Below are 200,091 nucleotides of genomic sequence, written 5' to 3' on the forward strand. Positions count from 1 at the left end.
CGTCAGCCGCGAGATCGATGCGCTCAAGTCCGCGGTCATTACCGTAGGCTCCATCCAGGCTGGCACCACCTACAACGTCGTGCCCGACAGCGCAACGATCAAGATCGGCGTGCGCACGCTGGACCCGCAGGTGCGTACGCTGGTCGAAGCGCGCATCAGCGAATTTGTCGCCGCACAGGCCCAGAGCTTCCGGCTGCAATCCGAGGTCGTCTACGAACGCAAGTACCCGGTACTGGTCAACCACGACGCGCAGACCGAGCGCGCGCGCCAGGCCGCGATCCGGCTGGTGGGCGCGGACAACGTGGTCGAGCGCCCGCCGGTGATGGGCAGCGAAGACTTCGCCTACATGCTGGAGCACCGGCCCGGTGCCTACATCCGGCTCGGCAACGGCCTGGGCGAGGATGGTGGTTGCATGGTCCACAACCCCCTGTACGACTTCAATGACAAGGCCCTGCCTGTCGGCGCCGCATTCTGGGCGCACCTGACGCAAAGCTATCTGGTTTGAACAACAATTCTTCGGGGACATCCACCATGGCTTCACTGAACCGCCGCCGCTTCCTTCAATATGCCGGTGTTTCCGCCGGCACCTCCGTGCTGGCCAGCCTGCCGGCCTTTGCCGCAGACAACTTCCCCGCCAAGTCGCTGTCCCTGGTGGTCCCCTACCCGGCCGGCGGTGCCAGCGACACTTCGGCGCGCATCTTCGGGGAATCCATCAGCAAGAGCGTCGGGCAGCAGGTGGTCGTCGAGAACTACGGCGGCGGCACCGGGCTGATCGGCGCCAACAAGGTGCTGGGCGCACCGGCCGATGGCTACACCTTCTTCCACGGCTCGATCAACGAGGTCTTCCTGGCTCCCATGCTCAACCCGGCGGCGCGCTACAAGCCGCAGGACTTCCAGCTGGCCGCGCCCATCAGCGACGCCAACATCGTGCTGATGGTCAGGAACGGCATTGCCGTGGATACCCTGGACAATTTCCTGGACTATGCGAAGAAAAGCAAGGGGAAACCGCTGACCTACGCCACGGTCGGCATCGACTCCATCTATCACCTCATGGGCGATGCGCTGGCTGCCCGGCTCGGCGTGCCCTTCCTGCACGTGCCGTACAAGGGCGGCGCTCCAGCGCTGCAAGGCCTTGCCGGCGGGGAGGTCGACTTTGCCATCCTGCCCTACCAATCCAGTTTCGACAGCATGCAGCAACAGGGCCGGCTGAAGGTGCTGAGTAGCTTCGCCAAGGCCCTGCCCCCGGCGCTCAAGCATATTCCGCTGATCTCGCAAAGCCGGCTGGTGCCCGACTTCGAGTACTCGATCGGCGGCGGCTACTTCGTCAGGCAGGGCACGCCCGCCAGCCGGGTGGCAGTGCTGCGCAAGGCGATTGGCGAAGCCCTGGCCAAGCCCGAGATCCGGGCCAAGCTCGAAGCCGAGGGACGTACGGTCGCACAGCCGATCAACAGCCAGGAGCAGGCGAATCAGGTCTTCGACCAGTACCTGGGACGTGTCACGCAACTGATCCGGAACGTGGGCCGCAAGACCAACGCGTCCTGAAGTCATGTCGCAGCGCGCGCCTTAGCTGGCCGGCCAGGCTGCCTTGGGTGACACACCCGGGGCAAGCCGTTCCGCCAGGAAGGCCTGCATTGCCGCCCAGGACCGGCGGTCCGCCGCCGCATCATAGGCAATGCCACGATCCGGAAGATTCGCCCCCTCGAACGTGAATGCATGCAGGGCATGGCCATAGGCATGCAGCTGCCAGTCGGCGCCGGCGCCGGTCAGCTCCCCTGCAATGCCGAGAACATCGTTCGGCGGCGCGACCGGGTCTTCCCAACCATGCAGGAGCAGGATGCTGGAAGTGATGGGTGCTTGCGGGCCGATCCGCGGCGGTTGAAGCACCCCGTGGAAGCTGACGGTAGCCAGCAGGTTCGGCGGGGCCGCGCGCGCCAGGTCCAGGGCGCACAGGCCGCCGAAGCAATACCCAAGCGCAGCCATCCGCTGCGCATCGACCCCGGGAAACCTGGTGGCCGCATCGAACCCGGCCAGCAGGCGCCGGCGCAACAAGCGGCGATCGGCCATCATCGGGCCCATGAGATGCGCGTTGTCTCCCAGCTCGTCACCACGGACGCCCTTGCCGTACACGTCTGCGGCAAAGCAGATGTAGCCCAATGCCGCAAGCCGGTCGGCGCAGCAGCGCATCGCGGCGTTGAGTCCGCTCCATTCGTGGGCCAGCAGCACGCACGGCGTGCGTTGGGCCAGCCCGGCGGGCCGCGCTACATACCCTTCGAAGACAGTCGTGCCATCCGTGTATTCGACCAACGATTGTTCCAGCGGCAGATTCCCAGCGTCCATAGCATTCTCCTTTTGAGCCGCCAGCATGCGGCAGGCGGGGAACGCTGTATTGAACGTTTGGGACGCCAGGTGTTGCGTCGTCAGAGATAGAAGGCCGGGGCATCGTCTGGCAGGCGTCCGAAGTACTCGGCGAGCGGCGATGGCCCGTTGCGCGCATAGTCGCCCGGCGTCTGGGCCAGGCGCCGCCGCCAGCTCCGTATCTGATGTGGCTGATCGCTATAGCCTGACAGCGCGTCGCCCGCGCCGCGCTGCACCGCCTGGATGCTGGACTGCAGTCGCTCCAGGTCCATCAACTGCTTGGGGCCAACGCCAAGGTGCCGCTCGAACCAGCGGTTCAGCTGGCGCCGGTTGACGGCGGTCAGGCTGGCGACTTCCTGCACTTGCCGTCCCTGGCGCAGCAGCGCATGCGCCGCCCTGATCGTCGCCAGTTCCGCAGCCGGCCGGATAGCCGTCATGCGTCGCAGCAACCACGCGTCCAGCTGGCAGGCAACCCTCGCCGGGGTCCAGGCGGCGCTCAGGTCGGCGCTGAGCGCATGGGTCGCGCCATCGCCAAGGTATCCGGCCAGATCCAGCAGCTGATCCTTGCAGTCCGGCCCGATGCCGGGGAACAGCCGCGCCAGGCCCGCGCCACTCAGCATCGCCATGACGAAATAGGTGTCCGGCCACGACCGCCATTGCCGGCTGGTCGACTGGAAGCCCAGCAGCGACACCTGCGGCACGGTCGGGCCGCCCTCCATCGCGTTCGGGCGTCCGAAGTTGATCGAGAGCACCGACCCCGGGTACGGGCAGGTCACGATCCGCCTGCCCGCGTAAACACCCGCCAGGTCCTCGACGAACCAGTAGCCGTTGACGTAGGGCGCCAGGGCGGCGCAAGGAGCAATCACCTGGAACATAGCGGACGTGTCGTGGCATGCGCCGGAAACAGGACAGCCGTACCTTTATCACAAAGCGTCGACTAGCGCCGGTGGTCGAACCGCCGCGCCAGCCGTTCACCGGCAAACTGCACCAGCGTGACCAGCGTCACCAGGATCGCGATCACATGGAACATCACGGCGGTCTCGTAGCGTTCGTAGCCATAGCGGATCGCCAGATCACCCAGCCCGCCGGCGCCGACCGCGCCCGCCATCGCCGACGAACCGATCATGGCGATCACGGTCACGGTGGCGCCGCCGATGATCGCGGGCATCGCCTCCGGCAGCAGCACGTGGCGCACGATATGCCAGCGGCGGCATCCCATGGCTCGGGCCGCCTCGACAAGCCCCGTGTCGATCTCATTGAGTGCAACCTGCGAGATGCGCGCGAAGAACGGTATCAGGTGGGCGCTCAGCGGCACCACCGCCGCCCACGTGCCCATGGTGGTGCCGACGATCATGCGCGTCACCGGAAGCATCGCGACCAGCAGGATGATGAAGGGAATCGAGCGGAACATGTTCACCAGCACCGACAAGCTCCGGTGCAGCCGCGGCCGCGGCGCCAGGCCGCCGGGAGCGGTCATGGTGAGCACGAGGGCCAGCACCATGCCGGCAGCGAACACCACGGCGCACGCGCTGGTGGTCATCAGCAGGGTCTCGCCCAGTGCCTTGAAATACTTGTCAGCCATTGGCAACAGCACGATGTGCAGTCTCCTGTCTGGTTGTGTCCGGCACGGCGGCCATGCGGTGCCGCAATGGCCGCAGCAGCGCGATGGTGGCTTCCGCGTGCGGCTCGGCAAACACCTTCCAGACGGGGCCATGCTCGATGACGTGGCCGTGGTCGAGCACCAGCACGCGGTCGCAGGCTTCACTGATCACCGCCATGTCGTGCGTGATCAGCACCACGGTCAGCCCCAGCCGCTGGTTGATGTCGCGCAGCAGCGCCAGGATCTGTTCAGTGGTCTCCGGGTCCAGCGCGGAAGTGGCCTCATCGCACAGCAGGATCTCGGGCCGGTGCACCAGCGCACGGGCGATGCCCACGCGCTGCTTCTGCCCGCCGGACAGCATCGCGGGATAGGCACGCGCCTTGTCGGTCAGCCCGACCAGGTCCAGCAGCTCCATCACACGGACCGCGATCTCGTGGCGCGGCACACCCGCCACGCGCAGCGGCAGCGCGACGTTGTCGAATACGGTCTTGGCCGACAGCAGGTTGAAGTGCTGGAAGATCATGCCGATCCGGCGCCGCAGCGTCACCAGCCCGTTCTCGTCCAGCAGGCCGATATCGGTGCCGTCGATGCGGACGTGGCCGGTGTCGGGACGCTCCAGCATGTTGATGGTACGCAGCAGCGTCGACTTGCCGGCGCCGCTGCGTCCGATGATGCCGAAGCGCTCGCCGCGGCCAATGGTGAAGGAAATATCGGCCAGCGCGGGGGCGCCTGCCCCCGCGTAGGTCTTGCCGATCCCCGCGAACACGATATGCGGCGCGGATTCGCGCAACGGTAGGACAGCGTGCATGCTGGCTCGTCAGAAGGCAGGGATCACGGAACCCTGGTATTTGGTCTGGATGAACTTGCGCACCTCGTCGGACTGATAGGCCTTGACCAGCCGCGCGACCCACGGCGCGCCCTTGTCCTTCTCGCGCACGGCAATCACGTTCACGTACGGGTTGTGCTCCCTCTTTTCCACCGCGATGCCGTCGCGCGTGGCGATCAGGCCGGCCTGGTACGCAAAGGTATTGACGATGGCGGCCGCATCGACGTCTGGCAGCGCGCGCGGCAGCACCACCGAGGCGCTTTCCACGAACTCCAGCTTCCTCGGGTTGGCCGTGATGTCGGCCAGCGACGCCGTGCCGGTATAGGGATCGAAACCATCCTTGAGCTTGACCAGCCCGTGGTCGCGCAGGATCACCAGCGCGCGCGTCTGGTTGCTCGGGTCGTTCGGGATGCCGATGCGCGCGCCGTTGGGCAGCGCCTCCAGCGACTTGACTTTGCGCGAATAGAACGCGATCGGCGAGATCAGCGTATCGCCGACATTGACGATCTTGTAGCCCCGCTGCCGGACCTGGTCGCGCAGGAACGGGATGTGCTGGAAGGCATTGGCATCGAGGTCGCCATTGTTGAGGGCCTCGTTGGGGCTGGCGGTGCCGGTGATGACGATGGTCTGCACCTTCAGCCCCTGCTTGTCGGCGACGCGCGTCACCACTTCCCAGATCTCTTCGTCGACCCCGCCGCGCACGCCGACCTTGAGTGGCCGGTCGCTGGCTTGCGCGTGGGCGTTGCCGATGGAGAGCGTGGCAAGCGCCGTCAGCGCGGCGAGTGCGAGGGTGGCAAGGAAAGGGCGTCGTGTCATGGCAGGTGGGCAGTGATAAGGAAGGACCAGTCTAAGAAGCGCCCGTTGCCCAGTCCACGAAGGAATACGACGTAGCAAATGCGGACTTCTGCTTACGCCGCAGCCTGCGCCGGTACCCGTCCCGCGGGCCGTTCGCGGCCCAGGTGCGAGCGCAGCGTGGTACCCGCGTACGCAGTGCGGAAAATGCCGCGCCGCTGCAGGATCGGCACCACGCCATCGACGAAGGCCTGCAGCCCGTCGGGCAGCGCATCGGGCATCAGGTTGAAGCCGTCCGCGGCACCATGGCGGAACCAGTGTTCGATATCGTCGGCCACCTGCTCCGGCGTGCCCACGATCACGCGGTGGCCGCCGCCGCCCGCCAGCTCGCGGATCAGCGCCCGCACCGTCAGGTTCTGGCGCTGCGCCACCGCCACGGTGGCGCGGAAGAAGGTGTGGTTGCCGTTGGCCGGCAGCACCAGGTCATCTGGCAGCGGCGCGTCCAGGCTCAGCCGTTCCACCGGGATGCCTAGTGTGCCGGCCAGCCGCACCAGGCTGTAGTCCCACGGAATCAGGTCGACCAGCTCGTCGCGGCGCTGCCGCGCCTGCGCCTCGGTGGCGCCGATGATGGTGGTCAGCCCCGGCAACACCTTGACCGCGTGCGGGCCGCGGCCCAGCGCTTCGGCACGTGCGTTGATCTCGCGCTTGTAGGCCAGCGACTCCTCGAACGACTGCGACGCGGAGAACACCGCCTCGGCATGCCGCGCGGCCAGCTTGCGCCCGTCGCTGGAGCCGCCGGCCTGGAACAGCACCGGATGGCCCTGCGGCGGCCGCGGCAGGTTCAGCGGGCCCTGCACGTCGAAGAAGGTGCCATGGTGCGCCACCGGCTGCAGCCTGGCGGTATCGACAAAGCGCCCGTCGTGCTTGTCGCCGATCAGGGCATCATCTTCCCAGCTGTCCCACAGCGCCTTGACAAGATCCGTGAACTCGTCGGCACGCGCATAGCGCTGTCCGTGGTCCGGCGGCGCGGCGCGGCCGAAGTTGCGTGCCGAGCCGGCATCCGCCGTGGTCACCACGTTCCAGCCCGCGCGGCCGCCACTGACATGGTCCAGCGTGGCAAAGCGCCGCGCGATGTTATAGGGCTCGTTGTAGCTGGTGGAGGCCGTGGCCACCAGTCCGATATGGGTAGTCGCCGCGGCGACGCAGGCCAGCAGCAGGGTCGGCTCCAGCGCCGTGATCGGCCGGAAATGGATCTGGTCGGCGATCGACGCATTGTCGGCCAGGAAGATCGCGTCAAACTTCCCCGCTTCAGCGATGCGTGCCAGGCGGATGTAGTGCTGCACGTCCACGAACGCACGCGGGTCGCTGGCGGGCAGGCGCCACGCCGACGGCACGAAGCCGGAATGGAGCGCGTTGATATTCAGGTGCAGCTGGCGCTGCGGTGAGCTTGTTGTCATCGTTCGCCTCCGGCGGCTCAGAACACCCGGCCTTCGGCCAGGTGCGTGGTGTCGCCGTTCAGGTGGTAGGCGCCGACCACGCGCGCCTTGTGCAGCAGCGGGTTGTGGCTGAAGATCGTGCGCAGGTTGCGCCAGTGCCGGTCGAAGTTGTGCTGCCTGGCGGTGGCCGAGGCGCCGCCGGCCTCGAACATGCGCTCGGCCACGTGCAGCGCCAGCTTGCTGACCACCAGCTGGGTCTGCGCGGTGGCCAGCGCGCCGGCCAGGACCAGCGCTTCGGCGTCTTCGGAGCGTGCCAGCAGCGCATCGGCCGAGCGGTCCAGTGCGCGCGCATTTTCACGCACGAGTGCGTCGATGGCATGGCTGTGCGCGGCCAGGTCGCCGATCACCTGCTGGATGAAATGGTCTTCGCGTGCCGAGGATGCCGGGCTGTGCAGCACCGGACGGCCATGCTCGCGCACATAGCGCAAGGCATCGGCCCAGGCATTGCGCACGATCCCCGCCGCCACCGCCACCAGGTGCAGCTGGCGCAGCGCGCCGCAGTGACGACCGACCAGCGTGCTGTTGGCGCGCCGCGTCACTTCATCGGCGAGCACCTGCACATCGTCCAGCACCAGGCTGCCGCTGGCGGTCATGCGCTGGCCCATGCCGTCCCAGTCGTCAACGACGTTGAAGCCGGGGCGATCGGTCGGGATGATGATCGAGGCATCGGCGCCATCGGCATCCTTTACATTGATGCGGGCGTAGTCGGCAAAGGCTGTGCCGGTGGAGTAATACTTCTTGCCGCTCAGGCGGTAGTGCCCGCCGTCGCGCCGCAGCGCCGTGCTGATTTCACCGGGACGCGACGTGCCGCGTTCGGTGGAGGCACCGCCGAAGATCGCGCCCCCGACAATGCGCTGCACCTGCAGGTCATTGAACGCCGAGCGCGGCGCCAGGCGCAGCGACTCGGTCTGGTCGAAGTGGATGCGCAGCGCGTGCGCGACGTTCGATTCCTCCGCGGCAAGCGCGGCAATGACCTCGAACAGGTCGGCCAGCGAGCCGCCCAGGCCACCCTGCTCCACCGGGAACCGGAGCACGCCAAGCCCGGACTCGCGAAACAGCGCGAAGGCCTCATAGGGCAGCAGCCGCCGTGCCTCGCGGGCGGCCGCGTCGACGCCAATCTTCCGCGCCAGCGCCGGCACGGCGTCCAGCGCGGCGCGCAGCGCGTGCCGCGCATCGAAGTCCAACGGGGCATTCATAAAGGATTCCTTCCTTGCGGATGAGCAGGCTCACAAGATAGGGAACCCTGCATCACACGTGAACGAATGAATGCCTATATCGTTATCTACCCAATGGACTACAGCCGACTCCGGAATAAGTGCCACTAAGTGCACTCAATTGAAATTGTAGAGATCACTACAGAGTTGATCCACACTCTACAAGCACTTAGTATCGGCCCATGGAACCAGCTCCGGAACTGTGGACCCTCCTCGTCATCAGCCTGCCAACCAAGTGCGCCACTGCCCGGATGCGCATCTGGCGGGCCCTCAAGGCACTAGGCTGCGCTGCACTGCGCGACGGCGCCTATCTGTTGCCGACGCCAAGCGCGCAAAGCGCTCAACTACGTGACCTGGCCGATGAAGCCATCCAGGAAGGCGGCCAGGCCTGGCTGCTGAATGTGCGCGCGCATGATCCGGCGGAGGCTCACGCCTACCGGACCCTGTTTGACCGCACGACCGACTACGCCGTCTGGCTGGCCGCCCTCTCCGAAGACCGCAAGAACTTGTCCGGCCAGGACGAAGCCGGGATCGCCCGCCTTCTGCGCCGGCACGGCCGTGCCTTTGATGCCATCGCCGGGACCGATTTCTTCCCCAATGACGCATCGGTCAACGCCTCCTTGCAATGGCGGGACTTCACCAGTGCGATCGAAACCCTGCGTTCGCCAGGCGAGCCCCAGCCTGCAAGCGGCGGCATCCCGCGCCGGGATCCTGCCCAATACCAGGGGCGCGATTGGGCAACGCGGCGCCACCTTTGGGTGGACCGGGTCGCCAGCGCGTGGCTGATCCAGCGTTTTATCGACCCCCATGCGCGCTTCCTGTGGCTGGAGCATCCCGCGGACTGCCCGCATGACGCGCTGGGTTTCGACTTCGACGGCGCCGCCTTCACGCATGTGGGCGACAAGGTTTCATTCGAGGTGCTGCTGGCCAGCTTCGGGCTGGACGCCGACCGCGGGCTGGCCCGCCTGGCCAACATGGTCCACGCCCTGGATATCGGCGGGGCCCAGGCGCCGGAAGCCAGCGGCTTCGAAGCTGTGCTTGCCGGCGCGCGCGAGCGCCTGGCGGATGACGACGCGCTGCTGGCCGAAATCGGCCGTACCCTCGATTCTCTTTATGTGCATTTTTCCGGAAAGCGATAGCACCATGCCCCTGAGGTCCACGACGTGAGCAACGTCTCGCAGGCCCCAACCCCTAAGGCCGCGCTCACGGAACGGCCGCGCTACACCCTCTGGCAGCTGGTCGGCTACATGCTGCGCCTGGGTACGCTCGGCTTCGGCGGTCCGGTGGCGCTGGCTGGCTATATGCATCGCGACCTGGTGGACCGGCGCCAGTGGATCACCGACGCCGACTACAAGGAGGGGCTGGCCCTGGCACAGCTGGCACCCGGCCCGCTGGCCGCGCAGCTGGCCATCTACCTGGGCTATGTCCACTACCGCATCGCGGGCGCGACGCTGGTCGGGATCGCGTTCGTGCTGCCGTCATTCCTGATGGTGCTGGCGCTGGGCTGGGCCTATGTGCGCTTTGGCGGCCTGACGTGGATGCAGTCCGTGTTCTACGGCGTCGGGGCCGCGGTGATCGGCATCATTGCGATCAGTGCGTACAAGCTCACGACCAAGAGCGTGGGCAAAGACCGCCTGTTGTGGGCGATCTACCTGGTGCTTGCCGCGGTCACGGTGGTCACCGAATCCGAAATCGCGTGGATGTTCCTCGCGGCCGGGCTGCTGGTGTGGTTCTGGCGCGCCCCGCCGAAATGGCTGCGCCAGGGCGGCCTGCATGCGGCCGCGGCGACACAGCTGCCCCTGGCCGGGGGCGTGGCTGGCACCATTGACTGGCCCCTGTTGGCACAGATCGCCGTGTTCTTTGCCAAGGCGGGCGCATTCGTGTTCGGCTCGGGGCTGGCCATTGTGCCGTTCCTGTACGGCGGCGTGGTCACCGACTTCCACTGGCTCAATGACAAGCAGTTCGTCGATGCCGTGGCGGTGGCCATGATCACGCCCGGCCCCGTGGTGATCACCGTCGGCTTTATCGGCTACCTGGTGGCCGGCTTGCCCGGCGCGTCGGTTGCGGCGCTGGCCACCTTCCTGCCGTGCTACCTGTTCACCGTCCTGCCGGCCCCCTACTTCAAGAAATACGGCAAGCTGCCCGCCATCCTGGCCTTTGTCGATGGCGTGACCGCCGCCGCGGTGGGGGCCATCACCGGCGCCGTGATCGTGCTGGCCAGGCGTTCGATCGTGGATGTGCCGACGGTACTGCTGGCGCTTTGCACAGTGGCGCTGCTGCTCAGGTTCAGGAAGCTGCCCGAACCCGTGATCGTGGCCGGCGCGGCGCTGATCGGCCTGGTGATCTATCCGCTCATGCATCATTGACGGGAGCGCCGCGCCGGGTCCATGAAATCGCTTTGCGAGCTTGGGCGCACAACCGGCCCACTGCCCTGGTGGCCGAAGCCACTTGCGATGGACGGCTTTGGGGAATCTAATCCGACGGAGAGGCGTCCCGAGGAGGGTCCCATCGCGCAATGCACAAAATGCGGATCTGAGAACCCCGTGGGCGCCGATTCTTGCCAAACGCCATGCCAGCCTCCCGCTCAGGAACCACCGGCTTCCCCACGATCCTGTTTGGCGCTTTCGATCGCCACAACTTCGGCGACTTGCTGCTGCCGCATGTGATGCGAAGCCTGATCGGGCCGGCCAACCCGTTCTACGGGGGCCTGGCCGAGCGCAACCTGAGAATCCATGGCGGCCATCGGGTCCACACCCTGGCGCGGCTGGCAGCCAGCGTGGGCGACAGCGCCGTCGATGTCATCCATGTCGGTGGCGAAACCCTGACCTGCTCGCTCTGGGAGGCGGCCGTGATGCTGCAGCCTCCCGGGCAGGCCCGGGCAGTAGTGGCGATGCTCGATGCCCGGCCGCACGAGCGGACGGCCTGGGCCCAGGCGCAGCTGGGCATACGGGACCTTGTCCCCTACCTGTTGCCGGCCGGCATCTTTGCCAACGTCCGGCGTGTCATTGTCCACGCCGTCGGCGGCATTGAACTTGGATCGGTTGGGCCTGCCATGCGGGCCGAGGTGGTGGCCAAGCTCGGGGCCGCCACCAGCGTCGGGGTACGAGACCATCAGACCCGGGCCATGCTCGCGGAGAACGGCATTGCCTGCCGCCTGGAGCCCGATCCGGCCGTGCTGGTGGCCGAGTTGTTCGGCCCCTGCATCCGCCGGCGCGCCCGCCAGGGCGAGTGCGCCCGCATCGTGTCAGGGTTCTCGGGCGGATACCTGGCCGTGCAGTTCAGCGCGGATTTTGGCGACGACGATACCCTTTCACAGCTGGCGGCCCAGCTCGAACGTATCGCCCGGGCCAGGGCCCTGGGCGTGGTGCTGTTTCGCGCCGGCGCCGCGCCCTGGCACGACGACCTGGCTTGCTACCAGCGCCTGGCGGCACGGCTGCGCGGCACGCCTGTGGTCCTGTTCGAATCGCTCAATCTGTGGGATATCTGTGCGCTGATTGCGCACAGCCAGGGCTTTGTCGGCAGCAGCCTGCACGGCGGCATTGTCGCCGGCGCCTTTTTCCTGCCACGGCTTGGCCTGCTCCGGCCCGCACAACCTCCTGGCACCAGCAAGCAGGTCGCCTTTGCCGCGGCCTGGGGCGCGGCCGGGGCGCCGGCCGCGGTGATCGTTCAGGATCTTGCGGACGGCCTGGACGAAGCGATGGCAACCCGGACCGCGCAGCGCAGGGAACTGGCCTGGGAATGGGCCAAGGCATGCAGGAGCGCATTCCAGCTGGTTCAGGAGAACTAGCGCGATCGAAGTGCCCGCCCGAGACGCAAGTCCCCGGTACGAAAAAGCGGGCTTCCGAAGAAGTCCGCCCGGTTTGCTGCTAGACGCCTGTATATCGGCCGGTCAGGCTGGAACCTGCGTCCCCGCCGCCGCCGTCTCCTTCGAGAAAAGACTCCTGGAAGTCGCTACATGGCTGGCCAGCACCGGCCGCAAGACCATGATCGCCAGGAAGGCCGCGCTCAGGTCCATGGCCGCCACCGTGTAGAGGACCGTCGACCAGGTGCCGCTCGCCTCCATCATCAGGTTGCCGACCGGCACGAACAGTGCGCCGATGCCCTTGGCCGTGTAGAGCACGCCATAGATCTTGCCGATGTGCTTGGTGCCGAAGGCATCGCCGGCCAGTGCCGAGAACAGCGAGTAGACCTCGCCCCAGGCCAGGAACACCACGCCCGACAGGATCAGGAAGGCGTACGGGTTGCTGCCGAAGTAGCCGAGCGCGATGATGCCAAGGCCTTCCAGGGTGAAGGCGATGACCATGGTCTTCTCACGGCCGATGTTGTCCGAGATCCAGCCGAACAACGGACGCGAGATGCCGTTCATGATCCGGTCCAGCATCAGCGCGAGCGGCAGTGCGGCCATCACGAAGAAGTGCAGGTCGACCTTGAACTCCTTCACACCCAGGTCCTTGGCGATGACGCCAAGCTGGGCCACGGCCATCATGCCGCCGGTGACGACCAGGATGAACATCACAAACATCAGCCAGAACAGCTTGGTGGACATCGCTTCCTTGAGCGTGTAGTCGCGCGTGGCCTGGACCAGCTTCTGCGATGCCTTCACCTCGCTACCCTTCGGTGCGCGCAGGAACCACGCCGCGACAAAGGCGAGCCCGCCCTGCAGCAGGCCGAAGAACAGGAAGGTGTGCTGGAAGCCCTGCGACTCGATCATGGCCGCGATGGGCAGGATGGTTGCCGCGGAACCGGCGCCGTAACCGCCCGCGGTCAGGCCCACCGCAAGGCCGCGGCGGTCCGGGAACCACTTGAGCGCGTTGTTGATGCAGGTGGCGTAGATCGAGCCCACGCCAAGGCCGCCAACGGCTGCGCCGACGTAGAAGCCCATCAGGGTGGTGGCCTGGGAGTTGATGCACCACGCCGCGCCGATGAAGACTGCTCCGAAGGCGACCATCATGCGCGGGCCGAACTTGTCGATGAAGTAGCCTTCGATCGGCGCCAGCCAGGTCTGCACAAGGACGAAGACGGTGAAGGCGATCTGGATGCTGGCGCGCGACCAGCCGTAGGTACTCTGGATTTCAGGGACGAAAAGGGTCCAGGCGTATTGAATATTGGCGGTGGCGATCATGCAGATCACACCGACGATCAATTGCAGCCAGCGTGTGCCTTCCGGGACCTGGCGATTAGCGCCCAGCGCTGCGGACGGATTACTCATTTGCGCGCTCCTTGAATCATTTGGCCATTCAGTTGCGGGGGTGCGGGCGGGTATGCGGACGCACTGCGCCTCAGCATAAGGGTGGCTGCTGGCATTTCATGTCTCCTGTGTCATTGGCATTTATTTGCCTCTTATTCCGACGCCGACCTGAGGTCTCCGCCCTCACCTCTCTCAAGTTCGGAGTGGCGATGGGATACACAGTATGTGATATATCAGGTAAGTCAAGGGAAAGGCATGGCAGGGTTTTCACTGAATTTATGATTGCGAAGGATGGGTTCCGGATATTCACGCTGAAAATGCATCATCGCCCCTGGAAGGAGGCCCGGCCGAGCACCGCCGGATAACCATAAAACCCTTTACTGGAGCCACTTCCGGGCGCGTCGCCGCCGATAGATGAGGGTTCGTTTTGAATGGATGAGGAAAACGACTTAAATCCCATCATTACAAATTTGTCATACCCGGAAGCCGTCCGTTCCGGCCAGAACAGCATGATTACGAAAATGTCATGATTACAGAAATGTCATGATTTTGACCGCACCGAATGATGAACGAAATAAATCAGAGCGATTAATACGGCATAAAACCGCACCGGCGCGCCAAAAAAAATGCCCGCAGGCAAGCCTGGCGGGCGTAGGCATGATGCGTGACATCAGCCGCAGCATGTAGATGCAGTTATAGGCGATTATTCGGGCCAGACAAATAAATAAAAACGCTTAGTGCGGGGGTGGCGGTCAGGGATTCTCGAAAACCCTGAGGGATTTACCGAAAAACCCTGAGCGCGATTTGGCGAGATTCAGCAGATGGCAACTTGTCATGATGGATTTCGATTTGCTGGCCAGATGCGCTGCTGCCCGGGTCGGCAGGCAAGCACTGTAGACAAGATCATCCAGGCTGCTCATGAAAGTAGATGAAACGGTAAGTACTGTAGAACTCCTGGAAGCCCGGCGGCCAGGTTGCCCATCCATTGCTATAGATAGAATGGAAAGCAGAAGGCAATAGAAGTAGATCTTTTGGTAAGTTCTGTAGAAACTCTGGTAAGCTCCCGAGCAAACCAGCATCCAGAAATTGCGACCATCTATGTCTCATGCGCCACTTGGCTACGATGCGCTTATCCGCAAGTTCGGGCTGCGCGTGCCGCCGCTGCGCTCGACGTCCGCCCTTGCCGACAAGACCGGGGTCCTCAGCACGCACACCGGACCGGACGGCACCACGCGCACCGTGTACCCAAGGAACCGCTACCGCGGCGGCGATACGACCGTGGACCACCTGACTTTCGCGCTGAAGAAGGAGCAGCTCGACCTGACCGTGCTGGCGGCGCTGTTCGAACATGCGCCAGCGGTGCAGGCCGTACGGGAGTGGCTGGCGGCCACCCCGACCTCGCGCTATGCGAGGCTGAGCGCGTTCTATGCCAAATGGCTTGCCGGAGCGCAATTCGACTACAAGCTGCCGGCCGGGGCGCCCAGGGTACTGGCGCTGGACGAGAGCCGGTACCTGACCGGCCCGGCAACGCCGGACCTGCAGTTCGGCATCCAGAACAACCACCTCGGCCCGGCCGCGTTTTGCCCCCTGGTGCGCCGCACCGAGAAGCTGGCGCAGTACATTGCCGCCGACCTCCCCGGCCGCGTGGCCGCGGCCATCAAGCGGCTCGAGCCAGAGTTGCTGGCGCGCGCGGTGGACTACCTCTACCTCGCGGAGACACGATCGACCTACTCCATCGAGCACGAGATCCCCGATAACCAGCGGGTTGCCAAGTTCAGGCGGCTGCTGGAATATGCCGGCAATCCCGCGCCGTTGACCGAAGCCCAGCTGTGCGAGTGGCAGAACGAAATCATCTCGGGGCTGCGCGCCGAATTCTCCTACCGCGACAAGCAGAACTGGCTGTCCCGCGGCGGGCGCATGCGCAACATCGCTGACTATATTCCCCCGCCGCCCGGGCAGCTTGGCGCGATGATGGACGGGATTGCCGCGGTCGCGGGCCTGGTCGAGGCACAGGCGGCGAACCCCATCGTGGCCGCGGCGTGCGTATCGTTTGGCTTTGTCTTCGCCCACCCGTTCTACGACGGCAACGGCCGGCTCCATCGATTCCTCATCCACCATTTGCTGCGCCAGGCCGGTGTCACGCCAGATGGCGTCGTGCTGCCGGTGTCGGCACGGATGCTCAAGCAGATCGATACCTATGCCGCGCTGCTGAAGTCCTATTCCGCCCCGCGGACGGCCCTGCTCAACTACGCGCTGGATTCGGACAGCGACACGATCCTGATCAAGTCGCCACAGCCCGGCTGGCTTTACGCATCCTTTGATGCAACAGCGCTGTGCGAATTCGTCTTCGAATGCATCGAGCAGTGCGTCGAGCAGGACCTTGCGCAGGAGATCCAGTACCTGCGCGCTTACGATGCCAGCGTCGCACGCCTGGAAAGCTGGCTCGACCTGCGCCAGTCACGCCTGTCGAACCTGATCGACCTGATCGTCCAGAACCACGGCGAGCTGTCCAGGCGCAAGCGCAAGCTGTTCGAAGACATCACGGACGACGAGCTCGCCCGCATTGAAGCCGTCGTGCGCGACGAGTTCACGGAATACCTCGAGCTCAACGGCAGCCGCTGAAGCGGCGGCACAGCATTGGCACTGCCCGGTGCCGCCACCATGGGGCGGCACCGGCGCCACTATGTATCGCTTTGTATCCCGGGCCACGGCAGACATGAAAGCTTGCACGGATGCCGGGAAGCGGAAACAACCCGGATACGTGCGGACGGTGGAATGCGTCTATCGCCAACACCGGGAGTTCTCCGCCATGTCCGTCGTCGCCATCCATCCGCCGCCGCCCTGCCCCTGCTATCGTGCCTGCCACGGCACCGCGCACGCCGACGGAAGCCATCCATGATCGACGCCTTCCTTGCCTTTGCCGCCGGCGTGCTGACTATTGCCTCGCCCTGTGTGCTGCCGGTGCTGCCCATGCTGCTGGCCGGCTCGGTGGGTGAATCCGGCCGGCTGCGCCCGCTGGCGATAGCGCTTGGCTTCGTCAGCGCGTTTTCCGCGCTGGGCATAGTCTTTGGCGCACTGTCCAGCGCCTTCAGCGAAGCCCCAGGCGTGGTGCGCAACGCGGCCATCCTGTTGCTGCTGGGTGCCGGCCTGGCACGGCTCTGGCCGGCGGGCTTCGAGCGCCTGGCGGCCCCGTTAGCCGGCGTGGTCGACCGCCTGGCGGGCGCCGGCGGCCGGACCGGCACCGGCGTGGCCGGCGGCTTTGTGCTGGGCATGACGCTGGGCGCGGTGTGGACCCCGTGCGCCGGGCCGGTGCTGGCGTCGATCCTCGCGCTGGTGGCCAAGGCGCAAGACCTGCATCGCGCCGCCGGCCTGCTGGCGCTGTTCGCGGCTGGCGCGGCCATCCCGATGCTGGGCATTGCCTATGGCGGCCAGTTCGCCACCACTCACGTGCGCCGGCTGGCGCGTCACACGCACCGGCTGCAGCAAGGCTTCGGCGTGCTGGTGGTGGCGACCGCCATCGCCATGTACTTCCAGTACGACACCCTTGCCGTCGCCTGGCTGACCTCCCTTTTCCCTGCCTCCCAACCTGGAGCCTGAACCATGCATCGCTTGCTTCGTACCCTGCTTGCCACTACCGCCATCGTCGCCGCCCAGCATGCCGCCGCCGCCCCTGCCGACTATGGCAAGGCGCCGGAATTCACCGGCATCGACAAGTGGCTCAACTCTGAACCGCTGACCGTTGCCGGGCTGCGCGGCAAGGTCGTGCTGGTCGATTTCTGGACCTATAGCTGCATCAACTGCATCAACACGCTGCCCCATGTGCGTCAGTGGTACGACAAATACCGCGACAAGGGCCTGGTCGTGGTCGGCGTCCACACCCCGGAGTTCCCCTTCGAGAAGTCCACCGCCAACGTGCAGGCAGCGCTCAAGCGCTTCGATATCCGCTACCCGGTAGCGCAGGACAACGCCTATGCCACCTGGAACGCCTGGCGCAACCAGTACTGGCCGGCGCTCTACCTGGTCGACGCCAACGGCACCGTGGTCTACAAGCATTTTGGCGAAGGGAATTACGCCCAGACCGAAGCGGCCATTCAGAAGGCGCTGGGCAAGAACAAGTAAGCCTGCCATATCGCTTACAAGCGACCATTGAGCGCGAATGGCGAACGAGCCTGCCGCGCGCTGGGCCGTGCTCTCCGGCACGGCCCAGGCCTTGGAGCCTGTTCTCGCTTCCAAGACACATCCGAGCCGGTTCCCCGGCACACCTTACGAAAATTCAGATTCCCCAATCTCTAGTTAATAGGAATCATTCTGATTATAATTCGCGGGGTTTTCAAAAGCACATTAAACACATCACTACGTTCGCCTGACCATAACCATGCAAACCGCAACGCGCTCAGTCACCCTGGAGGGGCCGGCCGGCCGCTTCCGGGTCCGTCCGCTCGCCCTTCTCATGGCCGCCATCGGCGCGGGCACTCCGCTGCTGTCAGAAGCACAGGAGGTGGCCGCCGGCGCCGCCGTGGCACAAACCGGGACGTCCGGTGCGGGGGCGAAGCAGGAAGGCCCGACCGCTAAGGCCGACGGCGGCGAGCTGAATGCGGTGGAGGTCAGGGTCGACCGGATCAAGAGCGATCTCGTCAGCCCGACGCGCCAGGTGACGGTGCTGGAGCGCGAGGAAATCGAGGAGCTGAAGGTGGGCTCCACCAATCTCGCGACCATGCTGAGCAAGCTGATCCCGGGCATGGCGGACTCCAGCCGCACGGTCACGGACTTCGGCCAGACGCTGCGCGGGCGCGGCACGCTGATCCTGGTGGATGGCATTCCGCTCAACACCAACCGGGATTCGGCGCGCAACCTCGCCACCATCGATTCCAGCAACATCGAGAAGATCGAAGTCATGCGCGGCAGCAGCGCGATCTATGGCGCCGGCGCCAACGGCGGCATTATCGCGATCACCACGCGGCCCGCGGGCGGCGCGCCCAGCGCGGATACCACGGTGACGCTCGGCACCCCGCTGACGCGGCTGAGCAAGGAAGGGCTCAGCGCCAATGTCCAGCAGCATTTTTCAGGCAGCCAGGGGCCGATCGACTACGCGTTCCACCTCGGCGCGCAGCGTATCGGCGGCTCCTACGACGCGCACGGCCACCGCATCGCGCCGGAGCCCAGCCAGGGCGACCTGTTCGATTCCAACGTCTACAACGTCAGCGGCAAGCTGGGCTGGCGCATCGACAGCCAGCAGCGTATCGAACTGAGCGTGAGCCAGTACCAGGCCAAGCAGAACACCGACTACGCCTCCGATCCGTCGGTGGCCAGGCTGACGCCGGGCACCGCCGCGGCGCGGGCGATCAAGGGGCTGCAGCTGGAAAACCAGAACGAACTGCGCAACACCGTGGTCAACCTGGGCTACCAGAACCTGGACCTGTTCGGCAGCACGGTGTCGACGCAGATCTACTACCGCGACTACTTCACCCGCTTCCCCCCGTTCGATGCGCGCGCGGTGGCCACGCGTGGCGGCAATGTGGACCAGGTCAGCCAGAACAGCGACGTGTTCGGCGGGCGCCTGACCATCAGCACCCCGCTGGGTGCCGACAAGAAGACCAAGCTGCTGTGGGGCGCTGACTACAACCAGGAGCGCAGCGACATGCCGCTCGACGTGTTCGATCCGCGCGCCTACGACCAGAGCGGCGGGCTGGTCTTCAACAAGACCGGTTCGCTGACCTACATGCCGCCGCTGACCACCCGCAGCGGCGGGATCTTCGGGCAGCTTCAGCACAAGTTCAACGAGCAGTGGTCGATGGAAGGCGGCGCGCGCTATGAACGCGCCAGCGCCACGTTCGACGACTTCGTGCCGCTGTCGCAATCGCGGGTCAGCAACCCGGTCGCGGTCCAGGGCGGCACCGTCAACTACGGCGCGTGGCTCTTCAATATCGGCGGTGCGTACGCGCCGGTGAAGAACCAGGAGTTCTATGCCTCGTTCGGCCAGGGCTTCCAGTTGCCCGATATCGGCCTGCAGATCCGCAATGCGCGGCCGGGCTTCAATATCAATTCGTCGAGCCTTGAGCCGGTCAAGACCAACAACTATGAAATCGGCTGGCGCGGCGCATTCGGCAATACGATGGCGAGCCTGGCGCTGTTCTACACCACCTCGCAGCTGGGCGACGTGCAGAGCTTCAACAACGGCCTGATCCTGACCCGGACCAAGGAGCGCATCGCAGGCGTTGAGGCTTCCGCCGACTACCTGAGCGACAGCGAGACCTGGGGCGCCGGCGGCACGTTCACCTGGATCAACGGCCGCGAGCAGCCGCAAGGCAGCAGCAGCTTCCAGAACATGACGGGCTATCGCATCCCGCCGCTGAAGCTGACCGCCTACGTCCAGTACCGGCCGATCAGCACTTGGAGCAACCGCCTGCAGGTGACCTACTACGGCGGCCGCGACTACCGGCTCAACGACCAGAACAGCTTCGGGCGGCGCGAGGTCAGCAGCTACACCACCGTCGACCTGATCAGCCGCTACCAGGTCAGCAAGAAGGACACGATCACGGTGGGGATCGAGAACCTGTTCAACCGCTACTACTACCCGTTGTACAGCCAGCTGATGCGCAACAGCAATAACACCAGCCGCCTGCCGGCTGCGGGCATCACGCTGACCGCGATGTACCAGCACCGCTGGTAAGGCTGCCGCCGGACGGCGCTGGCCTGGTCCCTTGACCGGCCGCGCCGTTTGCGCCGGGTTGGCGCAACGGCCGCGGAAGCGGCACGCCGGCCTCTCCCCCGCTCCTATATCCTCCCGCGCAAGGGAGTTGATACAAATTGTATGCAATTTTTGTATCACGGAGTGCTTATCCCTGCTATTCTTGCTCCCCGGTTGCGGCCTGGAATTGGATCCAGGCCACGCTCGCGGCAGGCGGTCTCCGCCTTGCCCGTCAGCGCGCAATGACAGGGCCGGGGGCAGCCCCTTCCCCGGCGCCAGAAGAACAAGACAGTCCGGAAACCTATCCGGCCAAGACAACAGGAGACATGAATGGCGCCCTTGCTATTCAAGGTGGAAGACCGCCCCCCTCGGCTGACGACGTTTTTGCTTGCGCTCCAGCATCTGCTGGCCGCCCTGGGCGGCATCATTGCGGTGCCGCTGGTCATTGGCGGTGCGCTGAAGCTGCCGCCGGACCAGGTCATTGCCCTGGTGAATGCGGCCCTGCTTGGCTCGGGCATCGTCACCATCATCCAGTGCAAGGGCATTGGCCCGGTGGGCATCCGCATGCCATGCGTGATGGGCACCAGCTTCGCCTTTGTCGGCGCGGCCATCAGCGTGGGCGTCGAACACGGCGTGGCTGGCATCCTGGGCTCGGCGCTGGCGGGTTCGCTGGTGATGATCCTGGGCAGCTTCTTCATGCCGGCGATCCGCAAGCTGTTTCCGCATACCGTCACCAGCGTGGTAGTCACCATGATCGGCCTGTCGCTGATTCCGGTGGCCATCGACTGGGCCGCAGGCGGCCAGGGCAGCAGCCGCTATGGCGCACCCGGCAACCTGGCGATTGCCGTCGCGGTGCTGGCGCTGGTGGTCGCGGTGGTGCAGTGGGGCAAGGGCATGCTGTCGGCCTCGGCCATTGTGGTCGGCATTGCCGGCGGCTACCTGCTCTGCCTGGCGCTGGGCCTGGTCGACTTCACCCAGTTTCACCAGGCGCCGATCATCGCGGTGCCGCAGCCGCTGCACTTCGGGATGTCGTTCCCAATCTCCGGCATCGTCGCCATGTCGATCGCTTTCCTGGTGACCATCGTCGAATCCACGGGCACGTTCATGGCACTGGGCGCGGCCACGCAGCGGCCGATTTCCGGTAAATGCCTGTCGCGCGGCATCCTGTGCGATGGCTTTGGCTCGGCCTTTGCGGCACTGGTGTCGAGCCCGCCGCTGTCCACCTTTGCGCAGAACGTCGGCGTGGTTTCGCTGACCGGCGTGGCCAGCCGCCATGTGGTCGCGCTGACCGGCGTCATGCTGCTGCTGGCGGGGCTGTTCCCGGTGCTGGGCGCGCTGGTGGTGACGATTCCGCAGCCGGTGCTGGGCGGCGCCGGCCTGATGATGTTCGCGATGATCGTGTCGGGCGGGATCCAGATGCTCAGCACCGTCAAGTTCACGCAGCGCAATACCCTGATCGTGGCCGTGTCGATCGGCTGCGGCCTGGCGGTGACGTTCCGCCCGGAACTGCTGTCCAAGCTGCCTGCCTTCGTCCATGAAGTGTTTGGCTCCGGCATCACGGTGGGCTCGCTGTCGGCGGTGATCCTCAACCTGCTGCTGCCCGGCGGCAAGGACGAGCCAGCCGAACAAGCCGGCCACGGCACCGTCGGCGAGGCTGCCTGAGCAGCCTGCCTTGAAGCCCGCGGGCGCGCGCTAGCGTGCGCCGCCTCGCGCGGCCGCCCCGCCCCCTGGCGCGGGCGCCTTCAGCAGCGGGTAGGGATTGATCGCCCCGCCCGCGGTGTAGACGCCATAGTGCAGGTGGGGCGGCGTGCCCCGCGCATTGCCGCTTGTGCCGACATAGCCCAGCACCGTGCCGGGCACAATCACGTCGCCGGCACGCACGCCGGCGTAGTCGTCAAGATGGGCGTAGTAATGCAGCTGGCGCCCGGGCCCCATCACCCACACCACCTTCCCGCCCAGCTTGTTGGTGCCCACGCGCGTGACAATGCCCTCGGTAGCCGACACCACCGGGCGGCCGCGCGGCGCAAAGATATCGATGCCCTCATGCTTGCGTCCGCCGGAGCGCGCGCCGTGCCAGGTATCGCGCAGCGCGCCCGGGACAATGCCCTGGACCGGCACCGGCAATGCCACCGGCGCGGGGCGGACCGAGAGCCGGGCCACGTAGATCGCGCGTTCGAGTGGCGGCCGCAACCAGGGCCAGGCGAGCCAGATCAGGCCGATGCTCACCACCAGCCAGATCAGGCCGGCGAAAGCGCGGGGACGGGAAGACAGACGGGAGGCATGCATATGCCTTCGACGGCAGCCAGCCCCGCAAATTCCCCGTCAGGCGGGCCTGCGCGCCACATCAAACGGCCCCGGCACCACTTTCGAAAGCACTCTCCGGCCGAACCATACGGGCTGGCGCCGGTCATACCCTGACTGTTTTCACTGCAATGAGGAGAAGCAATGGATTGTCCGGTGTGCCCGCAAACGCAACTCGTGATGTCCGAACGCCAGGGCATCGAGATCGATTACTGCCCGAAATGCCGCGGTGTCTGGCTGGACCGGGGCGAACTCGACAAGATCCTTGAGCGCTCCGTGGCAACCGCCCCGGCACAGCAGGCGGCGCCGATGCAGCAAATGCCGCAGCAAACCCCGCCCCCGCGACAGGAATACCAGCGCGGCCATGGCGACCGCGACCGGTACTATGAGCGCGAGCAGAAGCACTATAAGAAGAAGAGCATCTGGCACGAACTGTTCGACTGAAGCCGGATTGCTAGTGCCACTGGTTCCAGCACAACGTTTGTGTGCTCGCTCTCCCGCTTGCGGGAGAGCAACCGTGTCAAGTCGGCATGCTGTCGAGCAATTCGACCTTGTTCTTCCACACGTCGCTGGTGCGCAGCTTGTGCGTCATGTCGATGTCGTGAGACTTAATGCGGGCGTCCAGCCACGCTATATGCTCCTTCAAACTCTTAAGTGCGACTGGCGGGGCAGTGGCAACCCATGCCTTCTCCTGCGCGCGCATCGCCACCAGTTGGCTGCGTCTATCCAGTAGATCGGCAAACTCGCGCTGCGCCTCGTCGGGCAGCGGCCGCGCCGGCGGGCGAATCTGCAGGGCGAAGCGTGCCAGTACCATCGCATCAAGCCGATCAGTCTTGGCCAGGATCCCGCAGGCCTTGGCAAAGTCGCGTACCTGCTTGGGATTGATCACGACAACGGGAAGCCCCGCCGGCGCCGCGAAGCTTCCGCGGCAGCATCGCGCAACTCAGGCGGCAAGGCACGCAATTCCACGGTGAAGAAGGCACGCTCGGCCGGCCGCAGCGCCGGCAACTGGGCGGCCAGCCGCTCCACCGCGGCACACGCTATGGCGGTAGCGCCTTGCTCGTGGGTGAGGTACCAGGCCGATTCGAGCAGCAGGTTGGCCAGCTGCAACGGCCCCAGCCTGACGTGGCCGGCGTCATGGTCTTCCAGCGCGAACGCAGCCACGGCGGACCAGCGCACGAAGCCCTTGGCCGGTGCGAACGGCGCGTGGAACGGCCGCAGTGCGTCGACAGCGTCGGCAACGGACAGCGGGCGCTGGCGGCGGAACGCGGCCATGCTGTCGTTGGCCCTGGCTGGCCGGTCGGACGGCGGGGTATCGGGCCCGCAGCTGCCGCGTGCGATGCGCAACAGGAAGATCGCGTTCCACGCCGTGCCACCGCCCACGCCGAACCGGTCGCAGATCCACTCCGACAAGCCCAGCCAGCGCATCGCCTGCCGCTGCACCGCGCTGGCGGACAAGGTGCGCGCGGCATCGACCAGGCCGTGCTGCCAGAACAGCCACAGGCACAGGCCGATATTGGCCGCGGCATGCTGCACGGCGTCGACGGAATCCGCCTCGTAGGCGGCCTGCAGCGCACCGGCGAAGGTATCCAGCGCCAGCTGCGCGGCCCGCGCCGTGCCGGCATGCCCGGCGCGCATGGCATCGGCCTTGTGCAGCAGCGCTTCGAGGTTCAGCACTTCAAAGCGCACGCGCGGGTTGTAGCGCACCACCAGGCGCAGTTCCGGATCGGACTGCAGCCCTTCCAGGCCGGCACACGCGCCGTCGCTGTCACCGCGGGTATAGCGTTCCCAGGCCCGCACGATATGCGCCATGGCGCAGAACGCGGGCGTCGCTGCGCCGGCCTCAGCCGCCTGCACCAGGCGGTCGACACGCCTGAGTGCCGCCCGGCTCTGATCGAGGCGGCCGCAGCGCCGCCACGCCAGGCTTTCCTTGAGCAATGACAGCGCTTGCTGGAATCCGTCGCCGGCACTGCGGCCTGCCGCGCGGAAGGACTCGGCCACGGCCGAGCCGTGCATGCCCGCGTGGCCGTCCTGCGCGCCGCGCATGGCCTGGGTCAGCTCGCTCCAGAAGGCCATGTCGCGCATCACGTAGCCGACGCCGTCCGGCTGGCCCGCCGGCGCCGCTTGCGGCCCCGTGGGAAAGCCAAGGCGGCGGGCCAGCGCGGCCGGGCCCAGCGTGCGCCCGTCCGCCACAAAGCGCAGGTGGCGCGCGCACGCTGCCGTGATCCAGAACGGCCCGCGGCTGCGCTGCGCCGGATTGGCCGCGGCCGGGTCGCGCTGGCGGTCGCCCCCCCATCCGACCACCACCTGCCAGCGCGCAAAGTCCGCGAACGCGCGCGACACCAGCATGCGCAGGTTGGCCGCCGTCGGGAAGGCGCTGCGCACCACCGCCGCGGTGACACCGCCCTCCCCGGTGCGATGCGCATGCCAGATGCGCGCCAGCAGCCAGACCGACTGGTAGCGCGCGGGTTGGCCGTCGACCCGGTACGGGGCCGACACGTCGATACGGATCGGAGCAGGCGTGGCTGGCATCAGGTAGGCAGGGATCAAGTGAAAACCGCTGGTGGCGCCCGTCATGTTACGCAAGTTACAGCCAACGCGGTTGGCCTTATCCGGACGCTCTCCTATGCTGCGCACCACGGTCCGGGCCCGGATTGCCATCCCCTCAACTCTTCTGCAAAGCCATGAACAAACATCTTGCTCGTCTGCTGACACCGATGGCGATCGGCTTCGGCCTGCTCGCCTCCACCCTGCCCGCCCTGGCGGCACCGAAAGAAGTCCCGCTGGATGCCGCGGCGCTGTTCCGCCAGGCCGATGCCACCGGCACCATGGTGATCTACGACCTGCGGCGCGACCGCATGCTGACCTACAACAAGCCGCGTGCGGCCACGCAGTACTCGCCGGCGTCGACCTTCAAGATCCTGAACTCGATGATCGGCCTGGAGAGCGGTGCCGTGGCCGACGTCGACCATGACAAGCTGCCGTGGGACGGCAAGGTCTGGCTGGTCGGCGGCAAGGCTGTCCTGCCCGACGCCTGCAACGCTGACGTGCCGCTGCGCGTCGCCTTCCCGAATTCCTGCGTGCCGGCCTACCAGGCGCTGGCGCGGCGGGTTGGCAGCGCGGCCTACCAGCGCTACCTGACCGCATCGCACTATGGCAATGCCAACAGCTCCGGCCAGGTCGACCGCTTCTGGCTGAACGGCACGCTGCAGATCTCCGCCTACCAGCAGATCGACTTCCTGAAGGGCGTGGTACAGCGCACGCTGCCGTTCTCCCCGACCACCTTCAAGGCCGTGGACGACATCACTGTGATGGAGCGCACCGCCGGCTACACCCTGCACGCCAAGACCGGGTGGGCCGATTCGGCCAAGCCCGCAGTGGGCTGGCTGGTGGGCTGGGTTGAGCGTGGCGACGACGACTACCTGTTTGCACTCAATCTCGACATGGTGCAGCCCGAACACGCCAAGGCGCGCATGGAGATTGCGCGCGCGGCGCTGCGGCAGGCGGGGGCGTTGCCGGATTGACGCAGCCGAAGGCGCCCGCCGCACGCGCGGCCGCCTGCAGTGACTGCCCTCGGATATTCACACAGGCAATTTCTCCCCCGTATTTCAGATCCGTCTGATTTACCTGCCGACCCCGGATCGATAGCTTTGGCCGGCCGGCATTTCCCACCGCGTCGCCCGACGCAACCATTCCGTAGTGGGATCTGCCCGACGCCCATATGCAACGGGACAGCTAGACCTTTCCCACAATCCGGAGGTGAAATCCAATGAGAAAAATGGCAATGCCGGCAGCCCTGCTGTCGGCCATCGCGCTGCTGGCCGCCTGTGGCGGCGGCGGGGACGACGCAACGACCACACCGGCGGCACAAACGCCACCGTCCGAAAATAATCCGGCACCGGCGCCTGCACCAAAGCCTGAGCCCTCGCCCGAAGCAGCACCGCAACCTGCACCCACTGGCGAGCTGCCGCCGAGCCTGAGCGCACCGCAACCGGGCTCGACGGCAACGGTCGGCAATGGCAGCGAAGGTCTCTGGGTCGGCTTCATGAACGCCACGCTGGTCGACAACAGCGGGAAGTTCGTGCACGCGAGACTGACGGGCGTGCTGGCAGGCGCGTTCCAGTTTTCTCGCTCGGCCTGGACGCTGGGCCCCGGCACGCTGTACGAAACCGGCTTTGCCTACCCGGCCACCGGGGCCGGCACCATTACCCCGGGGCAGCGCTTTGACGGCAATTTCGTCGCCACGCCAAGCAACCCTATCAATTTGCTATCCGGTACCTATGATCCGTCCAACGCGCTAGCCGTGGACCAGGCTGCCATCGCCGGCAACTGGAAGCAAGACGGCTTTGCCATGCAGATCGATGACGCGGGCAACGTCACCGGTACCTATACCAGCGGCACCCGCATTTGCGACCTGCAGGGCACGGCAACGCTTGCCACCCCGGGATCGGCCAAGAACCTGTATGCGGTCAGGATCGTTGCCGAAAACTCCACGCAGCCGGGCAGCACCGGCTGCGCGCTGTCGACCGGCGTGCCGCACAACGGCTTTGCCGCGATCCGCCTGATGCCGGCCGACGGCAGCATCATCGTGAGCAGCAGCACGCGCTATGCACGCACGCTGGTGATGGCCGCCAGCACCGGGACCGGCGGGTACTTCACCATGCAGATGTCCAAACAATAAGCCCGCCCCCCGCAACGCCCCCGGGCGGTCCTCCTGCCGGCGGACCGCCGCTACCTTCTTCCTTCCGAGCCATGGCAGTGGCTTCCCGATCACCTGACACCCAGGCGGCGCATCCGCCCTCCGGGTTTCCCCGCGGTTGAGTTCTGCGCACCCATATCATTTAATTCAACATGAATTAATTAATAGCGGACGGAGACAAGATGACCGCATCCAAAGCGGGCCGTGGCGTGAATTCCGCCAGCCTGCGCCTGTACAACGAACGCGCGCTGCTGCTGGCGCTGCGCCGTGCCGGCGAGGCCTCCAAGGCTGACCTGGCGCGCATGGCGCAGCTGACCAATACGGCGGTGGGGAGCATCGTGCAGACCCTGTCCGAGGAAGGTCTGGTCGAACAGTCCGGGCGCCGCACGGAAGGCCAGCGCGGCCAGCCGGCCAGCCTGATCCGGCTGCAGCCCAAGGGCGCCTTCGGCATTGGCGTACGGCTGGACCGCGGCAGCATCGAGGTGGTGATGGTGGACTTTGCCGGCCATATCCTGGCCAGCCGCGCCCACCAGCTGGTCCTGCCCCACCCTGACCAGGCGCTGGAAATGGTGCGGCACGATATTGCCGAGCTGCGCGCCCTGCTCACCCCCGCCGAACAGAAGCGCCTGCTGGGCATCGGCGTGGCGCAGCCCTATAACCTGGGTGCCTGGCTGCGCGAGCTGGACGTGCAGGGCGAAGCCTTCCAGGCAAGCTTCCGCGCCTGGGACCAGGCTGACTTCCCGGCAATGCTCAACGCCGCCACCGGCTTGCCGGTCTTCGGCGAGAACGACGGCACCGCCGCCGCGGTGGCCGAACTGTTCTACGGGCGCCACCATGCCCGGCATTTCCTCTATGTCTTCCTTGGCCCCGCCATCGGCGGCGGCGTGGTGCTCAATGGCGACTGCGTGCGCGGTGTCTCCGGCAATGCCGGCGATATCGCGATGATGCCGGTGCCGCCCAGCACCCTGCCCTCCGCGCCGGTTGCCACCGGCACCGGCAAGCGGCGCGACATCCTGATCTCGCGCGCGTCGCTCAACGCCCTGACCCGCCACCTGCGCCACCACGGCGTGGTGGTCAACGGCCATGCCGACCTGCAGCGCCAGGTCGAGCTGGGCCACCCCGCGGTCGAGGAATGGATTGCCGACTGCGTCGATGCGCTGGCGCCGGCGCTGCAGTCCGCCCTCGCCGTGCTCGACGTGCCGCTGGTGATCTTCGATGCCGATATCGACGGCGGTCTGGTCGCCACGCTGATTGCGCGCCTGCAGCAGGTGCTGGATGAAAGCGCCCCCGAAGCCCGCGCGCCCGCCACCGTGGTGCGCGGCTGCTTTGGCGCCAACGCCGGCGCGGTGGGTGCCGCGTCGCTGCCGATGTTCATGAACTTCTCGCCGCGCGCCGAACTGCTACGGGGCGCGTCTGCCATCGTTCCGGAGGCCGGCCATGCCATTGTCTGAAGCACCGCGTACCTCGCCCATGGCAGCGCACCTGCATGGCGGCCATGCGGGCCCAGCGCCGCTGCTTGAACTGCGCAATATCTCCAAGACCTTCCCCGGCGTGAAGGCGCTCAGCAACATGGAGCTGACCGTCTACGCCGGCGAAGTCCATGCCCTGATGGGCGAGAATGGCGCCGGCAAATCCACGCTGATGAAGATCCTGTCCGGCGCCTACATCGCCGACCCGGGCGGCGAGTGCCGCATCGCCGGCAAGCCGGTGGCCATCGACGGCCCGGCCACGGCGCGCGCCCACGGCGTGGCCGTGATCTACCAGGAACTGAGCCTGGCGCCCAACCTGAGCGTGGCCGAGAACATCTACCTGGGCCGCCACCTGCACCACCGCGGCATGGTCGACCGCGCCGCCATGGCGCGCGCCTGCGAGGCCACGCTGGCCCGGCTGGGCGCGGACTTCACGCCGCAGACGCCGGTGCATACGCTGTCGATCGCGCAGCGCCAGCTGGTGGAGATCGCGCGCGCGGTGCATTTCGAGACCCGCATCCTGGTGATGGACGAGCCCACCACGCCGCTGTCCACCCGCGAGACCGACCGCCTGTTCGCCCTGATCCGCCAGCTGCGCGCCGAAGGCATGGCCATCATCTATATCAGCCACCGCATGGCGGAAATCGATGAGCTGGCCGACCGCGTCACCGTGCTGCGCGACGGCTGCTTTGTCGGCACGCTCACGCGCGACGTTCTGACGCAGGCGGCGCTGGTCAAGATGATGGTCGGGCGCGACCTGTCCGGCTTCTACACCAAGACCCATGGCGCGACCGCGCCGGGCGAGATCATGCTGTCGGTGCGCAATATGTCCGATGGCCGGCGCGTGCGCGGCTGCAGCTTCGACCTGCGCGCCGGCGAGGTGCTGGGCCTGGCCGGGCTGGTGGGCGCCGGGCGGACCGAGCTGGCGCGGCTAGTCTTCGGCGCCGATGCCCGCACCGATGGCGCCGTGTTCGTGGCCGGCACGCCGCTGGCCGTCACCGGCCCGCGCCAGGCGATCGATGCCGGCATTGCCTACCTGACCGAAGACCGCAAGCTGCAGGGCCTGTTCCTGGACCAGAGCGTGCACGAGAACATCAACCTGATCGTGGCCGCGCGCGATGCGCTGCGCGGCGGGCGCCTGAACCGCGCCAGCGCGCGCCAGCGCACCGCCGCGGCGATCCGCTCGCTCGGCATCCGCGTGGCGCACCCGCAGGTCAACGTGGGATCGCTATCCGGCGGCAACCAGCAGAAGGTGATGCTGTCGCGGCTGCTGGAAACCCGGCCGCGCGTGCTGATCCTGGACGAGCCCACGCGCGGCGTGGATATCGGCGCCAAGGCCGAGATCTACCGGCTCATCAACGAGCTGGCGCGCTCCGGCGTGGCGGTGCTGATGATTTCCAGCGAACTGCCCGAGGTGGTCGGCCTGTGCGACCGCGTGCTGGTGATGCGCGAAGGCGAGCTGGCCGGCGAAGTGCCGGGCTGCGCCGATGCCGCCGCCATGCAGGAACGGATCATTGCGCTGGCGACCGGCGCCGGCGAGCAACCGCCCCCGGTCCTGCACTGAACCGCTGAATTCCCGTACAGGCCGGCAAAGAACGGCCGCACCGGGGCGGCATCCCGCCTCGCAGCATCAGGAGACACATATGCGCAATCCCCTCTCATCCACGGCCCATGGCGTCACCGCCCAGGCTGCCACGCCGGTGGGCCACGCCACCGGCCGCGCCACCACGCAGGAACGCCTGCGCGCGCTCGGCATGCTGCCGGTGCTGGTGCTGCTCTGCTTTGGCTTCACGCTGCTGACCGAGAACTTCGCCAGCCTGCAGAACCTGTCGATCATCGCCCAGCAGGCGTCGATCAACCTGGTACTGGCCGCGGGCATGACATTCGTGATCCTGACCGGGGGCATCGACCTGTCGGTGGGATCGATCCTGTCGGTGTCGGCCGTGGTGGCGATGCTGGTCTCGCTGATGCCGCAACTGGCGGCGCTGAGCGTGCCGGCAGCGCTGCTGTGCGGATTGCTGTTCGGACTGGTCAACGGTGCGCTGATCGCCTTCATGAAGCTGCCGCCGTTCATCGTGACGCTGGGCAGCCTGACCGCGGTGCGCGGGCTGGCGCGGCTGGTCGGCAACGACAGCACGGTCTACAACCCGGATATCCCGTTCGCATTTATCGGCAACGGCGACCTGCTGGGCATCCCCTGGCTGGTGGTGATTGCCGTTGCGGTGGTCGCGGTGTCGTGGCTGGTGCTGCGCCGCACGGTGCTGGGGCTGCAGATCTACGCGGTCGGCGGCAATGCCGAGGCGGCGCGCCTGTCGGGCATCAAGGTGTGGGTGGTGCTTCTGTTCGTCTATGCGGTGTCGGGCCTGCTGTCGGGGCTGGGCGGCGTGATGTCGGCGTCGCGGCTGTATGCGGCCAACGGGCTGCAGCTGGGGCAGTCCTATGAGCTGGATGCGATCGCCGCGGTGATCCTGGGCGGCACCAGCTTTGTCGGCGGGGTCGGATCGATTGCCGGCACGCTGGTGGGTGCGCTGATCATCGCGGTGCTGTCCAACGGGCTGATCCTGCTGGGCGTGTCGGATATCTGGCAATACATCATCAAGGGCCTGGTGATCATCGGCGCGGTCGCGCTCGACCGCTATCGCCAGAAGGGCTCGGCCCGTACCTGAGCTGCGGCCGCACAGGAGACAGACCGTGATCCAACCCATCCTCAAAGCCCTTGCCGCGAGCGCGCTGGCAGCGCTGTGCGCGGCGCCGGCCCTGGCACAAGCGCCCGCGCAGACCGCGCCGGCTTCAGATGTCCAGTCCGTGCAGCGCCCGCTCAAGAAGGTTGGCGTGACCCTGGGTTCGCTGGGCAACCCGTATTTTGTCGCACTGGCCCGCGGTGCCGAGGCCGCGGCCCTGCAGGCCAACCCGAAGGCAAAGGTCACCGTGCTGTCGGCGGACTACGACCTGAACAAGCAGTTCATGCACATCGACAGCTTTATCGTCGCCGGCGTCGACCTGATCCTGATCAACGCCGCCGACGCCCGCGCCATCGAGCCGGCGGTACGCAAGGCGCGCAAGGCCGGCATCGTGGTGGTGGCGGTCGATGTGGCCGCCGCCGGCGCCGATGCCACCGTGCAGACCGACAACACCCAGGCCGGCGAACTCGCCTGCGGCTTTATCGCCGACCGGCTCAAGGGCCGCGGCAACGTCATCATCCAGAACGGCCCGCCCGTATCGGCGGTGCTGGACCGGGTCAAGGGCTGCAAGACCGTGCTGGCGCGCCACCCCGATATCCGCATCCTGTCCGACGACCAGGATGCCAAGGGCTCCCGCGAAGGCGGGCTGAACGTAATGCAGCTGTACCTGACGCGCTTTCCCAAGGTGGATGCGGTCTTCACCATCAACGACCCGCAGGCCGTGGGCGCGGACCTGGCCGCGCGCCAGCTCAACCGCCGCGGCATCGTGATTGCCTCGGTCGACGGCGCGCCTGACATCGAGGCGGCATTGAAGGCCGACACGCTGGTGCAGGCCTCGGCCAGCCAGGACCCGTGGGCCATTGCCCGCACCGCTGTGCAACTGGGCGTGGGCATGATGAATGGCCAGCGCCCGCCCAACCCGACCGTGCTGCTGCCGTCCACGCTGGTGACGCGTGCCAATGTAGGCCAGTACAAGGGCTGGGCCGCGCCGCGGTAAGCGGCACGGCCGGTCCTTCCACCCTCTTTTCTATTTGCTGATTCCATGATGGCTAGCCCCCCTGCCGGCGCTCCGGCACCTGAACCTGCTCCAGAGTTCGATTTCGTACTGTTCGGCGCCACCGGCGACCTGGCGCGGCGCAAGCTGCTGCCGGCACTGTTCGATGCCCACGCCGCCGGTTCGCTGCATCCGCGCGGGCGCATCCTGGCACTGGGCAGCCAGCCGCTGTCGCATGACGCCTACCTGGCGATGCTAAACGACGAAGTGCTGCCAGCGCTGGCCGGCAACGCCGCGGCCGCAGCGTGGCAGGGCTTTCTCGACCGCATCGTGTACCTGCAGGTCGATGCCAACGCCGATGCCGGCTTCGGCGCGCTGGCCGAGCTGGTCAATGCGCGCGCGGCGCCAGTGGTGGTGTTCTACCTGGCCACGGCCCCGCACCTGTTCGTCACCATCTGCGAGCAACTGGCGCGCGTGGGCCTGACCGGCCCGCGCAGCCGCATCGTGCTGGAAAAACCGCTCGGGCACGACCTGGCCTCGTCTGAGGCCATCAACGCGGAAGTGGCGCGGCACTTTGCCGAGGACCAGATCTACCGGATCGACCACTACCTGGGCAAGGAGTCGGTGCAGAACCTGATGGCGGTGCGCTTTGGCAACGTGCTGTTCGAGCCGCTGTGGCGGCGCGAATGGGTGCGCCAGGTGCAGATCACCATCGCCGAAGAGCTGGGCGTGGAGCGCCGCGGCAACTTCTATGACGGCATCGGCGCGCTGCGCGACATGGTGCAGAACCACCTGCTGCAGCTGCTGTGCATGGTGGCGATGGAGCCGCCCACGAGCCTGTCGGAAGACGCCATCCGCGATGAGAAGCTCAAGATCCTGAAGGCGCTGCGGCCGATCCGGCCGGAAGACGTGGCCGAAAAGGTGGTGCGTGGCCAGTACTCCCGTGGCGCCGCGGGCGGCGACCCGGTGCCCGGCTATGCCAGTGAACCCGGCATCGCGCCCGACAGCCGCACCGAGACCTTCGTCGCTATCCGCGCCGAGATCGCCAACTGGCGCTGGGCCGGGGTGCCGTTCTACCTGCGTACCGGCAAGCGCATGCAGTCGCGCGTGGCGGAGATCGTGATCCATTTCCATGACGTGCCCTACCCGCTGTTCCCGCACCCGCTGGGGATCATGTCCGGCAACCGGCTGGTGATCACGCTGCAGCCCGAGGAGAGCATCCGGCTGTATTTCCTGACCAAGCAGCCGGGCGACACGCAGGCGCTGATTCCCGCGTCCCTCGACCTGCAGCTGAACACTGCCGCCCCACGTGTACGGCGCGTGGGCGCGTACGAGCGCCTGCTGCTCGACGTGATCCGCGGCCGGCTGGGCCTGTTCGTGCGGCGCGATGAGCAGGTACAGGCGTGGCGCTGGGTCGCGCCCATCCTGAAGACGTGGGAGAACTCGCCCACGCCGCCCAAGCCTTACACCGCCGGCACCTGGGGCCCGGCAGCCTCCAGTGCCCTGCTGTCGCGAGACGGCATGGCCTGGCATGAAGAGATGTAGCCCACGTATTGCGGAGTATCTGACATGACCACTTCCCTGCCCGCCTGGCAAGCCCTTCGCGCGCACGCCGACACCCTGCGCGGCACCCATATGCGCGACTGGTTCGAAGGCCCGCGCGGCCCGCTGCGCGCCGAGCGCTTCACCGCCGAAGCCTGCGGCCTGACGCTGGACTACGCCAAGAACCGCATCACCGACGAAACGCTGGCGTTGCTGTTCACCCTGGCTGGCCAGGCGCGCGTGGCCGAGCGGCGCGACGCCATGTTCGGCGGCGAACCGGTCAACACCACCGAGCACCGCGCAGCACTGCATATCGCGCTGCGCGCCTATCCGGAGGACGGCTATCGCGCGCTCGGCGTGCCCGTGGGCGCTGACGTAGCCACGGTGCTGGCACAGATCGAGCGCTTTGCCAACGCGGTGCGCAGTGGCGCCTGGACCGGGTTCGATGGCCGCGCGATCACCGACGTCGTCAATATCGGCATCGGCGGGTCGGACCTGGGCCCGCGCATGGTCTGCCGCGCGCTGGGCGATGCACAAACCACCGGCCCGCGCATGCACTTTGTCGCCAATGTCGACGGCAGCGATCTGGCACGCACGCTGTCGGGGCTGGATGCCGCCACCACGCTGGTGATCGTCTGCTCCAAGACCTTCACCACGCTGGAAACCATGGCCAACGCCTGCACCGCGCGCGACTGGTTCCTGCAGCAAGGCGTGACCCGCGCCGGGTTGGCGCGCCATTTCGTGGCGGTGTCGACCAACCGCGATGCGGTGGCCGAGTTCGGCATCGACCCGGCCAATATGTTCCCGTTCTGGGACTGGGTGGGCGGACGCTTCTCGCTGTGGTCCGCAGTGGGACTTTCGATCGCCGTGGCCATCGGCTTCGAGCGCTTCCGGCAATTGCTGGACGGCGCGCGCGCGATGGACCTGCATTTCGCCAGCGCACCGCCCGAGCGCAACCTGCCGCTGATCCTGGGCCTGCTCGACGTCTGGTACCGCAGCTTCCTCGGCGCCGGCAGCCGCTGCGTGGCGCCCTACTGCGAGCCGCTGGAACTGCTGCCGGCCTTCCTGCAGCAACTGGAAATGGAAAGCAACGGCAAGTCCGTGCGGCTTGACGGCGGCGCGCTCGATGCGGGCTCGGCCGCTGTGGTATGGGGCACGACCGGCACCAACGGCCAGCACGCCTACTTCCAGATGATGCACCAGGGCTCGCAGCTGGTTCCGGTAGACTTCATCGCCACGCTGGAACCCGTGAGCGACTTGCCCGGCCACCATACCAAGCTGCTGGCCAACTGCTTTGCACAGGGCGAGGCGCTGCTGCGCGGGCGCACCGCCGACGAAGTGCGCGCCGAGGGCGTGCGCGACGAAGCGCTGGTGCCGCACCTGGTGTTCGAGGGCAACCGGCCCAGCAATACGCTGCTGCTGCAGCGGCTGGACCCGTACCACCTGGGCGCGCTGCTGGCGCTGTCGGAACACCGCACCTTCGTGCAGGGTGCGCTGTGGCAGATCAATTCGTTTGACCAGTGGGGCGTGGAACTCGGCAAGAAACTGGCCGCGCCGATCCAGCGCGAACTGGAAGGCACGGCCGGCGCCGCCGCGCATGATGCGTCGACGGCCGCACTGATCCGCCGCGCCCAGGCAGTGCGGGCAACGGCCGCAGGCTAACCCGCGGCAAACAACACAGGAGACGCCGATGTCCACGCCCCTTCCCCGCTATGTCGTGTTCGGAGAAGCCCTGACCGACATGGTCCGCCAGGCCGACGGCAGCTGGCTGGGCCTGCCCGGCGGCTCATGCTGGAACGTGGCGCGCGTGGGCGCCCGGCTGGGCATTGCCACCGCCTTTGCGGGAGCCGTCAGCCAGGACCTGTTCGGCGATGACCTGGCCCAAGCCAGCGCTGACGCCGGCCTGGACAGCCGCTTCCTGCAGCGGGTGGCGCGCTCGCCGTTGCTGGCCTTTGTCGCGTCACGCCATCCGCCGCAGTACTTCTTTGTCGGCGACGACAGCGCGGACCTGCATTTCGATCCGGCGCGCCTGCCAGAGGGCTGGCGCCAGGCGGCAGAGGTGATCCACTTCGGCTCCATCAGCCTGGTGCGCCAGCCGCTGGCGGCACGGCTGTGTGAAGAAGCCACGCTGGCCGCAACGGCGGGCAAGCGCATTGCCTTCGACCCCAACTTCCGGGACCTGATGCGCGCACCGGGCTACGCCAACGTCCTCGCACACATGCTGCGGCTGGCCAGCTACGTCAAGATCTCCGACGAAGACCTGGCCGGACTCTTTCCCACGCTCGATATCGACGCGGCACTGGCACAGGTACGCGCCATGGCGCCCGATGCAACCGTCATGCTGACGCGCGGCGCGCATGGCATGACGTTGCTCAAGGGCAGTATTGTCGTCGAGCAGCCCGCGCTCGCAGTTGATGTGGCCGACACCGTCGGCTGTGGCGATGCGGCGATGGGCGGCTGGATGGCCGGCGTGCTGTCCGGCGCGGCGGGCGACCTTGCCGCGCAGGCGCGGCTGGCTGCCGCCGCGGCGGCAATTGCTGCGACCCGGGCCGGCGCGTATCCGCCGCGGCGCGAGGAAGTGGAAGAATTGCTGGCTGCCTGAAGGGCCGGCGACAGGAGCCGCAAGCGATCAGCAACGGAAAAGCCGGAGCCAGCAAGGAAAGCCCTTTGGGAAAGCTCTGAATATGCGCCAGATTTCCAGAAAATAACCTCCTCGTTACATTGTCGGTGGCAAAGTGATGTGCTAACCAGACGGGCCTTGGCCACAGACAAACGTTGTTCGGGCGTCCTATGGACGTACGAAACTATGCAAGCGGTCGGGCTCGCTATACTTATCACACTGTGATAGCATACCTATGCGCGACCGTAGCCTCGACACACTATTGGACCTGGATGGGCTCCGCTTCGTCATGGATGACGAAAGCTTGTATTGGGTGAAAATCGTGGTGCGCACCTGCGCTGTCTCGCAGGAACGCCCTCACGGACTGAGGTATTCGCTGACACTGCATGACAGGATTGGCTGCCGTTTGCTTGGCTTTGACAATGCGCACGGCATCAATGAGGGATCCGGGCCAGGAGTGCGGACGCGCATTGAATACGACCACCAGCACATGGCGGCGGGCGTTCGATTCTACGACTACCACGATGCTTCCACGTTGCTGGAAGATTTCTGGACAGAGGTCGACAAGATCCTGCAGCAAAAGGAGTGAATGATGAGCGGCAACCTCAAGATTGGCATCGCCTCACTGGACGACTTCAAGGCCCGCACCATGGCGATCGCCCGCGGCAAACTCAAGCCCGGAAAGGATGAGCCCAAGGTCTGGTTTCAATCGCTGGACGTGCTGGCAAAGGTCCTGTCCCCAGCCAATCGCCAATTGCTTGCGCTGATCGCGGAAACGAATCCTGAATCGCTCGAAGAGCTATCGCAAAAAACCGGACGGGCCGTGTCGAACCTGTCGCGGACACTCCGCACGATGGAGGGCTATGGCTTGATTCACTTTGAACAAGGGCCACGCCGCAGGCTTGCTCCGCGCGTTGACTACAGCGGCGTGGAGCTTGAGCTTGCTTTTCACTAGCGTCCGCTGACATGGTTGGCTGCATGGCCGGCGCGCTTGCCACTACAGCAGGAACGCCGGCCACAGCAGCTGCCCGGGGTTGAGCGCCGCGAAACTGCTGCTCTTGAGCAGGCGGCAATGTCTGGGCGGCAAATACTCTCAACGACGCGATCACCCCGAGCCATGCGCCACGCGCATGCATTCATGCGGAGATATCGCTACCGTCTGCGCCCCGCCTTCTCCTAACATCAGCTGCACCATCTGCCCGGCCGGCCTGAGACGACACCGGCCCGTGCCCCCGGCAGCTGTCACAGAGGAGGAAACACCCATGCAAAACAGCGCTGCGCCAACGAGCGCGCCCTACACACTGGCTGCGCCAGCGGCGCCCGCCATCCAGCCCAGCCAGCGCCGCCGCGCCATCATCGCGACGGTGATCGGCAATGGCCTGGAATGGTTCGATTTCACCGTCTACAGCTTCTTCGCGGTCATCATCGCGAAGCTGTTCTTTCCCACCGGCGACGACCTCAGCTCGCTGCTGCTGGCCGTGGCCACCTTCGGCGTGGGCTTCTTCATGCGCCCGGTGGGCGGCATCGTGCTGGGCATCTACGCCGACCGCGTGGGCCGCAAGGCGGCACTGTCGCTGACCATCCTGCTGATGGCGCTCGGCACCACGCTGATCGGCATTGCGCCCACATACGACCAGATCGGCCTCTTCGCCCCGCTGCTGATCGTGGTGGCGCGCCTGATGCAGGGCTTCTCCGCCGGCGGCGAGATGGGCGGCGCCACCGCCTTCCTGACCGAGTACGCCCCGGCGCGCCAGCGTGCCTACTACTCCAGCTGGATCCAGGCCAGCATCGGCGTGGCCGTGCTGCTGGGCGCGGCGGTGGGCACCTTCGTCACCAGTTCGCTGAGCACCGAGGCACTCAACAGCTGGGGCTGGCGCCTGCCGTTCCTGCTGGGCATCGTGATCGGCCCGGTGGGCTACTACATCCGCCACCACCTCGATGAAACCCCGACCTTCCGCGACAACGCCGAGCGCGCCGATTCACCGCTCAAGGAAATCGTGCAGGCCTACCCGCGCGAGACCCTGGCCAGCTTCTCGATGGTGATCCTGTGGACGGTGTGCACCTATGTGCTGCTGTTCTACATGCCGACCTACGCGGTCAAGGTGCTGAAGGTGCCGCAGGCCGATGGCTTTATCGCCGGCATGGCGGGCGGCAGTGCCATCATGGTGTTCGCGCCGCTGGTGGGCCTGCTGGCCGACCGCATCGGCCGGCGCGTGCTGCTGAGCGGCTCGGCGCTGCTGATCCTGGTGCTGGCGTGGCCGATGTTCGCGTATATCAACCATGCGCCCGGCCTGGCTTCGCTGCTGGTATTCCAGCTGGTGTTCGGCGTGCTGATCGCCACCTATACCGGCCCGATCCTGGCGGCGTTCTCCGAACTGTTCCCGGCGCGCGTGCTGTCGACCGGCCTGTCGGTGGCCTATAACTTCGCGGTGACGATCTTCGGCGGCTTTGCCTCGTTCATCATCACCTGGCTGATCGCCACCACCGGCAGCAGCATGGCCCCGGCCATCTACGTGATGATCGCCGCCGCCATCAGCCTGGTTGGCACCCGCTTCGTGCGCGAACCTTCCTACCTGCAACAACGCTGACATGTCCCAGAGTCCCCAGATCCTTTTCCACGGCGGCGATGTGCTCGAACCCGGCACGGGCGAGCTGCTGCGCGGCCACGATGTCCTGGTTGAAGGCGAGCGCATTGCCGCGGTCGGCCCGGCCATCGATGCCCCCAACGCACAGCGCATCGACGCGCGCGGCAAGACCGTGATGCCCGGCCTGATCGACTGCCACGTGCATGTGCTGGCCTCGCTGGCCAACCTCGGCCTGAACGCGGTGCAGCCCAACGTGCTGGTGGCGATCCGCGCGCTGCCGATCATGCAGCGCATGCTGGAGCGCGGCTTCACCACGGTGCGCGATGCCGGCGGCGCCGACTGGGGCCTGTCGCAGGCGGTTGCCACCGGGCTGGTGCCGGGGCCGCGCATCTTTGCGTCGGGCAAGGCGCTGTCGCAGACCGGCGGCCATGGTGATTTCCGTCCGCGCTCGGATGTGCTGGAGCCCTGTTCGTGTGCCTTCCGCGCCGGTGCCATCGCGCGCGTGGTGGATGGCGTCGATGCCGTGCGCCTGGCCGTGCGCGAAGAAATCCAGAAGGGCGCCAGCCAGATCAAGATCATGGCCTCGGGCGGCGTGGCCTCGCCTACCGACCCGATCGGCAACACCCAGTACAGCGAAGACGAGATCCGCGCGATCGTTGCCGAAGCCGAAGCCGCACAGACCTATGTGATGGCCCACGCCTACACCGGCCGCGCCATCACGCGCGCGGTGCGCTGTGGCGTGCGCACCATCGAGCACGGCAACCTGGTCGACCGCGACAGCGCCGACGAGATGCGCAGGCACGGCGCCTTCGTGGTGCCGACGCTGGTCACCTACGACGCGCTTGCGCGCGACGGCGCCCGCCTGGGCCTCCCGGCCGACTCCGTGGCCAAGATCGAGACCGTGCGCCAGGCCGGGCGCGACTCGCTGCGCATCTATGCCGATGCCGGCGTGCCGATGGGCTATGGCTCGGACCTGCTGGGCGAGATGCACGACCACCAGGCCGAAGAGTTCCGCATCCGCGCCGATCTGCTCGGCAACCTGGAAGCGATCCGCTCGGCAACCTCGATCGCGGCCGCCATCCTGCAGCGCGAAGGCGAGCTTGGCACCGTGCGCGCCGGCGCGCTGGCCGACCTGCTGCTGGTCGACGGCAATCCGCTGGCCGATATCGGCCTGATCGCCGGCCAGGGCGAGCGCCTGAGCGTGGTGATGCAGGCCGGCCGCATCCACCGCCGCGCCGGCTGATCCGGGCGGCGCGCCCCTCCCGCTGGCCTCCATCTGGATGCGCCGGCGGTCTATCATGGCGGCTTCTCTGACCGGAAACCCCATGCGCATTTCCCCGCTCCCGCCCCTGCCCAACCTGGTCGCGTTTGAAGCCGCGATGCGCCACGGCAGCTTCACCCGCGCCGCGGCCGAACTGCACCTGACCCAAAGCGCGATCAGCCGCCAGGTGGCCCAGCTGGAAGACTTTCTCGGGCGCAAGCTCTTTATCCGCGAACCGCGCGCGCTGCGCCTGACCGTCAGCGGCCAGCGCTATGCCGAGGTGGTGCAGCGCCTGCTGGTGGGCTGCGCCGAAGCGACCGAAGACGTGATGAAGGTGCGCAGCCATACCGCCCTGACGGTGGCGTGCTCCAGCGGCGTGGCGGTGCTGTGGCTGACGCCGCGGCTGGCCTCGTTCCGCGAGGCGCACCCCGAGATCCAGCTGCGCCTGACCGTCAACGACAGCCTGGCGTCACTGTCGCCGGCGGAGTTCGATATCGGCATGTACTACCTGCGCGAGGGCCCGCCGCCGGGACTGGCAGCACGACGGCTGTGTGGCGAGGAAGTGTTCCCGGTGTGCGCGCCGGGCTACCTGAACGGCCGCACGCTGGCCCCGGCCGCGCTGGCCAATGAAACGCTGCTGATGCTCGACGACGGCCAGCGCCAGTGGATGTCCTGGCAGACCTGGCTGGCCAACCAGGGCCTGCCCGACGCCACGCTGCGCAACGTGCTCACCTCCAACCAGTACCCGATCCTGCTGCAGCTGGCCATGGAAGGCCATGGCATCGTACTGGGCTGGCGCCATATGATCGACGCCTGCCTGCGCGAAGGCCTGCTGGTGCGCGCCAGCGAGGCCAGCGCCAGCCTGGGCGGCGGCTACTACGCGGTGTGGCCGCGCGACCGGATGGAACCGGCCGCGGCGCGCGCGTTCCGCAGCTGGCTGGTGCGGCAGGCGACGCCTGCACCAGCCTGATCGCTCAGGAACCCGCCTTGTAGTTCGTATCCTTGACGATCTTCGCCCACCTTGCCGCATCCTCGGCAATGGTCGCGGCAAACTGCTCCGGCGTGCCGCCCACCACCTCATAGTCGATCGCTGCCAGGCGCTGCTTGATCTCGGGCTGCGCCAGGATGCGGTTCACCTCCTGGTTCAGCCGCGTGACGATTTCCTTGGGCGTGCCAGCCGGTGCCAGCAGCCCCGCCCAGGAATTGAAGGCCATGCCGTCATAGCCGGCCTCATGCATGGTCGGCACGTCCGGCAGCGCGGGCGAGCGCTTGGACGCGAACACCGCCAGCGGACGCAGCTTGCCGGCCTTGATCATCGCCATGCCGTTGAACGGGTCGATGGTCATGTCGACCTCGCCTGCCACCACTGCCTGCATCTGCGGCCCGGTGCCGCGGTAAGACACGCTGACGACGTCCGGCGTGCCCGCCGCGGACTTGAAGGTGGCGCCGATCAGCTCGATCATGCTGCTGCCGGCCGACAGGCTCAGCGGCTTGGTCTTGGACTTGGCCAGCGCCACGAACTCCTGCACGGTCTTGGCCGGCACCGACGGATGGACCACCATCACGAAGCCGATATTGCTGATTTGCGAGATCGGCGCAAAGCTCTTCAGCGGCTCATAGCCCGCCTTGTACAGCACCGGGCTGAGGGTCTGCGCGCCGGCGCTGTTCAGCAGCAGGGTGTAGCCGTCCGGCGCCGCGCGCGCCACGATGTCCGTGCCGATGATGCCGTTGGCTCCGGGACGGTTTTCCACCACCACCGACTGCTTGAGCGCTTCGCCCAGCTTCTGCGAAATCAGCCGCGCCACCACGTCGGTGGCCCCGCCTGGCGCAAACGGCACCACCATGCGGATCGGCTTGCTGGGATAGGTGTCACTCCAGGCCAACGCGGGCATCGTGCCCAGCATGGCGGCGCACAGCATCAGGCGGCGGCGCAAGTTCGGTTTCATCGGGTTGTCTCCTGGACGGCGGTTGTCGGAAGCCGGCACCGGCATGGCCAGCCATGGCTGCACCTGCATTTATTCATAATTGTGAATTTTATTTTACCCACATAAATTATCCCGTCAACCGAGGGTATGTGCGGACAGGCGGCCGACCGTGACGCTGACGGTACCGACCCCGCCGGAAGTGCAGGCGAAGGACGCGGCCAACACGGTCTGCACCTGAGCCGCTGGGTTCAATCATGCAAAAAGGGACGCCAAGGCGTCCCTTTTTGCTACTGCTTCCGAACCTCCGATTGGGGCGGAAGATGGTCACATACCGGCCCTTGCGAGCAGGGAAATCGGCCGCTATCCGGATGCTCGAAGGCGCGTCACAGCATTGATCGCTACCACGGAATCGGCTGGCGATCGCGGAAGAAGCCGCCGGTGGGACCATCGTCGGGCAGCGTTGCCAGCCAGATCACAGTGTCGATGCACTGCTCCGGCGAGCGCGGCGCATCGGGGCCGCCCAGATCGGTGCGACACCAGCCCGGGCACACGGAGTTGACCTTGGCGCCGTGATCGGCCATCTCGGCGGCCAGGATGCGCGTGACGGCATTCAGCGCCGTTTTCGAGATCCGGTAAGCCGGCACGCCGCGGCCCATCTCCGCCAATTGCCCCATGCCCGAAGCCAGGTTGACCACCCGGGCGGCACGGCTCGCGCGCAGCAGCGGTGCCAGCGCCTGGGTGGTCCGCAGCACGCCGAACAGATTGGTTTCCAGGGTGCGGCGCAGGGTCTCGAGCGGCAGTTCGAGCAGGCTGGTGTGATAGTGGTCGAGCGAAACACCAGCATTGTTGATCAGCACGTCCACGCGTCCGAAGCGTTCGCTCAGCCAGTTGGCCAGTGCGGCCGCCGAGCCTTCTTCCGTGACGTCAAGGCGGTGGCATGCGATCGGATGCCCCGCGAGCCGGAGCTCTGCCTCAAGCCCAGCGAGGTCCGCCGGCGTGCGCGCCGTGGCGACGACCAGATGGCCTTCAACAGTGGCCAGACGGCGCGTGGCTGCGCGGCCCAGGCCGCGGCTCGCGCCGGTGATGACGGTAATGGGTTGGTTGGCCATGCCTGAGGTCCTCCTCGCTGGCGCAGATAACCCATCTATACACCGTCGATTACGACTTTTGTTAGGCGGATATCCGTGCCGGAACAAATCAGGACCGAATTGGTTCTAATTTAAGAAATACTGGTGGCGACGATGCTCAGACTTAGCAAGCTGACTGACTATGGCACGGTGATCATGACGCACCTGGCGCGCAACCCGGGCCGGATCTACAGTGCGGCCGAGGTCGCCGCCGCGATCGGTGTGGCGGTTCCGACGGCAAGCAAGATTCTGAAGATGCTGGCAAGGCACCACTTGCTGGAGTCTCTGCGCGGTGCCAATGGCGGCTACCTGCTGGCGCGACCGCCGGAACAGATTTCGATCGCACAGGTGATTGACGCCATGGAAGGCCCGGCCGGCATGACCGAGTGCAGTGTCGCTGCCGGCCTGTGTGCGCAGGAAGGCCTGTGCGCCATCCGCGCCAACTGGCAATCCATCAATCAAGTCATCTTTAGCGCACTGAATGGCGTGACGCTGGCGGATATGGCGCAACCGGTATTGCACCCGGTGGATATCGGCGCCTTGCGCGCCCGACGCGCAAACGGGCCGCAAGCTGACATTTTGTGATTCAGGTGACAGTGGCAAGCGAAGGCAAACCATGGCAACCCCGGCACGCAAGCTCGATGAACTGATCAGCCACGGCTATAAGCATGGCTTCTACACTGCCGTTGAGACGGACACGGTGCCGTGCGGGCTGGATGAGGACGTGATCCGCATGATCTCGGCCATCAAGGGCGAGCCGGAGTTCATGCTGGAGTGGCGTCTCAAGGCCTTCCGCCACTGGCTCACGATGTCCGAGCCGCACTGGGCGACGGTGACGCACCCGCCCATCGACTACCAGGCAATCGCCTACTATGCCGCGCCGCGCTCCCAGAAGGCCGGACCGAAGACGCTGGCCGAGGTCGATCCGGAGTTGCTGCGCACCTACGAAAAGCTGGGCGTGCCGCTGCACGAGCGCGAGCTGCTGGCCGGCGTGGCCGTGGACGCGGTATTCGACAGCGTCTCGGTGGCCACCACCTTCAAGCAGAAACTGGGCGAACTCGGCATCATCTTCTGCTCGTTTTCCGAGGCGGTGCGGGAGCATCCGGCGCTGGTGCAGCAGTATCTCGGCTCGGTCGTGCCCTATACCGACAACTTCTTCGCCTCGCTCAACTCCGCCGTGTTCAGCGACGGCTCGTTCTGCTATATCCCGCCCGGGGTACGCTGCCCGATGGAGCTGTCGACCTACTTCCGCATCAATGCCAGCAACACCGGCCAGTTCGAGCGCACCCTGATCATCGCCGACCAGGGCGCTTACGTCAGCTACCTGGAAGGCTGCACCGCGCCGATGCGCGACGAGAACCAGCTGCATGCCGCGGTGGTGGAGCTGATCGCGCTGGAAGACGCACAGATCAAGTACGCGACCGTGCAGAACTGGTATCCAGGCGACAAGGACGGCAAGGGCGGAATCTACAACTTCGTCACCAAGCGCGGTGACTGCCGCGGCGCGCGCTCGAAGATCTCGTGGACCCAGGTGGAGACCGGCTCCGCCATCACCTGGAAGTATCCGAGCGTGATCCTGCAGGGCGACGACTCGGTCGGCGAGTTCTATTCAGTCGCGCTGACCAACCACTACCAGCAGGCCGACACCGGGACCAAGATGACGCACCTCGGCAGGAACACCAGGAGCACCATCCTTTCCAAGGGCATCTCGGCCGGCCACGGCCAGAATGCTTATCGCGGGCTGGTGAAGATGGCCAGGAGCGCGGTCGGCGCACGCAACTACTCGCAGTGCGATTCGCTGCTGCTGGGCGACAAATGCGCCGCCCATACCTTCCCTTATATCGAGGTGAAGAACGCCACCGGCCAGGTCGAGCACGAGGCCTCCACCTCGCGCATCGGCGAGGACCAGTTGTTCTACTGCCAGAGCCGCGGCGTCAGCGCGGAGGATGCAGTCTCGATGATCGTGAACGGCTTTTGCAAGGAAGTATTCAAGGAGCTGCCGATGGAATTCGCGGTGGAAGCCCAGAAGCTGCTGGGCGTGAGCCTGGAAGGCAGTATCGGATGAAAGAAGCCAGCCATGCTTGAGATTCGCAAGCTGCACGTCAGCGTAGACGACAAGCCCATCCTGCACGGCATCGACCTCAGCGTGAAGGCCGGCGAGGTGCACGCCATCATGGGCCCGAACGGTTCGGGCAAGAGCACCCTGGCCCACGTACTGGCCGGGCGCGACCGCTTTACCGTGACAGAGGGCGAAGTCCTCTATGACGGCACCAGCCTGCTTGGCATGCCGCCGGAAGAGCGCGCCCGCGCGGGCATCTTCCTCGCCTTCCAGTATCCGGTGGAAATCCCCGGCGTCTCCAATATCTACCTGCTCAAGGCGGGGCTCAACGCGATCCGCAAGCACCGCGGCGAGCCGGAGCTGGACGCCATGGATTTCCTCGCCCTGGTCAAGGACAAACTCCAGCTCATGGAGATGGACCAGGACCTGCTTTACCGATCGGTGAACGAGGGCTTCTCCGGCGGGGAGAAGAAGCGCAACGAGATCCTGCAGATGGCAGTGCTGGAGCCGCGGCTCGCCATTCTCGACGAGACCGACTCCGGCCTCGACATCGATGCACTCAAGATCGTCGCCAGGGGCATCGAGGCCATGCGCAGCCCGCAACGCGCGATTGTGCTGGTCACGCACTACCAGCGCCTGCTCGACTACATCGTGCCGGACCAGGTCCACGTGCTTGCGCAAGGCCGCATCGCCAGGTCCGGCGGGCCGGAGCTGGCGCGCGAACTGGAGCGGCACGGCTATGCCGCGATGGAGTCTTCGACATGAGCGCAAGCGGACTGGAGCACTATCTCGCCGAGTTCGCCCGCGTCGAGGCCGCACTGCCCGGCCGCCGTCTGGGCTGGCTTGCGCACGCGCGGCGGCAGGCGCTGGATCATTTCGCCCAGGCCGGGTTCCCCACGCTGCGCCACGAGGACTGGAAATACACCAGCGTGGCCGCACTCGAGCGAAGCCGCTTTGCCGTGGCACTGCCGCAGGCCGACGACAGCCTGGACCCCGCAGTGGCAGCCCAGATCGAGGCGCTTGCCCTGGCCGGCGCGCAGCTGATGGTGTTCGTCAATGGCACGCACCAGCCGCAATGGTCGCGCATCGGCACCCTGCCTGCGGGCATCGAGCTGGCCAGCCTCGCCGCGACGCTGGAGCGCGCGCCGGACTGCCTGGAAGCGCTGCTGTTGTGTCGCACAAGCGACTACCCGTCCGGCTTCGCCGCCTTGAACATGGCGTTCATGACCGACGGTGCCTATATCCGCGTGGCGGCCGGCACCGTCCCGGAACAACCGATCCACTTGCTGTTCCTTGCCACCGCTGCCGAACTGGCAACCCATGCGCGCAACCTCATGGTGGCGCAAGCCGGCAGCCAGGTCTGCATCGTGGAGCACCACGCCGGCCTGGATGGCCTGGCCTATTGCACCAATACCATCACTGACATCGTTGCCGAGCGTGATGCGCAGGTCGAACATCACAAGCTGCAGCAGGAGAGCCTCAAGGCCTTCCATATCGCCGGAGTGAACCTGGACCAGCGGCAGGGTAGCCGCTGCGCCTCCAGTTCCTTTGCCCTGGGCGGCGCCCTGGCGCGGGTCGACATCAATGTCGGGCTGAATGCCGAGCATACCGAGTGTTCGCTGGACGGGCTGTATATGACCGCCGGGCGGCAGCATGTCGACCACCACACCCGCGTCGACCACGCCAGCCCGCACAGCAAGAGCCGCGAGTTGTACAAGGGCGTACTGGCGGGCGCCTCGCGCGCCGTCTTCAACGGCAAGGTGGTAGTGCATGCCGATGCCCAGCACAGCGATGCGCACCAGTCCAACCGCAATCTGCTGCTGTCCGACCAGGCCGAGGTCGACACCAAGCCGCAACTGGAGATCTATGCCGACGACGTCAAATGCGGCCACGGCGCCACCGTCGGCCAGCTCGACGCCGAGCAGATCTACTACCTGCGCTCGCGCGGGATGGACGATGCCGCGGCGCGTGCGCTGCTGACCTTTGCCTTCGCCGAAGAGGTCGTCAGGCGGCTCGGCCCTGCCCCATTGCGCACGCGGCTGGAAACGCTCTTGCGCGGCAAGCTGCCGGAGCCTGTGAAGGAGCTGCCATGAACACGGCTGCGCATGAACGGATGGCCGTGGAGCACGCGGTGCCGGCCGCCAGCCTGGAGGTGGAGCGGCTGCGGAAGGATTTCCCGATCCTGCGCCAGACCATCAACGGCAGGCCGCTGGTCTATCTGGACAACGCCGCCACCACCCAGAAGCCGCAAAGCGTGATCGATTGCGAAGCGCATTACTACGCCGCGCTCAACGCCAATATCCACCGCGGCGTGCATACCCTGAGCCAGCGCGCCACCGATGCCTACGAGGCCGCGCGCGACGCAGTGCGAGACCTGATCAACGCCGCCGGGCGCGAGGAAATCGTGTTCGTGCGCGGCACCACCGAGGCCATCAACCTGGTGGCGGCAAGCTTCGGCCAGCGCCTGCGCCCGGGCGACGAGGTCCTGATCAGCGCGATGGAGCACCACTCCAATATCGTGCCGTGGCAACTGGCGTGCCAGCGCACCGGCGCCTTGCTGCAGGTGGCGCCGATCAACGATGCCGGCGAGCTGATGCTGGAGCAGTTCGCGCGATTGCTCGGCCCGCGCACCAGACTGGTCGCGCTGACGCACCTCTCCAACGCGCTTGGCACCGTCAACCCGGTGCGGCACATCATCGAGCTGGCGCATGACCATGGCATCCCGGTGCTGATCGATGGCGCCCAGGCCGTGCCGCACCTAAAGGTCGACGTGCAGGCCCTCGATTGCGATTTCTACGCGTTCTCCGGGCACAAGCTTTACGGGCCCACCGGCGTCGGCGTGCTCTACGGCAAGGCCGCGCTGCTCGATGCCATGCCGCCTTACCAGGGCGGCGGGGACATGATTCGCGAGGTCACGTTCCGCAAGACCATATACAACGAGCTGCCCTACAAGTTCGAGGCGGGTACCCCCAATATCGCCGGCGTCATCGCCCTTGGCGCCGCCATCGGGTACGTGCGCGCGCTCGGCCTGGAAGCCATCGCCGCCCACGAGCACGCGCTGCTCGCCTACGCCAGCGCGCAGGCAGCGAGGATCGCCGGCCTGCGCATGATCGGCACGGCTGCCGACAGGGCGAGCATCCTCTCGTTCACGCTGGATGGCATCCATCCCCACGATGTCGGCACCATCCTCGATCAGCACGGCGTGGCGGTCCGTGCCGGCCACCATTGCGCCATGCCGGTGATGGAGCGCTTCGGCGTGCCCGCCACGGTGCGCGCTTCCTTCGCGCTGTACAACACGCGTGAAGAGGTGGATGCACTGTTTGCTGCCGTGCGCGCGGCACAGGAGGTATTCGCCTGATGTCTGACCTGCGCAACCTCTACCAGGAAGTGGTTGTCGACCACAGCCGCTCGCCGCGCAATTTCGGGCGGCTGGCGGCAGCGAACCGCCGCGCCGAGGGCTTCAACCCGCTGTGCGGCGACCGGCTGACGCTGTACCTGAGAATCCGCGACGCGGTGATCGAAGACGCCAGCTTCGAGGGCTCGGGCTGCGCCATCTCCACTGCCTCTGCGTCGCTGATGACGGAAGCGATCAAAGGCAAGACCGAGGCGCAGGCGCGGGCCTTGTTCTGCGGCTTCCACGCGCTGGTCACCGGAAAGCCGGGGCAGTCCGAAGTGCCGATGGGAAAGCTGGAAGTCCTGGCCGGCGTGCGCGAGTTCCCGGCGCGCGTGAAGTGCGCCACCCTGGCCTGGCATACCATGCAAGCCGCTTTGGAGAACAGCGCCAGGCCGGTCTCGACGGAGTAGAACCTCATGAGCATGATCGATTGGCTGCACAAGGCCAGGGAACACGAAGACAGGTTCGAGGCTGAGCCGGACAGCCTCGAGGGGCGGGTGATAGCGGCCTTGCGCACGGTGTACGACCCCGAGATCCCGGTCAATATCTACGACCTTGGCCTGATCTACCAGCTATCGGTGGACGAAGCCAGCGGCAAGGTCGGGATCCGCATGACGCTGACCGCGCCGGGCTGCCCGGTGGCGCAGACCTTCCCCGGCGTGGTGGAGAGCGCGGTGATGGAAGCCAGCGGGGTGGACGCGGTCGAGGTAGAACTGGTGTGGGACCCGCCCTGGTCGAGAGAACGGATGAGCGAGGCGGCACGCCTGGAACTGGGGCTGCTCTGAGATGAGCGAGTGGATCGATGTCGCCCGAGCCGAGGACTTCGCGCCCGGCACTTGCCGCAGCGTCGATATCGATGGCGTCCAGGTCGCGGTATTCAATGTGGATGGCAATTACTACGCCATCGAGGACCTCTGCTCGCATGAGGCCGAGCCGCTCTGCGGCGGTGACGTGGAAGGCCAGGAAGTCGTCTGCCCGCGCCACGGCTCGCACTTTTCCCTGCTGACGGGCGAGGCGCTGTCCCCGCCCGCCTACGAGCCGGTGGCGACGTTCCCGGTCCGGGTGGCGGACGGCAAGGTGCAGGTCAGGGACGAGCGCGGGGAATAAGCGTACAACCCCGATCAGTCACTTGGCCGGGGGCGGGTCTGGACGCACTCTCGCCAGGCTGCGCCGCCTTGCCATCCCCGCCGATCCCATCTCTAATAGTCTTGAGTACCGTCCAGGCAACCAACGACGGCCAGGAGGCGAAATGCGCTGCACCAGTTGCGGTTTCGCGAACCTCGCGGGAGCCAACTTCTGTGAGGCGTGCGGAGCAAAGCTTGGCCGAGCCTGCCCTCAGTGTGGTGCGGAAGCCACTGCAGCCGCGAAGTTCTGCCGCGCTTGCGGCTTTGCGCTGACCGACGCCCCGGTCGGCACCGCTGCCACGCCAGCGCCGCCCGCGGCCACGGCCCCGGTCCTCTACACCCCGCCCCACCTTGCCGGGCGCATCCTGGCCGAACAGGCGGCAATGGAGGCCAGGGGCGAGACCGCCGGCGAGCGCAAGACCATCACCGCGCTGTTTGCCGACATGGCCGGCTCGACCGCGCTGACGCAGGACCTCGACCCCGAAGACGCGCGCCGGCTGATCGACCCCGTGGTGACGCTGATGATGGAAGCCGTCCACCACTATGAGGGCTATGTGGCCAAGTTCCTCGGCGACGGCATCCTGGCGCTGTTCGGCGCCCCGATCGCCCACGAGGACCATGCCTTGCGCGCGCTCTACGCGGCGCTGCGCATGCAGGACGCGATGCATCGCCACAGCGACCGCGTGCGGCTGGAGCAAGGCATCCCGCTGCAGATCCGGATCGGCGTCCATACCGGCGAAGTCGTGGTGCGCTCGATCCGCAAGGATGACCTGCACACCGACTACGATCCGGTCGGGCACACCATCCATATCGCTTCGCGCATGGAGGGGATTGCCACGCCGGCGTCGATCCTTGTCAGCGAATCGACCCACAAGCTCACCGAAGGCTATTTCGAGTTCACGGCGCTGGGGACCACCCATGTCAAGGGCGTGCGGGATCCGCTCGCGGTATATGAAGTCGTCGGCCTGGGAGCCTTGCGCACGCGCCTGCAGGTGGCCGCGCACCGCGGCCTCGCCAGGTTTGTCGGGCGCCAGGATGAGCTGGCGCACTTGCACGCGGCGCTGGGGCAGGCCAAGGCTGGACACGGGCGCATTGTTGCAGTGGTCGGCGAAGCGGGGGTCGGCAAGTCCCGGCTGTTCCATGAGTTCAAGGTCAGGTCGCAGCAGGGCTGCCTGGCGCTGGAGACCTTCTCGGTCTCGCACGGCAAGGCGTTTGCCTACCTGCCGCTGATCGAGATGCTGAAGAGCTATTTCCAGATCACGGCGCAGGACGGCGACCGCAGCTGCCGCGAAAAGGTGACCGGCAGGCTGCTGACCCTGGACCGTTCGCTGGAAGAACACCTGCCCTACCTGCTCTACCTGCTCGGCACCATCGAGCCCGACTCGCCGTTGCCGACCATGGACCCGACCATCCGGCGCCAGCGCACCTTCGAGGCGATTGCGCGGCTGCTGGTCCGGGAAAGCCTCAACCAGCCGCTGGAAGTCATTTTCGAAGACCTGCAATGGCTGGACGGTGAGACCGAGGCCTTCCTCAATATGCTGATCGACCATGTGCCCGGCGCGCGCATCCTGCTGCTGGTGAACTACCGGCCGGAGTACAGCCATCGCTGGAATGCGGACGGGCATTATTCGCAGCTGCAGCTGCAGCCGCTGGGGCAGGCGGAGGCGCAGGAACTGCTGACCGCGCTGCTCGGGGACGACCGCAGCCTGGTGCCGCTGAAGCGGCTGATCCTCGACAAGACCGAAGGCAACCCCTTCTTCATGGAGGAAGTGGTCCAGACCCTGGCCGAGGAAGGCGCGCTGCTCGGCCAGCCCGGCTGCTACCGCATCGAGACCGCGCCGGCCCTGCTCCATATCCCCACCACCGTGCAAGGCGTGCTGGCCGCCCGTATCGACCGGCTGCCGCTGGCCCAGAAGGAGCTGTTGCAGACCCTGGCCGTGATTGGCAAGGAGTTCCCGCTGAGCCTGGTCCTGCGCGTGACCGGCTTGCCGGAAGACCACCTGCATCCGCTGCTGTCCGACCTGCAGGCTGCGGATTTCATCTACGAACGGCCGGCATTCCCTGAGGTCGAGTACGCCTTCAAGCACGCGCTGACCCAGGAGGTGGCCGGCAGCTCGCTGCTCACCGAGCGGCGCAGCGCCTTGCATGAAAGCTCCGCCCAGGCCATCGAGGCGCTCTTCCATGGCCGGCTCAAGGACTACTGCAGCGAACTGGCGCACCACTACAGCAACAGCGGCAACATCCCGAAGGCGGTCGAGTACCTGCACTGCGCCGGCCAGCAAGCCCTGCTGCGCTCGGCGCAGGCCGAAGCGATCCGGCACCTGAGCATGGCCATCGACCTGCTCAAGCGGCAACTCGACAGTGCCGAACGCGCGCGCCAGGAACTGACGCTGCTGCTTGCGCTCGGGCCGGCCCTGATTGCGGCCCGGGGCCAGGCATCGCCCGAAGTCGAGGGCAATTACCGGCGTGCGCTGGCCTTGTGCGAGCAAGGCCAGCAGACGCCCTACCTGTTCTCGGCACAGCTGGGGTTGTGGGCGTTCTATCAGCTTCGTGCGCAATACGAGGTCTCGCTGCCTTTGGGCAAGCGGCTGCTTGCGCTGGCCATGAAGTCGCAGAAGCCCAAGCAGCTGGCGGAGGGTCATCGCGCGATCGGCGCCACGCTGTTCCGCCTTGGCATGCTGGACGCCGCGCGCAAGCATGTTGAGGCGGTGCTCGCGGTGCCGCATCCTGAGCAACCGGCGTACGACTTCCTCACGGGCTACGGGCGCGACCCGGCCGTCCACGCCACCAGCACGCTGGGCTGGATCCTGTGGTACCAGGGCTTGGCGGACCAGGCACTGGCGCGCTGCCAGGAGGCGCTGGCCATGGCCCGTGCCCGCCCGGATGCGTACAACCTTGCCCTGTGCCTGGTCTTTGCCGCGGAACAGCATCAATGCCGGCACGAAGTCCGGCTGACACAGGAGTACGCCGAAGCCGCCATCGCCATCTCGGGCGAACAGGGTTTTCCGATCTACCTGGCGTGGGGCACCGTCCTGCAGGGCTGGGCGATGGCGGCGCTGGGCAGTCACCAGGAAGGCGTTGCGCTGATGCGCCAGGGCGTGGCCGCCTATGAGGCCACCGGCGGCAGACTGGGCATGCCGAACCTGCTGGCCCTGGTTGCCGAGGCCTGCGGCAAGGCAGGCCAGACCACCGCCGCGCTGGACGTGCTCACGCAGGCACAAGCGCTGGTGGAAGAGACCGGAGAACGGCTGGATGAGGCAACCGTGTACCGGCTGCGCGCCGAGATGCTGCTGCAGCTGTCGGCAGAGCGCCCTGCGCCGCCGGCCGCGCAGGAGGAAGCCGAAGCCTGCTTGCACCGGGCCATCACGGTCGCCCACGAGCAAGGTGCAAAGCCGTTGGAGCTGCAGGCCACCCTGAGCCTGGCCCGGCTGTGGCGGCAACAAGGCAAGGTCGACGCGGCGCGTCAAGTGCTGGCGCGGGTCCACGGCAGCTTCAGCGAGGGCACCGACACCGCGGACTGGCAGGAGGCCCAGGCGCTGCTTGCAGCGCTGGCGGCCGACCAGGCCAATACCCCGGAGCGCCCCCACGCATGACCTCGACGCCAGGCCTCCCCCTGCAAGACCGCTTCGTCGCGCTGTGGACACGTGCGGGCGGCACGCACGCGGCCGACGCCTATGCCGATCTCGCTCGTTGCTACGGTGAGCCGACGCGGCACTACCACACCCTCGACCATGTCCGTCGCTGCCTGCAAGACCTGGACTGGGCGCGCAGCGCGATACCGGATACCGACGAGGTGGAACTGGCGCTCTGGTGCCACGACGTCATCTACGTGCCCGGCGCCACGGACAACGAGCAACGCAGCGCCGCATGGTTGCGCCATTGGTCAGGCGGCAGCATCGCCGCCGCCGCGCGCGTGGCCGCCCTTATCCTGGAAACCACCCACGCCGAAGTGCCGGCAAGCCTGGCCGGCCGCTTCACCGCCGACATCGACCTGGCGGCGCTGGGCTGCAGCCGCGCGCGCTTCCAGGAAAATGGCGCCAACCTGCGGGCCGAACGCACCGACCTGGACGACGCCGCCTATGACGCCGCCGAGCGCGCCTTCCTGAGTGCGCTGCTGGCCAGCCCGCGCATCTACACCACCGACCTGTTCCAGGCGCGCTACGAGGCGCAGGCACGCGCCAACCTGACGTGGCGGCTGGCGCAGGCGGCCTGGCCTACAGGAACTCCCCGCTGATATCGATGCTGGAGCGCCGGCCCACGCTGTCGTAGTGCTGCTCCAGCCACCGGCTCGCTTCTGCGCGGCCCTTGTCGCGCAGCGAGCACAGGAAATTCCAATCGGCGTTGTACTTGGTGGAAACCCCCAGCGCGGCCATGGTCTGGTCCGAGCGGATCGAATGGATCCACACCTCCTTCATCTCCGTGCCGTCGAGCTTGCCCTGCTGGATCAGCGACGTGACGAAGGCAATGGCGCGCATCTCGCGCATCAGCGACGAGTTGAAGCTGACCTCATTGACGCGATTCAGAATATCCGCGGCCGTGGTCGGCACGCCGTGGCGCACGATCGGGTTGATATGGACGATCACCACATCGTGGGTCTGGCAGTGATAGATCAGCGGGAAAATCGCCGGGTTGCCGACATAGCCGCCATCCCAGTAGTGCTGGCCGTCGATGCTGACCGCCTGGAACAGCGTGGGCACGCAGGCCGAGGCCAGCACGGCGTCGATGCTGAGTTCCTCGGGCGGGAAGATGCGTATCCGGCTGGTCTCGATATTGGTCGCACACAGGTAGAGCCGGATCGGGCAATGCTCGCGCAGTGCCGCAAAGTCGACCTGGCTGCCGAGCACGTCGCGCAGCGGATTGAGGTTGTTGGGATTGAACTGGTACGGCGACAGCAGGCGCAGCGCGATGTCGGCCATCGCATACATCGGCGAATGGTTCAGGCCCAGCGTATGGCTGCTCTTGAACCAAGGCAGCCACCGGAACGGGTTGTAGCGCTGCGCCGAGTGCGCGATCGCCTCCCAGAAATCATGCAAGGCCAGGCGCGCGCCGTCACTGCCGCCCTGCAGCAGCCCGTAGGCCAGCACGGTGGCGTTCATGGCCCCGGCGCTGGTGGCGCTGACGCCTTCGATCGCCAGCCTGCCGTCCTCCAGCAGCCGGTCGAGCACGCCCCAGGTAAAGGCGCCATGCATGCCGCCGCCCTGCAGGGCGAGCGCCACAGGCTTGGGTTGTGCAGGCTCTGGCTGCATGCGGTCTTCCCTTCAGCGGCGGCAACCCGCCATGCTCAAGTGTAGGGAAGAACTGTGCGTGCAGCGTAGTGCCGGACGCGCGCAGTGGCACACAGCACGTGTGCCCTGGCCAGGCAGGACCAGGGCCGCAAGCTCCGGGACGATGCGCTGGCGCATAACGCAACTGAGCCAGGCTGCGGCCAGGTACTACAATGGCCGCATAAAAGCAGAACAGCTTTCCTTCGTGCGTCAAATACCTCACTTTCCGGCCCGCAAAGCCATTTCCCGCCCGGCCTCCCTGATCGTTGCCGCCAGCCTTGTCCTGGTCTGCATGATCGCGGCCCTTGGTGCCCTTGCCCTGGTGCAGATGCGCAGGGATGCACTGGACAATGCCAGCGAGGCCTCGGCCAACCTGGCGCTGACGCTGGAACGCAGCATCACGCGCAACCTGCAGATCCATGAGCTGGCAATCGGGGGCATAGTGGAAGCCATGCACGATCCCGCACTGCTGGCGCAACCGCCGGCGCTGCGCCAGCGGCTGCTGTTCGACCGCTTGATCAACGCCGAAGACATGGGCTCGCTGCTGGTCACCGACGCCAACGGCACGCTGGTGTTCGACTCGCACCAGTGGCCGCCGCGCCCGGTCAACGTTTCTGACCGCGACTACTTCCAGGTCCACCGCAGCGGCGATCACAGCGGCCTGTTCCTGAGCCGGCCGTTCCAGCCGCGCCTGGCGCCGGAGAACAAGTCCATCGGCATCAGCCGGCGGCTTTCCGCACCGGACGGCAGCTTTGCCGGCACCGTGGTCGGCACCTTGCGCCTGAACTACTTCCGCAAGCTGTTCGATGGCGTAAGCCTTGGCGCGGGCGGCACCCTGACGCTGCTGCGCACGGACGGCACCATCATCATGCGGCGGCCCTATGAAGCCGAATCGATCGGGCGCGACATCTCCGGCAGCCCGTCATTTGCACCGCTGCTGCAAGGCACGCAAGGCACGTTTATCGGCGTCGCGGCAGTCGACGGGGTGCAGCGGCTCTACAGCTTCAGGCGCACTCCGGGCTTTCCGCTGCTGGTCGTGGTGGGACGCGCCACCCACGACGTGCTGGCACCCTGGCACAAGCGCGCCTGGGTGTTCGGGGCGATGATCATCGCGCTGGACGCTGCCATCATCGCGCTCTCGGTATTGCTGTCGCGCCAATGGCGGCGCCGTGTCGAGATGGAAGAGCACCTGCGCTGGATGGTCAACACCGATGGCCTGACCGGCCTTGGCAGCCGCCGTGCGCTGGACGATGCCGCCGACGTGGAATGGCGGCGCGCGCGCCGCCACAGCCAGCCTTTGTCGCTGCTGATGCTGGACGTCGACCACTTCAAGGAATTCAATGACCGCTACGGCCACCAGGCCGGTGACGATGCGCTGGCAGCGGTGGGCGCCTGCATCCAGCGCCAGGTGCGGCGGCCGGGCGACTATGCGGGGCGCTATGGCGGCGAAGAGTTTGCCATCCTGCTGCCGCACACCAACGCTGCCGGCGCGGCCGCCATGGCGGAGGCCATCCGCGCTGCCGTCCAGGCCTTGCAGATTCCGAATGCTGCCGGTGCCGACGGGCACTTGACGGTCAGCATCGGTGCGGTGACCGATGCCAACGGCCCCGGCAACGAAAAGGATTTCGCCGAGCTGCGCGCCTTTCTCCGTGCCGGCGACGAAGCGCTCTACCTGGCCAAGCGCTCCGGGCGCAATTGCGTCGCAACCTTCGGCGCCACGGCAGCGGCGATGGCGTCCTGAGGGCCCGGCGCCGCGGCTACGCCAGTTCGAACCCATGCCGCGCCAGCGGCAGTGAACGGATGCGCTCGCCCGTGGCAGCAAACAGCGCATTGGCCAGCGCCGGCGCCAGCGTCGGCACCGCCGATTCCCCCACGCCGCCGATGCGCTCGCCGCTCTGCACCAGCACAGCCTCGAAGCGCGGCGTCTGGGCCAGGCGCAGCAGTGGGTAGTCGTGGAAATTGGATTGCTGCACGCGCCCGTCGCCAATCGTGATGACGCCGGACAGCGCCGCGCTCAGGCCCCAGATGCTGGCGCCCTCAAGCTGGCGCTCGACCGTGGCGGGGTTGATCACGGTGCCGCAGTCGATAGCATTGAGGATGCGGTGCAGCGTGATGCGCTTGTCCCGCACCGACAGCTCCACTACCGTCGCGCACAGCGAGCCCCATGCCTGCGACAGCGCCACGCCCTGGAAGCGCCCCGCCGGTGCGCCGCCCCAGCCGGCCTGCTGCGCCAGCCGGCGCAGCAAATCCGCCTGGCGCGGGCGCTCGGCCAGCAGGCGCAGCCGGAACTGCAGCGGATCAGTCCTGGCATGGTGGGCCAGCTCGTCGATGAAGCTCTCGGCAAAGAACGTGTTCTGGGTATAGCCCACGCCGCGCCAGAAACCGACCGGCACGGCGGTATTGACCATCGCATGGCGCACGGCGACATTGGGCAGCGCGTAAGGCAGGTCCACCACGCCTTCGACCGACTTGGGATCGACGCCGCCCTTGACCCGGTCCGGGAAATTGCGGATGTAGATCGATGAGCACGCCAGCCGCGCATCCAGCGCGCGGATGCCTGCCGCGCCGGGTGCCAGCACGGCGCTGAAGCGCGCCGCCGCCGCGGGGCGGTAGAAGTCGTGCTGGATATCTTCCTCGCGCGACCAGATCAGCTTGACCGGCAGTCCTGCCGCTTTCGATGCCAGCGCCGCCTGCAAAAAGACGTCGAACTCCTCGCGCCGGCCGAAGCCGCCGCCGACAAAGGTCGAATGCACGACGATGCGTTCGGCCGGCAGGCCGAGCACAGGCGCCAGCCGATGCGCGATCTCGCCGCAGACCTGGGTCGCCCCCCAGATCTCGGCACGGTCGGCGCGAACGTCGGCCGTGGCATTCATCGGCTCCATGGTCGCGTGCGCGAGGTACGGGACTTCGTATTCGGCGGTATAGGCCTGGCCGGCCTGCATGTGCGCATCGGGGTCGCCATTGCGCAACGCCAGCGCCGAAGCGCTCCGCGCGGCTTCCCGGTAGCCGGCCATCAAGGCGGCATCGCCGACGGGTTCGCCTTGCGGCAGTTTCCAGTCCGGCCTGAGCGCGGCCAGGCCCTTGCGCGCGGTCCAGTAGCTGTCGGCCAGCACCACCACGGCGTCGTCCAACGGCACCACGCGCCGCACGCCGCGCACGGCCAGCGCCGGCCGGGCCTCGACACGGTGCAGCTTGCCGCCGAATGCCGGGCAGGCCATCACCGAGCCCACCAGCATGCGCGGCACCTTGACATCGACGCCGAACACCGCAGCACCGCGCGTCTTCAGCGGAATGTCGAGCCGGTCAGTCGGGCGGCCCAGCAGCTTCCAGTCGCGCGGATCCTTCAGCGCCACGCTGGCCGGGCGCGGCAAGGCGGCAGCCCGCGCTGCCAGCGCACCGTAGCCAAGCGTCCGGCCGCTGGCCTCATGACGCACCACGCCCTGTACGGCACGGCACTCCGCGACCGGCACTTTCCAGCCCTGCGCCGCGGCTTCGCGCAGCATCTCGCGCGCCGTAGCGCCGATGCGCCGCAGCGGCTCGAACGACCAGCGCGCGGAGGTGCTGCTGGCGGTCGCCTGTACCTTGAACATGCGGTTGTTGTAGACCGGATCGGTGGGCGCCAGCTCCGCGCGCACCTGCTTCCAGTCGCACTCCAGCTCTTCGGCAATCAGCATCGGCGCCGATGTCATCACGCCCTGCCCCAGCTCGGCGGAAGGCACCATGATGGTCACGCTGCCATCGGCATCGATGCGCAGCCACGCGTTGATATCGTCGGGATCGCGCGCGGGCGCATCCGCGGCCTTTGCCAGCGGCAGGTGGAAGCCCAGCACGAACGCTGCCGGCACGGCGCTGGCAGCCTGCAGGAAGCGGCGGCGACTGGTGTGGCATTCGCTCACGATTGCGCCCTCCCGTCGGTATCGGCCATGCTCTGTCCCCTGGCGGCGCGCAGGATGGCGCGCTCCACGCGCGGGTAGGTGCCGCAGCGGCACAGGTTGGTGATGCCGGCGCGAATGTCTTCAGGCGCGGGCTCCGGGTTCTCCTTCAGCAAGGCGCAGGCGGCCATGATCATGCCGGACTGGCAGTAGCCGCACTGCGGCACCTGCTCGACAATCCACGCACGCTGCACCGGATGCGAATTGTCGGCCGACAATCCCTCAATGGTCGTAATGTCGGCACGTGCCACGCTGCCCACGGGCGTGATGCAGGCGCGCACGGCCTTGCCGTCGACATGCACGGTGCAGGCCCCGCACAGGCCGGCACCACAGCCGAACTTGGTCCCGGTATAGCCCAGGTAGTCGCGCAATACCCACAGCAGGGGCATGTCGCGGTCGGCATCGACGGCATGGCGCTTGCCGTTGATCTTCAGCTGCAATTTCATTGGGGGTCTCCTCGTCGCGCACCGGCTTCGCAGTGGCCGGTTCGGTGCGGCCCAGTATCGGCCGCGCGGCATGGCAGGACAATCGACTTGTTTTGCCATGACCTGTGAGGCAAGATCACAGCCATGATCCGCAGGCTCCCCTCGATGCAAGTCCTCCAGGCCTTTGCCGCCACCGCGCGCACGGGCAACATGACGCGCGCCGCCGATGCGCTGTGCGTGACGCACGGCGCCATCAGCCGCCATATCCGTGCGCTGGAGGCACAGCTGGGCTGCACCCTGTTCCGGCGCGCCGGCCGGCAACTGGAACTGACCGCCACCGGGCGCGAGCTTGCCGATGAACTGGAAAATGCCTTGCGCGCGGTCGAACTGTCGCTGGCCGGTGCCACCGAGCGCCGCGCGCGTGAACGCCAGTCGCTGAGCGTCAATGTCAGCCCCGAGCTGGCCGGCGCCTGGCTGGTACCCAAGCTGCCGCGGTTGCGCGAAGCCCTGCCCGGCCTGGACCTGTCTATCGCAGCCAGCACCGACGACCCGAACTTCGCCCGCTCCGACCTCGACGTCAGCCTGCGCTACGGTCCCGCGCCCTTCACCGGCTACCAGTGCGTGAAGCTGCTGGACGACGACATCATCGCGGTATGCAGCCCCGACTTCGCGCAGCGGCACGCGGGCATGACGGCCGCAGACGCCGCGCACCTGCCGCGGCTGCGGCACGCGCGCTTTCGCTGGGCGCAATGGGGCGCGGCGGCGGGGGTGGTGCTGGACGAGCCGGAAGACGGCATCGTCTTCGACTGCCGCGCACTGCTGATCGAAGCCGCCGCCAGCGGCCTGGGGCTGGCGCTGACGCGCGCCTTGCTGGCACGGGAGGCTATCGCCGCGGGCAGGCTGGTGCAGCCGTTGGCCGCCAGCTTTCCCGCGAGCCACAACTGCTACATCGTCTGGCGTGGGGACAATCCCAAGCAGGCGCTGATCCGGCGCTTCGCGCTGTGGCTGCGCGACGCTGCGGTGCAGGCGTGACCGGCACCACCCAGCCGCTAGCCCTTCCCTCCCCGCCACACCTGCAGCAGATCCCACGCCGGCGCTTCCCCTTCCGGCTGTGGCAACGCTTGCGCCTCGACCAGCATCGCGCCGGCCTGCGCCTGCAGCTTGTCCAGGCAGCGCGACAGCACGCGCGCCTCTTCCGCCGTCAGGCAGGCAGGCAGCCGCGTATTGAAGTCCCGCGCCTGTGCGAACGCTGCACGGTAGACGGCTTCGCCTTGCTCGGTCAGCGTGAAGGCTGCTGCGCGCCGGTCCTGGGTACGCGTTTCGCGGCGCACCAGGCCGCGTTCCACCAGGGCGTGGACGGCGCGGCTGGCCAGCACCTTGTCCAGGCCGGCGCTTTCGGCCAGTTCGGTCAGCCGGGTGCCGGGCTGCTCGCCAAGGAAGGAGATCATGCGCCATTCGCGCCGCGTGACGCCCGCCCTGGCGCGCAGGTGCAGCGCCGCGGCGCCCAGCGCGACGCGGTTCAGGTGGTAGATCCGGTAGTTGATGAAATCCGCCAGCCGCTGCGGCCGCTGCAGGCGGTTGCCGCTGTTGTCGTGTGCCATGCCACACCTGCCAATTAGTTGACTTTGTCAATTATATCGACGGGTGTTAGCTTGCATCGACGCCGCTCGCCGGCGGACAACAAACTGGAGACATCGTGAGCCCTCGCACCTTCCTTCCCCGCTTCGCCGCGTGCCTGCTGGCGGTTGCCGCTGCATGGTCCGCGCCCGCCAGCGCGCAGTCGGACCGTCCGCTGCGCATCCTGGTGGGCTACCCGGCCGGCGGCACCGCCGACCTCGCCGCACGCCTGGTCGGCGACAAGCTGCGCGAGACCCTGAACCAGACCGTGGTCATCGAGAACAAGCCCGGCGCCGGCGGGCGGCTGGTGATGGACTACGCGCGCACGCAGCCGGCCGACGGAAATACCCTGGTGGTGGCCAACTCGGCGGTCATGACCATTGCGCCGCTGGTCTACCGCAAGCTCAACTACGATATCCAGCGCGATTTCACGCCCGTGGCGCAGGCCGCCAACTTCCAGCTGGCGCTCGCCACCGGGCCGGCCAGCCCGGCGCGCACGCTGAAGGACTATGTGGCATGGCTCAAGGCCGGTGCGCAGAACAACTCCTACGCCTCGCCGGCACTGGGCAGCATCCCGCATTTCTTCGGGCTGATGATCGGCAAGCAGGTTGGCATCGACATGCTGCACGTCCCCTTCAACGGCTCTGCGCCGCTGATGAGCGCGCTGGTCGGCGGGCAGGTGCCGGCTTCGGTCGACACCCTTGCCGACCTGACCGAAATGCACCGCGCCGGCAAGATCCGCGTGCTGGCGACTTCCGGCACCCACCGCTCGGTGGCGCTGCCCGATGTGCCGACCTTCACCGAGCTTGGCTACAAGGGCATCGAAGGTGAAGGCCGCTACGGCCTGCTGGCACCCGCGGGCACGCCGCGCCCGGTGCTCGACAAGCTCAACGCCGCCATCGTCAGGGCCGTGCAGTCGCCGGACGTGCGCGACAAGTTCCTCAAGCTGGGGCTGGAACCCGCAACCGGCCCGGCCGACGCCTTTGCCGGCGTGCTCAAGGCCGACGCCGGCAAGTGGGCACCGGTGGTCAAGGCGTCCGGCTATACCGGCGACTGAAACCCGACAAACCGACCATGACGATCCGCAATACCCTCTTCATCATGTGCGACCAGCTGCGGCGCGACCACCTGGGCTGCTACGGGCATCCGGCGCTGCGCACGCGCAATATCGATGCGCTGGCCGCGCGCGGCGTGCGCTTCGACCGCGCCTTCGTCACCTCCGGGGTCTGCGGCCCCAGCCGCATGAGCTTCTATACCGGCCGCCATGTCAGCAGCCACGGCGCCACCTGGAACCGCGTGCCGCTGTCGGTCGGCGAAGTCACGCTGGGCGAATACCTGAAGCACAGCGGCCGCGCGCTGGCGCTGGCGGGCAAGACCCATGTGATGCCCGACAACGCCAACCTGAAGCGGCTGCACCTGGATGGCGGCACTGAGCTGGAAACGCTGCTGCGCAGCGGCCACTTCACCGAAGTCGACCGCCATGACGGCCACCACGCCGAGCCGCACAGCGCCTACGCCGACTGGCTGCGCCAGCAAGGCTACGACAGCGCGGATCCGTGGACCGACTACGTGATCAGCGCCGAGAACGAACGCGGCGAGATCGTCTCCGGCTGGCACATGCGCAACGCCGGCCTGCCCGCGCGCGTGGCCGAGCCGCATTCCGAGACCGCGTACACGGTGGACCAGGCGATGCGGTACATCGCCACGCGCGGCGACGATCCGTGGGTGCTGCACCTGTCGCTGGTCAAGCCGCACTGGCCCTACCTGGCGCCCGCGCCCTACCACGCCGCGTATTCGCTCGATGACTGCATGCCGCTGCAGCGCCACGACGCCGAGCTGGAAGACCCGCACCCGGTGCTGTCGGCCTACCGCACGCAGGAAGAATGCGCCAACTTCATGCGCCAGGAAGTCTCGGACACGGTGCGCCCCGCCTACCAGGGCCTGATCCAGCAGATCGACGACCGGCTCGGCCAGCTCTGGGAACAGCTCGAACGCCTGGGCCGCTGGCAGGACACTCTGATCGTCTTCACCGCCGACCACGGCGATTTCCTGGGCGACCACTGGCTGGGCGAGAAGGAGCAGTTCTACGACACTGTGCAGAACATCCCGCTGATCGTCTACGACCCCTCGCCGGCAGCGGATGCCACGCGCGGCAGCGCGCAGGCCAGCATGGTCAGCGCGGTCGACGTGGTGCCGACGGTGCTGGACGCACTGGGCCTGCCGCCGGCCGACCACCGCGTCGAGGGCCGCTCGTTGCTGGACCTGACGCGCGCGGGCGAGCGAGCCTATGCCGGCAGCTGGCGCGATTTCGTCGTATCCGAGCTGGACTATGCCTATCGCGGCGCTCGCGTGGCGCTGGGCCGCCATCCCGGCGAGTGCCGCGCCTGGATGGTGCGTGACGCGCGCTGGAAATATGTGCACTGGCAAGGGTTCCGGCCACAGCTGTTCGACCTCCAGAACGATCCGCAGGAGTATTTCGACCTGGGCAGCGACCCCGGCCACGAAGCCGTGCGCAGCACCATGCGGTTGCGGTTGCTGGAGTGGTTCTGCACGCTCAAGCCGCGCGTGACGGTAACCAGCCAAGAGGTAGCGGCCAAGACCAATGTGTACAAGCAGGCCGGCGTGTTCTTTGGCGTGTGGTGACTACGCCCGGCGTCATCTGCGGTCCGGTGACGTCCCCCTGCCCGGATGGCGTATCCTTTGAAGCGAGGGATGGGGGACCGGTGTTCGCACCGGCAACCGGAGCGATCATGAAACACACCTGGATTCTTGTGGCGGACGAATCCCTCGCCCGCATTTTTGCCTCGCACGCCTCAACCGCGCCAATGGCTCTGGTTGAGGAAATCACTGACGCGGCAGCACATGGCGACCGCGCCAACCTGCGTCGCGACGCCTACGGCCGGCGCGGCCACGCCGCCGTACAGGGCGACGCCGGGCACCCCGGTGCCCACCAGGCCGGGCCGTCCACCGTCACATCGTCGGCCGGCGAGGATGAACTGCACCAGGAAGCGCAGCTGTTTGCCCGCCGCGTGGCGGACTACCTTGCCGATGCGCGCAACAAGCAGCGCTTTGACTCACTGGCGCTGATCGCGGCGCCGCGTTTCCTGGGCCTGCTGCGCAAAGCCCTTTCCGCCGGCGTCACCGACCTCATCACGAAGGAAATTGGCAAGGACTTCACCCACATGCCCAACAACGACCTGCAACAACGGCTCGCGGACGAAGACATCATTCCCGCGCGCCGCGACGCGCGCGTCGTTACCGGCCGGGACCGATAGCGAAGCCGCGCAGCCGCCGGTGCCAGGCCACCGGCGGCTGTGCGCCGGCGTCAGCGGGCAGTGCCCGAGCCGCTGGCTGCACCGCTGCTGCCGCTGGAGGTGCCGCTCGGGCTGGTCGTGCTGGTGGCGCCGGACGTGCCGGTAGAAGTGCTTGAGCTAGGGGTGCTGCTGCGGCTGCGGCTCTGTTCGGTGACCGAACCGGCGCCGGACAGCGAGCCAGAGCCGGTGGTGCTGCCGGTGGCGGTGCAACCCGCCAGGAAGCCAATTGCGAGCAGGGCTGTGCCGATGCGTAGTGTTGTTTTCATGTCGTCCTCCATCTAGCATGGTTGGCGGCAAGCCTTGCTACACGGCGCAGGCTGCCGGTGAGCGCGCTGGAACGCAGCTCTGCTGCGGAAGACGCAACTGACGTACCAGCGGCGCCATACGACGAGCGGCGCGGGCCGGGTTGGAAACGCGGCGCCCGGCAATGCGGGAAAGTGACATGACTGCGGTCCGGCCACAGTAAGAAGTGCGCGCCGCGGGTAAAAGTTACCGCGCCGGCGCAGTTCAGTATCGACTGAAGATGGCAGGCATCCGTGCTAGCGCGTCAGTGTCCACTTGTAGGCATAGCGGTCCGGGCGGAACAGCAGTTCGCCGCAGAACAACGGTGTGTCCTCGATATCATGCGGCGTGCTGCGCAGGCGCAACAGCGGTTCGCCCTCGGCAACACCGAGCCGGCGCGCCACGTCCGCGGGCGCGGCAACGGCGGTAGCTTCCATCGCCACTTCCTTGAACCGGTACCCGAGCCGGCTTTCAAACAGCGACATGGCGTCGTTGGTTTCGAGGTCCTCCTGCACCAGGCGGCGCATCAGCGGCTCAGGACCCATCAGGGTGAAATGCGCGACGGCCGCGTCATCCCAGTACCGCACGGTGGCCACGCTCAGCACTTTCTCGCCAGGTTGCAGACGCAGCGCCGCCGCCACATGGGCCGGCGCGCGCACCAGCCGTACCGACGCCAGCTTGCCGTAGGCGAGCTGGCCACGGGCGCGTGCGGTTTCATAGAAACCGGTCAGCGCGCCAAGGCTGGGCGTGTCTGAGGGACGAGTCACGAAACTGCCCTTGCCGTTGACCTTCTCGATCAGGCCGGCGTTGTGCAGCCCGGACAGGGCCTGGCGCACGGTGATCCGGCTAACCGCGAATTCCGCCACCAGCTCCGCCTCGGACGGAAGCTTGGCGCCCGGCCCCCATGTGTTGCTGGCGATTCGCTGGCGAATCTCGTTTTCGATCTCTTTGAACCTGGGCAGCGCCACTTATGTTCCGCCTTGGCGGCGGCTCCGAACTGGGTGGAAGGGATTATACCTATCATGACAGCCTGTGGCGTAACCCTATTGACCTGTTATAACAGGTAATGGCAGTATCCGTCGTCACCAGATATGCGCGCGCCCCCGCAGATCACCGCATGCTGGCAACTCAGGAGACACGTAAATTGAATACCAAGACATCACAAGACACCGCCAGCGCGGCGGCAGAGTTCGACTACATCGTGATCGGCGCGGGATCGGCGGGGTGCGCCGTGGCGGGGCGCCTGGCAGAAGGCCCGAGTGCGACCGTGGCGCTGCTCGAGGCCGGGCCGCATGATCATCACTTCTCGATCTGGGCGCCGGTGGGCATTGCCGCGGTGGTGCCCAAGGCCGGCCCGCGCAACTACGCCTACTACACGGTACCGCAACCGGGCCTGAACGGCCGCCGCTCCTACCAGCCGCGCGGGCGCGGCCTGGGCGGCAGCTCCTCGATCAACGGCATGGTCTATATCCGCGGCCATCGGCGCGACTACGACGACTGGGCCGCGCTCGGTTGCCGGGGCTGGGGCTTCGACGACGTCCTGCCCTACTTCCGCCGCAGCGAGTGCAATCCTAGCCTGGCCGGCCAGGAACATCCGCTGCACGGCAATGACGGGCCGCTGCATGTGAGCGACCTGCGCTCGCCCAATCCGTTTGCACAGCGCTTTGTCCAGGCAGCGATCCAGGCCGGCCTGCCTCACAACGACGACTTCAATGGCCACAGCCAGGAAGGCGTCGGCCTGTACCAGGTGACGCAGCGCAACGGCGAGCGCTGGAACTCGGCGCGGGCCTACCTGCACAACGGCAATGCCGCGGACACGGCGCTCAATGGCGGCCGTCGCGGCCTGGCGGTGCTGACCGATACGCAAGCGCTGCGCATCGTGTTCGAAGGCAGGCGCGCTGTCGGCGTGGAAGTCGTGCGCGGCGGGGCGGTGCAGACCCTGCGCGCACGGCGCGAGATCGTGGTCAGCGGCGGCACCTTCAACTCGCCGCAGCTACTGCTGGCATCCGGCATCGGCCCGGCCGCGCACTTGCGCAACTTCGGCATCGACGTGGTCCATGACCTTCCGGGCGTGGGCGAGAACCTGCAGGACCACCTCGACATCATCGTCAACAAGCAGCTGCAAACGACCGAGCTGTTCGGCAAGACCGGCCGCGGCATGTTGCGGCTGGCGCGCGAGGTGATGCGCTACCGGCGCAACCGCACCGGCATGGTGTCGTCCAATATCGCCGAGGCCGGTGCGTTCCTGCGCAGCCGCCCCGAGCTGGACATCCCGGATGTGCAGCTGCACTTTGCCGTGGCGCTGCTCGGCAACCGCAACCTGGGCAAACTGGGCCACGGCTACTCCTGCCACGCCTGCGTGCTGCGTCCGAAGAGCCGCGGCCATGTGCGCCTGCGCAGCGCCGACATGCGCGAGACGCCGGTGATCGATCCGCGCTTCCTGTCGGCTGAGGAAGACATGGCCGGCATGGTCGCAGGCGTGCGGGCAATCCGCCGCATCTTTGCGCAGCCTGCGCTGGCGCAGTACGGCGGGCGCGAAATCCTGACCGACGCTTTCGGCCCCGACAGCAGCAATGAAGCCGCCATCCGCGACTTCGTGCGCACGCACGCGGACACGGTCTACCACCCGGTCGGCACCTGCAAGATGGGCGTCGACAACATGGCGGTAGTCGACCCGGAACTGCGCGTGCAAGGTGTGGAGGGCCTGCGCGTCGCTGACGCATCGATCATGCCGACGCTGATCGGCGGCAACACCAACGCCCCCGCCATCATGATCGGCGAAAAGGCTGCGGACCTGGTCAAGGCCTCGCACCGCTAAGCCGGCTATCCCCCTGCATCGGCAACCACTACACCGAGGAGACACCCCATGCAAGCCACTGCCGCAACCACCATCAGCCCGGAAGCCTACCGCGCGCTGGACAATGAAGCCTTTCCCTTTGCCGTGCGCCGCTGCACGCCGACGATCGGCGCCGATGTCGAAGGCATCGATTTCCGCGAGCCGCTGGACGACGACACCTATCTCTCACTGCGCCGCGCACTGCTGAAGTACAAGGTGCTGTTCTTCCGCAAGCAGGCAATCACGCCAGCCCAGCACGTGGCCGTGGCGCGCCGCTTCGGCGAGCTGGAAGTGCATCCGATGTTTACCAACCACCCGGAACATCCCGAATTGGTTGTATTCGGGCGCGATGGCACGACGCGCGGGCGCGAGAACCTTTACCACTCGGACGTTAGTTGGCGTGAGATCCCGTCGATGGGTTCGATGCTGCGCTGCGTGGAGTGCCCGGAGGTCGGCGGCGATACCATGTGGATCAATATGGCCGCGGCCTATGAAAACCTGCCGCAGGACATGAAGGCCCGCATCGCCAACCTGAAGGCCGTGCACGACGCCATGCCGACCTTCGGCTCGGCGCTGAACGAAGAAAAATACGCGGAGATGCGCGCCAAGTATCCGCCGATGGTGCACCCGGTGGTACGCACGCACCCGGAAACCGGCGAAAAGATCCTGTTCGTCAACGAAGCCTTCACCACGCATTTCGCCAACTTCGTCAAGGAAGCGCCATATCGCATCGGCTCCGACTACCGCCCGGCCGAACTGGACCTGCTGCAGTACCTGTACCGCCAGGCCGCCGCGCCAGAGTACCAGGTGCGCCTGCGCTGGCAGCCGGACACCATCGCGCTCTGGGACAACCGCTCCACGCAACACTACGCGGTGCAGGATTACTTCCCGGCCGTGCGCCATATGAACCGCGCCACCATCATCGGCGACCGCCCGGTCTGACCGTCCCCACCCAAAGACAATCCGAGGCAACCGGCATGAACATCGTCGACAAGTTCTATATCAATGGCAAGTGGGTGCAGCCCGCAGCGGGCGCGACCCAGGCCGACATCATCGATCCTGCCACCGAAGCGGTCGCGGGCACGCTCGCCATGGGCACCGCGGCGGACGTGGACCAGGCCGTGGGCGCGGCGCGCGCAGCCTTCCCGGCCTGGTCGGTGTCCACGCGTGAAACACGCATCGCCCTGCTTGAGCGCATCATCGCCGCCTACCAGGCGCGCATGGGCGACCTGGCGCAGGCGGTGCGCCAGGAGATCGGCGCACCGATCACGCTGGCCACCAATCTGCAGGCCGCGATCGGCCTGGCACAGCTGCAGGCAACGCTGCAGGCGCTGCGCGACTTCGAGTTCGAAACCACCCGCGGCAACAGCTGCATCCTGCGCGAGGCCATCGGCGTGGCGGCGCTGATCACGCCGTGGAACTGGCCGCTGAACCAGATCGCGGCCAAGGTGGCGCCGGCGCTGGCGGCGGGCTGCACCGTGGTGCTCAAGCCATCCGAGATCGCGCCGCTGGACGCCCGGATCTTCGCCGAGATCATGGATGCCGCGGGTACGCCGCCGGGTGTCTTCAACATGATCTATGGCGAGGGCCGCGCGGTGGGGGCCGCGCTGTCGTCGCATCGCGACGTCGACATGGTGTCGATCACCGGCTCGACCCGCGCCGGCGTGGAAGTGGCCATCAGCGCCGCGCCCACGGTCAAGCGCGTGGCGCAGGAGCTGGGCGGCAAGTCGCCGATGATCATCCTGGACGATGCCGACCTGCAGGCGGCGGTGACCAGCGGCGTGGCGCAGTGCACGGTCAACACCGGACAGACCTGCATCGCGCCGACGCGCATGCTGGTGCCGCGCTCGCGCTATGAGCAGGCCGTGCAGATTGCCGCCGCCGTCGCCAACGCGGTCAAGGTGGGCGACCCGTCCGACCCCGAAACCAAGATGGGCCCGATCTCCAACCGCGGCCAGTACGACAAGGTGCAGCGCCTCATCGGGGTGGGCATCGAGGAGGGCGCGCGCGTGGCCGCAGGCGGCCCCGGCCGCCCCGACGGGCTGCAGCGCGGCTTCTATGCGCGCCCGACCATCTTTGCCGACGTGCGCAATGACATGACCATCGCGCGCGAAGAGATCTTCGGGCCGGTGATATGCCTGCTGCCGTACGACTCAGAAGAAGAGGCGGTGGCAATCGCCAATGACACCGAGTTCGGCCTGGCCGCCTACATCGCGTCGGCCGACGCGGCGCGGGCACGCAAGCTGGCCGCCCGCCTGCGCGCCGGCAGCGTGCGCATCAACGGCGCGACAATGGACCTCACCGCACCGTTCGGCGGCTACAAGACGTCCGGCAACGGGCGTGAATACGGCCCCGAAGGCATTGCCGAGTTCCTTGAAACCAAGACGGTCACAGGTTGAGCCTGCGCGCTCCCGCCCGCAGTCACCGTACCGCCCGGTCGCGCAGCGCCATGCTGCCGGCCGGGCGGTGTCGCTTGTAAGGCGCCTCGCTGCCGCGCTTGTCTGACATGCGCAGGCGGCGGCGTCCGACAGCCGCAGCCTGCCGGCCAGCTATCTTCATAGCAGCGCCAGGCCTTTTGCCAGGGCGCCCGACTATGTCGACCATCCCCGATTCCGCGCCTTCTTCGCTGCCCCCTGCTTCGCCCGTTCCGTTGCCCGCCGACGGCAGCCCGCATGCCGGCGCCGACACCGAGGGCGCCGCCGGGTCCCGCACGATGGCGGAGATGGCTGACTCAGTCGTGCCGGCCGATGCCGTCGCCGCCTCGCTGCACCGTGCCAGCGTGGCACTGGTGGTGCTGGCGACGCTCTTTTCGCTGTACGCCGTGCATATCGCACGCGAATTCCTCATTCCGGTGGTGCTCGCGATCGTCCTGGCCTACCTGCTGGACCCGCTGGTCTGCGCGTTGCAGCGGCTGGGCCTGCCGCGCGCGCTGGCGGGCACCGTGGTGTTGCTGGCCGTGCTGAGCGCCCTGCTCAGCGGCGCCTACCTGCTGCAGGGGCAGGTGGAATCGATCGTCAACAGCCTGCCCGAGACGGCCAGCAAGCTGTCGCGCTCGGTCGGCGCGCTGATGAGCGGCGACGATTCCATGTGGCAGAAGGTACGTCGCGCCGCCACCGTCCTCAGCGGCACCGGCCAGCCCCCGCCCGCACGCGGCACGCAGGTGGTGGTGGAGCAAGCGCCCGCCCAGATCCACAACATGCTGCTGGCCGGCTCGGTCAGCATCTTCACCATGGCCGGACAGGCAGTGGTAGTGGTCTTCCTGCTGTACTTCCTGCTGCTGGCCGGCGATACCTTCAAGCGCAAGTTCATCAAGATGGTCGGGCATACCATTTCCGAGAAGAAGATCAGCGTGCACATGCTGGACGAGGTCAACCGCTCCATCCGCCGCTACATGGGCATGCTGCTGGTGACCAATACGGCCCTGGGCGCCTGTACCTGGCTGCTGCTCAAGTGGCTGGGCGTGCACAACGCCGGCAGCTGGGCAATCGCGGCCGCGGCGCTGCACCTGGTGCCCTACTTCGGCGCCCTGGCAATCGCGGTCTGCCTGGGGGTGGTGACCTTCATGCAGTTCGGCACGCTCGGCATGGCAGCCGCGGCAACGGTCGGATCGCTGCTGATCGCCACGCTGATCGGGTCGGTCGTCACCACCTGGATGACCGGCCGCATGGCGCGCATGAACGCGGTGGCCGTATTTGTTGCACTGCTCCTGTTCACCTGGCTCTGGGGCGTATGGGGCATGTTGCTCGCCATCCCGCTGATCACCATCGCCAAGGTGGTTGCCGATCACATTGAAGGGCTCGAAGTGGTGGCAGAGTTCCTTGGCGAATAGCCGCCCGCCATCGCCCAACGGCACTATCGATCCGCCGCTATACTGGAAAAGCGAATGCTGCACCACAGCATTCTTGCTACGCCGGGGATCGTGCGGAGGAAAACAATGATGTCTATTTGCGACCTGTGCGAGTCGCAGCTGGACCGGCCGGGCCACGTGCCGCCGCATCCCAGGCTGGTGATGTCGGCGACCTTGCGCACCGCCAGCGGCCAGAATGCGTTTGTGTACCGTTGCGCGCACTGCGGCCAGACACTGCTGCTGGCCTCGCCCGATGGCGAGGCGCCCGACCGCTGGACCCGGCTGGATGCCGACGGATGGGACTGAGCGGGATGGCTCCCGGCTGACTTGTGCTTGCGGTTGCGCAAATCGACGGCTTGCGGGTGTGGGCATAATCGTCTCAGCAGTTCCCAACCGCAAGCCATGGCCAAGAAATTCCCCCTTCATCCCCGCCACCCCGAGCGCATCTGCTGGGGCTGCGACAAGTACTGCTCCGTAGACGACATGGGCTGCGGCAACGGCTCCAGCCGCACGCAGCACCCGATTGAACTGCTCGGCGACGACTGGCTGGAGTACGGCGACTGGGGTATCGAAGCACCTGCCGGTCCGCCAGAGACCTCAACCTAGACCGCCGGATTACAATCGTTGTCTCAGGCTTCCACAAGACGTCCGGCACCGCCGGCATCCACCGAGACAACCATGCTGAACCTCCAGGACTCCTCGCTGCTGCGGCAGCAGTGCTATATCGACGGCCGCTGGGTCGACGGCGAGCGCCGCATCGACGTCACCAACCCGGCCACCGGCGAGCGCGTGGGACAGGTCCCGCAACTGGGCGCCGATGAAACCCGCCAGGCCATCGAAGCCGCCAACCGCGCGCTGCCGGCATGGCGCGCCCGCACCGCCAAGGAGCGCTCGGCGCTGCTGCGCAAATGGTTCGAACTGATCATGGCCAGCCAGGAAGATCTGGCGCGCATCATGACCGCCGAACAGGGCAAGCCGATCGCCGAAGCGCGCGGCGAAATCGCCTACGCGGCCTCGTTTATCGAATGGTTTGCCGAGGAAGGCAAGCGCGTCTATGGCGACACCATCCCGGCGCCGGTCAGCAACCAGCGCATAGTCGTGACCAAGGAGCCGGTGGGGGTATGCGCAGCCATCACGCCGTGGAACTTCCCCGCCGCCATGATCACGCGCAAGGCCGGCCCGGCCCTGGCGGTAGGTTGCACCATGGTGCTCAAGCCGGCATCGCAAACCCCGCTGACAGCGCTGGCGCTGGTGGCCCTGGCCGAGCGCGCGGGCATTCCGGCCGGGGTGTTGTCGGTGGTGACCGGCTCGGCCGGCGCCATCGGCGGCGAGATGAGCAGCAACCCGCTGGTGCGCAAGCTCACCTTCACCGGATCGACCGAGGTTGGCCGCGTGCTGATGGCCCAGACCGCGTCGACGATCAAGAAGGTGTCGATGGAGCTGGGCGGCAATGCGCCCTTTATCGTGTTCGACGATGCCGACCTGGACGCGGCGGTTGAAGGCGCGATCGTGTCCAAGTACCGCAATGCCGGGCAGACCTGCGTCTGCGCCAACCGCATCTACGTGCAGGCGGGCGTGTACGAGGCGTTTGCGCAGAAGCTGGTGGCGGCAGTAGCGGCCCTGAAGGTCGGCAACGGCATGGAAGATGGCGTGCGCATCGGCCCGCTGATCGACGACAAGGCCGTGGCCAAGGTGGAAGAGCATATCGCCGACGCGCTCGGCAAGGGCGCGCGCCTGCTGCAGGGCGGCCAGCGCCATGCGCTGGGGCATTCTTTCTTCCAGCCGACCGTACTGGCCGACGTCGGCGCCGGCATGCTGGTCGCGCGCGAGGAAACCTTCGGCCCGCTGGCACCGCTGTTCCGCTTCGAAACCGAGGATGACGTCGTCGCCATGGCCAACGACACCGAGTTTGGCCTCGCCAGCTACTTCTATGCCCGCGACCTGGGCCGGGTCTGGCGCGTCTCCGAACGCCTGGAATACGGCATGGTGGGCGTCAATACCGGCCTGATCTCCAACGAGGTGGCGCCGTTCGGCGGCGTCAAGCAGTCTGGCGTGGGCCGCGAGGGCTCGCACTACGGCATCGAGGATTACCTGGTCATCAAGTACACCTGCATGGCCGGCATCTGATTGCCGCGACTCAGTACGCCGTGTCCGCGCAAACGGCGTGCCGGGGCTCGGGGCAGCGCCCGCCGTGCCGGCAGGTGTCGCGAAAGCGCGCGATCCGGTCATGGACACGCTGCATCTGCTCCAGCTGATAGCTGGCGCGCGCAGCGCTGTAACTGGCGCCGAACTCATACAGGGCGCCATCCGCGGCGCGGGATAGTCCTTCCAATGCCTGCGCCAGCTCCCGCCCTTCCACGCTGCGGTGCCGCCGCAGGCGCCAGGACAAGGCCTCCTGGCCCTGCGCAAGCAGGCTCTGCTCAAGGTAGCCAAGCTGCTCGGCAACGGCCTGCGCGCCATGCAGCGCCGACAGGTAGGCGCACACCACCGCCAGGCGCTGGTTCATCTCCCCGCCGCGGCCCAGCAGTTCGCGGGCACAGGTGCGCAAGGTATCCGCGTCAAACGCCTTGACTTCGTCGGTGGCTTCCTGTGCATAGGCAGCCAGCGGCAGCACCGTGACTGCCAGGCCCGGCGGCAGCACGCTGGTGAAACGGCTGGCGATCGCGTGCTGCACGGTGCAGTCCAGTTCGCAGCAGGTCGGCACAGCGGCATCGACATAGAATTCCAGCGCCGGCGGCCGCCCGTGGTCCATCGACACCACGGCGCGCGCAGGCGGGTGCCCGGCCATCGCAAGCACCTCGAGGCCGGCCTCGACACAGCGCTGCTCATCGGGCTCCGCCCCCAGTGCCTGGACAATATCCTGCATCTGCAGCGTGCCAGAGAGTTCCATGCGGGTTGGCCCGGGCGGGTGGTCCCCCCTGCGGCCGCGGTCGAGCGCCATCCGCTTCCATTCGACTTGCGTCATCGCATTGCCCGTCATACAGCCTCCGATTTTGGTTCCACTACCCGCGCTGCGCGGCCATCACGATGGCCGCGTGCATGTTCTGCAGGGCATGCAGCGGCTCGGCGCCGGTCAGCGCGGCCACCAGCATGCTGTCTTCCAGCCTGAAACGGCACAGCACCAGGTTGGAGCGCGCCAGTGCCACCATCTGCTGCGGCTTGAGCGCGGCCAGCACACGGCCCACTTCGCGCTCGATGCCAAGCCGGAACAGGGCCTCGGGCTCGTTCTCGCGCATCAGCCGCTGCACCAGCAGCAGGTAGGAGAGGTTCAGGTCCGTGATTTCCCGCAGGCTCTCGCCGACCAGGTCGCTGGCCGTCTCTTCAGCCGCGGTGCCGGCCGGTGTTGCATGTTCCATTCGGTCCTCGCGCTGGCCGGGCTTGGTCATTCGGCTGCCACAGCCTGGCCACCGGCCGTGCGCGGTGCAAGCCGGTGGGCATCGTGCGGGCCGCGCCGGGGCACTTGCCGATCGCACGCAGGCGCGTGCGCGGAGATCATGGGGCGCTCGGCGATGGCCCGCAAGGCGGGCTTGTCGAGCAGCGAGATGGTGCGGTGCCTCACCCGGATCAGCCCGCAGTCCGCCAGCCGCGAGAACTGCCGGCTGACTGTTTCCAGCGTCAGGCCGATATAGCTGCCGATTTCCTCCCGGCTCATGCGCAGCACGAACTCCGAGGACGAGAAGCCGCGCGCCGCAAAGCCTTCAGCCATCCACAGCAGGAAGGTCACCAGCCGCTCTTCGGCGGTCATCAGCGCCAGCATGGTCTGCAGCGCGCGTGCGCGCTGCGCCTGTCCGCCGAGCGCCAGGAACAGCTGGTTGGCAAGCTCCGGCATGCCGGCGGCGGCGCCGCGCAGCGCGTCCATGCCGAGCATGCACAGCTTGGTGTCTTCCAGCGCGGTGGCGTAGGACGCATAGTGGGGATGCGCCAGGCTGTCCAGCCCGACCAGGTCGCCGGGGAAGTGGAAGCCGACCACTTGCGTGCGGCCGTCTTCCGTGGTCACGTGGGTCTTGACTGTGCCGACGCGGATTGCGTAGAGCGAGGTCACGGGGTCGCCCAGCAGGTACAGGCACTGGCCCTTGCGCAGGCGCACCGTGCGGTGGAAGCCCCGGGCGCCGCCCGGCAAGCCCCGTGCGCCTCCCAGGCAGAAGCGGGCCAGTTGGCAATCTGCGCTGCACGGCATGCCGTCGCACGGCAGGTGGCATTCGTCTAACTGTGTCATTGGCGCCTCTGGATGGAAGAGCTGAAAGCCCTTGTGCAACCATTCTATGGAGCCAGTTTCCCCAGACAATCCGCACATTCTGATTTGCAGTACAGAAGCTTCTGATCCGGACCTGCGCTGCCGGGGCCACCGGCATCCCCGGCCATTGGCCCTGCCAGGCTGCTGGCGGGGTATCCTTGCTACAAGACCAGCACCGGATGCGCTGGCGGGCCACGCCGGCAGGACGCCGTTCAGGACATGCCATGACAAGACCCCCCGAAGACCCGCAGCAACCCGCCGGAAGCGTACCTCGCCCCGACGCTGGCGAGCCATCGGGCGGGCGTTCGCAAGAGATCCGGGCCGACCTGCCCGATGTGCCTTACCAGACCCTGGTGGACTCCGTGCAGGACTACGCCATCTTCACGCTCGACGTTGGCGGCCATGTCTCCAGCTGGAACAAGGGCGCGGCGCGCATCAAGGGCTATGCCCGCGAGGAGATCCTGGGCAAGCATTTCTCGCAGTTCTACACGCCGGATGCGATCGCCCGAAGTTGGCCGCAAGCCGAACTGAAGGCTGCGGCCGAACAGGGCCGGTTCGAGGACGAGGGGTGGCGCGTGCGCAAGGACGGCAGCCGCTTCTGGGCCAATGTCGTCATCACCGCCCTGAAGGACGCCGAGGGCCGGCTGATCGGCTTCGCCAAGGTCACGCGGGACATGACCGAGCGGCGCCGCGCCGCCGAGGCCCTGCACCAGAGCGAAGAAACCCTGCGGCTGCTGGTGGAGGGGGTCAAGGATTACGCGATCTTCATGCTCGATCCCGGCGGCCATATCGTCAGCTGGAATTCCGGTGCCTCTTATATCAAGGGCTACCGCCGCGACGAGATCATCGGCCGTCATTTCTCGGTGTTCTATCCGCAGGAGGATGTTGCCGCTGGCAAGCCGTCACGGCACCTGGCACTGGCGCAGCGCGTCGGGCGCGTGGAAGACGAAGGCTGGCGCGTGCGCAAGGATGGGTCGCTGTTCTGGGCCAATGTCACCCTGACAGCGGTATACGACGAGTCACGCACGCTGCGCGGCTTTGCCAAGGTGACGCGGGACATGAGCGAGCGCCGCCGCCGCGAAGAGCTGGAACGCTCCAGCCAGCGCATGAATGAGTTCCTGGCCACCCTTTCGCATGAACTGCGCAATCCGCTGGCGCCGGTGCACAGCGCGCTCGCGGCGATGCGGCTGGCGCCGGAGGATGCGGTGCTGGCAAACCGGAGCCTGGCCATGATCGAGCGCCAGGTGACCCACCTGAGCCGGTTGGTGGACGACCTGCTCGACATCGGGCGCATCACCTCCGGCCGGATCGAGCTGCGCATGGAGCCGGTCGAGTTCAACGAGATCATCGCGCTCGGCGTCGAGGCAGCGCAGCCGGCGCTGGATGCCAAGTCGCAGTGCGTCGAAGTGCGGACCCATGCCGGCTCGATCCCAATGCGTGCCGACAAGACGCGGCTGGTGCAGGTCATGCAGAACCTGGTGCTCAATGCATCGAAATTCTCGCCGCCCGGCTCGTCGGTGACGATCGCCACCACCATCCAGAACCGCACACTGCAGGTCCAGGTAATGGACCAGGGCTGTGGCATCGGGCCCCAGGCCATCGACGAGATCTTCAACCTGTTCATGCAGGAAAGCCGTCCGGGCACCGACGTGCATGGCGGGCTGGGCATCGGCCTGTCACTGTGCCGGTCACTGGTTGAGCTGCATGGCGGCACCATCTCTGCCGCCAGTGCCGGGGCGGGACAAGGCAGCACCTTCACGCTGCGGCTGCCGCTGACGGCCTCGCACAAGGAGGACGCCCGGCCAGGAGCCGCACTGCCGGCCCAGGGTCCGGTCGCACCCGAGTTGCAGGCGCAGCGCATCCTGCTGGTCGACGACAACCGCGACGCCGCCGACAGCCTGGCCATGCTGCTCGAGATATGCGGCCACGAGGTGACCATTGCCTACGACGGCGCCGAGGCCCTGCATGTGGCGCCGCGCTGCCGCCCGCATATCGCGCTGATCGACCTGGCCATGCCCGGCATGGACGGCTTCGAAGTGGTGCGCGCCATGCGCCTCGTGGCCGGCACCGAGCTGACGCGCTTCGTGGCGCTGACCGGCTTCGCCCAGCCGGCGGACCGGCAGCGTACCGAGGCCGCCGGCTTCGACGCACACCTGGTCAAGCCGGTGGAGCTGGAAACGCTGTTCGGCACCATCGCCCGGCTGCGCCCGCCGGAATGACCCGTTCCGGCACCGAACCCGACCTTCGCCAATTCCAAACACGCGCCTGCCGGCGCTGCGACACACTGACGGCCATTCCATCGCAACAGATCACAGAAAGGAGACAGCGATGCAGGGTTGGATCAGGCGTGCAGCCGCGGGGCTGGTATTTGCGTTCGCGGCCACGGCCGCCGGTACCGCGCTGGCGGACTATCCCGACAAGCCGGTGCGGCTGGTGGTGCCCTTTCCGCCCGGCGGCGCCACCGACCTGCTGGCGCGCGAGATCGGCAACGCACTGTCGGCGCGGCTGCACCAGCCGGTGGTGATCGACAACCGGCCCGGCGCCGGCGGCAACCTGGCGGCCATCGCGGTGGCGCGGGCCCCGGCCGACGGCTATACGCTGCTGTTCGGCACCTTCGGCTCGCTGGCGGTCAACAAAAGCCTCTATGACAAGCCTGGCTACGATCCGCTGAAGGACTTCGCGCCGGTGGCTTCGGTCGCCTACCTGCCCAACGTGCTGGTGGTGCATCCCAGCGTGCCGGCGCGCACCGTGCAGGAGCTGCTGGCGCTGGCGCGCAAGGAGCCGGGCAAGCTGACCTATGGCTCGTTCGGCAACGGCTCGTCGTCGCACCTGGCGGGCGAGCTCTTTACCCACCTGGCGGCTGTCAATATCACGCACATTCCGTACAAGGGCAGCGCCGCGTCGATGACCGACCTGATCGGCGGGCGCATCACCATGATGTTCGACAGCGTCTCGACCGCGCTGCCGTATATCCGCGACAACCGCGTGCGCGCGCTGGCGGTGACCACGCAGAAACCCTCTGACCAGCTCCCAGGCGTGCCCACGCTGGCCGCCGCCGGCGTGCCCGGCTACGAGCTGACCGCGTGGTTTGGCGTGGCCGCGCCGGCCGGCACGCCCAAGGCAGTGATCGACCGCCTCAACGGCGAGATCGTGGCGGCGCTGAAGCAGCCTGACCTGGCCGCCAGGCTGGCCAGCCAGGGCACCGTGCCCTTCCCCGCCACGCCGGCGCAGTTCGGCAGCTATATCCGCGCGCAGTTCGAGAAGTGGGACAGCCTGATCAAGTCGGCCAACATCAAGCTGGACAACTGATAGCCTGAGCCCAGGCCGTGTCCGGCGCGCCGAAGCGCCACGACAGCCGGCGCGCCGCCTGCCGCACCAGCGCGGCAGTGGCGCCCGCGGTGCTGCTGTCAAAGCTGCCGCTCGAGCCCATCACGGCGATCACCAGCGCCAGGCTGCCGGTGTGGTCGAATACCGGGGCCGCCAGCGTGTCGATGCCCGGCACCGGGTGGCTCAGCGCATTGTCGAGCCGGGCCGCGCGCACCTGCGCCAGGCGCCCGGCGTAGGCCGGCGCCAGCTTGCCGCCGGGTTCAAGCACTTCGGCCGCGGCGGCGCCGGCCATGCGCAAATCGTCCTTTTCCAGCAAGCCCGCCAGCACGTTGGCTGGCAGGTACGCAGCGGCGGTGCGGCCAATCGCGGTATGGACCAGCGACAGCACCGTGCCCACGCGCAGGCTTACGTGCTGGGGCCGCGCCGATTCCTCCAGGCGGACCACCGTGGGCCCCAGCGGCCCCAGCACTGCCATGGCCACGCTCAGGCCGGTGGCGCCGGCCAGCTCGATCACCTCCGGTTCCGCCTCACGCGTCGGCGACAGCCGCTGCAGCGCGATCAGCCCCAGTTCCAGTCCCAGCGGTCCGCACAGGTAGTTGCCCGCGGCATCGCGCGCCAGCAGGCCGGTCTTCTGCAGGCTGACCAGATGCGGGAACGCCTTGGCCGGCGGCATGCCCGCGGCCAGCGCCAGGTCGCGCAGCGCCAGCGGCCGGCCGGCAGCCACCAGCGCCACCAGCAGCTGGCCGGTGCTGTCCAGCGACTGGATGCCGCGCTGCGGCTTGCCGCCTTCCAGGTCTTGCTGGGCTTCGGTCGCGCTGCTCATGCCAGGCGCCCCTCTTCATCGCGCAGCGCGGCGCCGATGTCCGCCGCCGCGGCCAGCAGGGCCTGCGCCGCAGCGCCGCGCCAGTCCACCTCGATGGCACCGGTCGATCCCACCAGCGTCAGCACCAGCCGCAGCACGCCAGCGGCGTCCAGCACCGGCACGCTGAGGCTGCTGACAGCCGGGCTGGGCGTGTCGATGCTGCGCTCGATGCCGCGCGCTCGGATTTCTCCCAGGCTGGCGCTGAAGGCGGCCAGGTCGGACTCGGCCGCGCCCGGCTGCTGTGCGCGCCACAGCGGCTGCCACAGTGCCGGCGGCTGGAAGGCACAGAACACGCGCCCGGTGGCCGTGGCGGCCAGTGCCATCACCGTGCCCACGTGCAGGTTGACATGCAGCGGCGCGCTGGCCGGCACATAGCGCACGATGGTCGGGCCCTGCGGCCCGGCAATGCTGATTGCCACGCTGAATCCGGACGCCTGCGCCAGCGCATCCACCCGGGGCTGCGCGGCGCGCCAGGCGGCGTCCTGCTCCAGGTGCAGCATGCCCAGCTGCAGCGACAGCGGCCCGGGCTCGTAGCGGCCGGAGAGGTGGTCGCGCTTGATCAGGCCCAGCCGCGTCAGGCTGACCAGGTAGGCATGCGCCTGGGCCGGCGCCAGCTGCGCCGCCTCGGCCAGCGCGGCCAGCGGCATTGGCGCGCGCGCGACCGCCAGCGCCACCAGCAGGCGCCCGCCCACCTCCACGCTCTGGATGCCGCGCTGCGCCTTGTCGGCACGCGCAGCGGGCTCGTCCGCCTGCGTTCCTGCTTCCCCAGCCTTGCGCCTGGCCATTGCCATCCTGTGTGATCGGAAAACCCGGATATTAATCGAACGCCTCCCGTTGCCGTGCGCACGGGGGTTTACCCGAACTAACTCCACCTGCCTCCGATGGCGTTCGCGGCATGCCTCAATTATTTGTCATAGGCTAATCATTTCGCTATTGATTAATTTTTTAACGTTTCCTAAGATTGCACTACCCCGTCCGAACACGGCGACCCACGCCGTCAGACATCCATAGAAACGGGGCGAGACAGCCCGCGGCCAGCGCAACGCAGCCATCGTGCCGGTGCCGTCTCGCCTCCCCACACAAAGGAAAGACGCCATGTCCAAGGCATTCGCATCGCAGGCCGACCTGGAAGCCAAGCAGGTCACCTTCACCCAACTGTCAGAGAACGCCTGGGCCTACACCGCCGAAGGCGATCCCAATTCGGGCGTGGTCATCGGCGACGACGGCGTACTGATCGTCGACACCACCGCCACGCCGGCCATGGCGCAGGACCTGATCGCCCGCATCCGCACCATCACCGACAAGCCCATCAAGTACGTGGTGCTGTCGCACTACCACGCGGTGCGCGTGCTGGGCGCGTCGGCCTACTTCGCCGAAGGCGCGCAGCAGGTCATCGCCAGCCGCGGCACCTACGAGATGATCGTCGAGCGCGGCGAGGCCGACATGAAGTCCGAGATCGAGCGCTTCCCGCGCCTGTTCGCCGGCGTCGAGACCGTGCCCGGCCTGACCTGGCCGACGCTGGTGTTCGAGAAGGAAATCACGCTGTTCCTGGGCAAGCTGGAAGTGCGCATCGCCCACCTGGGCTCGGGCCATACCAAGGGCGACACCGTGGTCTGGCTGCCGCAGCAGAAGGTGCTGTTCTCCGGCGACCTGGTCGAGTACGACGCCGCCTGCTACTGCGGCGACGCCCAGCTGGAAGACTGGCCGGCCACGCTGGACGCGCTGCAGGCACTCAAGCCGGAAAAGCTGGTGCCCGGCCGCGGCCCCGCGCTGACCACGCCGGAGGAAGTGGACAAGGGTATCGCCTACACCAAGGACTTCGTCACCACGCTGTTCCAGGCCGGCAAGGAAGCCGTGGCCGAGAAGCTCGACCTGAAGGCCGCGATGGCGCACACCCGGCGCGCGATGGACCCCAAGTTTGGCCAGGTCTTTATCTACGAGCACTGCCTGCCCTTCGACGTCTCGCGCGCCTATGACGAGGCCAGCGGCGTCCGCCACCCGCGCATCTGGACGGCCCAGCGCGACAAGGAAATGTGGGCCGCACTGCAGGACTGACCTCCAAAAAGAATAAGTCGGGCAACAAGCTATGGATGGAGACACAGGCATGAGCAGCATCGATTACCAGCGGCTGTCGTTCGAGTACCAGCCCTGCGCCGAGCAACAGAAAGGGGCCGATCCGGCCGTCCACCCGGTCGTCGTGGTCGGCGCCGGGCCGGTCGGCCTGGCCACCGCCATCGACCTGGCGCAGCGCGGCGTGGCCGTGGTGCTGGTGGATGACGACTGCACGCTGTCCACCGGATCGCGAGCAATCTGTTTTTCCAAGCGCACGCTGGATATCTTCGACCGGCTTGGCTGCGGCGAGCGCATGGTCGACAAGGGCGTGCGCTGGCACGTCGGCAAGGTGTTCCTGCGCGACCAGCAGGTCTACAGCTTCGACCTGCTGCCCGAGAGCGGCCACCGCCGCCCTGCCTTCATCAACCTGCAGCAGTACTACCTCGAAGGCTACCTGCTGGAGCGCGCGCAGGCGCTGCCCAATATCGAGATCCGCTGGCGCAACAAGGTGGTCGGGCTGGAACAGCGCGGCACGTCCGAGGACGGCGTGATACTGACCATCGAGACGCCTGACGGCAGCTACCCGCTGGCGGCGCGCTACGTGGTGGCCGCCGACGGTTCGCGCAGCCCGATGCGCAAGCTGCTGGGCCTGGACAGCAAGGGCCGCACCTTCCGCGACCGCTTCCTGATTGCCGACGTGAAGATGGAAGCGGATTTCCCGAGCGAGCGCTGGTTCTGGTTCGACCCGCCCTTCCACCCGAACCAGTCGGTGCTGCTGCACCGCCAGCCGGACAACGTCTGGCGCATCGACTTCCAGCTCGGCTGGGACGCCGACCCGGAGCTGGAGAAAACGCCGGAGCGCGTGATCCCGCGGGTGCAGGCGCTGCTGGGCAAGGACGTGAAGTTCGAGCTGGAATGGGTCAGCGTCTATACGTTCTCCTGCCTTCGCATGGACAGCTTCCGCCACGGCAATATCCTGTTCGCCGGCGATGCCGCGCATGGCGTGTCGCCGTTCGGCGCGCGTGGCGCCAACAGCGGCATCCAGGACGCCGAGAACCTGGCCTGGAAGCTGGCCTATGTGCTGCAGGGCCATGCCTGCGACAAGCTGCTGGACACCTACGCCAGCGAGCGCGAATACGCCGCCGACGAGAACCTGCGCAACTCCACACGTTCCACCGACTTCATCACGCCCAAGAGCGCGGTCAGCCGCGTGTTCCGCGATGCGGTGCTGACCCTGTCCAGGCGCCATGCGTTTGCGCGCACCCTGGTCAACAGCGGGCGGCTGTCGGTGCCCGCGGTGCTGCAGGATTCGCCGCTGAACACCGCTGACGATGCCCAGGACTATGCCTGCAAGCTGGTGCCTGGCGCGGTCTGCTGCGACGCGCCGGTATCCGGCGCGCAGGGCGCGGGCTGGCTGCTGTCGCACCTGGGCGGGGACTTCACGGTGCTGGTGTTCGGCAGCCCTGACACCATCGATGCAGCCACGCTCGCCGGCCTCGCCGCGCTGAAAGACAGCGGCGTGCCGCTGCGGCTGGTCTACGTGACCGACGCCGCGCAGCCGGCGGTGACCTGCACCAATGCCACCGTGCTGCGCGACGACGAGGGCCTGGCCGCCGCGCGCTACGGTGCCACGCCCGGCACCTGCTACCTGGTCCGCCCGGACCAGCATGTCTGCGCCCGCTGGCACCACCCCGACCCGGCCGCGATCCGCGCCGCGCTGGCGCGTGCCACCGGTGCCGACCTGCGCGCCCCGCAGCCCGGCCGCATGGCCGCCTGAGACCGGCCAGACCTGCACCGCGGAGACTCCCATGCCCAATACGCTCAACACCCAACCCAACCTGGCGCGGCCCGACGACTTCTACGAAGCGCTGATCGAGATGCACCGCGACCTCGACGAGGCAAAAAGCCAGGCCGCCAATGCGCAGCTGATCCTGCTGCTAGCCAACCATATCGGCGACCACGATGTGCTCCTGGCCGCCATGGCCGCCGCGCGCGAAGGCGTGACCGAAATGCCGGCCACCACGCCAGCCTGACCTGACACAGGCGCGGTACCGCCGCGCCTGTCCTGTTCTTTTCCCGGCACCATCGCGGGCCAACGCGCGCAAGACGCTGCCCACTGGCGGAACCCTCCGGCTGCCCGCCGCCGCAGCCACCACCGTACGGAGACAACGTTCATGAGCCATCCGGTCTCAGGGGATCTTTCGTCCCTATCCAGCCTGACGTCCCCCACCCTGCCTCCCGCAGCACTGGCTGCGCACGATGAGGATGCGCTCTACCGCAAGGTCTGGCTGCGCATCATCCCGTTCCTGTTCGTCTGCTACGTGGTGTCGTTCCTGGACCGCATCAACATCGGCTTCGCCCAGTTGCAGATGAAGCAGGACCTGGGCTTCAGCGACGCCATGTACGGCCTGGGCGCCGCGGTCTTCTACGTCGGCTACGTGCTGTGCGAAGTGCCCAGCAACATGCTGCTGGCGCGCTTTGGCGCACGGCGCACGTTCACGCGCATCATGGTGCTGTGGGGCCTGGCCTCGGTGGCGATGATGGGCGTCTCCACCCCGGCGCAGTTCTATACGCTGCGCTTCCTGCTGGGCGTGTTCGAAGCCGGCTTCTTCCCCGGCATCGTGCTCTACCTGACCTACTGGTTCCCGGCGCGCCGCCGCGCCGCGGTGATGGCGATCTTCTTTGCCGGCGTGGCGGTGGCGGGTGTGCTGGGCGGGCTGGTGTCCGGCTGGATCATGCGCGACATGGCCGGCGTGCTCGGGCTGCAGGGCTGGAAGTGGATGTTTGCGATCGAGGGCGCGCCCGCGGTGCTGCTGGGCCTGCTGGCCGCGCGCTGCCTGGTTGATGGCCCGCAGCAGGCCAGCTGGCTGACCGACGGCGAACGTGCCCACCTGGCGCGCGACACCGCCGCGCAAGCACATGCCGGCGGCCATTCGCTGCACGCGTTGCGGCAGGTTCTGCGCAACCCGCGCGTGTACCTGTTCGCGTTTATCTATTTTTCGCTGACCTGTGGTTCGCTGGCGCTGAGCTTCTGGATGCCGCTGATGATCCGCGACTTCGGCATCACCGACGTGATGTCGGTCAGCCTGTATTCGGTGGTACCCAATGCCGTGGGCGCGGTCGGCCTGCTCCTGATCGCGCGCCACTCCGACCGCACCGGCGAGCGCCACCGCCACTTCCTGCTGTGCACGGCAGGCGGCGCGCTGGCCCTGGCGGCGCTGACCCTGCACCTGCCCAGCCTGGCGCTGATGCTGGCCATCCTGTCGGTGGCCGCGGTGCTGATCTTTGCCGCGCTGCCGGTGTTCTGGTCGCTGCCGCCCAGCTACCTGCCGGGCGCGGGCACGGCCGCCGGCATCGCCTTCATCAGCAGCATCGGCATCACCAGCGGCATCGTCAGCCCGTGGGTGATTGGACAGATCAAGACCCGGACCGGCAGCCTGGACCATGCCCTCTACCTGCTGGCGGCGCTGCTGCTGGCCAGCGGACTGGCCATGTGGCTGGGTGTGCCAAGGCAGCCCGCGCGGCCGGCCTGAACCGGGCCGCAGGCGTCTTCAAAACCGGAATGTCCGCACCCGCGGGGTGCAGCGTTCAGTGGGATCGGCCGCAGGGGATGACGGAGGCGATTTCCTCGCGCATCACCTCGACAACGTCGTCGATCTCCAGCCCTTCGGCGGTGACCAGCACGTCCTGTCCGCGGCCGATCGCGTAGACCACGCCGCGCCAGCGGCCGGGCTCGACGGCCTCGCACAGGCGGATATTGAATTCGGTGTCCTGATCCTGGCTATACACCGTCACCAGGTCGCCCACCTGGGGAGTGCGCACCGCTTCTCCGTCGAACGCCCGGGCCACCACGGTCACCGGCGACTGCGTCAGCCCCCTGGCAAATCTTGCACGCATGGTCCGCTCCTCTTTTTGCGATCCAAGTCCAGCTTACAAGAGGCCCGACAAATAACCAGGGATTTCCATCGAAAAGTGGAACCCGGTGCCCTTTGCGGCTGTCAGACGGCGCCGGATAGACAGCGCGCGCAGATGCGCCACAAATGAAAGCACCGATCATCGAGGAGACCCGACATGGGCAGCAACATACACGTCGTACCGCACGACGAAGGCTGGGATGTGATCCACGAGGGTGCGCGCTATGCGGAATCGCACCACGCCACCCAGGAAGAAGCGGTTGCGGCCGGCACCACGAAGGCGCAAAGCGAGCACGTCGAGTTGCTGATCCACGGCCGCGACGGGCAGATCCGCTCGCGCAGCAGCTTCGGCCACGATCCGCGCACCATTCCGGGCTGATCGCCGGCCACTCGTCAGGCCCCGCTGAAGACTCCGGCGCTGCTAATCCCGGATACCGATGCGAGATGCCACACCACCGGGCTGACCCCCGCGCCGCCGCCGCGATTGCGGCCGCGGCGGTTCCATTGCCGCCCATCGACGACCCGGCGGCAAGCCCGTTCCGCGGTCCGTTTGCCAATGCCACCGGCGTGCTGGCCGATTTGCTGGCCCGACACCGCGTGGTGCTCCTGGGCGAAAGTACGCACGGCACCGCCGAGTTCTATCATGCCCGCGCTGCCCTGACAGCGCACCTGGTGGCCCGGCACGGCTTCCGCATCATCGCGGTCGAGGCAGACTGGCCAGATGCCGCGGCAGTCGACCGCCACGTGCGCGGCCGCCCGCCACAGCCGGCCGAATCGCCCGGCGCAGCCTTTACACGCTTCCCGGTCTGGATGTGGCGCAACCTGGAGGTGGCGCGCTTTATCCGCTGGCTGCACACGCACAATGAAACCCTGGCGCCTGCGCAGCGCACTGGATTCTTCGGCCTCGATATCTACAGCCTGCGCGCTTCCATGGCTGCAGTGCTGGCCTACCTGGAGGGCGTAGATCCACAGGCCGCCCGAGCGGCGCGCGAGCGCTATGGCTGCCTGGAACCGTGGGGCCGGGATCCGGCGCGCTATGGGCGTGCCGTGCTGCACGGCACGCATGCCGACTGCGAGGATGCCGTCGTCGCACAGCTGCAGGCGCTGCTGGACAAACGGCTGGCCTATGCCCGGGCGGGTCACGAGGACTTTCTCGATGCCGCGCAGAACGCGCGCCTGGTCGCTTCAGCCGAGCGCTACTACCGCGTGATGTATCACGGCAGCGACGACAGCTGGAACCTGCGCGACACACATATGTTTGAAACCCTGGCGCATCTGCTGCAGGCGCATGGCCCGCAAGCGCGCGCGGTGGTATGGGCGCACAACTCGCATATCGGGGATGCTTCGCAGACCGAGATGGGCGCCAGCCAGGGGCAGCTGAGTATCGGCCAGCTGTGCCGCGAGTCCTTCGGCGACGACGCCGCGCTGGTTGGCTTGAGCACTTACGACGGCACCGTCGCCGCGGCGACATCGTGGGACGGCCCGATGGAAATCAAGCAAGTGCGCCCTGCCCGTGCCGACAGCTACGAGCATCTGTTCCATGCGGCCGGCCATGCGCAAGCCTGGATCGACCTGCGCGGTCCGTCCGGCGGCGCCAACGGCGGCGTGCAGGCCGAAGTGCGTCAGCTGCTGATGCCGGCACGGCAAGAGCGCTTTATCGGGGTGATCTACCGCCCCGAGACCGAACTGCAGAGCCACTATGCGCGCGCCACGCTGCCGCGGCAATTCGATCTGCTGTTGTGGTTCGACCGTACGCGCGCGGTTCCGGCGCTGCCGGCGGAGCCCGCGCCGGGCGCGCCGGAGACCTGGCCTTACGGGCTCTGAAGTGGCCGCCTTGTCGCTTGCACGGACGCTCATCCGCCGGTGCGGTCCGGCGCAACCTGGATGCGATTGACGATCTCGCGCACACCGTCACAGCCGCGGACGCAGGCTTCGACTGCATCGCAGTCGGCCTGCGCGCCGATCGCGCCGCGCAGCGTCACGCGGCCTTGCGCCACGTCCACGGCAACCTCGCTCACGTCGAGGCCGGCGTCCCACAGGCGCGAGCACAGGGCCGCCTGCAGCGCCATATCCGCTGCCGTCGCGGCATTGCCACGGTGATTGGCTGGGTTCGGGGAACCGGTCATGCGCGCACTCTCCCGTCCGTGGGAACAACGCCTCAGTAGGTACGCATGCCGTGGCCCGGATGCGCTTGCGCTGCGCCAGTGCGCGCCACGTGCAAGTGGTTGACCAGATCCTTCACGCCGAAAACCTCGTCGGCAATATCCTCGATCCGGTACTTCTGCAGCCGGTCCGGCACACTGCCCTCCAGCGTCACCACGCCCTGCTCGACCCGGACTTCGACATCGTTGAGGTCCAGCCGCGCGCTGCGCGAGAGCTGCTCGCACAGGTCTTCGAGAATGCGCTCGTCCGTGCGCTGGTAATTGCGCGGCCCCACCGGACGCGCCCGCTGCGGCCCGCCCCGGTAGAGATCCATGCGCTCGTTGTAGCCGGTGAACTGGCGGTAAGGATCGGTCTGGCCCCGGGCGCGCGGCGCCGGCGCGTCCGGCGGCAAGCGCTCCGGCCGCCATTCCCACGCCCCGCGGCGCCCGCCAGACTCGTCCGGGTCCACCGGCTCGTCATAGTCGTAGACCCCGTAGGCGCCCACGTAGTGACTGCGCATATCGGCTTCAGGCACCGCGCTCTCGTGCCATGGCTGGCCGCGCCAGTTGTCTCTGCGATCCATCGTCGTCTCCGCTTGCCCCGATTCGTCAGTCAGTCAGCGTGCCGCTACTTCTGCCGCGGCGGCACCAGCCCGCGGTCCGGCGCGCGCAGTTCGCCCTTGCGCAACTGCCGCACCGCGCACGCCAGCGCGCGCGCCACGTTGTCCACTTCGCCCTGCACGCCAGTGTCTTGGTCCAGTGCCACGTGGCTGGTGGCATAGGGCTCGTAGTAGCCGATATACCGGTCCAGCCGCGCCTGCGGGCCCGCGTCGATCAGGCCCATCCAGTCGAGCCAGTCGGCCAGCGCGCGGCGCACGCCCTCGGTGCCGGCCACGTCGCCGTGCACCACCAGCCCGTAGGCGCGCCCGGACAGATGCTTGGGATAGTCCCAGCCGGACAGCTCCATCGCCTTGGCGCGCACCACGTCCTTGCCATGCGTGGTGGTGGGGTCGGGATTGCCGCCGTCGGCGCAGACCAGCCGGTCCATCATCAGCTTCAGCGGGCTGGCGGCCTGGTACCAGTACACCGGCGTCACGATCAGCACGCCGTGGCAGGCCGCCCAGCGCGGATAGATTTCGTTCATCCAGTCGTTGACCTGGCCCAGCGCATGGTTGGGATAGCAGCTGCACGGCCAGTGGCACAACGGCATTGCGGTCGACACGCACGCCTTGCACGGATGGATGCGCAGGTCGGCATCTGAAGCGAGGTGGCTCAGGTCGAGCAGGTCGACCTCGATGCCGTCCGCCTCCAGCCGTTCCCGTGCGCGCCCGGCCAGGCGCCAGGATTTCGACACCTCGCCCGGGCAGGTGTAGTCGTTGCGCGCCGCGGCGCACACCAGCAACACGCGCGACGGTGTGGCGGGATCTGCCTGGCGCTGCTGTGCGCTGCGCACGGCCTCGCTGGCGGCGCGCCACTCGTCGGAGAGCTCGTAGTCCGGATCGGCATAGCCTGGCCCGGCCTTATGCGTGCGGGGTGCCTTGCGGCCTTCCTGATAGGCATCCCAGGCAATGTGTTCGAGGCGGTCCAGCGCCTCATCCTCCTGCCGGTATGCGGGATCCGCGAAGCGCGCAAGAAAGCGCTGGCGGAACGTGTCGCGCGCCAGGGGAGTGGTCACCTGGCCCTTGCGCACATCCTCCGGGTTGCCGGGATGGCGCGGCGCACGCGGCGCATCCTGCGATGGCCGGGCTGGCTTGGGCGGGTGCTCGGGCATGACGGTCTCCGTACGGGATGCATGTCCCGCAGACATGCAAGATGAGCGCCATCCCCCGCGGGCATGCATTGCGCGCCGCGCCCTGCGTGGCGGCCGGCCGCGCGTGCAATTCGTTCGTTGCCTTGTAAGAAATGCGGTCTCGGCCGGCGGCTACGGGCTTGCCTGCGGCGTCCGGTACTGCTGCTGCAGCACGCGAAACAACTCGTGGCTGACCTGCACCCCACGGTACTGGCGGCGCACCAGGGCGCGCAGGCGCGAGCCCAGCACCTGCGTGCGCAGCGCCCGCGCATAGCGTCGCTGCACGGCGTGTTCACGCTTGCTGACCGCCTGCAGGATGGACCGGTCCGAGCCGTGCTTGCCGATCGCGCTTCCGGCCGACGCAGCCGGGGCTGCCGTCATGTCGGGCAGCTGCCCCAGGTCAAGCAGGCACGCCTGCAGCTCCTGCGCCGCTTGCGCAAACGCATTGGCGCGGCTGGTGAGCAGCGATTTCAGGTGGGGATTGGCCGCGGCCAGCGCTGCGACGCGGCAGCCAAGCTCGCCTTCGCGCGATGCCGCAATCAGCGCATTGAGCAACAGGATCTTCTTCTTCGCCATGACACACCTGCCCTGGTCCGCGCGCGGACCCGTGAAGTCACCGATCGGGGCCGGCTGCCGCCGGCGGTTGCTCGCTCGCGCCGGACGTGCGCCGCACGCCGGGCTCGTGCAAGGATAGCGGCTCGTCCCGCGCGCCGCCAGTGGCCGCAAGCGCGCGCTGCGAGGCGGGCGGCCACGCCTTGCGGGCCTCGCGCATGCCGCGCAGGTTCATCGCGATCAGCGCCAGCTGCAGGACCACCAGCGCATTGGCGCCGCCGTGCCAGCCCCAGGCAATCCACAGCACGTTGCTGGCAAGAAAGACCCAGAAGCCGGCGCGCCGGCGCGCGCTCCGGCGTGAGCCGACCAGCCAGGTGGCCACCACCGTCACCACCATCGCCGGCCATTGCGCTGCCTCCAGCCACCAGTCCATGCGTCTCCTTCCGCGGCCTTCCCACCGTGCCGGGAACAACACGCGCTGCCAGACAGCGGCAAGAAGCGTACCGGCTGGACACCGCGCCCGCATCGGCCTCATTGCCCTGCGCGTTCTTTCCATCGGCACGGCGCGCGCCGGTAGTTTTTACAAGCAGTAAGGCATCGCGCACATGAGATGCCGTGGCGCTTGCCCTTGAGGTGCCTTGGCTGGGCGCGCAATTGGAGACTGGCCGGGCGCGCTGGCACGCACTTCGCATGGCTGTGCCATCCCGCCGGCTGGCCGCAAGGCGCCGGAGCGGGATTTTGTTGCTCCGTCGGAGCGAAACACCGGGAGGATTTTGTGCGGATCTGCCAGATCGACCTGACCGGAACGCCCGATGCCGATGAACACGCGCTCCAGCGCGTGGCGGCACTGGGCTTCGACCACGTACTGATCGGCGGCTGGCCGCACCTGCCCGGCGAAGACGCTTTCGCGGCTTGCGCCCGGCACGGGCTGGCCCCGCTGCTCGACATCTCACTGGACCGCTATGCGGTCGACCCCGCCGACGGCACCGGGCCAGCACCCGACCCTGGCTGGATCGACAGTGCGCTCCCAGCCTTCGCCCCACACGAGACCGACAGCCACATCCCCGGCGCGCGCCTGCGCTGGCATGACCAGCAAGCGGCCGAGGCGCTGGTGCAGTGGTGGGCGGCCCGGCTGCGCCAGGCCTGGGCGGCAGGCGCGGCGGGCTTCTGCTGCCGTGCGCCGGCACGCGTGCACGGCAGGCATTGGGCCGCGGTGACCGGCACGCTGCGCAGCGATGCTGTGCCGGCACAGGCGCGCGGTGCGCCATGCTTCCTGGCATGGACGCCCGGGCTGACGCCGGCGCTACTGGACGATCTCGCGCCCGCCGGCTTCGACGGCGCATTCTGCTCGCTGCCGTGGTGGGATTTTCGCAGCCCCTGGCTGACCGAGGAAATCGCGCGGCTGCGCCCCTTCGGCCGGGTGCTGGCCGCCCCAGCGCTGACGCCGGCAAGCCATGACGCACTCAGCGCGCGGCGTGCGCTGTGGACCGCCGCGGCGATCGGCGACGGCATCCTGGTGCCGGCCGGCTTCGAGACCGGCGGCGCGCTGGCACGCGACCCGCTGGCCACGGATGGTGCCCCGCATCAGGGCGCGCCGTACGACATCACCCACGAGCTGCTGGAAACCAATACCTGGCTGGCTGCGCGCGATCCGGCGCCGGCACTGGCCGTGCGCCTGCTGAGCGGACCCGACGCGCCGCTGACGGTGCTGGCACGGCTGCCTGTGCCGGACGGCGCCTGCCCCGCTCCCGACGCCGCCGGCACCCGTAGCGACCCTGAGGTACCGGACGGTGCCCCCGCCCTGGCAGTGGTGCTCAATCCAGACCCCGCGGCGCCCGGCACGCTGGGCGCCGACCGCGTGCTGAGCGCGCTGCCGCACGCCAGCGCGCACCTGGAATCGTCACTGGGCGGCCCGGGCGGGACGGTCGATGCCAACCACCGGCTCGATGCGCTGGCCAGCATCACGCTGGCACCGGCCGATATCCGCCTCTACGAAGTGCCCCCGGTGCCCCTGACGCGGCCCGGCATGCCGGCAGCCGACGCGCGCGCGCCGCACGGCCATGAAACGCTGGCCGCCACCGGCCTGGGCAGCGTGGTGGCGGCAATGGAGGCCCCGCGGATCGCCATCGAGCACGTCGAGCCCGCCTGCAACGAAGGCCGCTTCGCGGTGCGGCGCGTGGTGGGCGAGCGCGTGACCGTCAGTGCCGATATCTGGATGGATGGCCACGACAAGCTTGCCGCCACGGTGTTGTGGCGTGCGCCGGGCGAGACTGGCTGGCACCAGGCGCCGATGCAGCCCGTGATCAACGACCGCTGGGAAGGCAGTTTCCCGCTGGTGGCGCTGGGCCGGCATGAATTCACGGTCGAGGCCTGGCGCGACACCTTCGCCAGCTGGCTCGACGAGATCGGCAAGAAGCGCGCGGCCGGCCTCAACGTGGCGCTGGAGATCGAGGAAGGCGCGCGGCTGGTGGCCGATGCGCTGCTGCAGCCTGCCAGGAACGGGAAGCAGGGCAATGGCGGGAAGAACACCCGGACGGCAACCGCGGACACCGAGCTCTCAGCCATCGTCGACGAACTGATCACCGCTGCCGGCGATGACGCTCGCCGGCAGGAGATCCTGCTGTCGCCACGCACCGAGGCCGCGATGCAGGCAGTGATGGCAACCCCGGCGGGTCGCCCGTTTGCCTCGCGTCATCCGGTGGCCATGCCGGTCGAGGCCGATCGCCTGGCCGCGCGCTACGCCAGCTGGTACGAGCTGTTCCCGCGCTCGCAAAGCAACGACGAGACCCGCCACGGCACCTTCGACGATGTCATCGCCAGGCTGCCCGCGATTCGCGCGATGGGCTTCGACGTGCTCTACTTCACGCCGATCCACCCGATCGGCCGCACCCACCGCAAGGGCCGCAACAACAGCCTGCGCGCCGAGCCGGGCGATCACGGCAGCCCCTACGCCATCGGCGGCAAGGAAGGCGGCCACGATGCGCTGCATCCCGAGCTCGGCACCTTTGAAGACTTCCGCCGCCTGCGCGACGCGGCGGCCAGACATGGCCTGGAGCTGGCACTGGACTTCGCCATCCAGTGCTCGCCCGACCATCCGTGGCTGCGCGACCACCCGGAATGGTTCGCACACCGCCCGGACGGTTCGCTGCGCTATGCCGAGAACCCGCCCAAGAAGTACGAGGACATCGTCAACGTCGATTTCTACGCCGCAGCGCCCGCGGGCGCAGCGCTATGGCAGGCCCTGCGCGACGTGGTGATGTTCTGGGCCGACCAGGGCGTGCGCATCTTCCGCGTCGACAACCCGCACACCAAGCCGCTGCCGTTCTGGGAGTGGATGATCGCCGACGTGCGCGCGCGCCACCCCGACACCATCTTCCTGGCCGAGGCCTTCACCCGGCCCAAGATGATGGCGCGGCTGGCCAAGCTGGGCTTCAGCCAGTCATACACGTACTTCACCTGGCGCAATGCCAAGTGGGAGCTGACCGAATACCTGACCGAGCTGACGCAAAGCCCGCTGCGCGACTTCTTCCGGCCTCACTTCTTCGTCAACACCCCTGACATCAACCCCTACTTCCTGCACCAGGGCGGGCGCCCCGCGTTCCTGATCCGCGCGGCGCTGGCCACACTGCTGTCGGGGCTGTGGGGCATGTACAGCGGCTTCGAGTTGTGCGAGAGCGCGCCCTTTGTGCTGAACGGCAAGGTGCGCGAGGAATATCTCGATTCCGAGAAATACCAGCTGCGCGTGCGCGACTGGCAGCAGCCCGGCAATATCGTCGCGGAGATCTCACGGCTCAACGAGATCCGCGCCGGGCACCCGGCGCTGCAGAACCACCTGGGGCTGCGCTTCTACCATGCCGGCAGCGACGCCGTGCTGTGGTTCGCGCGCTTCATGCCGGGCACCGACTACCTGTTCGGCGACGACGTGCTGCTGGCCGCGATCAACCTGGATCCGCGCACGGCGCACGAGACCGACATCGAAATCCCGTTGTGGGAATGGGGGCTGCCCGACCACGCCGGCCTGGCGGTGCACGACCTGATGCACGGCCGGCGCTTCGAGCTGCGCGGCAAGCACCAGCGCATCCGGCTCGATCCGGCGCAACTGCCGTTCACGGTCTGGCATGTGCGCCCGCTGGAGCGCCCCGCTCCCCGCCCACCCGCGGCGCCGGCCTCGACCGACCCGCACGGCGCCTGACAGGCATACGTGGAGACACGGATGAAACGCCTTACCGAAACCGGCAGTGCCGCCCTGCTCAACGCCGATCCGCTCTGGTACAAGGACGCGATCATCTACCAGCTCCACATCAAGTCCTTCTACGACGCCAACGGCGACGGCGTGGGCGATTTTGCCGGGTTGCTGGCCAAGCTCGACTACCTGGTCAACCTGGGTGTGGACACGGTCTGGCTGCTGCCGTTCTATCCGTCGCCGCGCCGCGACGACGGCTACGACATCGCCGACTACCGCAACGTCCACCCCGACTACGGCACGCTGGCCGAGGCGCGCCGCTTTATCGCCGCGGCGCACGCGCGCGGACTGCGCGTGATCACCGAGCTGGTGATCAACCACACCTCCGACCAGCATCCGTGGTTCCAGCGCGCGCGCGCCGCCAAGCCCGGCTCGGCGGCACGGCGCTACTACGTGTGGTCGGACCATGACCAGGCCTACGCCGGCACCCGCATCATCTTCTGCGACACCGAGAAGTCCAACTGGAGCTGGGACCCGGTGGCGGGCGCCTACTTCTGGCACCGCTTCTACTCGCACCAGCCGGACCTGAACTTCGACAACCCGCAGGTGCTCAACGAGGTGCTGTCGGTGATGCGCTACTGGCTCGACATGGGCGTCGACGGGCTGCGCCTGGACGCGGTGCCCTACCTGGTCGAGCGCGAAGGCACCAGCAACGAGAACCTGCCCGAGACCCATGCCGTCATCCGCCATATCCGTGCCCACCTGGACGCGCGCTTCCCCGGCCGCATGCTGCTGGCAGAAGCCAATATGTGGCCGGAGGACGCGCAGCAGTACTTTGGCCTGACCGGGCCGGAGCCGGAAGGCGACGAATGCCACATGGCCTTCCACTTCCCGCTGATGCCGCGCATGTACATGGCGATCGCGCGCGAAGACCGCTTCCCGATCACCGACATCATGCGCCAGACGCCGGAGGTGCCGCCCAACTGCCAGTGGGCCATCTTCCTGCGCAACCATGACGAACTGACGCTGGAGATGGTGACCAGCAGCGAGCGCGACTACCTGTGGGAGGTCTACGCCACCGACCGGCGCGCCCGCATCAACCTGGGCATCCGCCGCCGGCTGGCACCCCTGATGGAGCGCGACCGCCGCCGCATCGAGCTGATGAACAGCCTGCTGTTCTCGATGCCGGGCACGCCGGTGATCTACTACGGCGACGAGATCGGCATGGGCGACAACATCCACCTGGGCGACCGCGACGGCGTGCGCACGCCGATGCAGTGGTCACCCGACCGCAACGGCGGCTTCTCGCACGCCGACCCCGAGCGCCTGGTGCTGCCGCCGCTGCAAGGCCCGCTGTATGGCTACGAAGCCGTCAACGTCGAGGCGCAGGCGCGCGACCCGCATTCGCTGCTGAACTGGATGCGGCGCATGCTGGCGCTGCGGCGCAAGCACCGCGCCTTCGGCCGCGGCACGCTGCGCTTCCTGTTTCCGGGCAACCGCAAGATCCTGGCCTACCTGCGCGAATACGAGGACGAGCACATCATGTGCGTGGCCAACCTGTCGCGCGCGCCGCAGGCCGTCGAACTGGACCTGTCCGCCTTCAACGGCCGCGTGCCGGTGGAGATGATGGGCGCCACGCCGTTCCCGGCCATCGGCACGCTGACCTACCTGCTCACGCTGCCGCCTTACGGCTTCTACTGGTTCGTACTCAGTGACGAGGCGCAGCCCCCGTCATGGCACGTGGAAGCACCCGAGCAGATGCCGGACCAGATCACCCTGGTGATGCAGAACACGAGCCGGCCGGAGCTGACCGACGCCTCGCGCCGCATCATGGCCAGCGACGTGCTGCCGCACTACATCAGCCGGCGCCGCTGGTTCGGCGCCAAGCACGAGCGCATCGAGCGCATCGACCTGGCGTACCTGCTGCCATTTGCGCGCGGCAGCAGCGGCGAAGATGTCTACCTGGGCGAGGTGGAGGTGACCCTGCCTGGCCGCACCGAACGCTACCAGCTGCCGCTGGGCATCCTGTGGGACCGCGAGAGCGCCGACAGCGTGTCGCAGCTGGCACATGGACTGTCGATGGCGCGCGTGCGCCAGGGCAGCCGCGTGGGGCTGGCCACCGACGGTTTCGTGGTCGAGCCCTTTGCGCGCGAGGTGGTGCGCGCGCTGCGCAATGACGTGCAGGTGCACGCCGGCAACGACATCATCCACTTCCGCGCCGAAGCCGGCCTGGCCGCGCTGGAACTGGAGCGCGACCCGATCGAATACATGTCGGCAGAGCAGTCCAACAGCTCGCTGTCCTATAACAACACCGCCGTGCTCAAGATGGTGCGCCGGGTCTCTGGCGGCATCCACCCCGAGGCCGAGATGACGCGCTACCTGACCGTGCAGGGCTATGCGCACGCGGCGCCGCTGCTGGGCGAGGTGGTGCGCACCGGACCGGATGGCGTGCCGCATACGCTGATGCTGCTGCAGGGCTATGTCCTGAACCAGGGCAATGGCTGGGACTGGACCCTGGACTACCTGGGCCGCGCCATCGATGACGCGCTGCCCTCGCAGGAGAGCGAGGACGAGTTTGCCGAGGCCATGAACGGCTATGCCGCGCTGGCTGGCACGCTCGGCCGCCGGCTCGCCGAACTCCATGCGGTGCTGGCACGGCCCAGCGGCGACGACGCGTTCGCGCCGTTGCCGGCCACCGAAGGCGATGCGCGCGCGTGGGCCGAGCAAGCCTTGCGTGCGCTGCAGCGCGCCCTGACGCGGCTGGAGTCCGCGCCCGCCACCGTGCCGGGACCGGTGCGCCAGGGCTTCGAGGCCGACGTGCAGACCCTGCTGGCCGCGCGCGACGCGCTGCCCGCGCTGGTCGAACAGCTCGCCGCTGCCGCGCCGGGCAGCCTGCAGACACGCATCCACGGCGACTTCCACCTGGGCCAGGTGCTGATTGCGCAGAACGACACCTACCTGGTCGACTTCGAAGGCGAGCCCGGCCTGCCGCTGGACTGGCGCCGGCGCAAGACCTCGCCGCTGCGCGATGTGGCCGGGCTGCTGCGCTCGCTTGACTACGCCGCGGCCACGGTCGGCACCGACCGCCAGGAGCGCACCCACAGCGAACTGCCGCCGCAGCTGGCCGAACGCCGCGCGGTGCTGCTGGAGCGCTTCCGCAGCACCGCCAGCGAAGCCCTCCTGAACTGCTACCACCTGCACATGCAGGACTCGGGCACACCCTGGGTCGCGCCCGGCCAGCTGCAGCCATTGCTGGACCTGTTCCTGCTGGAACGGGCAGCCTATGAGGTCGACTACGAAGCCGCCAACCGCGTGGCTTGGATCGACCTGCCGGTCAGCGGCCTGGCGCGCCTGGTGCGCAAGCTGCTGGCGCCGGGAGACCAGCCATGACCCCCGCCCATGGCACGCAGCCCGGCATGCTGCCGGGCCACGAGTTCGAGGCCTTGCTTGGTGCGCGCCACCATGATCCGTTTGCCGTGCTGGGCCCGCACCCTGACGGCGACGGCACGCTGGTGCGCGCCTGCCTGCCAGGGGCGGCGTCGGTGCAGCTGACCGATGCGGGCGGCACGCCACTGGCGGAGATGGCACGGCTGCATGGCGGCGGCGTCTTCGCCGCGCGGCTGCCGCGCGAATACAAGGGCGGTGCGCCCGATTACCGGCTGCGCGTGCAATGGTCCGACGGCAGCGGGCAGTGCGGCGCCGACCCTTACGCCTTTGGCCTGCTGCTGGGTGAGCTGGACCTGCACCTGATCGCCGAGGGCCGCCACTTCGAGCTCGGCGCCTGCCTGGGCGCGCAGTGGCAGCGCGTGGACGGCATCGACGGCGTGCGCTTTGCCGTATGGGCGCCGAACGCGCGGCGGGTCTCTGTGATCGCTGACTTCAACGGCTGGCATCCGGCGCGGCACCCGATGCGGCTGCGCCACCCCAGCGGCATCTGGGAGCTGTTCATCCCCGCCGCACTGGGCGCGCAGCCCGGCAGCCGCTACAAGTACGACCTGCTCGACCCGCACGGCACCGAGCTGCCGGACAAGGCCGACCCGCTCGCGCTGGCCACCGAGGCGCCCCCCGCCACCGCCTCGGTGGTGGCCGGACCGGGCCAGGGCGCGCCCCCCTTCGCCTGGCATGACGCCGACTGGATGGCGCGCCGCGGCGGCGCCGATCCCTACGCAGCGCCGATGTCGGTCTACGAGGTCCACGCTCTGTCGTGGCTGCGCGCGGCCAACGACACGCAGCGCGGCTGGGAGATCCTGGCCGAGCGGCTGGTGCCATACGTGCAGGAACTGGGCTTTACGCATATCGAACTGCTGCCGATCACCGAGCATCCGTTCGGCGGCTCGTGGGGCTACCAGCCGCTGTCGCTGTATGCGCCCACCGCGCGGCTGGGGCCGCCGCAGGCCTTCGCCGCCTTTATCGACCGCTGCCACCAGGCCGGCATCGGCGTGCTCCTGGACTGGGTGCCCGCGCACTTCCCGACCGATCCGCACGGGCTGGCGCGCTTCGACGGCACCGCCCTGTATGAGCACGAGGACCCGCGCGAAGGCTTCCACCAGGACTGGAACACCCTGATCTACAACCTCGGCCGCAACGAGGTGCGCGGCTTCCTGCTGGCCGGCGCGCTGCACTGGCTGGAGCACTTCCACGCCGACGGCCTGCGCGTGGACGCGGTGGCATCCATGCTCTACCGCGACTACAGCCGCGAGCCCGGCCAGTGGGTGCCGAACCGCTTCGGCGGCCGGGAAAACCTGGAAGCCATCGACTTCCTGCGCGAACTGAACGCCGTGGTCCACGAACGCTGCCCCGGTGCGCTGACCATCGCCGAAGAATCCACCGCCTGGCCCGGCGTGACCGCCAGCGTCGCCAGCGGCGGGCTTGGCTTCGACTTCAAGTGGAACATGGGCTGGATGCACGACACGCTGCATTATCTCGGTCACGAGCCCGTCCATCGCGCCTGGCACCACCAGGACATGACCTTCGGGCTGGTCTATGCGTGGTCCGAGGCCTTCGTGCTGCCGCTGTCGCATGACGAGGTGGTGCACGGCAAGGCCTCGATGATCGGCAAGGTGCCCGGCGACGAGTGGCAGCGCTTTGCCGGCCTGCGCGCCTACTACGGCTTCATGTGGGCGCACCCGGGCAAGAAGCTGCTGTTCATGGGCGGCGAACTGGCGCAGTGGCAGGAATGGAACCACGATGCCGAGCTTGACTGGGCCTTGCTGGACCACCCCATGCACCGCGGCATGCACACGCTGGTGCGGGATCTGAACCGCCTCTACCGGGAGCTGCCCGCGCTGCATGCGCTGGACCACCGCCCGGAAGGCTTCCAGTGGGTGGTGGGCGACGACAACCATAACAGCGTGTTTGCGTGGCTGCGCCGCGCGGGCCCATACAGCCGCGAAGTGGTGCTGGTGGTGGTCAACATGACCCCGGTGCCGCGCTATGGCTACCGGCTCGGGGTGCCGTATGCCGGCGCCTGGCAGGAATGCCTGAATACCGATGCCGCCGTGTATGGCGGCACCAATGTCGGCAACAGCGGCGCGGTAGCGGCAGTGGACGTGCCTTCGCACGGGCAGCCGGCTTCGCTCGCGCTGACGCTGCCGCCGCTGGCCACGCTGGTGCTGCGCTTCGATCCTGGTGGCGGCATCCAGGGCGCATCGACATGAGCCGACAGTTCGCGGACCGGCTGCTGCCGGGCAAGCCGTATCCCCTCGGGGCCCACTGGGACGGCCTGGGTGTCAATTTCGCGGTGTTCTCGGCCCATGCCTCGCGCATCGACCTGTGCCTGTTCTCCGACAACGGGCGCAAGGAGCTGGCGCGCCTGCAGCTGCCGGAACGCACCGACGAGATCTGGCACGGCTACCTGCCCGATGCGGCGCTCGGCACGCTGTACGGCTACCGCGCGCACGGCCCCTACGATCCCGCGCACGGCCACCGCTTCAACCCGCACAAGCTGCTGCTCGACCCGTATGCGCGCCAGTTGAGCGGCCCGGTGCGCTGGTCCGATGCGCTGTTCGGCTACCGCCTGCAAAGCGCGCGCGGCGACCTGACACCGGACCGCCGCGACAGCGCCCCCACCATGCCCAAGGCGGTGGTGGTCGACGAGAGCTTCCACTGGGGCGACGACCGCCCGCCCGCGGTGCCGTGGCCGTCCACCGTCATCTATGAAGCCCACCTGCGGGGCCTGTCGATGCTGCGCGGCGATCTGCTGCCCAACCTGCGCGGCTCCTTCGCCGCGCTGTGCGACCCGCGCTTTATCGACCACCTGGTGCAGCTCGGCATCACCACCGTCGAGCTGCTGCCGGTCCACGCCATCCTGCAGGACCGCTTCCTGCTGGAGCGCGGACTGCGCAACTACTGGGGCTACAACACCATGGCGTACTTCGCGCCGGAGCCCGCCTACCTGGGCACCGGGCAACTGCAGGAGTTCAAGGTGGCGATGCGGCGCCTGCACGCGGCCGGCATCGAAGTGATCCTGGACGTGGTCTACAACCATACCTGCGAGGGCAACGAGCTGGGGCCGACGGTGTCGTGGCGCGGGCTGGACAACGCCAGCTACTACCGGCTGGTGCCGGGCGACGAGCGCCACTACATCAACGACACCGGCTGCGGCAATACGCTCAACCTGTCGCATCCGCGCGTGCTGCAGATGGTGATGGACTCGTTGCGCTACTGGGTGCACTGCTACCACGTCGATGGCTTCCGCTTCGACCTGGGCACCACCCTCGGGCGCGAGGGCAACGGCTTCGATGCGGGCTCGGGCTTTTTCGATGCACTGATGCAGGATCCGGTGCTGAGCCGCGTCAAGCTGATCTCCGAGCCGTGGGACCTGGGCCCGGGCGGCTACCAGCTTGGCAACCACCCGCCCGGCTTTGCCGAGTGGAACGACAAGTTCCGCGACGTGGCGCGCCGCTTCTGGCGCGGCGACGCCGGCCACCGCGGCGAACTGGCGGCGCGGCTGGCGGCCTCGGCCGACCTCTTCGACCGCCGCCACCGGCGCCCGTGGGCCAGCATCAACTTCATCACCGCACACGACGGCTTCACGCTGGCCGACCTGGTCAGCTACAGCAGCAAGCACAACGAGGCCAACGGCGAAGACAACCGCGACGGCACCGACGACAACGCCAGCGCCAACTGGAGCCCCGACGGCAGCATCGAAGGCCCCACCGACGACCCCGCCATCCTGGCCTGCCGCGCGCGCGTGGCACAGGCACTGATGGCCACGCTGCTGCTGTCGCAGGGCACGCCGATGCTGACCGCCGGCGATGAATGGGGCCGCAGCCAGCAAGGCAACAACAACGCCTACTGCCAGGACGACGAGATCTCGTGGCTGGACTGGAAGCAGGCCCAGACGCCCGGCGCCCAGCCGCTGCAGCACATGGTGCGCCGCCTGCTGGACCTGCGCCGGCGGCTGCACTCCCTGGCCGGCGACCGCTTCGCGCACGGGCGCGAGGAACCGGCGCAGGGCATTGCCGATATTGCCTGGTTCGATACCGACGGCAAACCGCCCACCCCCGAGGAATGGGCCGACCCGGAGATCCGCACGCTCGCGCTGCGCCGCGCGGCCGCGCCGCCCCAACCGGAGCGCGCGCAGCTGGGCTCGCTGGCGCAGGACGAAGAGAACGATGCCGGCGCCGTGCAGGTAACCTTGCTGCTGCTCAACGCCGGCGATGCCGAGGCCTCCTTCCTGCTGCCCGGGCCCACGCTGGCCTGGAAACTGCTGTTCGACAGCAGCCGGCCCGACGCCACCGAGGCCGAACTCGCGAGCGAGGCGGTCGCCGACAGCCAGGCGGTGGCGGGCCACTCGCTGGTGCTGCTGGCGGCCCAGGCCCGCAGCCGCCAGAGCGCGCCCCAGGAAAGCCCGCCGCTGGGCGCGCCGCAGGAGGCACAGGCATGAGCCGGCGCGCCACCCGCCACGACACGCCCACGGCGCTGCATGCGCTGGCACTGCGCGCGGGCCTGCTGCCCCGGTGGACGGATGCCTGGAACCAGCCCCAGACCGTGTCGGACGCCGCACTGCGGCGCGTGCTGGACGGCCTGGGCCTGCCTTGCGCCACCACTGGCCAGTGCGAAGCGTCGCGCGCATGGCTTGCCTCCGATGACGCCGCGCATGCACTGCCGCCGCTGGTCACCGCCGAGCGCGGCAAGCCGGTGGCGGTGCCGTGGCCACATACCCTGCCGCAGCGGTCCTACCGGCTGACGCTGGAAGACGGCGCCATCGTCACCGGCACCGCGGAGCGTGGCAACGATGGCAGCGCGCGCGACAGCGACGGCACCATGCTGCTGCCCGCCATCGACGTATGCGGCTACCACCGCCTGGAACTCGGCGATGCGCACACCGTGCTGGCAATCGCGCCGCCGCGCTGCTACGGCGTTGCCGATGCGCTGCGGCACGCCGGCCGCGCGGGCGAACTGACCCGGCCCTGGGGCCTGGCAGTGCAGCTCTACGGCCTGCGCCGCGGCGCGCCCTGCGGCCTGGGCGACCTGAGCGCGCTGACCCAGTGCTGCATCAGCGCAGCCGGCGCCAGCGCCGACGCCGTCGCCATCAACCCGCTGCACGCCGGCTTTGCCGCCCTGCCCGAGCGCTATAGCCCGTATGCGCCGTCCAGCCGCCTGTTCCTGAATCCGCTCTATGCCGACCCCGCCGTGCAATTCGGGCAGGCCGCGGTAGACTGGGCCGTCGCCGCGCTCGGCGCGGGCGAGTCGCTGCAAGCGCTGGAAGCCCGCAGCGAGATCGACTGGGTCAAGCTGACGCCGCTGCGCTACGCCATCCTGCGGTGGCTATGGGAGCGCAGCGATGCGCTGCTGCCGCGCGCGGCGCTCGATGACTGCGCCGCCTTTCGCGCGCGCGGCGGCACCGCGCTGCACGCGCACGCATGCTACGAGGCGATCCAGGCCCGGCGCCTGGCCGACAGCGCCAACGGCATGAACCACAACCCCGCGCCTGACTGGCGCTGCTGGCCGGTCACGCTGCGCGCGCCCGGCGATGCCGCCGTGGCGGCCTTTGCACAGGCCCATGCCAATGAGGTCGCCTACCACGCTTTCCTGCAATGGATTACGGCCGACGGCATGGCACGCGCGCAGCGTGCGGCGCGCGGCGCGGGCATGGCGGTCGGCATCGTCTCCGACCTGGCGGTGGGGGCCGACCCTGGCGGCAGTCAGGCCTGGACGCGGCAACAGGAAATCCTGGCGGGCTTCCATGCCGGCGCACCGCCGGACCTGTACAACCCGCTCGGGCAGGACTGGGGCGTGGCGGTGTTCTCGCCGCGCGGGCTGCGCCGCCGCGGCTACGCGGCCTTCCTGGAGATGCTGCGCGCCAACCTGGCCCATGCCGGCGGGCTGCGCATCGACCATGTGCTGGGCCTGGCACGCATGTGGCTGGTGCCTGCCGGTGCCCCGGCCAGTGAAGGCGCCTACCTGCGCTATCCGCTGCAGGACATGTTGCGGCTGGTGGCGCTGGAATCATGGCGGCACCGCGCCATCATCATCGGCGAAAACCTGGGCACGGTGCCGCCGGAGCTGAATGCGGCGCTGTCGGCCCGTGGCGTGCTGGGCATCGATGTGCTGTGGTTCCAGCGCGAAGAGAGCGCGCCAGTGGATGCGGCCGAGGCAGCTCAGCGGGTGCCCGCCCCGGCGCCCGACACCGTGCCGGCCTTCCTGCCTCCCGCAGCCTGGCCGCCCGATGCCATCGCCACCACCTCGACCCACGACCTCCCCACAGTCACCGGCTGGTGGGCCGGCCGCGACCTTGCGTGGCGCGACCGGCTGCACCTGCTGGCGCCGGGCGAAACCCTCGCGGCGATGCAGGCCGGCCGTGCGCGCGAGCGCGGCGCGCTCTGGCAGGCGCTGTGCGCAGCGGGGCTGTGCAGCGGCGCCGTGCCGGACCCCGCCGATGCCCCGCTCGATGCCGTGCTGGCGTGGCTGGGCACCGCGCGCACCGCCATGCGCCTGGTGCCGCTGGAAGACCTGCTGGGCGAGGCCGAGCAACCCAACCTGCCCGGCACCACCAGCGTCCACCCCAACTGGCAGCGCCGGCTCGACGCCGATGTACGTGCGCTGTTCGATACCCCGATGGTGCGGGCGCGCGCCAACGCCCTGCGCGGCGGCCGCCACGGCGCACGCCATCCGCCGCCACGCGCGTAGCCACGGCTCGCCCGCAAAAAGTGCCGCTTGCAAGACCAGCTCCGCGATCTCCCTGCAGGGATTGCTCCATCCACTAAGCTTGACCCACGTACATGCGCAGGAGCCTCGCCATGAAGGAATCTGTCCGGCCCGAGCATGCCGATGACACCCGTACCGCCCTGTCCGGCGCCAGCCTGCGCCGGGCCTTCCTCGACCACGTCTTCCATACCCAGGGCAAGCTGCCCGGCCACGCCAGCCAGAACGATCTCTACCAGGCAGCGGCGCATACCGTGCGCGACCGCCTGGTGCAGCGCTGGATCAGCACCGCCGAGGCCTACCTGGGCCAGCCCTCGCGCACCGTCGCCTACCTGTCGGCGGAATTCCTGATGGGCCCGCACCTGGGCAACAACCTGATCAACCTGGGCATCTTCGACGAGGTGCGCGAGGCCATGGCCGCTGCCGGGCTGGATCTAGACCGCATCCTGGAGCAAGAGGTCGAGCCGGGGCTGGGAAATGGCGGCCTGGGCCGGCTCGCGGCCTGCTTCATGGATTCGCTGGCGACGCTGGAAATCCCCGCGCTCGGCTATGGCATCCGCTACGAGTACGGCATCTTCCAGCAGACCATCATCGACGGCATGCAGGTGGAATCCACCGATACCTGGCTGCGCAACGGCAACCCCTGGGAGATCCAGCGCTCAGAGTGGGCCGTGCAGGTGCGCCTGGGCGGGCACACCGAGCACTACACCGACGACCGCGGCCACTACCGCGTACGCTGGGTGCCGGCCAAGACCGTGGTGGGTGTGCCGTTTGACTCGCCGATCCTGGGCTACCGCGTCAATACCGTGAACACCCTGCGGCTGTGGCGCGCGGACGCCACCGAGGCGTTCGACTTCCATACCTTCAACCGCGGCGACTACCTGGGCGCGGTCAGCAAGAAGGTCACTTCCGAGAACCTGACCAAGGTCCTCTACCCCAACGACGAGACCAGCCAGGGCAAGGAGCTGCGGCTGGAGCAGCAATACTTCTTCGTCGCCTGTTCGCTGCAAGACATGCTGCGGCTGCTCGCCGTCGACGGCATCCCGGTGACGCGCTTCCACGAGAAGTTCGCGGTGCAGCTGAACGACACCCACCCGGCCGTGGGCATTGCCGAGCTGATGCGGCTGCTGGTCGACGACCATGACCTGCCCTGGAACGAGGCCTGGCACATCACGCAGAATGCCTTTGCCTACACCAACCACACGCTGCTGCCCGAGGCGCTGGAGCAGTGGCCGCTGCCGCTGTTTGCCCGGGTGCTGCCGCGCCATCTCGAGATCATCCTGGAAATCAACGCGCGCTTGCTGGACGAGGTGCGGATCCGCTTCTACGGCGACGAATCGCGCCTGGCACGGCTGTCGCTGATCAGTGAGTACGGCGAAAAGCAGGTGCGCATGGCCAACCTGGCGTGTGTGGGCAGCCACGCCATCAACGGTGTGGCCGAGCTGCACTCACGGCTGATGCGCGAGGACGTGCTCAAGGATTTCTACGAGATGTGGCCGGAGAAGTTCACCAGCATCACCAATGGCGTGACGCCGCGGCGCTGGCTGGCGCTGTCCAACCCGCGCCTGACGCGGCTGGTGTCGGAGGCGATCGGCGACGGCTGGATCTCCGACCTGGCGCAGCTCCGCGCGCTCGAGCCGTATGCCGAGGACGCGGGCTTTCGCGAACAATGGCAGGCCGCGCGGCACCAGAACAAGGTGGCGCTGGCCGAGCTGGTCCGCGAAACCACCGGCGTGGTGGTGGACCCGTCCTCCATGTTCGATGTGATGGTCAAGCGCATCCACGAATACAAGCGCCAGCACCTGGCGGTGCTGCATGTGATCGCGCTGTACCACCGCATCAAGTCCGACCCCGGCACCGAGATCCAGCCGCGCACCTTCCTGTTCGGCGGCAAGGCGGCGCCGGGCTACGCCTATGCCAAGCTGATGATCCGCTTCATCACCTCGGTGGCCGACGTGGTCAACCGCGACCCGCAGGTGCGCGACCGGCTCAAGGTTGTGTTCCTGCCCAACTTCAATGTCACCTACGGGCAGCGCATCTACCCGGCGGCCGACCTGGCCGAGCAGATCTCGCTGGCGGGCAAGGAAGCGTCCGGCACCGGCAACATGAAGTTCGCGATGAATGGCGCGCTCAATATCGGCACCATGGACGGCGCCAATATCGAGCTGCGCGAAGCCGTGGGCAACGACAACTTCTTCCCGTTCGGACTGACCGCGCCGGAGGTCTATGGGCTGCGTGCAAGCGGCTACGACCCTGCCGCCTACTACCACAGCAACCCGCAGCTGCGCGCAGTGATCGACCTGGTCCAGCAGGGCTTCTTCTCGCGCGGGGACCCGGGGCTGTTCCGTCCTCTGTTTGACCCGCAGCAGAGGCACGACCCCTACCTGCTGATGGCCGACTTCGCCTCCTACATCGAGTGCCAGGAGAAAGTCTCCCAGGCCTTTGCCGAACCGGCGCGCTGGCAACGCATGTCGGTGCTGTCGTGCGCGCGCTCCGGGCGCTTTTCATCGGACCGGGCGATCCGCGAGTATTGCGAGCGCATCTGGCACATCGAGCCGGTGCCGGTGCGGCTGCTGCACCGCGCCAGCGGTGCGCCCTGGCAGGTTGAATCTCCGGCGCACGCCCCGCGCGCCGCCTAAGGCGGCACTGCGGGCGTGGGCTAGCGCACGTCCGCATCGCGCAGGTAGTTTCTACAATGGCCCATGTAACAAAGCCCGCGCTGGCGCTTGCCCCCGCCAGCCCGCGGCCTCGCCAAGCGTTGTCCTGCGGGCATGGAGTTCGCATTGTGCCAAGACCGGCCATCCGGCCGGCTCTCCCTTTGCATTCCCCACGGCCGTCCCAAAGCCAGGAGCCGAATTTGCACGCCAACCCGTTTCTGCTCGCCCCCGGCGCCCGCTCCGCCATGCCCAGCCTGGCCCCGCACGACTGCTTTGCAGCGCCCACTGCCGCCGGGCCGCTGGGCCTGCCCGGCAACGACGACAATGCGCACGACTACCTGTTCGGGCCGGCCTGGTTGCCGGACGGCCGCGTGCGGTTCCGCCTGTGGGCCCCGGACGCAGCCGAGCAAGGCCAGGCGGTACGGCTGGAGATCGCCGGGCTCGGTCCGGTGCGCATGGCGGCCGGCGCCAACGGCTGGTTCGAGGCCATCGTTCCGTGCTGCAATGGGGCACGCTACTGGTTCCGGCTTGACGACGGCACCACCGTGCCCGACCCGGCCTCGCGCTGCCAGGCCGACGATGTGCACGGGCCCAGCATCGTGCCCGCGCCCGACGCCGCCGGCGCCTTTGCGTGGGCGTGTCCGGACTGGCGCGGGCGCCCCTGGCATGAAGCCATCGTCTATGAGTTGCACGTGGGCCTGTGCGGCGGCTTTGCCGGCGCGGCGCAGCAGCTGCCGCGGCTGGCGGCGCTGGGCTTCACCGCGGTCGAGCTGATGCCGGTGGCGGAGTTCCCCGGCACGCGCAACTGGGGCTATGACGGCGTGCTGCCGTTCGCGCCGGAGTCCGCCTACGGCACCCCGGACGAACTGCGCGCGCTGGTGGACCGCGCCCACCAGCTCGGCATGATGGTGCTGCTGGACGTGGTCTACAACCACTTCGGGCCGGAGGGCAACTACCTGCACCGCTACGCCAGCGCGTTCTTCCGCGCGGACCGGCAGACCCCGTGGGGGCCGGCCATCGATTTCCGCCGGCCGCAGGTGCGGCGCTTTTTCACCGAGAACGCGCGCTACTGGCTGGAGCAGTTCCGCTTCGACGGCCTGCGCCTGGACGCCGTGCACGCGATCGAGGACGAAGGCTGGCTGGCGGCGCTGCCCGGCGAGCTGCGCACCATGCTGGCCGAAGGCGACGGCGCCAGCCGCCATCTCCACCTGGTGCTGGAAAACGACAACAACGATGCCGAACTGCTGGCCAAGGGCTACGACGCACAGTGGAACGATGACGCCCACCATGCCCTGCACGTGCTGCTGACCGGCGAGGGCGACGGCTACTACTGCGACTACACGCGCTGTGCCGATGAGGGCGAGGATGCGGCCGCGGGCCGCGGCGAGCCCGCGCTGCGGCATCTTGCGCGCGTGCTGGGCGAAGGCTTTGCCTACCAGGGCGAGCTGTCGGCGCACCGCTCTGCCGCCGCGCCGGACGTGCCGTCAAGCGCGGACAGCGTGCGCCGCGGACAGCCCAGCGCGCACCTGCCGCCCACGGCCTTCGTCTGCTTCCTGCAGAACCACGACCAGACCGGCAACCGCGCACTGGGCGACCGGCTGGCCGGCCTGGCGGACCGCAATGCGCTGCGCGCGGCGGTGGCGCTGCAGTTGCTGTGCCCGCAGGTGCCGCTGGTGTTCATGGGCGAGGAAACCGGCACGCAGCGGCCCTTCCTCTACTTCACCAGCCACCCGCCCGAACTGGCGCAGGCCGTGCGCGACGGCCGGCGCCGCGAGTTTGCGGCTTCCACGGCATTCCGCGACGATGCGCGCGCCGCGGCCATCCCCGATCCCAACGACCCGGCCACCTTCGAGGCGTCGCGCCCCGAGCTGGAAGACGACGGCGACTGGACCCCGTACTACCACGAGCTGCTCGCGGTGCGCCGCCGTGAACTGCTGGACCGGCTGGCCGGCTGCCAGTCGGCCGGCGTCGATATCCTGGGGCCGGCCGCGCTGTGCGCACGCTGGCGGCTGATGGACGGCATGGAGCTGAGCCTGTGGCTGAACCTGGGCAGCGAAGCCGTGCCATGCATGCGGCCATGCCACGACATGAGCGCGGCGCTGCATGAAAGCCTGCCCGGCGCCGCGGCCGAGCTGTCCGCGGGCATGCTGCCGCCGCTGGCCTGCGTCGCCACCATGTGCGAGCCCGCAGCGGCGCGCGCCAGATAATGCCCGCCGGCTTGCCGGAATCCCTGCCAGGCAGCCATGGCGATGGCGATGGCGGCGACCATGACCTGCCCCGCGCCACCGCGCGGCTGCAGCTGCACCCGGGCTTTACCTTTGCCGATGCTGCTGCCGTGGTCGACTACTACGCCGCGCTCGGCGTCAGCCACCTGTACCTGTCGCCTGTGTGCAGCGCGCGGCCCGCCTCCACCCATGGCTACGATGTCACCGACTTCACCCGCGTGCGCGACGAGCTGGGCGGCGAGCCCGGCCTGAAAGCGCTGGCCGGGCGCGCCCGCGCCGCCGGCCTCGGCCTGGTGCTGGACATCGTGCCCAACCACATGGCGGCCGACCCCACCCACAACCACTGGTGGCGCGACGTGCTGACCCACGGACGCGCCAGCCGCTGCGCCGCCAGCTTCGACATCGACTGGACCCCGCGCGACCCCGCCCTGCATGGCAAGGTGCTGCTGCCGATGCTGGGCCAGTCCTACTGGGACACGCTGGTGGCGGGCGAGCTGCAATGGGTGCCTGCAAGCGCAGACGATGCCGCCCACCTGCGCTACTTCGAGCACTCGCTGCCGCTGGCGCCGGGCAGCGTGGATGCCGCCGCCGCAACCCAGCCCGGCTGGTACGACCCCACGCAGGCCGAAGGCCGCACCCGGCTGCACGCACTGCTGGAGCGCCAGCACTACCGGCTGACCTGGTGGCGCACCGCCGCCGCGGCACTGAACTGGCGGCGCTTTTTCGAGATCAGCGATCTCGTCGGCGTGCGCGAGGAAGACCCGCAGGTATTCGACGCCGTCCACGCGCTGGTCTTCCGCCTGCTGCGCGAAGGCTGGATCGACGGCGTGCGTGTCGATCATGTCGACGGCCTGGCCGATCCTGCCGGCTACTGCCGCCGGCTGCGCGCCGAACTGGACCGGCACGCCGCCGCGCGCCCGCCGTTGCTGCGGCTGGCGCACCCGTGGCTGGTGGTCGAGAAGATCCTGGGCCCGCGCGAACGGCTGGCGCCGGACTGGCAGGTGGATGGCACCACGGGCTACGACTTCATGGACGAGGTTGCCGCCGTGCTGCACGACGGCAACGGCGAGGCGCCGCTGGGCGCGCTGTGGACTTCGGCCAGCGGCGATGCGCGCCCGTATGCCGCCCATGTCGCGGCGGCACGGCGCCAGGTGCTGGAGCGGCACCTGGTAACCGAGTACGAAGGCGCCGCCGCCTGCCTGCACGACTGCGCGAAGCAGGAGCCCGGCACGCGTGACCTGACACGCGCGGCGCTGCGGCGCGCGCTGGCCGCGCTGATGGCGGCGGTGCCCGTCTACCGCAGCTACTTTGACGCGCAACCCGGCGCACGCGACGCCTCTGCCGCACAGGCCGACCATGCCATGCTGGACCAGGCCATGCAGGCGGCGCGCGCCGACCTCGCCCCGGACGAGGCCGTGGCACTGGCCTTTATCGGCGGCTGCCTGCGCACGCCAGCCCCGCCCGACAGCGAAACCGGCGTGCTGCGCCGCCGCCTGCAGCAACTGATGCCCGCCCTGGCAGCCAAGGCCGGCGAAGACACCGCGTTCTACCGCTACGGGCGGCTGCTGTCGCGCAACGAGGTAGGCAGCGACCCCGGCACGCTGGCGCTGCCGCCGGCGCAGTTCCACGCGCGCATGGCGGCGCGGCGCATGGCCTGTCCTCATGCCATGCTGGCCACTGCGACCCACGACCACAAGCGCGGCGAGGACACACGCATGCGCCTGGCCGTGCTGAGCGAGATGCCCGCTGCCTGGGCCGAGGCCGTGGCGGCATGGGAACGCGCCTGCACACCGCTGCTGTCGACGCTGCCGCAGGCCCCGGACCCCGGCGACCGCCTGATGCTGTACCAGACCCTGGTCGGCGCGTGGCCGATGGAGGACATCGGCAAGCCTGCAGGCAGCAACACCGTCGAGGCCTTCCTGGAGCGCGTGTCCGCGTGGCAGCTCAAGGCCATCCGCGAAGCCAAGCGCCACGGCAACTGGACCTGCCCCGACGCAGCCTACGAAGCCGCGTGCGAGGGCTTCCTGCGCGCCATCGCGGCGGACTGGCCATCGGGTGTGCTGGCGCATATCGGCCAGTTTGCGCAGCACATTGCCGTGGCAGGCGCCGTCAACAGCCTGGCACAGGTGCTGGTCCAGCTGACCGCACCAGGCATCCCCGACCGCTACCAGGGATGCGAAGGCTGGGACCTGAGCCTGGTAGACCCCGACAACCGGCGCCCGCCCGATTTTGCGCAACTGCGCGCGCGCCTGGGCTGCAGCGCTGGCTGGGCCCACTGGCTGGCGCACTGGCGCGACGGGCGCATCAAGCAGCAGCTGATACGCCAGGTGCTGGCAGTACGCCACGCCCATCCCCGGCTCTTTGCCGACGGGCAATACAGCATGCTGGCGGCGCAAGGCGCGCTGGTGCCGCAGGTGCTGGCCTTTGCCCGCACCGCGGATGCGCACCAGGCCATCACCGTGGTGACGCGGCTGGTGGCCACGCAGGTCGACCCGACCATGCCGCGCATCCCGCCCGCGGGCTGGGGCGACACCGCCCTGAACGTGGGCGCGCCGCAGCCGAGCCGCTGGACCGATGCGCTGACCGGCCACGTGCTGGACGCACCCATGGGCCGGCTGCGCCTGCGCGAGGTGCTGGGCGGCTTGCCGGTGGCGCTGCTGCTGCGCCAGCCGTAAGCGGCCCAGGGGCAGCGCGAACGCTCGCGGCCTCAGGACTTCTGCACCGCCGTGTGCAACACGATCGGCGTCAGCGGGCCATGGTGATGGCGTGGCGTGCCATGCGGCGCCGCCTGGCCGTGCTGCGGCGGCTGCGCGCCGTCGTGCGGCCCGCGCCTCGCCTGGCCGGGCGAAGCGCCGCGTTCCTGCGGCAGGTAGGGCCGGATCACGACGGCAACGTAATCGTCCTCCTTGGGCGTGACAACGATATACGCCAGGCCCGACATCACCAGGCCGACCTCACCGAGCTCGGTCGCGATGCGCGCCACGATAAAGCGCTGCAGCAGCAGCGGGTTGACGCTGTCGTCAATCGCAAGCGCGGCCGTGCAGATGGTCAGGAAGCAGCGCTCGACCTCGCGGCACACCACCACCACCTCATCGATGGCGTAGCCCGAGCGGCTGGCGCGCACCAGCACCGACACCCCCGAGCTGGGCGCGGCGCGGTGCCAGCCCGGCTTGACCTTGAAGCTGGGCAGGGCCAGGCCGGAGCCGGTGTCGTGGGCCACGGCATTGAAGCGCTGGGCGAAGTCCGTGGGCGTCATCGCAAGCAGCTGGCGCTCCACCGGCGCCGAAGACACCGAGACGGACGAGGCCAGGACGACGGTGGACAGGATGCTGGCTAGGTTCATGACTACCTCGCAACGGATGAGCCGCTCCCCCCCGGCTGCGCTGTCGGGCCCGGCGGCACGCGGCGCACAGGGGGCCGCCGCGGCATGGGGCCGGCGTTGCGGGCTGTGCTCGCCGGCACTTGCCGCTCGCCAGTTTTTGCCAGCATTTCCTCCACTATAGACACGACGGCACGCAATCACACGACGGCGCAAGCATCGCGCCGGTCATGCCGCGCGGGCGCTGGCAGGCTGCACATGCAGTTTCTGCCGCGGCTGTAAAAACTACGCCGTGTGCGCCGAACCGGCAGCGTCGCAAGCCGCACAGGACCCAGCTCCGCACCGGCTGCGCCGACGCCGGCGCCGGGAACGGAGCTTGCAGGTCAAAGGCAGATGCGGAGCAGGAATCGCCCTGCCCGCTGCCAAGTACAGGAGGATCGTCATGACACCACGCTTCCGCATCGCCCGCCTGGCGCTGCCTCTGGCGGTGCTGGCGATGGCCGCCTCCCAGGCCGTTGCGGCCGCCCCGACCGATGCGCCGGCGGCGCCGTCATCAACGGGCCGCACGGCCGCGCCGCGCGACACCGCAGCCGCCAGCGACCGCGCCATCACTGCCGAAGTCCAGGCCCGCCTGGCCAACGCGCGCACGCTGGACCCCGCCAGGATCCGCGTATCCACCACTGACGGCGTGGTCAAGCTGGAAGGCACCGTGCGCGACGATAAACAGCGTACGATGGCAATGGAACTGGCTCGTTCGGTGCGCGGTGTGAGCGCCGTATCCGACGAGCTGCGCGCCGGCACCGACTGACCGGCAGCGCCATGCCAACCTCCGTGGAGACGCCATGAGCACCCATCGCCAGCCCGACCATGACACCACGCGACGCCGCAGCGAGCGTCCCGACCCGCACAAGGGCGGCCCCGACACCGAACATGAACGGGGCAAGCCCGGGCGCGACCGCCGCCACGATGTCGAGCGCGAGCATGACATCCCGGATGAGAACACCGAGCCGCCTTCAGTCAGGCGCCGCGGCGACAGGCCCGATGACAGCGAAGCGCCAGTGGAGAACCACTGAATCCGCCGAGCCAACCGAACAGGAGGCACGATGAGCAAGACCGTACGTACCCACCGTATCGGCCCACGCCACGGTGACCGTGTGGGCGGCACCGCGCCCGCGCCGCGCGAAGGCGCGCAGGCTTCCGCCGGCCGCCGTTCGCGCGAGAACACCGCGTCCGGTGCCGCGCGCGCCGACGCGGGCCATATCCCGAGCACGCTCGACCCCGATCTCGAACAGGAAACCGACGATATCGACGAAGAAATCGAGCAACGCGAGAACGAGGCCCACACCGCGCAGGATGAGGAAAGCCCGGAGGAAGAGATCGCCGATGAAGTGATGCATGCCGCCGAAGACCTGCCGGCCGAAGTGCCGGTCGACAAGGCTGACCACACCGATGAGCGCGAGGAACGCCCACCCCGCGCACCGCGTTAGCTAGCGCCCGGCAAGGACGTATCCGTGCGGCAAGACGAACGGGGGCCCCGGTGCGCCCGGAACCCCCGTCTTGATCGGCCGGGACGCTCATCAAAGCCACCGCTATGTCGTACTGAGGTCTCCACCGTCATACTGCGGCGCTGCGGGCACCTCAAAGCGAGCCAGCAGCGGCAGGTGGTCGGAGGCCACGCGCGCCAGCGGCGAACGGTGGCTGGCCACCGACACCAGGTGCGCGCGCGGCGACACCCAGATGCGATCGAGGGCAAACACCGGCCAGCGCGACGGGAAGGTGGCGGTGTGCGGCGCATGCTCGAAATACGCATGCAGCCAGCGCAATGGCCGGCCCCACAGGAACCATTCATTGACGTCACCGAGCAGGATGGTCGGCAACGGCGGCGCGGCGGCCACGTAGTTGAGCAACTGCTGCACCTGGCGCCGGCGCTCGCCGGGGCGCAGGCCCAGGTGGGTGGCAATCACGCGCAGCGCGCTCTCCCAGCCCGAGGCCGTGCACGCCAGCGTGACATCGATGGCACCGCGCGGCTCGCAGCCCTTCACCGTCAGGTCGATCTGGTTCACCGCCTGCGGCGCAAAGCGCGCCAGCAGCGCATTGCCATAGTCGGCATTGCCGCGCACGCGCGTAAATCCAGAGACCACGTGCATGCCGGTATGGCCGGCCAGGTATTCCAGGGTATGGTCGTTGCTGCTGCCGGATTCCACTTCCTGCAGCGCGACGATATCGGCGTCCAGTTCCTCCAGCACCGCTGCGATGCGGTCAGGCCGATAGCGGCGGTCCGTGCCCACGGCGCGGTGGATGTTGTAGCTGACCACCGTCATGCTGGCGATGCCGGCCGCGTCCGCCGCGCAGTGCAGCCCTGCCCGCGCGCTGGCGACCGCAGGCGTGTCGCCAGGGTCACGCGCCTGGGCAGGATTTACAAGAGGCGGTAAGTCCGGTTGCATTCGCATGGCCGGCAGCGCTGGCCGCTATGCTCAGGCGCCATCCAGGAACGGGTTCGGCTTGCCGATGCGGCGGCCGAGGTCTGGGCTTTCCCAACGTGCGCCCTCCGTGTATGGATCCGGGGCGCGCTGCATGGTCGTGCCAGGCACGCCAGGCTGCGCCGGCACGGTCGAAGGCTGGGCCTCTGGCGCGGGTGCCAGGTCGGTTCGGGTGGGGGCGTTGGCGCCCTGGGTGTACGGGTCGAACTTGTCGGTGCTGCGCGCGCCTTGCGAATACGGGTCATAGGTGCCGCGCGGCGTGCCCGGCGCCTGCGCCAGGGCGGGGATTGCGGCAGCGGCTAGGGCCACGGCCGCAAGGATTCGGCTGGGACGGATATGCTTCATGGTTACCTCCGGTTGCGCGCGATGTGCACGCCAGTAGCCATGGTCAAGCGAAAGGCGTGCCCGTACGCCCTTCGCTGCGCCAATCCCTCAGGCGATGCTCACCTTGCCTGCCACGGCATTGCCCCGTGCCAGCACCGGCACCAGCGCTGCACCGGTATGGCTGGCCGCGTTGCGCGACAAGGCCTCCGGATCGGCCGCGCCGACAATGGCGCCCCCGCCCGCACCGCCTTCGGGGCCAAGGTCGATGATCCAGTCGGCCTCGGCAATCACGTCGAGGTCATGCTCGATCACCACCACGCTGTGCCCGCCGTCCGTGAGCCGATGCAGCACGCGGATCAGGCGCGCCACGTCGGCCATATGCAGGCCCACGGTGGGCTCGTCCAGCACGTACAGCGTATGCGGCGCCTTCTGGCCACGTCGCGTGATGTCGTCGCGCACCTTGCTCAGTTCAGTCACCAGCTTGATGCGCTGCGCCTCGCCGCCGGACAGCGTTGGCGACGGCTGGCCCAGCGTCAGGTAGCCCAGGCCCACGTCCTTCATCAGCTGCAGCGGATGGGCGATGTTCGACATGGCCGAGAAGAACTCCACCGCCTCGTCGATCTCCATCGTCAGCACGTCGCCGATATTCTTGCCGCGCCAGGTGACCGCCAGGGTCTCGGGGTTGAAGCGCTGGCCGTGGCAGACATCGCACGGCACCTTCACATCCGGCAGGAAGCTCATGCCGATGGTGCGCACGCCCTGCCCTTCGCATGCCGGGCAACGCCCGTCGCCGGTGTTGAACGAGAAACGCGACGCCGTGTAGCCGCGTGCGCGCGCTTCCAGCGTATCGGCAAAGAGCCGGCGAATGGTGTCCCACACGCCGATATAGGTGGCCGGGCATGAGCGCGGCGTCTTGCCGATCGGGGTCTGGTCCACCTCCAGCACGCGGTCGATCGATTCCCAGCCGGTGACGGCGTCGCAGCCATGCCAGTTGTGCTCGACATTGAGCGGCTTCCTGGCGCTCGACTTGGCTGCCTTGGCCTCATCCTTCGCAGCGTTGCGCGCGCGCCGGGTCGCCGGCGACGACAGCACCGAGCGGCCCACCGCATCGAGCAGGTTGGTCATCAGCACATCGCGCGCCAGCGTGGACTTGCCCGAACCGGACACGCCGGTAATGGCCACCAGCCGCGACAGCGGAATGCGCGCCGTCACCTTGCGCAGGTTATGCAGCGACGCGCCGTGCACGGTCAGCCATTCCGGCGGATCGGCGGGCTTGCCGGCGGCGCCGGGCTTCACCTTGCGCCTGGCCTGCAGCGGATGGATGATCGGGTGCGCCAGGAACTGCCCGGTGGTGGAGTCCGGCGCCGCCGACAGGTCGGCCACGCCGCCCTGTGCCACCAGCGTGCCGCCGCGCTTGCCCGCACCGGGGCCGATATCGATGATGTGGTCGGCACGGCGGATGGTGTCTTCATCATGCTCGACCACCACCAGCGTATTGCCCTTGTCGCCGAGCTTGCGCAGCGCGTCCAGCAGGATCTGGTTGTCGCGCGGATGCAGGCCGATGGTGGGCTCGTCCAGCACGTAGCAGACGCCCTGCAGGTTGCTGCCCAGCTGCGCGGCCAGGCGGATGCGCTGGGCCTCGCCGCCAGACAGGCTGGGCGCGGCACGGTCCAGGCTCAGGTAGCCCAGCCCCACTTCCTCCAGGAACTGCAGGCGGCTGCCGATCTCGCTGATGACATCGCGGGCGATCTCGGCATCGCGCCCCGTGAGGCGCAGGCCATCGACCCAGCCGCGGGTATCGGACACGGTCCACTGCGCTACGTCGACGATTGCATTCTCGTCGAAGGTCACCGCGCGCGCGACCAGGTTCAGGCGCGTGCCGTGGCAATCCGGGCACGGCGTGTCGACCACGCCTTCGGGCTCCTGCTCTTCCGACGGCAGGCTCTGCTCGCGGCCGCGGTTGTCTTCCACCAGCACGGTATCGTCGAACGCCGCGCGCTGCTCACGCGTCAGTGCCAGCCCGGTGCCCACGCAGGTGGTGCACCAGCCGTGCTTGCTGTTGTACGAGAACATGCGCGGGTCCAGCTCAGGGTAGCTGGTGCCGCACACCGGGCAGGCACGCTTGGTCGAGAACACCTTGACCTCGCCCACGTGCGCGGTGCCGCCCTTGTGCATGGCGTGATGCAGGCCGTCCAGCGGCGCCAGCAGGTGCATCACGCCCTTGCCGGCCTCAAGCGTCTGCGCCAGCAGCGCGCGCAGCTCGGCCTCGTTCTCAGGCGAGACCACCAGGTCGCCCACCGGCAGCTCGATGGTGTGCTCGCGGAAGCGGTCCAGCCGCGGCCACGGGTCGACCGGCAGGAATTCGCCATCGACACGCAGGTGAGTATTGCCGCGCGCCTTGGCCCACTTGGCCAGGTCGGTATAGACCCCCTTGCGGTTGACCACCAGCGGCGCCAGCAGCCCCACGTGCTGGCCGCGATGGTCGCGCAGCAGCTGGGCGGCAATCGACTCCGGGCTCTGCGAGGTCACCGGCGCGCCGTCATGCACGCAATGCTGGATGCCCAGCTTGACGTACAGCAGGCGCAGGAAGTGCCAGACCTCGGAGGTGGTCGCCACCGTGCTCTTGCGGCCGCCGCGCGACAGGCGCTGCTCGATCGCCACCGTCGGCGGGATGCCGTAGACCGCATCCACCTCGGGCCGGCCCGCCGGCTGCACGATGGAACGCGCATAGGCATTGAGCGACTCCAGGTAGCGGCGCTGGCCTTCGTGGAACAGGATGTCGAAGGCCAGCGTCGACTTGCCCGATCCGGACACACCGGTGACCACGTTGAACTTGCCGTGCGGAATATCGACGTTGAGCGCCTTCAGGTTGTGCTCATGCGCATTGACGATGCGCACCACGTCCTCGCCCTCGACCTCGCGGCGCGCGCCCCGTGCCTGCAGCGCGGCCTGCAGCGGCACGCCTTCGATCTCGGCGCGCTCGGCGGCCAGCGTGCCGGCCTCGCCGAGCGCCGCGTCATAGTGGATCAGCGCCTGGCCGGTATGCGATTCGGCGCAGCGCTTCACGTCTTCCGGGGTGCCGGTGCAGACCACGCGCCCGCCGGCGTCGCCGCCCTCGGGGCCAAGGTCGATCAGCCAGTCCGCGGCGCGGATCACGTCCAGGTTGTGCTCGATCACGATCAGCGAATGGCCGCCGTCCAGCAGCTTGCCGAAGGCGCGCATCAGCTTGGCGATATCGTCGAAGTGCAGGCCCGTGGTCGGCTCGTCGAACATGAACAGCCGGCGCGGGATGGCGCTGGGCCGGGTCCGCGACGGCGTGGCCTGCACCGCTTCGGCGAGGAAGCCGGCCAGCTTCAGGCGCTGCGCCTCGCCGCCCGACAGCGTCGGCACCGGCTGGCCCAGCTTCATGTATTCCAGGCCGACATCGACGATGGGCTGCAGCACGCGCAGCACCGCGGGGTCGGCGGCAAAGCAGGCGGCCGCTTCGCTGACGGTCAGCTCCAGCACGTCGGCAATGCTCAGCAAGCGCGGCGGCTGGCCGGGGGCGGCACGCTCGATCTTCACTTCCAGCACTTCGGGGCGATAGCGGGTGCCGTCGCAATCCGGGCAGCGCAGGTAGACATCGCTCAGGAACTGCATCTCGACATGCTCGAAGCCCGAGCCGCCGCAGGTCGGGCAACGCCCGTCGCCCGAGTTGAAGCTGAAGGTGCCCGCGGTGTAGCTGCGCTGCAGCGCCATCGGCGCCTTGGCGAAGATCTTGCGGATCTCGTCGAACGCGCCCACGTAGCTGGCCGGGTTGGAACGCGCGGTCTTGCCGATCGGCGACTGGTCGACAAAGACCACATCGTCGACCAGGTCCGCGCCGGTCAGCTGGCGGAACGCGCCCGGCGACTCGGTGGCCTTGCCGAAGTGGCGCGCCATGGCCGGATGCAGCACGTCCTGCAGCAGCGTGGACTTGCCCGAACCCGACACGCCGGTCACGCACACCAGCCGCTGCAGCGGGATCTCGACCGTGACGTCCTGCAGATTGTGCTCGGTGGCGCCTTCCAGCACGATGCGCGGCAGCTTGGCATCCACCGGTCGGCGCTGCCAGTGCGAGGCATCGGCCACGCGGCGGCGCCCGCCCAGGTACTCGCCGGTCAGCGTGCCGGCATTGCGGATGTCCGCCGGCGTGCCGTCGAAGATGATATTGCCGCCGCGCTCGCCGGGGCCCGGGCCCATGTCGATCAGTCGGTCGGCAGCCAGCATCACGGACGGATCGTGCTCAACCACCACCAGCGTGTTGCCCGCATCGCGCAGCCGGTGCATGGCCTCGACAATGCGGTTCAGGTCGCGCGGGTGCAGGCCAATGCTGGGCTCGTCCAGCACGAACAAGGTGTTGACCAGCGAGGTACCCAGCGCCGTGGTCAGGTTGATACGCTGCACCTCGCCGCCGGACAGCGTGCGGCTCTGGCGGTCCAGCGTCAGGTAGCCCAAACCCACGTCGCACAGGTATTTCAGGCGCGTGCGCACCTCGGCCAGCAGCAGCTTGAGGGCATCGTCCAGCATCGCGCTGGGCAGGGTCAGCTCGTCGAAGAAACGGCGGATGCGCTCGATCGGCAGCAGCATCAGGTCATGCACGGTCAGGCCGGGCAAAGCCTCCAGCCGGGTGCGGTCCCAGTCCACCCCGCGCGGCAGGAAGCGGCGCGGCGGCGCCAGCACGGCGTCGGCATTGTCCTTCGAGCCCAGGCGCCACAGCAGCGACTCGGTCTTCAGGCGTGCGCCGCCGCAGGTTTCGCACGGCGTGTAGCTGCGGTACTTCGACAGCAGCACGCGGATGTGCATCTTGTACGCCTTCGACTCCAGGTAGTTGAAGAACCGCATCACGCCGTACCAGTGCTTGTTCCACTGGCCGGTCCAGTCCGGCGAGCCATGGATGACCCAGTGGCGCTCGGCCTCGGTCATCTCCGCCCAGGGGGTGTCGCGCGGAATGCCGGCCTTGCCCGCGTAGCGCATCAGGTCGTCCTGGCACTCCTTCCAGGCCGGGGTCTGCATCGGCTTGATCGCGCCCCCGCGCAGCGTCTTGCGCGCGTCGGGGATCACCAGGCCAAGATCGACACCGATCACGCGGCCGAAGCCGCGGCAGGTCTCGCACGCGCCGTAGGCGGAGTTGAACGAGAACAGCGCCGGCTGCGGGTCCGCATAGCGCAGGTCGCTGTCGGGGCTGTGCAGGCCGGTGGAAAAGCGCCATACGGGGCCCTCGTCGCCGTCAGCCAGCACATAGATGTTGACGCGGCCGCCGCCGCGCTTGAGCGAAGCTTCGATCGCCTCCACCACGCGCACCTTCTCCGCATTGCCGATGCGGAAGCGGTCCGCCACCACATCGAGCAGCTTGCGTGCGCCGGTGGGCGACTGCACCACGCGCTGCGCCTGCACGCGCGTATAGCCGCTGACCGACAGCCACTGCTGGACCTCTTCGTCGGTGGCGGACTCGGGCAGTTCGACCGGGAAGGTCACCACGAGGCGCGCGTCGTGATGCGGCTGGCCCTCGGCCGTGCGCGCCAGCAGCTCGGCGTAGATGGTTTCGGGCGAGTCATGGCGCACCGGCAGCGCGGTCTGCTTGTCGAACAGCTCCGCCGCGCGCGCATAGAGCAGCTTCAGGTGGTCATTCAGCTCCGTCATCGTGCCCACCGTCGAACGCGAGCTGCGCACCGGGTTGGTCTGGTCGATGGCGATGGCGGGCGGCACCCTGTCCACGCGCTCCACCTGGGGCCGGTCCATCCGGTCCAGGAACTGGCGGGCGTAGGCGCTGAAGGTCTCGACGTAGCGGCGCTGGCCTTCGGCATAGAGCGTGTCGAACACCAGGCTGGACTTGCCCGAGCCGGACGGCCCGGTCACCACGGTCATCTCGCCGGGGCGCAGGTCGAGATCGACATTCTTGAGGTTGTGCTGGCGGGCGCCGCGAATGCGGATTAGCTGCTTGCTCGACACGATTTCTCTTTTCGAATCAGGACGTTAAGGAGGAGACCGGGGACGGTCCGACCACTGTACATCCATACAGTCTATCAGGTTGGAAAAGAATTGGTATCGATCACGTCGCACGGAATCAGACAAGTGACGGTGCGGTGCGAGAGGCGAGCGGCTTTCATGACCGTTCGCGCCAGGCCAAAGCCTGACTTTCGCTGCATTGCTATTTATCGATTACCGATATACGATATGATTCAGTCATTCAGATGTTCCGACACCGCTGAACTGTTCGCGGGCCGCTGTGTACCGCGCTTCGGCAATATCCGCGCCGTGGCCGAACGCAAGCTGCGGCTGCTGCAGAGAGCGTCGACGCTGGAGTTCCTGCGCTCCCCGCCGGGCAATCGCCTGCAGTTGCTGACCGGCGACCGCAAAGGCCGCTACAGCATCCGCATCAACGAGCAATGGCGAATCTGCTTCATCTGGACCCACGACGGCCCCGCGGTCGTTGAGATCATCGACTACCACTGAGGAAGACAGACATGGTTCGCTTCAAGGACGGCATGCGTCCCATCCACCCGGGCGAAATCCTGCGCGAGGATTTCCTGGTACCGCTCAACATGAGCGCCAACGCCCTGGCCCTCGCGCTGCGCGTGACCGCGGCGCGCATCAACGACATCGTCCGCGAGCAACGTGGCATCACGCCGGACACCGCCCTGCGCCTGGCGCGCTATTTTGGCGGCGATGCGCAGTCGTGGCTGAACCTGCAGCTGGACTATGACCTGAAGGTCGCGCAGCGCGACCACGGCGAGCGCATCATGGCGGAAGTGGCGCCGCGCGATGCCGCGGCGGCCGGTCAACCGGCCGCTGAAAAGTAGAAAACGGTATTGCCGGGGCGGCGCTGCCCACGCCGCCCCGGGGGCCATCTCCCTATCGCATCAGCGTTTCCGCCAGCGCCCGGAAAGCACGGAACGTGATCGGATTGTTGGCCGCGTTGCCGGCCACGGGGTGCGACGCGTATCGCACGATGGTCAGCTCGGCCTTGGGGTCGATATAGATGCGCTGGCCATGGATGCCGGCGGCCTGGAACATGCCGTGGCTGTCGTGCGAGACCCACCACATGTCGCGATAGCTCCAGCCCGGCAGCACCGGCGCGCTGGCCGACCTGGCAAACTGGTCCCGGTCGCCGCCGCTGCGGATATCCGCCACGACCGAGGCCGGAATGATCTGCTTGCCATTGAAGCGCCCGTTGCCGCGGATGGTCTCGCCAAAGCGCGCAAGGTCGCGCAGCGTGGTGTTCAGCCCGCCGCCGCCCGACTCCGTGCCGATGCTGTCCACGGTGAAGTACGCATCCTGCTCCGCGCCCATCGGTTGCCAGATCCGCTCCGAGAGCAGCTTGGCCAGCGACTGGCCCGAGGCCCTGCGCACGATCCACGCCAGCACCTCGGCATTGACCGTCTTGTAGGCAAACACCGCATTGTGGTCGCCTTCCTTCTGCAGGGTCTTCAGGAAGTCGTAGAACGTCCCCGGGCCGCTGTAGCCCGCCGGGCGGGCCAGCATGCCGCCCGCACGCGCGTAGTCCCACACCTCTGCCTTGGGATTGGCATAGTCCTCGGAGTAGCGCACGCCGATGGTCATGTCCATGACCTGCCGCACCGTGGCGTCACCGTAGGCCGTGCCAGCCAGTTCGGGCAGGTAGCGCGTCACCGATGCCGCCGGGTCGAGCTTGCCGTCGGCCGCGAGCATCGCGGCCAGCGTGCCGACAAATGACTTCGTGACCGACATGGCGATATGGGGCGTGTGCCCGTCGAGCGCGCCGAAATAGCGCTCATAGATGACCTTGCCCTTGTGCATCACCAGGATGCCGTCGGTGTAGGTCAGCGCCAGCATCTCGTCGAAGGTGCGGCGGGTGCCGTCCGCATCGGTGAACTGCACCGAGCCGACATCCCGTTCCGCACGCGGCAGCGCGCTGGCCGGGCCGGCGCCGCGCCAGACGGACGCGGTCGGCACCAGTTCTCGGATATGCGAGAACAGCCAGCGATTGCGCGGAAACCTGTCGGCGCCCGGCGTATGCGTGATCAGCTTGTTCGGCGGCGGCGGGAAGCCCTGCATCCAGCCCAGGCGGTTCGGGTCGCTGTCCAGCGCTGCGACCAGGGTCGGCGCCGCGGCTGCCGGGGCGGCCACACTCCCGGCAGCGCTGCCGGCGCTCTGGCTCCAGGCCGGCAGGCTGGCCGCGCACAGCGCCATGCATGCCAGGCGGCGCCAGGGGCGCGAGGATTCCGGATAGGTCTTCAACGACATGCTGTCTCCTTGCTTTGTTTTGTTTGAGGGATTGCCGCGCGCGGGGCTAGCCAGCCTGCGCATCCGCGCCCTGCTGGTGCTCGATCAAGGCCGCGGTCAGCTTGTCGATGCAGCGGTCCAGCGTCTGCACTTCCGCTTCCGTCAGCACCGAGAGGAACATCTTCTCCAGCATGTCGCCGCGCTGGTACGTCCGTGCGACCAGTGCTTCGCCCGCCGCGGTCAGGTAAAGGTTCAGCTGCCTGGCGTCGGCCTCGCCGACTTCACGGCGCAGCAGGCCCCGCTTTGCCAGCGCGGTGACCAGCTTGGAAGTCACCGTTTTCTCCAGCAACACCAGTTCGATCAGGCGCGTCAGCGTCAGGCCCGGCTCCAGCCCGGCAAAACGCAGCACACGCAACTCCCGCAGGCCGATGCCGAACTCGCGCTCGTAAAAGCCGGAGGCGGAACTCTTGGTCATTTCGCAAAGGCGGTTCAGGCGAAACGACATGAATTCCAGGATGGAATCGGTGGTGCTGGCAGTGTTGGACATGGGAACGGGTGATCAGGCGGCCGATAGATTCTATGGGCAATAGTTTCCATGAGCAACTAACCAAGGGTAAGTACGGTTCTTCGCGCGATCGCCGGGCAAAAGAAAAGGCCCGCCCCAGGATTCCTGGCAGCGGGCCGGTCCAGGCAGCGCGGCGGCTGCCTGCAGCGCTCAAGCGCGATCAGTCGAGCAGGTGCCCCATGCGCGTGCGCTTCGTAGCCAGGTACTTCTCGTTCTCGGCGTTGGACGGCACGATGTGGCGCAACTGCTCGGTAACCGTGATGCCGGCCTTCTCGAGCGCTGCGGCCTTGAGCGGATTGTTGCTCATCAGGCGCACGGACTTGACGCCCCACTGGTGCAGCAGGTCGGCGGCGAAGGCGTAGTTGCGTGCGTCGATCGCCTGGCCCAGGGCCAGGTTGGCGTCGACCGTGTCGAGCCCGCCGTCTTGCAGGCGGTAGGCGCGGATCTTCTCGGCCAGGCCAATGCCGCGGCCTTCATGCCCGCGCAGGTACAGCAGGATGCCGCGGCCTTCGGCGGCAATCTTTTCCATGGCGAGCTCGAGCTGCGGACCGCAGTCGCACCGGCAGGAACCGAAGACGTCGCCGGTCAGGCATTCGGAATGCATGCGGATCAGGACGCCATCGCCCGTCACATCGCCCACGCTGAGGGCCAGGTGTTCGATGCCTGAATCGGCGCCCTTGAAGGCGTGCGCCGTAAAGTCGCCGAATCGCGTCGGCAGGCGCGCCGAGTCGATCAGCTCAATTTCTGTGTCATTCATACCGGAATTCTTGGTCAAAAGGCGGGGGCGCGGCCCGGCACCGCCGACATTATGAGCGGAATTGCACCTTCGCGCTCGGATTCCCCGCCGAGGCGGGGCGGGACGGCCGTCGGCGAAGTCCTACAGCAGTACGCGCAATCCCCTTATGCAGCCGCTTCAAGCGGGTCGGTAGACTCGGTTTACAGGACATCGCCGGAGCCGTTTCAGGCGACAAAAAGCGCAGTGCACATCACCTGACGGCGGCCCTCGGCCCCAGCAGGAGCAGGCCATGACCGGTAATCCCTTGAACGCTGAGCAAGCCAGTACCAAGATCGCAGCACTGTTCGATACCAGGTCGGCAGCCAAAGACGCCGCCGAACGGGTCTGCCATGAGGCCCATCTCCGGCGCGGGCAGGTGCGGCTGGTGCATCCATACGAAGCGCACTTCGGCCGCAAGCTGGAGCCCGAGAACGATGCCATCGCGCGCACCGCGGTGCGCTCGCACCTGATGATGGGTACGCTGGGCGCGGTGGTCGGGCTGGCCATTGTCGGCATCCTGCACCGGCAGGGAGTCGAGGCCGTCATGGACAGCCCGGGATTCGCAATCGGGGCGGCCCTCTTCCTGGGCATGGTGTTCGGCATGCTGTTGGCGGGGCTGGTGACCGCACGACCGGACCATCAACTGGTAATAACGCCGGTGCGTGAGGCCGTGCAGCATGGCCGCTGGGCGCTACTGGTACACCCGACCACGCCGCAGCAATGCAACGAGGCTATGCGCGCGCTGCGCAATACCACCGCCGAGGTGCTCAGGACAGCCTGACAAGCTGCTCAGGGCTCGACCGAAGGCTCGCGCTTGAGCGTGCGCAGCACAAAGGTCGAGCGGCTGTGGCGCAGGCCAGGCAGCTTGTATAGCTTGTGCCGCAGGAACTCCTCATAACCCAGGGTCCCCGCCACGGCGACCTTGATCAGGTAGTCATATTCGCCCGTCAGCAAGTGGGCCTCCATCACCTCAGGCAATTCCGCCAGGGCCTTGCCGAAGCGGTACAGCATGTCGTCGTCGTGCCGCTCCAGCGTGACCTCGATCAGCACGGTATCCGGCAATCCCAGCGCCTTCTGGTTCAGCAGCGCGGCGTAGCCTTCGATCACCCCGCTTTCTTCCAGCGCGCGCACACGGTTCCAGCAGGGCGTGGCCGACAAGCCGACTTGCTCGGCCAGCCGCGCATTGGACAGGCGGCCATCGCGCCGCAGTTCACGCAGGATGCGCCGGTCGGTGTCGTCGAGTTTGGGCGGCTGTGCCATCGCAATACCCACAAGAAAAGAAACATCCTTAGATTCTGCCATGAATGGATGTTTATTCTCCACTAGAAGCCATATCGAAGAAAATTTAGAAGCCAATTTTGCGTAACGGCTGGTAAATTTACCTTATCGAACGACCTGCCGGAAACAACACATGCCAGCCACCACCCTCCCCACCTTGCACCTCTCGCTGCGACTCGAAACCGCCGACCTGTTCGGCGCCATGGAATGGGTGCTGGCCAATGCGCGCCGTACCGGCCTGGCGCCCGCGCAACTCAGCTTCGACGCGGCCCGGCAGGCCGTGCTGCATGCCACCCTGACGGCGCAGGATGCCGGCCAGCTGTGGCTGTTCCTGCGCCGCCTCGACAATGGTTTCGACGTGGAACTGCTGTTTGCCGACGTGGATGACCCCGACAGCGACGCCGTGGCCGAGCCGGCACCGCGCGCCGCCATGCGCCGCACCAACAGTGAGCCGGCCCTGGCCCTGCCCGCGTGAACCGCGCCTAAGCAGCCTGCGGCAGCAGTTCGATCCCATCGAGCTGCGCCGCGCACGTATCGCGCACGATCGAGACAAAGTCCGCCACGTAGGGCCTGCGCGCCATCGCCGCCGGCACCGTGGCATAGAGCTCGCTCCACAAGCCTCTGGCACCGATGCGCTTGGCCAGCACGTAGTCGTGGTCGACGTAGTTCTTCACCCCCCAGTTGGGCAGCGCCGCCACGCCGCGGCGGCTGGCTACCAGCTGCAGCACCGCCACCGTCAGTTCCGCCGTGCGCCGTTCCAGGTGGATGCCCGCAGGCTCCAGCACCTCGCGGATCAGGTCGATGCGCTGCTCGGGCACCGGATAGGTAATCAGCGTTTCGCCGGCCAGGTCTCCGGCTTCGATGCGGCGCTTGTTGCGCAGCCGGTGTTCATTGGCGATGACCGCCAGGATCTCGAAGCGGAACAGCGGCGCCACCTCCAGCCCGCGTCGGGCCGCCGGCTGCGAGCCTATCACCATGTCGGCGCGGCCGTCGCTGAGCAGCGCGATCGGGTCGGCGTGGAAGCCCGCCACCAGATCCACCTCCACTTCCGGCCAGCGGCGGCGGAACTCGTCCATCACGGGCATCAGCCAGTCGAAGCAGGTATGGCATTCCAGCACCACGCGCAGCTCGCCACGGGTGTCGCCCTTGAGCCGTTCGATATCGCGGTCGGCGGCGCTGACCGCGGCCAGCACCTCGCGCGCCAGCGCCAGCAGGCGTTCGCCCGCCGGCGTGAAGCGCAGCCCCTGGCGCGTGCGGTCGAACAGCGGCAGGCCGTAGTGCGATTCGATCGCCTTGATCTGGTGCGACAGCGCTGACTGGCTGACATGCACGCGCTCGGCCGCGGTGGCCAGCTTGCCGGACTCGGCAATCGCCACCAGCGAGCGCAAATGGCGGACTTCGATCATGCGGCGCCCCCAACCTGTTGCCCGTCTGTCTTGATATGAAACTCATTCATATGTTGTTTAAAACTTGTCGCTTGATTCATTTTACGGGCAAACCGACACTGTGCGCCAGACATCTTCCGGAGCAACCTCCATGGCACGCACCCATATCCTCGGCTTTCCCCGCATCGGCGAACGCCGCGAACTGAAATTTGCGCAAGAAGCGTTCTGGCGCGGCGATCGCACCGAAGCCGAGCTGCGCGACGTGGCCGCGCAACTGCGCCGCCGCCACTGGCAGCTGCAGGCCGACCACGGCCTGGACACGGTGGCCACCGGCGACTTTGCGTACTACGACCAGATGCTGAGCCTGACCGCGCTGCTGGGCGCGCTGCCGCGCCGCTTCGGCTTCGATCCGGCCCGGCTCACGCTGACGCAGTACTTCGAGCTGGCACGCGGCAACCGCGAGCAGCCGGCCATGGAAATGACCAAGTGGTTCGACACCAACTACCACTACCTGGTCCCTGAGCTGGACGCCGAGACCACTTTCGGCGGCGGCCCGGCCTGGTTCTTCGAGGAAGCCGATGAGGCGCTGGCGCTTGGCCTGCGCGCCCGCCCGGTGCTGATCGGGCCGGTCACCTACCTGTGGCTGTCCAAGAGCCATGTGGCGGGCTTCGACCGCCTGACCCTGCTGCCGCAACTGCTGCAGGGCTATCGCCGCATCCTCGACCAGCTCAAGGCGCGCGGCATCGAATGGGTGCAGATCGACGAGCCGGCCTTGTGCCTGGACCTGGAGCCGGCCTGGCTCGACGCATTCGACACCGCCTATGCTGCCTTGCGCGAAGCCGGCCCCAAGTTGCTGCTGGCCACCTATTTCGACACCGCCGCCGACCATGCGCAGCGCGCCGCCGCCCTGCCGGTCGACGGCTTCCATATCGACCTGGTGCGGGCGCCGGAACAACTGGCCGCATGGCAGGCCGCGCTGCCCGCGCACGCCGTGCTGTCGCTGGGCGTGATCGACGGCCGCAATATCTGGCGCACCGACCTGCGCCGAGTCCTGGACACGCTGCGCCCGGTGCAGGCCGCGCTGGGCGAGCGCCTGTGGCTGGCACCGTCGTGCTCGCTGCTGCATGTGCCGGTGTCGCTCGCGCATGAAGTGCGTCTCGATGTCGAGCTGAAGTCGTGGCTCGCCTTTGCCACCGAAAAGCTCGACGAGCTGTCCGTGCTGGGCCGCGCGTTGAATCAAGGCGACGCCGTGGTCGCCGAAGCGCTGGCAGCATCCGACGCCGCGCAGGCCTCGCGCCGCGCCTCGCGCCGGGTGGTCAACCCGCGGGTGCAGCAGCGGCTGGCAGCCGTGAGCGCCGGCATGGCCGACCGCGCCAGCCCCTTTGCCGAGCGCATCGAGCGCCAGCGCCAGGCGCTGCAGCTGCCGCTGTTGCCGACCACCACGATCGGCTCGTTCCCTCAGACCGCAGCCATCCGCCAGACCCGCGCCGCGTTCAAGCGTGGCGAGATCGGCGCGCTCGAATACCTGGAGCGCATCCGTGCCGAGATCGCGGTGGCCGTGCGCAAGCAGGAAGCACTGGGCCTGGACGTGCTGGTGCACGGCGAAGCCGAGCGCAACGACATGGTCGAGTACTTCGGCGAGCAGCTGTGCGGCTACGGCTTTACCGAGAACGGCTGGGTGCAGAGCTATGGCTCGCGCTGCGTCAAGCCGCCGGTGATCTACGGCGACGTGTACCGGCCCGAGCCGATGACGGTCGATACCGCCCGCTACGCGCAATCGCTGACCGAGCGGCCGATGAAGGGCATGCTCACCGGCCCCATCACCATGCTGCAGTGGTCCTTCGTGCGCGACGACCAGCCGCGTGCCACCACCGCGCGCCAGCTGGCCCTGGCCATCCGCGACGAAGTGTGCGACCTGGAGCAGGCCGGCATCCGCGTGATCCAGATCGACGAGCCCGCGCTGCGCGAAGGCCTGCCGCTGCGCCGTGCCGACTGGGATGCCTACCTGGACTGGGCCGTCACTGCCTTCCGCCTGTCGGCCAGCGGCGTGCAGGACCAGACCCAGATCCACACGCATATGTGCTATGCCGAGTTCAACGATATCCTGCCCGCCATCGCGGCCATGGACGCGGACGTGATCACCATCGAGACCTCGCGCTCGGCGATGGAACTGCTGGAAGGCTTCGGCGACTTCGACTACCCGAACGAGATCGGGCCGGGTGTCTACGACATCCACTCGCCGCGCGTGCCGTCGGTGCAGGCCATGGAGCGGCTGCTCGACCGCGCCTGCGAGGTGGTGCCGCCGCAGCGGCTGTGGGTCAACCCGGACTGCGGCCTGAAGACGCGCGGCTGGGAAGAGACCGAAGCAGCGCTGGCCAATATGGTCAGCGCGGCCCGCGCGCTGCGCGCGCGGCTGTCGGCGCGGGGCGCAACGACCTGGAAGCGCCTCAGCAAGCCTGCAGCCGCCACCGCCGCGGCAGTGCCCCACGCCGGCAACGCCTGCACGGCCTGCGCCACGCACGCGAACTGAGACGGCGTAGCGCCAATTGCGCTGGCAGGAAAAGACAAAGGCCGCATGCCCCTCACAGGCATGCGGCCTTTGTCCTCGATGGCGGCCTCGTCAGTCCACCTGCATCACCGCCGGCGGCATCCAGTTGCCGTCCAGCAGCACCTGCTCCGGCCAGTACGCGCGCAGCATCATGTTCAGGCCATCGGGCGGCGCCGGCAGCCAGTTCGCCGCCTTGGCGCCGGCCGGGCGCTCGTGCTGGATATAGATATCGAGCGAGCCGTCGCGGTTGTAGCGCAGGCGGTCGCGGCTGCCCACGGCGTAGCGCTGGATCGGGTTGGGAATGAACGCCTGCCGGTCGTTGTACAGCGTCAGCGACCAGAACGCGCGCGCCGGCGGCAACTGGTCCTTGTCGAAATGCAGCACATAGCGCGCCCCGCCCTGCAGCGGCTTGCCGTTGGCATCCGTGCGGGTGGAGGCGTAGATCGCGTCTTCGGGCAGGTTGGCACCCAGGCCCACCCACGCGGTCACCGCGCGGCGGCCGTAGCTGGTGCCATAAGTGCCCAGGTCGCGATGCATGACCCAGCCGTTGCCGGCATCGGCATTGCCCTTGCGCGCACCCTGAACGATCGCGGCCAGCGCAGCGGTAGCACCCTCCTGCACCGCGCGCGCGGTGGAGGGCTCCATCACCGTGGTCTTAAACGGCACCCCCGGGGTGATGCCCATGCGGCGGAGCTTGTCCACCATGGCGGCATCGGCGGGCGCCGGCGGATTGGCCGGCAGCAAGGCGGCAAAGCGCGTGAAGAAGGCCTGTGCATCCATTGCCGCCACCAGCTCCACGGGCGAGCTTTCAGGGTCGATGGCCGTGGGCCGCGGCGCGGCCTTCTCCGGCACGCGCCGCCCGCCACCCCAGGCCGACAGCGGCGTCAGCCGGTACTGGTCCTGGAGCCGGTGCACCACCGGGAAGTCCTGCTTGCCATTGGCCTGCGTACGGCCGATCAACCAGACCATCGACGTGGGCGAACGGATCTCCTGCATGCCCTTGGGCAGCGTGCCGCGCCAGTCAGGCCCGGTGATGGCGAAGTTGCCGCGGCGGGTGCCGGTGGTGCGCTTGCCCGGCGACGCGAACACATTGGTCCACGCATCCATCAGCGGCATCAGGTAGTAGCGCCCGTACGTATCGGGCACCGACAGGATGACCGGCTCCCTGGACAGGTCGAGCCAGGCCGACGAATACAGCGTGTCGGCATTGGGGCTGACCACGTCGGTGAAGCTGGCGTCCGGGAAGGTGCGCTTGTGGTGGAAGGTATTGGCCGGCGTGCGCAGCGTCATCAGCTCGCGCGTCACGTCCGTCAGCACCATCGGATAGGCGAAGGTGAAGACCTCGGCGGACAAGGCCTTCATCGCCTGGTCGGACGGCGGTTGCTCGGCGACTGCCGGGCTGGTTCCGTGATCCGGCGCGGACGCACAGCCGGACAGCATGACGGCAAGCGTGACCGCGCTCGCCAGTTGACGCAAGGATGGCTTCATGACCCCGTTTTCCCAATGTTTTTGCGGCTTTTCGGGTGTTGCGGCTATGACTGCCGGCATGTCGTCCCGAAGGCGCATCTATTCCGTGCGCATCTTGTCCCGCGCGCCGGTGACCTGTCAATTCCTCTGAAGCCGGGAAGCGAGGGCAAGCGCACCGAACGCCGGCGGCATCGGTCACGGGTGAATCATAAGCACTATCAGGGGTGATGAAAGCCGCACGCATGGCTCGGCCTTTCCGCCTCAGAGCCTCAGCGCGTCAGGAAATCCAGCACCACCTTGCTGAACGCCTCGGCCTGCTCCAGGTTGGAGATATGTGCGGCCTCCAGCTCGACATAGTGGGCGCCCGGGATCGTCTGCGCCAGGAACACGCCATCGCGCGGCGGCGTGGGCAGGTCGCCCGAGCCAGCGATCACCAGCGTCGGCGTGGCGATCTTTTCGATTTGCGCGCGCAGGTCGGCATCGCGCACCGCCAGGCAGTTGGCCGCGTAGCCCGCAGCCGGGGTGGCCCCGAGCATGGCGCGCAGCGATGCCACCAGCCCCGGATGCGCGGCCGCGTACGGCGGGGTGAGCCATTTGTCGACTACCGCGGCAGCGATCGATGCCACGCCGTCGCGCCCGACCGCAGCGGCGCGGTTGGTCCAGTTCTCCGGCGGGCCGATATAGGCAGCGGTATTGCACAACACCAGCTTGCGCAGGCGCGGACCATGGTTCAGGGCCAGCCACATGCCAGTGATGCCACCCATCGACAAGCCGCAGAAACTGGCTTCGCCGATGCCAAGGTGATCGAGCAACGCGATCACGTCGCCGCCGAGTTGCGCGATGCTGTACGGACCCGCCGGCACCGACGACTCGCCATGGCCGCGCGTGTCATAGCGCAGCACGCGGAAGTGCTGGCTGAAGGCCGCCACCTGCGGCTCCCACATGCTGAAGCTGGTGCCCAGCGAATTGGACAGCACCAGCACCGGCAGGTGCTCGGCGCCATCGAGGCGGTAATGCAGTCGGAGGTTGGCGAGGTCGGCGTATGGCATGGCGTTTGGCTCAGGATCAGGTGGCTGGATGGCAGGCGCTCAGTTCGGCGCGATGGCCGAACCGTGTTGCGCCAGCGGCGTGACCTTGATCTCCATGTACGGGTACAGCGGCAGCATGGTCAGCAGCGTGTGCAGTTCGTCGTTGTCGCCGACATCGAAGATGCTGACGTTGGCGTACTGGCCCACCACACGCCACAGGTGGCGCCACTTGCCTTCGCGCTGCAGGCGCTGCGACATGGCCTTCTCGTCGGCCTTGAGCTGCTCCACCAGTTGTGGATCGAGCGATGCGGGAATCTTGACGGTCATTTCTGCCATGAACAACATGGGGTCTCCTTGTCCGGGGGTATGGTGGGATGGAGGCAGCGCGGGCTGCCTCGTCAAAGATGGCGCACGCCGTCGAGATAGGCCTTGCGCCAGCGCACGATGCGCACCTCGGCAAACAAACCCGCCTCGGTGAACGGATCGGCGTCGATGAATTGCTGTGCCGCGTCGCGGGTGTCGACATCGACGATATAGATGCCGCCTCCGGCATCCGAGCCATCGTCGTTGAGCTTGGCGCCGCAAGCCAGCAGCAAGTCCTTGTTGGCTTCCAGGTAATCCAGGTGGCTGGCACGGGTGGCCTGGCGCACATGCTGGTGATTGGGCTTGTCGACGGTTTCGATCAGGTACGGCATGGCAATCCTCCTGTCAGCGGCACGCTGGCCGCGGGTCAAAGTCAGGCAATCTGCGCGCCCCACAGCAGCAGCGCGGCAATGTAGATCAGGCCCACCCAGAACATCATGATCACGGTGTAGCCCATCACGTCCTTCAGGTTCAGCCTGGACAGCGCCAGCGCCGGCAATATCCAGAACGGCTGCACCAGGTCGTTCCAGGCATTGCCGAGCATCACCGACATCGAGGTCTGGCTGACCGAGCTGTTGATGGCCTTGGCCGCATCGACCATGAACGGGCCCTGGATCATCCAGTGGCCACCGCCCGACGGTGCGAAGAAGTTGATCACGAACGAACTGAGCAGCCCCCAGAACGGCAGCGTCTGCGGCGTGGCGATCTCCACGAACACACGCGAGATGGTATCCACCAGCCCCGAGCCGGCCATGATCGCCATGATGCCTGCATAGAACGGATACTGCAGGATGATGCCGGAAATGGTCTTGATGCCTTCGTTCAGCTTGGCCACGTAGTTGACCGGCGTGCCCAGCAGCAGCACGCCCGCGAACAGGATCAGGAAGTTGATCAGGTTCAGGTCGAGCGAGCCGCCCTGCGTGAAGTAGATGACCGCGTAGGCCATGCCGCACAGGCCGATGGCCAGGCTCAGGATACGGCTGTTGTTCAGGCGCGCGGCCAGGGTGTTCTCGCCGCCCATGCTGTGGGCCGAGCCGGCCTCGGCCTTGGCGGGTTCCTGGTCGCGGCGGATCTCCACCACTTCGGCCGGGTTGCGCGGATGCAGCCAGGCATTGAGCAGCGGCAGCGTGACGATCACCGCCAGGCTGGTCAGCAGCATCGGCGTGGAGAAGATGGTTTCAGACAGCGGGATCACGCCCATCAGCTTTTCCATCGGGTGGCCCGGGGTGGAGATCAGCACCGGGATGCTGGCCGACAGGCCCAGCCCGTACAGGGTGAAGCCGCTGTACGCGGCGGCGATGATGAGCGGGTAATGCACGCCACGGACCTTCAGCGCCAGCTTCCTGACGATGATGCCGCCGATCACCAGCCCGAAGCCCCAGTTCAGGTAGCTGCCGATGCCGCCCACCAGCGTGGCGACGATCACCGCGGTGCGCGGCGAGTGCACGGCGCTGACGATGCGGTCGAGCATGCGGTCAGTGAACGGCGCGGTGGCCAGCACGTAGCCCATCGCCAGGATCACCGCCATCTGCGTGGTAAATGCCAGCAGGTTCCAGAACCCCTTGCCCCAGCTGGCGATCACGGCCGGCGCTGCCTGCCCTTGCACCGTCACCGCCAGCGCCATCGTCAGCAAGGTCAGGCCGATGGCAAATACAAAGGGATCCGGCAGGTACCGGCGCATGAGTTCGGTGAAGAACCCGGCAATCTTGCTCATAGCTTCCTTGTCTCCAGTTTCGGCCAAAGTTACGCCACTAGAACTACAGTTCTATATGCGAACTTCGAAAATACGCGTGGCTATGCTAAGAGCCGGTCGACCGGTTGGTCAAGGAAATGGGGACGCGCGATTACATTCGTTTCGCGCAACAATTGTTGAATGAGGCCTGGAATTTTCTACGCAGGCCATGCAATGCGGACGATCGGCAGGATCAATAGCGCATCTGCACATCATCGACCTTGCCCGTACGCGCGTTGTACAGGCAGGCGTAGTGGAAGCCGATCGCCGACGAACTGTCGTCAGGCTCGAACACGCCTTCGCCATTGACCGAGGTTTGCGCATTGGGGCGCAGGTAGTACTGCTCGCGGTCGGCCATCAGCATCACGCTGCCGGGCTGCGGGTAGCGGCGCTTGAGGGCTTCCGCCACGGCCGGCTCGCAGGCCATGGACGCGGCCCTGGATGCGGCTTGTGGATCGACGGTGATGCGGGTGGTGGCCGGGGGCACAGGGCGCGGTGCCATCTGCGGCGGCGTTTCGCAGGCGGCCAGCAGGCACACCAGCGGCAGGCACAGGCAAGAAGCTCGGATCACGCGGACCTCCTCAGAAGGAGGGCGCCGGCAACGGGCACCCCAAAAAGTGAAGCGGAGCTATCAGGTTACTGCCTCTGGCCGGAAAAGCCAAAGCCGGCGCGCCCGGGCAGCCCGGCAATGCCCCGCCGATAGCGAATCCTTGAACGCGGCTAAACTATGGCACGCGGCAGCGCCCCGGGTTCCGGCCAGGTGCGTGCCGCCAGCACAACCACGATGCCGACACAATGACAACCACAGAGACAAGCGGCAACCGCCCTGCCACCCCTGCTCCCCTGCTGCGCACCGCCGCCAGCCTGCTCGTCGTGCGCGATGCGCCGGCCGGCATGGAAGTGCTGCTGGTACGCCGCGTCGAACGCGCCAACGACCGCAGCAGCGGCGCCTACGTTTTCCCGGGCGGCACGCTCGACGCGCAGGACAAGGCCCTGCACGCGCATGCCCACGGCCTGGACGACGCCCTTGCCAGCGAACGCCTGGGCATGCCGGCCAGCGGCCTGGACTTCTACCTGGCCGCCTTGCGAGAATGCTATGAAGAGGCCGGCCTGCTGTTTGCCTGTGACCGCGACGGGCGCCCGCATTCGCCGCACCAGCTCGGCGCCGCCGGCCAGGCGCTGCTGCGCGAGGCAGTGCAGCGCGGCGGCCCCGGCCTGGCCCACGCTTGCGAGCAACTGGGCCTGCGCCTGGCGGCCGACCGGCTCGCCTATCACAGCTACTGGCTGACGCCCCCCGGCCTGCCCAAGCGTTTCGATACCCGCTTCTTTGTCGCCATCGCCCCCGAAGGCCAGGTGGCCGTGCCCGACGGCACCGAGATCGTGGAGCACCGCTGGATTCGCCCCGGCGAGGCCGCCGATCCCGCCAGCGGCCTGCCGCTGATGCACGTCACGCGCCGCACGCTGAGCTCGATCGCGCAGTTTGAAAGCGCCGCGGCCTGCTTCGCTTATTACTCGCAGCTGCGCGGCATTGCCTGCATCATGCCGCGGCTGGCCACCGGCGCGGCCGGCGTGCGCCCGGTGATGCCGAACGAGCCGTGCTACGCCGAGATCGGCCGCATCGATCCCGACGGCAACACGCACGGCCGTTATGAGCTGGTACCGGGCGTGCCGGTACGACTGTCCGAGCGCGTCTGGCGCGTGACCGCCAACAACGGCAACGTGATGACGGGCCCGGGCACCAACACCTACCTGATAGGCGGCGGCGCGCGCAATGAATGGGCCGTGATCGATCCGGGCCCGGACGATGGCGAGCATGTGCGCGCCATCCTTGCTGCCGCACCCGGCCCGATCCGCTGGATCCTCGCCACGCATACCCACCTGGACCATTCGCCCGCTGCCGCCGCGCTGCAGGCCGCCACCGGCGCCACGGTGCTCGGGCGTGCCGCGCCTGCCGGCCAGTGGCAGGACCTCAGCTTCCAGCCACAGCGCGAACTGAACCACGGCGAGCGCCTTGCCATCACCGAGGACTGCACCCTGCGCGTGTGCCACACGCCGGGCCACGCCTCGAACCACCTCTGCTACCTGCTGGAAGAAGAACAGACACTCTTTACCGGCGACCACGTGATGCAGGGCTCGACCGTCGTCATCGGCCCGCCCGATGGCGACATGCGCGCCTACCTGGACTCGCTCGCAGCACTGCAGGATGAAGACCTCGACTGGCTGGCGCCGGGCCATGGCTTCCTGATCGCGCGCCCGCAGGACGCCATCCGCATCCTGGTCCGGCACCGGCTGCAGCGCGAGGCCAAGGTCGTTGCCGCACTGCGCGAACTGAGCCCGGCACCGATCGGCGAGCTGCTGCTGCGCGTCTACGACGATGTGCCGCCGCGCATGCATCCGGTTGCGCAGCGATCGCTGCTGGCGCACCTGCTCAAGCTGCGCGATGACGGCAAGGCGCAGGAAGCGGACGGCATCTGGTCGAACGCCACGGCGTAGCACCGGCGCGGGCATCGGGGCCAGTTGAAGATTTTTGGCGGGGGGCTTGCGCAAACCAGAAATTGCGCTACAATGGCGCCTCTCGTGTGCGGCTGTAGCTCAGTTGGATAGAGTACTTGGCTACGAACCAAGGGGTCGTGGGTTCGAATCCTGCCAGCCGCGCCACCTATGCAGAAAGAAAAAGGGCTTCCGGAAACGGAAGCCCTTTTTTCATTGCGGCGCTCGCATTTGGCGCCACCCTCCCCACTACCACCACTACCACCGATAGCGCGCCCCGACCGTTCCGCCCGGGTTGCGCCCCGCCCTCACCTTGAACCACAGCTTCATGCCGGTCGATGTATTGCCATGCGCGCCGATGTTGAAGGAGAACAACCCGCGCAGCAGGTCGGCATCGATCTTGGTGCCGTTGATGTTGATGACCTGTTTGCGGCTGTCCTGCCACCAGTCAGCCTCGACAAAGGGATAAATACCGGCCAGCCGCGTCGGCTGCGCGCCGTACAGGCGCACGCCAATGCCGGCGGCGCTGGCATCGCCGGGCATGGCTTGCATCGGCATGCCGGAGACGGGAGACATGCCAGGCTGGTAGGCCAGCTGCAAGCGCGGCTGGATGGTCAGCCCGCCTGCGCGCGGCACCACGGCATCGACCGCCAGCGCCATGGTGCGCATGCGACTGTCGGCAAAACCGCCTGCGCTGGTGATGTCATCCAGGTGCAGCGACACCCGGCGCGGGCGTTCGGCCATGGCGGCGGTTTCACGGTCGACCGCGGCAAGGCCGGGCGCATCGTCATCGGGCCCGGGGCCCATGGCAAGCGTTAACGCGGATGGGGATGACTGCGACGGCGCGGCATACTCGACGGTGACGGGCTCGGCGGGCGTGGCGGACCAGGCAGGAGCAGCGGTGTCGGCAACCAGCAGATCGGGCACGTCGGCCATGGCGGGCTGCCCGGCTTGCGCCTGCAGCGGCTGGTCCCAGCCGGAGACGCCCTGGCTTTCCGGAACGGCGTCATCTGCATGGGCCAGTGCACACATCAGCATGGCCAGGATGACGCTGTACTGCAGGTGATGCAGGACCATGCCGTGATGCGCGGCACATGCGTGCCACCCGGGGCAAGTCCCCGCCTCCCTTTCTCTCGATGACAAGACCGTAGTCATGGCAACCACCTTCGGACGTTATATGTGCCTGCCCGATGAGTTCGAGCATAGGTCAAATGCCCTGCCAGCGTTAGCCGGGAATGTTCGGCCGCGCGCGCCCCGTACGACCCTGTCAGCGAGCAAATTCGGCCTGGCCGCTGCGCCTTTTCGTTAATAATGGCGGTAATGACAAATCTTGCAGACATCGCCCGGCAAGCTGCCGCCGGGAGCAAACCTTATGGCCTTGTGGCAACGTGCGCGCCGGCGTGAGTCCGAACCCGGGGGCATGGCACCGCCGGCCGGACGCAGCCGCAGCCTGAAGCGCAAGCTGGCGATCGCCACGGCGGTCGGCGGGCTCTGCACCCTGGTGCTCGCCGCGCTGGTGATGGCCCGCTCGTATGGCGACTTCACCTCGGCGCGGCAGAACCTGTACGACATCTCGGCATACCGCGAGCTGCTCGAGGCCGCCAACGTGCTGTCCGCGGAACGTGGACCGGCCAACAGCGTGCTGGGAGATCCACCCTCGCCCAACACCTCCGCGCGTGAGCGCCTGCAAGCGTTCCGTGCCCGCAGCGATGCCGCGCTGGCGCGCCTGGCCGCGCCGCCGCCGGCACCCTTCGGCCTGCACAACCACCACCTGCCGCCGCTCATGGTCGAGCGCGTGCGCGAACGCCTGGCGCGGGCGCGGGCCGAGATCGACGAACTCGCCGGGCGGCCGCGCCAGGACCGTGACATGGACGAGATCCGCCATGCCATCGAAAGCATGTTCGAGGTCGTGGACGCGCTGCAGCCGGTCATCGCCTGGCAGGTGCGCGAACTGTCCGCCTGCGACGACGGCCTGGCGGCGCCGGCGCTGACCGGCAGGATGCTGGGCGACCTGCGCGAGTATGGCGGGCGCATCGCCTCGCAGATCATGGCGCCCGTGGCGGCGCGCCAGCCGATGCCAGTGCAGAGCCTGGTGGACGCCACGCGCTCGCGCGGCCGGCTGCTGGAGCTATGGCAGCTGGCGGGGCCGGCGTACAACATGTTCGGCGCCGTGCCCGCGCTGGAGCAGGCATACGCCGACGCCGGCCACCAGTTCTTCGGCCAGGGCCTGTCGATGATCGACAGCCTGGTTGCGCAGGGCCGCGTCTCGGGCAATTACTCGATGACGCCGACGGAGCTGACCAACCGCTACGTGCGCACGCTGGAGCCGCTGGAGCGGTTGCGCAGGGTATTCCTGGACGAGGTGGTCGCGCATTTCACCGCAGCGCGCGCACAAGCGCTGCGCGAACTGACGGCAGCGTGCGGCACGTCGGCGCTGATCCTTGCCGTGCTGGGCTACGTGCTGGTGTTCATGCAGCGCTCGGTGATCCTGCCGCTGCTGCGCGCCGGCGACGAAGTGATCGGCCTGGCCGAGGCGCGCGAACACCCGCACTACGCTGCGCCAGCGGCGTCCGCCAGGCCCGCGGCGGAGATGCGGCGCCTGTTCGATGCCATCGAGATCCTGCGCCGCAAGCTGCGCGAGCGCGCCTCGCTGACCGAACAACTGGAACACCAGGCGCGCACCGACAGCCTGACCGGGCTGCTGAACCGGCGCGCGCTGGAGCTGGTGGCCGCGCAGTACGCGGCACACGACAGCGCCAGCCTGGTGCTGATCGACGTGGACCGCTTCAAGCAGATCAACGACCGCCATGGCCATGCCGCCGGCGACCAGGTGCTGCGCGACATCGCTGCGATGATGCGCGCGCTGGTGCCGCCCGAAGGCGTGCTGGCACGCTTCGGCGGCGAGGAGTTCGCGCTGCTGCTGCCGCACGGCAGGCCGGGCGAGGCCGCCGCGCTGGCCGAAACCCTGCGCGCGGAAATCGCGTCGCGCCCGGTCTACCTGTCGGGCAGCACCCAGCTGTGCGTCACCGCCAGCTTCGGCGTGGCCATCGGGCGCGGCGGCGAGCGTCACTGGCAGCGGCTGTTCGGCGCGGCCGACGCTGCCATGTACCGCGCCAAGGCCGAAGGGCGCAACTGCGTGCGCGAAGCACAGCGCGAGGAAGGGGTGGCAGCCGGCTGAAGCAGGCCGGCCCCGGCACCAGCACGGAAACAATGGACGAAAAAAACCCGCATCGCTGCGGGCTTCTTCCACATATCCGGCACCGCCGCCTCGGTATCGAATGGCGGTGACCCGGTCACTCACGCCGGGCTAAAACGAAGAAAGGCTCGCTTGCGCGAGCCTTTCTAAATATTGGTGCCCAGAAGAGGACTCGAACCTCCACAGTGTTGCCACCGCTAGGACCTGAACCTAGTGCGTCTACCAATTCCGCCATCTGGGCTTCGTTTCGCTGCATTGCTGCCGCGATGCGAAGAAAGAAATTATGCCGAGCGCGTCAGGGACTGTCAACACCCTGACACAAAAAATTTGTGATCCTTATTGCCCGCCGCCGCGCCGCAGGAAATCCACCTGCGCCGGCCGGCCAGGCAGGTCCAGCGCAGCCATCGCCATGGGCATGCTGGCGATGGTCTTGCCGGCACGCAGCACCCGCAGCCTCGTGGCGCGCAGGCGGATCGCCTCCACCGGGTCGCGCGCCTGCAGCAGCACCAGGTCGGCGCGGCAGCCAGGCGCCACGCCGTAGCCATCCAGCCCCAGGATCTGCGCGGGCATGGCGGTCACGGCGGCGAAGCAAGCGCGCATGGCTTCCTGCCCGGTCATCTGCGCGACATGCAGCCCCATGTGCGCCACTTCCAGCATGTCGCCGGAGCCCAGGCTGTACCACGGATCCATCACGCAATCGTGGCCGAACGCCACCGGTACGCCGGCCGCCAGCAACTCCGGCACCCGCGTCATGCCGCGGCGCCGCGGATAGGTATCGTGCCGCCCCTGCAGCGTGATGTTGATCAGCGGATTGGCGATCGCCGCCACGCCGGCCTCGCGCATCAGCGGGATCAGCTTGGATACGTAATAGTTGTCCATTGAATGCATCGAGGTCAGGTGCGAGCCCGCCACCCTGCCCTGCAGGCCGAGCCGCACGGTCTCGCTGGCCAGCGTCTCGATATGGCGCGACAGCGGGTCGTCGCTCTCGTCGCAATGCATGTCGACGCGCAGGCCGCGGTCCGCCGCCAGCTCGCACAGCAGCCGCACAGATTCGGCGCCCTGCGCCATGGTGCGCTCGAAATGCGGGATGCCGCCGACCACGTCGACGCCCATGTCCAGCGCGCGCTTCAGGTTGTCCAGCGCGCCGGGCGCGCGCAGCACGCCGTCCTGCGGGAACGCCACCAGCTGCAGGTCCAGGTAGGGGCGCACGCGCTCGCGCACGTGCAGCAGCGCCTCCACCGCGAGCAGCCGCGGATCGCACACGTCCACATGCGAGCGGATCGCCAGCAGCCCGCGCGCCACCGCCCAGTCGCAATAGGCCAGCGCGCGCTCGACCAGTGCCTCCTGCGTCAGCATCGGCTTGAGCTCGCCCCACAGCGCAATGCCTTCGAGCAGCGTGCCCGACTGGTTCACGCGCGGCAACCCGTACGACAGTGTGGCGTCCATATGGAAGTGCGCATCGACGAACGGCGGCGTCACCAGGTGGCCGGCCGCATCGATCTCGTCGGCGGCGTGCGCGGCCAGTGCCGGCTCAACCGCGGCGATGCGGCCCGCGGCAATGCCGATATCGATGTCGGTGCGCCCGTCGGGCAGGTTGCAGTGCCGCAGGATCAGGTCGAGCATGGAGGTCTCTCAGGCAGGAGGCACGGCGATACGGCGATGTTCTCACGGCGCCGGCTCCGGCGCCACGGCGTCATGCGCGCCGGTCGGGCGCCGCGGGCTCGGGGTCGAGTCCGCAGCCGCGCAGCAGCAGCGCCACCAGGTGCTCGGTGGCCTGCGCATAGTCCCGCTGCTCCAGCTGGCTGACGCCGAGCACCGCGCATACCTGCGACTCGAAATCCGCATAGGTCTGCGTGGCCGCCCAGATCGTGAAGAACAGGTGCTGGGGGTCGACCGGCGCCATCTGGCCGCGGTCGATCCACTGCTGCACCACCGCGGCCTTGCGCGACACCAGTTCGCGCAGCACCTGCCGCAGGACCTCGCCGATCTCATGCGCGCCGTGCAGCAGTTCGTTGGCAAATACGCGCGATGCATCCGGATGACTGGCCGACAGCCGCATCTTGGCGCGGATGTATTGTTCCAGCGCCACCTGCGGCGGCAGCTCGGCGCGGATGATGTCGGTCTCCGACAGCCACAGCTGCAGCGTATGCGCCAGCACGGCGCGGTACAGGGCCTGCTTGGTGCGGAAGTAGTAATGCAGGTTGGACTTGGGCACGCCGGCGCGCACCGCGATCTCGGCCATGGTGGCGCCGGCAAAGCCCGCGCGCGCAAAGACATGCTCGGCCGCGCGCAGGATCATGGCCTGGTTCTCCTGCCGGATGCGCCCGCCCGGCGCATCGCACGCGGGCAGGGGGCGCCGCGCCGCGGCGCTGGCCTGCGTGTCCATCAGCGCGTGCCGTAGAGGCGGTCGCCGGCGTCGCCCAGCCCGGGCACGATATAGCCGTGCTCGTTGAGCGTTTCGTCGATGGCCGCGGTGACGATGCCGACCTCAGGGTGCGCCGCGCGCAGCGCGCGCAGCCCCGGGCGCGAGGCGATCAGGCACACGTACTTCATGGTGGTGACGCCGGCCTCTTTCAGGCGGTTCAGCGCGGCAATGGCCGAGTTGCCGGTGGCCAGCATCGGGTCCACCACGATCACCATGCGCTCCTGGATGTCTTCCGGCATCTTGAAGTAGTACTCGATCGGCTCCAGCGTCTCGGGGTCGCGGTACAGGCCGATATGCCCGACGCGCGCCGCCGGCAGCAGCTCCAGCATGCCGTCGATAAAGCCGTTGCCCGCGCGCAGGATCGACACCAGGCACAGCTTCTTGCCCGACAGCACCCGCGACTGCATCGGCGCGATCGGCGTGCGGATGGCGACCGTCTCCATGGCTAGGTCGCGCGTGGCTTCGTAGGTCAGCAACTGGCTGATTTCACGCACCAGCCGGCGGAAGTTGTCGGTGGTGGTGTCCTCGCTGCGCACCAGGGTGACCTTGTGCTGCACCAGCGGGTGGTCGACGACCAGCACCCCGGCCAGGCCGGCAGGATCGGCATCGAGTGGCTCAACAGCGGGAACAGCGGACATGTCGTTCATGGTGACGCTCCAGATGCCAGGTTTCACACGCAATGCCTGCCGGCAAGGTCGGCCGCCTGGCGGCCGACCTTGCTCAGAACACCGTGCCGTCGCTGATGATGGCGAACGGCGGCGCGCCACCCGGGCGCCGCTTGGCGGCAATGCGGCGCCCCGCCGCCCAGGTGCCGCCTTCGAGCACGCGCGCCAGCGGGAAATTTTCTTCCTGCAAGCCAAGCGCCTGGCGCACGCCGTCGGCCACCAGGTCCAGGCCGGTCACGGTCAGCGCGCGCCATTCGACGATCACGGGCTCATCCACCGCATGCGGCACGGCGGCAAAGCCGGGGTCGCGCGGCACCATCAGCTCGAAGTCGTAGAGCAGGCCGCCGTTGCGGTATTCGGGCAGGCCCGTCAGCGCGTCCAGCCCGGTCACGGTCAGGCCGGCGTCCTCCAGCGGCTCCAGCAGCGAATAGGTCAGCCACTGCGTGAGCTTGTGGAACGGCACCAGCCCGCCCGGCGCGGCCGGATGCCGCCAGCAGTCGCCCAGCGACACGCCTTCGACAATGATCCGCCCCGGCCATACCGGCCCCAGGCCGACCAGCAGCGTGCGCAGCAGGAAGCCGGCGTCGAGGTGCCCGTTGACCGCATGCGCCTTCAGGTAGTCGTACAGGTTGCCCAGCCGTGCCGGCCGGCCGAACAGCGCCGGGGTCGCCTCCATCACCTCTCCGAGGCGGCGCAGCAGGCCGGCGCGGCCTTCCAGCCCCACCAGCGGGTTGTGCTGCGCGACCTGGAAGGCGTGGGCGATGCTGTCGGCATCGATGCGCTGCAGCCGCTCGGCGTCCGCGCGCAGCGGATCGCCCGGCGCGGCCGAGAAGCCGCCGCGCGCGAACAGGTCGAAACTGGCCACGCCCAGCCCTTCCGAGCGCGTCAGCACCAGGTCGCTGGCCGGATCGCGGTAACGCCAGTCAGGGCCGGCGCCGGCATCGAGCAATACGCTTGGAATCACCAGGTCGATGCCGATGCGGGCGCGCTCCTCGCGGTGCTCGGGCCCGCTCAGCGCGGCACGCTCGCACAGCACCTGCCACCGGTCCGCGCGCTGGTCGACGCCGGCGCTTTCAAAATGGCGCCAGCGGCTGTGGTACGGCACCTGCAGGTCAGGATAGCGCTGGCGGATGGTGCTGGCGACATAGTCGGCAATGGCATGCACGCGGTCCGGATGCCAGGTGAAAAGTTCGGACGCGCCGCTGGCCACGTTCTCGGTGACCGCCGCGCAATGCGTGCGCACCGCCTCGGCACACAGCAGCGCCGAAGCGGGATGCCCTTCCGGCACCGGGCTCAGCCAGCCGGCACCCGGCCGCATCTCGTTACCTGTGCCCTGGCGGTCCATGCCGGGCTTGCCATCCTCGGGAAACATCGTCATTCGTTCAACCCCCTGCCCTTTGCCAGGGCCAGTTCGTTCGCATCCGGCGGCGTGTAGTGCGTAAAGTAGCCCGCGGCCACCTTGGCATCGATCTCGACACGGGCGTCGGCGGGAATCAGGGTCTCGGGGATGGCCACCTGCTCGACCACCTCGATGCCCTGCGCCACCAGCGCGCCATGCTTCATGTTGCTCATCGACGCCCAGCGGTCGATGCGGCGGATGCCCAGCCAGTGGAACACATCCGGCATCAGCTCCTGGAAACGCATGTCCTGCACGCCTGCCACGCATTCGGTGCGGGCAAAGTAAGTCTCCGCACGGTCGCCGCCCACCTGCCGCTTGCGGGCGTTGTAGACCAGGAACTTGGTCACCTCGCCCAGCGCGCGGCCCTCCTTGCGGTTGTAGACCACCAGCCCGACACCGCCCTGCTGCGCCATCTCGATGCACACCTCGATGCCATGTGCCAGATACGGCCGGCAGGTACAGATGTCTGACCCGAACACATCCGATCCGTTGCATTCATCGTGCACGCGGCAGGCCACGCGGGTTTCAGGCTTGCCCAGCTGGCCCACGTCCCCGAAGAAATACAGCGTCATGCCGCCGATGGGCGGCAGGAACACCTTCAGGTCCGGCCGCGTCACCAGTTCCGGGAACATGCCGCCGGTCTGCTCGAACAGGCTGCGGCGCAGCACGCTTTCCTTGATGCCGAAACGGGCCGCCAGCCCGGGCAGATACCAGACCGGATCGACCGCAGCCTTGGTCACGCGCACATCGCCATTGGCATGGAGGATGTCGCCGTCGGGCTTGAGCCGGCCGGCCGCGATGGCCGACATCAGCTCCGGCATGTTGATATGCGCGCGGGTGACGGCGATGGTCGGGCGGATATCCACGCCGGCCGCGATGCGGTCGGCAAACACGGTGGACACCAGGTGGCCCCACGGATCCAGCGAAACTATCTTCTCCGGGTCGCCCCACTGCGGATGCGGGCCGATCGCCTCCGCCGGCGCGGTATCGGTCAGGTCGGTGCGATGGTCGCGCTGCAATGCGCCCGCGGCAACCGCCAGGGCCCGGTAGATGGCGTAGGCACCTGCGTGAGTGCCGATCACATTGCGCTGCGCCGGATTCGCCAGGCTGGCGATGACCGGCCCGCGCTCGGCCGCCGTGGGGGCGCCCCAGTGGATAGGCTCGGCCGGCTTGTCGCGGCGTGCGTGCGAGGTCAGGACGATATGGTCGGACATGGCACCCTCGGTTCCCGATGGAATCCTGACCAAATGGTCAGGTTTACGATTCCATACTAGGCAACCTTTGTGCCATCGCCCAATGCCATTTACGCGAGTGTTGCTCCGATGTGTGTGGCGCCGAACGCAAGTATGCGCGGGCGGCATGCACGCATGGCGTGCAGGCGACGTGGCATGACGGGTGCACAAGCACCAACAAGAAGCGCGCACGGCCATGCTGGCACGGCGCCGTCCGGGAGAAGCCGTACCACCGCTGCACGGCCATGCCTGCAAACGTTACACGCTTTGCCGGCTGGCGCGGTCGCGGCCGTTGCCCAGCAGCGCACGCAGCGCCGCCAACGGCCGGGCGCTTTCGATGTAGCGATAGAACAACGCGCCGGCCACATTGCTGAGCGCCCATGCGGCAACCATGCCGAGCGCGTTCAGCACCGGCTGGCCCGGCGCCAGGTTCGACACCAGCGCGTTGACCAGCAGGCAGACCGGAAAGTGAACCAGGAACACCGAATAGGAAATGCGCCCGAAGAAGCCGATCACGCGCGCCCGCGGCCAGCGCTCCAGCCAGCCGCCGCGGCGCGCCACCGCCAGCAGCAGCGCAGTCGCCAGCGCCACCGCGATGCGCAGCCGGAAATCGAAGGCCAGCGCCGCCAACGTTACCGCGCCGAGGACCAGCAGCGGCAACACCGGGCGACCGGGGTTGGACGCCCAGTAGGCCAGCGCCCCCATGCCATAGGCGCCGAAGAAGTACAGCGCCCAGATATCCCACGCGGCATCGCGGTTGAACCAGAACAGCGATGCCACCGCCACCAGCACCACAATGCCAATGCTGACCCCGGCACCCGCCGGCGCTTTCCCGCGCGCCACGGCGCGCGCGGCCCACAGCGCACCCAGCAGCAGCGCAAACAGCTGCAGGTCGATGGCCACGTACCAGACCCCGGCCGAGAGCGCGTCGACATCGAGCACGTTATGCAGCAGCGTCACGTGCGCAAGGAACTGCAGCAGGCCGGGCGGCGCAGGGATCGAATCATGCACCATCCATTGGCGCGCCAGGGCGGCCCCGGCAATGCTGAGCAGCAGCGCCGCAGCAAAGGGCACCACCAGCTTCTGGTAGCGCCGCCACAGCACCAGCAGCGGATGCTGGCTGATTTCCAGCTGGCCATGCGGCGCCAGGCTGCGCGCGGCGAGGAAACCGCTGACCACCAGAAAGACCTGCACGGCGATGCGGGCGTAGTCGTAGAGCCAGTCCACCAGCCCCGGGGCCAGCCGATACGCGGTATCGGACATCGGGCCATAGAAGGCCAGGTGATGGAGCACGATCAACTGGGAGCTGACCGCTTTCAGGGCGTCAATGCACGGCAGGCGCGACGGACGGGGGCTCATTGTTATAGGAATGTTGCGATTGGCACGGAAGGCGCGATTCTACCTGCTTGCATCCGCTCAAATGTGGCATATGCACCACTACATATAGATTCGTTACACACTGCCCCGGCTTGTTGCGAGTTTGCAGGCACATGGCTTCATGTCTTAGCCAGCAGGCATTGGCTTATGAAAATGCTGCGCAAAACAGTCAGGGGCCAACAGGAGCCGGCATAAGGAAGTGCATACACAGGCGGCAGCTCTTTCCACGAAGCAAGGCTTATGAGTCAGGCACGTGCCTTTATGCGTCGCGGCCCAGAATATACAACTGTCGGGTGGATACGGGGATGTCAGGCTTGAACCACACATTCCAGGAGAGCTCTGTTGTGCGCCAGTAGCATAAGCTAGAGGCAGGATTGCCACCTGGGGTCCGCTTATGCAGCACCGCACGCTCTTCCCCCGCACCGGTCACGCCTTCCGTTGCGGCTTGGCTGAGTGCTCCCTCATCGCCCTTCTGGCCGCGGCCCTGGCGGGATGCGAGGGAGTCCCCCGGGATACCGCGGCGACACCGCCACCGCCGCGTCAGCCGATTGCGCCCAGCGACGACGTGTACCCCGCCCCGACCACGGTACGCGACACGCGACCTGCGGTGCGCACTCCGTAGGCGGCGTTTTCCTACGCGGCCGGCATCCGGCCTTTGCACCCGGATGTCATCCCCCTGTCATCCACGCCAAACAAAATGCCATCCAGGCAGGGTGCAGGCGCCCGTCCGCCAGCCGCCTTCTGCGGCAGTGCAGCGACGGAATGTCTTGACGCCCCGTTTTTTCCACCTTCAATGAAAACGTTTTCATCCGGAGCTCTAAGCGTGAATCGCAAAGATCCAGCGGGGGGCAGGCCCGACACGACAGGTGGCGCCACCCTGATCGACGTGGCGCAAGCCGCGCGGGTGTCGCTCGCCACCGCATCGCGCGTGTTCAGCAGCCCGCACCTGGTGCGCGACAGCACGGCGCAGCGCGTGCGCGAGGCGGCGCGCCGGCTCAGCTTTCGCCCCAACCTGCTCGGCAGCAAGCTGCGCGCCCAGCAGACCCGCATGATCGGTGTGATGGTGCCAACGCTGGAAAACGCGGTGTTCGCCGAATGCTGGCACGGCATCGAGGAAGCGGCGCTGGCGGGCGGCTATTCGCTGATGCTGGTCACCAGCGGCTACGATCCGGCTCGCGAATGCGAGCGTGTGGAGTACCTGTTGCGCCATCGCGTGGACGGCATGGTGCTGACCGTGGCCGACGCGGCGCACAGCACGGTGCTGGATCAACTCGACGGCGAGGGCGTGCCATACGTGCTGGCGTACAACCAGGCCGGACCGCGCAGCCGGCGTCATTCGGTATCGGTGGACAACCGGCGCAGCGCCTGCGCCGGCGTGGAGGCCCTGATTGCCGCCGGGCACCGCCGCATCGCCGTGGTATCGGGCGCCTTCGTCGCCTCGGACCGCGCGCGCCAGCGCTTTGCCGGCTATCAGGACGCCATGCGCGCGCACGGGCTAAGGCCCGCCGCGCCAGTCTGCCTGCCATCGCACACCGCCAGCAATGCCGAACAGATCCGCGCGCTGGTCCGGGCAAACGATGCGCCCACCGCCTTTTTCTGCACCAATGACCTGCTGGCCATCGGCGTGATCTCCGACCTCAGGCGCCTCGGCCTGAGCGTGCCGCGCGACATCTCCGTACTGGGCTATGACGGTATCGCGCTGGGCAGCGTGGTCGAACCGCCGCTGGCCACCGTCGTGCAACCCAATTCGGAGATCGGCGCCAGCGCCGTCGGCCGGCTGCTTGCCTGGCTGCACGATGGCGGACGAGCCTCGGCGGCGCCGCCGCGCGTCACGCTGCTGCCGCACGCACTGCGCGTCAACGGCACCGTGGCCGCTCCGCCATCAATGTAACCGCGCGTAACCGCGTGCGCATGTTGCATCCCCCACCCCTGTCCTCAACCAAGGAGCCTCTCATGCAACCTATTCCTTCCTGGCGCCGCCCGCTGCGCTGGATTGCCCTCGCGCTAAGCGCCGCCGCGTTCAGCCAGGGCGTGGCCGCCCAGACCGCGATCTGCTACAACTGCCCGCCCGAATGGGCCGACTGGGCGGCACAGATCCGCGCCATCAAGGAAAAGACCGGCGTTGCCGTGCCGCTGGACAACAAGAACTCCGGCCAGTCGCTGGCGCAGCTGGTCGCCGAGAAGGCCAGCCCGGTGGCCGACGTGGTCTACTACGGCGTGACCTTCGGCATCCAGGCCAAGAAGGACGGCGTCACCGCCGCCTACAAGCCCGCCCACTGGAACGACATTCCCGACGGCCTGAAGGACCCGCAGGGCAACTGGTTCGCCATCCATTCCGGCACGCTGGGCTTCATGGTCAATGTCGACGCGCTGCGCGGCAAGCCGGTGCCGCAGTCATGGGCCGACCTGCTCAAGCCCGAGTACAAGGGCCTGGTCGGCTATCTCGACCCCGCCAGCGCCTTCGTCGGCTACGTGGGCGCAGTGGCCGTCAACCAGGCCATGGGCGGCACGCTCGACAACTTCGGCCCGGCCTTCAAGTATTTCAAGGACCTGCAGAAGAACCAGCCGATCGTGCCCAAGCAGACCGCATATGCGCGCGTGCTGTCCGGTGAAATCCCTATCCTGCTCGATTACGACTTCAACGCCTATCGCGCCCGCTACAAGGACCACGCCAACGTTGCCTTCGTGATCCCCAAAGAGGGCTCGGTGGTGGTTCCCTACGTGATGAGCCTGGTCAACAAGGCGCCGCATGAGGCCGAAGGCCGCAAGGTGCTCGACTACGTGCTGTCCGACGCCGGCCAGGCGCTGTGGGCCAACGCCTACCTGCGCCCGGTGCGCGCCGGCGTGGTGCCTAAGGAAGTACAGGCGCGTTTCCTGCCGGCCACCGAATACGCACGGGCCAAGGCGGTGGACTTCGGCAAGATGGCCGACGTGCAAAAGGCGTTCAGCGAGCAGTATCTGAAGGAGGTGCGCTGACAAGCGCGCTGACGACTGGCGATGGTGTCTCCCGCCTGATGGCTGTCTTCCCGCAAGCGGGGAGACAGCCGGGCGGCTCACCCAAGCCATCGCCCACCGCCCATCACCCCGTCACTGCCATGACAAACCGATCCCCCTCCCTCTTCCTGTTTGCCTTGCCGGCACTGGTGGTCTTCCTGGCCTTCTTCTGCCTGCCGATGGCGCGGCTCGTGGCGGTCAGCATCAACGGCGAGCAAGGCGCGGGCGTGTACTGGACCGTGGTCTCCAGTCCGCGCTACCTGCACAGCCTGATGGTCACCGTGCTGCTGTCGGCAGCCGTGACACTGGTCACGCTGGTGATTGCCGGCATTGCCGGCACCTTCCTGCAGCGCAACGCGGTGCCTGGCAAGTCCGTGCTGGTGGCCATGCTGACCTTTCCGCTGGCGTTTCCCGGCGTGGTGATCGGCTTCATGGTCATCATGCTCGGCGGCCGCAACGGCCTGCTGGCCATGGTCGGCGACAAGCTCGCCGGCGAGCGCTGGACCTTTGCCTACGGCCTGGCCGGGCTGTTCGTCGGCTACCTGTACTTTTCGATCCCGCGCGTGATCCTGACCGTGATGGCGGCAGTGGAGAAGCTCGACGCCTCGCTGGAAGAAGCTGCCCGCTCGCTGGGCGCCGGGCCCTGGCGCGTGGTGCGCGACGTGATGCTGCCCGCGATGATGCCGGCCATGATCTCCAGCGGCGCGATCTGCTTTGCCACCAGCATGGGCGCGTTCGGTACCGCCTTCACGCTGGCCACGCAACTCGACGTGCTGCCGCTCACCATCTACAACGAGTTCACCAACTACGCCAACTTCGGCATGGCCGCTGCGCTGTCCATCCTGTTGGGCACCGTCACCTGGGCCTTGCTGGCGCTCGCGCGCTGGTTTTCCGGCGACGCCGTGGCCGCGACCGCCTAGGAGCCATCCCATGACCCCAACCCATCGCCGCCCCGGCTACTGGCTGCAACTGGCGCTCACACTGGCGGTCTGCGCCTTCATGACCGTGCCGGTCGTGCTCTCCGTGCTGGCTGGCCTGACCAACAATGTCTTCATCGGCCTGGAAAGCGGCCTGACCACGCGCTGGCTCGCGGAAGTCTGGTCGCTCTATCGCAATACCATCTTCCTGTCGCTGCTGATCGCGCTGGCCTGCCTTGCCTGCACGCTGGTGCTGGGCGTGCCGGCCGCGTACTACATGGCGCTGCGGCGCAACCGCATCACCCGGCTGATCGAGGAACTGCTGATGCTGCCGGTGGCCGTTCCGGGCCTCGCGACCGCGCTTGGCCTGATCCTGCTCTACGGCACCTGGCAGGCGCTGCGCACGAGCTGGCTGTTTATCCTGATCGGCCATGTGCTGTTCACCCTGCCCTTTATGGTGCGTTCGGTGCTGGCCATCCTTTCCGCCATCGATATCCGCACGCTGGAGGACGCAGCGGCCAGCCTTGGCGCGAGCCGCCTGCAGCGCTTCTTTACCGTGGTGCTGCCCAATTGCCGCCAGGGCATCCTGGCCGGCGCGCTCATGGTGGTCACGCTGTCGGTGGGCGAATTCAACCTCACCTGGATGCTGCACACGCCCACCACGCAGACGTTGCCGGTGGGCCTGGCCGACAGCTATGCCTCGATGCGGCTGGAGATCGGCTCGGCCTACACCATCGTCTTCTTCGTCATGATCATTCCGCTGCTGGTGCTGATGCAAGCGCTCAGCGCGCTGGGCGCGCGTTCCCGCAAGTATGTTCCCGAAGCGGTGCCCGCCCCTGCTGTTGCCGCCACGCCGGCCAACCCTCATACCGAGACCCGTCATGCATGAACCCACCACCATCAGGCTGCGCGATTGCGGCAAGACGTTTGCCGACGGCACGCTGGCGCTGCAGCCGCTGGATCTCGACATAGGCGCCGCGGAAACCGTGGTACTGCTAGGCCCGTCCGGCTGCGGCAAGACCACCACGCTGCGCATCATCGCCGGGCTGGAGTATCCCGATGCAGGCGGCGAAGTCTGGTTCGGCGATACCTGCGTGACCGCGCTGCCGATCGAGCAGCGCGGCGTGGGCATGGTGTTCCAGAGCTACGCGCTGTTCCCCAATATGACCGTCTCCGAGAACATCGGCTACGGGCTGCGCGTGCGGCGCGTGGACGCCGCCACGCGCCGCACGCGGGTTGCCGACATGCTCGCGATGATGCATCTCGAACCCTTCGCCGACCGCCGCGTGGACCAGCTCTCGGGCGGCCAGCGCCAGCGCGTGGCGCTCGCACGCGCCATTGCCGTGCAGCCGCGCGTGCTACTGCTGGACGAGCCGCTGACCGCGCTCGACGCCAAGCTGCGCGACGCCCTGCGCGCCGACATCAACCAGTTGCTGCGCAACCTGGGCATCACCGCCGTCTATGTCACGCATGACCAGGCCGAGGCCATGGCGCTGGGCGACCGCATCATCGTTATGGACAAGGGCCGCATCGCCCAGACGGGCACGCCGCAGGATATCTACCGCGCGCCGGCCAATGCCTTCGTGGCGGATTTCATCGGCACCATGAACCGCCTGTCCGCCGCTGCCGAGAACGGCGCCTGGCGCGTGCCTGGCGGCGTCGTGCCCCGGACGCACGAATCCGCGCCGGCGCAGCGCGCCGACCTGATGTTCCGCCCCGAAGACGTGGCGCTGGTGCACACGGACGACGCCCATCTGCACGGTAGCGTGGTCACGGCCCTGTTCCTGGGCAACTGCACCCGCCTGCTGGTGGAAGTCGGCGCCGCCGCGCCGCTCATCGTCGACACCACGCGCCGCGACAACTGGCACGCCGGAGACCGCGTCGGCCTGCGCATCGACACCGGCCACCTCATCACACTTCCCGAAGCCCTGGCAGCATGAACACCGCCCCCTACCTGGTCGCCCACATCACCGACCTCCACATCAAGGCCGGCGGCAAGCTGTCGTACCGGCTGGTTGACACCGCCGGTGCACTGCACCGCTGCATCGACACCCTGCTGGCAGCCCCGCAACAGCCCGACGCAGTGATTGTCACCGGCGACCTGGTCGACTTCGGCGCCGAAAGCGAATACCAGTTCCTGCGCCAGATCCTGCAGCGGCTATCCATGCCCGTGCGGTTGCTGCCGGGGAATCACGACAGCCGCGGCGCGCTACGCCGCGTCTTTGCCGATCACGACTACCTGTTCGCCACCGGCAGCGGCGAAGACCCGGTGCACTACAGCATCGACTCGGGACCGCTGCGGCTGGTGGCCTTCGACTGCACCGTGCCCGGCCAGCCCGGCGGGCGCGTCGATCCCGGCGCGCTGCCATGGCTGGAAGCCGCACTGTCTGCCGACCCGGCCCGCCCCACCCTGCTGTTGCTGCACCATCCGCCGTTCTTTACCGGCATCGGCCACATGGACGAGCAGGGCCTGGCCAACGCCGACGCGCTCGAAGCCATCGTGCGCCGCCACCCGCAAGTGGAACGCGTGCTGTGCGGCCATCTGCATCGGCACATCACGCGCCGCTTCGGTGGCACGGTCGCGATCACCGCGCCCGGGCCGGCGCACCAGGTGGCGCTGGACCTGGACGCGCAGGCGCCCTCGTGCTTTCGCATGGAGCCGCCCGGCTACCTGCTGCACTGGTGGCATCCGGCACACGGACTCGTGACGCATGCGGCAGCGATCGGGGATTATGGGGCAGCGCATCCGTTCTTTGACGCGCAGGGCAAGCTGATCGACTAGCGGTGACGCTCTGGCAAGTTGTTCGTAAGCGCCAGGTGATGGCCTTGCAAGAGTACGAATGGCGAAGCCATGCCTCGCAACCGCTTGCGTCATGTCCCAGCTTGCAGGTGGAGTCATCCGCGATGACTCCACCGCGGAGACTCCTCACCGAGGTGGTTTGCTGCTTTGCAGATCCGCTATTGCCAAACGGAGAATCAACGACGCATGATCGCCACGATCGAATCGACGCGGGTTCTGTCACAGGCCATTGCGATTGCAATGCGATTTGACTACACCCCTGTCGCTCGGGACTCGGTTGCCTGACCGCAGGGTTGCGTCATATCGGGGCATGCCCAAGTCATGGCGCATATTCCCGCGCCTGGACAACGGAGCAGGCCCAGACCAACCGCCCCGTTGCCCTGCCCTGCTCAGGACAAGCATTCCCCGCTGTCGCGCGCATCGCTGCGCGCGCCGTCGGTGAAGCCATCGCGCGAGCTGATGCGGGCGCCATCGGTGTAAGGGTCAGGCTTGCGCATGCCGTCCAGGTACGGATCAAAGCCACGGACCGCGCACACGGACCTGCCCTGATACGCGACCACGGGCAGCATGGTGGCCTCGGTGGGCGGACTGTGCGCGCCATCGGTAAAGGCGTCGCGCTGGTCGCTGTGTCCCGGCGCGGCGACGATCAGCCCATCGGCATAGGCACCGGCGTGGGCGGTCTGGCTGAGCCCGGCGGCAAGTGCGGCAGCGGCAAGCAGGGTCTTGGCAAGAGTCTTATGCATTGCTATCTCCAACAGGGGTGTCGGCGGCGTTGCCGCGACGGCACTCCTCGTGCGGGCGACCAGCTACGGAACGGTACAGGCCACACGGGATCGCCTCTGCCGTGCAAGCCGTTGCCTGGCGTGTACCGGCTGCCATCCGTGGCAGCGGTGTCGCGCCGGGCTTCTGGATAAGGGGTACCTGCGCCCCATGTCGAAAGCGTGGTGCGTCAGGCGGGCCTGATGTTCTGATTCACGCGGAACAGGTTGGCCGGGTCGTATTTGCGCTTGATCTCCGCCAGCCGCGCATAGTTGTCGCGATAGGACGCCTTCACGTTGTCATTGCCCTCGTCCATCATCATGTTGATGTAGCCGCCGCCAGCAGAGTGCGGATGCAGGGCCAGCCAGTAGTCCTTCGCCCACTGCACGATGCGATCGTTGTTGGCCGGGTCGGGATCCACGCCGACAATCACGCTGGCAAAGTTGGCATCGCGGTAGCTGAAGGCCGTGTCGTCGCAGCCGGCGCGATGCGCTGCACCATTGATCGGATACAGGTGCATGGTCGAGTGCATCGACGGCAACTGCTGCCCGTACTTGATGTGCAGATCGATGGCCTTGTCGCTCAGGTCGCTGACGAAGTCCGCTTTCCAGTACCACTGCAAGCCCGCCGGATACAGTCCGTCGAACAGGCTCTGCAGGACAGGCCAGGGGACTGGTCCGGCAAAGTCCACCGCTGGCGGCATGGCCTCGCGAATCGGACGGAAGTGCGTTTCGGCCTGATCGATCTGGCCGGTGTAGCACCACACCACTGCGCACATCTTCTGCAGGTGAACTTCCTCCGGGAAGGGCGCTGCGGGAGGCACCGTGACGAAACCGAACCAGCCATTGATGTGCTGCGGCGCGCTCAGGATGAAGTCGCGCCACCATTTCATCAGCTCGCGGGCCTGCTCCATCGGCCACAGCATCGGGCCGCCATAGACCGTGGCTACGGGATGAGCCTTGAACTCGAACGACGTCACCACGCCGAAGTTGCCACCGCCGCCGCGCAACGCCCAGAACAGGTCCGCGTTTTCGTCCTCGCTTGCTGTGACGATGCGCCCGTCGGCCAGAACGACCTCGGCGCTGAGCAGATTGTCGATCGTCAGGCCGTAGGCGCGGCTGAGGTAGCCGATGCCGCCGCCGAGCGTCAGTCCGCCCACGCCGGTGGTCGAGATGAAGCCACTCGGCGTCGCCAGCCCGTAGGCACTGGCGGCGTGATCCACATCGCCCCAGGTGCAGCCACCGCCAACCCGCAGTGTCTTGCTTCCGGCATCGACAAACACGCCCTTCATGGGCGACAGGTCGATCACCAGTCCACCATCGCATGTGCCGAGCCCGGCGCCATTGTGCGCGCCGCCACGCACGGCCAGCAGCATCCCGCCGTCGCGCGCGGCGTTCACCGCCGCGATGACGTCCGCAACATCGACGCAGCGCGCGATGATCGCAGGTCGCTTGTCGATCATTCCGTTGTAGACGGCACGCGCCTGGTCGTAAGCCGCGTCGCCCGGCTGAATCAGTTGTCCCCGAAAATGCGCCTTGAGTGCGGTTGCGACGGGTTCGCTCAATGAAGCTTCCATGGTTGCCTCCTGTCCGGTTGGTATGCAGGAGTTTTAGCAACCTCGGCGTTTTGAAAGCGTTAGGTGAACCGTTACAAGGGGATTCTGCCTCCCGACCGGGGCGCGGTGGTCGAGCCGAAGCTAACGCGCGAGTAACGCCCGCGCCTTGACGATGTCGGGCTGATCGAAGCCCTCGGTGAATCGCGCAAGCGGCGCCTCGACCACCTCATGCGCATTGACGCGCCCCTGCGAGGTTCGCAGCGTTGTCAATGACAGGGTGGCACGTAGTTCAAGCGGTAGCGCGTGCTGGGCTGTGGCGATCTCGATCGCCTTGATCAGCGATGACTCGGCTTCGGCGAGGCTGGCGCTGCTGCATAGCAGCAATTCACCGCGCAGACGGTACAGCTCGGCGTCCACCCAGTGCTCGCCAGTGCGCCCGGCGCATTCGAGCGCCTGGTCCAAAGCCGCCAACGCAGCCTCGGTCTCTCCTACGTCGCCCAGGCATTCAGCCAGCATGGCCAGATACAGCGGCAGACGCAGGCGTGCGCCCGTTACGTGAAAGCCCTCGATCGCCGCCTGCATCGCCACCACGGCGTCGGCGCCGGGCGCCTGTTTCGCGTTCGCCCAGGCGAGCAGTATGCCTGCCCAGGCAAGGTAGTAGCCTACGTGGTACTGTTCGGCGATCTCGTGTGCCTGGCGGGCATAGTGCAGCGTGAGACCGTGCTCATGTCGCAGCGCATGCTGCGTCGCGAGATATGACAGCGCGAGCGCCTGGGAGAACGGGTGTGCTACCCGGTTCGCCACCTCCAGCGCTTCGCGTCCACGCTGAAGGGCCTGATCGGCAAGCCCCCTGAACCACAATGCGTGCGCCGACCACGCGGCGGCCAGCACGCCGAAGTTACCGCCCATCAGGGACGCATGCTCGGCGTGCTGGGCCTCGTCATAAGCGCGGTGCGCGCGTTGATACGCGGGCTCGGCAGCCATCCAGTCGCCTTGCTGGACCAGACTACCCATGACGCTGGTCCATGCCATCACCGAGTAAGTACCGGAGCCCAGCGGCCCCAATCCCGCAATCAGTTCCTCGCTCAGGCTACGTGCCTGTGCAAGTTCCGCCCTCACTACCAGGAAAAATGAAAGGCTGACCTGGGCGCGTGCTTGCTGACTGGCGTCACCCGCCAGCCGGCTCAGTTCCACCGCGCGTCGCAGCGGCGCCTCCAGTTCGGGTGCCGCCCAGCCTCGGGCGATGCGAATCGGTGGCGCAAGGTCGAGTTGCAGGGCCAGCGATTGACTGGCGCGCTCCTGCGGATCGGCAATCCGGTCCGCTTGCACCAGCCCGCGCGTCAGCAATGCAATGGCATCGTCATAGGCATACACACTCTGCGCGACAACGGCCGCGCGCCGATAGAACGCCGCCGCCTGGGCTGGCAGGCCCGCCCGCTCATAGTGCGAGGCGATCTGCGCGCTTGCCGCGTCGGGCGCATCGCCTGACGCCTGCTCGAGCGCTCGCGCCACGCGCAAATGCAGGCGGCGGCGCTGTAGCGGACTCACGTCGGCGTATGCCACGTCGCGGATCTTGTCATGGCTGAAGTCAAAGGCCAGGCCGCCAGCGTCGGTCTGGCGCACGATGCGCCGCTGCCACAGCTCGTCCAGTGCGCCTGCCAGGGCATCCTCGCCGAGGTCGCTTGCCTGGGCGAGGATGTCGGTCGTGAACGCCCGTCCAATGATTGCAGCAACCCCGACGATTTCGCGGGCGCCCGGAGGAAGCTGTGCCAGCCGGTTCGAGATGATGGAGTAAACCTTGGGCGGCAACTTCGACGCCATGCCGCCCTGTGCGTCCCCGACCGGCATGGTGTCGGAGCGGGCCCGCATCATTTCGACGGCAAACAGCGGGTTACCCTCGCTCTCTTCGAACAGCCGGGTTGCCTCCGTGTCGGCCAGCGGCCGGTCCAGGATCTGGGCCGCTATCTTTGCCGTTTCCGCGGCGTCGAGTGTCCCCAATGAGATCTCGATGAACTGGTCGTCGCGGCGTAGTGCGTCCAGCAGCCGGTTCGCCGCGTGCAGCGGCATGATTTCCTCGGCGCGCGCCGTTGCGACCACCATCAGCCTTGCCGCCACGTCGAAACGCATCAGGAAGCGCAGCCATTCGAGCGTCTCGCCGTCGCACCATTGCAGGTCGTCGAGCAGCAACAGAAGCGGCCCGCCTTGTGCAAGCACCGCTCGCGCAAGCGCCTCGAAGAACCGTTGGCGTTGCCAGTATTCGGTAAGAGGCGACGGCGGCGACAGTCCGGATTGCTGCGTGAGGAGTTCGGGCAACAGGCGCGTGACCTCGGTCAGCCACAGTCTGTCGAGCTTGCCGATCGCACCACTCAGGCCAGGGCTGCGCAGCCAGCCGGTCACCGGCGCAAACGCAAGCTGTCCCTCGGCCGCATAGGCGCGCGAATGCGCCACGGTGATGCCTTGCTCGGCCAGATGGACCAGCAGTTCCTCCGCCAGGCGCGATTTGCCGATGCCGGCTTCGCCCAGGATCAGGACGAACTGCTTGTCGCCCAGCTGGGTACGCTGCCAGACTTCAAGCAGCCGGCGCCATTCGCCATCCCGGCCAATCATTGGCAGCATCGCATCCCGCCGTGGGCGTTGGCGCTGCATTGACGCAGCCTGCGCAGCCAACCGCGCATAGGCCTCGCGCATGGGGTCGCCGGGCAGGACGCCCAATTCGCGAGCGAGCGTTTCCACACAGCTACGATAGGCGCGCATGGCCGATGCGTGATCGTGGTTCAGCGCGTGCAGGCGCATCAGCGCCAGGCAGGTGGGTTCGCGGCACGGGTCGAGCCGCTGCAACTGCTGTGTGTACTTCAACGCCTTTGCATAGTCGCGCCGGTCCTCACTCAGTTGACCGAGGCGCGCGAGCGCCGCGATGCACTGTTCGCGCAACTTTTCGCGCTCGGGGTGGATCCACTCGTCATAGCAGTTGGCCAGCAGGTCACCGCGATAGAGATCCGCGGCATGCGTCAGCAGTTCTTCTTCAGCGCCTGCGTCGCCGTGCCTCGAGGCCCTGGCCGCAGCCGCAAGCGCGGACTGGAACTGCGCTACATCGAGGTCAAGCGGCGAATCGGGCAGCCATCGCACCGTTTGCGCATCGGCATGAACAAACTGATCTGCCTCCGGCCAGGTCTTGCGCAGCTGAAACAGCAGTTGACGCAGGGCATTGCGCGCCTGCGCCTGCGAGGAATCAGGCCAGAACAGTACGGCGAGCTGCTGCCGCGTCTGCGGTGCGTCGCGATGCAGGACAAGGCAGGCGAGCAGCGCCTGCAAGCGGGGGGAGTTTGCGTTAAACAGGGGCGCGCCAGCGCCGTCGAGCTGGAACTCGCCAAACAAACGGACGGAGGAGCGGGCCTGCGAAGTCATGCTGGAGCGCAATGCGGCACAAAGCGATGGGGAGCTCCTGTAGGCAGCGTGCGGTGCGCGCTGCGCTAGCGCTCGTGCGGGAACTCTCCAACACCCAAGCCCGCGCGAGCGCCTTCCGTGACTATACTCGCGTTGGCGCGTCCCATCCGGCCAACGTCGACGAGCAGTCACTCCCTTTCCCGCCAGGTCCTAGCCGAAGACCTCGGATGCGTCCGTCATCAGTCTAAGCCCATGGGCTCGGATTCGCTCCTGGGCACGCCGGGCAAAGACTGATGCATCCAGGTTTGACCCGAGCTTCCGTACGCCGTGGGAGACTCGCCGAAAAATGAAATCAACTTCGTTTTCGGTGAAGTCGCCGTAGGCAAGGTATGCCCTCAGCATCTGGTTAAGGTAGGCATCACACTCACTTCGCTGCAATACTAGTGCGCTTGCCAGCAGAGACCGCGAGTGCCACCGCAGCCACCGGCGTCTCCAGTGCTTGTAGTCGTCCTTTACCAATTGACCCCTCCATTGCCCGGCGGCACCTTTCTTTACGCTGCCCGCAATCACCAACGAGTAGGGAGCACGCGGCGCGCTGTTTGAAAATCATCATAGCGTGACGGAAATAGCAGGGCAATCGGCTTTCCTCTGGAGAAGGTCCCACCAAAGAGGGGGTATGGCGAGAATCTTGCGATTGAGGGAAATCGTGTGAATCGCCGAGCGAAGCGGCGGGCGGGCACTCCGACCGGCCGCTCCCAATTACCCGGGCCGGGCCTCAAGTCAAAGATTGAGGCGCTGGAAATACCCGGTCAGTTCGAGGTAGCCCCGTCCGACCACCTTGCCTCCCCGCAACGCCGTCACCGCGCCCTCCCAATAGACCGCGCCGGTACTCGCGCGGCTATCGAGTTCCTGATCATCCATCAGCGGTAGCAGTTCGAGCGTGAGACCGCCTGCGTTCAACCGCATGGCAACCGGATAGCTCGTGCCGGTACGAGGCGAGCGCCAACGGCGTGCCGGCATGAAGTTGACCTCGTCGGGAGCCAGTACCTGGACGCGACCGTCGCTGCCGCGCAGCGTGCCGCCTCCCCAGAACTTGCGCCCCGGCTTGTCCCGGATCTGGAAGGCCATCAACGCGCTGCCGTCATCCAGGTTGAGGCCGAGCCAGTCCCAGCCGACGGCCTCGTCGGCCAGCAAGGTCGACGACCATTCGTGATCCAGCCAGGCGGTGCCGTGCACGGTTTCCTGCAGGCTGCGCCGCTCCAGGGTGCCGCTCACCTTGAGCCCCGGCTGGCTGTAGTAATAGCTCGCCTGGGCCGCCAGCGGTCCCTTGCGGCTGTATCCCCGTTCGCCCTGTAGCAGCAACCGTTGGGTTGGTTCCATTGTCAGATCGAGCGTGAAATCCCGCGCGGGAAATCTGGCTCGGTAGTGCCCCGTCGCCTCTCGGCGCAGCGACCAGTTGTCGATGTACACATCGGTATCGGCAGTATCGGCAAGCGCAAGGCCGAAGCCGCTGCGCGCCGCGCGTTGGTCGTGCTGGAGCTTGCCGGCCACGGGATCGCTCAGTGCGACATTGGCGAACAGCAGTTGCTGCGGCGCGAAGCGGCTTGGGTTGGCCTGGTCGAACGGCGGGCGCGAGCGGAAGAACGTAACCTGGAAGCCGAGCGGCGCTCCTGCCGGCGTCTGCAGCCAGCCAGTGGCATACCACCATTCGGTGCGATAGTCGGGGTGCGCGCCGTGGTCGCGCGGGAAGGCCAGGGTTCGTCCCGCGGCGACTGGCGGATAAGCGGGCGCTGCGCCCAGCGCCGCGGCCGCCACGCCGGAACCCGGCAACAACAGCAGGAATGAGCGCCTCTTCACCAATCCTCCTGAACCGCGCGCACTGCGCTACGCGACATCGCCTGCCGCCCGCTCGCCAGCGCAGCCAGCGAGGCCGCCGCCACCACCGCGCTCGCCAACTGGGCGAGGAATGCCCAGGGCAAATGCAAACTCATGGTCCAGTGGAACGACTGCGGGTTGACAACGTCAACCAGGATCAAGGCGATGATCCATCCCAGCGCAAGACCGGCTACCACGCCAAGCAGAGCGAGTAACGCGCCCTCCAGTGCCAGCATCGCGCCGATCTGCCAACGCATGAAGCCGAGATGCCGCAGCATGCCGAATTCGCGCGCACGCGCCAGGGCCTGCGCGCTGAAGCTGGCGCCGATGCCGAACAGGCCGATCACGACCGCTATGCCCTCCAGCAGGTAGGTCACGGCGAAGCTCCGGTCGAAGATTCTCAAGGTGACGGTGCGAATCTCGCCAGGCTCGGCGAAGGTAATGTGTTCACCGCCGGCGACGCGCTGGCGCAGCCTCTCCTTGACCTGCGCCGGGCCGGTGCCCTGCTCCAGCCACAGGGCAACGTCAGTGACACGCCGCTCGTCCGTGAGCCGTCGATAATCGTCCTGGCTGATCACGACCGTACCATGCTGGCGTGCGTAATCGCGCCACACGCCGCCCACCAGGAAGGCGACGGGCCGGCCCTGCAGCGGCAGCGTGATACGTTGCCCCAGGCGGAAGCCATAGAGGTCGACCATCGCCTCGCTGACCCATACCGCCGGCGGATCCCCCGGCTGCGCCGCGACGGGCGCTGCCGTCAGCGGCAACCGTGCGCCCGGGTTGTGCGGATCGATCGGCCGGGCAATGACCGTGACGGGGGGGCGCTCGGGATCAAGCAGGATCTGGCTCGAACGTAGAAACTCGGCACGCGCAACGCCACGGACGCTGGCGATGGCCGCCTGGTCGTCAAGCGAGAAATACGCGCTGTCGCCGCTTGACGAAGCACGCAGATAAAGGTCGGCCGGCAGGACATTGTGCAACCAATCGTCCACCGAGATGCGAAAGCTTGACACCATGATCGCCATCGCCGCCATCAGGCTAAAGCTGGCGACTATGCCGGCCAGCGCGATGGCCGCGCGGCCCGGTGCGCCGGCGAGCTGGGTCAGGGCAAGCTGCGGCACAGCCCGTCGCCAAGAGGGCAGCAAGCCGAACACGAGATGCGCCAGCCGTGGCATCAGCAGGATGGCGCCCACCAACAACAGGGCGATCGCCGCATAACCGAAGACCGGCAGATCCGCCACCGGCCGCAGTGGCGTCAGCACAAGCCCGGCTGCCATCGCAGCAAGCCCGGTCCACGGCGAGCGTAGCCGCTTGAGCGGTGTCTCCTCATCGCCCGCCTTGAGCGCCTGCGCCGGCCGCGCGCGTGCGGCCTCCCATGCCGGTGCGAGACTGCCGAGCACCGCCGCCGACAGGCCGAGTGTGAAGAAGATCAGCGCTGCCAGCGCGTCGAAGCGGACCTTGGGCTTTACACCTGCAAAGTAGCCGCCGCCCAAATCTCCGCCCGCGTACCCGAGCACCGTGGTGGCGAGGACGAAGCCAAGCGCCAGGCCGAGCATCGCACCGAGCGCGCCTTGCACCGCGCCTTCCGCCAGCAGCAGCCGCAGCAGACCAGCGCGCGTCACCCCAAGGGCGCGCAACAGTGCAAGCTGCGAGCGCCGCCGCAGCACCGAGACTGCCTGCATCGTGAACACCAGGAAGGCGCCAGTGAACAGCGCCACCAGGGCAAGCACGTTCAGGTTCACCCGATAGGCGCGCGACAGGTTGGAAGTCCGGCGCGCGTTGTCCTGCGGCGAACCCGCCACCACCCCTGGCGGCAGCAGCGCGGCCAGCGCTTGCGCAAAGTTGTCGGTGTCCACTCCCGGCCTGAGCTTGACGTCGATCCGCTGCAGCAGGCCAAGCCGGTCGAGGCGCCACTGCGCGGCACCGATATCCATCACGCCCAGGCGCATGCCCTCGCCCGCCGCCGGCAGCGTGCCGGCAATACGCAGCGTAAGCGCGGTCAGCCCGACTTGTACGGTGAGCGGGTCCCCGGGCTTGAGATCGAGCCAGCTCAGCGCCGCCGGCGACAGGAACACGGCGTCGGGATCGAGAACGTCGAGCTTGCCCGCGCGCTCCTCGGCGGGCCGCCCGATCAGATTGGGTGTTACAGGCGCCGCCCGGAACACATCGATGCCAAACAGCGTCAGCGCACCGGTGCGCCCCGGCACCAGCGCATTGACTTCCACCACGGGGCTGGCCGACGCCACCTCCGGCAGGCCCGCGATGCGCGGATAGAGCGATTCGTCGAAGCCCATGCGCGGCCCGCGGATCTCCAGATCGGCATTCCCCATCAAGGAGCGCACCGCCTGGGAAAACTCTGCCAACGCAGCGTGGTTGATGAGATGCACGCCATAGCCCATTGCCACACCGATGGCCACGGCAAGGATGCCGATGATGGCGCGTCCGGGATGGGCGCGCAATTCGCCCAGGAGTAGTGCAAGGCCGAGTGAGCGCGGCGTTCGCATGGCTTAGGCGGCCGCGCTCATCGGCGGCTGTGGCCCCAGCGGCGTCAATCCGCCTGGCGTCAATTGCAAGACGCGATCCGCCGTCGCCGCAGCCACTGCCGAATGCGTGACGATAATCGCGGCCGTGCCGTTTGCGTTGACCAGTTTGCGCAGCAGGCTCAGCACCCGCGCGGCCGTCTCGTGATCAAGGTTGCCAGTCGGCTCATCCGCCAGCAGCAGCATTGGACGGTGTACCAGGGCACGCGCAATCGCCACCCGCTGCAACTCCCCGCCGGAAAGCTCGCGCGGCAGACTGTCCTCGCGCCCCTCAAGCCCAACCGCGGCGAGCATCTCGGCAACGCGCGCCGACGCCCCTTTTTGCTCGAGGCCGTTCAACAGCAGCGGCAGCGCCACGTTCTGCGCCGCGCTCAAATTCGGCAGCACGTGGAAGGCCTGGAACACGAACCCCAGCTTGCGACGCCTGAGCAAGGTTGCGGCATCGTCGTCCAGCTTGCCCAGATCCTGTCCGTCGAACTGGATGCGGCCACTGTCGGGCCGATCCAGACCGGCGATCAGGTGGAGCAGCGTTGACTTGCCCACGCCCGATTCGCCCATGACGGCGACAAATTCGCCGGCGTCCAGCGCAAGACTGACTCCGCGGAGAACCGTGCGCGGTCGGGCGCCGTTGTATGTCTTGGAGACATCTGTAAGGGTCAGCACAATGTCGTCAACCTCGCGTGGCGTGCCTCTCCGTCAAAGCTGTGACGGGAGAGCGGGCACAAGCCATTCTGCCACCGTTGAAGTGCATGGACTTGTCGAAGAAGGCCGCTAGAAGTCGGACGATTCCCACTGGGAACGGTGCAGCCACTTTGCCATTTCCTGGCGCTGGTTCGCTTCGCAGCCGATCGGGGGGATTTCGACTGACGCAGTGGCAGGCCCGTTCCATTGATCCGTTCACTGGCTATCCTTCTGCTTGTGCGGCTCGTGTAGATGCGGCACATTTGTTTCCGTCACTGTCTGGGCGCCCATCCAGCTCCTTGTGGCGCCGCCGGGGGCGGAAAGCTGGCGCAGTCCATGCGCAAGACGGCATGGATCATGCGGCCATTAGCGTGTGGCGTCTCGGTTCCCGGGTGAGATCCAGGCCGAAAATACACCCGCTGCGCCCATGGATGGCTCAGGGAATGAACCCGGCAGCTTCATCAACCGTGCTTCAGGTCACCGCCGGAACCACAGCATCGAGAGCCCGCACGCCACCCCCAGCAGCAGGACCGCTGCTGCCGAGAACAATGCACTGATCTCGGTTTCCTTGCGCTCGAGCGCGAAGCGGGCGCTGAGCTGGCGATACACCTGGCTCAGGTCCGCAGCCGAGCCAGCCTGGAAGTACTCGCCGTTCGTTATCGCCGCTACCGCCCGCAAGGCGGGTTCATCGAGCTGCATGTAGTAAGACAGGCCCGACTCTGCCGCGGCTCCGCCCTGCGGCGTACCGAAGCCCACCGTATAGACGCGCACGCCGCGCTGGGCGGCCATGCGCGCAGCGTCCAGCGGGTCCGGGCCGGTGGTGCGGCGGCCATCGCTGAGCAGGATTACCGCACCGTGCCGATACGAGCCGGGCTGCGCCGCCGGCCGTTCCTGTTCGCGCTTGCGGACGGCGTCCGCCGCGGCGGCCTCTGTCAGCGATCTGCCGCCGGGACCGGGTGCGAGCGACTCGCCGCTGAAAAGGATGGCTTCCAGGTCGATGCCATCGTCGGGGAACAACACTGCCAGCGCCTGGATCAGCCCGCTGCCGGTCGCCGTGCCGAGCTGGAGCTGGAAGCGATCGATTGCGTCGAGCATGTCCTGCCGGTTGTCGGTGGGGGGCAGCACCACGGTCGCGGTGGCGGCAAAAGAGACCATGCCCAGGCGCACGCTGGCCGGCAGCCCGACGATGAGATCCCGGGCAGCCTGCTTGGATGCGCCGATCCGGGTTGGTGCAACGTCGGTCGCCGCCATGCTGCGGGAGGTGTCCATGGCCAGCACCAGGGTGATGGTGTCGGACGGCAGCGTGATCGTCGCCGTAGGACGGGCGCAAGCCAGCAGGGCCACGCCCAGCGCGAGCAGGAAGAGCAGTGGCGGAATGTGACGCCGCAGCCGTTGGCCGGGACCCAGGGCGGCGCGCGGCAGCGCAAGGCTGGCATACAACAGCGCGATTTTCTTGCGCCGCGCAATCAGGTACAGGTAAGCGGCTGCCAGCAGGGGCAGCGCAAGCAACAGCCAGAGCATTTGCGGCCAGAGAAACTGCATGCACCTGCTCCTTGGCGCGTGGGTAAGACGATGGTACTGTATTTTTCACGGCGGGACGGGACCTCGGGAGCGGCAATGAGACGGGTAACGATCTACGGATGGGTCTCGGCAGCGGTGGCGCTGGTGCTCGCGGCGGTCGTTGGCTCTGCCTGGCTGTTGCAGCCGACGCCGCGCGTCCTCAAGCAAGCCGACATCGACTCCGCCGTGCTGCACACGCTGGAAACCAAGCGCCTGCCTTCGCGCACAGCCAGGGCGGCAGAGGCGGTTCGCGAGTCGGTGGTGGAAGTTCGCAGCTATGCGCCAGCCGAAAAGGCTGCGGACAAGCCGAAGAAAGCGGCATCCGCCCCACACGCCAAGCGTGATCCCCCTGCCACACGCCGCAAGGCACCCCCCGAATCGGCTCCGCTATCCCCGCCGCCTTCGGGCGATGAACTCGCAAAAGGCGACCCACCGGGCAGCAAGGGCGAGTCCGGCGGCAAGCGCACAGCCCGCCACATCGGTTCGGGGGTGGTCGTGACCGAAAGCGGCACCATTCTCACCAGCTACCACGTCGTCGCCGACGCCCTGCGCCTGGAGGTCAGGTTCCACGACGGCCACACGGCCGAGGCCTCGGTTGTGCAGGCGTTCCCGGAGAAAGACCTAGCCGTGATCCGGCCCAGTTCCATCCCCGACGACCTGCCGCCGGCGACGCTCGGTTCCAGCCGGAACCTCGCGCCCGGCACTGAAGTCGTCGCGGTCGGCTTTCCGTTCGGCATCGGCCCGTCGGTGTCTGCCGGCGTGGTGTCGGGGCTCGACCGCAGGTTCGTCTTGCCGGACGGCAAGCGGGACCTGGACAAGCTCATCCAGTTCGACGCCGCCGCCAATCCGGGCAACTCCGGCGGACCGCTGGTGAATCTGGATGGCGAGGTGGTAGGGATCGTCACCGCCATCCTCAACCCCAACCAGAGCGGCACTTTCCTCGGCATCGGCTTTGCTGTCACGATCGAAAGCGCCGGCGCTTCCATCGGATCCTCTCCTTTCTAATCGCGGGGGCCTATGAACGACCAAACCCGGGGCGCAGTGGACAGCGCCGAATTGATGGAACGCCTGCTGTATGAGGTGAAGCGCGTGGTGGTGGGGCAGGACCACTTCCTCGAACGGGTGCTGGTGGCGATCCTTGCGGGTGGCCACCTGCTGGTGGAAGGCGTGCCGGGCCTGGCCAAGACGCTGACCGTCAAGACGCTGGCCAGGACCATGAGCGGCTCCTTCAAGCGCATCCAGTTCACGCCTGACCTGCTGCCGGCCGACCTGATTGGCACGCGCATGTATAACCAGGGCACGGGCGAGTTCTCCACCGTGCGGGGCCCGGTCTTCGCCAACCTGCTGCTGGCCGACGAGATCAACCGCGCGCCGGCCAAGGTGCAGAGCGCCTTGCTGGAAGTGATGGAGGAGAAGCAGGTCACCATCGCCGGCGAGTCCCATCTGGTGCCCACGCCCTTCCTCGTCATGGCCACGCAGAACCCGATAGAAACGGAAGGCACCTACCCCTTGCCTGAGGCGCAGGTCGACCGTTTCCTGATGAAGGTCCTGGTGGGCTATCCCAGCGAGGAGGAGGAGGCCGTCATCGTCAACCGTGTCACCGGCCCCAGCATCAGCGTGAGCCCCATCGCGACGCCGGAGCGCCTGACAAGCCTGCAGGACGAATGCGGCAGGATCTATGTGGATCCGAGCCTGCTCCAGTATGCAGTGCGCGTGGTGGCGGCCACCCGCAAGCCAGGAGGCTACGGGCTGGAGGACCTGGATCGATACATAGCGTTCGGTGCCAGCCCCCGCGCCACCATCGGCCTGATCGAAGGCGCGCGCGCCCTGGCGTTCCTGCGCCGCCGGCACTATGCGCTGCCCGAAGACGTGGTCGATCTCGTGCCGGATGTCTTGCGCCACCGCCTGGTGCTCTCGTACGAGGCCATGTCCGACGGCGTGACTGCCGACCAGCTCGTCACCCGCATCCTGCAGGCGCTGCCGGTCCCGGAGCGCCCATTGGAATCCCATGTTCGGGCGCCTGCGCAATAGGCGGCGCCGGAGCGGCCCGGAGGCCGCACCCGGCAGCATGCCCGCCGGCACGGCGCTGGCCAGCGTCGACGCAAGGCAGACCGAGGCCTTGCTGCGCCGCCTGGAATGGACCGTGGTGCGCCGCCTCGATGGCCTGCTGCAGGGCGACTACCGCACGCTGTTCCGCGGCTTTGGGCTGGATCTTGCCGACCTGCGCGAATACCGCCCCGGCGACGACGTGCGGCACATCGACTGGAACGTGACAGCACGGCTGCAAACACCGCACGTGCGTGAGTACCAGGAAGACCGGGAGGTCTCCGTCTGGTTCCTGCTGGACCTGAGCGGATCGGTCGGTTTCGGTTCCGGCAGCGTAAGCAAGCGTGACCTGCTGAGCGACTTCACCACCGTCATGGCGCTGCTGCTGACGCGCTATGGCAACCGGGTCGGCGCCCTGCTCTACGGCGGGGCCACAGACGCGGGCGCGTCGGTGGTGCCGGCGCGCTCGGGGCGCCGGCACCTGCTGCACCTGCTCGACCGCATGCATGGCACACCGGCCGCGTCGCCGGGCGACACCCGCTTGCGCGACCTGCTGGAGCGCGCACGGGGAGTCGCGAAACATCGATCGGTGCTGTTCGTGGTCTCCGACTTCATCAGCGCCCCGGGCTGGCAGGCATCGCTCCAAATGCTGGCCCGGCGCCATGAGGTCGTCGCCGTGCGGCTGGTCGACCCGCTGGAGATGGCCTTGCCCGACCTGGGCCTGGTCGTGCTGCAGGATGCCGAAACCGCCGAGCAGATGTTCGTCGACACGCACGACCCGGCCTTCCGCAAACGCTTCGCCGCCGCCGCCCAGGCGCGCGAGGACGAATTGCGCCTGGCCTTCACCCAGGCCGGCGTGGCATGCCTGACGCTGTCGACCTACGCCCGCCTGGACCTGGCCCTGCTGCACTTCACCCGCCGGCGCCGCCACCGTCAAGGTGCCGCCGCAACAGCAAAGCAGGAGAACGGGCCCAAGGAGGCAGCATGACCGATGCCATAAGCCGGCTACCCGTCTTCAGCTTCCTGTGGCCAGGCATGCTGTGGCTGCTCACGCTCGTCCTCGTGCTGTCCGCTGGCTACGTATGGCTCGACAGGCGCCGGCGCCACGCCACGGTGCACTATCCCACCCTGAAATCCGTCGGCGTTGCCATCAGGGGCGGTGCGACCTTGCGCCGCCACGTGCCGCCCATGCTGCTCCTGCTGGCCCTGGCCGCGCTGACCTTCGCTATCGCCCGACCCCAGGCAGTGATGATGCTGCCCTCGCACATCGAGACCGTGGTCGTGGTCATCGATCTGTCCGGCAGCATGCGCGCGCAGGATATCCAGCCCAGCCGCATCCGCGCCGCCCAGCAAGCGGCCAAGGTTCTACTCGACACACTGCCCGCGGGCGTCAGCGCGGGAGTAGTCGCGATGGCCGGCACCGCCGCCGTGGCACAGGCGCCCAGCCGCAGCAAGGATGCCGCGGCCACGGCGATCGACCGCCTCAAGCCGCAAGGCGGCACCGCGCTGGGCAATGGCCTGCTCATCGCGCTGACGACGCTGCTGCCGCAGACGGCTGGTGACGCCGAGCGCCTCATGAACGGCGACACCACGCCGCTGCAAAAGCCGGACGCATCCCACAGCGGCGAAGCCGTGACGCCCGGCTCTTATCCCTCCGGGGCGATCGTCCTGTTTTCCGACGGTGAAAGCAACACCGGCCCGGCCGCGACGCAGGCGGCGCAGCTTGCCGCGGCGCACGGCGTGCGCGTTTATACCGTCGGGGTTGGCACGACCGACGGTGTGGTGCTCTCGGTCGATGGCTGGTCGGCACGCGTCAGGCTGGATGAGAAGGTGTTGAAGGAAGTCGCCAATGCGACAGGGGCAGAGTATTTCCCGCTTGCGGATGCCGCGCAACTGAAGAGGGTGTACCGGGCGCTCAATATGCGGCTGACGTTTGGCAAGCGCGAACAGGTTGAAATTACTGCGTTCTTCGCCGCGCTGGGGGCGTTGCTGGCCACGTGTGCGGGGCTGCTGTCGTTGTGGTGGTTCGGGCGCGTGATGTAGGCAGGGACTGGCTCTGGCGGAGGAAAGCCGGCCGTCCCTTTGCCGCAGCCGTGCCCCACACTCAGAACCACTCAGTCACCGCCCCCTGCCCACAACGAAGTTCAAACAGCTTTTTCGGAGATCGGATGCTCGGACCGAGGATCGGAATCCATGCGCGCATTCTAGGTGGCTCATCAGCGTTTCCGCGGCAGACTTCGTCGTTGCCCCCGATTTTGCGGTCTCTAACAACGGCTAATTGCCGCGCCTTCCCCGGTCTGCTGGTTTAGTGTCGCGCCACCGCGTCGGCGTCATCCCGAACTGCGCAGTGAACCAACGGAAAAACGAGCCATAAGCGGAGTACCCGAGCGACTCGGCAATGCGTCCCAGCGAGAGGCTTCCGTTGTCCATGTAGTGGATGACGAGATCGCGCCTTACGCCATTGACCATGTCGGAGAAGACCTCTCCGGCGCTTTCGAGCTGGCGTTGCAGCGTGCGCACGTTTATTCCCAGGCCTTGAGCAACTTGCTCGATGGTAGCGCGCCCTATCGGAAGCATCAGGTAGATCGCCTTCCGCACCTCGAGTACAACCGACGGCTCGTTAGCCCCCGGCAACCCTTCAAGCAAGCGTTGGGCATGGCGTGCCATGACGGGGTCGGCAATAGGGTTGGGAATCTCCAGGTCGGCAGCTCGGCAAACCAGACCGTTGAACGAGCTTGCGAACTCCAGCTTCCCTCCGAAGATGCGGCGGTGCAGCCGCAGATCAGATGGGGCGTCATGGGTGAAATTGACGCTAAGAGGGTACCAGGAAGTGCCCAGAAGCGTGCTGCACATGCGTGACAGTGTGCCCAGTGCCAGTTCAACTGACTGTATGGACGGGCCGGCATCATCCGCGACGACGTCCTCCCGCACGATGACCTTCTTGCCGACCTCCTCGATCCGGATGACCAGGAGCTCATTCATCAGGTGCCGAAACTGAATCAACGTTCCGACAGCGTCGCGCAGGGTCCTTTGGTGCGTGAGCAAAACGCTGACGACACCGAGATCGGACAGTTGCCACAAATCGGCCATATGCAACCCGAATGTCGGACATTGCGTGATCCGCGCTGACTCTTCCAGCAAGGTAACGGCACCACTCCCGGGAATCCAATGGTCCGGGTCCGCAAGCATCTCGCTGCTCAACCGCAATTTCCTTAACAACGGCTGCGGTTCCAGACCCAAGTGCTGCGCAACCTTGAAATAGTTCTTTAGCACGCCAGTGCGAATCAATGTGCCCATCTTCTCTCATTCACCCGGGGAGTAACCCGGATCCGTTCGTTCAGGGGAAACCCGGGCACCCAGCATTCTGTCACGAAAGGAGACATCAATGTCATGAAATGAGAGAAAACGACCGCCCCGGGATTAATAGACTAATCCCGTAAATCAACGATGAACGGAACCCCATGGCAGCGTCCGGTTCGACCTCAACAATTCGTTGCGGCGCCGATAGCTAAATCCCCTATCACGGAGAACGAAATGCAATTTCTGGATGATTCGCTGCACCCGGAGAATATGGACAAGGTGGTGATCACGGTGGCCCCCTACGGTCCGGAGTGGATGCCGGAAGATTTCCCCGAAGACATCCCGGTGACCATGGAAGCGCAAATCCAGAAGGCCGTGGATTGCTATGAGGCCGGCGCCAGCGTGCTACACCTGCACGTGCGCGAGCCGGATGGCAAGGGTTCCAAGCGCTTGTCCATGTTCAACGAACTGATCGCCGGCGTTCGCAAGGCGGTGCCGGACATGATCATTCAGGTCGGCGGCTCGATCTCGTTTGCGCCGGAAGACGATGGCCAGGCTGCAAAGTGGCTGTCGGACGACACCCGACACGCACTGGCCGAACTCGACCCGAAACCGGACCAGGTGACGGTAGCGCTCAACACCATCCAGATGAACATCATGGAGTTGATCTATCCGGAATTCTACGAAGGCACGTCCCTCGCCAATCCGGCTACGTACGATGCCTATCGTGAAATGATCGTTCCGGCAGGTCCGACCTGGGCGGAAGAACACTTGCGCCGCCTGCAGAATGCCGGCATCCAGCCGCATTTTCAGTTGGTTGGCATGCATGCGCTCGAAACGCTGGACCGCATGGTGCGCAAGGGGGTCTACAAGGGCCCGCTGAACCTGACCTGCATCGGCATCGGTGGCGGCCACCATGGTCCGCATCCGTACAACCTGTTCGACTTCATCCAGCGTGCACCGGATGGCTGCACCGTTACCGCCGAGTCGTTGTTCAAGAACGTACTCCCGTGGAACACGATGGCGTTGGCGATGGGGATGCATGTGCGCTGCGGCATCGAGGACACTCTCATTGATCAGCATGGCAAGCGCTTCACCTCGGTGCAGCAGGTTCAGCAGCTTGTGCGAATCGCCAAGGAGTTGGGCCGCGAGATCGCCGATGGCAAGGAAGCGCGGGAGATCTACCGTATTGGCACCTGGTACGACGATGTCGACGAAACCCTGGCCGGCAATGGCATGACCCCTAACCGCAAGCCTGGTGTCAAGAACGTGCCGCTGCGCCGCGTAGCCTGAGTCGACTACGGCGCAGACAACAAATCGGTCCAGTTGATGTGTGCACCCCAGCCTGAATTTCAGCAACTGGATCGATCTGTCTTGTCTTGTTCGCTCCTGCCGGCGTCAGTCATGAGGAGCAAGTCTTAGCGCCCCTGCTCATGTCAGACGCACCGGTCATTCGCACAGCCACCGCGTACGACGCGGTAACAACACATAGGCAAAGAGCCAAATGATCTCGAACATCATCCGACTCACACGCGGTACCTGCCTTGCAACGCTGTTGTCCGCCCTGCCCCTGTCCGGCGCGCTGGCGGAAGGGGATTGGCCCAACCGCCCCATTCGCATCCTCGTCCCAGCTCCGGCGGGAGGCGCATCCGACATGATCGCGCGCACGATTGCGGAAAGCATGCGCCAGAACCTCAAACAATCCGTGGTGGTTGAGAACAAGCCCGGCGCAGGCGGCATCATTGCCACGGAGGCAATGCTCGCCGCGCCACGCGATGGCTACACATTCGTGCTGTCTCCCAACTCGCTTGTGACGGAGAACCCGTACAGCTACAAATTCCGCTTCGATCCGTTCAAGGATCTGGCACCGGTCGCTGAAGTGGCCAGCGTGCCGCTGGTGCTGGTCGCCGACCCGCGTCTGCCGGTCACCAATGTCAGCGAGATGGTGGCCTACGTGAAGGCACATCCGGGGAAGGTCTCCTATGCGTCCTACAGCCCGGGTACGCTTTCTCACATCAAAGGCATGCAGTTCAACAAGGCGGCCGGGCTGGACATGGAGCACGTCGGCTACAAAGGCTCGCCCCCCGCGCTCACCGACCTGATGGGCGGCCAGATTCAGTTCATGTTTGACGGCATGGGCACCGCGCTTGCGCTCGTGAAACCCGGCAAGGTCCGGGCGCTGGCGGTGACATCGGCCGAGCGTTCGCCGTTCCTGCCCGCTGTGCCGACAATGGCGGAAGTGGGCTACCCAAATCTCAGCCAGATCATGGGCACCAGCGTCTGGTCCACGCCCGACGTGCCAGCTGCCATCCGCAGCAAGCTGCAGCAGGAGCTAATCAAGGCCGTCTCATCCCCTTCGGTGAAGAGCCAGCTTGCGGCACTTGGAATGTACGCAGGGAGTCCCACACAGACCTCCGCCGATCTGGAGAAAACGCTCAAGCGGGAGAACGAGCGGACAGGCCAGGCACTGCGTGCCATCAACTACAAGCCCTCCTTGAACTGACCGCCATGCACGACGACAAGTACACGGGTACAAGCACCCCGCCAGCCACACCCATCAGCGACAGCTTGCGCGCGAGCGGCTATTGGAATCCGGAGTGGAACAGCTTTACGGAGCTGGACCCCATCTGGACCGAGAAATTCCTCGACATGGCCATGCATCCGATGACCAAGGGGCTGATCGAGCCAAAGGTCTGGGAGTTCATCTCCATTGCCGTCGATGTATCCTGCACGCACATGTACGGTCCTGGAACGCGGCGCCATATTCGCCGCGCGCTCGAGCTGGGCGCCACCAAGGAAGAGATCGCCGCCGTCCTTCAAGGCGTTAGCGTTCTAGGCTTGCACGCGAACAGCATGGGTGCGCCGATGCTGCTCGAGGAAGTCGCGCGCTTTGACGCGCATTCTCAAAGCAAGAAGTGAATCTCTTCCATCCAAGGCACACCATGCCAGTCAGCTTCATGCTCTGACTGGCATTTTGACCCATTCAAGCGCTTTCCATGGCTTTCCTGCTCCAGTCACCCCCTAGCGCCAACAATAGCGCAATGCGCTGGTTGAGATGATCGCCCCTCAGGTGGATCAGATCCATCTCGGCAGCCAGCATTGTCTGCCGAGCCTTCAGGACGCCGCGCGGATCGGAAGCACCAATGCTAACGCGCGCCTCCTCGCGCTGTACCAATAGCTGGCTCTCGTTCACCCGATCCTGCAGTTGCCTGGTGCGATCTGCAAGATTCGATTCAGCGCGCAACCCCGCATCGACCTCGCCCAGTGCCTGCAGGGCACTGTTGCCATAGGCGATCATGGCGGCCCTCTGCTCGGCGCTGTAGTAGTCCGCCCTGGCCTTGAGCTTTCCTCCCGTGAACAACGGCGCGAAGATCGCGCCATTCAGTCCCTTGATCGGAGTGCCGGACTGGTTGAGCAACAGCACGTCGCTACGGATGCCGGTAATGGCCGCGCTGATTGAAATGCTTGGCAGCCGCGCTGCCTCGGCGGACTGCCTCAGGTCGAAGGCCGCGGCGACGCGGTGCGCCGCGGCCGTCAAGTCCGGGCGGCGATCAAGCAGGTCTGCAGGCAAGCCTGCCTGCGGGGCTATGGGAATGGCGGGCAACTCCAGCTTCCCCACACTATTCCCGATTTCCCCGGCAGGATAGCGGCCAAGCAGCAGTTCCAGGGCTTGCGCGGCCTGGCTCCTGGCGAGTTCGGCCTTCCGCAGCGAATCCACCTGCGTGCGCAGCGCATTTTTCGCCTCCGCCGGTTCAGTATCCGGCGCCGCACCGATGGCAACCCGCCGCTCGGCGATCTGCACCAGTTGCTCCTGCACGGCAACGGCTTGCCGCTGCCGGTCTTCCAGCTTTGCGGACCGGATCAGCGTGAACCATGCTTTGGCAGTAGCGGCTGCGACGACGCGCTGCGCCCAGAGATATTCGTCCGCGGTAGCGGCATACTGGGATTTCGCGGCACGCGATTGTGCGCGGATGCGGCCCCAGAGATCGATCTCCCAGCTCGCACCAATCGAAAGGAACTGGGTTTCCGAATGGCCAGCCCTGCCCTTCACGCCCGCGCTCGGCAACAGGCCGCTGCTTTGCATGGTAACGAGTGCCTGCGCCTGCTCGACGCGCACCGCTGCAAGCCTGAGATCGCCGTTGTGCGCGATCGCTTCCCGGGCCAGCCGCTGCAGCCCAGCATCGTCGAAGCTTGCAAGCCAGTCGTCCGCAGGCTCGCCTGCTGCGGCCTCGTTTGCCCAGGTGCGCTGCCCTTCAAGCGCGGGAACCGCCTGGCCTCGAAGGCTGGCGCTATCCGGCGGCGCCTGCAGAGCGCAGCCAAAGAGCATGGCGAGCGGCACCAGCAGTACCGGAAGAGTCTTGTTGAGAGATGACGACACAGGCTTGCCTTTAATGGAGCTTGAATACCAGATAGTTCAGCTTGGAACTGACGCGCAGGAAGACCATCCGAACGATATGGAACATCTTCATGTGCGCGGTGTAGATGGCACCCGCGCCGACCGCCCCGACCGGAAGCATCTGGCCCTTCGATTCGTCGCGCAGGTCCAGCTTGACGGCGAACCGGTTCGGTACGGCTTTCGTGGCAGCAGTGTTCGGAATCATTCCCCCCTGCGCGAACTGGCCTTGTGATTGCGCCCAGACGATCGAATCCACCCTTGCCTTGATGATTTCACCCGGATGCGTCGGCAGGTAGATCTCGGCGACATCCCCCGCCTTGACGTTGTATAGCTCGTTCTGCTTGTAGAAGGCGACCACCTCCTGCTCGTCCTCAACGAAGCTGAATGCCGGCGAGAACGGAAACGGGACCAGCATCGTGCCCACGCGCACCTGCAGGTTCACGACCTTGCCGTCGGCGGGCGCCCGGTACTCGGTTTGGCCAAGTTCCCATCGGGCGTTCTCGAGCATGACTTCGGTTTCCGCGCGCTTGGCGCGCGCCGTGGCGATGGCGGCGAATTCCCCCTGGCTTTTGGCAGACAGCTTCTGCCTGGCCTCGTCCTCGACGGCTTGAGCGCTGACCAGTTCGCCTTCCAGTTCGTGCCGCCGCGCCAGGGCATCTTCCCGGTCAAACTTCGATCCGGCCCCTGCCGCAAGCAGTGCCTCATGTTCCCTGAGCCGCTGTCGGGCGAGCGACAGCTTGGCTTGTACCGTGGCAACCTTGCCGGCCGCTCCGCGCACGGACTCGCTGAGTTGGCGAGCAACGGCCTGCGCTTCGGCAAGCGCGGCGTCGTCCGCCATCAACCTGCCCTCAAGTTGCCTGACCGAGGCCTGATAGGGCGTCGGGTCGATGCGCAGCAGGACATCGCCTTTCTTGTAGTGCCGGTTACCCTCGGCCGGAAGTTCGACAATGCGCCCCCTTACCTGCGGCACCACCTGGAGCACCTTGCCGACCACCCTGACATCATGGGACGAAGGTGCCACCACGTTCAGCGTCAGGACCAGCAGCGTCAGGGCAACCACCGGAATCGTGACCACGATGACCATGGACGTCGTGTTCCATGGCAGCCATTTGAACTTGAAGAAGATCAGCCAGACGGCCAGCGCGTAGATAGCAAGCAGCAGCGCATCCATTCAGCTCTGCTCCCCTGCGCCGGACGTAGCGCCGCGTGCCGGCGCCCGCAGGGACGCGACGTTCCCGGGCCGGCCGATGGGGGCATGTGCCGCGCCTCGCGCCGCTTCGTCTTCCGGTAGTTTGTCGGTGCCATAGGCCGCCCGGTAGAACACCGGCTTGGTGTGTGCCCAGAGCCAGGCCATCGGCCACAGCAGTCCGCCGAAGAAGAGCGAAAGCAGGCATAGCGCATGGATGGCTTCCCTCTGCGGATGCTGCTTCCGGTGGGCGACCTTATCCGGCCAGATATGCAGCATCCAGAACAGGTAGATGGCTGCGAGCGGCACGAATATCATCACCACCCAGGAGATGGCATTGGCGGCGCTCTCGAGGGCCTTTCCGCTGAGGAAGGAGGCGAACGCTGGTTCATGCATTGCCAGCAGGCCAAGGCCCGCCAGCAGATATTGACGCAGTTTCATCGGGGAAATAGAGAGATAGGGCACCAGGGCCCGGTGTTTGACTTGCCAGGTACTCGGTCGCGTTGAGAACTACAGTGTGCTGGCCGGCGCAGTACCCGCTGATTCGCTGCGGCTGTTCCTGGCGGCGCTATCCGGCATGCGCCCCGCTTGCCGGCCGGATTGTGCATCCGTCGGGCAGTTCCGGCACGGGCTGGCTGAAACCGGCCCGGTTGACCTTTCGCTGTTGCCGGCCGGCACATCGTCCGCGTACAGGAGGTTGTACTTGCTCTGGCCGGCATTGCTGGCCGCACGGCAGGCCGCGGATTGCAGGCCGGCGCCGGTACCGGAGCAGGCTTCCGGCTGCGCCGCGGTGTCTCGCTGCGCGTGAGCGGGCAGGTTCTGCGCGTACGATTGCGCGGCGCCGGCAATCAGCAGGGCCATGACAAGGTTTGGCACCCCACGACCGCGCGCGCCGGCGCCCGCTATCGAGACAGCCGAAAGGCAGTGCTTGATCATTCCTGTAGTTTCCTTCGAAGTGGATCAGATACCGTCGACGCAAACCGGCGCGGCCGGTCGCTTCTCCGTGGATGTGCACACCTTATGCCGGTGGCGCGGGCGGGGCTATCAAAGAAATTCGAAAGTGAGGGTGCGTCGAATCGATGCGCGCCAAGGGCCGCCCGGTATTTCGAATTCCTTTGATAGCCACCATGGCGAGGCAGGCTTACTCTGTCCGCCGTCGTATGCCCTCCCAGGTGAAGATCAGGTTCACCTGAACTGACTATCCAATGAATGCTGTTTCCGCGATTTCCACACGTGTCATCGCCATTGCCACGGCAAGCGCCATCTCAGGATGCGCGATCCCTACCTCTGAAACCTGGCATCCGTTCCAGGAGCCCTGGCCGTGGACGAAAATCGTCACTGTCAACCGGACCGATCATGACGTTCTGGCACTACGCGCCGGCCCTTGCGAGACCGGACCCGCGTCGCGGCGCTCGCTGTCGGCACCCTCCTTCTGCTTCCTTGGCACCAAGCCGGAGGGGCCCATCGCGATAACCTGGAGCGATGCCATAGCCGGCACGGAATCCCATGCCGCATCCGAACAGGGCGAACTGCTTGCCTCGACGGCACCCCTGCCACGCCTTTGGCGGGAAAAGCCTCATGCGGGCGAAGCCATCGGCAACTTCCTCTGCGTGGTCCTACGCAATGATGCGCGGGTGGACGTTGCCGTTACCGCCAGCGCAGAAGCTTGCGCCGTTCTTTAGGACGCCTCTGACAAGTTGCTCGGCGAGGTAGACCGGCTGCCGCCAGCCCGGTCCACCTTCCGCGGTGCCGCCGTGCACACGGCAAGAGCAAGACTTCTACGACTGCTCATGAACTCTCCTGAGAAGGTGCCAGTCCGGGGCATGGCGCTATCATTCCCCGGTGGCGGGGATTCGCGCCTCGGTGCGGCGGCAATCAGCGCCAGCCAATGCGCCCGGCCGGGGCACAGAGAAAAATACCCGCCGTACAGGCGGGCGAACCAAGGCCCTCGCAACGGGGCAGTACCCAAGACGAGTGGTGCCTTAAGCAGGCATCCAGCCTTCCCCCCAATGCTGACCGTGCGTAGGTGTGTTCACAATCATAGAAGTTAGAAGGCCAGCGGACGGGAACCGCAGGCGACCTCGTTCTCACCACGCCCGCGCTCGCATACGCTCATCAGGCCTTGAACGATGAAGGCGGACTGCAGTTCGATCTCATCGTCCCAGCGTTTGGCTTCAGTCACGTGGCCGTGCAGGTCAGCGCAGAGTTCGGACAGTCCTGAGCGCCCCACGACCCCGAGCGTCCCCGCGATTCGATGCAGCAGCCGTTCCAGGTGGCGGATGTCTCGCGCTGCCCGGACCGCCTCGAATTCGTTCAGGTCCACCATGGTCTGCGCCAGGAACGCTTCGGCGTATTCTTCGGCGACCGACGGCAGCTCAGGCAGATCGTCATCGGTTAGCAGCACTGGCGCCGCCCCATCATCCGTACGTGGCGGGTCGGCCTTGGCGGCAACAGCATCGAGCACCGAAGCCAGCGTCGCCAGCGACACCGGTTTCGTGAGATAGCCGGTAAATCCGCTTGCCAGCCCCTCGGTAACATCCTTCGGTCTCGCGCTTGCGCTTACGGCATAGACAGGTATCTCCGGCCAGCACCGCCTGATTTCACGAAGCAGGTCGAATCCATTCATTACGGGCATGTCCACATCCGTCAGCACTGCATGCACGCCCTGTTCCGACAACACTGCCAGGGCCTCGTTGCCGTTGCCTGCTTCGATAACGCTCGCACCTGACAGGTGAAGCTGGTCGCGCAGCAGTTTCCTGTTCAGCAGATTGTCTTCCGCTACCAACACGGAAAGGCCCGCGAACGGCGCTGCGGACTGATCGTGTATGGCAGCCACGACACGATCTTCGTCGACAAGCCTGGTCTCCGGAGCATTATTGAGGACCGCCTGTGCAGCGGCATGGATACCGGCCAGGCTGTAGGCAGACACCTCCCGGCTGCCATCCGGCCGTATGGTCGGGACGAGCGGGCCCAGTTGCTTGAGCCATACGATAGTGGCGGGGTTCCGCCACCACGCCATGACTTGGGCCGGATCCAAGGACTCGGTCACGAGCAGGCAGTCGAACCTGTCCCCGTCAATGGGCTCGTCGATGCTGGAACGAAAAAATGGCTGTGATGATCCCCAGTCGAAATGGTTCAGCATTCCTTCGAGGCACTCTGGCTCACGGGACAGGACCAGCGCGCGGCGCGGCGCCAGGCGCCATTGCGCCGGGGTCTGATGCCCGCCCGGCGGGCTGAGCGGCAGGCGAACCGTGACGCGCGTGCCAACGCCTAGTACGCTGTCCAGCGTGATACGTCCGTTCATCCGCTCCACCAGCCGCATGCAGATTGACAGTCCAAGCCCGGTCCCGCCGGCCTGCGCGAGACGATTGTTGCCGATCTGGGAGAATGGCTGAAACAGCCGTTCCTTATACTCCTCCGGTATGCCAACGCCGGTATCGGTGATGACGATCTCAAGGTTTTCATCCACCCATTGCGCGCGCAGGACAATCTTCCCCGCCTCGGTGAATTTGAACGCGTTACCAAGCAGGTTGTTGATGATCTGTGTCAGGCGCACCGGGTCAAGATTGAGCCGCGCCGGAATCTCCTTGCCATACACCGCGAAGAAGCTCAGCCCACGCCGCGCCGCAAGCGGCGCGTGCGAGATTGCAATGCGACCCAGGAGTTCCGTGACGACGACAGGCTCCTCCGCAAGACGCATCGCTCCCACGTCGAGCTTCGAAAAATCGAGCACGTCATTGACGATCTGCAGCAACCCTTCGGCCGACACCTGCATGGAGCTTACCCGCGCCCGCTGCTCCGGCTCCAGCCTACCGAGGGCCACGAGCTCCATGTTTCCCAGCAGCGAGGAAAGCGGCGTCCGTATCTCGTGGCTCATCGAAGCAAAGAACGCCACCTTGGCCTTGGCCGCAGCCTCGCTGGCAAGTCTCGCTTCGTGCAACAGCTGCTGTGCGCGTGCCGCTTCGGCATATGTGCCGGTCAGGAAGCGATAGTTCCAGTATCGATACATCGCAAACAGCAAGGCGAGAAGCGCGGCCGTAATCAGGCCGGTAACGAGCAGTTCCTCCCGCATTTCCCGGAACTGCTGCCCTAGCGGCAGTGCGAAGACCAGGTGGCCGAAATCCGCAATGAGCGGCGGGCGCCGCAGGGCCCATCCATAGTCCTGGACCCAATGAAACAGCCCCTCCGGAAGTCCCTCCAGCCTGGCGTCCAGGCGCCGTGCGTTGGCCCGTGCACCTGAAGCAACCAGTGGCGTGCCCAGGCGATCGACGACAATTGGCTCCGGGATCGACAAGGTCGGCCAGGCTGGCCGAAACAAGTCTTGCAGCGGGATCCGCGTCAACACGATGGCGTAGAGTGCGTCGCCTTTCGCGACCAGCGATGCGCCAACCATCTCCGGACTCCCTCCGGCCGCATTCGCCGGGATGCCCAGCCATACGACACGCTTCTCCCGCGCTGCCTGCAAGAGATCCATGTCGCGGCTCTGGAACCGCTCAAGAATCATCGTGGTGATGCTTGACGACGACAGCGGCGGAAGGGTCGCAGCCACGCCGAATCCCGATGCGTCGGCCGCTTCATACCGATACGTCGCCCCGTTCGCAATCGAGATCATTTCGATCGAAGGCTTCTGGCTTGCGGCAGTCAGCGTCCGGACAGCCTGGTCGCAACTCTGCTCCAACACCGGATCGGGAGGCGCAGACGGAGACACCTGTGTGCATAGACTGCCGGCATGCCCGCGCTGCGCCGCGGGGACTTTGCCATTGCTGCGCAACTCAAGGATCAGGTTCGTCGCCGTCAGGGTGCTGCGGCGTTCGAGCACCGCATCGACGACGCCCTGCTCGTACAGGCGCGCGACCTGCTCCTGGGCGCGCAGGGATTCATTCAGGCGGGCAAGCATGGCTGCCGAAGCGATCGCGATGGCGACCAGCCCCAGCAGCAGGACCACCATCGAGAACACACGGCGCTCCCGCTGCAGATTCCGCTCAACCGAGTGGTCGGCGTGTAGTGGCGATTGCTGCGAGCGCTCGCGCTCTTCCTGCATCAGGTAAGACCGTTGTCGCGTGCGTACGTGACAAGGTCCGCATTAGTGGTGATATTCAGCTTGCGCATTGCCGAGCGCTTCTGCGTCGCAATGGTAGCGAGCGATCGATGGAGATATCCCGCGATTTCCGTGAGAGTGCTGCCAGTCGCGAACATCCGCACAACTTCGATCTCCCGCGGGGACAGCGGGCTTGCCGTGCCGTTGACCAACGCCCCCGCACTTGACATCCTGGCCGCTATGCCCGGTGACAGGCGCTGGCCAGTACCTGTTATTGCATCGACACAGATTTGCCTCAGGATGCCCGGCTCCTCGTTCTTCCCGACGATGGCCGCAACGCCCATCTCCTTGATGCGCGTGAGCAGTCCGCCATTGGTCAACATCGTGAAAACCACGATCGGTGTATGTGGATGCGACTGCCTGAGCCGGTGGACCAGCCGAAGACCGTCATCATTGACGTGGGAACGCTCCATCGTGAAATCGGTGACGATAAGGTCAGGTTGTTGCGTTTGTGGCGCCGCAAAGAGCTCTTTTCCTGACGAACATATTGCGGAAATCCGGACATTCGGGATCTCGCTCAAGGTGGCCTTGACTGCGAGTTGAATTACCGGGTGATCGTCTGCGATGACGACGGAGATGACAGGTGGCAGCATGCGCGTTAACTCAGACCGGCAGCACGCTTGTATGGATCGGGGCGACGTGCCCAACCGGCGGAACTGGCTGCATAGGGCACCGGATTCTACCAAGGGGCACTCACCTTCATTTGACAAAATGGGACATATATTTGGCTGATCGTCCCACGCGGAGTAATCGTACTTGCGTCCCAGTCCAAAGCTCTTCCAGGCGCGATTCCTGTCTAACCGAGCACGCGAGGAGCTAGCGCAAAGGGCACGCGTTCATATAGATCACGTCAAACGGAAGACATCGCAGCAAGACGCTTGCACCTGGCACTACTCTCGCTGCCTTAAAGCGCAAGCGTCACCACGCGCAGCGTGGCATCGTCTGGACACGCTAAATCGGCAAATCCAAAACGTTTAGCCAGTCGCCGCATGGCGGTATTCGACGACAAAACATAGCCTTCCATGCATCGATAGCCGCGGCTCCGAGCGATGTCGATCAGTGTGCCCAGCAGTCGGCTGGCCAGGCCGAGTCGATGCCAGTCATCGGCGACAGTCACCGCAAACTCGCAGGTATCGCTACCCGGCGCGGCGGCGTAGCGTGCGCCACCCACAATAGACGACACCTTGTTTTCCGTGGCAAGCGCTACCAGCGCAAACTCGCGCTCAGCCGACGGATGCGTCGCTTGCTCGAGCATCGCTTCCGGCAGCTGTTGCATGGCAGCCATGAATCTGGCGTAACGCGCATCGGCAGAAAGTCTGTTAAATGCCGCTAACAGGCCGACCTTGTCGTCTTCGGTAATCTCCCGCACCAGCACTTCCCGTCCGTCGCACAGGGGCACGTTGTACGGGACGAAGTTTGTCACGTCAGACTTGGCTTGCATGGCAACGGAGTCGTAAGGAATGAAAGCGAGCTCGTTGAATCACTCCCCCGCAGCATTTGATAATAGCTGATCCGGCGCAGTTTTCCCGATATCGAACATAGACGATTACGCACGACATCGCCGCCATCGAGCCGTATTGTCGCGCCAGTCCGACCGGAATCAATTTGCCCCCCGGTCTCCGCTACGAGCGCCTAGAATGCTGGGTGAGCCAAGACTCACAGAAGCTCGAATGGAAGTCGTTTCCGTGCCAAAGGTCCAAACACACATAATGAACTGAGGAGAGCGACATGACCGTGCGCAAATTGCCAGCAGTTGGTTTCGCAGTCCTGATGGGACTGATTTCTATAGGCGCGGCCGCCCAGCCGGCACAAGGATCCCAACAGGGAGCGGCGCCAGCCGAGGTGCCGAAAGCTCCCCCGACTACGGCCCAGGCCAAGGCTCTGATTGCCGAGCGATTCAAGGCTGCCGATTCCAATCATGACGGCAAGCTGACTCGTGACGAAGCTCAGGCGGGAATGCCAAAGGTCTACGAAAGTTTCGACAAGATCGACGTAAAAAAACGGGGTCACGTCACCGAGCGCCAGATCGGTTCCTATTGGATGAAGAAGACCAAGGATCAGATGCAGAAGGAAGATCCGATCTGGAACTGAAGGAGCTGCAGCAATTCCTTGTACTGCTCATGGGATGATGGGGCGGGAGAAATAGAGTCGTACCTCTTGCCCCTTGAGGGCCTTGAGAGAGTGGCTGCCAGTCGGGGCTCCCAAACCTCGATGCCATGGCAAGGCATCATGCATCCCCTCTTGAACCGGCTGGATGAGCCTTGTGCCGTCAACCCACTTTAGTTTCCTCGTGGAAGCTTGGCTGGCTGATACGTTCACGCATAGTGGTCGCCCGATGCCCGACGACTGAGTGCCGGCTAGACTCCGAGCGCCGCCCTTTTCCTCCCGCGATGTCAACGAGCGCTGCGTTTCACGCCATGATATTGACGCCGCCATCCACATACAGCGTTTCGCCCGACAGCCGCCGGGCGTAAGGCGTGGCCAGGAAGGCGCAGGTGTATCCCACATCCATAATATCGACCAGCTCGCCAAGTGGAGCGCGTTCCACAGCGTCAGCAAGCATCAAATCGAAGCTCTTAAGCCCGGACGCAGCGCGGGTCTGCAGCGGCCCGGGCGAGATCGCATGCACGCGAATGCCGCGCGGGCCCAACTCGTACGCCAGGTAGCGTGATACGGCTTCCAGGGCGGCTTTCACCGGGCCCATGACGTTGTAGTTCGGCACCACCTTGTTGGCGCCGTGATAGCTCATGGTGAACATCGTGCCACCATCGCCCATCAGGGGCGCTGCCAGCCGGGCCATGCGCACGAAGGAGTGGCAGGACACATCCATGGCCTTGGCGAAGCCTTCGGCCGAACAATTGAGCAGGCCGCCCTGCAGATCGTCTTTCGGCGCCCAGGCCACCGAATGCACCAGGATATCGAGCTTTCCCCACTGCTCCCCGATCCGCGCAAACAACTCGTCCATTTCCTTCTGGCTCGTGACATCCAGGGGGAGGAAGATGGAAGCGTCAAGCTCCTGCGCCACCGGCTCGACAAACTGGCGCGCCTTTTCGCTGGCATAGGTAATCGCCACCTCGGCACCCAGTTCGCGGAAGGCCTTGGCGCACCCGTAAGCAATGGAGTGCTCGTTCGCAATCCCGCAGACGAGTGCGCGGGCGTTGGCGAGGATAGGCAGTTGTTGCGCTGCAGTCATGTCACTCTCTCCTGGATTCATTGTTGCCAGCGAGCGGTCGCTACCATGCCGCTGGCTTGGTCGGCTGTAGCGGTGGTCATCGAGCGGGTGCCGCCAGGACCTCCCGGGTATGCCTGGCAATCATCAGTTCCTCGTTGGTCGGGATGACCCAGACCGGGACATTGCCCGAGGCTAAGCTGATGCGCGGTCCGTCGCTGGCGTTCGCCGCGGGATCGACACTCACCCCCAGCCATGCCGCCAGCCGGCATACGCGCTCGCGGATCGGCGCGGCATGCTCGCCGATGCCAGCGGTGAAGACCAGCGCGTCCAGCCCCTGTGCGGCGGCGGCCAGCGAACCAAGCTCCCGGGCGACGCGGTACGTGTACAGTTCGACGGCAAAACGGGCCTGCACATCGTCGCTGGCGAGCAGCGCGCGCATGTCGCTCGACAGGCCGGAGACGCCAAGCAGACCGGATTTTCGATAGATCAGGTCCTCGATGGCGCGGGCATCCATGCCGAGTTCGCTGATCAGGTAGAGGATGACGCCCGGATCGAGGCTGCCGCAGCGAGTTCCCATCGGCAGGCCATCCACCGCAGTGAAGCCCATCGTGCTGGCCACGCTGCGCCCCGCCACCAGCGCACACATGCTGCTGCCGTTGCCGAGGTGGGCCACGATCGTGCGGCCCGCCGCTGCACCCGCATCAACGCTCGGGAGGACACTGGCGATGTACTCATAGGACAGTCCGTGGAAGCCGTAGCGCCTGACGCCGCGCGCGCTGATCTCCGCGGGCAATGCGAATGCCTGTGCCACTTCCGGCTGCGCCCGGTGGAAGGCGGTGTCGAAGCAGACTACTTGGGGCAGTTCCGGGCGCCTCTCGGCAAGGATGCGGATCGGTTTGAGGTTGTGTGGCTGGTGCAGGGGTGCGAGCGGGCATAGCGAGTCCAACTCTGCCAGTAGCGCGTCGGTCACCCTTTCCGGCTGGGTGAAGCGTACCCCGCCGTGCACCACCCGGTGCCCGACCGCGCTCAGCGTATGCCCTTCCCCATGGCCGCGCAGGAAGTCCGCCAGGAAGGCTATTGCACCCTCGTGCCCGAGCGTGGTACCGGCATCCCACCGCCTGGTCTCGACCTCAGCGCCCAAGGCGTCGGTGGCGTGGAATGCCGGTGCCGCGTAGAGACCTTCGATGCTCCCGCGCAGCACCAGCCTCAGTGCATCGTCATGGGTATTGTAGGCACAGTACTTGATGCTCGACGAACCCGCATTCAGGACCAGGATCAGTTCGGCCATGGCATCACCCCGCCACCTGGCCGGACTCGCGGCGTGCCTTGGCCACCAGCGCGGCCACCGCGCACGACGCCAGCCGGGTCATGACCGAGTCGGCACGGCTGGTCAGGATGATAGGCACGCGCGCGCCCAGCACGATGCCTGCGGCGTCGGCGCCGGCCAGGAAGGTCAGGCTCTTGGCGAGCATGTTGCCGGCGTCCAGGTCAGGCACCAGCAGGACATTGGCGCGCCCGGCCACCGGTGAGTCGATCTTCTTGATCCGCGCCGCGTCCAGGTTGATCGCGTTGTCCAGCGCAAGCGGTCCGTCGACGATCGCGCCGGTGATCTGGTGGCGGTCGACCATCTTGCACAGCGCGGCGGCATCCAGTGTGGACGGAACCATCGGGTTGACGGTCTCCATCGCCGACAGGATCGCCACGCGGACCTCCTTGACCTGCAAGGCATGGGCCAGGTCGATCGCGTTCTGCAGGATGCCGGCCTTCTCGGCAAGCGTCGGGGCAATATTGACGGCAGCGTCGGTGATGATCAGAGCGTCCTCGTGGCCGGGCACATCCATCACGAAGCAGTGGCTGATGCGCCGGCCGGTGCGCAAGCCGCTGTTACCCGCGACCACGGCTCCCATCAGCTCATCGGTGTGCAGACTGCCCTTCATCAGAGCCTCTGCCTTGCTTTCGCGCACCAGTTGCACTGCGGCAGCCGCCGCCGCATGGCTGTGCTCGGCATCGACAATCGGGTACTCGCGGATGTCAATGCCGGCCGCGCGCGCGGCGTCCTCGATGCGGGAACGCGGCCCAACCAGGATCGGCGCGATCAGGCCCAGCCGGGCGGCCTCTACGGCGCCTTCCAGCGAAGACTGGTCGCACGGATGCGCCACCGCGGTCGGTGTAGGCGGCATGGCCTTGCAGTAATCAATCAGGCGCTGGTACTTCTCATGCTTGGCGTTCACGGGCTACTCCTGCGTCAGGGTCGTCGGTGTCGGTCGGCTGCGAGGCGTGTGCCAGCCGCGGCGCGCTAGGACGCGCGGGTGAGCGGCGCGGCCGCGCCGCGGACGCGTTCCGGCTTGGCGCCGAGCGCCGTGCGGATCCGCTCCAGCATTGCCGCCTGCTCGACAGTGGGCCTGGCGCCAAGCAGGCGCTCATCGACACGCAGCTTCTCCGCCAGCGCCTGCAGCCGCTGGCGGTCGGCCTGATACCTGAGCAAGGCCGGCAGCGTCGCGAGCGCCTGTTCGGGCGCGTACCGCGTGATCAGCTCCTGCCTGCCGCGGATCTCGCGCCAGGCGTCCGGCTCAAGTTCCGGCAGCAGATCGGCGTAGTCCGTGACCAGCTCCTTGCGCAGCTCCAGCCTGGACAGCGGCAGGGGCTCACCCCTGCGGCTCAGCAGGCAGGCCAGCCGGGCAATGGCCTCGGCGTATCCGCCTTGCCCGGCCGCGGCCAGCGCCGCTTTGACTTCCGGCAGGTCATGCGGGTCGGTCGCCGCCGGGGTACCCGCGCGGGCGGTAGGCTCGCTCCTTGGCTGGAACGGGAACAGGTTGGCGTACACGTTGAAAAAGGTGTATTCGGTCATCGCATCGCGCACGGCCCGGTATGCGTCCAAACCGGCGCTGAGCATTTCCGCGCCCACCTGCTCTTGCTGCCGCAGCGGATGATCCGGTTCCAACGTTTGCCGGCTGGCCCGGACCGCGTCGGCGGCGGGCTTCAACCATGCCATCCACGGATTCAGGTCCGAGAACAGCCAGTTCTGCATGCGTAGCGGATGGAATTCGCGCAGCACCCGCGCTGTCATCTCATTGGACACCGCCTGGACGTAAGGCTGCGCAAACAGCTCGTAGGCGCGCTGCGTGAAGTCCGACAGGTTGGCGACCGTCTCGAACGGCTTCTCGTCGGCGCGCTCAAAGCGGTTAAGCCTGCTGGCGATTTCCTCGAGCGAGTGCTCCTCGAACTGGACCTCATAGTCCACGCCATCGCTACCCTTGCGCTCATGGATGACCATGCCGTAGAGCCCAGGCGGCAGCAGTTCGATGCTCTTGAGCACCGAGACGATCTGTGCGTGCTCCTTCTGCGCGACCTTGCCGGAGACGAAGATGCCGAGATGGCCGACGCTCCGGTGCATCATGCCGACAATGACCTGGCCGCGAGCCTTGATCTCCTCGGTACTGCCGTAGATGTCCACCACCCAGTTGAATGCCTGCTGCGGCGGCGTGATGTTGTCGCCCATCGAGGCAAACAAAACGATGGGCGAGCGGATCTCGCGCAGATCGAACGCCTTGCCGCCGGCGTTCTTGACTTCACCACCCCACAGCTTGTTGCCGACGAACAGGTTGCGCGTGATCCATTCGATCTCCTCGCGGTTCATCAGGTAGTAGCCACCCCACCAGCGTTCGAACTCAAGAAAGCGCGGCGGCTCGGTATCGGCCTTCTTGTACAGGTTGTAGTACTTGTCCCAGAGACTGTTGGACGGATTCAGGTTTTCGAAATTTTGTACCAACCAGGCGCCGTCAAACTTGCCGTTGCCGAGATCCGCCGTATACGACGCCAACCACGTGCCGCCCAGGAGCCCGCCGGAATAGCGCATCGGGTTGTCGCCTTCGCCCTCGCTCCAGGCACCGCTCCAGTACGACATCGGCGCGCCGTTGATCACGATCGGCCCGGTGTCGCCCGGGTCCGAGGCGCCGAGCATCATCGCAGCCCAGCCGCCTTGGCAATTGCCGATGATGGCTGGCTTGGCGCTGTGTGGATGCAGTTCACGCACTCTCTTGATGAACTGTTGCTCGGCCTCGCACACGTCCAGCAGGGTCTGTCCCGGCTCGGGATCGCGGAAGAAGATGACAAAATACACAGGATGGCCGGCACGCATTGCCACGCCGACCTGCGAGTCGTCCTTGAAACCGCCGATGCCCGGGCCATGGCCGGCACGCGGATCGATGATGACGTAAGGGCGGCGGCTATCATCGATCGTCACGCCATCGGGCGGGATAATTTTCAACAGCGCGTAATTGACGGGCCGTTCGAACTGGCGGGCATCCAGAACGGTCTCGTAGCCAAAATGCAGGACCGGCTTGAGCCCCTGCATGGTGTTTTCGACAAAGTTGTTGCCCCGTTGCCTGAGCGTGTCCCAGAACAGGATGGCACGCTGCATGCTGTCGATGGCATAGGCATAGCTGCTCATCGGATCCATGCCGGCCATCGGGTTGATCGGGCCGGCGCCCGGCTCCCCAACGGCTTGCTGCACGCGGCCACTAAAGGCCTCCTGCGCATTCTTCAGGCGCTTTTGCAGCACCATGCCGGTCTTGAGGCCAACTTCACGCGCGTGCACCAGTTGCTTTGCTGCATCCATGCCGTTCTCCGCTGCGAATCTTGTGACACGGTTGGCCAAGCGTGGTAGCCCAGCCCCCGATGTGCATCTTGCTTCGAACTATAGCGTCGACCTTGGTCGCAATAGAACTGAATCTTTTCGGACGATGAGATAAGAAGGATTTCTTTCCAGGACGGCAGGATGAATGACCATATCCGATTGGACTCTGCGTGCGCTATGCTGAACTGGCGCGGCGCACACACCGCGGACCCGCTGGAGAACGATCATGCGTTATCGCCTGCCCGCCTGCGTGACTGTCACAGTGGCGGCCCTTGTGCTGGGCGCCTGTGCCACTCTCCGGCCCCTGGAAACCGCAGAGGGCATGCTCGGCGGCCCGCAGCATGCCGTGCGCGATACGTTCGGCGCTCCCACGGAAACCTACCAGCTCGCTGATGGCACCACTCGGTGGATTTATTCGAAACAGCCGCTCGGCTTCGAAGTCTACGCGGCAGACTTTGACGCCAACGGCAAGCTTACGAGCTTTCGGCAGATGCTGACCGAGAAAGAAATCTACGAGGCACGCCCGGGGGTCTGGACCAAGCAGGATATTGCCGAGCGCTTTGGCCGTCCGCGCGAGCCCATCGAGTACTACCCGCTGATGAAGCGCGAGGCCTGGTCTTACCGGCTCTATGCGGGCGCCTACATGCCAGCGCATTTCAGTGCCTACTTTGACGAACGCGGCGTGCTCGACCGGACCATGATCATCGTCGATGCGATCGGCGGCGACACGCGAGACGGCAGCAAGTAAGTCGGCCTCAGGCCGCATTGGACAAGAACACCACGATAAGGGCCGGAAGGAGCCGGAGTCCATCCGAAGCAACGCGAGTCGTCGTGCATCCATCAGATTTCGCGTGGAACTGTTCAGCGAACAGCAAAGCACAACGAAATCCGCCGACGGCAGAACCTCGTCGACGGATCAGGCGCTGGGTACCGTACGATCGATTCGTATTTTTCGATCGATCCCGGTGTTCCGTCCTTCTCGACCAGCCGCACGGTACTGCCGAGTCCGAGTCATAGACGATTGCCAGATGGCCCAGGCAAGGCTTTCGGGGCAGGGAATTTGCTTATGACAACAATGTCCTTCGCCCGCCCTAACCAAGGGTATACCCTCTCGTCTTTGCCTTTGCCGGCCGCTTTCCGGTTTCCCCCGCATGCCTGCCTTCACCCTGCCCGCCCTGTCCGCCCGACTCCTCCGCGCCCGCCGCTCGCTGGCCGCCGTCGCCCTCGCCGCCATGTCCGCGGCCGCGCTGACGCCGGCACTGGCCAGCACCCAGAGCCCTGTGCTCGACAAGATCCGCGAATCCGGCACCATCGTGCTCGGTTACCGCGAGTCGGCGCTGCCATTCTCGTTTGCCGATGACAAGGGCCAGCCGGCCGGCTATGCGGTCGACCTTTGCCTGCGCGCCGCCGAAGCAGCACGCCAGCAACTGGGCCTGAAAGACCTGAAGGTGCGCTGGATGCCGCTCACGCCGCAGAACCGCATTCCCGCCGTGGTCAACGGGCTGGTCGATCTGGACTGCGCGCCCAACACCAATTCGCTCGAGCGCCAGAAGCAGGTTGCGTTCAGCGTCTCGCACTATGTGTCGACCGTGCGCATGCTGGTGCGCGCCGACTCCGGCATCCGCTCGTTCGGCGACCTGCGCGGCAAGACCGTGGTCACCAGCGCCGGATCGACCGGCGACCGCCACGTGCGCCGCATGAAGGCCCAGTACGGCTACCACGACGTCTACGCCAAGGACCACGGCGAATCGTTCCTGCTGCTCGAATCCGGCCGTGCCCAGGCCTTCGTCATGGACGATGTGCTGCTGGCTGGCCTGCGCGCCCGCGCCAAGGACCCGTCGCAATACGTGATCGTGGGCCCGGCGCTGTCGGTGGAGCAGAATGCGCTGATGCTGTCCAAGGCCGATCCGGAATGGAAGCGCCTGGTCGACCAGGCGCTGGCCAACACCTTTGCCGGCCCGGAGGTCACGGCGCTGCAGAAGCGCTGGTTCCAGCAGCCCATCGGCAGCCGCGGCATCAACCTGGCGCTGGCGCCGTCCGGCGAGGTGCGCGCGGCCTGGAAGCACCCGTCGGACGCGGTCACGGAGTAAACGGGCAAGCGGTCGCGAACCTCAATCGGGCTGGGGCCGCAATTCAGGGTTTCCATGAGGTCGTGGCGCCGGGGCAAGCCCCAAGTTGACAGCGATGTGAGATGTTGGCGACACTGGGCCGAGCCGTCCCGTGCAAGGGACAGGCCACATACACGACCGCCCGACGGCGGCATTTCTCAGGAGAAACCATGAACAAGTTCGTCGCGACCGCGATCGCACTCTGCCTTGGCGCCGCTTCGCTGGCCGTGCAGGCACAGACCGGCGGCAAGAAGCAGTTCGATCCGTATTCCCAGGGCGCCAAGTCAGGTGAGAAGTTTGACCCGTACAGCCAGGGGGCCAAGGCCGGCGACAAGTTCGACCCGTACAGCCAGGGCGCGAACAAGAGCACCCGCAGCGACCTGACCGACGCTTCCGCGCCGGCCGCCGAGCAAAAGCCGGCCAAGAAGTCCACCAAGAAGAAGAGCAAGAAGAAGGCCGCTTCGGCGCCGGCTGCCAGCTGAGCCGCAAGCGCCTGACGCAAAAAACCCGCCTTGGCGGGTTTTTTTGCTTCCTGCCCCAGGGCACAAGCCTATGGCGCTTGCGTGTCGCGCTCCAGCGCGGTGACATCCACGCGCTGCACCTTGTCATCCTGGCGCACTTCGGTGCGCAGCACGAAGGCGTCGGCAGGGCAATACCAGTCGGTGACATGCATCACGGTCGGCTCAACCTGTACCACTTCTTCGCCAACCAGCACCGGCCCCAGCGAGGTGCGTTTCTCGTAGGTGACCGGCAGGCATTCCTTGCGCCCCAGGACGGTATTGATCGTCTGCCGCTTGCCGACGTGGCGCGAGCCGATATAGATCGACGCATGCTGCGCCCGCATGTTGCTGACCACTTCATCCGATCCCAGCGGGTAGACCTTCAGCGAGACGCTCGACTCAAAGGTCTCGCCCTCCAGCGTGGTGCCCTCGCGCAGGTCCAGCCCGGCGTAGTTGAACACGCCCATGCCGCGGAAAGCCGCCTCGCCGTACATGCGCGCGTAGCGCGCGCGGGCGTTGATGACGGCATGCTGGCTTTCGATGCTGGTCTGGCCGCCGGGCGAACGGCGGTCGATCACCACTTCATGCACCTGGGTGGTAATCACCGGCGGCCCCATCAGCGCCGACAGGGCAGTCTTGGAATTGATCTCCAGTTGCGCGCGGCAGCCGGTCGGACTGCGCACCACATCGCGCAGGGTCATGCTGACCGACATTGGCATCACGCCGTCGCCTTCCATCTGCACATGCGAGCCGGAGCGGAACCATGGGGCACTGCACAGCACGGCCGCCGCCGCTGCCTGCGCCTGGCTTGCCGCAGCCTGCGCCACCGCCGGGCCGGCGCCCGGCAGCACCACGCCCTGTGCGCCGGCATGCTGCGCCAGGGCCATGGCCGCGCCCGCCACCAGGCCTGCCAGCCAGTCTTGCTGCGCCTTTTTCTTCACATGAATCCCCGTCTAGAGTTTCCAGGCGCCCCCCTGACCCTGCGCCCGGCCTGCCAGGCGACCGCCTGGACACTGAAATTATCGCGTTTTGTTGCATGTGTAACTCGGATTTTTCGCGCAGATCCTGTGGCAGCCGGTGGCCGGCGGGCAGCGGGCAGCAGCCGGCCTGAGCAGCACTTTCTCTCCCCCGCGGCAATCCGGCGCCCCGCAGGCCGTCTCCGGCACCCGCCGGGGGCGGCCTGCCCACCGTGCTACCATTGCCCGCCTCGCGTGTGCCGAGGCGGCAGCGGCGTGCGAGGCGCATGCCAGCGTGCCAGCCGCGGGCGACTTGCCTCCCTGGTGTCCACCAACAGGCAAGGCCATGCGTTGTGATGGCTTCCCGTCACCGCGCGCCCCACGCAGGACCATCGATCCGTCGCGCTTTTCCAGGAGATCTATGCGTAGTTCATCGACCTCGCGGGCTGCCGCGCTGTCCGTTGGAGCCACCACCGCCAGTGCGGTCGCACTGGCCAGCCTGTTTATCCTGCTGGTCTGGTTCGGCACCCTCGACATGCGTCACCTGCTGCGCTCCGATGAAGGCCGCTACGCCGAGATTGCCCGCGAAATGTTCGCTACCGGCGACTGGGTCACGATCCGCTACCACGAACTCAAGTATTTCGAGAAGCCGCCCTTCCACCTGTGGGTGACCACGCTGGCCTACACGCTGTTTGGCGTGGGCGACTGGCAGGCGCGGTTGTGCGTGGCCCTGTCCGGCATCCTGGGGCTGGGCGTGTCGATGCTGGCCGCGGCACGCTGGTACGGCCGGCGCGTGGCGATGCTGACGGGACTGGTGCTGGTTTCCGCGCCGATGTGGAATATCGCCGGCCACTTCAACTCGCTGGACATGACGCTGGCCGGCGCCATGGCGTGCGTGCTGGCCTTCATGCTGCTGGCGCAGCACCCGGATGCCACCCGCGCCGAACGCCGCAACTGGATGCTCGCCTGCTGGGCGGCGATGGGCGTGGCGGTGCTGGTCAAGGGGCTGGTCGGGCTGGCGCTGCCGGGGCTGGTGCTGGTGGTCTACACGCTGGTGACACGCGACTTCCGCTTGTGGTGCCGCCTGCATCTGCCGGGCGGCATCGTCGCCATGCTGGTGGTGACGGTGCCGTGGTTCTGGCTGGTGTCGGAACGCAATCCGGAATTCCTGCATTTCTTCTTTATCCACGAGCACTGGCAACGCTATACCTCGAACGTGCACCAGCGCGAAGGCGCGATCTGGTTCTTCGTGCCGCTGCTGCTGGCCGGCTTCCTGCCCTGGCTGGGCCTGGTTCCGCAAATGTGGAAGGCCGTGCGCGAGCGCGCCGGCGTCGCTCGCGGCACCTCGCCGCGGCCATTCCAGCCCGCCCTGCTGGCGGCGCTGTGGGCCGTGGCGATCTTTGTCTTCTTCAGCCTGTCCGGCTCCAAGCTGCCCGGCTATATCGTGCCGATCTTCCCGGCGCTGGCGCTGCTGGCCGGCGTGGCGCTGGACACGTTGACGGAACGCGCGTGGCGCTGGCAGGTCAATGCCATGATTGCCCTGGGCGTGGTCGGGCTGCTGGCGTGCCCGTTTGTCGGCATGATGGACAAGCCCAGCACGCCCAATGTGGTCTATCGGGAATTCGCAGCGTGGACCGGCGTCGCCTTCGCGGTGATGCTGGGCGGCGCACTGCTGGCGCGCCGGCTGCTGCGCACGCGTGGGGTGTTTCCCAGTGTGGTGGCCTATGCGCTGGCGATGTTCATCTGCTCCACGGTGGCGCTGCGCGGTCACGAAGCCATGGGCCGGCCCAGTTCCGGCGCGGACCTGGTGCCCGCCATCAATGCCGTGCTGACGCCGGACATGCCGCTGTACAGTGTGGGCATGCTCGACCACACGCTGCCGTTCTACCTGCGCCGCACCACCATCATGGTGGCGCATCCCGATGAGCTGGAATTCGGCATCGGCCAGGAACCGCAGAAGTGGATCCCGACCATCGATGGCTTTATCGCGCGCTGGCAGGACGGCAAGCGCGCGGTAGCGATCATGTTGCCCTCGACCTACGACGCACTGGCTGCGCGCGGCGTGCCGATGCACAGGATCGCCGGTGACCGCCGCCGTGTGGCGGTCGCCAATTTCGCGCTGCCGGGCAATGGCCCGCAGACGCAACCCCCAGGACAGTAACCTGCAACTCCTGCAATTCCTGCACTACGCAGCGCCATGACGCTCTCCACCTTCGCTTTCATCCTGACCGGCGTGCTGCTCAATGCGGCTGCGCAACTGTTGCTCAAGGCCGGCGTCAATGCCATCGGCGCGATCACGCTGGACCGTGGCACGCTGCTGGTGACGGCGCTGCGCGTGCTGACCCAATGGCCGGTGCTGGCCGGGCTGACGCTGTACGTGGTCAGCGTGGGGGTATGGATCGTGGGGCTGTCGCGCGTGGATGTGTCGATCGCCTACCCGATGCTGTCGCTCGGCTATGTGGTCAATGCACTGGCCGCCTGGTGGCTGTTCGGCGAGATGATCGGCCCCTTGCGCGTGGCCGGCATCCTGCTGATACTGGCGGGCGTCTTCCTGATCGCCCGCTCATGATGCGCCTGCGCGCACGCCGCCAGTTCCGACACCGACCGTACTTCCTCGCCCTGCCATGACCGCATCCGCCCCTGAGTTCCTGCCTTTTGTCCGGCCTGACATCGACGCCGCCGCCATTGCCGAAGTCGGCAAGGTGCTGGCCTCGGGCTGGATCACCTCCGGCCCGAAGATGCAGGCCTTCGAGGCCGCGCTGTCAGGCCTGTTCGACGGACGCCCGGTGCGCACCTTCGCCAATGGCTCGGCCACGATGGAGATCGCGCTGCGCATTGCCGATATCGGGCCGGGCGATGAGGTCATCACCACGCCGGTCACCTGGGTCGCCACCGCCAACGTGGTGCTGGCAGTAGGCGCCCGGCCGGTGTTCGTCGATATCGACCCGCGCACGCGCAATCTCGACCTGGATGCCGTCGAGGCCGCGATCACGCCGCGCACGCGCGCCATCATGCCGGTGTACCTGTCGGGGCTGCCGGTGGACATGGACCGCCTGTACGCCATTGCCAGCAAGCACGGGCTGCGCGTGATCGAGGATGCCGCGCAGGCAATCGACTCGCGCTGGCGCGGCCAGCGCATCGGCGCCCTTGGCGACCTGGTCAGCTTCAGCTTCCAGGCCAACAAGAACATCACCACCATCGAAGGCGGCTGCCTGGTGATGAACACGCCCGAAGAAGCCGTGCGCGCCGAGCGCCTGCGGCTGCAGGGCGTGATCCGCACCGGTATGGACGGCATGGATGTCGAAGAGCCCGGCGGCAAGTTCAACCTGACCGACGTCAACGCCGCGGTCGGGCTGGCGCAGCTGGGCAAGCTCGACGCCATCACCGCGCGCCGCGCCGAGCTGGCCGAGACGTATTTCCGCTGTGCCGCCGACAGTGGCCTGGAGGCGCTGGGCATCGAGCTGCCGCAAGCGCTGGATGCACACGATGCCACCACCAACTGGCACATGTTCCAGGTGGTGCTGCCGACCGAGCGCCTGCAAGGCGGCCCGGCCCGGGCGCGCCAGCAGGTCATGGAGGCCATGCGCGAGCGCGGCATCGGCACCGGCGTGCACTACCCGCCCATTCATCTTTTTACCTACTACCGCTCGCTCGGCTGGCGCGAAGGCATGCTGCCGCATGCCGAACGCATCGGGCGCGGCATCGTCACGCTGCCGCTGTTCCCCGCGATGCAAGCCACCGATGTGGAGCGGGTCTGTGCAATCCTCAGCGAAACATGCAAACGTCTCTCCAAATGAGCCCGGTCGAAGTCTCGGTCGTCATTCCGGTCTACAACGAAGAAGACGGGCTGCAAGCCCTGTTCGACCGCCTCTATCCGGCGCTGGATGGCCTTGGCGAGTCGTACGAGATCATCTTCATCAACGACGGCAGCGTCGACCGCTCGGCGCAGCTGCTGGCGGCGCAGTTCCACAAGCGCCCGGATGTGACCCGGGTGGTGCTGTTCGCCGGCAATTTCGGCCAGCATATGGCGATCCTGGCGGGCTTCGAGCAGACCCGCGGCAAGATCGTGATCACGCTGGACGCCGACCTGCAGAACCCGCCGGAAGAAATCCCGCGCCTGGTCGAAGCCATGCGCGCCGGCCACGACTACGTCGGCACCATCCGCCGCCAGCGCAACGACACCGCGTTCCGCCGCTATGCCTCGCGCGCGATGAACCGGCTGCGCGAGCGCATCACCAAGATCCGCATGACGGACCAGGGCTGCATGCTGCGCGCCTATGACCGCAATGTGGTCGACACGATCAATGCCTGCCGCGAGGTCAATACCTTCATCCCCGCGCTGGCCTACACCTTTGCTTCCAATCCGGTCGAAATCGAAGTCGGTCACGAACAGCGCCACGCAGGCGAATCCAAGTATTCGCTGTACCAGCTGATCCGCCTGAACTTCGACTTGGTGACCGGCTTTTCGATCGTGCCGCTGCAGTGGTTCTCGGCGATCGGCACGATCCTGTCGCTGCTCTCGGGCGTGCTGTTCGTGGTGCTGCTGGTGCGGCGCTTCGTGCTCGGCTCGGAAGTCCAGGGTGTGTTCACGCTGTTCGCAATGAACTTCTTCCTGATCGGCATCCTGCTGTTCGGCGTGGGCCTGCTGGGCGAGTACGTCGGCCGCATCCACCAGGAAGTGCGCGACCGCCCGCGCTACCGCATCAAGGCCGTGCTGGAAGCGGACCGGCGTGTCACGCCGACTGCCGCTGGCGCGGAGCAATGATGCGCGCCGTCGTCTTCGGCTACCACAATGTCGGCGACCGCTGCCTGCGCGTGCTGCATGCGCGCGGCGTGGAGGTTGCGCTGGTGATCACGCACCGCGACCGCCCCGACGAGAACATCTGGTTCCGCCGCGTGGCCGACACCGCCGCCGAGCTGGGCATCCCCTTCGTCTATGGCGAGGACCCTGCCGATCCCGCGATCGCCCAGGCCGTGCGCGACGCTCACCCGGACGTCATCTTCTCGTTCTACTACCGCGCCATGATCCCGGCGGGCGTGCTGGCGCTGGCCCCCGGCGGCGCCTTCAACATGCACGGCTCGCTGCTGCCCAAGTACCGCGGCCGCGTGCCGGTGAACTGGGCGGTACTGCACGGCGAGACCGAGACCGGCGCCACGCTGCACGCCATGGAAGCCAGGCCTGACGCGGGCTATATCGTCGACCAGACCGCGGTGCCGATCCTGCCGGACGACACTGCGGGCGAAGTCTTCGAGAAAGTCACCGTCGCCGCCGAACAGACGTTGTGGCGCGTCCTGCCCGCGATGATCGCCGGGCACACGCCGCAACACCCCAACCGGCTGGCCGAGGGCAGCTACTTCTCCGGGCGCAAGCCGGAAGACGGCCGCATCGACTGGAGCCGCCCGGCCGCCGAGGTCTACAACCTCGTGCGCGCCGTCGCGCCGCCCTATCCCGGCGCCTTTACCGACCTTGCCGGGCACCGCTTCATTGTGGCGCAGGCGCGCCGGCCGCTGCCGGAGCTTGCGCTGGCGCTGCCCGCCGGCACGGCGCCCGGCCTGCATGTGCATGACGGCCAGATCATCGGCCTGTGCGGCGACGGCGGCCTGGTCATGGTCACCCGATTGCTGGCACAGGATGGCTCGGCTCTCACGCCGCAAGCCTTCGCCAAACTTATCCATACCGAATCATCCAACGAGGAAAACCGATGAAAAAGGTCCTGATTCTTGGCGTCAACGGCTTCATCGGCCATCACCTGACGCGCCGCATCCTGGAAACCACGCCGTGGGAGGTCTACGGCATGGACATGTCGTCGGACCG

171 protein-coding genes and 2 tRNA genes (1 of these 173 running past the window's edge) are annotated in these 200,091 nt (G+C 67.2%); 100 read left to right on the forward strand and 73 right to left on the reverse strand.

The genetic code is table 11. The features are described 5' to 3' along the window. Both AC1Q6V_RS17060 and AC1Q6V_RS17065 read left to right on the forward strand, forming a co-directional pair. Positions 1–505 carry the 3' end of a M20 aminoacylase family protein gene (locus AC1Q6V_RS17060; RefSeq protein WP_439671860.1) on the forward strand. The gene continues 677 nt to the left of window position 1, outside the view, so only the last 505 of its 1,182 coding nucleotides appear in the window; its start codon lies off the left edge, out of view; its stop codon occupies positions 503–505. A 26-nt stretch (positions 506–531) separates the two neighbouring features. Beyond that, positions 532–1,542: a tripartite tricarboxylate transporter substrate binding protein gene (locus AC1Q6V_RS17065; RefSeq protein ID WP_010814459.1), complete on the forward strand. Its 1,011-nt coding sequence runs from the start codon at positions 532–534 to the stop codon at positions 1,540–1,542. Positions 1,543–1,563: 21 nt separating this feature from the next. Here the strand turns inward: AC1Q6V_RS17065 and AC1Q6V_RS17070 are convergent, their stop codons facing one another. The 7 genes from AC1Q6V_RS17070 to AC1Q6V_RS17100 all read right to left on the reverse strand — a co-directional run bounded on the left by AC1Q6V_RS17070 (position 1,564) and on the right by AC1Q6V_RS17100 (position 8,265). Continuing rightward, positions 1,564–2,304 (reverse strand): dienelactone hydrolase family protein, encoded by a 741-nt coding sequence (locus AC1Q6V_RS17070; protein WP_234788105.1) that lies wholly within the window; start codon positions 2,302–2,304, stop codon positions 1,564–1,566. A gap of 113 nt (positions 2,305–2,417) precedes the next feature. Next, positions 2,418–3,230 carry a helix-turn-helix domain-containing protein gene (locus AC1Q6V_RS17075; protein ID WP_010814461.1) on the reverse strand — a complete coding sequence of 271 codons (813 nt, stop codon included), beginning with the start codon at positions 3,228–3,230 and terminating at the stop codon, positions 2,418–2,420. A gap of 62 nt (positions 3,231–3,292) precedes the next feature. Further along, a complete protein-coding gene (locus AC1Q6V_RS17080) occupies positions 3,293–3,949 on the reverse strand; it encodes a methionine ABC transporter permease (RefSeq protein WP_454750047.1) in 657 nt (218 codons plus the stop codon). Beyond that, the gene (locus AC1Q6V_RS17085; RefSeq protein ID WP_037024216.1) at positions 3,930–4,763 is read right to left on the reverse strand and encodes a methionine ABC transporter ATP-binding protein; all 834 of its coding nucleotides are present in this window, start codon (positions 4,761–4,763) and stop codon (positions 3,930–3,932) included. Before AC1Q6V_RS17085 ends, AC1Q6V_RS17080 begins: the two co-directional genes overlap by 20 nt. Before the next feature lie 9 nt (positions 4,764–4,772). Further along, positions 4,773–5,597, reverse strand: a complete 825-nt coding sequence (locus AC1Q6V_RS17090) for a MetQ/NlpA family ABC transporter substrate-binding protein (protein WP_010814464.1) — start codon at positions 5,595–5,597, stop codon at positions 4,773–4,775. A 92-nt stretch (positions 5,598–5,689) separates the two neighbouring features. Beyond that, positions 5,690–7,030 (reverse strand): LLM class flavin-dependent oxidoreductase, encoded by a 1,341-nt coding sequence (locus AC1Q6V_RS17095; RefSeq protein ID WP_454750048.1) that lies wholly within the window; start codon positions 7,028–7,030, stop codon positions 5,690–5,692. A gap of 17 nt (positions 7,031–7,047) precedes the next feature. Then, the gene (locus tag AC1Q6V_RS17100; RefSeq protein WP_439669111.1) at positions 7,048–8,265 is read right to left on the reverse strand and encodes an acyl-CoA dehydrogenase family protein; all 1,218 of its coding nucleotides are present in this window, start codon (positions 8,263–8,265) and stop codon (positions 7,048–7,050) included. 200 nt (positions 8,266–8,465) lie between these two features. On the opposite strand from AC1Q6V_RS17100, the gene AC1Q6V_RS17105 reads away from it, so the two are divergent. The 3 genes from AC1Q6V_RS17105 to AC1Q6V_RS17115 all read left to right on the forward strand — a co-directional run bounded on the left by AC1Q6V_RS17105 (position 8,466) and on the right by AC1Q6V_RS17115 (position 12,070). After that, positions 8,466–9,422: a chromate resistance protein ChrB domain-containing protein gene (locus tag AC1Q6V_RS17105; RefSeq protein WP_011617266.1), complete on the forward strand. Its 957-nt coding sequence runs from the start codon at positions 8,466–8,468 to the stop codon at positions 9,420–9,422. Between the two features lie 24 nt (positions 9,423–9,446). After that, positions 9,447–10,649 (forward strand): chromate transporter, encoded by a 1,203-nt coding sequence (locus AC1Q6V_RS17110; protein WP_454750049.1) that lies wholly within the window; start codon positions 9,447–9,449, stop codon positions 10,647–10,649. 203 nt (positions 10,650–10,852) lie between these two features. After that, the gene (locus AC1Q6V_RS17115; RefSeq protein ID WP_058696784.1) at positions 10,853–12,070 is read left to right on the forward strand and encodes a polysaccharide pyruvyl transferase family protein; all 1,218 of its coding nucleotides are present in this window, start codon (positions 10,853–10,855) and stop codon (positions 12,068–12,070) included. A 102-nt stretch (positions 12,071–12,172) separates the two neighbouring features. Here the strand turns inward: AC1Q6V_RS17115 and oxlT are convergent, their stop codons facing one another. Beyond that, on the reverse strand, positions 12,173–13,492 hold the full coding sequence (gene oxlT, locus AC1Q6V_RS17120; RefSeq protein WP_010814470.1) for an oxalate/formate MFS antiporter: 1,320 nt from the start codon (positions 13,490–13,492) through the stop codon (positions 12,173–12,175). A gap of 522 nt (positions 13,493–14,014) precedes the next feature. Here oxlT and AC1Q6V_RS17125 point away from each other — a divergent pair. Next, positions 14,015–14,158 carry a hypothetical protein gene (locus AC1Q6V_RS17125; protein ID WP_439671864.1) on the forward strand — a complete coding sequence of 48 codons (144 nt, stop codon included), beginning with the start codon at positions 14,015–14,017 and terminating at the stop codon, positions 14,156–14,158. Positions 14,159–14,223: 65 nt separating this feature from the next. On the opposite strand, the gene AC1Q6V_RS17130 is transcribed toward AC1Q6V_RS17125, so the two are convergent. Further along, positions 14,224–14,391, reverse strand: coding sequence for a hypothetical protein (locus AC1Q6V_RS17130; RefSeq protein WP_454750050.1), 168 nt, complete (start codon positions 14,389–14,391; stop codon positions 14,224–14,226). Positions 14,392–14,569: 178 nt separating this feature from the next. Between AC1Q6V_RS17130 and AC1Q6V_RS17135 the strand changes: the two genes are divergently transcribed. From AC1Q6V_RS17135 to AC1Q6V_RS17155, 5 genes are all read left to right on the forward strand, one after another. Further along, positions 14,570–16,093, forward strand: a complete 1,524-nt coding sequence (locus tag AC1Q6V_RS17135) for a Fic family protein (RefSeq protein ID WP_010814471.1) — start codon at positions 14,570–14,572, stop codon at positions 16,091–16,093. 273 nt (positions 16,094–16,366) lie between these two features. After that, on the forward strand, positions 16,367–17,068 hold the full coding sequence (locus AC1Q6V_RS17140) for a cytochrome c biogenesis CcdA family protein (protein WP_010814472.1): 702 nt from the start codon (positions 16,367–16,369) through the stop codon (positions 17,066–17,068). Positions 17,069–17,071: 3 nt separating this feature from the next. Next, entirely contained in the window at positions 17,072–17,590 is a 519-nt protein-coding gene (locus AC1Q6V_RS17145) for a thioredoxin family protein (protein ID WP_010814473.1), read from the forward strand. Between the two features lie 256 nt (positions 17,591–17,846). Beyond that, a complete protein-coding gene (locus AC1Q6V_RS17150; RefSeq protein WP_454750051.1) occupies positions 17,847–20,141 on the forward strand; it encodes a TonB-dependent receptor in 2,295 nt (764 codons plus the stop codon). A gap of 348 nt (positions 20,142–20,489) precedes the next feature. Further along, positions 20,490–21,821, forward strand: coding sequence for a nucleobase:cation symporter-2 family protein (locus tag AC1Q6V_RS17155; RefSeq protein ID WP_010814475.1), 1,332 nt, complete (start codon positions 20,490–20,492; stop codon positions 21,819–21,821). Positions 21,822–21,851: 30 nt separating this feature from the next. On the opposite strand, the gene AC1Q6V_RS17160 is transcribed toward AC1Q6V_RS17155, so the two are convergent. Beyond that, entirely contained in the window at positions 21,852–22,445 is a 594-nt protein-coding gene (locus AC1Q6V_RS17160) for a M23 family metallopeptidase (RefSeq protein ID WP_011617269.1), read from the reverse strand. Positions 22,446–22,604: 159 nt separating this feature from the next. Here AC1Q6V_RS17160 and AC1Q6V_RS17165 point away from each other — a divergent pair, with 159 nt between their 5' ends. Then, positions 22,605–22,904, forward strand: a complete 300-nt coding sequence (locus tag AC1Q6V_RS17165) for a TFIIB-type zinc ribbon-containing protein (protein ID WP_010814477.1) — start codon at positions 22,605–22,607, stop codon at positions 22,902–22,904. Positions 22,905–22,980: 76 nt separating this feature from the next. Here AC1Q6V_RS17165 and AC1Q6V_RS17170 read toward each other — a convergent pair whose 3' ends face one another. Continuing rightward, on the reverse strand, positions 22,981–23,349 hold the full coding sequence (locus tag AC1Q6V_RS17170; protein WP_412459383.1) for an IS110 family transposase: 369 nt from the start codon (positions 23,347–23,349) through the stop codon (positions 22,981–22,983). Beyond that, entirely contained in the window at positions 23,346–24,992 is a 1,647-nt protein-coding gene (locus tag AC1Q6V_RS17175; protein ID WP_454750060.1) for a hypothetical protein, read from the reverse strand. The genes AC1Q6V_RS17170 and AC1Q6V_RS17175 overlap by 4 nt, the downstream gene beginning before the upstream one ends. 152 nt (positions 24,993–25,144) lie before the next feature. Between AC1Q6V_RS17175 and blaOXA the strand changes: the two genes are divergently transcribed. From blaOXA to AC1Q6V_RS17245, 14 genes are all read left to right on the forward strand, one after another. Next, positions 25,145–25,984, forward strand: coding sequence for an OXA-1206 family carbapenem-hydrolyzing class D beta-lactamase (gene blaOXA, locus AC1Q6V_RS17180; RefSeq protein ID WP_011617271.1), 840 nt, complete (start codon positions 25,145–25,147; stop codon positions 25,982–25,984). 245 nt (positions 25,985–26,229) lie between these two features. Next, a complete protein-coding gene (locus AC1Q6V_RS17185; protein WP_454750052.1) occupies positions 26,230–27,141 on the forward strand; it encodes a hypothetical protein in 912 nt (303 codons plus the stop codon). Positions 27,142–27,341: 200 nt separating this feature from the next. Beyond that, the gene (locus AC1Q6V_RS17190) at positions 27,342–28,610 is read left to right on the forward strand and encodes an ROK family protein (protein WP_454750053.1); all 1,269 of its coding nucleotides are present in this window, start codon (positions 27,342–27,344) and stop codon (positions 28,608–28,610) included. Positions 28,611–28,629: 19 nt separating this feature from the next. Then, on the forward strand, positions 28,630–30,192 hold the full coding sequence (locus AC1Q6V_RS17195) for a sugar ABC transporter ATP-binding protein (protein ID WP_454750061.1): 1,563 nt from the start codon (positions 28,630–28,632) through the stop codon (positions 30,190–30,192). Positions 30,193–30,271: 79 nt separating this feature from the next. After that, positions 30,272–31,294 carry an ABC transporter permease subunit gene (locus AC1Q6V_RS17200; protein ID WP_010814484.1) on the forward strand — a complete coding sequence of 341 codons (1,023 nt, stop codon included), beginning with the start codon at positions 30,272–30,274 and terminating at the stop codon, positions 31,292–31,294. A gap of 25 nt (positions 31,295–31,319) precedes the next feature. Then, a complete protein-coding gene (locus AC1Q6V_RS17205; RefSeq protein ID WP_011617275.1) occupies positions 31,320–32,306 on the forward strand; it encodes an ABC transporter substrate-binding protein in 987 nt (328 codons plus the stop codon). Positions 32,307–32,351: 45 nt separating this feature from the next. Continuing rightward, positions 32,352–33,848, forward strand: a complete 1,497-nt coding sequence (gene zwf, locus AC1Q6V_RS17210) for a glucose-6-phosphate dehydrogenase (RefSeq protein ID WP_011617276.1) — start codon at positions 32,352–32,354, stop codon at positions 33,846–33,848. Positions 33,849–33,872: 24 nt separating this feature from the next. Then, positions 33,873–35,507 carry a glucose-6-phosphate isomerase gene (pgi, locus tag AC1Q6V_RS17215; protein WP_454750054.1) on the forward strand — a complete coding sequence of 545 codons (1,635 nt, stop codon included), beginning with the start codon at positions 33,873–33,875 and terminating at the stop codon, positions 35,505–35,507. A 28-nt stretch (positions 35,508–35,535) separates the two neighbouring features. After that, positions 35,536–36,447 (forward strand): carbohydrate kinase family protein, encoded by a 912-nt coding sequence (locus AC1Q6V_RS17220; RefSeq protein WP_010814488.1) that lies wholly within the window; start codon positions 35,536–35,538, stop codon positions 36,445–36,447. A gap of 253 nt (positions 36,448–36,700) precedes the next feature. After that, a complete protein-coding gene (locus AC1Q6V_RS17225; protein ID WP_010814489.1) occupies positions 36,701–37,054 on the forward strand; it encodes a toxin-antitoxin system TumE family protein in 354 nt (117 codons plus the stop codon). After that, positions 37,055–37,420: an HVO_A0114 family putative DNA-binding protein gene (locus tag AC1Q6V_RS17230; protein WP_010814490.1), complete on the forward strand. Its 366-nt coding sequence runs from the start codon at positions 37,055–37,057 to the stop codon at positions 37,418–37,420. It abuts the gene before it with no gap. A gap of 307 nt (positions 37,421–37,727) precedes the next feature. Beyond that, on the forward strand, positions 37,728–39,053 hold the full coding sequence (locus AC1Q6V_RS17235; RefSeq protein ID WP_454750055.1) for an MFS transporter: 1,326 nt from the start codon (positions 37,728–37,730) through the stop codon (positions 39,051–39,053). A 1-nt stretch (position 39,054) separates the two neighbouring features. Next, positions 39,055–40,293 carry a metal-dependent hydrolase family protein gene (locus tag AC1Q6V_RS17240; RefSeq protein ID WP_010814492.1) on the forward strand — a complete coding sequence of 413 codons (1,239 nt, stop codon included), beginning with the start codon at positions 39,055–39,057 and terminating at the stop codon, positions 40,291–40,293. Positions 40,294–40,375: 82 nt separating this feature from the next. Further along, the gene (locus tag AC1Q6V_RS17245; protein ID WP_454750056.1) at positions 40,376–41,281 is read left to right on the forward strand and encodes a LysR substrate-binding domain-containing protein; all 906 of its coding nucleotides are present in this window, start codon (positions 40,376–40,378) and stop codon (positions 41,279–41,281) included. Positions 41,282–41,285: 4 nt separating this feature from the next. Here AC1Q6V_RS17245 and AC1Q6V_RS17250 read toward each other — a convergent pair whose 3' ends face one another. Both AC1Q6V_RS17250 and AC1Q6V_RS17255 read right to left on the reverse strand, forming a co-directional pair. Next, entirely contained in the window at positions 41,286–42,257 is a 972-nt protein-coding gene (locus tag AC1Q6V_RS17250) for a Bug family tripartite tricarboxylate transporter substrate binding protein (protein ID WP_454750057.1), read from the reverse strand. A gap of 377 nt (positions 42,258–42,634) precedes the next feature. Further along, positions 42,635–43,345 carry an SDR family oxidoreductase gene (locus tag AC1Q6V_RS17255; RefSeq protein WP_011617280.1) on the reverse strand — a complete coding sequence of 237 codons (711 nt, stop codon included), beginning with the start codon at positions 43,343–43,345 and terminating at the stop codon, positions 42,635–42,637. A 132-nt stretch (positions 43,346–43,477) separates the two neighbouring features. Here AC1Q6V_RS17255 and AC1Q6V_RS17260 point away from each other — a divergent pair, with 132 nt between their 5' ends. The 10 genes from AC1Q6V_RS17260 (at position 43,478) to AC1Q6V_RS17305 (ending at position 54,174) form a co-directional block, all read left to right on the forward strand. Then, positions 43,478–43,948 carry an SUF system Fe-S cluster assembly regulator gene (locus AC1Q6V_RS17260; RefSeq protein WP_058696794.1) on the forward strand — a complete coding sequence of 157 codons (471 nt, stop codon included), beginning with the start codon at positions 43,478–43,480 and terminating at the stop codon, positions 43,946–43,948. A gap of 31 nt (positions 43,949–43,979) precedes the next feature. After that, positions 43,980–45,428 (forward strand): Fe-S cluster assembly protein SufB, encoded by a 1,449-nt coding sequence (sufB, locus tag AC1Q6V_RS17265; RefSeq protein ID WP_010814497.1) that lies wholly within the window; start codon positions 43,980–43,982, stop codon positions 45,426–45,428. Between the two features lie 12 nt (positions 45,429–45,440). Next, the gene (gene sufC, locus AC1Q6V_RS17270) at positions 45,441–46,187 is read left to right on the forward strand and encodes a Fe-S cluster assembly ATPase SufC (protein ID WP_010814498.1); all 747 of its coding nucleotides are present in this window, start codon (positions 45,441–45,443) and stop codon (positions 46,185–46,187) included. Continuing rightward, positions 46,184–47,515 (forward strand): Fe-S cluster assembly protein SufD, encoded by a 1,332-nt coding sequence (sufD, locus tag AC1Q6V_RS17275; RefSeq protein ID WP_454750058.1) that lies wholly within the window; start codon positions 46,184–46,186, stop codon positions 47,513–47,515. Before sufC ends, sufD begins: the two co-directional genes overlap by 4 nt. Further along, positions 47,512–48,780, forward strand: coding sequence for a SufS family cysteine desulfurase (locus AC1Q6V_RS17280; RefSeq protein ID WP_439669117.1), 1,269 nt, complete (start codon positions 47,512–47,514; stop codon positions 48,778–48,780). The genes sufD and AC1Q6V_RS17280 overlap by 4 nt, the downstream gene beginning before the upstream one ends. Next, positions 48,780–49,226 (forward strand): Fe-S cluster assembly sulfur transfer protein SufU, encoded by a 447-nt coding sequence (gene sufU / locus AC1Q6V_RS17285; protein WP_454750258.1) that lies wholly within the window; start codon positions 48,780–48,782, stop codon positions 49,224–49,226. The genes AC1Q6V_RS17280 and sufU overlap by 1 nt, the downstream gene beginning before the upstream one ends. Before the next feature lie 6 nt (positions 49,227–49,232). Further along, on the forward strand, positions 49,233–49,601 hold the full coding sequence (locus AC1Q6V_RS17290) for an SUF system Fe-S cluster assembly protein (protein WP_010814502.1): 369 nt from the start codon (positions 49,233–49,235) through the stop codon (positions 49,599–49,601). A gap of 1 nt (position 49,602) precedes the next feature. Next, positions 49,603–49,923: a Rieske (2Fe-2S) protein gene (locus AC1Q6V_RS17295; protein WP_010814503.1), complete on the forward strand. Its 321-nt coding sequence runs from the start codon at positions 49,603–49,605 to the stop codon at positions 49,921–49,923. A gap of 142 nt (positions 49,924–50,065) precedes the next feature. Further along, on the forward strand, positions 50,066–53,533 hold the full coding sequence (locus AC1Q6V_RS17300; RefSeq protein WP_454750257.1) for an adenylate/guanylate cyclase domain-containing protein: 3,468 nt from the start codon (positions 50,066–50,068) through the stop codon (positions 53,531–53,533). After that, positions 53,530–54,174 carry an HD domain-containing protein gene (locus tag AC1Q6V_RS17305; RefSeq protein WP_454750256.1) on the forward strand — a complete coding sequence of 215 codons (645 nt, stop codon included), beginning with the start codon at positions 53,530–53,532 and terminating at the stop codon, positions 54,172–54,174. The genes AC1Q6V_RS17300 and AC1Q6V_RS17305 overlap by 4 nt, the downstream gene beginning before the upstream one ends. On the opposite strand, the gene AC1Q6V_RS17310 is transcribed toward AC1Q6V_RS17305, so the two are convergent. After that, positions 54,155–55,186 (reverse strand): patatin-like phospholipase family protein, encoded by a 1,032-nt coding sequence (locus AC1Q6V_RS17310; RefSeq protein WP_010814506.1) that lies wholly within the window; start codon positions 55,184–55,186, stop codon positions 54,155–54,157. The two genes, AC1Q6V_RS17305 and AC1Q6V_RS17310, sit on opposite strands and share 20 nt — an antisense overlap. Before the next feature lie 142 nt (positions 55,187–55,328). Here AC1Q6V_RS17310 and AC1Q6V_RS17315 point away from each other — a divergent pair, with 142 nt between their 5' ends. Then, entirely contained in the window at positions 55,329–56,945 is a 1,617-nt protein-coding gene (locus AC1Q6V_RS17315) for a sensor domain-containing diguanylate cyclase (protein ID WP_011617285.1), read from the forward strand. A 16-nt stretch (positions 56,946–56,961) separates the two neighbouring features. Here AC1Q6V_RS17315 and AC1Q6V_RS17320 read toward each other — a convergent pair whose 3' ends face one another. Together AC1Q6V_RS17320 and AC1Q6V_RS17325 are read right to left on the reverse strand one after the other, a co-directional pair. Next, entirely contained in the window at positions 56,962–59,100 is a 2,139-nt protein-coding gene (locus AC1Q6V_RS17320) for a xanthine dehydrogenase family protein molybdopterin-binding subunit (RefSeq protein ID WP_454750255.1), read from the reverse strand. Beyond that, positions 59,097–59,582, reverse strand: a complete 486-nt coding sequence (locus tag AC1Q6V_RS17325; RefSeq protein WP_011617287.1) for a (2Fe-2S)-binding protein — start codon at positions 59,580–59,582, stop codon at positions 59,097–59,099. Before AC1Q6V_RS17325 ends, AC1Q6V_RS17320 begins: the two co-directional genes overlap by 4 nt. A 144-nt stretch (positions 59,583–59,726) precedes the next feature. On the opposite strand from AC1Q6V_RS17325, the gene AC1Q6V_RS17330 reads away from it, so the two are divergent. After that, positions 59,727–60,593 (forward strand): LysR substrate-binding domain-containing protein, encoded by an 867-nt coding sequence (locus AC1Q6V_RS17330; RefSeq protein ID WP_439671874.1) that lies wholly within the window; start codon positions 59,727–59,729, stop codon positions 60,591–60,593. 17 nt (positions 60,594–60,610) lie between these two features. Here AC1Q6V_RS17330 and AC1Q6V_RS17335 read toward each other — a convergent pair whose 3' ends face one another. Continuing rightward, entirely contained in the window at positions 60,611–61,162 is a 552-nt protein-coding gene (locus AC1Q6V_RS17335) for a MarR family winged helix-turn-helix transcriptional regulator (RefSeq protein ID WP_454750254.1), read from the reverse strand. A 95-nt stretch (positions 61,163–61,257) separates the two neighbouring features. Here AC1Q6V_RS17335 and AC1Q6V_RS17340 point away from each other — a divergent pair, with 95 nt between their 5' ends. The 4 genes from AC1Q6V_RS17340 (at position 61,258) to AC1Q6V_RS17355 (ending at position 64,774) form a co-directional block, all read left to right on the forward strand. Then, a complete protein-coding gene (locus tag AC1Q6V_RS17340) occupies positions 61,258–62,235 on the forward strand; it encodes a Bug family tripartite tricarboxylate transporter substrate binding protein (protein ID WP_010814512.1) in 978 nt (325 codons plus the stop codon). A gap of 17 nt (positions 62,236–62,252) precedes the next feature. Continuing rightward, the gene (locus AC1Q6V_RS17345) at positions 62,253–63,821 is read left to right on the forward strand and encodes a sulfatase-like hydrolase/transferase (RefSeq protein ID WP_439669123.1); all 1,569 of its coding nucleotides are present in this window, start codon (positions 62,253–62,255) and stop codon (positions 63,819–63,821) included. A gap of 107 nt (positions 63,822–63,928) precedes the next feature. Further along, positions 63,929–64,453 carry a host attachment protein gene (locus AC1Q6V_RS17350; protein WP_011617292.1) on the forward strand — a complete coding sequence of 175 codons (525 nt, stop codon included), beginning with the start codon at positions 63,929–63,931 and terminating at the stop codon, positions 64,451–64,453. Between the two features lie 39 nt (positions 64,454–64,492). Further along, positions 64,493–64,774, forward strand: coding sequence for a hypothetical protein (locus AC1Q6V_RS17355; protein ID WP_011617293.1), 282 nt, complete (start codon positions 64,493–64,495; stop codon positions 64,772–64,774). Between the two features lie 257 nt (positions 64,775–65,031). On the opposite strand, the gene AC1Q6V_RS17360 is transcribed toward AC1Q6V_RS17355, so the two are convergent. Then, positions 65,032–65,742 carry a GntR family transcriptional regulator gene (locus AC1Q6V_RS17360; protein WP_058696802.1) on the reverse strand — a complete coding sequence of 237 codons (711 nt, stop codon included), beginning with the start codon at positions 65,740–65,742 and terminating at the stop codon, positions 65,032–65,034. A gap of 149 nt (positions 65,743–65,891) precedes the next feature. Between AC1Q6V_RS17360 and AC1Q6V_RS17365 the strand changes: the two genes are divergently transcribed. From AC1Q6V_RS17365 to gabD, 7 genes are all read left to right on the forward strand, one after another. After that, the gene (locus tag AC1Q6V_RS17365) at positions 65,892–67,592 is read left to right on the forward strand and encodes a GMC family oxidoreductase (RefSeq protein WP_492316316.1); all 1,701 of its coding nucleotides are present in this window, start codon (positions 65,892–65,894) and stop codon (positions 67,590–67,592) included. A gap of 48 nt (positions 67,593–67,640) precedes the next feature. Then, positions 67,641–68,552, forward strand: coding sequence for a TauD/TfdA dioxygenase family protein (locus tag AC1Q6V_RS17370; protein ID WP_010814518.1), 912 nt, complete (start codon positions 67,641–67,643; stop codon positions 68,550–68,552). A gap of 35 nt (positions 68,553–68,587) precedes the next feature. Then, positions 68,588–70,009 carry an aldehyde dehydrogenase family protein gene (locus tag AC1Q6V_RS17375; RefSeq protein WP_454750252.1) on the forward strand — a complete coding sequence of 474 codons (1,422 nt, stop codon included), beginning with the start codon at positions 68,588–68,590 and terminating at the stop codon, positions 70,007–70,009. A 194-nt stretch (positions 70,010–70,203) separates the two neighbouring features. Further along, on the forward strand, positions 70,204–71,439 hold the full coding sequence (locus AC1Q6V_RS17380; protein ID WP_439671878.1) for an AI-2E family transporter: 1,236 nt from the start codon (positions 70,204–70,206) through the stop codon (positions 71,437–71,439). Positions 71,440–71,547: 108 nt separating this feature from the next. Continuing rightward, entirely contained in the window at positions 71,548–71,763 is a 216-nt protein-coding gene (locus tag AC1Q6V_RS17385) for a hypothetical protein (protein WP_010814521.1), read from the forward strand. 96 nt (positions 71,764–71,859) lie between these two features. Next, entirely contained in the window at positions 71,860–72,063 is a 204-nt protein-coding gene (locus tag AC1Q6V_RS17390) for a DUF3079 domain-containing protein (RefSeq protein WP_041688119.1), read from the forward strand. A gap of 72 nt (positions 72,064–72,135) precedes the next feature. Next, positions 72,136–73,584, forward strand: a complete 1,449-nt coding sequence (gene gabD / locus AC1Q6V_RS17395; RefSeq protein ID WP_058696805.1) for an NADP-dependent succinate-semialdehyde dehydrogenase — start codon at positions 72,136–72,138, stop codon at positions 73,582–73,584. A gap of 10 nt (positions 73,585–73,594) precedes the next feature. Here gabD and AC1Q6V_RS17400 read toward each other — a convergent pair whose 3' ends face one another. The 3 genes from AC1Q6V_RS17400 to AC1Q6V_RS17410 are packed head-to-tail and all read right to left on the reverse strand — an operon-like array spanning position 73,595 to position 75,673. Beyond that, positions 73,595–74,437 (reverse strand): hypothetical protein, encoded by an 843-nt coding sequence (locus AC1Q6V_RS17400; RefSeq protein WP_439671880.1) that lies wholly within the window; start codon positions 74,435–74,437, stop codon positions 73,595–73,597. Between the two features lie 22 nt (positions 74,438–74,459). Further along, positions 74,460–74,813: a flagellar transcriptional regulator FlhD gene (gene flhD, locus AC1Q6V_RS17405; protein ID WP_439671881.1), complete on the reverse strand. Its 354-nt coding sequence runs from the start codon at positions 74,811–74,813 to the stop codon at positions 74,460–74,462. Between the two features lie 26 nt (positions 74,814–74,839). After that, entirely contained in the window at positions 74,840–75,673 is an 834-nt protein-coding gene (locus AC1Q6V_RS17410; protein ID WP_439671882.1) for a helix-turn-helix domain-containing protein, read from the reverse strand. A 242-nt stretch (positions 75,674–75,915) separates the two neighbouring features. Between AC1Q6V_RS17410 and AC1Q6V_RS17415 the strand changes: the two genes are divergently transcribed. Both AC1Q6V_RS17415 and AC1Q6V_RS17420 read left to right on the forward strand, forming a co-directional pair. Next, positions 75,916–77,910, forward strand: coding sequence for a PAS domain-containing hybrid sensor histidine kinase/response regulator (locus tag AC1Q6V_RS17415; RefSeq protein ID WP_454750251.1), 1,995 nt, complete (start codon positions 75,916–75,918; stop codon positions 77,908–77,910). 109 nt (positions 77,911–78,019) lie between these two features. Then, positions 78,020–79,000, forward strand: coding sequence for a Bug family tripartite tricarboxylate transporter substrate binding protein (locus AC1Q6V_RS17420; RefSeq protein ID WP_010814528.1), 981 nt, complete (start codon positions 78,020–78,022; stop codon positions 78,998–79,000). Here AC1Q6V_RS17420 and AC1Q6V_RS17425 read toward each other — a convergent pair. Together AC1Q6V_RS17425 and AC1Q6V_RS17430 are read right to left on the reverse strand one after the other, a co-directional pair. Then, entirely contained in the window at positions 78,984–79,841 is an 858-nt protein-coding gene (locus AC1Q6V_RS17425; RefSeq protein ID WP_011617300.1) for an IclR family transcriptional regulator, read from the reverse strand. The two genes, AC1Q6V_RS17420 and AC1Q6V_RS17425, sit on opposite strands and share 17 nt — an antisense overlap. Beyond that, positions 79,838–80,665: an IclR family transcriptional regulator gene (locus AC1Q6V_RS17430; protein ID WP_010814530.1), complete on the reverse strand. Its 828-nt coding sequence runs from the start codon at positions 80,663–80,665 to the stop codon at positions 79,838–79,840. The genes AC1Q6V_RS17425 and AC1Q6V_RS17430 overlap by 4 nt, the downstream gene beginning before the upstream one ends. Before the next feature lie 310 nt (positions 80,666–80,975). On the opposite strand from AC1Q6V_RS17430, the gene AC1Q6V_RS17435 reads away from it, so the two are divergent. The 4 genes from AC1Q6V_RS17435 to AC1Q6V_RS17450 all read left to right on the forward strand — a co-directional run bounded on the left by AC1Q6V_RS17435 (position 80,976) and on the right by AC1Q6V_RS17450 (position 85,465). Further along, a complete protein-coding gene (locus tag AC1Q6V_RS17435; protein WP_010814531.1) occupies positions 80,976–81,935 on the forward strand; it encodes an MBL fold metallo-hydrolase in 960 nt (319 codons plus the stop codon). Positions 81,936–81,984: 49 nt separating this feature from the next. After that, the gene (locus AC1Q6V_RS17440) at positions 81,985–83,709 is read left to right on the forward strand and encodes an FAD-dependent oxidoreductase (protein ID WP_058696808.1); all 1,725 of its coding nucleotides are present in this window, start codon (positions 81,985–81,987) and stop codon (positions 83,707–83,709) included. A gap of 31 nt (positions 83,710–83,740) precedes the next feature. Continuing rightward, complete coding sequence (locus AC1Q6V_RS17445) at positions 83,741–83,965, forward strand: DUF2783 domain-containing protein (protein WP_010814533.1); 225 nt, start codon at positions 83,741–83,743, stop codon at positions 83,963–83,965. 141 nt (positions 83,966–84,106) lie between these two features. Next, complete coding sequence (locus tag AC1Q6V_RS17450; RefSeq protein ID WP_010814534.1) at positions 84,107–85,465, forward strand: MFS transporter; 1,359 nt, start codon at positions 84,107–84,109, stop codon at positions 85,463–85,465. 55 nt (positions 85,466–85,520) lie between these two features. Here the strand turns inward: AC1Q6V_RS17450 and AC1Q6V_RS17455 are convergent, their stop codons facing one another. Next, positions 85,521–85,829 carry a hypothetical protein gene (locus AC1Q6V_RS17455; RefSeq protein WP_010814535.1) on the reverse strand — a complete coding sequence of 103 codons (309 nt, stop codon included), beginning with the start codon at positions 85,827–85,829 and terminating at the stop codon, positions 85,521–85,523. A gap of 174 nt (positions 85,830–86,003) precedes the next feature. Here AC1Q6V_RS17455 and AC1Q6V_RS17460 point away from each other — a divergent pair, with 174 nt between their 5' ends. Both AC1Q6V_RS17460 and AC1Q6V_RS17465 read left to right on the forward strand, forming a co-directional pair. Continuing rightward, the gene (locus AC1Q6V_RS17460; protein WP_010814536.1) at positions 86,004–86,225 is read left to right on the forward strand and encodes a DUF2188 domain-containing protein; all 222 of its coding nucleotides are present in this window, start codon (positions 86,004–86,006) and stop codon (positions 86,223–86,225) included. A 65-nt stretch (positions 86,226–86,290) separates the two neighbouring features. After that, the gene (locus tag AC1Q6V_RS17465) at positions 86,291–87,670 is read left to right on the forward strand and encodes an erythromycin esterase family protein (RefSeq protein ID WP_010814537.1); all 1,380 of its coding nucleotides are present in this window, start codon (positions 86,291–86,293) and stop codon (positions 87,668–87,670) included. 29 nt (positions 87,671–87,699) lie between these two features. On the opposite strand, the gene AC1Q6V_RS17470 is transcribed toward AC1Q6V_RS17465, so the two are convergent. The 5 genes from AC1Q6V_RS17470 to AC1Q6V_RS17490 form a co-directional block, all read right to left on the reverse strand. Beyond that, positions 87,700–87,972 (reverse strand): BON domain-containing protein, encoded by a 273-nt coding sequence (locus AC1Q6V_RS17470; protein ID WP_010814538.1) that lies wholly within the window; start codon positions 87,970–87,972, stop codon positions 87,700–87,702. A gap of 32 nt (positions 87,973–88,004) precedes the next feature. Continuing rightward, positions 88,005–88,571 (reverse strand): BON domain-containing protein, encoded by a 567-nt coding sequence (locus AC1Q6V_RS17475; protein WP_011617304.1) that lies wholly within the window; start codon positions 88,569–88,571, stop codon positions 88,005–88,007. A gap of 44 nt (positions 88,572–88,615) precedes the next feature. Further along, positions 88,616–89,758, reverse strand: coding sequence for a flavodoxin family protein (locus AC1Q6V_RS17480; RefSeq protein WP_010814540.1), 1,143 nt, complete (start codon positions 89,756–89,758; stop codon positions 88,616–88,618). A 150-nt stretch (positions 89,759–89,908) separates the two neighbouring features. Then, on the reverse strand, positions 89,909–90,352 hold the full coding sequence (locus AC1Q6V_RS17485; RefSeq protein ID WP_454750250.1) for a PA2169 family four-helix-bundle protein: 444 nt from the start codon (positions 90,350–90,352) through the stop codon (positions 89,909–89,911). A gap of 37 nt (positions 90,353–90,389) precedes the next feature. Beyond that, positions 90,390–90,761: a hypothetical protein gene (locus AC1Q6V_RS17490; RefSeq protein ID WP_010814542.1), complete on the reverse strand. Its 372-nt coding sequence runs from the start codon at positions 90,759–90,761 to the stop codon at positions 90,390–90,392. 342 nt (positions 90,762–91,103) lie between these two features. Here AC1Q6V_RS17490 and AC1Q6V_RS17495 point away from each other — a divergent pair, with 342 nt between their 5' ends. The 8 genes from AC1Q6V_RS17495 (at position 91,104) to treY (ending at position 112,217) form a co-directional block, all read left to right on the forward strand. Further along, on the forward strand, positions 91,104–94,520 hold the full coding sequence (locus AC1Q6V_RS17495) for a maltotransferase domain-containing protein (RefSeq protein ID WP_454750249.1): 3,417 nt from the start codon (positions 91,104–91,106) through the stop codon (positions 94,518–94,520). A 21-nt stretch (positions 94,521–94,541) separates the two neighbouring features. Then, positions 94,542–97,901 carry a maltose alpha-D-glucosyltransferase gene (gene treS, locus AC1Q6V_RS17500; protein ID WP_439669133.1) on the forward strand — a complete coding sequence of 1,120 codons (3,360 nt, stop codon included), beginning with the start codon at positions 94,542–94,544 and terminating at the stop codon, positions 97,899–97,901. Next, a complete protein-coding gene (gene glgB / locus AC1Q6V_RS17505) occupies positions 97,898–100,168 on the forward strand; it encodes a 1,4-alpha-glucan branching protein GlgB (protein ID WP_010814545.1) in 2,271 nt (756 codons plus the stop codon). Before treS ends, glgB begins: the two co-directional genes overlap by 4 nt. Next, positions 100,165–102,399, forward strand: a complete 2,235-nt coding sequence (gene glgX, locus AC1Q6V_RS17510) for a glycogen debranching protein GlgX (protein WP_011617308.1) — start codon at positions 100,165–100,167, stop codon at positions 102,397–102,399. The genes glgB and glgX overlap by 4 nt, the downstream gene beginning before the upstream one ends. After that, the gene (gene malQ / locus AC1Q6V_RS17515) at positions 102,396–104,645 is read left to right on the forward strand and encodes a 4-alpha-glucanotransferase (protein ID WP_011617309.1); all 2,250 of its coding nucleotides are present in this window, start codon (positions 102,396–102,398) and stop codon (positions 104,643–104,645) included. The genes glgX and malQ overlap by 4 nt, the downstream gene beginning before the upstream one ends. 110 nt (positions 104,646–104,755) lie before the next feature. Further along, positions 104,756–107,299 (forward strand): glycogen/starch/alpha-glucan phosphorylase, encoded by a 2,544-nt coding sequence (locus tag AC1Q6V_RS17520; protein ID WP_011617310.1) that lies wholly within the window; start codon positions 104,756–104,758, stop codon positions 107,297–107,299. A gap of 218 nt (positions 107,300–107,517) precedes the next feature. Then, on the forward strand, positions 107,518–109,524 hold the full coding sequence (treZ, locus tag AC1Q6V_RS17525; protein WP_454750248.1) for a malto-oligosyltrehalose trehalohydrolase: 2,007 nt from the start codon (positions 107,518–107,520) through the stop codon (positions 109,522–109,524). Continuing rightward, on the forward strand, positions 109,524–112,217 hold the full coding sequence (treY, locus tag AC1Q6V_RS17530) for a malto-oligosyltrehalose synthase (protein ID WP_454750247.1): 2,694 nt from the start codon (positions 109,524–109,526) through the stop codon (positions 112,215–112,217). Before treZ ends, treY begins: the two co-directional genes overlap by 1 nt. Before the next feature lie 32 nt (positions 112,218–112,249). Here the strand turns inward: treY and AC1Q6V_RS17535 are convergent, their stop codons facing one another. Further along, entirely contained in the window at positions 112,250–112,885 is a 636-nt protein-coding gene (locus AC1Q6V_RS17535) for a hypothetical protein (RefSeq protein ID WP_010814551.1), read from the reverse strand. 418 nt (positions 112,886–113,303) lie between these two features. Between AC1Q6V_RS17535 and AC1Q6V_RS17540 the strand changes: the two genes are divergently transcribed. Genes AC1Q6V_RS17540 through AC1Q6V_RS17550 form a run of 3 tightly spaced genes read left to right on the forward strand, consistent with a single transcriptional unit; the run spans position 113,304 to position 114,348 of the window. Beyond that, the gene (locus AC1Q6V_RS17540) at positions 113,304–113,669 is read left to right on the forward strand and encodes a BON domain-containing protein (RefSeq protein WP_010814552.1); all 366 of its coding nucleotides are present in this window, start codon (positions 113,304–113,306) and stop codon (positions 113,667–113,669) included. 34 nt (positions 113,670–113,703) lie between these two features. Next, positions 113,704–113,934 carry a hypothetical protein gene (locus AC1Q6V_RS17545; protein WP_010814553.1) on the forward strand — a complete coding sequence of 77 codons (231 nt, stop codon included), beginning with the start codon at positions 113,704–113,706 and terminating at the stop codon, positions 113,932–113,934. Positions 113,935–113,964: 30 nt separating this feature from the next. Continuing rightward, the gene (locus AC1Q6V_RS17550) at positions 113,965–114,348 is read left to right on the forward strand and encodes a hypothetical protein (RefSeq protein ID WP_010814554.1); all 384 of its coding nucleotides are present in this window, start codon (positions 113,965–113,967) and stop codon (positions 114,346–114,348) included. 102 nt (positions 114,349–114,450) lie between these two features. On the opposite strand, the gene AC1Q6V_RS17555 is transcribed toward AC1Q6V_RS17550, so the two are convergent. The 3 genes from AC1Q6V_RS17555 to uvrA form a co-directional block, all read right to left on the reverse strand. Next, positions 114,451–115,311: an endonuclease/exonuclease/phosphatase family protein gene (locus tag AC1Q6V_RS17555; protein WP_037024227.1), complete on the reverse strand. Its 861-nt coding sequence runs from the start codon at positions 115,309–115,311 to the stop codon at positions 114,451–114,453. A gap of 24 nt (positions 115,312–115,335) precedes the next feature. Continuing rightward, positions 115,336–115,686, reverse strand: a complete 351-nt coding sequence (locus AC1Q6V_RS17560; RefSeq protein WP_010814556.1) for a hypothetical protein — start codon at positions 115,684–115,686, stop codon at positions 115,336–115,338. Positions 115,687–115,773: 87 nt separating this feature from the next. Further along, positions 115,774–121,635, reverse strand: a complete 5,862-nt coding sequence (gene uvrA / locus AC1Q6V_RS17565) for an excinuclease ABC subunit UvrA (RefSeq protein WP_454750246.1) — start codon at positions 121,633–121,635, stop codon at positions 115,774–115,776. Between the two features lie 225 nt (positions 121,636–121,860). On the opposite strand from uvrA, the gene AC1Q6V_RS17570 reads away from it, so the two are divergent. Both AC1Q6V_RS17570 and AC1Q6V_RS17575 read left to right on the forward strand, forming a co-directional pair. Continuing rightward, complete coding sequence (locus AC1Q6V_RS17570; protein WP_010814558.1) at positions 121,861–122,139, forward strand: type II toxin-antitoxin system RelE/ParE family toxin; 279 nt, start codon at positions 121,861–121,863, stop codon at positions 122,137–122,139. A gap of 11 nt (positions 122,140–122,150) precedes the next feature. Next, on the forward strand, positions 122,151–122,486 hold the full coding sequence (locus AC1Q6V_RS17575; protein ID WP_010814559.1) for a HigA family addiction module antitoxin: 336 nt from the start codon (positions 122,151–122,153) through the stop codon (positions 122,484–122,486). Positions 122,487–122,538: 52 nt separating this feature from the next. Here AC1Q6V_RS17575 and AC1Q6V_RS17580 read toward each other — a convergent pair whose 3' ends face one another. The 3 genes from AC1Q6V_RS17580 to ribA all read right to left on the reverse strand — a co-directional run bounded on the left by AC1Q6V_RS17580 (position 122,539) and on the right by ribA (position 125,210). Continuing rightward, positions 122,539–123,909: a serine hydrolase domain-containing protein gene (locus AC1Q6V_RS17580; RefSeq protein WP_454750245.1), complete on the reverse strand. Its 1,371-nt coding sequence runs from the start codon at positions 123,907–123,909 to the stop codon at positions 122,539–122,541. A gap of 46 nt (positions 123,910–123,955) precedes the next feature. After that, complete coding sequence (locus AC1Q6V_RS17585; RefSeq protein ID WP_010814561.1) at positions 123,956–124,435, reverse strand: MarR family winged helix-turn-helix transcriptional regulator; 480 nt, start codon at positions 124,433–124,435, stop codon at positions 123,956–123,958. A gap of 178 nt (positions 124,436–124,613) precedes the next feature. After that, positions 124,614–125,210, reverse strand: coding sequence for a GTP cyclohydrolase II (ribA, locus tag AC1Q6V_RS17590; RefSeq protein ID WP_010814562.1), 597 nt, complete (start codon positions 125,208–125,210; stop codon positions 124,614–124,616). A 268-nt stretch (positions 125,211–125,478) separates the two neighbouring features. Between ribA and AC1Q6V_RS17595 the strand changes: the two genes are divergently transcribed. Beyond that, positions 125,479–126,009, forward strand: a complete 531-nt coding sequence (locus tag AC1Q6V_RS17595) for a riboflavin biosynthesis protein RibA (RefSeq protein ID WP_454750244.1) — start codon at positions 125,479–125,481, stop codon at positions 126,007–126,009. An 8-nt stretch (positions 126,010–126,017) separates the two neighbouring features. On the opposite strand, the gene AC1Q6V_RS17600 is transcribed toward AC1Q6V_RS17595, so the two are convergent. Continuing rightward, positions 126,018–126,488, reverse strand: a complete 471-nt coding sequence (locus AC1Q6V_RS17600) for an Lrp/AsnC family transcriptional regulator (RefSeq protein WP_010814564.1) — start codon at positions 126,486–126,488, stop codon at positions 126,018–126,020. 151 nt (positions 126,489–126,639) lie between these two features. On the opposite strand from AC1Q6V_RS17600, the gene AC1Q6V_RS17605 reads away from it, so the two are divergent. After that, positions 126,640–126,981, forward strand: coding sequence for a hypothetical protein (locus AC1Q6V_RS17605; protein WP_010814565.1), 342 nt, complete (start codon positions 126,640–126,642; stop codon positions 126,979–126,981). Between the two features lie 7 nt (positions 126,982–126,988). Here AC1Q6V_RS17605 and AC1Q6V_RS17610 read toward each other — a convergent pair whose 3' ends face one another. Continuing rightward, on the reverse strand, positions 126,989–127,912 hold the full coding sequence (locus AC1Q6V_RS17610; protein ID WP_010814566.1) for a LysR family transcriptional regulator: 924 nt from the start codon (positions 127,910–127,912) through the stop codon (positions 126,989–126,991). 130 nt (positions 127,913–128,042) lie between these two features. Between AC1Q6V_RS17610 and metE the strand changes: the two genes are divergently transcribed. Continuing rightward, positions 128,043–130,421, forward strand: a complete 2,379-nt coding sequence (gene metE / locus AC1Q6V_RS17615) for a 5-methyltetrahydropteroyltriglutamate--homocysteine S-methyltransferase (protein ID WP_454750243.1) — start codon at positions 128,043–128,045, stop codon at positions 130,419–130,421. Positions 130,422–130,511: 90 nt separating this feature from the next. On the opposite strand, the gene AC1Q6V_RS17620 is transcribed toward metE, so the two are convergent. The 6 genes from AC1Q6V_RS17620 to AC1Q6V_RS17645 form a co-directional block, all read right to left on the reverse strand. Beyond that, a complete protein-coding gene (locus AC1Q6V_RS17620; RefSeq protein WP_454750242.1) occupies positions 130,512–131,927 on the reverse strand; it encodes a DUF1254 domain-containing protein in 1,416 nt (471 codons plus the stop codon). Positions 131,928–132,175: 248 nt separating this feature from the next. Beyond that, positions 132,176–132,955 carry a 3-oxoadipate enol-lactonase gene (gene pcaD / locus AC1Q6V_RS17625; protein ID WP_058696817.1) on the reverse strand — a complete coding sequence of 260 codons (780 nt, stop codon included), beginning with the start codon at positions 132,953–132,955 and terminating at the stop codon, positions 132,176–132,178. Positions 132,956–132,994: 39 nt separating this feature from the next. Further along, complete coding sequence (gene catC, locus AC1Q6V_RS17630; protein WP_010814570.1) at positions 132,995–133,279, reverse strand: muconolactone Delta-isomerase; 285 nt, start codon at positions 133,277–133,279, stop codon at positions 132,995–132,997. A gap of 53 nt (positions 133,280–133,332) precedes the next feature. After that, positions 133,333–133,629, reverse strand: coding sequence for a YciI family protein (locus tag AC1Q6V_RS17635; protein ID WP_010814571.1), 297 nt, complete (start codon positions 133,627–133,629; stop codon positions 133,333–133,335). 41 nt (positions 133,630–133,670) lie between these two features. Continuing rightward, positions 133,671–135,011, reverse strand: coding sequence for a short-chain fatty acid transporter (locus AC1Q6V_RS17640; protein WP_454750241.1), 1,341 nt, complete (start codon positions 135,009–135,011; stop codon positions 133,671–133,673). Between the two features lie 211 nt (positions 135,012–135,222). Next, on the reverse strand, positions 135,223–135,600 hold the full coding sequence (locus tag AC1Q6V_RS17645) for a hypothetical protein (protein WP_010814573.1): 378 nt from the start codon (positions 135,598–135,600) through the stop codon (positions 135,223–135,225). A 224-nt stretch (positions 135,601–135,824) separates the two neighbouring features. On the opposite strand from AC1Q6V_RS17645, the gene AC1Q6V_RS17650 reads away from it, so the two are divergent. Continuing rightward, positions 135,825–137,522 (forward strand): MBL fold metallo-hydrolase, encoded by a 1,698-nt coding sequence (locus AC1Q6V_RS17650; RefSeq protein WP_439671902.1) that lies wholly within the window; start codon positions 135,825–135,827, stop codon positions 137,520–137,522. 88 nt (positions 137,523–137,610) lie between these two features. Next, a tRNA-Arg gene (locus AC1Q6V_RS17655) sits at positions 137,611–137,687 on the forward strand. A 90-nt stretch (positions 137,688–137,777) separates the two neighbouring features. Here AC1Q6V_RS17655 and AC1Q6V_RS17660 read toward each other — a convergent pair. Further along, complete coding sequence (locus AC1Q6V_RS17660; RefSeq protein ID WP_037024230.1) at positions 137,778–138,674, reverse strand: hydrolase; 897 nt, start codon at positions 138,672–138,674, stop codon at positions 137,778–137,780. Positions 138,675–138,891: 217 nt separating this feature from the next. Here AC1Q6V_RS17660 and AC1Q6V_RS17665 point away from each other — a divergent pair, with 217 nt between their 5' ends. Beyond that, positions 138,892–140,697: a GGDEF domain-containing protein gene (locus tag AC1Q6V_RS17665; RefSeq protein WP_037024232.1), complete on the forward strand. Its 1,806-nt coding sequence runs from the start codon at positions 138,892–138,894 to the stop codon at positions 140,695–140,697. A gap of 172 nt (positions 140,698–140,869) precedes the next feature. Here AC1Q6V_RS17665 and AC1Q6V_RS17670 read toward each other — a convergent pair. From AC1Q6V_RS17670 to AC1Q6V_RS17700, 7 genes are all read right to left on the reverse strand, one after another. After that, positions 140,870–140,956, reverse strand: a tRNA-Leu gene (locus AC1Q6V_RS17670). Positions 140,957–141,051: 95 nt separating this feature from the next. Next, the gene (locus AC1Q6V_RS17675; protein ID WP_439671903.1) at positions 141,052–142,338 is read right to left on the reverse strand and encodes an amidohydrolase family protein; all 1,287 of its coding nucleotides are present in this window, start codon (positions 142,336–142,338) and stop codon (positions 141,052–141,054) included. A 70-nt stretch (positions 142,339–142,408) separates the two neighbouring features. After that, complete coding sequence (locus tag AC1Q6V_RS17680; RefSeq protein WP_010814578.1) at positions 142,409–143,101, reverse strand: TetR/AcrR family transcriptional regulator; 693 nt, start codon at positions 143,099–143,101, stop codon at positions 142,409–142,411. After that, on the reverse strand, positions 143,101–143,787 hold the full coding sequence (gene upp / locus AC1Q6V_RS17685; protein ID WP_010814579.1) for a uracil phosphoribosyltransferase: 687 nt from the start codon (positions 143,785–143,787) through the stop codon (positions 143,101–143,103). The genes AC1Q6V_RS17680 and upp overlap by 1 nt, the downstream gene beginning before the upstream one ends. 73 nt (positions 143,788–143,860) lie before the next feature. Further along, the gene (locus AC1Q6V_RS17690; RefSeq protein ID WP_010814580.1) at positions 143,861–145,183 is read right to left on the reverse strand and encodes a URC4/urg3 family protein; all 1,323 of its coding nucleotides are present in this window, start codon (positions 145,181–145,183) and stop codon (positions 143,861–143,863) included. Continuing rightward, positions 145,180–146,418, reverse strand: coding sequence for a GTP cyclohydrolase II (locus AC1Q6V_RS17695; protein ID WP_058696820.1), 1,239 nt, complete (start codon positions 146,416–146,418; stop codon positions 145,180–145,182). The genes AC1Q6V_RS17690 and AC1Q6V_RS17695 overlap by 4 nt, the downstream gene beginning before the upstream one ends. Before the next feature lie 276 nt (positions 146,419–146,694). Next, entirely contained in the window at positions 146,695–147,795 is a 1,101-nt protein-coding gene (locus tag AC1Q6V_RS17700; protein ID WP_011617328.1) for an acyltransferase family protein, read from the reverse strand. Between the two features lie 811 nt (positions 147,796–148,606). Between AC1Q6V_RS17700 and AC1Q6V_RS17705 the strand changes: the two genes are divergently transcribed. From AC1Q6V_RS17705 to AC1Q6V_RS17730, 6 genes are all read left to right on the forward strand, one after another. Next, on the forward strand, positions 148,607–149,704 hold the full coding sequence (locus AC1Q6V_RS17705; protein ID WP_081050156.1) for a substrate-binding domain-containing protein: 1,098 nt from the start codon (positions 148,607–148,609) through the stop codon (positions 149,702–149,704). A 62-nt stretch (positions 149,705–149,766) separates the two neighbouring features. After that, positions 149,767–150,789: an ABC transporter substrate-binding protein gene (locus AC1Q6V_RS17710; protein WP_010814584.1), complete on the forward strand. Its 1,023-nt coding sequence runs from the start codon at positions 149,767–149,769 to the stop codon at positions 150,787–150,789. A gap of 119 nt (positions 150,790–150,908) precedes the next feature. Next, positions 150,909–151,727: an ABC transporter permease gene (locus tag AC1Q6V_RS17715; RefSeq protein WP_037024235.1), complete on the forward strand. Its 819-nt coding sequence runs from the start codon at positions 150,909–150,911 to the stop codon at positions 151,725–151,727. A 10-nt stretch (positions 151,728–151,737) separates the two neighbouring features. Beyond that, positions 151,738–152,613: an ABC transporter permease gene (locus AC1Q6V_RS17720; protein WP_058696821.1), complete on the forward strand. Its 876-nt coding sequence runs from the start codon at positions 151,738–151,740 to the stop codon at positions 152,611–152,613. After that, a complete protein-coding gene (locus tag AC1Q6V_RS17725; protein ID WP_010814587.1) occupies positions 152,606–153,664 on the forward strand; it encodes an ABC transporter ATP-binding protein in 1,059 nt (352 codons plus the stop codon). Before AC1Q6V_RS17720 ends, AC1Q6V_RS17725 begins: the two co-directional genes overlap by 8 nt. Then, a complete protein-coding gene (locus tag AC1Q6V_RS17730) occupies positions 153,661–154,506 on the forward strand; it encodes a phosphodiesterase (RefSeq protein WP_439671904.1) in 846 nt (281 codons plus the stop codon). The genes AC1Q6V_RS17725 and AC1Q6V_RS17730 overlap by 4 nt, the downstream gene beginning before the upstream one ends. Before the next feature lie 407 nt (positions 154,507–154,913). On the opposite strand, the gene AC1Q6V_RS17735 is transcribed toward AC1Q6V_RS17730, so the two are convergent. From AC1Q6V_RS17735 to AC1Q6V_RS17765, 7 genes are all read right to left on the reverse strand, one after another. Continuing rightward, entirely contained in the window at positions 154,914–155,267 is a 354-nt protein-coding gene (locus tag AC1Q6V_RS17735; protein ID WP_011617333.1) for a hypothetical protein, read from the reverse strand. Between the two features lie 206 nt (positions 155,268–155,473). Next, positions 155,474–156,859 carry an FAD-binding oxidoreductase gene (locus AC1Q6V_RS17740; RefSeq protein WP_058696822.1) on the reverse strand — a complete coding sequence of 462 codons (1,386 nt, stop codon included), beginning with the start codon at positions 156,857–156,859 and terminating at the stop codon, positions 155,474–155,476. 120 nt (positions 156,860–156,979) lie between these two features. Further along, a complete protein-coding gene (locus AC1Q6V_RS17745) occupies positions 156,980–160,243 on the reverse strand; it encodes an ATP-binding protein (RefSeq protein WP_454750411.1) in 3,264 nt (1,087 codons plus the stop codon). A 759-nt stretch (positions 160,244–161,002) separates the two neighbouring features. Beyond that, entirely contained in the window at positions 161,003–162,079 is a 1,077-nt protein-coding gene (locus AC1Q6V_RS17750; protein WP_010814593.1) for a lipocalin-like domain-containing protein, read from the reverse strand. Further along, complete coding sequence (locus AC1Q6V_RS17755; protein WP_454750412.1) at positions 162,076–164,601, reverse strand: FtsX-like permease family protein; 2,526 nt, start codon at positions 164,599–164,601, stop codon at positions 162,076–162,078. Before AC1Q6V_RS17755 ends, AC1Q6V_RS17750 begins: the two co-directional genes overlap by 4 nt. Positions 164,602–164,604: 3 nt before the next feature. After that, complete coding sequence (locus AC1Q6V_RS17760) at positions 164,605–165,300, reverse strand: ABC transporter ATP-binding protein (RefSeq protein ID WP_011617337.1); 696 nt, start codon at positions 165,298–165,300, stop codon at positions 164,605–164,607. A 495-nt stretch (positions 165,301–165,795) separates the two neighbouring features. Then, positions 165,796–166,860 carry a VWA domain-containing protein gene (locus AC1Q6V_RS17765; protein WP_010814596.1) on the reverse strand — a complete coding sequence of 355 codons (1,065 nt, stop codon included), beginning with the start codon at positions 166,858–166,860 and terminating at the stop codon, positions 165,796–165,798. 75 nt (positions 166,861–166,935) lie between these two features. On the opposite strand from AC1Q6V_RS17765, the gene AC1Q6V_RS17770 reads away from it, so the two are divergent. The 4 genes from AC1Q6V_RS17770 to AC1Q6V_RS17785 are packed head-to-tail and all read left to right on the forward strand — an operon-like array spanning position 166,936 to position 170,967. Then, the gene (locus tag AC1Q6V_RS17770) at positions 166,936–167,883 is read left to right on the forward strand and encodes a S1C family serine protease (RefSeq protein WP_011617338.1); all 948 of its coding nucleotides are present in this window, start codon (positions 166,936–166,938) and stop codon (positions 167,881–167,883) included. Between the two features lie 12 nt (positions 167,884–167,895). Then, positions 167,896–168,909 (forward strand): AAA family ATPase, encoded by a 1,014-nt coding sequence (locus tag AC1Q6V_RS17775; RefSeq protein ID WP_011617339.1) that lies wholly within the window; start codon positions 167,896–167,898, stop codon positions 168,907–168,909. After that, positions 168,887–169,912, forward strand: a complete 1,026-nt coding sequence (locus AC1Q6V_RS17780; protein WP_058696827.1) for a DUF58 domain-containing protein — start codon at positions 168,887–168,889, stop codon at positions 169,910–169,912. The genes AC1Q6V_RS17775 and AC1Q6V_RS17780 overlap by 23 nt, the downstream gene beginning before the upstream one ends. Then, entirely contained in the window at positions 169,909–170,967 is a 1,059-nt protein-coding gene (locus tag AC1Q6V_RS17785) for a VWA domain-containing protein (protein ID WP_010814600.1), read from the forward strand. The genes AC1Q6V_RS17780 and AC1Q6V_RS17785 overlap by 4 nt, the downstream gene beginning before the upstream one ends. A 231-nt stretch (positions 170,968–171,198) precedes the next feature. Here the strand turns inward: AC1Q6V_RS17785 and AC1Q6V_RS17790 are convergent, their stop codons facing one another. Continuing rightward, entirely contained in the window at positions 171,199–172,221 is a 1,023-nt protein-coding gene (locus tag AC1Q6V_RS17790; protein WP_454750413.1) for an AraC family transcriptional regulator, read from the reverse strand. Positions 172,222–172,458: 237 nt separating this feature from the next. Here AC1Q6V_RS17790 and AC1Q6V_RS17795 point away from each other — a divergent pair, with 237 nt between their 5' ends. The 3 genes from AC1Q6V_RS17795 to AC1Q6V_RS17805 all read left to right on the forward strand — a co-directional run bounded on the left by AC1Q6V_RS17795 (position 172,459) and on the right by AC1Q6V_RS17805 (position 175,143). Beyond that, positions 172,459–173,517: a beta-keto acid cleavage family enzyme gene (locus tag AC1Q6V_RS17795; RefSeq protein ID WP_011617343.1), complete on the forward strand. Its 1,059-nt coding sequence runs from the start codon at positions 172,459–172,461 to the stop codon at positions 173,515–173,517. A 211-nt stretch (positions 173,518–173,728) separates the two neighbouring features. Beyond that, positions 173,729–174,727 carry a Bug family tripartite tricarboxylate transporter substrate binding protein gene (locus tag AC1Q6V_RS17800; protein WP_454750414.1) on the forward strand — a complete coding sequence of 333 codons (999 nt, stop codon included), beginning with the start codon at positions 173,729–173,731 and terminating at the stop codon, positions 174,725–174,727. Between the two features lie 5 nt (positions 174,728–174,732). Beyond that, on the forward strand, positions 174,733–175,143 hold the full coding sequence (locus AC1Q6V_RS17805) for a carboxymuconolactone decarboxylase family protein (RefSeq protein WP_011617345.1): 411 nt from the start codon (positions 174,733–174,735) through the stop codon (positions 175,141–175,143). Between the two features lie 64 nt (positions 175,144–175,207). On the opposite strand, the gene AC1Q6V_RS17810 is transcribed toward AC1Q6V_RS17805, so the two are convergent. From AC1Q6V_RS17810 to AC1Q6V_RS17825, 4 genes are all read right to left on the reverse strand, one after another. Further along, positions 175,208–176,602: an efflux transporter outer membrane subunit gene (locus tag AC1Q6V_RS17810; protein WP_439671911.1), complete on the reverse strand. Its 1,395-nt coding sequence runs from the start codon at positions 176,600–176,602 to the stop codon at positions 175,208–175,210. Between the two features lie 10 nt (positions 176,603–176,612). Next, positions 176,613–177,791 (reverse strand): HlyD family secretion protein, encoded by a 1,179-nt coding sequence (locus AC1Q6V_RS17815; protein ID WP_439671912.1) that lies wholly within the window; start codon positions 177,789–177,791, stop codon positions 176,613–176,615. Beyond that, on the reverse strand, positions 177,792–178,247 hold the full coding sequence (locus tag AC1Q6V_RS17820) for a DUF3302 domain-containing protein (protein WP_041688127.1): 456 nt from the start codon (positions 178,245–178,247) through the stop codon (positions 177,792–177,794). 69 nt (positions 178,248–178,316) lie between these two features. Continuing rightward, complete coding sequence (locus AC1Q6V_RS17825) at positions 178,317–178,667, reverse strand: hypothetical protein (protein ID WP_439671914.1); 351 nt, start codon at positions 178,665–178,667, stop codon at positions 178,317–178,319. 344 nt (positions 178,668–179,011) lie between these two features. Here AC1Q6V_RS17825 and AC1Q6V_RS17830 point away from each other — a divergent pair, with 344 nt between their 5' ends. Then, the gene (locus AC1Q6V_RS17830; RefSeq protein WP_439671915.1) at positions 179,012–179,488 is read left to right on the forward strand and encodes a hypothetical protein; all 477 of its coding nucleotides are present in this window, start codon (positions 179,012–179,014) and stop codon (positions 179,486–179,488) included. Between the two features lie 365 nt (positions 179,489–179,853). On the opposite strand, the gene AC1Q6V_RS17835 is transcribed toward AC1Q6V_RS17830, so the two are convergent. The 3 genes from AC1Q6V_RS17835 to AC1Q6V_RS17845 all read right to left on the reverse strand — a co-directional run bounded on the left by AC1Q6V_RS17835 (position 179,854) and on the right by AC1Q6V_RS17845 (position 184,345). Next, positions 179,854–182,847 (reverse strand): ATP-binding protein, encoded by a 2,994-nt coding sequence (locus tag AC1Q6V_RS17835; RefSeq protein ID WP_454750415.1) that lies wholly within the window; start codon positions 182,845–182,847, stop codon positions 179,854–179,856. Then, positions 182,847–183,497: a response regulator gene (locus tag AC1Q6V_RS17840; RefSeq protein ID WP_454750416.1), complete on the reverse strand. Its 651-nt coding sequence runs from the start codon at positions 183,495–183,497 to the stop codon at positions 182,847–182,849. Before AC1Q6V_RS17840 ends, AC1Q6V_RS17835 begins: the two co-directional genes overlap by 1 nt. Before the next feature lie 311 nt (positions 183,498–183,808). Next, positions 183,809–184,345, reverse strand: a complete 537-nt coding sequence (locus AC1Q6V_RS17845) for a GNAT family N-acetyltransferase (RefSeq protein WP_011617353.1) — start codon at positions 184,343–184,345, stop codon at positions 183,809–183,811. A 287-nt stretch (positions 184,346–184,632) separates the two neighbouring features. Here AC1Q6V_RS17845 and AC1Q6V_RS17850 point away from each other — a divergent pair, with 287 nt between their 5' ends. Further along, positions 184,633–184,995: a CREC-EF hand family protein gene (locus AC1Q6V_RS17850; RefSeq protein ID WP_439671918.1), complete on the forward strand. Its 363-nt coding sequence runs from the start codon at positions 184,633–184,635 to the stop codon at positions 184,993–184,995. A 319-nt stretch (positions 184,996–185,314) separates the two neighbouring features. On the opposite strand, the gene fabI is transcribed toward AC1Q6V_RS17850, so the two are convergent. The 4 genes from fabI to AC1Q6V_RS17870 all read right to left on the reverse strand — a co-directional run bounded on the left by fabI (position 185,315) and on the right by AC1Q6V_RS17870 (position 190,694). Continuing rightward, complete coding sequence (gene fabI / locus AC1Q6V_RS17855) at positions 185,315–186,097, reverse strand: enoyl-ACP reductase FabI (RefSeq protein WP_011617355.1); 783 nt, start codon at positions 186,095–186,097, stop codon at positions 185,315–185,317. A 76-nt stretch (positions 186,098–186,173) separates the two neighbouring features. Further along, positions 186,174–187,364, reverse strand: a complete 1,191-nt coding sequence (locus AC1Q6V_RS17860; RefSeq protein ID WP_011617356.1) for an acetate/propionate family kinase — start codon at positions 187,362–187,364, stop codon at positions 186,174–186,176. Positions 187,365–187,368: 4 nt separating this feature from the next. Then, the gene (locus AC1Q6V_RS17865; RefSeq protein WP_011617357.1) at positions 187,369–188,307 is read right to left on the reverse strand and encodes a phosphate acetyltransferase; all 939 of its coding nucleotides are present in this window, start codon (positions 188,305–188,307) and stop codon (positions 187,369–187,371) included. Positions 188,308–188,372: 65 nt separating this feature from the next. Beyond that, positions 188,373–190,694, reverse strand: coding sequence for a DUF3141 domain-containing protein (locus AC1Q6V_RS17870; RefSeq protein ID WP_454750417.1), 2,322 nt, complete (start codon positions 190,692–190,694; stop codon positions 188,373–188,375). 244 nt (positions 190,695–190,938) lie between these two features. On the opposite strand from AC1Q6V_RS17870, the gene AC1Q6V_RS17875 reads away from it, so the two are divergent. The 3 genes from AC1Q6V_RS17875 to AC1Q6V_RS17885 all read left to right on the forward strand — a co-directional run bounded on the left by AC1Q6V_RS17875 (position 190,939) and on the right by AC1Q6V_RS17885 (position 193,302). Further along, positions 190,939–191,460 carry a hypothetical protein gene (locus tag AC1Q6V_RS17875; RefSeq protein WP_011617359.1) on the forward strand — a complete coding sequence of 174 codons (522 nt, stop codon included), beginning with the start codon at positions 190,939–190,941 and terminating at the stop codon, positions 191,458–191,460. Positions 191,461–191,863: 403 nt separating this feature from the next. Beyond that, positions 191,864–192,802, forward strand: a complete 939-nt coding sequence (locus AC1Q6V_RS17880; protein ID WP_011617360.1) for an amino acid ABC transporter substrate-binding protein — start codon at positions 191,864–191,866, stop codon at positions 192,800–192,802. Positions 192,803–192,990: 188 nt separating this feature from the next. Beyond that, positions 192,991–193,302 carry a hypothetical protein gene (locus tag AC1Q6V_RS17885; protein WP_011617361.1) on the forward strand — a complete coding sequence of 104 codons (312 nt, stop codon included), beginning with the start codon at positions 192,991–192,993 and terminating at the stop codon, positions 193,300–193,302. Positions 193,303–193,370: 68 nt separating this feature from the next. Here AC1Q6V_RS17885 and AC1Q6V_RS17890 read toward each other — a convergent pair whose 3' ends face one another. Next, the gene (locus AC1Q6V_RS17890; protein ID WP_058698858.1) at positions 193,371–194,261 is read right to left on the reverse strand and encodes a hypothetical protein; all 891 of its coding nucleotides are present in this window, start codon (positions 194,259–194,261) and stop codon (positions 193,371–193,373) included. 436 nt (positions 194,262–194,697) lie between these two features. Between AC1Q6V_RS17890 and AC1Q6V_RS17895 the strand changes: the two genes are divergently transcribed. The 6 genes from AC1Q6V_RS17895 to AC1Q6V_RS17920 form a co-directional block, all read left to right on the forward strand. After that, positions 194,698–196,437: a glycosyltransferase family 39 protein gene (locus AC1Q6V_RS17895; protein WP_011617363.1), complete on the forward strand. Its 1,740-nt coding sequence runs from the start codon at positions 194,698–194,700 to the stop codon at positions 196,435–196,437. Between the two features lie 36 nt (positions 196,438–196,473). Next, positions 196,474–196,845, forward strand: a complete 372-nt coding sequence (locus AC1Q6V_RS17900; RefSeq protein ID WP_011617364.1) for an EamA family transporter — start codon at positions 196,474–196,476, stop codon at positions 196,843–196,845. Between the two features lie 55 nt (positions 196,846–196,900). Next, positions 196,901–198,073 (forward strand): DegT/DnrJ/EryC1/StrS family aminotransferase, encoded by a 1,173-nt coding sequence (locus AC1Q6V_RS17905; RefSeq protein WP_454750419.1) that lies wholly within the window; start codon positions 196,901–196,903, stop codon positions 198,071–198,073. Continuing rightward, complete coding sequence (locus tag AC1Q6V_RS17910; protein WP_439671919.1) at positions 198,052–199,041, forward strand: glycosyltransferase; 990 nt, start codon at positions 198,052–198,054, stop codon at positions 199,039–199,041. The genes AC1Q6V_RS17905 and AC1Q6V_RS17910 overlap by 22 nt, the downstream gene beginning before the upstream one ends. Continuing rightward, positions 199,041–199,982, forward strand: coding sequence for a formyltransferase (locus AC1Q6V_RS17915; protein ID WP_454750420.1), 942 nt, complete (start codon positions 199,041–199,043; stop codon positions 199,980–199,982). The genes AC1Q6V_RS17910 and AC1Q6V_RS17915 overlap by 1 nt, the downstream gene beginning before the upstream one ends. After that, positions 199,979–200,091: NAD-dependent epimerase/dehydratase family protein (locus AC1Q6V_RS17920; protein WP_492311521.1), on the forward strand; the 113-nt coding region annotated here is incomplete at its 3' end. The genes AC1Q6V_RS17915 and AC1Q6V_RS17920, both read left to right, overlap by 4 nt.

Source organism: Cupriavidus sp. GW823-FHT07B10 (assembly GCF_058794355.1).

Coding starts and splice junctions, on each gene's coding strand:
- AC1Q6V_RS17555 (WP_037024227.1), bottom strand. CDS start 115,311: ATGCGAATGCAACCGGACTTACCGCCTCTTGTAAATCCTGCCCAGGCG.
- AC1Q6V_RS17400 (WP_439671880.1), bottom strand. CDS start 74,437: ATGACGGGCAATGCGATGACGCAAGTCGAATGGAAGCGGATGGCGCTC.
- AC1Q6V_RS17425 (WP_011617300.1), bottom strand. CDS start 79,841: ATGAGCAGCGCGACCGAAGCCCAGCAAGACCTGGAAGGCGGCAAGCCG.
- AC1Q6V_RS17065 (WP_010814459.1), top strand. CDS start 532: ATGGCTTCACTGAACCGCCGCCGCTTCCTTCAATATGCCGGTGTTTCC.
- pgi (WP_454750054.1), top strand. CDS start 33,873: ATGACCACTTCCCTGCCCGCCTGGCAAGCCCTTCGCGCGCACGCCGAC.
- AC1Q6V_RS17570 (WP_010814558.1), top strand. CDS start 121,861: ATGATTCAGTCATTCAGATGTTCCGACACCGCTGAACTGTTCGCGGGC.
- AC1Q6V_RS17710 (WP_010814584.1), top strand. CDS start 149,767: ATGCAACCTATTCCTTCCTGGCGCCGCCCGCTGCGCTGGATTGCCCTC.
- AC1Q6V_RS17785 (WP_010814600.1), top strand. CDS start 169,909: ATGACCGATGCCATAAGCCGGCTACCCGTCTTCAGCTTCCTGTGGCCA.
- sufB (WP_010814497.1), top strand. CDS start 43,980: ATGGCAACCCCGGCACGCAAGCTCGATGAACTGATCAGCCACGGCTAT.
- AC1Q6V_RS17200 (WP_010814484.1), top strand. CDS start 30,272: ATGCGCAATCCCCTCTCATCCACGGCCCATGGCGTCACCGCCCAGGCT.
- AC1Q6V_RS17765 (WP_010814596.1), bottom strand. CDS start 166,860: ATGCAGTTTCTCTGGCCGCAAATGCTCTGGCTGTTGCTTGCGCTGCCC.
- AC1Q6V_RS17250 (WP_454750057.1), bottom strand. CDS start 42,257: ATGAAACCGAACTTGCGCCGCCGCCTGATGCTGTGCGCCGCCATGCTG.
- AC1Q6V_RS17575 (WP_010814559.1), top strand. CDS start 122,151: ATGGTTCGCTTCAAGGACGGCATGCGTCCCATCCACCCGGGCGAAATC.
- AC1Q6V_RS17840 (WP_454750416.1), bottom strand. CDS start 183,497: ATGCTGCCACCTGTCATCTCCGTCGTCATCGCAGACGATCACCCGGTA.
- AC1Q6V_RS17195 (WP_454750061.1), top strand. CDS start 28,630: ATGGCAGCGCACCTGCATGGCGGCCATGCGGGCCCAGCGCCGCTGCTT.
- AC1Q6V_RS17690 (WP_010814580.1), bottom strand. CDS start 145,183: ATGACGATGTTTCCCGAGGATGGCAAGCCCGGCATGGACCGCCAGGGC.
- AC1Q6V_RS17845 (WP_011617353.1), bottom strand. CDS start 184,345: ATGCAAGCCAAGTCTGACGTGACAAACTTCGTCCCGTACAACGTGCCC.
- AC1Q6V_RS17820 (WP_041688127.1), bottom strand. CDS start 178,247: ATGAAACTGCGTCAATATCTGCTGGCGGGCCTTGGCCTGCTGGCAATG.
- AC1Q6V_RS17835 (WP_454750415.1), bottom strand. CDS start 182,847: ATGCAGGAAGAGCGCGAGCGCTCGCAGCAATCGCCACTACACGCCGAC.
- AC1Q6V_RS17460 (WP_010814536.1), top strand. CDS start 86,004: ATGGGCAGCAACATACACGTCGTACCGCACGACGAAGGCTGGGATGTG.
- AC1Q6V_RS17300 (WP_454750257.1), top strand. CDS start 50,066: ATGCGCTGCACCAGTTGCGGTTTCGCGAACCTCGCGGGAGCCAACTTC.
- AC1Q6V_RS17260 (WP_058696794.1), top strand. CDS start 43,478: ATGCTCAGACTTAGCAAGCTGACTGACTATGGCACGGTGATCATGACG.
- AC1Q6V_RS17480 (WP_010814540.1), bottom strand. CDS start 89,758: ATGCCCGAGCACCCGCCCAAGCCAGCCCGGCCATCGCAGGATGCGCCG.
- AC1Q6V_RS17665 (WP_037024232.1), top strand. CDS start 138,892: ATGGCCTTGTGGCAACGTGCGCGCCGGCGTGAGTCCGAACCCGGGGGC.
- oxlT (WP_010814470.1), bottom strand. CDS start 13,492: ATGAGTAATCCGTCCGCAGCGCTGGGCGCTAATCGCCAGGTCCCGGAA.
- sufU (WP_454750258.1), top strand. CDS start 48,780: ATGTCTGACCTGCGCAACCTCTACCAGGAAGTGGTTGTCGACCACAGC.
- AC1Q6V_RS17125 (WP_439671864.1), top strand. CDS start 14,015: ATGATTTTGACCGCACCGAATGATGAACGAAATAAATCAGAGCGATTA.
- AC1Q6V_RS17415 (WP_454750251.1), top strand. CDS start 75,916: ATGACAAGACCCCCCGAAGACCCGCAGCAACCCGCCGGAAGCGTACCT.
- AC1Q6V_RS17800 (WP_454750414.1), top strand. CDS start 173,729: ATGATCTCGAACATCATCCGACTCACACGCGGTACCTGCCTTGCAACG.
- AC1Q6V_RS17680 (WP_010814578.1), bottom strand. CDS start 143,101: ATGGACACGCAGGCCAGCGCCGCGGCGCGGCGCCCCCTGCCCGCGTGC.
- AC1Q6V_RS17450 (WP_010814534.1), top strand. CDS start 84,107: ATGAGCCATCCGGTCTCAGGGGATCTTTCGTCCCTATCCAGCCTGACG.
- AC1Q6V_RS17390 (WP_041688119.1), top strand. CDS start 71,860: ATGGCCAAGAAATTCCCCCTTCATCCCCGCCACCCCGAGCGCATCTGC.
- AC1Q6V_RS17240 (WP_010814492.1), top strand. CDS start 39,055: ATGTCCCAGAGTCCCCAGATCCTTTTCCACGGCGGCGATGTGCTCGAA.
- AC1Q6V_RS17870 (WP_454750417.1), bottom strand. CDS start 190,694: ATGGATGCAGCAAAGCAACTGGTGCACGCGCGTGAAGTTGGCCTCAAG.
- AC1Q6V_RS17860 (WP_011617356.1), bottom strand. CDS start 187,364: ATGGCCGAACTGATCCTGGTCCTGAATGCGGGTTCGTCGAGCATCAAG.
- AC1Q6V_RS17225 (WP_010814489.1), top strand. CDS start 36,701: ATGCGCGACCGTAGCCTCGACACACTATTGGACCTGGATGGGCTCCGC.
- AC1Q6V_RS17130 (WP_454750050.1), bottom strand. CDS start 14,391: ATGAGCAGCCTGGATGATCTTGTCTACAGTGCTTGCCTGCCGACCCGG.
- AC1Q6V_RS17290 (WP_010814502.1), top strand. CDS start 49,233: ATGAGCATGATCGATTGGCTGCACAAGGCCAGGGAACACGAAGACAGG.
- AC1Q6V_RS17900 (WP_011617364.1), top strand. CDS start 196,474: ATGACGCTCTCCACCTTCGCTTTCATCCTGACCGGCGTGCTGCTCAAT.
- AC1Q6V_RS17370 (WP_010814518.1), top strand. CDS start 67,641: ATGCAAGCCACTGCCGCAACCACCATCAGCCCGGAAGCCTACCGCGCG.
- AC1Q6V_RS17540 (WP_010814552.1), top strand. CDS start 113,304: ATGACACCACGCTTCCGCATCGCCCGCCTGGCGCTGCCTCTGGCGGTG.
- AC1Q6V_RS17235 (WP_454750055.1), top strand. CDS start 37,728: ATGCAAAACAGCGCTGCGCCAACGAGCGCGCCCTACACACTGGCTGCG.
- AC1Q6V_RS17115 (WP_058696784.1), top strand. CDS start 10,853: ATGCCAGCCTCCCGCTCAGGAACCACCGGCTTCCCCACGATCCTGTTT.
- AC1Q6V_RS17905 (WP_454750419.1), top strand. CDS start 196,901: ATGACCGCATCCGCCCCTGAGTTCCTGCCTTTTGTCCGGCCTGACATC.
- AC1Q6V_RS17140 (WP_010814472.1), top strand. CDS start 16,367: ATGATCGACGCCTTCCTTGCCTTTGCCGCCGGCGTGCTGACTATTGCC.
- AC1Q6V_RS17910 (WP_439671919.1), top strand. CDS start 198,052: ATGCAAACGTCTCTCCAAATGAGCCCGGTCGAAGTCTCGGTCGTCATT.
- AC1Q6V_RS17430 (WP_010814530.1), bottom strand. CDS start 80,665: ATGGCCAGGCGCAAGGCTGGGGAAGCAGGAACGCAGGCGGACGAGCCC.
- AC1Q6V_RS17185 (WP_454750052.1), top strand. CDS start 26,230: ATGAGAAAAATGGCAATGCCGGCAGCCCTGCTGTCGGCCATCGCGCTG.
- AC1Q6V_RS17705 (WP_081050156.1), top strand. CDS start 148,607: ATGAAAACGTTTTCATCCGGAGCTCTAAGCGTGAATCGCAAAGATCCA.
- AC1Q6V_RS17090 (WP_010814464.1), bottom strand. CDS start 5,597: ATGACACGACGCCCTTTCCTTGCCACCCTCGCACTCGCCGCGCTGACG.
- AC1Q6V_RS17805 (WP_011617345.1), top strand. CDS start 174,733: ATGCACGACGACAAGTACACGGGTACAAGCACCCCGCCAGCCACACCC.
- AC1Q6V_RS17740 (WP_058696822.1), bottom strand. CDS start 156,859: ATGGAAGCTTCATTGAGCGAACCCGTCGCAACCGCACTCAAGGCGCAT.
- AC1Q6V_RS17330 (WP_439671874.1), top strand. CDS start 59,727: ATGCAAGTCCTCCAGGCCTTTGCCGCCACCGCGCGCACGGGCAACATG.
- AC1Q6V_RS17605 (WP_010814565.1), top strand. CDS start 126,640: ATGCCAGCCACCACCCTCCCCACCTTGCACCTCTCGCTGCGACTCGAA.
- upp (WP_010814579.1), bottom strand. CDS start 143,787: ATGAACGACATGTCCGCTGTTCCCGCTGTTGAGCCACTCGATGCCGAT.
- AC1Q6V_RS17280 (WP_439669117.1), top strand. CDS start 47,512: ATGAACACGGCTGCGCATGAACGGATGGCCGTGGAGCACGCGGTGCCG.
- AC1Q6V_RS17305 (WP_454750256.1), top strand. CDS start 53,530: ATGACCTCGACGCCAGGCCTCCCCCTGCAAGACCGCTTCGTCGCGCTG.
- AC1Q6V_RS17310 (WP_010814506.1), bottom strand. CDS start 55,186: ATGCAGCCAGAGCCTGCACAACCCAAGCCTGTGGCGCTCGCCCTGCAG.
- AC1Q6V_RS17850 (WP_439671918.1), top strand. CDS start 184,633: ATGACCGTGCGCAAATTGCCAGCAGTTGGTTTCGCAGTCCTGATGGGA.
- AC1Q6V_RS17075 (WP_010814461.1), bottom strand. CDS start 3,230: ATGTTCCAGGTGATTGCTCCTTGCGCCGCCCTGGCGCCCTACGTCAAC.
- AC1Q6V_RS17875 (WP_011617359.1), top strand. CDS start 190,939: ATGCGTTATCGCCTGCCCGCCTGCGTGACTGTCACAGTGGCGGCCCTT.
- pcaD (WP_058696817.1), bottom strand. CDS start 132,955: ATGCCATACGCCGACCTCGCCAACCTCCGACTGCATTACCGCCTCGAT.
- AC1Q6V_RS17790 (WP_454750413.1), bottom strand. CDS start 172,221: ATGGGCACATTGATTCGCACTGGCGTGCTAAAGAACTATTTCAAGGTT.
- AC1Q6V_RS17410 (WP_439671882.1), bottom strand. CDS start 75,673: ATGACACAGTTAGACGAATGCCACCTGCCGTGCGACGGCATGCCGTGC.
- AC1Q6V_RS17650 (WP_439671902.1), top strand. CDS start 135,825: ATGACAACCACAGAGACAAGCGGCAACCGCCCTGCCACCCCTGCTCCC.
- malQ (WP_011617309.1), top strand. CDS start 102,396: ATGAGCCGGCGCGCCACCCGCCACGACACGCCCACGGCGCTGCATGCG.
- AC1Q6V_RS17580 (WP_454750245.1), bottom strand. CDS start 123,909: ATGTCGTTGAAGACCTATCCGGAATCCTCGCGCCCCTGGCGCCGCCTG.
- AC1Q6V_RS17730 (WP_439671904.1), top strand. CDS start 153,661: ATGAACACCGCCCCCTACCTGGTCGCCCACATCACCGACCTCCACATC.
- AC1Q6V_RS17385 (WP_010814521.1), top strand. CDS start 71,548: ATGTCTATTTGCGACCTGTGCGAGTCGCAGCTGGACCGGCCGGGCCAC.
- AC1Q6V_RS17660 (WP_037024230.1), bottom strand. CDS start 138,674: ATGACTACGGTCTTGTCATCGAGAGAAAGGGAGGCGGGGACTTGCCCC.
- AC1Q6V_RS17295 (WP_010814503.1), top strand. CDS start 49,603: ATGAGCGAGTGGATCGATGTCGCCCGAGCCGAGGACTTCGCGCCCGGC.
- catC (WP_010814570.1), bottom strand. CDS start 133,279: ATGTTGTTCATGGCAGAAATGACCGTCAAGATTCCCGCATCGCTCGAT.
- AC1Q6V_RS17755 (WP_454750412.1), bottom strand. CDS start 164,601: ATGCGAACGCCGCGCTCACTCGGCCTTGCACTACTCCTGGGCGAATTG.
- AC1Q6V_RS17715 (WP_037024235.1), top strand. CDS start 150,909: ATGACAAACCGATCCCCCTCCCTCTTCCTGTTTGCCTTGCCGGCACTG.
- AC1Q6V_RS17105 (WP_011617266.1), top strand. CDS start 8,466: ATGGAACCAGCTCCGGAACTGTGGACCCTCCTCGTCATCAGCCTGCCA.
- AC1Q6V_RS17380 (WP_439671878.1), top strand. CDS start 70,204: ATGTCGACCATCCCCGATTCCGCGCCTTCTTCGCTGCCCCCTGCTTCG.
- AC1Q6V_RS17780 (WP_058696827.1), top strand. CDS start 168,887: ATGTTCGGGCGCCTGCGCAATAGGCGGCGCCGGAGCGGCCCGGAGGCC.
- AC1Q6V_RS17695 (WP_058696820.1), bottom strand. CDS start 146,418: ATGTCCGACCATATCGTCCTGACCTCGCACGCACGCCGCGACAAGCCG.
- AC1Q6V_RS17160 (WP_011617269.1), bottom strand. CDS start 22,445: ATGCATGCCTCCCGTCTGTCTTCCCGTCCCCGCGCTTTCGCCGGCCTG.
- AC1Q6V_RS17365 (WP_492316316.1), top strand. CDS start 65,892: ATGCTGGCAACTCAGGAGACACGTAAATTGAATACCAAGACATCACAA.
- AC1Q6V_RS17175 (WP_454750060.1), bottom strand. CDS start 24,992: ATGCCAGCCACGCCTGCTCCGATCCGTATCGACGTGTCGGCCCCGTAC.
- AC1Q6V_RS17595 (WP_454750244.1), top strand. CDS start 125,479: ATGACCGGTAATCCCTTGAACGCTGAGCAAGCCAGTACCAAGATCGCA.
- AC1Q6V_RS17230 (WP_010814490.1), top strand. CDS start 37,055: ATGATGAGCGGCAACCTCAAGATTGGCATCGCCTCACTGGACGACTTC.
- AC1Q6V_RS17825 (WP_439671914.1), bottom strand. CDS start 178,667: ATGGCCCTGCTGATTGCCGGCGCCGCGCAATCGTACGCGCAGAACCTG.
- glgX (WP_011617308.1), top strand. CDS start 100,165: ATGAGCCGACAGTTCGCGGACCGGCTGCTGCCGGGCAAGCCGTATCCC.
- AC1Q6V_RS17435 (WP_010814531.1), top strand. CDS start 80,976: ATGTCCAAGGCATTCGCATCGCAGGCCGACCTGGAAGCCAAGCAGGTC.
- AC1Q6V_RS17600 (WP_010814564.1), bottom strand. CDS start 126,488: ATGGCACAGCCGCCCAAACTCGACGACACCGACCGGCGCATCCTGCGT.
- AC1Q6V_RS17445 (WP_010814533.1), top strand. CDS start 83,741: ATGCCCAATACGCTCAACACCCAACCCAACCTGGCGCGGCCCGACGAC.
- AC1Q6V_RS17335 (WP_454750254.1), bottom strand. CDS start 61,162: ATGGCACACGACAACAGCGGCAACCGCCTGCAGCGGCCGCAGCGGCTG.
- AC1Q6V_RS17830 (WP_439671915.1), top strand. CDS start 179,012: ATGAATGCTGTTTCCGCGATTTCCACACGTGTCATCGCCATTGCCACG.
- glgB (WP_010814545.1), top strand. CDS start 97,898: ATGACCCCCGCCCATGGCACGCAGCCCGGCATGCTGCCGGGCCACGAG.
- AC1Q6V_RS17470 (WP_010814538.1), bottom strand. CDS start 87,972: ATGACCGGTTCCCCGAACCCAGCCAATCACCGTGGCAATGCCGCGACG.
- AC1Q6V_RS17775 (WP_011617339.1), top strand. CDS start 167,896: ATGAACGACCAAACCCGGGGCGCAGTGGACAGCGCCGAATTGATGGAA.
- zwf (WP_011617276.1), top strand. CDS start 32,352: ATGATGGCTAGCCCCCCTGCCGGCGCTCCGGCACCTGAACCTGCTCCA.
- gabD (WP_058696805.1), top strand. CDS start 72,136: ATGCTGAACCTCCAGGACTCCTCGCTGCTGCGGCAGCAGTGCTATATC.
- AC1Q6V_RS17745 (WP_454750411.1), bottom strand. CDS start 160,243: ATGACTTCGCAGGCCCGCTCCTCCGTCCGTTTGTTTGGCGAGTTCCAG.
- AC1Q6V_RS17895 (WP_011617363.1), top strand. CDS start 194,698: ATGCGTAGTTCATCGACCTCGCGGGCTGCCGCGCTGTCCGTTGGAGCC.
- AC1Q6V_RS17880 (WP_011617360.1), top strand. CDS start 191,864: ATGCCTGCCTTCACCCTGCCCGCCCTGTCCGCCCGACTCCTCCGCGCC.
- AC1Q6V_RS17220 (WP_010814488.1), top strand. CDS start 35,536: ATGTCCACGCCCCTTCCCCGCTATGTCGTGTTCGGAGAAGCCCTGACC.
- AC1Q6V_RS17490 (WP_010814542.1), bottom strand. CDS start 90,761: ATGGACTGGTGGCTGGAGGCAGCGCAATGGCCGGCGATGGTGGTGACG.
- AC1Q6V_RS17465 (WP_010814537.1), top strand. CDS start 86,291: ATGCCACACCACCGGGCTGACCCCCGCGCCGCCGCCGCGATTGCGGCC.
- AC1Q6V_RS17375 (WP_454750252.1), top strand. CDS start 68,588: ATGAACATCGTCGACAAGTTCTATATCAATGGCAAGTGGGTGCAGCCC.
- AC1Q6V_RS17155 (WP_010814475.1), top strand. CDS start 20,490: ATGGCGCCCTTGCTATTCAAGGTGGAAGACCGCCCCCCTCGGCTGACG.
- AC1Q6V_RS17100 (WP_439669111.1), bottom strand. CDS start 8,265: ATGAATGCCCCGTTGGACTTCGATGCGCGGCACGCGCTGCGCGCCGCG.
- AC1Q6V_RS17245 (WP_454750056.1), top strand. CDS start 40,376: ATGCGCATTTCCCCGCTCCCGCCCCTGCCCAACCTGGTCGCGTTTGAA.
- AC1Q6V_RS17085 (WP_037024216.1), bottom strand. CDS start 4,763: ATGCACGCTGTCCTACCGTTGCGCGAATCCGCGCCGCATATCGTGTTC.
- treY (WP_454750247.1), top strand. CDS start 109,524: ATGCCCGCCGGCTTGCCGGAATCCCTGCCAGGCAGCCATGGCGATGGC.
- treS (WP_439669133.1), top strand. CDS start 94,542: ATGAAACGCCTTACCGAAACCGGCAGTGCCGCCCTGCTCAACGCCGAT.
- AC1Q6V_RS17420 (WP_010814528.1), top strand. CDS start 78,020: ATGCAGGGTTGGATCAGGCGTGCAGCCGCGGGGCTGGTATTTGCGTTC.
- AC1Q6V_RS17915 (WP_454750420.1), top strand. CDS start 199,041: ATGCGCGCCGTCGTCTTCGGCTACCACAATGTCGGCGACCGCTGCCTG.
- AC1Q6V_RS17165 (WP_010814477.1), top strand. CDS start 22,605: ATGGATTGTCCGGTGTGCCCGCAAACGCAACTCGTGATGTCCGAACGC.
- fabI (WP_011617355.1), bottom strand. CDS start 186,097: ATGACTGCAGCGCAACAACTGCCTATCCTCGCCAACGCCCGCGCACTC.
- AC1Q6V_RS17640 (WP_454750241.1), bottom strand. CDS start 135,011: ATGAGCAAGATTGCCGGGTTCTTCACCGAACTCATGCGCCGGTACCTG.
- AC1Q6V_RS17135 (WP_010814471.1), top strand. CDS start 14,570: ATGTCTCATGCGCCACTTGGCTACGATGCGCTTATCCGCAAGTTCGGG.
- AC1Q6V_RS17815 (WP_439671912.1), bottom strand. CDS start 177,791: ATGGATGCGCTGCTGCTTGCTATCTACGCGCTGGCCGTCTGGCTGATC.
- AC1Q6V_RS17520 (WP_011617310.1), top strand. CDS start 104,756: ATGAAGGAATCTGTCCGGCCCGAGCATGCCGATGACACCCGTACCGCC.
- flhD (WP_439671881.1), bottom strand. CDS start 74,813: ATGGAACATGCAACACCGGCCGGCACCGCGGCTGAAGAGACGGCCAGC.
- AC1Q6V_RS17535 (WP_010814551.1), bottom strand. CDS start 112,885: ATGAACCTAGCCAGCATCCTGTCCACCGTCGTCCTGGCCTCGTCCGTC.
- AC1Q6V_RS17720 (WP_058696821.1), top strand. CDS start 151,738: ATGACCCCAACCCATCGCCGCCCCGGCTACTGGCTGCAACTGGCGCTC.
- metE (WP_454750243.1), top strand. CDS start 128,043: ATGGCACGCACCCATATCCTCGGCTTTCCCCGCATCGGCGAACGCCGC.
- AC1Q6V_RS17550 (WP_010814554.1), top strand. CDS start 113,965: ATGAGCAAGACCGTACGTACCCACCGTATCGGCCCACGCCACGGTGAC.
- AC1Q6V_RS17700 (WP_011617328.1), bottom strand. CDS start 147,795: ATGAGCCCCCGTCCGTCGCGCCTGCCGTGCATTGACGCCCTGAAAGCG.
- AC1Q6V_RS17675 (WP_439671903.1), bottom strand. CDS start 142,338: ATGCTCGACCTGATCCTGCGGCACTGCAACCTGCCCGACGGGCGCACC.
- AC1Q6V_RS17610 (WP_010814566.1), bottom strand. CDS start 127,912: ATGATCGAAGTCCGCCATTTGCGCTCGCTGGTGGCGATTGCCGAGTCC.
- blaOXA (WP_011617271.1), top strand. CDS start 25,145: ATGAACAAACATCTTGCTCGTCTGCTGACACCGATGGCGATCGGCTTC.
- AC1Q6V_RS17350 (WP_011617292.1), top strand. CDS start 63,929: ATGAAACACACCTGGATTCTTGTGGCGGACGAATCCCTCGCCCGCATT.
- AC1Q6V_RS17725 (WP_010814587.1), top strand. CDS start 152,606: ATGCATGAACCCACCACCATCAGGCTGCGCGATTGCGGCAAGACGTTT.
- AC1Q6V_RS17735 (WP_011617333.1), bottom strand. CDS start 155,267: ATGCATAAGACTCTTGCCAAGACCCTGCTTGCCGCTGCCGCACTTGCC.
- AC1Q6V_RS17145 (WP_010814473.1), top strand. CDS start 17,072: ATGCATCGCTTGCTTCGTACCCTGCTTGCCACTACCGCCATCGTCGCC.
- AC1Q6V_RS17345 (WP_439669123.1), top strand. CDS start 62,253: ATGACGATCCGCAATACCCTCTTCATCATGTGCGACCAGCTGCGGCGC.
- AC1Q6V_RS17325 (WP_011617287.1), bottom strand. CDS start 59,582: ATGAAATTGCAGCTGAAGATCAACGGCAAGCGCCATGCCGTCGATGCC.
- AC1Q6V_RS17585 (WP_010814561.1), bottom strand. CDS start 124,435: ATGTCCAACACTGCCAGCACCACCGATTCCATCCTGGAATTCATGTCG.
- AC1Q6V_RS17190 (WP_454750053.1), top strand. CDS start 27,342: ATGACCGCATCCAAAGCGGGCCGTGGCGTGAATTCCGCCAGCCTGCGC.
- AC1Q6V_RS17485 (WP_454750250.1), bottom strand. CDS start 90,352: ATGGCGAAGAAGAAGATCCTGTTGCTCAATGCGCTGATTGCGGCATCG.
- AC1Q6V_RS17795 (WP_011617343.1), top strand. CDS start 172,459: ATGCAATTTCTGGATGATTCGCTGCACCCGGAGAATATGGACAAGGTG.
- AC1Q6V_RS17635 (WP_010814571.1), bottom strand. CDS start 133,629: ATGCCGTACCTGATCGAAACCGTCGACAAGCCCAATCACCAGCATGTG.
- AC1Q6V_RS17095 (WP_454750048.1), bottom strand. CDS start 7,030: ATGACAACAAGCTCACCGCAGCGCCAGCTGCACCTGAATATCAACGCG.
- AC1Q6V_RS17770 (WP_011617338.1), top strand. CDS start 166,936: ATGAGACGGGTAACGATCTACGGATGGGTCTCGGCAGCGGTGGCGCTG.
- AC1Q6V_RS17475 (WP_011617304.1), bottom strand. CDS start 88,571: ATGGATCGCAGAGACAACTGGCGCGGCCAGCCATGGCACGAGAGCGCG.
- AC1Q6V_RS17455 (WP_010814535.1), bottom strand. CDS start 85,829: ATGCGTGCAAGATTTGCCAGGGGGCTGACGCAGTCGCCGGTGACCGTG.
- AC1Q6V_RS17560 (WP_010814556.1), bottom strand. CDS start 115,686: ATGAAGCATATCCGTCCCAGCCGAATCCTTGCGGCCGTGGCCCTAGCC.
- AC1Q6V_RS17620 (WP_454750242.1), bottom strand. CDS start 131,927: ATGAAGCCATCCTTGCGTCAACTGGCGAGCGCGGTCACGCTTGCCGTC.
- AC1Q6V_RS17440 (WP_058696808.1), top strand. CDS start 81,985: ATGAGCAGCATCGATTACCAGCGGCTGTCGTTCGAGTACCAGCCCTGC.
- sufD (WP_454750058.1), top strand. CDS start 46,184: ATGAGCGCAAGCGGACTGGAGCACTATCTCGCCGAGTTCGCCCGCGTC.
- ribA (WP_010814562.1), bottom strand. CDS start 125,210: ATGAATGACACAGAAATTGAGCTGATCGACTCGGCGCGCCTGCCGACG.
- AC1Q6V_RS17885 (WP_011617361.1), top strand. CDS start 192,991: ATGAACAAGTTCGTCGCGACCGCGATCGCACTCTGCCTTGGCGCCGCT.
- AC1Q6V_RS17545 (WP_010814553.1), top strand. CDS start 113,704: ATGAGCACCCATCGCCAGCCCGACCATGACACCACGCGACGCCGCAGC.
- AC1Q6V_RS17150 (WP_454750051.1), top strand. CDS start 17,847: ATGCAAACCGCAACGCGCTCAGTCACCCTGGAGGGGCCGGCCGGCCGC.
- sufC (WP_010814498.1), top strand. CDS start 45,441: ATGCTTGAGATTCGCAAGCTGCACGTCAGCGTAGACGACAAGCCCATC.
- AC1Q6V_RS17315 (WP_011617285.1), top strand. CDS start 55,329: ATGCGCTGGCGCATAACGCAACTGAGCCAGGCTGCGGCCAGGTACTAC.
- AC1Q6V_RS17255 (WP_011617280.1), bottom strand. CDS start 43,345: ATGGCCAACCAACCCATTACCGTCATCACCGGCGCGAGCCGCGGCCTG.